At 74.6% G+C, this 226,044-nt stretch carries 204 protein-coding genes, 2 pseudogenes and 1 riboswitch (1 of these 207 only partly in view); of the genes and pseudogenes, 111 read left to right on the top strand and 95 right to left on the bottom strand.

All coding sequences use genetic code 11. From position 1 onward, the window contains the following. Positions 1-377, top strand: partial view of a rhamnulokinase gene (locus AC1WTP_RS01030; RefSeq protein ID WP_481647346.1) — the final stretch only. Its footprint begins 1,105 nt before the window's first position; only the last 377 of its 1,482 coding nucleotides appear in the window; the start codon falls outside the window, past its left edge; it ends in the stop codon at positions 375-377. Positions 378-790: 413 nt separating this feature from the next. Next, a complete protein-coding gene (locus AC1WTP_RS01025; RefSeq protein WP_481647345.1) occupies positions 791-1,720 on the top strand; it encodes a diacylglycerol/lipid kinase family protein in 930 nt (309 codons plus the stop codon). A 108-nt stretch (positions 1,721-1,828) separates the two neighbouring features. Here the strand turns inward: AC1WTP_RS01025 and AC1WTP_RS01020 are convergent, their stop codons facing one another. Further along, complete coding sequence (locus AC1WTP_RS01020) at positions 1,829-4,132, bottom strand: M64 family metallopeptidase (protein WP_481647344.1); 2,304 nt, start codon at positions 4,130-4,132, stop codon at positions 1,829-1,831. A gap of 125 nt (positions 4,133-4,257) precedes the next feature. After that, positions 4,258-4,914, bottom strand: a complete 657-nt coding sequence (locus AC1WTP_RS01015; protein ID WP_481647343.1) for a hypothetical protein — start codon at positions 4,912-4,914, stop codon at positions 4,258-4,260. A 74-nt stretch (positions 4,915-4,988) separates the two neighbouring features. On the opposite strand from AC1WTP_RS01015, the gene AC1WTP_RS01010 reads away from it, so the two are divergent. The 4 genes from AC1WTP_RS01010 to AC1WTP_RS00995 all read left to right on the top strand — a co-directional run bounded on the left by AC1WTP_RS01010 (position 4,989) and on the right by AC1WTP_RS00995 (position 10,458). Continuing rightward, on the top strand, positions 4,989-6,647 hold the full coding sequence (locus AC1WTP_RS01010) for a purple acid phosphatase family protein (RefSeq protein ID WP_481647342.1): 1,659 nt from the start codon (positions 4,989-4,991) through the stop codon (positions 6,645-6,647). A gap of 73 nt (positions 6,648-6,720) precedes the next feature. Then, positions 6,721-7,380, top strand: a complete 660-nt coding sequence (locus AC1WTP_RS01005) for a hypothetical protein (protein ID WP_481647341.1) — start codon at positions 6,721-6,723, stop codon at positions 7,378-7,380. Further along, positions 7,377-8,207 (top strand): nickel/cobalt transporter, encoded by an 831-nt coding sequence (locus AC1WTP_RS01000; protein ID WP_481647340.1) that lies wholly within the window; start codon positions 7,377-7,379, stop codon positions 8,205-8,207. The genes AC1WTP_RS01005 and AC1WTP_RS01000 overlap by 4 nt, the downstream gene beginning before the upstream one ends. 217 nt (positions 8,208-8,424) lie before the next feature. Beyond that, positions 8,425-10,458, top strand: a complete 2,034-nt coding sequence (locus AC1WTP_RS00995; RefSeq protein ID WP_481647339.1) for an outer membrane protein assembly factor BamB family protein — start codon at positions 8,425-8,427, stop codon at positions 10,456-10,458. 96 nt (positions 10,459-10,554) lie between these two features. Here the strand turns inward: AC1WTP_RS00995 and AC1WTP_RS00990 are convergent, their stop codons facing one another. Continuing rightward, complete coding sequence (locus AC1WTP_RS00990) at positions 10,555-12,477, bottom strand: NHL repeat-containing protein (RefSeq protein ID WP_481647338.1); 1,923 nt, start codon at positions 12,475-12,477, stop codon at positions 10,555-10,557. Positions 12,478-12,655: 178 nt separating this feature from the next. On the opposite strand from AC1WTP_RS00990, the gene AC1WTP_RS00985 reads away from it, so the two are divergent. Beyond that, positions 12,656-14,923: a hypothetical protein gene (locus tag AC1WTP_RS00985; protein ID WP_481647337.1), complete on the top strand. Its 2,268-nt coding sequence runs from the start codon at positions 12,656-12,658 to the stop codon at positions 14,921-14,923. A 16-nt stretch (positions 14,924-14,939) separates the two neighbouring features. On the opposite strand, the gene AC1WTP_RS00980 is transcribed toward AC1WTP_RS00985, so the two are convergent. Beyond that, the gene (locus AC1WTP_RS00980) at positions 14,940-16,205 is read right to left on the bottom strand and encodes a Gfo/Idh/MocA family protein (protein WP_481647336.1); all 1,266 of its coding nucleotides are present in this window, start codon (positions 16,203-16,205) and stop codon (positions 14,940-14,942) included. Between the two features lie 150 nt (positions 16,206-16,355). Between AC1WTP_RS00980 and AC1WTP_RS00975 the strand changes: the two genes are divergently transcribed. Both AC1WTP_RS00975 and AC1WTP_RS00970 read left to right on the top strand, forming a co-directional pair. Then, on the top strand, positions 16,356-17,597 hold the full coding sequence (locus AC1WTP_RS00975) for an ABC transporter substrate-binding protein (protein ID WP_481647335.1): 1,242 nt from the start codon (positions 16,356-16,358) through the stop codon (positions 17,595-17,597). Positions 17,598-17,679: 82 nt separating this feature from the next. Continuing rightward, a complete protein-coding gene (locus AC1WTP_RS00970) occupies positions 17,680-18,579 on the top strand; it encodes a carbohydrate ABC transporter permease (protein ID WP_481647334.1) in 900 nt (299 codons plus the stop codon). A gap of 119 nt (positions 18,580-18,698) precedes the next feature. Here the strand turns inward: AC1WTP_RS00970 and AC1WTP_RS00965 are convergent, their stop codons facing one another. Then, on the bottom strand, positions 18,699-19,832 hold the full coding sequence (locus AC1WTP_RS00965) for an RNA-guided endonuclease InsQ/TnpB family protein (RefSeq protein WP_481647333.1): 1,134 nt from the start codon (positions 19,830-19,832) through the stop codon (positions 18,699-18,701). 95 nt (positions 19,833-19,927) lie between these two features. Here AC1WTP_RS00965 and AC1WTP_RS00960 point away from each other — a divergent pair, with 95 nt between their 5' ends. The 5 genes from AC1WTP_RS00960 to AC1WTP_RS00940 all read left to right on the top strand — a co-directional run bounded on the left by AC1WTP_RS00960 (position 19,928) and on the right by AC1WTP_RS00940 (position 25,080). Beyond that, entirely contained in the window at positions 19,928-20,818 is an 891-nt protein-coding gene (locus AC1WTP_RS00960) for a carbohydrate ABC transporter permease (protein ID WP_481647332.1), read from the top strand. Next, complete coding sequence (locus AC1WTP_RS00955; RefSeq protein ID WP_481647331.1) at positions 20,815-21,819, top strand: hydroxyacid dehydrogenase; 1,005 nt, start codon at positions 20,815-20,817, stop codon at positions 21,817-21,819. The genes AC1WTP_RS00960 and AC1WTP_RS00955 overlap by 4 nt, the downstream gene beginning before the upstream one ends. A gap of 55 nt (positions 21,820-21,874) precedes the next feature. Next, positions 21,875-22,756, top strand: coding sequence for a Gfo/Idh/MocA family protein (locus AC1WTP_RS00950; RefSeq protein WP_481647330.1), 882 nt, complete (start codon positions 21,875-21,877; stop codon positions 22,754-22,756). A gap of 243 nt (positions 22,757-22,999) precedes the next feature. Continuing rightward, a complete protein-coding gene (locus AC1WTP_RS00945) occupies positions 23,000-24,016 on the top strand; it encodes an NAD-dependent epimerase/dehydratase family protein (RefSeq protein WP_481647329.1) in 1,017 nt (338 codons plus the stop codon). Positions 24,017-24,024: 8 nt separating this feature from the next. Further along, positions 24,025-25,080 (top strand): dihydrodipicolinate synthase family protein, encoded by a 1,056-nt coding sequence (locus AC1WTP_RS00940; RefSeq protein ID WP_481647328.1) that lies wholly within the window; start codon positions 24,025-24,027, stop codon positions 25,078-25,080. Positions 25,081-25,200: 120 nt separating this feature from the next. Here AC1WTP_RS00940 and AC1WTP_RS00935 read toward each other — a convergent pair whose 3' ends face one another. After that, positions 25,201-26,421 carry a hypothetical protein gene (locus AC1WTP_RS00935; RefSeq protein WP_481647327.1) on the bottom strand — a complete coding sequence of 407 codons (1,221 nt, stop codon included), beginning with the start codon at positions 26,419-26,421 and terminating at the stop codon, positions 25,201-25,203. An 83-nt stretch (positions 26,422-26,504) separates the two neighbouring features. Here AC1WTP_RS00935 and AC1WTP_RS00930 point away from each other — a divergent pair, with 83 nt between their 5' ends. The 4 genes from AC1WTP_RS00930 to AC1WTP_RS00915 are packed head-to-tail and all read left to right on the top strand — an operon-like array spanning position 26,505 to position 30,038. Next, the gene (locus AC1WTP_RS00930; RefSeq protein ID WP_481647326.1) at positions 26,505-27,680 is read left to right on the top strand and encodes a DegT/DnrJ/EryC1/StrS family aminotransferase; all 1,176 of its coding nucleotides are present in this window, start codon (positions 26,505-26,507) and stop codon (positions 27,678-27,680) included. Next, positions 27,677-28,573, top strand: a complete 897-nt coding sequence (locus AC1WTP_RS00925; RefSeq protein WP_481647325.1) for a dihydrodipicolinate synthase family protein — start codon at positions 27,677-27,679, stop codon at positions 28,571-28,573. The genes AC1WTP_RS00930 and AC1WTP_RS00925 overlap by 4 nt, the downstream gene beginning before the upstream one ends. Then, on the top strand, positions 28,570-29,310 hold the full coding sequence (locus tag AC1WTP_RS00920) for an amidohydrolase family protein (protein ID WP_481647324.1): 741 nt from the start codon (positions 28,570-28,572) through the stop codon (positions 29,308-29,310). Before AC1WTP_RS00925 ends, AC1WTP_RS00920 begins: the two co-directional genes overlap by 4 nt. Beyond that, complete coding sequence (locus tag AC1WTP_RS00915) at positions 29,307-30,038, top strand: amidohydrolase family protein (protein ID WP_481647323.1); 732 nt, start codon at positions 29,307-29,309, stop codon at positions 30,036-30,038. The genes AC1WTP_RS00920 and AC1WTP_RS00915 overlap by 4 nt, the downstream gene beginning before the upstream one ends. A 123-nt stretch (positions 30,039-30,161) precedes the next feature. Here the strand turns inward: AC1WTP_RS00915 and AC1WTP_RS00910 are convergent, their stop codons facing one another. Beyond that, positions 30,162-31,295, bottom strand: a complete 1,134-nt coding sequence (locus tag AC1WTP_RS00910; protein ID WP_481647322.1) for a citrate synthase — start codon at positions 31,293-31,295, stop codon at positions 30,162-30,164. Between the two features lie 68 nt (positions 31,296-31,363). Here AC1WTP_RS00910 and AC1WTP_RS00905 point away from each other — a divergent pair, with 68 nt between their 5' ends. Continuing rightward, on the top strand, positions 31,364-32,563 hold the full coding sequence (locus AC1WTP_RS00905) for a citrate synthase (protein WP_481647321.1): 1,200 nt from the start codon (positions 31,364-31,366) through the stop codon (positions 32,561-32,563). A gap of 105 nt (positions 32,564-32,668) precedes the next feature. On the opposite strand, the gene AC1WTP_RS00900 is transcribed toward AC1WTP_RS00905, so the two are convergent. Continuing rightward, positions 32,669-34,630: a YncE family protein gene (locus tag AC1WTP_RS00900; RefSeq protein ID WP_481647320.1), complete on the bottom strand. Its 1,962-nt coding sequence runs from the start codon at positions 34,628-34,630 to the stop codon at positions 32,669-32,671. Between the two features lie 271 nt (positions 34,631-34,901). On the opposite strand from AC1WTP_RS00900, the gene AC1WTP_RS00895 reads away from it, so the two are divergent. After that, complete coding sequence (locus AC1WTP_RS00895; RefSeq protein ID WP_481647319.1) at positions 34,902-35,834, top strand: 1-phosphofructokinase family hexose kinase; 933 nt, start codon at positions 34,902-34,904, stop codon at positions 35,832-35,834. Between the two features lie 16 nt (positions 35,835-35,850). Continuing rightward, on the top strand, positions 35,851-36,747 hold the full coding sequence (locus tag AC1WTP_RS00890; RefSeq protein ID WP_481647318.1) for a class II fructose-bisphosphate aldolase: 897 nt from the start codon (positions 35,851-35,853) through the stop codon (positions 36,745-36,747). On the opposite strand, the gene AC1WTP_RS00885 is transcribed toward AC1WTP_RS00890, so the two are convergent. After that, positions 36,744-37,463, bottom strand: a complete 720-nt coding sequence (locus tag AC1WTP_RS00885) for a hypothetical protein (RefSeq protein ID WP_481647317.1) — start codon at positions 37,461-37,463, stop codon at positions 36,744-36,746. The two genes, AC1WTP_RS00890 and AC1WTP_RS00885, sit on opposite strands and share 4 nt — an antisense overlap. Then, entirely contained in the window at positions 37,456-38,031 is a 576-nt protein-coding gene (locus AC1WTP_RS00880; RefSeq protein WP_481647316.1) for an RNA polymerase sigma factor, read from the bottom strand. The genes AC1WTP_RS00885 and AC1WTP_RS00880 overlap by 8 nt, the downstream gene beginning before the upstream one ends. Before the next feature lie 79 nt (positions 38,032-38,110). Here AC1WTP_RS00880 and AC1WTP_RS00875 point away from each other — a divergent pair, with 79 nt between their 5' ends. Further along, entirely contained in the window at positions 38,111-39,364 is a 1,254-nt protein-coding gene (locus tag AC1WTP_RS00875; RefSeq protein WP_481647315.1) for a YncE family protein, read from the top strand. A gap of 20 nt (positions 39,365-39,384) precedes the next feature. Here the strand turns inward: AC1WTP_RS00875 and AC1WTP_RS00870 are convergent, their stop codons facing one another. The 7 genes from AC1WTP_RS00870 to AC1WTP_RS00840 form a co-directional block, all read right to left on the bottom strand. Further along, a complete protein-coding gene (locus tag AC1WTP_RS00870) occupies positions 39,385-40,038 on the bottom strand; it encodes a spermine/spermidine synthase domain-containing protein (RefSeq protein ID WP_481647314.1) in 654 nt (217 codons plus the stop codon). 98 nt (positions 40,039-40,136) lie between these two features. Beyond that, positions 40,137-41,765 (bottom strand): acyl-CoA dehydrogenase family protein, encoded by a 1,629-nt coding sequence (locus AC1WTP_RS00865; protein ID WP_481647313.1) that lies wholly within the window; start codon positions 41,763-41,765, stop codon positions 40,137-40,139. After that, positions 41,762-42,361 carry a TetR/AcrR family transcriptional regulator gene (locus AC1WTP_RS00860; RefSeq protein ID WP_481647312.1) on the bottom strand — a complete coding sequence of 200 codons (600 nt, stop codon included), beginning with the start codon at positions 42,359-42,361 and terminating at the stop codon, positions 41,762-41,764. Before AC1WTP_RS00860 ends, AC1WTP_RS00865 begins: the two co-directional genes overlap by 4 nt. 62 nt (positions 42,362-42,423) lie before the next feature. Beyond that, on the bottom strand, positions 42,424-43,473 hold the full coding sequence (locus AC1WTP_RS00855) for a zinc-dependent alcohol dehydrogenase family protein (RefSeq protein ID WP_481647311.1): 1,050 nt from the start codon (positions 43,471-43,473) through the stop codon (positions 42,424-42,426). A gap of 51 nt (positions 43,474-43,524) precedes the next feature. Further along, positions 43,525-44,730 (bottom strand): D-alanyl-D-alanine carboxypeptidase family protein, encoded by a 1,206-nt coding sequence (locus AC1WTP_RS00850; protein ID WP_481647310.1) that lies wholly within the window; start codon positions 44,728-44,730, stop codon positions 43,525-43,527. 234 nt (positions 44,731-44,964) lie between these two features. Beyond that, positions 44,965-45,981, bottom strand: coding sequence for a glycosyltransferase (locus AC1WTP_RS00845; protein ID WP_481647309.1), 1,017 nt, complete (start codon positions 45,979-45,981; stop codon positions 44,965-44,967). Between the two features lie 41 nt (positions 45,982-46,022). After that, on the bottom strand, positions 46,023-46,727 hold the full coding sequence (locus AC1WTP_RS00840; RefSeq protein WP_481647308.1) for a dihydrofolate reductase family protein: 705 nt from the start codon (positions 46,725-46,727) through the stop codon (positions 46,023-46,025). A gap of 355 nt (positions 46,728-47,082) precedes the next feature. Here AC1WTP_RS00840 and AC1WTP_RS00835 point away from each other — a divergent pair, with 355 nt between their 5' ends. Next, positions 47,083-48,090, top strand: coding sequence for an alcohol dehydrogenase catalytic domain-containing protein (locus AC1WTP_RS00835; RefSeq protein WP_481647307.1), 1,008 nt, complete (start codon positions 47,083-47,085; stop codon positions 48,088-48,090). A 14-nt stretch (positions 48,091-48,104) separates the two neighbouring features. After that, a complete protein-coding gene (locus AC1WTP_RS00830) occupies positions 48,105-48,992 on the top strand; it encodes an SDR family NAD(P)-dependent oxidoreductase (RefSeq protein ID WP_481647306.1) in 888 nt (295 codons plus the stop codon). 55 nt (positions 48,993-49,047) lie between these two features. Here AC1WTP_RS00830 and AC1WTP_RS00825 read toward each other — a convergent pair whose 3' ends face one another. The 5 genes from AC1WTP_RS00825 to AC1WTP_RS00805 form a co-directional block, all read right to left on the bottom strand. Further along, the gene (locus AC1WTP_RS00825) at positions 49,048-50,034 is read right to left on the bottom strand and encodes a helix-turn-helix domain-containing protein (protein ID WP_481647305.1); all 987 of its coding nucleotides are present in this window, start codon (positions 50,032-50,034) and stop codon (positions 49,048-49,050) included. Positions 50,035-50,219: 185 nt separating this feature from the next. Then, complete coding sequence (locus tag AC1WTP_RS00820; protein WP_481647304.1) at positions 50,220-51,047, bottom strand: alpha/beta fold hydrolase; 828 nt, start codon at positions 51,045-51,047, stop codon at positions 50,220-50,222. After that, entirely contained in the window at positions 51,044-51,916 is an 873-nt protein-coding gene (locus AC1WTP_RS00815) for an SDR family oxidoreductase (RefSeq protein WP_481647303.1), read from the bottom strand. Before AC1WTP_RS00815 ends, AC1WTP_RS00820 begins: the two co-directional genes overlap by 4 nt. Beyond that, positions 51,906-52,214 carry a DUF4873 domain-containing protein gene (locus AC1WTP_RS00810; RefSeq protein WP_481647302.1) on the bottom strand — a complete coding sequence of 103 codons (309 nt, stop codon included), beginning with the start codon at positions 52,212-52,214 and terminating at the stop codon, positions 51,906-51,908. The genes AC1WTP_RS00815 and AC1WTP_RS00810 overlap by 11 nt, the downstream gene beginning before the upstream one ends. Before the next feature lie 76 nt (positions 52,215-52,290). Then, positions 52,291-53,007 (bottom strand): TetR family transcriptional regulator, encoded by a 717-nt coding sequence (locus tag AC1WTP_RS00805; RefSeq protein ID WP_481647301.1) that lies wholly within the window; start codon positions 53,005-53,007, stop codon positions 52,291-52,293. 48 nt (positions 53,008-53,055) lie between these two features. On the opposite strand from AC1WTP_RS00805, the gene AC1WTP_RS00800 reads away from it, so the two are divergent. Next, the gene (locus tag AC1WTP_RS00800; protein WP_481647300.1) at positions 53,056-53,952 is read left to right on the top strand and encodes an AurF N-oxygenase family protein; all 897 of its coding nucleotides are present in this window, start codon (positions 53,056-53,058) and stop codon (positions 53,950-53,952) included. A 40-nt stretch (positions 53,953-53,992) separates the two neighbouring features. On the opposite strand, the gene AC1WTP_RS00795 is transcribed toward AC1WTP_RS00800, so the two are convergent. Together AC1WTP_RS00795 and AC1WTP_RS00790 are read right to left on the bottom strand one after the other, a co-directional pair. Next, positions 53,993-54,208, bottom strand: a complete 216-nt coding sequence (locus AC1WTP_RS00795; RefSeq protein WP_481647418.1) for a helix-turn-helix domain-containing protein — start codon at positions 54,206-54,208, stop codon at positions 53,993-53,995. A gap of 103 nt (positions 54,209-54,311) precedes the next feature. Next, positions 54,312-54,545, bottom strand: coding sequence for a hypothetical protein (locus AC1WTP_RS00790; protein WP_481647299.1), 234 nt, complete (start codon positions 54,543-54,545; stop codon positions 54,312-54,314). A gap of 331 nt (positions 54,546-54,876) precedes the next feature. Here AC1WTP_RS00790 and AC1WTP_RS00785 point away from each other — a divergent pair, with 331 nt between their 5' ends. After that, entirely contained in the window at positions 54,877-59,247 is a 4,371-nt protein-coding gene (locus tag AC1WTP_RS00785) for a S8 family serine peptidase (RefSeq protein WP_481647298.1), read from the top strand. A 94-nt stretch (positions 59,248-59,341) separates the two neighbouring features. Here AC1WTP_RS00785 and AC1WTP_RS00780 read toward each other — a convergent pair whose 3' ends face one another. Continuing rightward, positions 59,342-59,854, bottom strand: coding sequence for a winged helix-turn-helix domain-containing protein (locus AC1WTP_RS00780; RefSeq protein ID WP_481647297.1), 513 nt, complete (start codon positions 59,852-59,854; stop codon positions 59,342-59,344). Positions 59,855-60,600: 746 nt separating this feature from the next. On the opposite strand from AC1WTP_RS00780, the gene AC1WTP_RS00775 reads away from it, so the two are divergent. After that, a complete protein-coding gene (locus AC1WTP_RS00775; protein ID WP_481647296.1) occupies positions 60,601-60,756 on the top strand; it encodes a hypothetical protein in 156 nt (51 codons plus the stop codon). Positions 60,757-60,888: 132 nt separating this feature from the next. Here AC1WTP_RS00775 and AC1WTP_RS00770 read toward each other — a convergent pair whose 3' ends face one another. The 3 genes from AC1WTP_RS00770 to AC1WTP_RS00760 form a co-directional block, all read right to left on the bottom strand. Next, positions 60,889-62,718 carry a serine hydrolase domain-containing protein gene (locus AC1WTP_RS00770; RefSeq protein ID WP_481647295.1) on the bottom strand — a complete coding sequence of 610 codons (1,830 nt, stop codon included), beginning with the start codon at positions 62,716-62,718 and terminating at the stop codon, positions 60,889-60,891. An 8-nt stretch (positions 62,719-62,726) separates the two neighbouring features. After that, complete coding sequence (locus tag AC1WTP_RS00765; RefSeq protein ID WP_481647294.1) at positions 62,727-64,547, bottom strand: glycoside hydrolase family 3 protein; 1,821 nt, start codon at positions 64,545-64,547, stop codon at positions 62,727-62,729. Positions 64,548-64,644: 97 nt separating this feature from the next. Then, the gene (locus AC1WTP_RS00760; protein ID WP_481647293.1) at positions 64,645-65,760 is read right to left on the bottom strand and encodes a DUF4185 domain-containing protein; all 1,116 of its coding nucleotides are present in this window, start codon (positions 65,758-65,760) and stop codon (positions 64,645-64,647) included. A 175-nt stretch (positions 65,761-65,935) separates the two neighbouring features. On the opposite strand from AC1WTP_RS00760, the gene AC1WTP_RS00755 reads away from it, so the two are divergent. Further along, positions 65,936-67,453 carry a peptidoglycan DD-metalloendopeptidase family protein gene (locus AC1WTP_RS00755; RefSeq protein WP_481647292.1) on the top strand — a complete coding sequence of 506 codons (1,518 nt, stop codon included), beginning with the start codon at positions 65,936-65,938 and terminating at the stop codon, positions 67,451-67,453. Positions 67,454-67,468: 15 nt separating this feature from the next. On the opposite strand, the gene AC1WTP_RS00750 is transcribed toward AC1WTP_RS00755, so the two are convergent. Beyond that, positions 67,469-67,891: an acyl-CoA thioesterase gene (locus AC1WTP_RS00750; protein WP_481647291.1), complete on the bottom strand. Its 423-nt coding sequence runs from the start codon at positions 67,889-67,891 to the stop codon at positions 67,469-67,471. Between the two features lie 145 nt (positions 67,892-68,036). On the opposite strand from AC1WTP_RS00750, the gene AC1WTP_RS00745 reads away from it, so the two are divergent. Next, complete coding sequence (locus AC1WTP_RS00745) at positions 68,037-68,786, top strand: ABC transporter permease (RefSeq protein ID WP_481647290.1); 750 nt, start codon at positions 68,037-68,039, stop codon at positions 68,784-68,786. A 15-nt stretch (positions 68,787-68,801) separates the two neighbouring features. On the opposite strand, the gene AC1WTP_RS00740 is transcribed toward AC1WTP_RS00745, so the two are convergent. From AC1WTP_RS00740 to AC1WTP_RS00710, 7 genes are all read right to left on the bottom strand, one after another. Then, positions 68,802-70,889 (bottom strand): alpha-glucuronidase, encoded by a 2,088-nt coding sequence (locus tag AC1WTP_RS00740; protein WP_481647289.1) that lies wholly within the window; start codon positions 70,887-70,889, stop codon positions 68,802-68,804. Next, on the bottom strand, positions 70,886-72,919 hold the full coding sequence (locus AC1WTP_RS00735) for a beta-galactosidase (protein ID WP_481647288.1): 2,034 nt from the start codon (positions 72,917-72,919) through the stop codon (positions 70,886-70,888). Before AC1WTP_RS00735 ends, AC1WTP_RS00740 begins: the two co-directional genes overlap by 4 nt. Continuing rightward, entirely contained in the window at positions 72,916-73,605 is a 690-nt protein-coding gene (locus AC1WTP_RS00730; protein ID WP_481647287.1) for a YesL family protein, read from the bottom strand. Before AC1WTP_RS00730 ends, AC1WTP_RS00735 begins: the two co-directional genes overlap by 4 nt. After that, positions 73,602-75,131, bottom strand: coding sequence for a GH39 family glycosyl hydrolase (locus AC1WTP_RS00725; protein WP_481647286.1), 1,530 nt, complete (start codon positions 75,129-75,131; stop codon positions 73,602-73,604). The genes AC1WTP_RS00730 and AC1WTP_RS00725 overlap by 4 nt, the downstream gene beginning before the upstream one ends. Positions 75,132-75,224: 93 nt before the next feature. Then, the gene (locus AC1WTP_RS00720) at positions 75,225-76,865 is read right to left on the bottom strand and encodes an ABC transporter substrate-binding protein (RefSeq protein WP_481647285.1); all 1,641 of its coding nucleotides are present in this window, start codon (positions 76,863-76,865) and stop codon (positions 75,225-75,227) included. A 54-nt stretch (positions 76,866-76,919) separates the two neighbouring features. Beyond that, positions 76,920-77,840 (bottom strand): carbohydrate ABC transporter permease, encoded by a 921-nt coding sequence (locus tag AC1WTP_RS00715; RefSeq protein ID WP_481647284.1) that lies wholly within the window; start codon positions 77,838-77,840, stop codon positions 76,920-76,922. Next, a complete protein-coding gene (locus tag AC1WTP_RS00710; RefSeq protein WP_481647283.1) occupies positions 77,837-78,829 on the bottom strand; it encodes an ABC transporter permease in 993 nt (330 codons plus the stop codon). Before AC1WTP_RS00710 ends, AC1WTP_RS00715 begins: the two co-directional genes overlap by 4 nt. Before the next feature lie 361 nt (positions 78,830-79,190). On the opposite strand from AC1WTP_RS00710, the gene AC1WTP_RS00705 reads away from it, so the two are divergent. From AC1WTP_RS00705 to AC1WTP_RS00695, 3 genes are all read left to right on the top strand, one after another. Next, positions 79,191-80,228: a LacI family DNA-binding transcriptional regulator gene (locus AC1WTP_RS00705; RefSeq protein ID WP_481647282.1), complete on the top strand. Its 1,038-nt coding sequence runs from the start codon at positions 79,191-79,193 to the stop codon at positions 80,226-80,228. Between the two features lie 24 nt (positions 80,229-80,252). Then, entirely contained in the window at positions 80,253-81,320 is a 1,068-nt protein-coding gene (locus tag AC1WTP_RS00700; RefSeq protein WP_481647281.1) for an acetylxylan esterase, read from the top strand. 73 nt (positions 81,321-81,393) lie between these two features. Then, positions 81,394-82,329: a rhomboid family intramembrane serine protease gene (locus tag AC1WTP_RS00695; protein ID WP_481647280.1), complete on the top strand. Its 936-nt coding sequence runs from the start codon at positions 81,394-81,396 to the stop codon at positions 82,327-82,329. Positions 82,330-82,339: 10 nt separating this feature from the next. Here the strand turns inward: AC1WTP_RS00695 and AC1WTP_RS00690 are convergent, their stop codons facing one another. Then, a complete protein-coding gene (locus tag AC1WTP_RS00690; RefSeq protein WP_481647279.1) occupies positions 82,340-82,768 on the bottom strand; it encodes a DoxX family protein in 429 nt (142 codons plus the stop codon). Positions 82,769-82,993: 225 nt separating this feature from the next. On the opposite strand from AC1WTP_RS00690, the gene AC1WTP_RS00685 reads away from it, so the two are divergent. Further along, on the top strand, positions 82,994-84,028 hold the full coding sequence (locus AC1WTP_RS00685) for an SdiA-regulated/phytase-like domain-containing protein (protein WP_481647278.1): 1,035 nt from the start codon (positions 82,994-82,996) through the stop codon (positions 84,026-84,028). A gap of 71 nt (positions 84,029-84,099) precedes the next feature. Then, positions 84,100-84,867, top strand: coding sequence for a Stf0 family sulfotransferase (locus tag AC1WTP_RS00680; RefSeq protein WP_481647277.1), 768 nt, complete (start codon positions 84,100-84,102; stop codon positions 84,865-84,867). A gap of 31 nt (positions 84,868-84,898) precedes the next feature. Here the strand turns inward: AC1WTP_RS00680 and AC1WTP_RS00675 are convergent, their stop codons facing one another. Further along, the gene (locus AC1WTP_RS00675; protein WP_481647276.1) at positions 84,899-85,279 is read right to left on the bottom strand and encodes a YccF domain-containing protein; all 381 of its coding nucleotides are present in this window, start codon (positions 85,277-85,279) and stop codon (positions 84,899-84,901) included. Positions 85,280-85,356: 77 nt separating this feature from the next. Here AC1WTP_RS00675 and AC1WTP_RS00670 point away from each other — a divergent pair, with 77 nt between their 5' ends. The 5 genes from AC1WTP_RS00670 (at position 85,357) to AC1WTP_RS00650 (ending at position 90,610) form a co-directional block, all read left to right on the top strand. Further along, positions 85,357-86,280: an META domain-containing protein gene (locus AC1WTP_RS00670; RefSeq protein ID WP_481647275.1), complete on the top strand. Its 924-nt coding sequence runs from the start codon at positions 85,357-85,359 to the stop codon at positions 86,278-86,280. 273 nt (positions 86,281-86,553) lie between these two features. Beyond that, a complete protein-coding gene (locus AC1WTP_RS00665; RefSeq protein WP_481647274.1) occupies positions 86,554-87,651 on the top strand; it encodes a PQQ-dependent sugar dehydrogenase in 1,098 nt (365 codons plus the stop codon). A gap of 418 nt (positions 87,652-88,069) precedes the next feature. After that, positions 88,070-88,888, top strand: a complete 819-nt coding sequence (locus AC1WTP_RS00660) for a basic amino acid ABC transporter substrate-binding protein (protein ID WP_481647273.1) — start codon at positions 88,070-88,072, stop codon at positions 88,886-88,888. Positions 88,889-88,970: 82 nt separating this feature from the next. After that, on the top strand, positions 88,971-89,765 hold the full coding sequence (locus tag AC1WTP_RS00655; protein ID WP_481647272.1) for an amino acid ABC transporter permease: 795 nt from the start codon (positions 88,971-88,973) through the stop codon (positions 89,763-89,765). Between the two features lie 5 nt (positions 89,766-89,770). Continuing rightward, positions 89,771-90,610: an amino acid ABC transporter ATP-binding protein gene (locus AC1WTP_RS00650; RefSeq protein ID WP_481647271.1), complete on the top strand. Its 840-nt coding sequence runs from the start codon at positions 89,771-89,773 to the stop codon at positions 90,608-90,610. Positions 90,611-90,656: 46 nt separating this feature from the next. Here the strand turns inward: AC1WTP_RS00650 and AC1WTP_RS00645 are convergent, their stop codons facing one another. From AC1WTP_RS00645 to AC1WTP_RS00635, 3 genes are all read right to left on the bottom strand, one after another. Then, positions 90,657-91,553 (bottom strand): bifunctional helix-turn-helix transcriptional regulator/GNAT family N-acetyltransferase, encoded by an 897-nt coding sequence (locus AC1WTP_RS00645; RefSeq protein ID WP_481647270.1) that lies wholly within the window; start codon positions 91,551-91,553, stop codon positions 90,657-90,659. A gap of 124 nt (positions 91,554-91,677) precedes the next feature. Continuing rightward, positions 91,678-92,859 (bottom strand): low temperature requirement protein A, encoded by a 1,182-nt coding sequence (locus AC1WTP_RS00640; protein WP_481647269.1) that lies wholly within the window; start codon positions 92,857-92,859, stop codon positions 91,678-91,680. Between the two features lie 325 nt (positions 92,860-93,184). Continuing rightward, on the bottom strand, positions 93,185-93,385 hold the full coding sequence (locus AC1WTP_RS00635; RefSeq protein WP_481647268.1) for a hypothetical protein: 201 nt from the start codon (positions 93,383-93,385) through the stop codon (positions 93,185-93,187). A 31-nt stretch (positions 93,386-93,416) separates the two neighbouring features. Here AC1WTP_RS00635 and AC1WTP_RS00630 point away from each other — a divergent pair, with 31 nt between their 5' ends. After that, complete coding sequence (locus tag AC1WTP_RS00630) at positions 93,417-94,232, top strand: GAF and ANTAR domain-containing protein (protein WP_481647267.1); 816 nt, start codon at positions 93,417-93,419, stop codon at positions 94,230-94,232. A 219-nt stretch (positions 94,233-94,451) separates the two neighbouring features. Further along, on the top strand, positions 94,452-95,189 hold the full coding sequence (locus AC1WTP_RS00625) for a SigB/SigF/SigG family RNA polymerase sigma factor (RefSeq protein WP_481647266.1): 738 nt from the start codon (positions 94,452-94,454) through the stop codon (positions 95,187-95,189). 164 nt (positions 95,190-95,353) lie between these two features. Here AC1WTP_RS00625 and AC1WTP_RS00620 read toward each other — a convergent pair whose 3' ends face one another. Next, positions 95,354-96,163, bottom strand: coding sequence for a DUF5994 family protein (locus tag AC1WTP_RS00620; RefSeq protein WP_481647265.1), 810 nt, complete (start codon positions 96,161-96,163; stop codon positions 95,354-95,356). A 522-nt stretch (positions 96,164-96,685) separates the two neighbouring features. On the opposite strand from AC1WTP_RS00620, the gene aceB reads away from it, so the two are divergent. The 4 genes from aceB to AC1WTP_RS00600 are packed head-to-tail and all read left to right on the top strand — an operon-like array spanning position 96,686 to position 102,431. After that, positions 96,686-98,269: a malate synthase A gene (gene aceB / locus AC1WTP_RS00615; protein ID WP_481647264.1), complete on the top strand. Its 1,584-nt coding sequence runs from the start codon at positions 96,686-96,688 to the stop codon at positions 98,267-98,269. Positions 98,270-98,297: 28 nt separating this feature from the next. Then, entirely contained in the window at positions 98,298-99,764 is a 1,467-nt protein-coding gene (locus tag AC1WTP_RS00610; RefSeq protein ID WP_481647263.1) for an FAD-linked oxidase C-terminal domain-containing protein, read from the top strand. Next, positions 99,764-101,026 (top strand): FAD-binding oxidoreductase, encoded by a 1,263-nt coding sequence (locus tag AC1WTP_RS00605; protein WP_481647262.1) that lies wholly within the window; start codon positions 99,764-99,766, stop codon positions 101,024-101,026. Before AC1WTP_RS00610 ends, AC1WTP_RS00605 begins: the two co-directional genes overlap by 1 nt. A 1-nt stretch (position 101,027) precedes the next feature. Further along, positions 101,028-102,431, top strand: a complete 1,404-nt coding sequence (locus AC1WTP_RS00600) for a (Fe-S)-binding protein (RefSeq protein WP_481647261.1) — start codon at positions 101,028-101,030, stop codon at positions 102,429-102,431. A gap of 52 nt (positions 102,432-102,483) precedes the next feature. Here AC1WTP_RS00600 and AC1WTP_RS00595 read toward each other — a convergent pair whose 3' ends face one another. Further along, on the bottom strand, positions 102,484-103,992 hold the full coding sequence (locus AC1WTP_RS00595; protein WP_481647260.1) for an Nramp family divalent metal transporter: 1,509 nt from the start codon (positions 103,990-103,992) through the stop codon (positions 102,484-102,486). A gap of 416 nt (positions 103,993-104,408) precedes the next feature. Here AC1WTP_RS00595 and AC1WTP_RS00590 point away from each other — a divergent pair, with 416 nt between their 5' ends. Next, positions 104,409-104,906, top strand: coding sequence for a hypothetical protein (locus AC1WTP_RS00590; RefSeq protein ID WP_481647259.1), 498 nt, complete (start codon positions 104,409-104,411; stop codon positions 104,904-104,906). A gap of 54 nt (positions 104,907-104,960) precedes the next feature. On the opposite strand, the gene AC1WTP_RS00585 is transcribed toward AC1WTP_RS00590, so the two are convergent. Continuing rightward, positions 104,961-106,208, bottom strand: a complete 1,248-nt coding sequence (locus AC1WTP_RS00585) for a M14 family zinc carboxypeptidase (protein ID WP_481647258.1) — start codon at positions 106,206-106,208, stop codon at positions 104,961-104,963. Between the two features lie 360 nt (positions 106,209-106,568). Between AC1WTP_RS00585 and AC1WTP_RS00580 the strand changes: the two genes are divergently transcribed. Beyond that, positions 106,569-108,401: an AMP-dependent synthetase/ligase gene (locus AC1WTP_RS00580; protein ID WP_481647257.1), complete on the top strand. Its 1,833-nt coding sequence runs from the start codon at positions 106,569-106,571 to the stop codon at positions 108,399-108,401. Here the strand turns inward: AC1WTP_RS00580 and AC1WTP_RS00575 are convergent. Next, positions 108,395-108,940 (bottom strand): GNAT family N-acetyltransferase, encoded by a 546-nt coding sequence (locus AC1WTP_RS00575; RefSeq protein WP_481647256.1) that lies wholly within the window; start codon positions 108,938-108,940, stop codon positions 108,395-108,397. The genes AC1WTP_RS00580 and AC1WTP_RS00575 overlap by 7 nt on opposite strands. Before the next feature lie 60 nt (positions 108,941-109,000). Here AC1WTP_RS00575 and AC1WTP_RS00570 point away from each other — a divergent pair, with 60 nt between their 5' ends. Beyond that, positions 109,001-109,621 (top strand): TetR/AcrR family transcriptional regulator, encoded by a 621-nt coding sequence (locus tag AC1WTP_RS00570; protein ID WP_481647255.1) that lies wholly within the window; start codon positions 109,001-109,003, stop codon positions 109,619-109,621. 122 nt (positions 109,622-109,743) lie between these two features. Here the strand turns inward: AC1WTP_RS00570 and AC1WTP_RS00565 are convergent, their stop codons facing one another. The 8 genes from AC1WTP_RS00565 to AC1WTP_RS00530 all read right to left on the bottom strand — a co-directional run bounded on the left by AC1WTP_RS00565 (position 109,744) and on the right by AC1WTP_RS00530 (position 119,575). Then, positions 109,744-110,463 carry an HD domain-containing protein gene (locus AC1WTP_RS00565; RefSeq protein ID WP_481647254.1) on the bottom strand — a complete coding sequence of 240 codons (720 nt, stop codon included), beginning with the start codon at positions 110,461-110,463 and terminating at the stop codon, positions 109,744-109,746. Between the two features lie 219 nt (positions 110,464-110,682). Then, the gene (locus AC1WTP_RS00560) at positions 110,683-111,045 is read right to left on the bottom strand and encodes a hypothetical protein (protein ID WP_481647253.1); all 363 of its coding nucleotides are present in this window, start codon (positions 111,043-111,045) and stop codon (positions 110,683-110,685) included. 124 nt (positions 111,046-111,169) lie between these two features. Then, positions 111,170-112,519, bottom strand: coding sequence for a pectate lyase family protein (locus AC1WTP_RS00555; protein WP_481647252.1), 1,350 nt, complete (start codon positions 112,517-112,519; stop codon positions 111,170-111,172). Positions 112,520-112,717: 198 nt separating this feature from the next. Then, the gene (locus tag AC1WTP_RS00550; RefSeq protein ID WP_481647251.1) at positions 112,718-113,869 is read right to left on the bottom strand and encodes a Gfo/Idh/MocA family protein; all 1,152 of its coding nucleotides are present in this window, start codon (positions 113,867-113,869) and stop codon (positions 112,718-112,720) included. 140 nt (positions 113,870-114,009) lie between these two features. Continuing rightward, positions 114,010-115,500: a mannitol dehydrogenase family protein gene (locus AC1WTP_RS00545; protein WP_481647250.1), complete on the bottom strand. Its 1,491-nt coding sequence runs from the start codon at positions 115,498-115,500 to the stop codon at positions 114,010-114,012. After that, positions 115,491-116,795: an enolase C-terminal domain-like protein gene (locus tag AC1WTP_RS00540; RefSeq protein ID WP_481647249.1), complete on the bottom strand. Its 1,305-nt coding sequence runs from the start codon at positions 116,793-116,795 to the stop codon at positions 115,491-115,493. The genes AC1WTP_RS00545 and AC1WTP_RS00540 overlap by 10 nt, the downstream gene beginning before the upstream one ends. Beyond that, on the bottom strand, positions 116,792-118,222 hold the full coding sequence (uxaC, locus tag AC1WTP_RS00535) for a glucuronate isomerase (RefSeq protein ID WP_481647248.1): 1,431 nt from the start codon (positions 118,220-118,222) through the stop codon (positions 116,792-116,794). Before uxaC ends, AC1WTP_RS00540 begins: the two co-directional genes overlap by 4 nt. 24 nt (positions 118,223-118,246) lie before the next feature. After that, positions 118,247-119,575, bottom strand: a complete 1,329-nt coding sequence (locus tag AC1WTP_RS00530; protein WP_481647247.1) for a Gfo/Idh/MocA family protein — start codon at positions 119,573-119,575, stop codon at positions 118,247-118,249. Between the two features lie 231 nt (positions 119,576-119,806). Between AC1WTP_RS00530 and AC1WTP_RS00525 the strand changes: the two genes are divergently transcribed. The 7 genes from AC1WTP_RS00525 (at position 119,807) to AC1WTP_RS00495 (ending at position 126,664) form a co-directional block, all read left to right on the top strand. After that, complete coding sequence (locus tag AC1WTP_RS00525) at positions 119,807-120,937, top strand: LacI family DNA-binding transcriptional regulator (protein WP_481647246.1); 1,131 nt, start codon at positions 119,807-119,809, stop codon at positions 120,935-120,937. A 19-nt stretch (positions 120,938-120,956) separates the two neighbouring features. Next, complete coding sequence (locus AC1WTP_RS00520) at positions 120,957-122,303, top strand: ABC transporter substrate-binding protein (RefSeq protein ID WP_481647245.1); 1,347 nt, start codon at positions 120,957-120,959, stop codon at positions 122,301-122,303. Positions 122,304-122,332: 29 nt separating this feature from the next. Further along, on the top strand, positions 122,333-123,316 hold the full coding sequence (locus AC1WTP_RS00515; protein WP_481647244.1) for a carbohydrate ABC transporter permease: 984 nt from the start codon (positions 122,333-122,335) through the stop codon (positions 123,314-123,316). After that, positions 123,316-124,197, top strand: a complete 882-nt coding sequence (locus AC1WTP_RS00510; protein WP_481647417.1) for a carbohydrate ABC transporter permease — start codon at positions 123,316-123,318, stop codon at positions 124,195-124,197. The genes AC1WTP_RS00515 and AC1WTP_RS00510 overlap by 1 nt, the downstream gene beginning before the upstream one ends. Continuing rightward, positions 124,181-124,846 (top strand): hypothetical protein, encoded by a 666-nt coding sequence (locus AC1WTP_RS00505; protein WP_481647243.1) that lies wholly within the window; start codon positions 124,181-124,183, stop codon positions 124,844-124,846. The genes AC1WTP_RS00510 and AC1WTP_RS00505 overlap by 17 nt, the downstream gene beginning before the upstream one ends. Further along, entirely contained in the window at positions 124,843-125,817 is a 975-nt protein-coding gene (locus AC1WTP_RS00500) for a DUF6807 domain-containing protein (RefSeq protein ID WP_481647242.1), read from the top strand. The genes AC1WTP_RS00505 and AC1WTP_RS00500 overlap by 4 nt, the downstream gene beginning before the upstream one ends. A 169-nt stretch (positions 125,818-125,986) precedes the next feature. Then, complete coding sequence (locus tag AC1WTP_RS00495; RefSeq protein ID WP_481647241.1) at positions 125,987-126,664, top strand: YoaK family protein; 678 nt, start codon at positions 125,987-125,989, stop codon at positions 126,662-126,664. 11 nt (positions 126,665-126,675) lie between these two features. Here the strand turns inward: AC1WTP_RS00495 and AC1WTP_RS00490 are convergent, their stop codons facing one another. From AC1WTP_RS00490 to AC1WTP_RS00410, 17 genes are all read right to left on the bottom strand, one after another. Then, positions 126,676-127,425: a hypothetical protein gene (locus AC1WTP_RS00490; protein ID WP_481647240.1), complete on the bottom strand. Its 750-nt coding sequence runs from the start codon at positions 127,423-127,425 to the stop codon at positions 126,676-126,678. 29 nt (positions 127,426-127,454) lie between these two features. After that, positions 127,455-127,916, bottom strand: coding sequence for a hypothetical protein (locus tag AC1WTP_RS00485; protein ID WP_481647239.1), 462 nt, complete (start codon positions 127,914-127,916; stop codon positions 127,455-127,457). 76 nt (positions 127,917-127,992) lie between these two features. Continuing rightward, complete coding sequence (locus AC1WTP_RS00480; protein ID WP_481647238.1) at positions 127,993-128,919, bottom strand: carbohydrate-binding protein; 927 nt, start codon at positions 128,917-128,919, stop codon at positions 127,993-127,995. After that, on the bottom strand, positions 128,916-129,434 hold the full coding sequence (locus tag AC1WTP_RS00475) for a phage tail protein (protein WP_481647237.1): 519 nt from the start codon (positions 129,432-129,434) through the stop codon (positions 128,916-128,918). Before AC1WTP_RS00475 ends, AC1WTP_RS00480 begins: the two co-directional genes overlap by 4 nt. Then, positions 129,415-132,063: a putative baseplate assembly protein gene (locus AC1WTP_RS00470; protein ID WP_481647236.1), complete on the bottom strand. Its 2,649-nt coding sequence runs from the start codon at positions 132,061-132,063 to the stop codon at positions 129,415-129,417. Before AC1WTP_RS00470 ends, AC1WTP_RS00475 begins: the two co-directional genes overlap by 20 nt. Then, on the bottom strand, positions 132,060-132,560 hold the full coding sequence (locus AC1WTP_RS00465) for a GPW/gp25 family protein (RefSeq protein ID WP_481647235.1): 501 nt from the start codon (positions 132,558-132,560) through the stop codon (positions 132,060-132,062). The genes AC1WTP_RS00470 and AC1WTP_RS00465 overlap by 4 nt, the downstream gene beginning before the upstream one ends. Next, positions 132,557-132,895 carry a hypothetical protein gene (locus AC1WTP_RS00460; protein WP_481647234.1) on the bottom strand — a complete coding sequence of 113 codons (339 nt, stop codon included), beginning with the start codon at positions 132,893-132,895 and terminating at the stop codon, positions 132,557-132,559. The genes AC1WTP_RS00465 and AC1WTP_RS00460 overlap by 4 nt, the downstream gene beginning before the upstream one ends. After that, the gene (locus AC1WTP_RS00455; RefSeq protein ID WP_481647233.1) at positions 132,895-134,490 is read right to left on the bottom strand and encodes a contractile injection system protein, VgrG/Pvc8 family; all 1,596 of its coding nucleotides are present in this window, start codon (positions 134,488-134,490) and stop codon (positions 132,895-132,897) included. Before AC1WTP_RS00455 ends, AC1WTP_RS00460 begins: the two co-directional genes overlap by 1 nt. Further along, positions 134,487-135,245, bottom strand: coding sequence for a CIS tube protein (locus tag AC1WTP_RS00450; RefSeq protein ID WP_481647232.1), 759 nt, complete (start codon positions 135,243-135,245; stop codon positions 134,487-134,489). Before AC1WTP_RS00450 ends, AC1WTP_RS00455 begins: the two co-directional genes overlap by 4 nt. Then, positions 135,245-135,613, bottom strand: a complete 369-nt coding sequence (locus AC1WTP_RS00445) for a hypothetical protein (RefSeq protein ID WP_481647231.1) — start codon at positions 135,611-135,613, stop codon at positions 135,245-135,247. Before AC1WTP_RS00445 ends, AC1WTP_RS00450 begins: the two co-directional genes overlap by 1 nt. 1,021 nt (positions 135,614-136,634) lie before the next feature. Next, positions 136,635-137,114, bottom strand: a complete 480-nt coding sequence (locus tag AC1WTP_RS00440) for a phage tail protein (RefSeq protein WP_481647230.1) — start codon at positions 137,112-137,114, stop codon at positions 136,635-136,637. 1 nt (position 137,115) lies between these two features. Further along, complete coding sequence (locus tag AC1WTP_RS00435) at positions 137,116-138,366, bottom strand: phage tail sheath family protein (protein ID WP_481647229.1); 1,251 nt, start codon at positions 138,364-138,366, stop codon at positions 137,116-137,118. Between the two features lie 19 nt (positions 138,367-138,385). Further along, positions 138,386-139,081, bottom strand: a complete 696-nt coding sequence (locus AC1WTP_RS00430) for a carboxypeptidase-like regulatory domain-containing protein (RefSeq protein ID WP_481647228.1) — start codon at positions 139,079-139,081, stop codon at positions 138,386-138,388. Continuing rightward, entirely contained in the window at positions 139,078-139,686 is a 609-nt protein-coding gene (locus AC1WTP_RS00425; protein ID WP_481647227.1) for a glycine zipper family protein, read from the bottom strand. Before AC1WTP_RS00425 ends, AC1WTP_RS00430 begins: the two co-directional genes overlap by 4 nt. An 11-nt stretch (positions 139,687-139,697) precedes the next feature. Further along, on the bottom strand, positions 139,698-140,042 hold the full coding sequence (locus AC1WTP_RS00420; RefSeq protein ID WP_088994040.1) for a hypothetical protein: 345 nt from the start codon (positions 140,040-140,042) through the stop codon (positions 139,698-139,700). Between the two features lie 114 nt (positions 140,043-140,156). After that, positions 140,157-140,939 (bottom strand): LppM family (lipo)protein, encoded by a 783-nt coding sequence (locus AC1WTP_RS00415; RefSeq protein WP_481647226.1) that lies wholly within the window; start codon positions 140,937-140,939, stop codon positions 140,157-140,159. Positions 140,940-141,167: 228 nt separating this feature from the next. After that, positions 141,168-142,361, bottom strand: coding sequence for an FAD-dependent oxidoreductase (locus tag AC1WTP_RS00410; RefSeq protein ID WP_481647225.1), 1,194 nt, complete (start codon positions 142,359-142,361; stop codon positions 141,168-141,170). Positions 142,362-142,432: 71 nt separating this feature from the next. Here AC1WTP_RS00410 and AC1WTP_RS00405 point away from each other — a divergent pair, with 71 nt between their 5' ends. Continuing rightward, positions 142,433-143,062, top strand: a complete 630-nt coding sequence (locus tag AC1WTP_RS00405; RefSeq protein WP_481647224.1) for a TetR/AcrR family transcriptional regulator — start codon at positions 142,433-142,435, stop codon at positions 143,060-143,062. Positions 143,063-143,235: 173 nt separating this feature from the next. Here AC1WTP_RS00405 and AC1WTP_RS00400 read toward each other — a convergent pair whose 3' ends face one another. From AC1WTP_RS00400 to AC1WTP_RS00390, 3 genes are all read right to left on the bottom strand, one after another. Further along, positions 143,236-144,177 carry an AraC family transcriptional regulator gene (locus tag AC1WTP_RS00400; RefSeq protein WP_481647223.1) on the bottom strand — a complete coding sequence of 314 codons (942 nt, stop codon included), beginning with the start codon at positions 144,175-144,177 and terminating at the stop codon, positions 143,236-143,238. Positions 144,178-144,203: 26 nt separating this feature from the next. Continuing rightward, positions 144,204-144,908 carry an alpha/beta hydrolase gene (locus tag AC1WTP_RS00395; RefSeq protein ID WP_481647222.1) on the bottom strand — a complete coding sequence of 235 codons (705 nt, stop codon included), beginning with the start codon at positions 144,906-144,908 and terminating at the stop codon, positions 144,204-144,206. Between the two features lie 89 nt (positions 144,909-144,997). Beyond that, positions 144,998-145,984: a LacI family DNA-binding transcriptional regulator gene (locus AC1WTP_RS00390; protein WP_481647221.1), complete on the bottom strand. Its 987-nt coding sequence runs from the start codon at positions 145,982-145,984 to the stop codon at positions 144,998-145,000. 157 nt (positions 145,985-146,141) lie between these two features. On the opposite strand from AC1WTP_RS00390, the gene AC1WTP_RS00385 reads away from it, so the two are divergent. Together AC1WTP_RS00385 and AC1WTP_RS00380 are read left to right on the top strand one after the other, a co-directional pair. Beyond that, the gene (locus tag AC1WTP_RS00385; RefSeq protein ID WP_481647220.1) at positions 146,142-147,356 is read left to right on the top strand and encodes an MFS transporter; all 1,215 of its coding nucleotides are present in this window, start codon (positions 146,142-146,144) and stop codon (positions 147,354-147,356) included. A 119-nt stretch (positions 147,357-147,475) separates the two neighbouring features. Continuing rightward, complete coding sequence (locus AC1WTP_RS00380) at positions 147,476-147,811, top strand: hypothetical protein (RefSeq protein ID WP_481647416.1); 336 nt, start codon at positions 147,476-147,478, stop codon at positions 147,809-147,811. A gap of 17 nt (positions 147,812-147,828) precedes the next feature. Here the strand turns inward: AC1WTP_RS00380 and AC1WTP_RS00375 are convergent, their stop codons facing one another. Then, positions 147,829-148,536, bottom strand: a complete 708-nt coding sequence (locus tag AC1WTP_RS00375; RefSeq protein WP_481647219.1) for an MBL fold metallo-hydrolase — start codon at positions 148,534-148,536, stop codon at positions 147,829-147,831. 412 nt (positions 148,537-148,948) lie between these two features. Then, positions 148,949-149,078, top strand: a riboswitch (cobalamin riboswitch). Positions 149,079-149,126: 48 nt separating this feature from the next. On the opposite strand from AC1WTP_RS00375, the gene AC1WTP_RS00370 reads away from it, so the two are divergent. The 15 genes and pseudogenes from AC1WTP_RS00370 (at position 149,127) to AC1WTP_RS00300 (ending at position 167,847) form a co-directional block, all read left to right on the top strand. After that, positions 149,127-149,249 carry a hypothetical protein gene (locus tag AC1WTP_RS00370; RefSeq protein ID WP_447135887.1) on the top strand — a complete coding sequence of 41 codons (123 nt, stop codon included), beginning with the start codon at positions 149,127-149,129 and terminating at the stop codon, positions 149,247-149,249. A 143-nt stretch (positions 149,250-149,392) separates the two neighbouring features. Continuing rightward, on the top strand, positions 149,393-153,061 hold the full coding sequence (cobN, locus tag AC1WTP_RS00365) for a cobaltochelatase subunit CobN (RefSeq protein ID WP_481647218.1): 3,669 nt from the start codon (positions 149,393-149,395) through the stop codon (positions 153,059-153,061). Beyond that, positions 153,058-155,211, top strand: a pseudogene (locus AC1WTP_RS00360) (putative cobaltochelatase); the annotation flags it as partial. The gene cobN and the pseudogene AC1WTP_RS00360, both read left to right, overlap by 4 nt. A 143-nt stretch (positions 155,212-155,354) precedes the next feature. Beyond that, complete coding sequence (gene cobO, locus AC1WTP_RS00355; protein ID WP_481647217.1) at positions 155,355-155,966, top strand: cob(I)yrinic acid a,c-diamide adenosyltransferase; 612 nt, start codon at positions 155,355-155,357, stop codon at positions 155,964-155,966. Positions 155,967-156,085: 119 nt separating this feature from the next. After that, positions 156,086-157,423, top strand: coding sequence for a cobyrinic acid a,c-diamide synthase CobB (locus AC1WTP_RS00350; RefSeq protein WP_481647415.1), 1,338 nt, complete (start codon positions 156,086-156,088; stop codon positions 157,421-157,423). Between the two features lie 161 nt (positions 157,424-157,584). After that, positions 157,585-158,325, top strand: coding sequence for a precorrin-2 C(20)-methyltransferase (cobI, locus tag AC1WTP_RS00345; RefSeq protein ID WP_481647414.1), 741 nt, complete (start codon positions 157,585-157,587; stop codon positions 158,323-158,325). Beyond that, the gene (cobM, locus tag AC1WTP_RS00340) at positions 158,322-159,194 is read left to right on the top strand and encodes a precorrin-4 C(11)-methyltransferase (protein ID WP_481647216.1); all 873 of its coding nucleotides are present in this window, start codon (positions 158,322-158,324) and stop codon (positions 159,192-159,194) included. Before cobI ends, cobM begins: the two co-directional genes overlap by 4 nt. Continuing rightward, on the top strand, positions 159,191-160,342 hold the full coding sequence (locus tag AC1WTP_RS00335; RefSeq protein ID WP_481647215.1) for a cobalt-precorrin-5B (C(1))-methyltransferase: 1,152 nt from the start codon (positions 159,191-159,193) through the stop codon (positions 160,340-160,342). Before cobM ends, AC1WTP_RS00335 begins: the two co-directional genes overlap by 4 nt. Further along, a complete protein-coding gene (gene cbiE / locus AC1WTP_RS00330) occupies positions 160,339-161,607 on the top strand; it encodes a precorrin-6y C5,15-methyltransferase (decarboxylating) subunit CbiE (protein ID WP_481647214.1) in 1,269 nt (422 codons plus the stop codon). Before AC1WTP_RS00335 ends, cbiE begins: the two co-directional genes overlap by 4 nt. Next, entirely contained in the window at positions 161,604-163,463 is a 1,860-nt protein-coding gene (gene cobJ / locus AC1WTP_RS00325) for a precorrin-3B C(17)-methyltransferase (RefSeq protein ID WP_481647213.1), read from the top strand. The genes cbiE and cobJ overlap by 4 nt, the downstream gene beginning before the upstream one ends. Continuing rightward, positions 163,451-163,621, top strand: a pseudogene (locus AC1WTP_RS00320) (4Fe-4S binding protein); the annotation flags it as partial. The gene cobJ and the pseudogene AC1WTP_RS00320, both read left to right, overlap by 13 nt. A gap of 23 nt (positions 163,622-163,644) precedes the next feature. Next, positions 163,645-164,793 carry a HoxN/HupN/NixA family nickel/cobalt transporter gene (locus AC1WTP_RS00315; RefSeq protein ID WP_481647212.1) on the top strand — a complete coding sequence of 383 codons (1,149 nt, stop codon included), beginning with the start codon at positions 163,645-163,647 and terminating at the stop codon, positions 164,791-164,793. Beyond that, on the top strand, positions 164,790-165,380 hold the full coding sequence (locus tag AC1WTP_RS00310; protein ID WP_481647211.1) for a precorrin-8X methylmutase: 591 nt from the start codon (positions 164,790-164,792) through the stop codon (positions 165,378-165,380). Before AC1WTP_RS00315 ends, AC1WTP_RS00310 begins: the two co-directional genes overlap by 4 nt. Further along, positions 165,377-167,020 (top strand): uroporphyrinogen-III C-methyltransferase, encoded by a 1,644-nt coding sequence (gene cobA, locus AC1WTP_RS00305; protein WP_481647210.1) that lies wholly within the window; start codon positions 165,377-165,379, stop codon positions 167,018-167,020. The genes AC1WTP_RS00310 and cobA overlap by 4 nt, the downstream gene beginning before the upstream one ends. A 56-nt stretch (positions 167,021-167,076) precedes the next feature. Next, the gene (locus tag AC1WTP_RS00300) at positions 167,077-167,847 is read left to right on the top strand and encodes a hypothetical protein (RefSeq protein ID WP_481647209.1); all 771 of its coding nucleotides are present in this window, start codon (positions 167,077-167,079) and stop codon (positions 167,845-167,847) included. Here the strand turns inward: AC1WTP_RS00300 and crcB are convergent. The 4 genes from crcB to AC1WTP_RS00280 all read right to left on the bottom strand — a co-directional run bounded on the left by crcB (position 167,837) and on the right by AC1WTP_RS00280 (position 170,915). Then, a complete protein-coding gene (gene crcB / locus AC1WTP_RS00295; RefSeq protein WP_481647208.1) occupies positions 167,837-168,199 on the bottom strand; it encodes a fluoride efflux transporter CrcB in 363 nt (120 codons plus the stop codon). The genes AC1WTP_RS00300 and crcB overlap by 11 nt on opposite strands. Beyond that, positions 168,196-168,672, bottom strand: coding sequence for a fluoride efflux transporter FluC (locus AC1WTP_RS00290; protein ID WP_481647207.1), 477 nt, complete (start codon positions 168,670-168,672; stop codon positions 168,196-168,198). The genes crcB and AC1WTP_RS00290 overlap by 4 nt, the downstream gene beginning before the upstream one ends. A 107-nt stretch (positions 168,673-168,779) precedes the next feature. Further along, on the bottom strand, positions 168,780-169,538 hold the full coding sequence (locus AC1WTP_RS00285; protein WP_481647206.1) for a class I SAM-dependent methyltransferase: 759 nt from the start codon (positions 169,536-169,538) through the stop codon (positions 168,780-168,782). A 153-nt stretch (positions 169,539-169,691) separates the two neighbouring features. Continuing rightward, positions 169,692-170,915, bottom strand: a complete 1,224-nt coding sequence (locus AC1WTP_RS00280; protein WP_481647205.1) for an MFS transporter — start codon at positions 170,913-170,915, stop codon at positions 169,692-169,694. Between the two features lie 139 nt (positions 170,916-171,054). Between AC1WTP_RS00280 and AC1WTP_RS00275 the strand changes: the two genes are divergently transcribed. The 7 genes from AC1WTP_RS00275 (at position 171,055) to AC1WTP_RS00245 (ending at position 176,587) form a co-directional block, all read left to right on the top strand. Next, positions 171,055-171,504, top strand: coding sequence for a MarR family winged helix-turn-helix transcriptional regulator (locus AC1WTP_RS00275; RefSeq protein WP_447135903.1), 450 nt, complete (start codon positions 171,055-171,057; stop codon positions 171,502-171,504). A 61-nt stretch (positions 171,505-171,565) separates the two neighbouring features. Continuing rightward, positions 171,566-171,808 (top strand): DUF6766 family protein, encoded by a 243-nt coding sequence (locus AC1WTP_RS00270; protein WP_481647204.1) that lies wholly within the window; start codon positions 171,566-171,568, stop codon positions 171,806-171,808. Positions 171,809-171,899: 91 nt separating this feature from the next. Next, on the top strand, positions 171,900-172,865 hold the full coding sequence (locus tag AC1WTP_RS00265; protein ID WP_481647203.1) for a zinc-binding dehydrogenase: 966 nt from the start codon (positions 171,900-171,902) through the stop codon (positions 172,863-172,865). Between the two features lie 182 nt (positions 172,866-173,047). Continuing rightward, positions 173,048-174,355 carry a phenylacetate--CoA ligase PaaK gene (paaK, locus tag AC1WTP_RS00260; RefSeq protein WP_481647202.1) on the top strand — a complete coding sequence of 436 codons (1,308 nt, stop codon included), beginning with the start codon at positions 173,048-173,050 and terminating at the stop codon, positions 174,353-174,355. A gap of 31 nt (positions 174,356-174,386) precedes the next feature. Continuing rightward, positions 174,387-174,767 (top strand): hydroxyphenylacetyl-CoA thioesterase PaaI, encoded by a 381-nt coding sequence (gene paaI / locus AC1WTP_RS00255; RefSeq protein ID WP_481647413.1) that lies wholly within the window; start codon positions 174,387-174,389, stop codon positions 174,765-174,767. A 45-nt stretch (positions 174,768-174,812) separates the two neighbouring features. Beyond that, a complete protein-coding gene (locus AC1WTP_RS00250; protein ID WP_481647201.1) occupies positions 174,813-175,922 on the top strand; it encodes a nucleotide disphospho-sugar-binding domain-containing protein in 1,110 nt (369 codons plus the stop codon). A 101-nt stretch (positions 175,923-176,023) separates the two neighbouring features. Next, positions 176,024-176,587: a dienelactone hydrolase family protein gene (locus AC1WTP_RS00245; protein ID WP_481647200.1), complete on the top strand. Its 564-nt coding sequence runs from the start codon at positions 176,024-176,026 to the stop codon at positions 176,585-176,587. Here AC1WTP_RS00245 and AC1WTP_RS00240 read toward each other — a convergent pair. Continuing rightward, positions 176,584-177,465: an oxidoreductase gene (locus AC1WTP_RS00240; RefSeq protein ID WP_481647199.1), complete on the bottom strand. Its 882-nt coding sequence runs from the start codon at positions 177,463-177,465 to the stop codon at positions 176,584-176,586. The genes AC1WTP_RS00245 and AC1WTP_RS00240 overlap by 4 nt on opposite strands. A 205-nt stretch (positions 177,466-177,670) precedes the next feature. On the opposite strand from AC1WTP_RS00240, the gene AC1WTP_RS00235 reads away from it, so the two are divergent. Continuing rightward, positions 177,671-178,345: a flavin reductase family protein gene (locus tag AC1WTP_RS00235; RefSeq protein ID WP_481647198.1), complete on the top strand. Its 675-nt coding sequence runs from the start codon at positions 177,671-177,673 to the stop codon at positions 178,343-178,345. 18 nt (positions 178,346-178,363) lie between these two features. On the opposite strand, the gene AC1WTP_RS00230 is transcribed toward AC1WTP_RS00235, so the two are convergent. Beyond that, a complete protein-coding gene (locus AC1WTP_RS00230; RefSeq protein ID WP_481647197.1) occupies positions 178,364-179,260 on the bottom strand; it encodes an aldo/keto reductase in 897 nt (298 codons plus the stop codon). Positions 179,261-179,394: 134 nt separating this feature from the next. Beyond that, positions 179,395-181,770, bottom strand: coding sequence for an AAA family ATPase (locus AC1WTP_RS00225; RefSeq protein ID WP_481647196.1), 2,376 nt, complete (start codon positions 181,768-181,770; stop codon positions 179,395-179,397). Positions 181,771-181,957: 187 nt separating this feature from the next. Between AC1WTP_RS00225 and AC1WTP_RS00220 the strand changes: the two genes are divergently transcribed. The 4 genes from AC1WTP_RS00220 to AC1WTP_RS00205 all read left to right on the top strand — a co-directional run bounded on the left by AC1WTP_RS00220 (position 181,958) and on the right by AC1WTP_RS00205 (position 190,064). Next, positions 181,958-184,858 carry a helix-turn-helix transcriptional regulator gene (locus AC1WTP_RS00220; RefSeq protein ID WP_481647195.1) on the top strand — a complete coding sequence of 967 codons (2,901 nt, stop codon included), beginning with the start codon at positions 181,958-181,960 and terminating at the stop codon, positions 184,856-184,858. 110 nt (positions 184,859-184,968) lie between these two features. Then, positions 184,969-185,739 carry a DUF5995 family protein gene (locus AC1WTP_RS00215; RefSeq protein WP_481647194.1) on the top strand — a complete coding sequence of 257 codons (771 nt, stop codon included), beginning with the start codon at positions 184,969-184,971 and terminating at the stop codon, positions 185,737-185,739. Between the two features lie 455 nt (positions 185,740-186,194). Then, positions 186,195-188,291 carry an APC family permease gene (locus tag AC1WTP_RS00210; protein ID WP_481647193.1) on the top strand — a complete coding sequence of 699 codons (2,097 nt, stop codon included), beginning with the start codon at positions 186,195-186,197 and terminating at the stop codon, positions 188,289-188,291. Positions 188,292-188,495: 204 nt separating this feature from the next. Next, on the top strand, positions 188,496-190,064 hold the full coding sequence (locus tag AC1WTP_RS00205; RefSeq protein WP_481647192.1) for a right-handed parallel beta-helix repeat-containing protein: 1,569 nt from the start codon (positions 188,496-188,498) through the stop codon (positions 190,062-190,064). A 135-nt stretch (positions 190,065-190,199) separates the two neighbouring features. Here AC1WTP_RS00205 and AC1WTP_RS00200 read toward each other — a convergent pair whose 3' ends face one another. Beyond that, positions 190,200-191,159: a TIGR03557 family F420-dependent LLM class oxidoreductase gene (locus AC1WTP_RS00200; protein ID WP_481647191.1), complete on the bottom strand. Its 960-nt coding sequence runs from the start codon at positions 191,157-191,159 to the stop codon at positions 190,200-190,202. 262 nt (positions 191,160-191,421) lie between these two features. Continuing rightward, on the bottom strand, positions 191,422-191,631 hold the full coding sequence (locus AC1WTP_RS00195; RefSeq protein WP_481647190.1) for a hypothetical protein: 210 nt from the start codon (positions 191,629-191,631) through the stop codon (positions 191,422-191,424). Positions 191,632-191,875: 244 nt separating this feature from the next. Here AC1WTP_RS00195 and AC1WTP_RS00190 point away from each other — a divergent pair, with 244 nt between their 5' ends. Both AC1WTP_RS00190 and AC1WTP_RS00185 read left to right on the top strand, forming a co-directional pair. Continuing rightward, positions 191,876-192,703 carry a hypothetical protein gene (locus tag AC1WTP_RS00190; protein WP_481647189.1) on the top strand — a complete coding sequence of 276 codons (828 nt, stop codon included), beginning with the start codon at positions 191,876-191,878 and terminating at the stop codon, positions 192,701-192,703. Positions 192,704-192,720: 17 nt separating this feature from the next. Further along, positions 192,721-193,449 (top strand): maleate cis-trans isomerase family protein, encoded by a 729-nt coding sequence (locus AC1WTP_RS00185; protein WP_481647188.1) that lies wholly within the window; start codon positions 192,721-192,723, stop codon positions 193,447-193,449. 18 nt (positions 193,450-193,467) lie between these two features. On the opposite strand, the gene AC1WTP_RS00180 is transcribed toward AC1WTP_RS00185, so the two are convergent. The 5 genes from AC1WTP_RS00180 to AC1WTP_RS00160 form a co-directional block, all read right to left on the bottom strand. Then, on the bottom strand, positions 193,468-194,673 hold the full coding sequence (locus tag AC1WTP_RS00180) for a low temperature requirement protein A (protein WP_481647187.1): 1,206 nt from the start codon (positions 194,671-194,673) through the stop codon (positions 193,468-193,470). A gap of 177 nt (positions 194,674-194,850) precedes the next feature. Beyond that, positions 194,851-195,750 (bottom strand): helix-hairpin-helix domain-containing protein, encoded by a 900-nt coding sequence (locus AC1WTP_RS00175; RefSeq protein ID WP_481647186.1) that lies wholly within the window; start codon positions 195,748-195,750, stop codon positions 194,851-194,853. Between the two features lie 235 nt (positions 195,751-195,985). Beyond that, the gene (locus tag AC1WTP_RS00170) at positions 195,986-197,335 is read right to left on the bottom strand and encodes an FAD-dependent oxidoreductase (protein ID WP_481647185.1); all 1,350 of its coding nucleotides are present in this window, start codon (positions 197,333-197,335) and stop codon (positions 195,986-195,988) included. Positions 197,336-197,348: 13 nt separating this feature from the next. Further along, positions 197,349-197,702, bottom strand: coding sequence for a TcmI family type II polyketide cyclase (locus AC1WTP_RS00165; protein ID WP_481647184.1), 354 nt, complete (start codon positions 197,700-197,702; stop codon positions 197,349-197,351). A gap of 123 nt (positions 197,703-197,825) precedes the next feature. Beyond that, positions 197,826-198,632 carry an AfsR/SARP family transcriptional regulator gene (locus AC1WTP_RS00160; protein ID WP_481647183.1) on the bottom strand — a complete coding sequence of 269 codons (807 nt, stop codon included), beginning with the start codon at positions 198,630-198,632 and terminating at the stop codon, positions 197,826-197,828. 428 nt (positions 198,633-199,060) lie between these two features. Between AC1WTP_RS00160 and AC1WTP_RS00155 the strand changes: the two genes are divergently transcribed. From AC1WTP_RS00155 to AC1WTP_RS00105, 11 genes are all read left to right on the top strand, one after another. After that, positions 199,061-199,399: a TcmI family type II polyketide cyclase gene (locus tag AC1WTP_RS00155; protein WP_167189890.1), complete on the top strand. Its 339-nt coding sequence runs from the start codon at positions 199,061-199,063 to the stop codon at positions 199,397-199,399. After that, a complete protein-coding gene (locus AC1WTP_RS00150; RefSeq protein ID WP_481647182.1) occupies positions 199,396-201,132 on the top strand; it encodes an acetyl-CoA carboxylase carboxyltransferase subunit alpha in 1,737 nt (578 codons plus the stop codon). Before AC1WTP_RS00155 ends, AC1WTP_RS00150 begins: the two co-directional genes overlap by 4 nt. A gap of 101 nt (positions 201,133-201,233) precedes the next feature. Continuing rightward, positions 201,234-201,827 (top strand): acetyl-CoA carboxylase biotin carboxyl carrier protein, encoded by a 594-nt coding sequence (gene accB / locus AC1WTP_RS00145; protein WP_481647412.1) that lies wholly within the window; start codon positions 201,234-201,236, stop codon positions 201,825-201,827. Between the two features lie 10 nt (positions 201,828-201,837). Further along, positions 201,838-203,376, top strand: a complete 1,539-nt coding sequence (locus tag AC1WTP_RS00140) for an acetyl-CoA carboxylase biotin carboxylase subunit (RefSeq protein ID WP_481647181.1) — start codon at positions 201,838-201,840, stop codon at positions 203,374-203,376. Beyond that, the gene (locus AC1WTP_RS00135; RefSeq protein WP_481647180.1) at positions 203,373-204,116 is read left to right on the top strand and encodes an SRPBCC family protein; all 744 of its coding nucleotides are present in this window, start codon (positions 203,373-203,375) and stop codon (positions 204,114-204,116) included. Before AC1WTP_RS00140 ends, AC1WTP_RS00135 begins: the two co-directional genes overlap by 4 nt. Continuing rightward, the gene (locus tag AC1WTP_RS00130) at positions 204,109-204,513 is read left to right on the top strand and encodes a cupin domain-containing protein (protein ID WP_481647179.1); all 405 of its coding nucleotides are present in this window, start codon (positions 204,109-204,111) and stop codon (positions 204,511-204,513) included. The genes AC1WTP_RS00135 and AC1WTP_RS00130 overlap by 8 nt, the downstream gene beginning before the upstream one ends. Before the next feature lie 55 nt (positions 204,514-204,568). Beyond that, on the top strand, positions 204,569-205,843 hold the full coding sequence (locus AC1WTP_RS00125) for a beta-ketoacyl-[acyl-carrier-protein] synthase family protein (RefSeq protein ID WP_481647178.1): 1,275 nt from the start codon (positions 204,569-204,571) through the stop codon (positions 205,841-205,843). Continuing rightward, positions 205,840-207,087 (top strand): beta-ketoacyl synthase N-terminal-like domain-containing protein, encoded by a 1,248-nt coding sequence (locus AC1WTP_RS00120; RefSeq protein ID WP_481647177.1) that lies wholly within the window; start codon positions 205,840-205,842, stop codon positions 207,085-207,087. Before AC1WTP_RS00125 ends, AC1WTP_RS00120 begins: the two co-directional genes overlap by 4 nt. After that, positions 207,084-207,410: an antibiotic biosynthesis monooxygenase family protein gene (locus AC1WTP_RS00115; protein WP_481647176.1), complete on the top strand. Its 327-nt coding sequence runs from the start codon at positions 207,084-207,086 to the stop codon at positions 207,408-207,410. Before AC1WTP_RS00120 ends, AC1WTP_RS00115 begins: the two co-directional genes overlap by 4 nt. Before the next feature lie 57 nt (positions 207,411-207,467). After that, positions 207,468-207,770: a hypothetical protein gene (locus AC1WTP_RS00110; protein ID WP_481647175.1), complete on the top strand. Its 303-nt coding sequence runs from the start codon at positions 207,468-207,470 to the stop codon at positions 207,768-207,770. Positions 207,771-208,064: 294 nt separating this feature from the next. Beyond that, positions 208,065-209,459 (top strand): class I adenylate-forming enzyme family protein, encoded by a 1,395-nt coding sequence (locus AC1WTP_RS00105; protein ID WP_481647411.1) that lies wholly within the window; start codon positions 208,065-208,067, stop codon positions 209,457-209,459. On the opposite strand, the gene AC1WTP_RS00100 is transcribed toward AC1WTP_RS00105, so the two are convergent. Next, positions 209,387-210,127: a 4'-phosphopantetheinyl transferase family protein gene (locus AC1WTP_RS00100; protein ID WP_481647174.1), complete on the bottom strand. Its 741-nt coding sequence runs from the start codon at positions 210,125-210,127 to the stop codon at positions 209,387-209,389. The two genes, AC1WTP_RS00105 and AC1WTP_RS00100, sit on opposite strands and share 73 nt — an antisense overlap. Positions 210,128-210,142: 15 nt before the next feature. Between AC1WTP_RS00100 and AC1WTP_RS00095 the strand changes: the two genes are divergently transcribed. The 11 genes from AC1WTP_RS00095 to AC1WTP_RS00045 all read left to right on the top strand — a co-directional run bounded on the left by AC1WTP_RS00095 (position 210,143) and on the right by AC1WTP_RS00045 (position 220,519). Then, positions 210,143-210,409: an acyl carrier protein gene (locus AC1WTP_RS00095; RefSeq protein WP_481647173.1), complete on the top strand. Its 267-nt coding sequence runs from the start codon at positions 210,143-210,145 to the stop codon at positions 210,407-210,409. Further along, positions 210,409-210,654: an acyl carrier protein gene (locus AC1WTP_RS00090; protein ID WP_481647172.1), complete on the top strand. Its 246-nt coding sequence runs from the start codon at positions 210,409-210,411 to the stop codon at positions 210,652-210,654. Before AC1WTP_RS00095 ends, AC1WTP_RS00090 begins: the two co-directional genes overlap by 1 nt. Next, positions 210,647-211,726 carry a beta-ketoacyl-[acyl-carrier-protein] synthase family protein gene (locus AC1WTP_RS00085; RefSeq protein WP_481647171.1) on the top strand — a complete coding sequence of 360 codons (1,080 nt, stop codon included), beginning with the start codon at positions 210,647-210,649 and terminating at the stop codon, positions 211,724-211,726. Before AC1WTP_RS00090 ends, AC1WTP_RS00085 begins: the two co-directional genes overlap by 8 nt. Then, positions 211,723-212,250: a beta-ketoacyl synthase chain length factor gene (locus AC1WTP_RS00080; protein ID WP_481647170.1), complete on the top strand. Its 528-nt coding sequence runs from the start codon at positions 211,723-211,725 to the stop codon at positions 212,248-212,250. The genes AC1WTP_RS00085 and AC1WTP_RS00080 overlap by 4 nt, the downstream gene beginning before the upstream one ends. After that, positions 212,247-213,863: a class I adenylate-forming enzyme family protein gene (locus tag AC1WTP_RS00075; RefSeq protein WP_481647169.1), complete on the top strand. Its 1,617-nt coding sequence runs from the start codon at positions 212,247-212,249 to the stop codon at positions 213,861-213,863. The genes AC1WTP_RS00080 and AC1WTP_RS00075 overlap by 4 nt, the downstream gene beginning before the upstream one ends. Further along, a complete protein-coding gene (locus tag AC1WTP_RS00070) occupies positions 213,860-215,098 on the top strand; it encodes a beta-ketoacyl-[acyl-carrier-protein] synthase family protein (RefSeq protein WP_481647168.1) in 1,239 nt (412 codons plus the stop codon). Before AC1WTP_RS00075 ends, AC1WTP_RS00070 begins: the two co-directional genes overlap by 4 nt. Positions 215,099-215,165: 67 nt before the next feature. Next, positions 215,166-216,257, top strand: a complete 1,092-nt coding sequence (gene hppD, locus AC1WTP_RS00065) for a 4-hydroxyphenylpyruvate dioxygenase (protein ID WP_481647167.1) — start codon at positions 215,166-215,168, stop codon at positions 216,255-216,257. Beyond that, positions 216,254-217,183 carry a phytanoyl-CoA dioxygenase family protein gene (locus AC1WTP_RS00060; protein ID WP_481647166.1) on the top strand — a complete coding sequence of 310 codons (930 nt, stop codon included), beginning with the start codon at positions 216,254-216,256 and terminating at the stop codon, positions 217,181-217,183. The genes hppD and AC1WTP_RS00060 overlap by 4 nt, the downstream gene beginning before the upstream one ends. Positions 217,184-217,213: 30 nt before the next feature. Continuing rightward, a complete protein-coding gene (locus AC1WTP_RS00055) occupies positions 217,214-218,185 on the top strand; it encodes a thiamine pyrophosphate-dependent dehydrogenase E1 component subunit alpha (RefSeq protein ID WP_481647165.1) in 972 nt (323 codons plus the stop codon). Position 218,186: 1 nt separating this feature from the next. Further along, on the top strand, positions 218,187-219,158 hold the full coding sequence (locus AC1WTP_RS00050) for an alpha-ketoacid dehydrogenase subunit beta (protein ID WP_481647164.1): 972 nt from the start codon (positions 218,187-218,189) through the stop codon (positions 219,156-219,158). 2 nt (positions 219,159-219,160) lie between these two features. Beyond that, positions 219,161-220,519, top strand: a complete 1,359-nt coding sequence (locus tag AC1WTP_RS00045) for an ATP-grasp domain-containing protein (protein ID WP_481647163.1) — start codon at positions 219,161-219,163, stop codon at positions 220,517-220,519. Positions 220,520-220,726: 207 nt separating this feature from the next. Here the strand turns inward: AC1WTP_RS00045 and AC1WTP_RS00040 are convergent, their stop codons facing one another. The 5 genes from AC1WTP_RS00040 to AC1WTP_RS00020 all read right to left on the bottom strand — a co-directional run bounded on the left by AC1WTP_RS00040 (position 220,727) and on the right by AC1WTP_RS00020 (position 223,453). Then, positions 220,727-221,371, bottom strand: a complete 645-nt coding sequence (locus AC1WTP_RS00040; protein ID WP_481647162.1) for an alpha/beta fold hydrolase — start codon at positions 221,369-221,371, stop codon at positions 220,727-220,729. A gap of 106 nt (positions 221,372-221,477) precedes the next feature. Beyond that, on the bottom strand, positions 221,478-221,906 hold the full coding sequence (locus tag AC1WTP_RS00035; protein WP_481647161.1) for an SHOCT-like domain-containing protein: 429 nt from the start codon (positions 221,904-221,906) through the stop codon (positions 221,478-221,480). A 21-nt stretch (positions 221,907-221,927) separates the two neighbouring features. Continuing rightward, on the bottom strand, positions 221,928-222,179 hold the full coding sequence (locus AC1WTP_RS00030) for a hypothetical protein (RefSeq protein ID WP_481647160.1): 252 nt from the start codon (positions 222,177-222,179) through the stop codon (positions 221,928-221,930). After that, positions 222,176-222,538, bottom strand: coding sequence for a DUF2089 domain-containing protein (locus tag AC1WTP_RS00025; RefSeq protein ID WP_481647159.1), 363 nt, complete (start codon positions 222,536-222,538; stop codon positions 222,176-222,178). Before AC1WTP_RS00025 ends, AC1WTP_RS00030 begins: the two co-directional genes overlap by 4 nt. A 234-nt stretch (positions 222,539-222,772) precedes the next feature. After that, positions 222,773-223,453, bottom strand: coding sequence for an SGNH/GDSL hydrolase family protein (locus AC1WTP_RS00020; protein WP_481647158.1), 681 nt, complete (start codon positions 223,451-223,453; stop codon positions 222,773-222,775). Positions 223,454-223,658: 205 nt separating this feature from the next. Between AC1WTP_RS00020 and AC1WTP_RS00015 the strand changes: the two genes are divergently transcribed. After that, complete coding sequence (locus AC1WTP_RS00015; protein WP_481647157.1) at positions 223,659-224,126, top strand: SLOG cluster 4 domain-containing protein; 468 nt, start codon at positions 223,659-223,661, stop codon at positions 224,124-224,126. Positions 224,127-224,344: 218 nt separating this feature from the next. Further along, on the top strand, positions 224,345-225,394 hold the full coding sequence (locus AC1WTP_RS00010) for an L-dopachrome tautomerase-related protein (RefSeq protein WP_481647156.1): 1,050 nt from the start codon (positions 224,345-224,347) through the stop codon (positions 225,392-225,394). 20 nt (positions 225,395-225,414) lie between these two features. Here the strand turns inward: AC1WTP_RS00010 and AC1WTP_RS00005 are convergent, their stop codons facing one another. After that, on the bottom strand, positions 225,415-225,816 hold the full coding sequence (locus AC1WTP_RS00005) for an MmcQ/YjbR family DNA-binding protein (RefSeq protein ID WP_481647155.1): 402 nt from the start codon (positions 225,814-225,816) through the stop codon (positions 225,415-225,417). Positions 225,817-226,044: the final 228 nt, after the last annotated feature.

Raw genomic sequence — 226,044 nt, 5'->3', positions numbered from 1 at the left:
CGACGACCCGCGCCGAGACGGTGCGGTGCATCATGGACAGCCTCGCGTTGGCCTACCGCGCCGCCGTCGCGGACGCGCAACGGCTCTCCGGCCGCGCGGTCGACGTCATCCACGTCGTCGGCGGGGGCGCGCGAAACGAGCTGCTGTGCCAGCTCACCGCCGACGCCTGCGGCCTGCCGGTGGAGGCCGGCCCGGTGGAGGCCGGCGCGCTGGGCAACGTGCTCGTGCAGGGGCGCGCGCTCGGCGCCGTCGGTCCCGACCTGGCCGCGATGCGGTCCCTGCTGCGGGCCACCCAGCGGATCCGCCGCTACGAGCCGCGCGGCGACGCCGGGGCCTGGGCGGCTGCCGCGAAGAGGCTCGCGGCCGCACGCGGCTAGGCGGATCAGGACTACGAACCGGTCCGGCGTCCGCGCGGCCTGTCAGGCCTGGCGCTGTCGGCCGATGTCTCGCGGTCCACCACCTCGTGTGCGAGCCGGTCCACGCCGCGCGCCCGTTCCGCCCGCAACGCCTCTTCCTGGGTCGGGGTGCGCCTGCGAACGGCGGCGACCGCCGCCGTGACGGCCTGCCACCAGATTTTCGCCCCCATGAACCCCCCGAACCCGCGGCCGCCCGCGACGGCCGCTCCTAGCGATCATTGCGGTAGGGAAGCGCCACCCCGCCGTCCGGCGTTACGGCGACGGCGGGCACTCACCCGGCGCGACGGAGGTACGCCGCAGGGTGCCGGAACGACGAGCCGCGCGGGCTGGGAAAGTGCGGATCACCCGCCGCTGCGACGATAAGGTCTGGCCCTATGCGGACGAAGCCGGAGTTGAGCGCGACGATCCGCCGGGAGCGGCGGGCGGTGCTCGTCGTCAACGCCCACTCCCGCCGGGGCCGCCAGCGCTACGAGGGCGCCCGGTCACAGCTGGTCGCGGCGGGCTTCACCCTGCTCGGCACGTACCCGGTCGACCGGCCCGCCGAGCTGGAGCGGACCCTCGCCGCCGCTGCCGACCTGGAGCCGGACCTCCTGGTCGCCGGTGGTGGCGACGGCACGATCGGCACCGCCGCGCGGCTGCTCGCGCACCGGGACATCGCCCTCGGCCTGCTGCCGCTGGGCACCACCAACAACTTCGCCCGGACGGTCGGCATCCCGCTCGACCTCGACGCGGCGGTCGCGGTCCTCACCCACGGCAAGGTGATCGACGTCGACCTCGGGCTCGTCGGCGACCTGCGGTTCACCAACCACGTCGGCATCGGCCTCTCCGCCGACGTGGCGCTCCGGACGCCGCCGCGGCTCAAGCGGGCCACCGGCCGGCTCGCCTACCCGCTCACCGCGCTGGCGCTGCTGGCCGGGCACCGGCCGCTGCGCGCCACCGTCCGCGCCGAGGGACGCGAGCACGAGTTCGTCACCCACCAGCTGTACGTCGCCAACGGCGGCTTCCACGCCGGCCGGCCGATCACCGCCGACGCGGACGCCGACGACCGGCTGCTGGTCGCCTACCCGGTGGGCGGCCCGACCCGCCGCGAACTGCTGCGCGACACGGCCCGCAACGCCGCGACCGGTCATCGTCGTACCCTCGGCGAGGAGCCCTTTCTCGCCGTACGCCAGCTCTGGCTGGAGACCGACCGGCCGGCGCCGGTCGAGGTCGACGGCGAGTTGTACGGCGAGACCCCGATCCGGATCGGCCTGGACCCCAACGCGCTGCGCATCATGGCTCCCGTCGACAGCCCGGACCGCTAGCGCCCGACGCCCCGCGGGTGCCGGAGCGGGCACTGCGCGCCGCTCCGGCAACCCGGTCGTCCCGTCGTCGGCCCCGGGGCGGGCGCACCCCCGGGCCGGCGCCCGCGCCTACAGTGCCCGGCACTGCCCCGACGCCGTGCCCCGGACGCTGTTCGGCGCACCGAGGTCGACCGGGACCGGGCTGTTGCCGGCGCAGTGCAGCGCGGCGACCTCGTTGCCGGCGAGGATCGCCGCGGTGCCGCCGGTGAGGTTGCCGGTGAGGACCAGCGGACCGTCCACCCGCGCTCCGACCACGGTGACGTGGCCGGTGGTGCCGGTCAGCGCGACCGCACCCCGCACGCCGGTGTTCAGCAGTTCGACCGCGGTCGCGCCGGTCGCCGTCAGGCTGCCGGAGACCGTGGCCCGCTCGGCGACCAGGGCGGCCCCGGGGCGCACCACGACCGAGCCGGCCACGGTGGCGCCGCGCAGGCAGGTGACGCCGGCGCTGACGACCAGCCCGCCGCTGTGCTGGCCGGAGACGACGCTGGTGCACGCCGGTGGCGACGGGATCAGCGTGGCCACGAACGCTCCGGCCGCGCCGATGTTGCCGACCGCGTCGATGCCGCGGTACTCGATGGTGTGCCGGCCGTAGCCGGGGGAGCGCTGGGCGAACGGCGAGACCGACAGGCCACCCGAGCCGAGGTTGCCGTAGACGAGGCCGTCGACGTCGGTGCCGGTGGCCGTGAACCGGAACGGCTCGTCCGCGTCGGTGGGCCAGCCGTAGTAGTTGTGCCAGCCGTCGCCGTCCAGGCGGAACTCCGAGGTGGTCTGACCCGCGCCGTCGTCCGTGCCGGTCAGCTTCATGGTGAACGGGCCGTTGTAGAGGTACTCGGTGGGCCGGCCGGGCTTCTCCGTGGCGAGCAGCGGTTCGGAGACCTGGTAGCCGACCGTCGGTCGGGTCGCGTCGACGGTCCAGGTGCGGGTCACCGACTCGCGCGTCACCGGGTCGCTCACCGTCGCGGTGAGCCGGTGCGTGCCGCCGGCCAGGTCCAGCGGGGCCAGTTCCAGGTCACCGTCGTGGCCCGGGTTGGTCACCGGCCGGCCGTCGAGGGCCCAGCTCACCGTCGGTACCCGGTCGGTCCGGTGGGTGCTCTCCACGTACACCACATCGTGGGCGCCGACCGGCCGGTCGGTCGCGGTCGAGGCGGTGATCGCCAGCGGCCCGCCCGCTGCGGGCGTGGTCAGCCCGGTGTCCACGGTCCAGGTCCGGCGCTGGGTCAGCGCGGGCGACTCCCGCACCGCGGGGTCGCGGACGAACGGGGTCGGGTCGGTCACCGTGGCGGTGACGGTGTGCGTCCCGGGCGCGAGCCGCAGCGACCTCAGGTCCAGGCTGCGGGCGTTGCCGGTGCCCGGGACGGTGCTGCCGTCGACCGACCAGGTGACGCTCAGCTCGTGGCTGACCGGGTGCAGGGTCTCCACCCAGACCATCCGGTCGGTGCCGATCGGCCGGTCCGCCGGCGTGCCGTCCTGCAGGATGCTGACCCGGCCGGCGATCCGCTGGGTCATCCGCTCCCGGGCGACCTGGTCGAAGTAGAAGCCCAGCGACTTCATCATCGAGTGCTGGCTGGGTCGCCACACGCCGCGCTGCAGGTAGAGGCCGCCCTCGTAGCGGCCGATCGTGCCGCCGGACTCGCTGGGCTCGCCCAGCCACCGCCACCACTTGGCCCGGGTGTCGCGCATCTGCCGTTCGGTGAGCACGGTGTGGTGCACCGAGGAGGGTTCGGGCCCGGTGTAGGTGTCACCGGGTACGCCGCGGGCGTAGTAGTCGTACTCGTCCTGCAAGCCGCCCAGCGAGTGCCCCAACTCGTGCGGGCTGATCAGCGCGGAGAGCGCGTTGCCGCCGGACGCGGTGGCGTTGGCGCCGCCCGCGCCGCCGTAGGTGCCGCTGTTGGCCAGGGCGATGAGCTGCCGGTTGCCCGGGTTGGTGCCGGTGGCCAGGTTGGCGTACGTGTTGGCGGCGGCACCGTCGACGGAGAGCAGGCGTTGCACGCTGTTGTGGTTGCAGCCACCCCAGAAGCCCATGTCCAGCACGGTGTCCCGCCGCGGGTCGGACAGCCCCGGATCGCAGTCCACCCCGGACTCGGCGGAGACGATCTCCACGGCGTAGACGTTGACGTAGCTGCGGTACGACTTGAACGGCTCGATCGTCCAGAGCGTGTTGAGGTGCTTGTCCACGTGGGACCGGAAGGTCGGCAGGTCCGCCGCGGTGTAGCCGTCGCCGAGCAGCACCAGGTTGAAGCGCTTGGCCGGGTCCCCGGTGACCTGGATCGGCACCACGGTGGCGCTGCCCACCTCGGCGGCGGCCGCCGGTGGGGCGGCCACCAGCCCCGCCGTGACCATCGCCGCCACACACAGCCCAGCTCTGATCTTCACCACGCGCCCCCTCCGTGAACCGGCTGCCGCTGACGCGATCCCGCTGCCGTGATCGCGGTCATCCGGACCGTACCCGGGGAGCCCGCGTCGGCATAACCCTTCGAGCCCCGCCGATGACCGGGCGGTCAGCGCAGCAGCGGCAGCACCGAGTCGCGGAGCCGGCCACCCGGGCGGTACACCACGCACATCACCGTCCGGTCGCCGTCGGCCCAGGTCTGCGCCGTCGGGAGGACGGGGTAGTAGGCCAGGTCCACCCGGGACGCGTCCGGCCACCGCCGGTCGAAGAACTCACCGCAGCCCCGCCAGGCGAACGCGGCCAGGCTCCGGCGGTCCCACGGCCCGTCGGCGGCGCGCAGGAAGCCGTACGACTGGTTGTCGGCGCCCTGCTCGCAGGGTTCGTACCGGACGACCACCTCGGCCGCCCGCCGTGAATATGCCGGGTCGGTGAAACACTCGCCGCCCTCGATGGTGAGCATCCCGCTGGTCTCCGCCGTGACGAAGGTGTCGGTCTTGGTGACCGGCGCCGACCCGGTCGGCTCGATCGCGAAGAGCGCGGCGAGGGTGCCGGCGGTCGCGGCCACCGCCCAGCGGCGGGACGGCAGGTTCATCGTGCTCCGAACTCTCGATCTCAGCCGGTGGCGATGGTAGGTGGGCAGGGATGAACGGCCGGCCGCGTCCGGATGACCGGCCGCCGCCCGGCGGGTGAAGCTCTGCGGCGGCGGGACGGTGAGGGGCAGCAGTTCACCTGGTGGCCGCGCCACCGTCGACCGTCCGTTGATCATCTTTGCCTGAATATCCGTCGGCCATTGGCACAACGCCAAGGACGACGTGCATCCTCAGGGAAAGGTGATCCTCGTTGGGCGACATCAAGCGACCCTGGTTCATGGGTTCGCGGCGGGCGAGACTGACGGCGATCGGTGCCGCGGCCCTGCTTGTCGGCGGCTTCGCCTTCACCCCGGTGGCGTTCGGTGACGCCGCCCCGGGCAAGTACCCGGCGGCGGAGATCCACCGTCCGTCCCCGGTTCCGGACCGCATCATGCTCACCCCCACCACCACGCCGGCCACCTCGCAGCGGGTCACCTGGCGGGCCGAGGCCGGCGCCGAGTGGGCGCGGGCCGAGATCCTCGAGGCGCCCGCCGCGCTCGGCGAGGTGGCGCCGGCCGCCGGGGCGGTCACGGTGGTCAAGGCGCTCTCCACCACCCCGGTCAACACCTCGCTGGGGTACGCCTCCACCTACCACACCGTGGAGTTCAGCGGCCTGAAGCCGAACACCCGCTACACCTACCGGGTCGGGGACGGCACGAACTGGAGCGCGTGGACGGACTTCACCGCGGCCGCCGCCGACTTCCAGCCGTTCTCGTTCATCTACTACGGCGACGCCCAGAACTACATCGACTCCGCGGTGCCCCGGGTGTTCCGGCAGGCCTTCGCCGACCGGCCCGCGGCCAAGCTGATCGTCAACGCCGGTGACCTCATCGACTCGGCGAACAGCGAGGAGCAGTGGGGCCAGTGGTACCAGGCCGGCGGCTTCATCGACAGCCAGATCAACAACATCTCGATCCCGGGTAACCACGAGTACAGCGGCGGGCTCTCCACCTTCTGGCGGCCGCAGTTCCCGTACCCCGACAACGGGCCGGGCAACCCGGAGCTCAAGCAGACCGTCTACTGGGTCGACTACCAGGGGGTCCGCTTCATCGGCCTGGACACCAACGTGCAGGGCAACGCGACGCTGATGGCCGCGCAAACCGCGTGGCTGGAGGGGCTGCTCAGGAACAACCCGAACAAGTGGACCGTGGTGACCTTCCACCACCCGGTCTACTCGACCGCCGCCGGCCGCAACAACCCCGTGGTGCGCGCGCAGTGGGGCCCGCTGTTCGAGAAGTACGGCGTGGACCTGGTCCTGCAGGGCCACGACCACACCTACGGCCGGGGCAGCGTCAGCACGTCCCGCCGGTCGCTGACCGTGCACGACAGCACCGTCTACGCGGTCTCCGTCTCCGGCGGCAAGATGTACGAGGTCGACGGCTCGGTCTGGACCGGCAACGGCGCGGACATCATGAGCAGGGCCCAGGACAAGCAGCTCTACCAGCTGATCGACGTCACCGCCGACAGCATCCGCTACGAGGCCCGGTACGCCAACGGCCAGCTCCACGACGGCGTCACCATCCGCAAGAACGCGGCCGGTGAGCGGACCGTCAACGAGTTCCGCACCCCGGAGAACACCACCGGTGAGCAGGCCACGGTCGACAGGACCATCGTCGAGACCAGGGGCGAGGTCACCGTCTCGGCGTACGGCTACGACCCGGGCGAGAAAGTGACCGTCCACCTGCGCGACGCCACCGACGGCGCCGGCTCCGACGGGGTGTTCGTCGGCTACGCCAAGGCCGACGAGCTGGGCCGACTGGAGTACGGCTTCGCGCTGCCGCCGTCGGCGAAGAAGAACAGCACCCACGTGGTCTACCTGGAGAGCAGGAACCAGAAGATCACCAGCCCGGTCATCACCGTGACCAAGTGATGCCGTACCGGGCGCGGCCACCGGTTCCCACCGCCGGGCCGCGCCCGGTACGCCCGTAGCAGGAGAACCATCCGTGACTGTCCGCATCCGGCACCCGCTCGCGGCGGTGTGCGCCGTCGCCCTGGCGGTCCTCGCCGTTCCGGCGAACCCGGCCGCCGCCCATCCGTTCGGCCCGCCGTCCACGGCGCGGATCAGCGTCGACGGCTCCCGGGCCACGATCACCTGGCTCGCCGCGGAGGACGACTGGGTCGCGCTGGGCCAGTCGCTCGGCGCCTTCGAGGACCCGACCCTCGGGCCGGTCGCGACCAACCTGACCGGCGAGCAGAAGCTGCAACGCTCCCGACGCGTGCACGACTACCTGCTCGACCACATCACCGTGCGGCAGGGCCCGGCCCGCTGCCCGGGGCGGCTCGCCACCCTCGACCGACTGCTCAACCAGGGCGCCCGGCTCAGCTTCGACTGCCCGCAGCGGGTGGTCGACCTGGAGGTCACCCTCGCCCCACTGACCGACCTGAACGAGGCGTACCGGACCATGCTCACCAGCCAGACCCCGGCGACCCCGGGTCGTGCCCTCTTCACCGCCACCGAACCGACCCACCGGCTGCGGTTCACCGCCGACAACGACAGCGCCTTCGGTCGGACCGTGGCGTCAGCCGGCGCCGGCGTCGCCCTGGTCGGCGCGGCGGCCGCGCTGCTCGTCGTCCGGCAACGGCGCGCCCGGAGCCGGTCGTGACCGGCCTCGACGAGCGCCTGGTCGCGCTCTTCGACGGTCGTGGCGTCTTCTGGCTGGCCTTGGTCGTGGCGCTCGGCGTCGGGGCGGCGCACGCGGTCGCCCCGGGCCATGGCAAGGCCATCACGGCCGCGTACCTGCTCGGCACCCGGGGCCGCTACCGCGACGCCGTCCGGCTCGGCGTCATCGTGGCGGCGATGCACACCCTGTCCGTGCTGGTGCTGGCGCTCGCCTGGGTCGGTCTCAGCGGCGCGGCGAGCCTCGGCACCAGGACGGTGACCGCCTGGATGCAGGTCGCGGCCGGGCTGCTGGTGATCGGCGTTGGCGCCCACCTGACCTGGCGGCACCTCCGCGGCCACGACCACCATCACCACGACCACCATCATCGTGACCACCGGAAGGTGCCGGCGCACGCGGGCGCCGCCGGCCACCCGGGTGCCGGCGCCGCCGACCACCCGCACGACCACTCATCCGGTCACCACCACGACCACGCGGTGCCGACCGATCCGTGGTCGCGACGTGGGCTGACCGCACTGGCCCTCTCCGGCGGGCTGCTGCCCTCGCCCTCGGCGTTCCTCGTCCTGGTCAGCGGCCTGCTCACCGGCCGCGCCGTCGACGCGCTGGTCCTGGTCGTCGCCTTCGGCGTCGGGATGGCCGCCACCCTCACCGGCGTCGGGGTGGTGACCATCCGGGGATTCGCCCTGCTGGCCGGGCGGCTACGACGCTGGCCGGCGACGGCCACCGCCTGGCTGCCGGCGGTCGCCGGGGTCGCGGTGAGCATCGGCGGCTGCCTCTACCTGGTCGCCGCGATCTCCGTGCTCACCGCCTGAGCCCACCACTCAGGCGTCCTCCCTTCGCCGGGCGTTGACGTCGGTGAAGCCGCGTCCTAGGGTCATTACGGCCATAGCCGATATAGCTACGCCAGCAACAGCTCCTCGAAGATCCCGGGGCCGCCCAGACAACCCGGGCTCCATCGAAATTCCGGTTCTGACCGTTACGGCTCGGCCGCCGGCTACCCGGTGGTCGCTGGAAGAGAAGCAGGCGCCCATGACACACCGCCGCACGTTGCTCCGCTCCGCCGTCGCCCTCACCGCGGCGCCGGCCCTGCCCGTCGCCTGGACCGCGAGTGCCGCCCTGGCGGACCCCGCCGGGGTGGCCGTGGATCCCTTCGGCATCCCGCTGCGCGACGTACTGCTCATCGGTGGCACCGTCGCCCCCGGCCCGACCGGCGAACCGGTGCTCTGGTCCGCGGTCTCCGGGGAGCCCGCCCGGCTGGCCGCGATCGACCCGGCGACCGGCCGGACCGTCTCCGCCCAGGACCTCACCGGCGCTCCCGGCTCGTACGCGGTGGCCGCCGCGCCCGACGGCACCGTCTACGTCGGTGCGTACAACACCGGTGACCTGTACCGCCGCCGGCCCGGGCCGGACAGTCCGGTGGAGAACCTCGGCCGCCCGCTGCCCTCGGAGACCTACATCTGGCGGCTCGCCGTGGACGAGGCGGGCGTCGTCCACGGTGGCACCTTCCCCGGGGCGCGGGTCTTCGCCTACGACCCGGCCAGCGGGACGACCCGCGACTACGGCCAGGTGCTGCCCGGCGTCCAGTACGTGCGCAGCCTCGCCGTCACCGACGACAGGATCTACGCCGGCACCCAGCCGGACGCCCACCTCTTCGAGATCGACAAGGTCACCGGCGAGCGCCGCGAACTGCCGTTGCCCGACGGCCTGGGCGACGGCACCGGCCAGACGGTGTACGACCTCAACGCCCACGACGGCCGGGTGTACGCGCGGTTCGGCTCGGCCATCAACGGCCGGCTCGGGGTGTACGACATCGCCGCGCGCCGGTGGACCGACCTGATCGACGACGTGGCCGGCCTGGACGTCTCCGCACCCGGCCCCGGTGGCCTGGTCTACCTCACCCGCGCCGGCCGGCTCACCGGCTACCACCCGGGCACCCGCACGTTCACCGACACCCCGCTGGCCTTCCCCGGCCGGGTGGTCAACAACCGGGGCATCGGCTGGGTGAGCCTGGCCGACCGGGACTGGCCGGGGCGCACCCTGGTCGGGCTGCTCTGGCGCGGCGACATGTTCCGCTGGAACCCGGTGACCGGGCGGGCCGACGTGGTGCAGACCGACGTGCCCGGCGCGCCGATCCCGATCGCGGCGCTGCACGTCGGCCCGACCGGCACGGTCTGGGTCGGCGGCTACCTCAACGGCGGCCTGGCCCGGGTGGACGCCGACACGGGCGTCTCGACCTTCCAGCGGTTCGCCCAGGTGGAGAGCGTGCTGGAGACCGGCGGCCAGGTCTGGCTCGGGGCGTACCCGGACTCCCGGCTGTACCGGTACGACCCGGCCGCGCCGTGGCACAGCCCCGAGTACTCGCCCGGCCTGCCCGGCAGCGCCGACAACCCGGCGAAGCTGCTCGACCTGAAGGCCGCCGACCAGGTACGGGCCCGCGCGCTGACCGACGCCGGGGACAAGGTCGCCTACGGCACCATGCCCAACACCACCCTCGGCGGCGCGCTGGCCATCGTGGACAAGGCCACCGGAGCGTCGCGGGTGCACCGGCCGGTGGTCACCGACCAGTCCATCGTCAGCCTGACCCATCTCAACGGCCTGCTCGTCGGGGGCACCTCGATCGGCGGCGGGTACAGCGTGCCCCCGCCGACCCAGACCGAGGCGAAGCTGTTCGGCTGGGACGTCGCCGGGGACCGCAAGGCGTTCGAGTTCGTGCCGGTGCCGGGCGCGACGGCGATCCCGGCGCTGGCGGTGGACCGGACCGGCCTGCTCTGGGGCCTGGCCGGCGGCCAGCTCTTCGCCGTCGACCTGGCCACCCGGTCGGTCGTCCAGCGCCTCCAGCTCGCCCCGGGCGTCGCCGACAGCCGTGGCAAGCTCGGCTACGACGCCCCCCGCCACCTGCTGTACGCGCTGGTCCGCGGCCGGCAGGTGGTGCGGGTGGAGCTGGCCACCGGCGCCACCCGGCAGTTGCTGGACCAGCCGGCGGAGTTCCTCGCCGTGCATCCGGACGGTCGGCTCTTCCTCGGCGCCGGCGAGCACCTGTACCGGCTGACCGTGACCGGCTGACCGCCGCCGACGCGGGCCGGCGGCGGGACGGGGACGGGCCGGCGATCCCCCCTCGGGATCGCCGGCCCGCCGTCGTGCGCACCGTTGCGCGGGGGTCTACAGCTGGATGCGGACCAGGTTGCGGCCGCGCAGGGCGTACAGCGCCGAGCCGTCCGGGGCGGCGGTGAGCAGCGCGCCGCCGCCGTACCACTGGGCGTTCAGGCCGGTGACGAACGGGGTGACCGTCATCGTCGCCGGGTCCAGCTTCCAGACGTCCCGACCGTTGGTGCCGTAGATGGTCGGGCCGACCTGCACCAGGGTGTTCTGCCCCGACGCGACCCTGGTGGTCGCCACCACCTGGCGGGTCCGCCGGTCGACGGCGAAGAGCACGCCGGTCTCGGTGAGGCCGAGGATCCTCTCGCCGGTGGCGACCAGGTCGACGATCTGCTTCGCGCCGGGGACCGGGGTGATCTCCCAGGTCTTCGTCCGGGTGGCCAGGTCGAAGCCGGCGAGCCGGGCCTCGGTGGCCCGGGGCGTGGTGCCGAGGCCGCCGTTGATGCTGCTGCCGAGGAACGCGGTGCCGTGCTTCACCGCCACCGACCGGATCGACTGGTCCGGGACGACGTCGCGGTGCACGTCCAGCGCCCCGGACCGGGGATCGTAGAACGAGACGGCGCCCCCGTGGTGGCCGTACTCCGGTTCGGTGCCGACGACGAGCAGCCTGTCGGCGGGGGACCAGGTCGCGTCGAGCGGCCGGGTCTGCTCGTGGCCGATCGTGGTCACCCGGCGCGGGTCGCCGTCGGGCGCCATCCGGAACAGGTACGCCAGCGTGTAGACCGACATCCAGAGCTCACCCGCGACCGGTGTCATCGCCTTGGCCTCACCGGGCAGGAACCGGCGGGTGGAGGTGCCGGCGGCCAGGTCGTGCACCTGCACGCCGGCCTTGCCCGAGACGTACACCCGGGGCCCGTCGGTGGCGATCGCCATGGCCAGTTCCGGCGCCGGTGGCATGCCGGCCTCGGTGAGGTCGACGCCGGTCAGCTCCCCGCTGGTCAGGTCGTAGGTGACCACGGTGTTGGTGACCACGCCGTGCAGCTGGTCGCCGGTGACGAAGATCCGGCCGAAGGAGGCGCCGTCGTAGGGCACGGCCAGGGTGCTGAGCTGTCCGGTGTCCCGGTCGTAGCGGCGCAGGGTCCCCGACGGCCGGGTGCCGACGTAGACGTCGTTGCGGCCGGGGTCGATGGCGATCGCGGTGATGTAGCTGTCCGGCGTCTGCACGACCTCGTAGCGCGACGGGTCCGCGGTGTCGATCAGCAGCATGGTGCCGGTGGGGGAGAGGGCGGCAGCGAGGAGACCGTTCTCCAGGGCGAGGGTGCCGACGAAGGTACGGTCGGCGAATTCCGGCGGCAGGATCTCCCGCTTCGCGCCGGTGGCCCGGTCGATGGCGATCAGGTGGGCGTGCGCGCCGACGCCCGCGTAGATGGTGGTCGCGTCCACGGCGATGCTGCGCACGTACTGCTCGCCGGGGACGGCGACGCCGTAGTCGCGGGTGGCGCCGGTGGCCGGGTCGTAGGAGAAGACCCGTCCGTTGGGATAGGTGCCGCCGTAGAGGACGCCGTCCGGCGCGGTGGCCAGGGCCCAGATGAACCGGTCGGGGGAGACGTCGGCGACCTTGGTGACCTCGGTGCCGGTGGTGTCCACCCGGTACAGGTCACCCGGCTCGTAGGTGCCGACGTACAGGTCGGTGCCGACCGCCGCGGTGGCCCAGGCGCCACCGCCGGTGGGCAGCTCGTAGCGTTGGTTCACCCGCTGTTCGGCCAGTTCGTAGCCGCCCACCACGATCGGCGACACCCCGCCGGTGGCCGTGTAGATCGTGCCGTCGATCAGCTCGGAGCCGTTGACGGAGGTGACCTCGGAGGCGGGCCCGAGGTCGGTGACGGTGCCGGGTGGGGGTGTCTCGGCGTGGGCGGGTCCCGCCGGGACCACCAGCGTGGCGGCAGCCAGCGCCAGGGCCGCGGTCAGCGCGGTACGTCGCAACACGACCTCCATTCTCAGGGTTTCGGTCAGGGCTGTAACCGGTACAGGTCATCACGTCAAGCGCACCGTGTCGAGCCCCAGACTGCAAGTTCGTCATCGACTGCGAGTATCGATCGGCGACGCTGGAGTTCCGGCCGCCACCGTAATAGGGTGCCGGCAATGTCCAGCGTGGAGGTCGCCCGTGTCGTCGTTCCGTCGTAGCCTCGTGCCCGCCGCCGTCCTGGCGCTCGCTGCCGCCCTGCTCCCGGCCGCCGCCCCCGCGTCCGCCGCACCGGCCGCCCCGACGCCCGGCACCGTCACCGACTTCGGTGTCCAGCAGACCGCCCTCACCGTGTTCGAGGCCCACTACGGCACCGGCGCCGGCGGCCGGCCGGTCGCCTACGGGGTCCAGATGGGCTCGCCCGGAGTGCTTAGCGTGACCGACCCGGTGACCCGGGAGCTGCTGGACACCGCCTACCTGCCCGACTCCTCCGGCGCCTGGGGGATCACCCAGGCCGGCGACGGCACGGTGTACGCCGGCAGCTACCCCAACGCCCACCTCTACTCGTACGACCCGCAGGCCCGGACCACCGTGGACCTCGGCGCCCCGGTGCCCGGCCAGACCGTGCTCTACGGCCTGCGCCCCGGCGCGGACGGCCGGGTCTACGGCGGCACCTATCCGGGGGCGCACGTCTTCTCCTACGCCCCGGGCGAGGGGTTCCGCGACCACGGCCGGATGTACCCCGGCGAGCAGTACGTCGTCGACGTCGCGGTGGACCCGTCGCGCGACGTGCTCTGGGCGGCGGTCGGCGCCGCAGGGCACCTGGTCCGCCTCGACCTGGCGACCGGGGAGAAGCGCGACATCTGGCCGGAGGCGCTGCGCGGCGACGCGAACTACCCCTACGACATCAACCTGGTCGGCGGGAAGCTCTTCGTCAAGCGCAACAAGCTCCAGGGGCTGGTGCTCGACCCGGACACCGGCGCGGTCCTGGCCGACGGCTTCACCATGGGCTCGCGCGGCACCTCACCGCTGGCCCCGGACGGCCGGTCGGTCTACTTCACCTCCGGCACCGACCTCTGGCGCTACGACCTGCCGACCGACGCCGTCGGGCCGGTGCGCGACGCCACCGGCGCGCCGGTGCGCAGCGACGGCGCGGGCATCGGTTTCGGCTTCCTCGACGGGCAGTTGTACGCGGTGATCGGCAACTACGGCGGGCAGGCGCTGCGGTACGACCCGGCCACCGGCGCCAGCGAGCGCTACCGGTTGCCGTTCCCGCCGCAGGCGCTGGACATCAACACCATCACCGCCGGTCCGGACGGCCGGATCTGGACCAACCTCTACATCAACGGCAACCTCGCCGTCCTGGACCCGGCCACCGGCACGGCGACCAACGTCGGCCGGCTCGGGCAGGCCGACGGCTTCGGTTGGCACGGCGGCCTGATGTACCAGGGCGTGTACCCGTACGGCGGGGTGCTGGTGTACGACCCGGCCCAGCCGTACCGGCTCGGCACCAACCCGCGCGAGCTGTTCCGGTTGCAGCCCGACGGGCAGAACCGGCCGATCGCCTTCGCCTCGGCCGGTAGCCGGATCTACGTCGGTAGCACGCCGGACTACGGGCTGTGGGGTGGCGCGCTGACCGTCTACGACACCGCCACCGGCGCCCGCACCACCCGGCGGAACATCGTCGCCGACCAGGGCGTGATCAGCCTGGCCGTGGTCGGTGACCGGCTCTGGGCGGGCACCACGATCGGCGGTGGCGGGGGCACCGTGCCGCGCGCCACCGAGGCGAAGGTCTTCACCGCCGACCTGGCGACCGGGGAGAAGACTGCCGAGTACACGCCGGTGCCCGGCGCCGACGCGATCACCTCGCTCGTCGCCGGGCCGGACGGGATGATCTGGGGTCTCGCCGACGGTGAGGTGTTCGTGCTCGACCCGGCGACCGGCGCGGTGACCCGTCGCCTCGACGTGCCGGGCCGCTCCTCGGGGGTGGCCGACGAACTCGTGGTCAGCGCCGCCGACGAGCACGTCTACGCATCCCTCGACGGCTACCTGCACAAGATCGATCCACTGTCGAAGGACGTCCGGATCATCCGGGACGCGCAGACCTACCGGCTGACCCAGGACGGCCAGGGCAACCTCTGGTTCCGCGACGGGGTCAAGGCCGCCAACGGGGCGGTCCAGTACGGCGCGCACCTGCTGCGGTACGTGCCGGAGCCGGACGACTGCCCCCGCTCCGACCTGCGGGCCCAGGTGTACGCGGGCGGCGCGACCGGCGTGCCGAACCGGTACGCCGAGCGTGGCTGCACGGTGAACGACCTGATCCGGGACGAGGCGCACTGGGACAGCCACGGCGCGTTCGTCGCGCACGTCGCCGCGGTCACCGACGGCCTGGTCGACGCCGGCCTGCTCAGCGGCGGCGAGCAGGACGCGATCGTGGCGGCGGCCGGACGCTCCGGCGTCGGCCGGTAGCCGGGCCGGTCCGGGCTCAGCCGACCGGTTCGACCGTGAGGTCGACCGGCGCACCGCCGGCGAGCCGGCTGCGTTCCGCCGCGAACGCCATCCGGTGACTGTCCAGCGACTCCCGTGGCCCCGACCGCACCGCGGAGCGGTCACCGGTCGCCACCGCCGCCACGAACGCCGCCATCAGCCGCATGTCCCCACCACCGTGGCCGGAGCCGGCGTCCGCCCCACCGCCCCGGGTGTCGGTGGTGACGGTGGCGCCGGTGACGAAGTCGGTGACGTTGACCTGCTCGCCGTCGCCCTCCAGGTAGCCGTGCGTGCCCATGATCCGGGTGCGCCGGTGACCGCCGGGGGTGAAGGCGCTCATGGTCAGCGTCGCGGTCGCCCCGCCGGCGAAGGAGACCGTGACGCTCTGGTGGTCGGCGACGTCGTTGCCGCCGGCGTAGACGCAGCGCCCGTACGGGCCGTCGCGCAGCGCCGCGGCCACTCCACCGTCGGTCAGGTCGCGGGTCACCACGGACAGCGGCCACTCGTGCCGGTCCGGGTCGGCGAGGCAGTCGCCGTAGAAGCGGACGGCCGAGTACGGGCAGCGTGACTCGACCGGGCAGTCCAGGCAGCGCTCGGCGGCGCCGGAGGGCCGGTTGCCGGGGTGGAAGTGGTGCAGTCCGCCGACGCTGCTGACCCGCACCGGAGTGTCGTCCACGACGTAGCGCAGCCAGTCGAGGTCGTGGCAGCACTTGGCGAGCAGGCTGCTGGACGAGGTGTCGGCGCGGCGCCAGTTGCCGCGCACGTAGGAGTGGGCGAAGTGCCACCAGCCGACCGGTTCCAGGTGGTCCACCCCGACGATCCGGCCCAGCGCCCCGGTCTCGACGTACCGCTTCACCGCGTCGGTGTAGCGGGTGTAGCGCAGCACGTGGCAGACGGCGAGCAGCACCCCGGAGCGCTCCGCCGCCGCGGCGACCGCAGCGCACTCGGCCTCGGTCGGCGCGATCGGCTTCTCCAGCAGCACGTGGTAGCCGAGGTCGGCCAGCCGGGAGGCCGGCTCGGCGTGCTCGCGGTCGGGGGTGGCGAGCACCACCGCGTCGGCCAGCCGGGGCCGGCCCACCAGGTCCTGCCACGACTCGAACCGGGCGGGCGGCGGCACCTGGTGGGCGTCGGCGAGTGCGGTGCGGTGCGCGTCCCGGGGGTCGGCGACGGCGACGACCCGCGCGCGGTGCGGGGAGCGCAGCGCGTAGCCGGCGTAGGTGCTGCCGCGGTTGCCCGCGCCGACGATGGCCAGGGAGACGGTCATCGGAGTCCTTCACTTATTACGGGTCTGGATCGATCTGTCCAGGCGTGCGCACGATCAGTGACGGCGCGACCTCGGTACTTTCCGCCTCTAGTATCGGACAGGACCGTAAGTTAATGTACTGCGAACATGACTCCCCCGGAAGGATGCGAGATGCGTGTTCGGAAGAGCCTGTCGGCCGTTGCGGTGGCGCTCGTCGCCGCGCTCGCGACGACGGGCTGTGGCGGTTCCGGCTCCGGTGACTCGGACAAGGCCACCGTGACGATGTGGACATATCCGGTGATCGCTGACGAGGCGAAGCACCGTGCGCACTGGGACGAGACCATCAAGGCGTTCAAGGCCGCCAACCCCGACATCGAGGTGAAGGTCGAGATCTTCCCCTGGGCCAACCGGGACCAGGCGCTCGCCACCGCGATCGCCGGCAACAAGGGGCCGGACGTGGTCTACCTGATCCCCGACCAACTGCCCAAGTACGCCCGCAACATCGAGCCGGTCGACAAGTACCTCGACGACGCGGCCAAGAGCGACTACCACGAGAACGTGGTGAAGTCGGTGACCATCGACGGCAAGATGATGGGCGCGCCGATCCTCACCAGCGCGGCCACCCCGATCTGCAACAAGAAGGTCTTCCAGGCCGTCGGCGAGACGACCTACCCGACCAGCTGGAACGACCTGCTCACCCTGGCCCCGAAGTTCAAGGCCAAGGGCTACGACATCACCGCGTACGCCGGCGACGCCAAGCAGACCTTGAACCAGACCTTCTACCCGCTGCTCTGGCAGGCCGGCGGCGACGTGTTCGGCCCGGACGGCAAGTCGGTCACCTTCAACAGCGACGCTGGCAAGAAGGCGCTGAACTTCCTCAAGCAGCTCGTCGACGGCGGCTACGTCGACAAGACCCTGCTCACCACCGCCCCGCCGATCGAGCAGACCCGGATCGCGCAGAACAAGGTCGGCTGCGTCTGGCACGTGCCGGCGGCGGAGATCGAGAAGTTCTGGGGCAAGGAGAACATCCAGGTCGTCCCGCACTTCACCGAGAGCAAGCAGATCGGGTACGGCACGGTCGGCTCGCTGTCCATGCTCAAGAACGCCGAGAACAAGGAGGCGACCGGCAAGTGGATCGCCTTCGCCACCAACGCTGACAACAGCAAGAAGTACGACGTCGGTGCCGGCCTCTTCTCCGCGCGGAAGTCCACCGGCTCGCTCTACACCGGCGACCCCGTCTTCGGCGAGCAGGAGAAGCACGTGGGCACCAGCACCGTCGGCCCGCTGCACGAGAAGGCCCGCGACGTCCAGGGCGTCCTCTCCCCGGAGATCCAGGCCGCCCTGCTCGGCAAGAAGTCGGTGGAGCAGGCGCTCGACGACGCGGCGAAGGCCGCCGCCCCGCTGCTCGGCTGATTCCTGGCCCGGCTCGCGGTGGGCGTAACCTGCCCACCGCGAGCCGCCCAGCGACCGCGAGCCGCTGAGAAAGGGTTGTCAGATGGTTGCACTACCGGGGACGCCGGTCCGGCGGCTGCGCCGGCCGTCCGCCCGCGAGGCCGGCTCGGCCCTGCTGTTCGTCCTGCCGTTCCTGCTGCTCTTCGCCGTCTTCCGGTTCGGCCCGGCGATCGCCGGGGTCATCCTCGGCTTCACCGACTACACCGTCGGCGGTGAGACCAGCTGGACCGGCCTGGAGAACTTCCGCCGGCTCGTCGACGACCCGACCTTCTGGTCGGCGCTGCGCGTGACGGTCATCTTCACCGCGCTGTCCGTACCGCTGTCGATGCTGGCCTCGCTCGGCATGGCGCTGCTGACCCGCCGCGCCTTCCGCGGCGCGAAGCTCTTCCGGTCGGTCTTTTTCCTCCCGGTGGTGACCAGCCTGGTGCTCGCCGGCGTGGTTTTCAGCTGGGTCTTCTCCGAGGGCGGCCCCTGGTCGCGGGCGATGGGCGCACTCGGCCTGCCGGCGCAGTCCTGGCTGGCCGACAGCGTGCTGGTCATCCCGGCCCTGGTGCTGGTCTCGGTCTGGTCCCGCTTCGGCTACGGCATGCTCATCCTGCTCGCCCGGCTCCAGGACATCCCGGCCGAACTGGAGGAGGCGGCGCTGACCGACGGCGCCTCGGCCTGGCAGCGGTTCCGCTACGTCACGCTGCCGCAGCTGCGACCCGCGCTGTTCTTCGTCGCCATCATCGAGACCACCGTGTCGTTCCAGGTCTTCGACATGATCTACGTGATGACCGGCGGCGGCCCGGTACGTGCCAGCTACAGCCTCGTCTACCTGCTCTACGACCAGGGCTTCAAGTACTTCGACCTGGGTTACGCCAGTGCGGTCGGGGTCGCCCTGTTCGTGATGACGATCGTCGTGGCGCTGATCCAGCGGCTGACCCTCGGGAGGGAAGATTGACATCCTCCCGGCCCTGAACGGCCGGGATTCTCACCGTCGCCCGTGAGGTTTCCTGTTTCATCGCCGATTGCCCGCTGGGAGGCTTCCCCTTGAGGTCTTACGTCAGCTCCGCAGGCGTTTTACCTCTCCGCCAGCCCGGCGGCGAGGATGTTCTTGGCGGCGTTGATGTCGCGGTCGTGCGCAACCCCGCAACGGGGGCACGTCCAGGTGCGGACGTTGAGTGTGAGCATGGTGTTGACCTGTCCGCACGCCGAGCAGGTCTTGGACGACGGGTACCACCTGTCGACGCAGATCACCTCACGCCCGTACCAAACGGCCTTGTACTCCAGCATGCTGCGGAACTGGGACCAAGCTGCGTCGGAGATGACGCGGGCCAGGCGGTGGTTGCGGAGCATGTTGCGCACGCTGAGATTTTCGATTACGACCGTTTGATTCTCGCGGACGAGTCGAGTGGTCAGCTTGTGCAGGTGGTCCCGACGCCGGTCGGCGATACGGGCGTGGATGCGGGCTACCTTGAGCCGGGCCTTCGCCCGGTTCACGGAGCCCTTCTCCTTGCGGGCGAGGTCCCGCTGGGCCTTGGCGAGCTTGCGCCGGTCGGCCTGCCCGAAACGTGGGTTGGCCACTTTGCCCTGCTCGTCGCTCACCCCAAGGATCTGGCGGGTCAGGGTGAGCAGGCTGGTGATGCCCGCGTCCACGCCGACCTCGGCCACGACGGGCGGCAAGGGCTTCACCGTCTGGTCCTCGACCAGGATGGCCAGGAACCAGCGGCCGGCCGAGTCCCGGGACACAGTGACCGTGGACGGTTTCGCCCTCTCGGGCAGGGGCCGAGACCACACTATGTCCAGCGGGGTGTTCATCTTGGCCAGAGTGAGCTGCCTCTCCCGCCAGCGGAACGCCGAGCGGGTGAACTCCGCCGACGCCCGAGATTTGCGCTTGGACTTGAACCGCGGGTACCGGGCCCGCTTGTCCCAGAACGCCCCGAACGCGCGCTGCAGATGCCGCAGCGCTTGCTGAAGGGGAACCGACGACACCTCGTTGAGAAAAGCAAACTCCCGCATGCGCTTCCACTCTGTCAGCCACGCCGAAGACTGCGCATACGTGATGTGCTGCTGATCGACCGCCCACGCCCGGGTACGCGCCTCCAGCGCCAGGTTGTAGACCAGGCGAACGCACCCGAACGTGCGGTTCAACTGCTCAACCTGCTCCGAGGACGGGTAGAAGCGGTACTTGTACGCCCGCTTCACGCCACCCACGCCTCACCTTATCGTCCATGTGAGACAATCATCGAAGGGAGGGAGCGGCGTGTCCTTCCGGCCGTGAACGGTCGGGTTTCCACGCCGCAACTCCGATGACCGACACCATCACGCCCCCGGCCACCGCCGCTCCGGCCGCCGCAACGCACCGGCGCGCCTACCGTGCCGGCCGGGCCGGGCGGGGCTGGGTGGTCGGACGCACCGCATTGCTGCTGGCCGGCGCCCTGCTCACCCTCTTCCCCTTCTACGCGATGGTCGTGCTGTCGTTCAAACCGACCGGGCCGGTCACCTTCCCGGACAGCCTGCTGCCCTGGCCGTTCTCGACCGAGGCGTACGACCAGGTGATCGGCGCGAAGAGCGTGTTGCGCTGGATGTGGAACACCGTCGTCTACTCGGTGGTGTCGGTGGTCGGCGTGCTGCTGTTCGCCTCGATGGCCGGCTACGCCTTCGCCAAGAAGCGGTTCCCCGGCAAGGAGACGATGTTCTGGTCGTTCCTGGCGATGCTGATGGTGCCGTACCACGTCACGATGATCCCGACGTTCATCATCATCTCCGAGCTGAACGGCGTGGACACCTACTGGGGCATGATCGTGCCGACGCTGGCCAACGCCCAGGCGGTGTTCCTCATGCGGCAGTTCATCGCGTCGCTGCCCGACTCGCTGTTCGAGGCGGCCCGCCTCGACGGCTGCTCCGAGTGGCGGGTGTACGTCTCGATCGTGCTGCCGTTGATCAAGCCGATCCTGGCCACCCTGGGCGTCTTCGTCTTCCTCTGGCACTGGAACGACTTCCTGTGGCCGCTCATCGTCGGGCAGAGCCTCGACATGCGGACGCTCACCACCGGCATCGCGTCCCTGCAACAGGAGAACGTGGCGTTGAACATGCTGCTCGCCGGGTCGGTGGTGGCCTTCGTGCCGATCTTCATGGCCTACCTGATCGGCCAGCGGTACTTCCAGGAGGGCGTCTCCACCACGGGTATCAAGGGGTGAGCGTCATCGCGGTGGCGGCGACGCCGGACGTCCGCGAGCTGTTCCTCGGCCCCGACACCCGCGCCGCGCTGCGCGGGCTGGGCGAGGTGCGGCTGCCGGCCGACGGCGCCGACGTCGGCGACCCGCGGGTGCTGGCGGACCTGCTCGCCGACGCCGACGTCGTCGTCACCGGCTGGGGCACGGCCCCGTTGACGGCCGCGGTGCTCGCCGCCGCGCCCCGGCTGCGACTGCTCGCGCACACCGGGGCCAGCGTGAAACCGTTCGTCACCCCCGAGAGCTTCGCCCGCGGGGTGCGCGTCACCCAGGCCGGCGAGGCGATGGCGTACGCGGTGGGGGAGCAGGCGCTCGCGCTCACCCTCGCCCTGCTGCACCGGCTGCACCGGTTCGACCACACGCTGCGCGGCGGGGTCGACTGGGCGGTCGCGAAGGCCGCCCCGCCCCGACGGGAGCTGCGCGGGGCGACGGTCGGCGTGGTCGGCGCGTCCCGGACCGGCCGGGCGTACCTCGCTCTGGTGCGGGCGCTGGGGGCGCGGGTGCTGGTGGCCGACCCCTACCTGTCCGACGCGGAGGCCGCGACGCTCGGCGTGGAACGGGTCGGCCTCGACGACCTGCTCGCCCGCAGCCTGGTGGTCTCCCTGCACGCGCCGGTGCTGCCGGAGACCGTCGGGATGATCGGGGCGCGCGAGCTCGCCCGGCTGCCGGACGGGGCGCTGCTGGTCAACACCGCCCGCTCGGCGCTGGTGGACGAGGCCGCGCTGCTGGCCGCGCTGCGCACCGGGCGGATCGACGCCGCGCTGGACGTGTTCGACGCCGAGCCGTTGCCGGTCGACCATCCGTTCCGCCGGCTGCCGAACGTGCTGCTGACACCGCACGAGGCGGCCGGGACGGTGGAGTCGCGGCGGCGGGCCGGCGCGATCGTGGTGGCCGAGATCGACCGGTTCCTACGCGGGCGACCGCTTGTCCACGAGGTGCGGCCGGAGCAGCTCGACCGGACCGGCTGACCGCCGCTGACCTGCGCTGGCGCGGCCGGCGGCGGGAGAAGTAGCCTCTGCGCTCATGCGCATCGCTCTGGCCGGACTCGCCACCAGTCACCCCTACACCGACGCCCGCGCGCTGCGCGACCACGCGGAGCTGGTGGTGTGGGAGCCCGACCCGCAGCGGCTGGCGCGGTTCCGGGCCGAGCAGCCGGAGGTGGCGGTGGCGCCGGACCTGGCCGCGCTGCTGGCGACCGGCCCGGACGGCGTGGTCCTCACCGTCCCCACCCCGGAGGTGCCGGACGCGCTGGCCCAGGTGCTGGCCCGCGAGCTGCCCTGCTTCGTCAACAAGCCGGCCGCCGCGACCGTCGGTCAGCTCGACCGGTTGGAACGCGTCGTGGCGCGGGCGCCGGAGCTGGTGCTCACCTCCTCGGTGCTGCGCTTCGCGCCGGACTTCGTCGCGTTCGACGTGCCGCGCGAGGAGGTGCTGTCGGTCCGGGCCACCGTGCGGCACGACGTCGGGCTCTGGGCCACCGGTTACAACCCGTGGCAGGACGACCCGGCGGTCGGCGGCGGCACGCTGGTGATGATGGGCCTGCACGGTGTGGAGCTGCTGGTCGCGCTGCTCGGGCCGGCGGTACGGCTGGTCGGGGCCGCCGGCGCCGTACGCCACCACCGTGGACTGCGCTCGGAGGACACCGGGCTGCTCGCCCTGCAGTGGGACGACGGGGTGCCCGGCACCGTGGAGGTGCTCGGGGTCAGCCAGGGCGAGGCCTACGAGGTGACCGTCCACACCGCGGGCGGAGAGCAGCGGGTGGTGCTGCGCGGCGGCGCCGACGAACTCGGCTACCGGGCCACCATCGACGCCTTCCTCGGCATGGTCCGCGGCGCGCCGAGCCCGGTGCCGTGGGCGCAGACCCGCGCCGTGCTGGGCGCCCTCGCCGCGGCCCGCGCCACGGCCTGACCGGCGTAGCGGTGCGCCCGGCGGCCCGGCCCGCGAACCGGGCCGTGCGCGCCACGGCGTGACCCGTGGAACAGGTTGTGCGGGCCACCCGGCTGCGCGCGCCGGCGGCGCGACCTGCGTCGCCGGCGCGTTCCGCCGTGCCTGCCGTACCGCTGCCGAATCGAGCCACCGGCCCGGGCACCTTGACGCCCCTCTAGCCGGAAGTTACGGTCATGACCGTTACTTCGGAAGGGGTGTGGTGGCATGCGTACGGTGGCGGAACTGGAGGACCGGCTCTCCCGCCCGCGGGACGTCCTGGTGGACGACCTGCGCAAGCTCGACGGGGACATCCTGATCCTCGGCGCGGGCGGCAAGCTGGGGCCGAGCCTGGTCCGGCTGGCGCTGCGCGGGGTGGCCGCGGCCGGCACCGGTGCCCGGGTCGTCGCCGTGTCGCGCTTCTCCGAGGCCGGCCTCGCCGACGCGCTGCGCGACGAGGGCGCCGTGGTGGTGGAGGCGGACGTCGCCGACGACGCGGCGCTGGCCGCGCTGCCCGACGCGGCGAACGTGGTCTTCCTGGTCGGCGCCAAGTTCGGCACCTCGGGCCGGGAACACGCCACCTGGGCCACCAACGCCTACCTGCCCGGCCGGGTCGCGCAGCGTTTCGCCGGGTCGCGGCTGGTGGCGCTGAGCACCGGCAACGTCTACCCGCTGGTGCCGGTGACCGCCGGCGGCTGCGTCGAGCAGACACCGGTCCAGCCGGTCGGCGAGTACGCGATGTCCTGCCTCGGCCGCGAGCGCGTCCTCACCCACTTCGCGCTGCGCGACCACATCCCGCTGGCCCTGATCCGGCTCAACTACGCCGTCGAGATGCGCTACGGCGTGCTGGTCGACATCGCCCGCGCGGTGCACGCCGGCGAGGCCGTGGACCTCACCATGGGGCACGCCAACGTCGTCTGGCAGGGCTACGCCAACGAGGTCGTCCTGCGGGCCCTGCACCACACCGGCACCCCGCCGTTCGTGCTGAACCTGACCGGGCCGGAGCTGGTCTCGGTCCGGCAGGTGGCCACCGCGGTCGCCGCGCGGCTGGGCCGGGAGCCGCTCTTCGCCGGCGCCGAGGCGCCGACCGCGCTGCTGTCCAACGCCCAGCTCTGCCACCGCCTCTTCGGCTACCCCGACCTGCCGCTCGCCGAGCTGATCGAGCTGACGGCCGACTGGGTCGCCGATGGCCAGCCCCTGCTCGGCAAGCCGACCGGATTCCAGCGCCGCGACGGCAAGTTCTAGGAGAGACCGTGTTGACCGCATCGAGCACCCGACAGGCCGCCGCCCTGGCCCGGTTCCAGCGCGGGTGCGTCATCCCCGCCCACCCGCTCGCCCTGGACGCCGACCGCAGACTCGACGAGCGCCGGCAGCGGGCGCTGACCCGCTACTACCTCGCCTCCGGCGCGGGCGGCATCGCCGTCGGCGTGCACACCACCCAGTTCGCCATCCACGATCCGAAGGTGGGGCTGCTCGCCCCGGTGCTGGAACTGGCCGCCGAGACCGCGGCGGGCTCCGACGCCGTCCTGGTCGCCGGCGCCTGCGGGGACACCGCCCAGGCCGTCGCCGAGGCGGAACTCGCCGCCTCGCTCGGCTACCACCTGGTGCTGCTGTCGCCGTACGGGCCGCTGGACGAGGACGCCCTCGTCGAGCGGGCCCGGGCGGTCGGCGAGGTGCTGCCGGTGATCGGCTTCTACCTGCAACCGGCCGTCGGTGGCCGGGAGCTGTCCCGAACCTTCTGGGCCCGGCTGGCCGCCCTCGACTCGGTGGTCGGCATCAAGGTGGCGCCGTTCGACCGCTACCGCACCCTCGACGTGCTGCACGGCGTCTGCGCGGCCGGTCGCAACGGCGACCTCGCCCTCTACACCGGCAACGACGACCACATCCTCGCCGACCTGGTGGCCCCGCACCGGGTCATCCTCGACGGGCGGACGGTGGAGGTCGAGTTCGTCGGTGGGCTGCTCGGCCAGTGGGCGGTCTGGGCGGGCACCGCGGTGACGCTGCTCGACGAGGCCCGCCGGGCCCGCGCCGGCGACGACGCCGCGTTGCGCCGGCTGCTCACCCTGGACGGTCACCTGACCGACGCGAACGCGGCCATCTTCGACGCCGCCAACGGCTACCACGGCTGTATCCCCGGCATCCACGAGGTGCTGCGCCGGCAGGGTCTGCTGGCCGGCCGCTGGTGCCTCGACCCGGCCGAGGAGCTCTCCCCGGGGCAGTTGGCCGAACTCGACCGGGTGCACCGCGCCTACCCGCACCTGCGCGACGACGACTTCGTCGCCGAACACCTGCACGACTGGCTCTCCTGACCACCCCTCCTCCGGCGCGGGCCTGCTCAACTCGCGTTGATCATGAGGTTGGCGGCGGTTCCGGAGATCGACTCCGCCGCTAACCTCATGATCAACCGCTCGGGCACGGGTGCGGAGGGGTTAGAGGGTCAGGCGGTAGAGGGTGAGGGGGCGGCCGCTGGTGCCGGAGGCGAGGTTGCCGGTCCGCTCGGCCAGGCCGGCCAGTTCCAGGCGGTGCAGCATCCGCCGGGCGGTGCGTTGCTGCACCCGGAGCTGGTCGGCCACCTCCCGGCTGGTGAGCGGCTCGTCGCCGACCGCCGTGCGCACCTCCCGCAGCCGCAGCAGGGTGGGCACCGACAGGCCGACCCGCTGGGCGATGACCGCCAGGTTCCCCTCCGACGGCGCCGGGGCCGGCGTGGTCGACTCGAGCACGATGTCGGTCTCGCCGCGCAGCGACAGCACCGCCGTGATGGGGCCGACCCGGCGGGCGCGGCTCAGCGCGCGGCGGGCCAGGTTCTCCGCCTCGGCGGCGCTGCGTCCCAGCCCGAAGCCGATCTGCACCCGCTCGTGCCGGTCGGCGAGGCGGCGCAGCATCGGCAGTGCGGTGAACCCGCCGGTCGCGTCGTGCAGCGGGCCGCGGGTGGTGACGATCAGGTACGTGTCGGCGGCGAACCGGGCGAGCGTGCCGCCGAGCCCGGCCACCTCCTTGAGCAGCCCGTCGTCGCCGTCGGGCAGGCTGGCCAGCCCGAGCGCGATCTGGGCGTCCTCCTGGGCCTGGCTGCCGACGTGCAGCAGGAGCTGGCGCAGCGCGGTGCGGACCGAGTGGTTCGACGGGGCGAGGCGGAACGCCGCCATCTCGTGGCGCAGCACCTCGTAGACCGAGCTGATGCAGGTGACGGCGACGTCCGCGCCGGCCTTGCGCTGCCGGCGGTGGAAGGCGATCACGTCGTCGGAGTCGAGGCCGCTGCGGTACGGCAGCGACCGGACCCGGTCCACCGGCAGGCCCGCCTCACCGAAGGTGGTGGCGACGTCGGCGCCGGTGACCGTGTCGATCGACATCCGGGTCACGTCGTGCCCGGCGCGCAACAGCCGCACGGCGGCCTGGAGCAGGGTCGCGCCGGTGTAGTCGACGAAGACCGCCGGGCGGTTGAGCGCGTTCGCCTCCCGGGCCAGGGTGTAGGGCACGACGCCGGTGAACAGCCACGCCTCCACCTGACCGGCGTGCGCCTCGGCGAGCGCCGGAGCCTGCGACTCGTGGTCGTAGTGCAGCCGCCGGGCGGTGACGCCGGGCTGCTCCTCGCAGGTGGCGGCCACGTCATCGACCAGGTCGTGCGGACCGATGACCCCGATCTCGATGGTCACCGCTGCCTCCTGTCGGGGGGTTGCATTGTTCGCAGCACAAGATTACGGTCAGGCCCGGTATTACTGAAAGCCCGGGAGGGTGCGTGTCGTCGTTTCCCAGCATGGCCGACGCCAGCGGCCGGACGATCGGCGCGGAGGAGTTGGCCGCGGTCAGCCGGGTGCTCCAGTCGGGCATGCTCAGCTCGGTCTGGGGCACTGAGGTCCGCGCCCTGGAGCGCGAGATGGCCGACCGCCATGGAGTGTCGCACGCCGTGGCCGCCAGTTCCGGAACCGCGGCCCTGCACCTGGCCGTCGCGGCCGTCGCGCCGGACCCTGGCGACGAGATCATCACCTCTCCGATCAGCGACTTCGGCACGGTCGCGCCCATTCTCGCGCAGAACGCGGTGCCGGTGTTCGCCGACGTCGATCCGTACACCGGCAACCTGGATCCCGCGGCGGTCGCCGCCGCGATCGGGCCGCGCACCCGGGCGATCCTCGCGGTGCACCTGTTCGGCGCCGCCGCCGACCTGCGCGCGGTCGCCGACTCCGCCGGCGTGCCGCTGATCGAGGACTGCGCGCAGGCCTGGCTCACCCGCTACCCGGACGGCACCCTGGCCGGCACGGCCGGCGCGATCGGCTGCTTCAGCCTCCAGCAGTGGAAGCACATCACCTGCGGCGACGGTGGCCTGGCCGTCACCGACGACCCGGCGCTGGCCCGCCGGATGCGGCTCTTCGCCGACAAGGGCTGGCCGCGCGACGAGGCCCGCCGGCACGTCGGCCTCGGCCTGAACTACCGGATGACCGAGCTGGCCGGCGCCGTGGCCCGGGCCCAACTGGCGAAGCTGCCCGGGGTGCTCGCCGACCGGCGACGCACCGCCCGGCGCCTGGTCGCCGCGCTGGCCGACCTGCCCGGCGTGCACCTGCCGGCAGACGTGGACGCGCACGCCTGGTGGCTGTTCCCGATCGTGCTGGACCCGCCGCTGACCAACCACGAGGTGGCCGGGAAACTCGCCGCCGCCGGGGTACCGGCCCGCGCCGGCTACCTCGACCAGCCCCTGCACTGCGCCCCGGCGCTGACCGAGGCGCCCGTCTACGGCACCTCCCGCTTCCCCCTCACCGTGCCACCGGCGGACCGGCTGCCGACCTACGGCCCCGGCGCGTTCCCCGTCGCCGAGCGGCTCATCGCGCGGACCCTGCTGGTGGTCGACTGGAACGAGCGGTACACCGACGCGCACGTCGACGAGATCGCCCGGGCCGTCCGCACGGCGGTGACCCCGTGATCGCGCCGGCCGCCGCCGCGCTGCGCGACCGGCTGCGCTGGCGGCTGGTCGCCGCCACCGCCACCCCGGTGGACGCGGGCGGCGTCGTCGACGCGGGCGTGCTCGACCGGTACCTGCGCGGGCTGGTGTCCGACGGCGCGGACGCCCTCGCCGTGTGCGCCCACACCGGCCGCGGCCCCTACCTCGACGCGGCGACCCGCGACCTGGTCGTCCGCTGCGCCGTCGACAGCGGGGTGCCGGTGATCGTCGGGGTGGGCGGCCGGCCGGGGGAGCGCACCGACGAGGTGGCCGCGCAGGCCGCCCGGGCGGCCGCCCTCGGCGCGTCCGGCCTGCTGGTCTTCCCCGTCGACGGTGACGCCGTCGACCACCACGACGCCGTCTGGCGCGCCGCCGGGCTGCCGATGCTCGCCTTCGACCTCTACAGCCGGCCCTACCCGGCGCCGCGGCTGGCGGCCCTGCTGGACCACCCCGGCGTCGCCGGAGTCAAGGTGGCCCGGCTGCACGACGCCCTCGCCTGCCAGGCGGCCCTGGCCGCGGCCCACCGGGCGGACCGGCTGGCGGTCACCGGCGAGGACCGGATGTTCGGGCCGTCGCTGATGTGGGGGGCCGAGGCGGCCCTGGTCGGTCTGGCCGCCGCCGCGGTCCCGGTCACCGCCCGGGTGCTGCGGGCGTACGCCGACAAGCGCTACGACGAGTTCCTCACCGCCTCCGCCGAGCTCGACCGGCTCGCCGAGGTGACGTTCACCGAACCGATGGAAGGCTACGTGCAACGCATGCTCTGGATCGCCGCCGAGGAGGGGCGGATCCCGGTGGACCACGCGGGTGACCCGCACGCCCCGGCGCTGCCCGACGGCGACCGGGACCGGGTGCTGCGAGTGGCGGGGCGCCGGTGACCGGCAACCCGTTCGCCGCCGGCGACCTGCCGCCGGTCACCCTCGACATCGACGTGCTCGTCGGTCGGTACGCCGACCGGCCGGGGCCCACCGGCGAGCCGGCGGCGGTCACCGCGACGCTGGCCGCCAACGGCGTCGAACGGGCGGCCGTGGCCAGCCTGCGGGCGGCCCTGTTCGACGCCCGCAGCGGCAACGACGAGGCGTCCGCCCTCGCCGGCCCCGGCGTGCTGCCGGTGGGCGGGCTGGACCTGCGCGACCCGCTCGGTGCCGAGCGGGAGGTCGTCCGGCTCGCCGAGCGCGGCTTCCGGGCCGTCCGGCTCTTCCCCGACGAGCAGCACGTCGAGCCGGACTTCCCGGCGGTGCGGCACGTCGCCCGGCGGGCGGCCGAGGCCGGCCTGGTCATCCTGACCGGCGGGGACGTCCGCCGGTTCTGGCGGCCGCTGCGCGGCACGACCGTGGTCTTCCTCGACACGCACTTCTACCACCTGGGCGACTTCGTGGTGGCGGCCCGCGACGAGCCGGGCTTCCACACCTCCACCCGGCTGCTCAACTCGCCGGACGCGCTGGAGACCGTCGCCGCCCACGTCGGCGTGGAGCGCCTGCTGTACGGCTCCCGCACCCCGTTCTACGAGCCCGTCGTGCCACGGTTGCGACTGGCCCGGGCCGGGCTCGGCCCGTCCGCGGTGGCGGCGGTGACGGGCGGGAACGCCCACCGGATCCTGGGACTGGCCCGATGATCATCGACGTGCACGCCCACTGGGGACCGTGGTTCTTCAGCATGGAGGTCGGCGCGGTCGCCACCAACCTCGCGGTGATGGACCGGTACGGCATCGACCTGGCCGTCGTCTCCGCCACCGAGGCGGTGATCTACGACGTGGCCGCCGGCAACCGGGCGATGGCCCGGGTGCTGGAGAGCAGCGACCGGCTGCTCGGTTACCTGACGGTCAACCCGCGCCGGCTCGACGACGCCGAACGGGACCTGCGGGACCTGCTGCCGACCGGCCGGTTCGTCGGCGTGAAGATCCACACTGACTACACCGGCTCGCCGGCGAACTCCCCGCAGACCCGGGCGGCGCTGGAACTGGCCGCCGCGCACGACCTGCCCGCCCTCGTGCACACCTGGGACGCGACGCCGCTCGACCTGGCCCAGGCGGTCGCGGACATCCCCGGGGCGCGCGCCATCGCCGGGCACATGGGCGCGAACGGCTGGCGGCACGCCATCGAGGCGGCCAACGGGGTGGATCGGCTCTGGCTGGAGCCCTGCTTCTCGCACACCGAGGCGGGACGCTTCGCCGCGGTGGCGGCGGCGGTCAACCCCGAGCGGCTGCTCTTCGGCACCGACGCCACGCTGATCGACCCGGCCGCCGCGTACGGGGCGGTGCTCGCCGCCGACCTCGACGCGAAGCTGGCCGAGCGGGTCGCCTGGCGCAACGCCGCCGAGCTGTTCCGCCTCGACGTCTCCTGACGCCGCGCCGGCCCGGCGGCGGCACCCGACAGGCCGCCGGGGCCGCGCGCTGGCGGGCCGCCTCCCGTTCGGCGGACGGCCCGCGAGGCGGTACGTGCCGCCGGTGCCCGCCCTACGGTCCGCTCACGGCAGCGGTTGCGGCGGGGGAGGGCCCACGTACCGCGAGTCCGGTCGGATGATCTTCGAGTCCTCGGCCTGTTCCAGCACGTTCGCGCACCACCCGATGACCCGGCTGGTGGCGAAGGTCGGTGTGAACATCTCCCGGGGCAGCCCGCACAGGTGCATGACCACACCGGCGTAGTACTCGACGTTGGTGTGCAGCTCGCGGCCCGGCTTCAGCTCCGCCAGCAACGACAGGACCCGCTCCTCCACGGCCACCGCGAGGTCCACCAGCTCACCGCCGAGGCTCTGGGCGATCCCCTTGAGCATGCGGGACCGCGGGTCCTCCGTCCGGTAGATCGGGTGTCCGAACCCCATGATCCGCTCGCCGGTCAGGATCCGGGAGCGCAACCACGCGTCGGCCCGGTCGATGGAGCCGATGGCGTCGAGGGTGTCGAGGGCCCGGCTGGGGGCTCCGCCGTGCAGCGGGCCGGAGAGCGCCCCCAGGGCGCCACCGACGCAGGCGTAGATGTCGGCGCCGGTGGAGGCGATGACGCGGGCGGTGAACGTCGACGCGTTGAAGCCGTGGTCAACGGTCGCGACCAGGTAGCGCTCGACGGCCCGGGCGTGCGGTTCGGACGGCTCCTCGCCGGTGATCATGTACAGGTAGTTCGCCGCGTGTGACAGGTCGTCGCGCGACTCGATCGGTTCCAGTCCCGCGCGCAGCCGGAACAGGGCCGCCAGCAGGCTGGGGGTGAGGGCGCAGAGCGCCATCGCCTGGGATCGCCGTTCGGCGGACGAGGTGTCGTAGAGCGGGCGGGCTCCGCGGGTGAGGCCGGCGACGGCAAGCGCGGCGCGCAGCCCGCCCATCGGGTCCTGCGCCGTCGCGGCGGCGGCGATGCCGGGCAGGGCGGCGGCGACCGCGGGCGGGATGTGGCGCAGCGGTGCGATCTCCTCGTGCAGCGCTTTGGGCTCGGCGGGGAGGGAACCTTCGATGAGTAGCGCCCACACGTCCTCCAGCGTCCGGTGTTCGGCCAGGTCAATGGCCGAGAACTGGCGGTAGTGGTAGAAGCCCTCGTGGCCGCGGACGTGGCCGATGGTGGTGTCGGTGACCACGACGCCGGCGAGCCCGCGCGGAACGGTGATGGTGTCAGCCATGCCGGCAGCCTCGCGCCGGCGAACCGGGCCAGTCAACATTGATCCAGTCAATGTGAGAGCATGGCCACATGCCCGGGGAGCACCTGCTGACCACCGCCGAGGTGGCGAACCGCCTGCGCATCAAGCCGGAGACCGTCTACGCGTACGTCAGCCGAGGGTTGCTTGACCGGGTCAAGGTTCCCGGCGAGCGGATCAGCCGGTTCCGGCTGGCCGACGTGGAGCGGCTGGCCGCCCGTACGCAGGCGACCCGGCCGGAACGCGACGCCGCCCCGGCGATGCGCACCGACACCACCCTGATCGCGTACGGGCGGCTGCACTACCGGGGGCTGGACGCCGCGACCCTCGCGCCGGTCACCCCGTTCGAGGAGGTCGCGCACTGGCTGTGGACGGGCGAGCGGCGGCTCGCCGCCTTCACCGCGCCGGGGGAGACCCTGGAGCGGGCGAGGCGGGCCAGCGACCATCTGCCCGCTCAGGCCCGGATCTTCGACCGGCTGCCGGTGATCGTCGCCGTCGCCGCCGCGATGGACCCGCTGCGCTTCGATCTGGCGCCGGCCACCGTCACCGCGCTCGCGCCCGCGCTGCTGACCACCATGGTCGACGCCCTGCCCCCGGTGGGCGGGGCGCCACCGGACGACGGCCTGGCGACCCGCCTGTGGTCCCGGCTGACCGGGGCCCCGGCGTCCGCGGCCGGCGCCCGCGCGCTCAACGCCGCACTCGTCCTGCTCGCCGACCACGACCTGGCCGCCTCGACCATCGCGGTCCGGGTCGCGGCGTCGACCCGGGCGAACCCCTATGCGGCGGTGCTCGCGGGTCTGGGCGCGCTGGACGGGCCGATGCACGGCGCGATCGGCAGCAGTGTCCACCGGTTCATCGAGGCCGCCCGACGGGACGGGGCGTCGGCCGCGATCGCCGAGTGGCTGCGGACCGGCGGGCTGCCCGGCTTCGGGCACCCGCGGTATCCGGAGGGCGACCCGCGCGGGGCGGCCCTGCTCGATCTCGTCGCGGAGCTGCCGGTCGAGGCCGACCTGCGGCGAGCCGTCGACGGCCTGATCGCCACGGCGGCGCGGCGGGGCGCCCTGCCCAACGTCGACTTCGCCGTGGCCGCGCTGGCGCACGCGACCGGGATGGGCCCGGGCGCGGCCGAGGTGATCTTCGCGGTCGCCCGGACGGCGGGCTGGATCGCGCACGTCATCGAGGAGTACGCCCAGCCGAGCAACCGGTTCCGGTGGAGCAGCGGCTACACGGGACCGACCCCCGCGCCGGCCTGAAGCGGCGGGGCGGGCCGCCGCGGCACCCGGCGCGGGGTTCGGGGATGGACGCGACGGCCCTCGTCGTCCGGTTGGGGTACCAACCGGACGACGAGTCCGGCCGGACTACTCCTTCGGCAGCGGGAAGCGGGCCAGGTCCATGCCGAGCATCCCCCAGGTGGCCCTGCCGTCCGGGGTGAAGTTGAACGCCGGGTTGTTGTACCAGCCGCGCGGCACGTTGTCGTACAGCGTGGTCACCTCGCCGCCGGGGGCGGTCGGCAGCTCGCAGATGTCGTTGGTCCAGTGCACCCAGGAGAACACCCGGCCGTCGACCCCGTTGAACTGGCCGTAGCCGCCGAGGTCGCCCTCCATCACGATGGTGCGGGTGGTCAGGTCGTAGGCGAACCAGGCCCCGCGCGGGCGCCGGCCCATCGCGTAGAGCAGGTTGCCGACCACGTGCAAGCTCTCGTACGACTGCCAGTCCGGCTTGATCTCCTCGCGCCAGAGCAGCTTGCGGGTGACGATGTCGACGGCGGCCACCTGCGCGGTCCGGCGGATCGGGCCGGTGGTGCCCTCGCCGTAGGTGTCGCCCGCGATGTACGCCGTGCTGCCCTGCACCACCACGTCCATCACGCTCTGCTCGGGCAGGAACTCCCGGTGCGCGTCGACGGTGTTGCCGGCCAGGTCGATGAAGGTCAGCGCGCCGGTGTGCTTGGTGGTCTGCGGGCTGGACGCCACGATCAGCTGGTTGCGGGGCCGGTCGACGTGGATCCGCTTGGTGCGCAGCTGCTCGTTGCCGAGCAGCCCCAGCACGCTGACGGCGAAGCTGTCCGGGTCGATCGCCACGATCTGGGTGCTCGGGTAGAGGCCCGCGTACACCGTGCCGGCCTTCCCCTCGGCCATCGCCTTGACCTCGCCGTTGACGTCGAACCGGTGGCTGGTGCCGGCCTCCGGGCGGTGCACCGTCATCGCGTAGTGCCCGCCCACCCAGATCGTGTTGCGGGTGTGCCGCAGCATCGACTGGATGGTCTCCGGGTAGCCGAAGCCCCGGGTGGCGGTCTGCCACACGCTGGCCGGGCCGTTCGGCGTCGCCCGCCAGACGTGCCCGAGGCCGCTCACGCCGAGCAGGGCACCGCCCGGCAGCGGGGCGAGGAGCTGGTTCTCCACGTCGGCGAGCGGCTTGCCGACCCTGACCAGGCCGTCCGCGGTCACCTCGTACAGGTTGGTGGTGAGCCGGGTCAGCGCGTACACCTTGCCGTCGCTGCCGACGGTGACCTGGTCGATGTAGCGGTCCTCGGCCGGGATGTCCCGGGAGACCCGGTCGGAGCCGTCGCGCCGGAACGAGATCAGCTGCCGGCCGCTGGCGACGTAGATGACCCCGTCGGCGACCGTCAGGTCGAGGATGCCGACCGGGGAGGCGCTCAGGTGCGCGGTCAGGTTGGTCGGGGTGCCGCCGGCCTTCGGCCAGACCAGCAGGGTGCCGGGCGCGGCCGAGCCGCCGTAGACGTACTCGTCGTCGACCGCGACCGCCGCCGCGTACTGGGAGCTGGAGATGCGACCGTACGTCTCGACCGTCGCGTCGGCCAGCCGGACCCGCTTCACCGTGCAGTCGGGATACGTGCCGAGGTAGAGGTGCTCGCCGTGCACGACCATGTCGTAGTACCAGGTGGTGCTGCCCCCGGCCCGCGCCCAGGCCACCAGCTCCCTGGTCTGCGGGTCGAACCGGTAGACGTGGGCGCTGCCGGCCGGGCCGAGGTAGACGTACCGGCCGTCGGCGGCGAGCTTCTGCCCTCCGTTGCTCGCGATGGCGAGGTCGTCGATGCCGCGCATCTCGCCGGTGTGGACGTCGAACTCGCCCAGCCGCATCTTCCCCTCGGGGGTGTTGAACCGGGAGGTGATGAAGACGCTGTCGCCGATGACGGCGGCGCCGCGGACGGCGGCGGTCAACGACGCCGGACCGAAACTGGTCGGGGTGAGCGGCTCGTGGTCCTGCGCGAACGCCGGCGCCACCAGCGGACCCTGGCCCACCGCAAGGGCCGCGCCGGTGACGCAGCTACCCGCGAGGAGTGATCGACGGCTGAGGGGCATCGTTGTCTCCGTTCGTCCGCGTCATTACGGGCCGGACCTTAATCATGGCGGATGCGGGCCGTCAAGGTTCGGCCCGTCCGTGGGCCGCCTGCTCCGCCCGGCGCGCCACCTCCGCTCGGCCGGACAGCCCCCGACAATCCGACGTACGGCCGGCCCATCGGGATCGGCCGGCACTTGCCAGGACCCACGTTGCCGTCTTACGGTCCAGCCCGATACGAAAGCGGTTGGGAGGGGTCATGCGACACCCTGACCCGGTGGACCCGGGCGCGACATGATCGTCACGGTCACCCTGAACCCCGCGCTCGACATCACGCACACCGTGGCGTCGTTGGTGCCGCACCGCAGCCACCGGGTCACCGACGTGGGTGTCCAGGCCGGCGGCAAGGGGATCAACGTCGCCCGCGTCCTGCGCACGCTGGGGCTTCCCACCGTCGCCGTGGCGTTTCGCGGGGGCCTCGCCGGCGCCGCCGTCGCCGCCGACCTCGACCGGCACGGCATCGCCCACCGGCTGGTCTCCATCGCCGGGGAGAGCCGACGGACGTTCACCGTGGTCGACGTCGCCAGCGGCGACGCCACGGTCTTCAACGAGGCCGGCCCCGCCGTGGCGGGCGACGAGTGGCACACGCTCCGCGGGCAGGTGCGGCGACTGCTCGCCGACGCGTCGGTGCTCGTCCTCTCCGGCAGCCTGCCGCCGGGCCTGCCCGAGACGGCGTACGCCGAACTGACGGGCGCGGCCGCGCGGGCCGGCGTGCCGGTGATCCTGGACGCGGCCGGACCGCCGCTGCTGGCCGGGGTCGCCGCGGGCCCGGACGTGGTCAAACCGAACGCCACCGAACTCGCGGACGCCACCGGCCTGACCGACCCGCTCGCCGCCGCCGACGCGCTCCGTGCGGCCGGGGCGCGGGCCGTGGTGGCCTCCCTCGGACCGGACGGGCTGCTCGCCGTCACTCCCGAGGGCACCTTCCGTGCCGGACTGCCGGCGCCACTGGCCGGCAACCCGACCGGAGCCGGCGACTCGGTCGTCGCCGCGATCGCGGCCGGCATCCACACCGGGACGCCGTGGCCGCACCGGCTGGCGGACGCCCTGGCCCTGTCCGCGGCCACGGTACGGGCGCCCCGCGCCGGGCAGTTCGACGCCGACACCTACCACCGGCTCGCCCCCCGACCGGTCGAGTCACACACGCCGATTGCCGACACCACCTGACGACCGGAGTCCCGCCATGCCCCTGTCCTCCACCGCCGACCTCGTCGCGCGGGCCGCGCGGAGCGGCCACGCGGCCGTCGCCTTCAACGTCGTCACGCTCGAACACGCCGAGGCGATCGTGGGCGGGGCGGAGCGCGCCGGCGCCCCGGCCATCCTCCAGATCAGCGAGAACGCCGTGAAGTACCACGGCGGGCAGGTGCTCCCGCTGGCCCGGGCGGCGGCGGAGGTGGCCCGGGCCGCCCCCGTCGAGGTCGCGCTGCACCTGGACCACGTACGGGACGAGGGGCTGCTGCGCCAGGCGGCCGACGCCGGATTCAGTTCGGTGATGTACGACGCGGCGGGGCTGCCCTACGCGGCCAACGTGGCGGCGACCCGGCGGGCGGCCGATTGGGCCCGCGAGCGGGGACTGTGGCTGGAGGCGGAGCTGGGCCGGATCGGCGGCAAGGACGGCGAGGCGCCGTTGGACGCCCACGCGCCGGGCGCCCGCACCGATCCGGACCAGGCGGCGGCGTACGTGGCGGCGACGCGGGTGGACGCGCTGGCCGTGGCGGTCGGCAGCCGGCACGCCATGACCACCCGGACGGCGACCCTCGACCACGCGCTGATCGGCAAGCTGCGCGACGCCGTCGGCGTGCCGCTGGTGCTGCACGGCTCGTCGGGACTGCCCGACGAGGAACTCGTCCGGGCGGTGGCCGGTGGAATCGTCAAGATCAACATCGGCACCGCGCTGAACGTCGCCTTCACCTCGGCGGTCCGGGCCCGCCTCGCCGACGACCGCGCCGTCACCGACCCCCGCGGATACCTCTCCCTCGGCCGGGCCGCGATGACCGAGACCGTCGCGCGCTTCCTCCGGCTGCTCGCCGGCCCCGCCCCTGCCGCCGCTCCGGCGGATGCGGGGGAGGGGCCCGCCTAGTCGAGCGTGCCGGCGATCCGGATCGCCTCCACCTTGCTGAGCTCGCCTTCGAGTCGGTAGGTCACCCCGGCCTCCTGCCAGATCAGAGTCGACGCGGCGAGCCGCGCGGTCTCCACCCGGACCTGGCCGGTGCGGTCCACGTAGGACACGGCGTGTGGGCCGCCGACCCAGACGGCGAAGTCACCGCCGACCTCGACCCACTCCGCACCCGGCCCGCCCGCCTGCTTCAGGAAGACCGGGTCGAGCCGGCCGTCGAAGGCGTCGACGCGCAGCGCGCCGTCGCGGTAGAGCAGGGTGGCCACCCGGTAGCTGCCCGTGCCGTCGGGGTCGGCGAGCAGCACCTGCTCGGGCGGGCCGAGCGCCGCCGGTAGCCGGATCGGGAAGCGCACCTGCCGCTGGGCCTCGTGCAGGGCGGCGGGCCGCTGCGCCGGCATCGGCGACGGAGTGCCGGTGGGCAGTGCCGGTTCCTGCGACGTCTCGACGGTGATCCCGGCGAAGCGCAGCAGCCCCGACACGGCGTCGGCGAGGGCGGCCCGCCCGGGTGGCAGCAACGCGACGAGCAGGGCGACGAGCCCCGCGGCCAGGTAGTAGCGCCACCGGCGGCGGCCGGGCGCGGGTGTGCCGAGCCGCGCCCGTACCCGCGCGGTGACGTCGGGCGGCTCGGGCGTCGCCAGCCAGGCGGACAGGTCGCGCAGCTCCCTTTCGAGGTCATCCACCGCGAACCACCTCACCGTCGAGCAGGACGCGGAGCTTCGCCAGCGCCCGGGACGTCCGCGACTTCACCGTGCCCCGGGGCCACCCCAACGTCGTCACGGTCTCCTCCTCGCTCAGGTCGAGGAAGAATCGGCAGACGATCACCTCCCGGTCCTTCACCGGCAGCCGGCGCAGCGCCCGCAGCAGCGCGGCGCGGCGCTCCGCGGCGAGGACGCTGCCCACTGCGACGTCCTCGGCGACCTCCGACTCCCGGTTCGCCGCGGCCCGCAGCACGAGTCCGTCCCGCCGGCCCCGCGAGCGGTGCAGGTTGCGGGTCTCGTTGGCGACGATGGCCAGCAGCCACGAGCGGAAGGACGACTCGCCCCGGTAGCGGGACAGCTTGCGGTATCCCTTCACGAACGCCTCCTGGATGACGTCCTCGGCATCCGAGCCCGCGCCGAGCAGCACCGCCGTCCGGTAGGCGGACGCGGTGTGCCGGGCGACCAGGAGTTCGTACGCCTCCAGGTCACCGGCCCGGGCGCGGGTGACGGACTCTTCATCGTCCAGGGGAACCTCCGGTGGGGACTGCACTCATGACACCGCCGACGCCGCGCCGGTTCCATCCGCCCGGGCGGAACCCCGGCGGAGGTGGCGGTGTCACCGGGACATGATGCCCAACACGACGATCTCTCGGCGTACCCTCCTGACCGCGCTCGCCGGCACCGGCGCCGCCGCGCTGGTCGGCTGCGACCCGGTTGGCGGTTCGACCTCGGCGCCCGCCGTCACCCTCCCCGACGCGCTGCTCGTCGAGCTCGACGGTGGCCTCGGCGTGCTGCGCGGCGGCGAGCGGCAGACGATCCCGCACGCCGTCGCCACCACGGACGGGCTGGTGATCTACGCGTCCGCCGCGCAGGGTGCCGACACCGCCTTCTGGCGGATCGACACCGGCACCGGCCGGGCCTCCCCCCGGGTGACGCTGCCGGGCCGCTGGGTACCGCAGGCCGTCTCCGCCCACGGCACGGCGGTGGCCTTCACCGCCGAGAAGGTGGACGTCACCGCGGGTCGCCCGGCCGGGCGGGAGGTGACGCCGGTGCTGATCGCCGACGTCACCGGCGTGCGGCACCGGCTGGAGCTGCGCGGCAACTTCGTACCCGAGGCGTTCACCGGCGATCACACCGGACTGTTCGTCCTCGAGTGGCTGCCGGCGGCGGCACCGGACCGCTACCGGGTCCGCGTCGTCGACCTGGCCACCGGTGCGCCCGGCCCGCTCTCCACCCGCGCCAAGGCGCCGGTCCCGCCCGGCGCCGAGGAGGAGATGCGCGGCGACGGACGCCAGGCGGTCCTCGCCCCGGACCGCCGCACGCTCTACACGCTCTACACCCACCAGCCCGGCCACCGGCACAGCCGCGACCTGGTCAGCGGGCGGCCCGGCAACGCGCACGCGTTCGTGCACACGCTGAACCTCGTCGAGCGGTGGGCGTACTGCGTCGATCTGCCACACCCGTTCGGGGAGGCGCCCGCCGGCGGCCACGCGATGGCCATCACGCCCGACGGGCGCCGGCTCCTCGTCACCGACGTCGCGTCGGGTGGCGTCGCGGAGATCTCCACCGAGGACCTGACGGTCCGCCGGACCGCCACGCTGGCCACGGGCACCGGCACCGCGCACGCCGCCGCCGACGGCGACCGGCTCTTCGTCGGCGCCGGCACGACGGTGCGTACGGTGGATCTCGCGCGCCTCGGCCCCGGCACCGCCTGGCCGGTCCGCGAACCCGTCACCGGTCTCGTGCTGAGCCCCGACGGCACCCGCCTGCACGTCGGCCAACGCCACGCGGTGAGCTGGCACGATCCCGCCACCGGCGCGCAGCGGGGTCGGGTCGCCGTGCCGGGGCTGGTGGCGCTGCGCGGCCGGGCCGGCGGCGCCTGACCCCCGCCCTGAGCGGCGGCTCAGCGGGCGTGGGCGAGGTAGACGACGTCCGGGTCGCCCCGCGGCACCTCGACGCGGTGGGTGTGCACCGGCCCGACGTGTTCCGCCAGCCGCTCGGCGTACGCCGCGGCGGGCGCGGCGCTCCAGACCGCCAGCACCCCGCCGGGGAGCAGCCGGGACCGCAGCAGGGCGGTTCCGTCCGCACCGTAGAGGGCGGCGTTGCCGTCGAACACCGTCCAGTCCGGACCGTTGTCGACGTCCAGGCAGATCGCGTCGAAGCGCTGGTCGGTCGCGCGCAGGAAGGACACGATGTCGGCGGTCACCACGCTCACCCGGGGGTCGTCCAGCGCCTGTGCGCTGAAGCGGGACAGGTGCGTCCGGTGCCACGCCACCAGCGCCGGCTCGATCTCCACGACGGTGATCTCCGCGAGCCGCTCCGAGCGGGCCGCCTCGGCCAGCGAGAAGCCCACCCCGAGCCCGCCGATCAGCATCCGCGCGTTCCCGGGCACGACGCTCAGCGCCGCCTGGACCAGCAGCCGTTCGGAGCGCCCGGCCCGGGTGTCCATCAGGAAGACGCCGTTGCTGATCACCTCGTAGTGCCCCGCGTCGACCCGCAGCACGAGCTCGCCGCGTTCGGTGACCCGTCGTTCGACGGTGACGGCCTGGGAGTCCACCGCACCAACCTAGTCACCGTTGCCGGCCAGGTCCGCCGCATTTCCAGGCCCCGCGCCCGGCGGTGGCCGTCGCGCTCATCGCCGCGGCGTCGTCCGGGTCAGCCCACCTTGGGCACCGCGCGGTCGATGATCGCGGCGAAGTCGACCCCGCTGGGCAGGGTGCCGAACGCCTGGCCGTGGTCGCCGCCGAGCCGGGAGGCGCAGAAGGCGTCGGCGACGGCGGGGTGGCCGTGGCGCACCAGCAGCGAGCCCTGCAGCACCAGGGCGAGCCGTTCGACGACGCGGCGGGCCCGCAGTTCGAGGTCGTCGTGGTCGGACAGGTCGGCCCGCACCTGGCGGACCGCGGCGTCGAGCCGCGCGTCGGCGCCGGCGGCGGCGCTCACCTCGGCCTGGAACGCCGCCATGACCTGGGGTTCCCTGGCCAGAGCGCGCAGCACGTCCAGCGCGGCGACGTTGCCGGAGCCCTCCCAGATCGAGTTCAGCGGCGACTCCCGGAACAGTCGTGGCATGCCGGACTCCTCGACGTAGCCGTTGCCGCCCAGACATTCGAGGGCCTCGGCGGCGTGCGCCGGCCAGCGCTTGCAGACCCAGTACTTGCCGACGGCCAGGGCGAGCCGTTTGAACGCGGTCTCGTCGGCGTCCCCGCGGGCGGACCGGTCGGTCGCCCCGGCGAGCCGCATCATCAGCACGGTGGCGGCCTCGGACTCGACCGCGAGGTCGGCGAGGACGTTGCGCATCAGCGGCTGGTCGACGAGGTACCGGCCGAAGGCCTGCCGGTGGGTGGCGTGGTGAGCGGCGGTGAGCACGCCCTGACGCATCCCCGCCGCCGCGCCGATGACGCAGTCGAGGCGGGTCAGGTTGACCATGTCGATGATGGTGCGCACGCCACGGCCCTCGTCGCCGACGCGCCAGGCCACCGCGTGCTCGTACTCGACCTCGGCGGAGGCGTTGGACCGGTTGCCCAGCTTGTCCTTCAGGCGCATCAGCCGCATCGGGTTGCGGGCGCCGTCGGGCAGGACCCGCGGGACGAGGAAACAGGTGAGCCCGCCGGGCGCCTGGGCGAGGGTGAGGAAGATGTCGCACATCGGCGCCGAGGTGAACCACTTGTGCCCGAGGAGCCGGTAGGTGCCGTCCGGCCCGGGGCGGGCGGTGGTGGCGTTGGCCCGCACGTCCGAGCCGCCCTGCTTCTCCGTCATCGACATGCCGGCCAGCAGCCCCTGCTTGGCCAGCGGCGGGCGCAACCCGAAGTCGTACGTCGTGGCGGTGAGCAGCGGCTCGTACCGCGCGGCCAGCTGCGGGTCGTGCCGCAGCGCCGGCACCGCCGCGTAGGTCATCGAGATCGGGCAGCCGTGCCCGGCGTCGGGGCGCCAGGTGTAGAACTTGGCCGCCCGCGCCACGTGTGCGCCCGGCCGCTCGTCCGCCCACGGCGCGGCGTGCAGCCCGTGCGCGACCGCGGTGCGCATCAGCTCGTGCCAGGCCGGGTGGAACTCCACCTCGTCGATCCGGTGGCCGTAGCGGTCGTGGGTGCGCAGGACGGGCGGGTGCTCGTTCGCCAGCCGGCCGTGCTCGATCGCCTCCCCGGCGCCGCCGAGCCGGCCGAGTTCGTGCAGCTCGGCGGCGGCCCACCCGGCGCCCTCCCGGGCGAGCCCGTCGAGCAGTGCCGGGTCGTCCGCCGCGTCGTAGCCGACCAGCGGGGGAACCTGGTTGAGGACCTCGTGCGTCGTCACGGCGATACTCCAAGCGCGCGGTGGAAGAACGTGATCAGGTTGGGGATGGTGTCCGGGCCGGCGACCCCGGCCGCGAGTGGACCGACCATGGCCTCGGCCAGGGCGCCGACCAGAGCGGTCGCGGTCAGCTCCGGGTCCTGCGGGGGTAGCTCGCCGCCCGCCACGCCCGCCGCGACGTAACCGGCGATCAGGTCGGCGTACGCGCGGCGGAAGACGAGCCGCTCGGCGTCGACCGCCGGGTCGACCGGCTCGGCGAGCAGGGCGTACGCCAACCGCGGGGACTTCAGCGCCCGACCGGAGAACGTCTCGACGACGGCGGAGACCTGCTCGGCGGCGGTGGTCTCCAGCGCGGCGGCGCGCGCGACCGCGTCCACCTCGCGCCGCGAGGCGGTGCGGAACACCTCGGCGAACAGGTCCGCCTTGGCGGGGAAGTGGCGGTAGACGGTGCCGGTCGCCACGCCGGCCCGCTCGGCGACGGCGGCCACCGAGCAGCCGGCGTACCCGGCGCCGGCCATGATCTCGAGCGCGGCGGTGATGATCCGCTCCCGCGACGCGCTCAGCCGCGCCTTGACCCGCTCGGTGCTCCGGTAGACCACGCAAGGATTGAATCACCATTCAATCCTTGGCCACAAGGTGCCGGCCCGCCCGGCGCGCGGGGTCAGTGTGGACGGATGAGGCACATCCCGCCGGCGGCGGGCCGGTCCATCGCGGCCAACGCATCGGGCGCCTCGGCCAGGCCGATGGTCCGGGTGACCAGTTCGGCGGGGCGCAGCACGCCGGCGGTGACCAGCCGGAGCAGTTCGGGATAGGCGTGCGCGGGCATGCCGTGACTGCCCCGCAGCTCCAACTCGTACGCGATGACGAGGTCCATCGGCAGGGCCGGGCGGCCCTGGGCGGCGGGGAGGAGCCCGACCTGCACGTGCCGCCCGCGCCGCCGCAGGCTCTCGATGGAGGCGGTGCAGGTGGCGTGACTGCCCAACGCGTCGAGGGACAGGTGGGCGCCGCCGCCGGTCGCCTCCCGCACGGCCGCGGCCACCGCGCCGGGTCCGGCGAGGGCACCGCCGTCCAGGCAGACCGTCGCCCCGCAACCGCGGGCCAGTTCGAGCGCGCCGGGGGCGATGTCGACCGCCACCACCCGCGCGCCGCAGGCCGCCGCGATCATCACCGCGGAGAGCCCCACGCCGCCGCACCCGTGCACCGCCACCCATTCGCCCGCCGCGACCCGTCCCTGACTGACCACGGCCCGGAACGCCGTGGCGAACCGGCAGCCGAGCGCCGCCGCGGCCGGGTGGTCCAGGTCGTCCGGGAGCCGGACCAGGTTGACCTCGGCGTCCCGCACCGCCACGTACTCCGCGAACGAGCCCCAGTGGGTGAAGCCCGGCTGCGTCTGCCGCTCGCAGACCTGCTGGTCGCCGGCCAGGCAGGCCGGGCACCGACCGCAGGCGCAGACGAAGGGCGCGGTGACCCGGTCACCGGGCCGCCAGCCGCGTACGCCCGCGCCGACCGCCGTGACCACGCCCGCGAACTCGTGGCCGGGGACGTGCGGCGGGCGGATGTCCGGGTCGTGTCCCTGCCAGCCGTGCCAGTCGCTGCGACACAACCCGGTCGCCTCGACCCGGATGACCGCGCCCCCGGGCGGTGGCGCCGGGTCCGGCACGTCGCGGACCTCGGGTCGGGCACCGAACTCGTCGAAGATCACCGCACGCATGCGCGGCATCCTCACATGCCGCCGGCCCGCCGGCGGCCCACCCCGGGCGCGCTACGGTCGGTCGGTCTCCCGCCGCGCGACCCTGCGCCACCACGGAACCGCCAGGAACAGGACGGCCACGACGAGGGCGGCGCCGAGACCGAGCGCGGCGAGCAACGGCGACGACGATTCGGCGGCCGCACCGTCGCGCTCGCCCTTGACCGGAACCACGGGCTGCTCGTACTTCTTCTCCTCGGGCGCGACCAGGTGCCCGACGGACGCACCGCGAGGAAGGTCGAAACCCCAGTTGAGCAGGGCGGACGCTTCTCCCAGGCTGCCCAGTGGAGCGGTCTCCGCGCCGAGCAGGGTCACCGCGAGCCGCCGGCCGCCGCGTTCGGCCACGCCGACGTACGTCTGCCGCGCCAGGTCGGTGAAGCCCGTCTTTCCACCGACCGTCCCGGGGTACTTCCCGAGCAGGGTGTTGTCGTGCACGATCGCGAAGCCGGGGTTGGTCGGCTGTGCCGGTATCTGCGCCACCGTGGTCGCGATGTACCGGCAGAAGTCCTCGCGGGCGAAGGCGGCCCGGGCGATCAGCGCGAGGTCGTACGCGCTGGTGTACTGACCGGGCCCGTCCAGGCCCGAGGGCGTCACCGCGTGCGTCTGGTGCGCGCGCAGCCGGCGCGCCTCGTCGTTCATCGCCTGCACGCCGCCCGGCCGACCGGCGCCGCCGCCGCCGAGGCGCGCGAGCACGTTGGCCGCGTCGTTCCCCGACTTGAGCAGGAGCCCGAGCCACAGGCTCTCGACCGAGTACCGGCCGCCCGCGACGACCCCCATCAGCGAGCTCTCCGGGTCGAGGTCGCGCAGATCCGCCCGGGTCACCTCGACCATCTGGGCCGGATCGAGGCGCGGCATCAGGGCCGCCGCCAGCAGCAGCTTCTGCACGCTGGCCGGCGTCCGGTGCTCGTGCGGACCGCAGCCGCCCAGAACCGCACCGCTGCCGAGGTCGGCCACGAGCCACGAGGTGGCGGTCACCGCCGGCGCCTTCGGCGCGCCCGCTGGAACGGCCAGCCCCGCCGTCGCCAGCGCCGGCCCGCCGACCGCCCGCTCGGCGGGACCGACCGGTGGCGGCGACGGCGCGGCGGGCGGCGGCACCGGCGGCTTCACCGTCGGGCACGGCACGTACGGCGCGGCGTCGGCCGGGGTCGGTGGCGCGACCGCGACGCCGGGCAGGACCAGGAGGGCGCTGAGCGCCGCTGCGGTAACCGAAGAGATGGTCACGTTTACGTACGGTAATCGTCGGGCCGGCCGCCGAGTTCCGATTGGCGGAAAGCGGTGCGACGGCGCTGCTGATCCCGGTCCGCCAGGTTCCGTCGCTGTCGCGGGCCCGCACCCTGGTGGGCGGGAGTGCGCCGAATCGCACCCAACCGCCCCGCGACGGCACTGCTTCCCGTTTCGGTCGCTGTCCGGAGCGCCGGGCTCCGCCGCCCGACCGCCGGTGTCCGGTGTGCCGACTCACTCCCGCCGGGCGTGCTCCGGCAGGTGGCGGGCGACCTGGGCCGGGGAGGGCATGCGGCTGATCTCCTCGGCGATCGCGCGCGCCGCGTCGCGGTGGCCGGCATGTCCCCGCCGCGGCAACAGCCGTCGGGCCTGCTCGGCGATCGCGTCCGCGCTCAGCTCGGCGGGCAGCAGGCGCAACGCCGCCCCAGTGGCGGTCAGCGCGTCGGCGTTGGCGAACTGGTCGGCTCCCTGGGGCAGGATCAGCTGCGGAGCGCCGACGGTGAGCGCCCCGAGGGTGGTGCCGCTGCCGCCGTGGTGCACCACCACGTCGACGTGCGGCAGCAGCTCCGCCTGCGGCACCCAGGGCTGCACGGTGACGTTGCCCGGCAGGTCACCGAGCTGCTCCGGGGGCACCCGGCCGGCGGCAACCACCACCCGCGCGCCCAGCGTCGCCAACCCAGCGACGGCCGCCCTGAGCAGCTCCGCGGTGCCGAACGCGGTACCGAGCGTCAGGTAGATCAGCGGCTGGGAGGTGCGGTGGTCGTCCCTGGTGGGCGGTGCGGCCGGCGCGGACCAGGGCACCGGCCGCAGCTCGATCCGCTGCTCCGTCGCGAGGAAGTCCCGGTCCTGTAGGGACGGTGGACAGATGTCGAGGTGCGGCCGTCCGGCGGTCTCGGGGTTCCTCCCGGGCGGTTCGAGGCCGATCCCGTCCGGGAACATCCGCCCGAAGCCGTGCCAGATGCTCGGAACGCCGGCGCGGCGCGCGGCGACGGCCGCCCCCGGCACGCCCCACCCGTGGATGACCAGGTGGGGCCGCACCCGCGCCAGTTCCGGCTCGAGGTCCTCGGCGTACAGCTCGTAGAACGCGTCCGCGGGACGGAACGGTCCCAGCCCGTTCGCGGCCAGCGGTGCGTGCACCGCCTCGCCGGCGGCGAAGTGCACCTCGTGTCCGGCCTCCCGGACGGCGACCGCGAGCGGGACCAGGGGATAGGTGTGGCCGACCGAGGCAAGGCTGGCGAACAGCACGCGCATGCCGACGAACCCTATCCCGACCGCCCGGCTCGACGGCGGTGTCACGGCGTGACGATCGTCGGGCCGCCACCGCTGCCCCGGTCGTCGAGCACCAGCGGGGCGCGGCCGCGCACCGCGTAACGGATGTGGGTGACCTGCGGCGTCGGGATGACCCGGGTCGGCGTCAGCTCGACCGCCTCCTTGTCGCCCAGGTCGAGGTCGGCGTCGAACAGCCGCAGACCCGTGCCGAGCACGACCGGCACGACGTGCAGCTCCAACTCGTCGAGCAGGCCGGCTTTGAGCACCTGCCGCACCAGGCTGCCGCCGCCGGCCACGGCGACGTCCTTGCCACCGGCCGCGGCCCGTGCCTGCTCGACCGCGCTGGCCACGCCGTCGGTGACGTAGGTGAAGCTGGTGCCGCCGCTGCGCATCAGCGGCTGGCGGGCGCGGTGCGTGACGACGAAGACCGGCGCGCGGAACGGCGGCTCCTCGCCCCAGGGCACCTCGCCCCCGTCGGCCATCCGCCGCCCCATCACGTACGCGCCGGCCGCCGCGAACGACTCGGCGACCACGTCGGAGTTCGTGTCCCGCTCGCCGCCGGCGAAGCCCTGCCGTTCGCGCCACGCCATCGCGTCGGTCACCCACCGGGTCACCCGGAAGAACCCCGCGCTCTCGGCCGACGTCATCCAGTCGCCGTCGCCGGTGTGCCGCGGCCCGGCGTAGAACCCGTCCACCGACACCGACAGCTGGGCGGTCACCTTCGTCATCTCGGCACGTTCCTCCCGATCGTCGACACCCCCTCCGGGTGCCTGCTCGCTGACAGGTCGGAGCCGACCGGGAGACCCCGACAGCACGGCTGCGTGACGACGGTCACACCCGGCCCGAAGGGCGGCCGGGCCGAGGGTCCGCCATTGCCGAGGAGCGCAATTTCCGGCGCTGATCGCGCAATCCTCAGGTCGATCATGACCGCGGGCCCGACCCAGACTGGGGAGCGCTCCGGGGCCACCGCCTCGGGGTGCCGGTCGTGCCGTCCGCGCGCCATCCGCCGTCCGGTTTACCGACCGCCGTGTCAACGCCCGCCCACCGAGCCACCCCGGCGGGCCGATGTGAGTTGGAGTGCCGATGTTTGCCGCTGTAGCAACCGGGGTGGACGCCCCGCTGTCCGTCGTCGAGCGTGACGTGCCCACCCCCGGACCGGGCGAGGTGCTCGTCCGGATCACCGCGTGCGGCGTCTGCTTCACGGACCTCAACCTGCTCCGCGGGCACTTCCCGTTCGCCCGGTTCCCGGTGGTGCCCGGCCACGAGGTCACCGGGATCGTCGAGGCCGTCGGGTCGGGAGTCACCTGGCCGGCGGTGGGGACCGCGGTCGGCGCGCAGTTCCTGTACGACTCGTGCGGGCACTGTGACCACTGCGTCCGCGGCGAGCAGATCCTCTGCCCGAGCAAGCGGATCACCGGCATCGTCGCCGACGGCGGCTACGCGGAGTACGCGGTGTTCAAAGCGGGGTTCGTCACCCCGCTGCCCGCCGGGTTGGACCCGGTCGCGGCCGCCCCGCTGATGTGCGCCGGGATCACCGCGTTCAACGGGCTACGGCAGGGGGGCGTCCGGGCGGGCAGCCGCGTCGCGGTCATCGGGTCCGGCGGGATCGGCGCGCTGGCGATCCGCTACGCCGTCGCGATGGGCGCCCGGGTCGCCGTCATCGGCCAGTCGCGGAGGTCCGAGGAGCACGCCCGGGCGCTCGGTGCGGAGCGGTACGTGTCGACCGACGAGACCGATCCGGCCGCGGCGCTCAAGAGGTGGGACGGCGGCGCCGACGTCGTCCTCAACGCGGCCCCGTCGACGGCGGCCGCGGCGGCGGCGTTCGGTGGGCTCGCCCCGGACGGCACGCTGGTGCTCTGCGGCTACGACAACAGCCCGCTGCTCCTGCCGACCCAGCCCATGGTGCTCAACCGGCTGCGGGTCATGGCCAACCCGTCCGGCTCCCCGCACGACCTGCGCGACACCCTCGCCTTCTCGGCGACCCACGCGATCGTTCCCGACGTCACCCCGATCCCGCTCGGCGACGCTCCCAAGGCCCTCGTAGCGATGGCCGCCGGGGGCAGCGCCGGTCGCCGGGTCATCGCCTTCTGAGTGGAGTGGAGAACATGTCCGTCATCCTGGTCACCGGCGCGTCCAGCGGCTTCGGTGCGCTCACCGCCCGGGCGCTGGCCGACGCCGGCCACACCGTCTACGCCAGCATGCGCGCCACCACCGGGCGCAACGCCCCGGCCGTCGCGGAGGCCGCCGCGTTCGCCGAGGCCAACGGGGTGGACCTGCGCACGATCGAACTCGACGTGCAGTCGCAGGAGTCGGCCGACGCGGCCGTCGCGGCGATCCTCGCCGCGCACGGAACCCTCGACGTGCTGATCCACAACGCCGGCCACATGGTCACCGGTCCCACCGAGGCGTTCACCCCGGAGGAGATCGCCCACGTCTACGACGTCAACGTGCTGGGCACCCAGCGGGTCAACCGGGCGGCGCTGCCGCACCTGCGGGCCCAGGGCCGTGGCCTGCTGGTCTGGATCGGCAGCAGCAGCACCCGCGGCGGCACCCCGCCCTACCTCGCGCCGTACTTCGCGGCGAAGGCCGGCATGGACGCCCTCGCGGTCAGCTACGCCGCGGAGCTGGCCCGGTTCGGCATCGAGACCACCATCGTCGTACCGGGTGCCTTCACCCACGGCACGAACCACTTCGCGAACAGCGGGCGCCCCGCGGACGCCGACACGGTGAAGGCGTACGAGGAGCGCTACGGCGGGCTGATGGAGCAGGTGTCGCAGCGGTTGGCCGCCCTGGCCCCGGCCGACGCCGACGTCGGCGAGGTGGCCGCCGCGGTGGTGCGGGTGGTCGGCACCCCGCACGGCAGGCGTCCGTTCCGGGTCCACGTCGACCCCGCCGACGACGGCGCCGAGGTGGTCAGCGCGGTCGCCGACCGGATCCGCGTCGAGTTCCTCACCCGCGTCGGTCTCGACGACCTCCTGCACCCGCGCGCCTGACGCGAGCGCGGCTGGACCGGCGGGTGCGCGCGCCAAGCGCCGCGCCTCCCGCCGGTCAGCCGGGCCCGGTGCGGTCCGTCCGGAACCGGGACGGCGAGCGCCCGTACTCGCGGCGGAAGGCCGCCGCGAACTGGCCGGGGCTGTGGTAGCCGCAGGCGAGGGCGATCTGCAGCACGGTCTGGTCGGTGTCCCGGAGCAGGCCGGCCGCGTGCCGCATCCGCAGCCGGGTGAGGTAGCGGTGCGGCGTGAAGCCGGTCTCCCGGGCGAACATGCGCAGGAAGTGGTACTTGCTGACGTTCGCCTGCGCGGCGAGGTCGTCGAGGCTGACCTCGTGCCGCAGGTGTTCGTGCATGTACTCGGTGACGCGGCGCAGCCGCACCGCCCCGAGCCGGCCCGACCGGACGGCATCGGCCGGTGACTCCAACGCTCCCCGGTACAGCAGGTGGGTGGCGAGCATCTGCGCCAACGAGTCGGCGTACAGCGGCGGCGCCTGCTGGCGCAGGGCCTTCAGCACCATGGTTCCGGCCGCCGACACCAGCGGGTCGTCCAGGGACAGCGCGTCCGGGAACGCGGCGTACCCGGACCGGACCCGGCCGCCACCGAGCTCGCGCCCCGTCTCCGCCAGCAGGCCCGCGTCCAGGTGCACGTGCAGCGACTCCATCGGTTGCCCGGAGGTCGACCGCCAGCGGAGCACACTCGCGTTGCCCGGCGCGATGAGGCCGACGGAGCCGGGGTGGTAGGCCGCGCGACGCCAGCGACCGCCCCGGCGACTCTCGATCAGGTAGGTCCCACTGGTCACCAGCACGAACAGCAGGTCGGGCGACTGGGCGGTGCGGAACTCCTCGGCCTGCGCCGGGTCCCGGTAGCTGCGGGCCAGCAGGCCGCGCCACCCCAGCTCGCTGCTGCACAGCAACCGGTGCGAGGGAAGGGCGTGCTCGGCCTCCCGGCTGCGGGCGAAGGGCTCGTCCCGCTGGCCGGCGCCCGCCTGGCGAGCGGCGGGGATCAACGGTCCCGGGCCGGTCGGCGGGCGGTTCTGGGGCACGTGTGCGTCATCTGTCTGCTTCGGTCCGGGGTGCCGGCGCCGGGGCGGCGTCTCCGCAGCTCAGCGCCGATTGCGGCGTCAAACCTACCAGCTCGCTCGGGAAAGCCCGGGTCGGCGGCGCCCGGCGGGCAGGGCGAACGGCGGGCTGCCCCGGTCGAGGGGAGCGGCGGCGGGATCCAGGGCCGCTACGCGGCGACGGACGGGTCCCGCCGCTCGGTGCGGGGCAGCGCACCGGTGGTCTCCAGGATGAGCGCGGCGACCAGGTCCGGGTCGTCGCTCATCGGCACGTGCCCGCAGCCGGGCAGGGTCACCACCCGGGCCGCCGGCAGCCCGGCCCGGGCGCGCTCGGCCTGGTGGACGCCGAAGATCCGGTCGCAGTCGCCCCAGCCGATGGTCACCGGCGCCGTCGTCCCGGCCAGCCGGGCGCCGTCGAAGCGGTAGTCGCGGGCGGCCCGGGCCACGGTGCGGAAGCCGACCGCCCGCCGCAACGCGAGCGCGTCGCCCAGCGCGCGGTCGAAGTCCAGCAGCCGCGGCCGCGCCACCAGCGGCGCGAAGCACATCGCCCGCAGGTACGCCGACCGCAGCGCGAGCCGCATGATCGGGGTGGGCAGGTACGAGTTGGCACGCAGCAGCGTGAGGATGGCCAGGGCCCGCCGCCGCTCGGCCGGGGTGAAGAAACCGGCGGGGGAGAGGGCGGTGGCCGAGGCGACCGCGCCGGCGGCGGCGAGTTCCAGGCTGATCGCCCCGCCCAGGCTGTAGCCGGCCACGTGCGGACGCTCCAGTCCCCACCCGGTCAGCACCGGCAGGATCGCGGCGACGGTGCCGGCCATGTCGGCGGGCATGCCGGCGTCGGGCACCGGTGAGTCGCCGAAACCGGGCAGGTCGAGCGCGATCACCTCGTGGTGCGCGGCGAGCCGGTCGAAGACCGGCTCCCACGCCTGGTGGCGGTGGCCGATGCCGTGGATGAGCACGAGCGGCGCACCGCTGCCCGCCCGCCGGAAGTGGACCTTCATGGCTGCCCTCCCACCGAGGTCCGGCCGAAGGAGCGCCCGAGCCGGCGCACCTCGTCCTCCATCTGGTCGACCAGGGTGCGGCCGCCCAGCCGGGTGACCAGCGCGTCCGTGAGGCCGCTCGACACGACCGGTCGCAGCGCCTGCACCACGGCGAGCGAGCGCGGCACGTAGACCTTGCGCCGGCGGCGCTCGATGCCCCGCACCAGGGCGTGGGCGCACCGCTCGACGGGCACCACGGTGGACAGCGGCCGCGGCAGCCGGCGCAGCGTGTCGCGGAACGACGCCAGATCGTCGCGGATGTCCCGGACCAGGTCGGTGTCGATCCAGATCGGGTGCGCGGTGCCGACGGTGACCCCCTGCCGGCGGGTCTCCAGCCGGCGCACGTTGGCGAACTGTTCGACGCCCGCCTTGGACGCGGAGTAGGCGGCCATGCCGGGCATCGCCGTGAAGGCCGCGGCGGACGAGACGAGCAGGACGTGACCGCGGGCGGCGGTGACGTGGGGCAGCGCCGCGCTGACGGTGCGGATCGCGCCGCAGAGGTTCACCTCGACGGTACGGACCAGGGCGTCGACCGGTCCGAGCGCGACGGTGCCGAGGTTGGCGATGCCGGCGTTGGCGACCACCACGTCGACGCCGCCGAACCGGTCCACCGTGGACGCCACGGCGGCGTCGAGCGCGGCCTGGTCGGTGACGTCGCACTCGTACCAGTGCGCGTCGAGGTCGGCGGCGAGCCGCTTCAGCAGGTCGGGTTCCAGTCCGACGAGCGCGACGCGGGCACCCCGGGCGGCCGCCCGGCGGGCCAGTTCGGCCCCGATGCCGCGCGCCGCGCCGGTGACCAGGATCGTCCTGCCCGCGAGGTCATAGCGCATCGGCGCGCTCCGGATCCGGGCCGGCGCGGCCGGGCAGCGCGCACGGCCACGGGGGGCCGCCCACGCCGGTGATCCGTACGCCGCCCCACGGGTCGACCTCGGCCAACCGGGCCGGGCCGGGCCGGTCGGCGATACGCAGCTCCACGTCGCGCCGGCCGGACCGGACCAGCCGGGCCACCTCCGGCTCGGGCTCGATCCGCCCACCCCAGTGGTAGCGGCCGTCGACCGGCTCCCACCGCCCGCTCAGGTGCACCCGGACCGGCACGCCCGCGACGTGCGCCGGGCCGTGGTAGTTCATGCCGCCACCTCGCTCCGCTCGGCGGCCGAATCCGGCTCCGACGCGCTGAACTGATGGTTCGCCCGCCGCCGCTCGTTCACGGCCGGACCCGTTCGGGCGCGCGGGTGAACTCGCGCGGCAGGTCGGCGCTGCGCCGCACTCCTTCGATGCCGCTCCACAGCAGCGTGGTCAGGTAGTCGGTGAGGGCCGCCCGGCGGATCGGCTGCCCGTTCGTGGTCCACCAGTCGCCGACCGCCTGCACGAACCCGACCAGGCCGTACGCCCATGGCTCCGCCGGACCGGCGTCGAGGCCCAGCGCGCGCAGCCGGTCGCCGATCACCCGGGCCAGCCCGGCCGCCACCTGCCGGCTGGTGCCGGCGACCACCTGGTGGATGCCGGGGTGGCTCGACTGGTGCATCAGGAAGCGGTAGAGCGTCGGCTCCGACTCGATCACCCCGAGGTAGGCGTCGATGGTCGCCTCGACCAGGCCCCGTTCCTCGCGGACCTGCTCGATCGCCGGCGCGATCGCGTCGACCACCCGCGCGGCCACCACCTCGCTGACGGCGAGCCAGAGCTGTGACTTGTCGGCGAAGTAGCGGTAGAGGACCGGCTTGCTCACCCCGGCCGTGGCGGCCACCTGACCCATGTCGACCCCCGGCCCGTGCCGCAGCAACGCCTGCACGGCCGCCCCGATGAGTTCCTGCCGGCGCTGTTCCCGATGGTCGGCCCAGCGATCCCGGCGGCCGTTCGCCCGGGTCGCGGGCGCACCGCCGGAGGGCTCGGATCCATTGACATCCGTCAGGGGCGATTGCATGCTACTACTCGTAACAGTTACCGGGCGTCACGTCAATATGGAGCCGTCATGGAGATGACACCGGCTCGGCCGGAGCGCGAGGAGGTCGCCGCGCGACTGCTCACCTCCTCGCTGCGGACCAGCTACGACCCGACCGTCGAGATCGACTGGGACGCGCCGCCGGTGCCCGGCGCCTACTGGCTCCCGCCGCACCGCAGCAGCCTCTACGGCACCCCGCTGTGGGACCGGCTCGGCGAGGAGCAGCGCGTCGAGCTCACCAAGCACGAGGTGGCCAGCGCGGCCAGCGCCGGGGTGTGGTTCGAGACGATCCTCATGCAGATGCTGATCCGGCACTACTACGACGCCGACCCGACCAGCCGGCACGCCCAGTACGCGCTGACCGAGGTCGCCGACGAGTGCCGGCACTCCATCATGTTCGGCCGGCTCATCGAGGCGATGGGCTGCCCGGTCTACCGGGCGAGCCCGGTCGACCACGCGCTCGGGCGCTTCCTCAAGGCCACCGCCAGCGGCCCGCGGATGTTCGCCGCGATCCTCATCGCCGAGGAGATCCTCGACGCGTTCCAGCGCGAGATCATGGCCGACGAGTCACTGCAACCGCTGATCCGGATGGTGTCGCGGATCCACGTGGTCGAGGAGGCGCGGCACGTGCGGTTCGCCCGCGCGGAACTCACCCGCCAGGTCGAGGCCGCCGGGCCGCTGGGCCTGTCGTACGCCCGGCTGCTGATCGGCCGCGCCGCCTGCGCGATCGCCGACCGCCTGGTCCATCCCGACGCGTACGCCGCGGTCGGCATTCCGCCGGCGGCCGGCCGCGCGGCCGCCCGGGCCAACCCGCACTGGCGCGCCACCCTGCGCTGGTCGGCGGCGAAGGTCTACGACCACCTGGCCGGCCTCGGGCTGGTGGCCGGGCCGGGACGGCTGCTCTGGAACCGCGCCGGCCTCATCTGACCGGCCCGGCGCGACGCATGCTGCCCAAGTCGGGCAGGCGTCAGGCGCCACCGACCCTCGGTCGCCGGTGGTCGGTGAGCCGCAGTCCGACCCCGCGGACCGTGTCGATGGTGACGCCGGTGCCCAGGTCGGTGAGCTTGCGTCGCAACCGCTTCACCACCGACTGGACGTCCGCCCTGCGCCGCAACCCCTCGTCCCGCCAGACCGACCGGTGCAGCTCCGCGTAGCTCCAGACCCGCACCGGCTCGGTGGTCAGGCAGGTCAGCAGGTCGTGCTCGAGCCGGGTCAGGCCGACCTCCCGACCGCGGCACCGGGCGGTGGACCGCGCCGAGTCGATGAGCAGGGTGCTCTCGGCCGCCTCAGCGGCGGCGGCCCGTCGGCGCGGACGACCGTTCGCGTAGCTGCCGCGGGGTGGCGATCAGCCGGCGCAGCTCGTCGAGGTCGGCGACGAGCAGCAGGGGCGCGATGCCGTCGAGGCGCTCGGCGAGCCGGATCCGCTCGGCCGCCGACGGGGTCACGGCGATCAGCAGCGGGAACAGTTCGTCCGCCGGATCGGACCCGCCCGGCACAGTGCTTGCGTCGTCCTCGGCCACCGCACCCGCCCGGAAACGATGGGCAGCAACTGCCCAGCTTCATCGTCGTCTGACAATATTCGGCAACCTTGCCGCCAGTCAGCAAACGGTTAGTGACAAGTTGCTCACGGCAAGTTCTTGATCGTCCTTTCCGCTAGATCATAGTGTCCAGTCGGGCAGCCGGCGTGACCCGCGCGGTGCCTGGGGAGGCACGGAGGGGTCCGTCGTTCCGCATCCATCCACAGGGAACGCACCTCCTGCCTCACCAGGGCTCACTCAACTCTGGGTCGTTCTGAAGGAGGCAGCACCGATGGTCAGACGTCCACACAGGAGGCGCACAGCCAGATCGCTGGTGAGCGCCGCCGCGGCGATGGTTCTCGCCGCGGCAGGTTTGGCCGCGACCGGTACTGGCGCGCAGGCGGCGCCGGCCGGGGCGGCAGCAGGTGCGGCCTCACCCTCGGACAAGATCCGACCCGATCTCGCCAAGCAGCTCGAAGGCAAGAGCGAGACCGACTTCTGGATCCGCTTCACCGCCCGGGCTGACCTCAGCCAGGCCAGGGGCAGCAAGGACTGGGCGCAGCGGGGCACCGCGGTCGCGGAGGCGCTGAAGAAGACCGCCGCCGAGAGCCAGGCCAAGATCCGGGCTGAGCTCGACGGCGCCGGCGCGAAGTACCAGGCCTTCTGGGCGACCAACGCCATCAGGGTCAGCAGCGGCTCGCTGGCGATGGCGCAGGACATCGCCGCCCACGCCGAGGTGGAGGGCCTGTACGCCCCGGTCGTCTACCAGGTGCCCGAGACCACGAAGGGCACCGACGAGAAGACCGTGAACGCCCTCGAGTGGGGCATCGCGAACATCAACGCCGACGACGTCTGGTCCCAGTACGGCGTCAAGGGCGAGGGCATCACCATCGCCAACATCGACACCGGCGTGCAGTTCGACCACCCGGCGCTGGTGAACTCCTACCGCGGCAACAACGGCGACGGCACGTTCGACCACAACTACAACTGGTTCAACGCCGCCGGGACCTGCGCCACGCCGTGTGACGGGGACGGTCACGGCACCCACACGATGGGCACCATGGCCGGCTCCGACGGGACGAACCAGATCGGCGTCGCGCCCGAGGTCACGTGGATCGCGGCGAACGGCTGCTGCCCCAGCGACGCGGCGCTGGTCAACTCCGGGCAGTGGATGCTCGAGCCGACCGACCTCAACGGCCAGAACCCGGACGCCAGCAAGCGGCCGAACATCATCAACAACTCGTGGGGCACCCGGCTGCCCTCCAACGACCCGTTCATGGAGGACGTGACGCTGGCCTGGGCGGAGTCGGGCATCTTCGGCGTCTTCTCCAACGGCAACAGCGGCCCGGCCTGCCAGACCAGCGGCTCGCCGGGCAGCCTGGCCAGCAACTACTCCTCCGGCGCGTACGACGCCAACAACAACATCGCCAGCTTCTCGGCCCGGGGCGCCGGGCAGAACGGCCAGATCAAGCCCAACATCTCGGCACCCGGGGTGAACGTCCGCTCCAGCATTCCGGGCAACGGCTACGGCAGCATCAGCGGCACCTCCATGGCCGCCCCGCACCTCGCGGGGGCGATCGCGCTGCTCTGGTCGGCGGCGCCGGCGCTGGCCGGTGAGGTCGACGCGACCCGTGCCCTACTGGACAACACCGCCGTCGACAAGGAAGACGCCCAGTGCGGCGGCACCGCCGACGACAACAACGTGTTCGGCGAGGGCCGGCTGGACGCCCTCGCGCTGCTCAACGCCGCCCCGATCGGCGACACCGGCACCCTGGCCGGCACGGTCACCGACGCGGCCACCGGCGCCCCGGTCGCGGACGCCACGGTGACCGTGACCGGCCCGGCGTCCCGGCAGCTGACCACCGGGGCCGACGGGACGTACTCTTCGCTCCTCCCGGTCGGCGACTACCAGGTCGCCGTCGCCGCGTTCGGCTACCAGCCCAGGACGGTGCCGGCGACGGTGACCCGGAACGCGACCACGACGGTCAACGTCGCGCTGACGGCGGTGCCGAGCGTCACGGTCAGCGGGGCGGTCACCGACGGCTCCGGACACGGCTGGCCCCTCTACGCGAAGGTGAGCGTCGTGGGCACGTCGGGGGTGTCCGACTACACCGCGCCCACCAACGGCCGCTACAGCCTCACGCTGCCGTCCGGAGCGACCTACACGCTGAAGGTCGAGGCGCAGTACCCGGGCTACCAGACGGTGACCAGGGAGGTCGTCGTCGGGGCGGGCAACGTCACCGCCAACATCGCCGTGCCGGTGCAGCCGAACGCCTGCACGACCGCACCCGGTTACACGTTCGGCTCCGACGGTGTGTACGAGACCTTCGACGGCACCACCGCGCCGGCCGGCTGGACCGTGGTCGACCACGCGGGCACCGGTCAGGTGTGGAAGTTCACCGACGACGGCAACCGCGGCAACCTGACCGGCGGCACCGGCAACTTCGCGATCATCGACAGCGACGACTACGGCTCCGGCGGACGGCAGGACACGTCCCTGGTCAGCCCGGTCGTCGACCTGACCGACGTCGCGGCCCCGGTGATCCGGTTCAACCAGGACTTCAACTGGTTGGGTCCGGACCGCGCCGATGTCGACGTCAGCGTCGACGGCGGTGCCACCTGGGCGAACGTGCTCCGGCAGGCGGCCGACGTACGCGGACCGCGGGTGACCGAGATCCCGATCCCGCAGGCCGCCGGGCAGGCGCAGGTGCAGGTCCGCTTCCACTACTACGACGCCTCCTTCGAGTGGTGGTGGGAGGTCGACAACGTCCTGATCGGCAGCCAGGTCATCTGCCGGCCGACCAACGGCGGGCTGGTGCTCGGCCACGTCCGGGACGCCAACGACAGCGGCTACGTCAACGGCGCCACCGTCACCAGCAAGGACCGGCCGGCGGAGAAGGCCACCACCGTGGCCACCCCGGACGACACCGAGCTGGCGGACGGCTTCTACTGGCTCTTCTCCTCGCTGACCGGACCGCACCCGTTCACGGCGGCGGCCGGGAACTACGTCAGCCAGACCAAGACCGTGGACGTCCAGGCCGACTGGGCGACCGCGGCGAACTTCCGGCTCGCGGCCGGCCGGCTGTCGGTGCAGCCGGCCCAGGTGAGCGGGACGCTCCAGATGCCCACCGGCAAGCTCAGCAGGACGTTCACGGTGACCAACACCGGCGGGGCGCCGGTCGACGTCGAGTTCAGTGAGCGCGAAGGCGGGTTCGAGCTCCTCCGGGCCGACGGGTCCCGGTTGACCGAGCAGCAGGTGATCGGGTCCGACGGCGCGCCCGAGCAGCGGCTCGACGTCCCGACGTCCTTCGCGGCGAGGGCGTCCGGCATGTCGGGCAACGCGACGTCCGCCGCGGTCGGCCCGCAGGCCGCGCCGTGGACGGACATCGCCGACTACCCGGCGAACGTGATGGACAACCGGGTGGTGAACCTGGACGGCAAGGTGTACTCGATCGCCGGCGGCAACGGGTCGGCGTCCACGACGAAGAACTTCGTCTACGACCCGGTCGCGCAGACCTGGGCGCCGATCGCCGACCTTCCCGAGGCGCGCAACGCCATGACGGTGGGCGTCGCGGGTGGGAAGATCATCGCGACCGGCGGCTGGGCGGCGGCCGGCCCGTCCGGCACCACCTGGTCGTACGACCCGGCGGCCAACGCCTGGACGAAGGTGGCCGACAACCCCGCGGCGCGCTCCGCGGCCGGGCAGGCGGTCGTCGACGGCAAGCTCTACGCCATCGGCGGCTGCACCACCTCGGCCTGCACGCCGATGTCGAACAGCGTGGTCCGGTACGACCCGGCCGGCGACAGTTGGGAGACGCTGCCCAACTACCCGAAGTCGGTGGCCTTCGCCTCCTGTGGCGGGATCGACGGCGTCGTCTACTGCACCGGTGGCAACGACGGGTCCGCGTCGCAGAAGGCCAGCTACGCCTTCGACCCGGGTGCCAACGCCTGGACCGCCATCGCGGACGCGCCGGCCGACAACTGGGCCAGCTCGTTCGCGGTGGCCAACGGCAGGCTCCTGGTCGTCGGCGGTTCGCAGGGTGGGGCCATCACCAACGCCGGCTTCGCCTACGACCCGGCCACCAGCTCGTGGTCGACTCTGCCGAACGCCAACACGCCGCGGTACCGCGGTGGCGCGGCGTGCGGCTTCTACAAGATCGGTGGGTCGTCCGGCAGCTTCACCGCGACCCCGGACAGCGAGGTGCTGCCCGGGTTCGAGGAGTGCGCCGAGGCGGCGGCCGACGTCAGCTGGATGACGATCGACAAGACGTCGGCCACGCTGGCGCCGGGTGAGAAGGTGACGGTCACCGTCGGGATGACGGCGAACGTGGACCAGCCGGGCGCCTACACCGCCTTGGTCGGGATCAAGGAGAACACGCCGTACTCGGTGCCGCCGGTGGCGGTGACGATGAACGTCAATCCGCCGAAGACCTGGGGCAAGCTGATGGGTACGGTCACCGGGACGAGCTGCCAGGGTGTCAACTCGCCGCTCCCCGGTGCGGTCGTCCAGGTCGACTCGTGGGCGATGTCGTGGACCTTCGCCACCGACGCCGAGGGCAGGTACGCCTACTGGCTGGACCGCCGGAACAACCCGATGACGATGATCGTCGCCAAGGACGGCTGGAAGCCCCAGACGCGCCAGACGAGGGTCGTCACCACCGCTCCCACCGTGGAGGACTTCGCACTGTCCCCGATCCGCTGCTGACCTGATCGTCACCTGACCGGTCCGGCCCGCCTGGTGATCCCACCAGGCGGGCCGCACCACGTCCGGCGGCCCCAGCCGCGGCGGCCGTCGATGGTCAGACCGGAGCGAGCCGGAAGCCGACCCCGCGCACCGCGTGGATCGTCGCCGAGGCGTTCAGCCGGGCGAGCTTGCGCCGTACCCGCCGCACCACCGAGTGCATGTCGGAGCCGCGGCCGAGATGCTCGTTGCCCCAGACCTCGCGGTGCAGCAGTTCGTAGGTCCAGACCCGTCCGGGCGAGCCGACCAGGCACAGCAGCAGGTCGTGTTCCAGCCGGGTCAGCTCGATCTCGCGGTCCAGCCAGCGCAGCACCCGTCGGTCGGAGTCGACGGTCAGGCCGGGCGGTGGCGTGTCGGCATCCGTCCCGGCCTCGGCCGGCACCACCCCGTCCGGCGGCGCCACCGTCGCCTCGCGCGGCGGCTCGACCACGTCGAGGAACCTTCTCGCCTGGTCGACGCTGGACACGATCAGGAACGCCTCCGACCCGCCGAGCAGGTGCGCGAGCTGCCGGCGCTCGGCCGGCGAGGAAGCAATGCCGATCGCCAGGGACGCGACCCGGATCCCCCTCATTCCCCACCTCTTCCCCCCACGATTTCGGGACGCTCATCGCGCGACGTCCGTCAATCATTTGAGACCCTAGTAAGGCCATGTATCAGTACGGTTAAAGACAGTTGCGCGAAGGCATCCATGAATGCGATCGAGATTGTCGCCGCAGCGCTGTAAACGTTTTCATCATGGCTTGACCGAATTCACCGGATCGTCTGCTGCGGAGGGTCGGGGGTCGGCTGACGGAAGGTGGCTCGGCCTGCTCGCGGATCGGGCGTCCGCCCGGCGGCGCCGCGGGCTCGGCCTGCCGCCGAGCTGTTCCTGTGCAGTGGGCTGTCGCATCGCCCAGGCGCCTGGTGGCCCGCCCGGCGGTATATCGCAGAAGGACGGAAGACGGTTGAAATAGTAATGCAGCTCGATGTGCCGGAACAATATCGCAGCTGCGCTGCGTGGCGCGCGGGCCGGGTTCACAATATCCGTTTCCGGGTCGAAAACCGCGCGACGGATTTCCGACACCGCATTGACGTCCTTCCCGCTGTCGATGGCGGTCGGCCAACGGCGGGAAGCGGCGCCGGGCAGTTCCGGCTCCCCGCCCCGACGCGGCCGTCGGCGAGCCCGGAACCGCCGCCACGGCGCGGTGAGCCGCCCGGCGGGCACCCGCTCGGGGGCCGGGACTGCTCTAGGCTGGGCGGCGGCCGGTCCGGTCGCGACCGGGTGACCCGCGGGCCGACGCTGCCCGGTGGACGACCGCGGGGGCGTCGAGGAAACGGATGCGGCTGTTCGACGAGGGCGAGGCGCCGATCCCGCTCACCCTGCTCTCGGCGCAGACCTTCACCACCGGGGTGCTCAACCTGGTCTACGCCCCGGCCCCGTCCGCCGGCGACGCCAGCTACGAGGACGCCAAGGCCCACCTGCCGCAGGCCTGAGGACCGGGGCCACGGCCGTCGACCCGGCCGTCGACCGTCCAGCACGCCGCCGGCCGGCGCCGGCGGCGTGCGCGGGACCAACGGGGACGGCGGCGTGCGCGGGCCGACCCCGGGGACGGCCGGCCGGGCTGGTCAGCTACGGGCGGGCGACCACCCGTCGGCGACGATCCGACCGGCGTCCCGGCCCTCGCCGAGGAAGAGCGGGCCGTCCCGGTCCGCCGCGACGATCCGGTCGACGTAGACCCCCCGGCCCTGGCTGGAGACGTCGGTGCTGCTGCTCCAGCGCAGGTGGGTCGCCTGCTCGGGCAGCTCCACCGACGCCTGCCACCAGACCCGGCCGCCGTAGCCGGTGACCGCGCCGTCGCTGGTCCAGCGTTGGTCGCCGTGGCGGAGCAGCATCCGGGTCGGCGCCCAGGTCGCGCCGCCGTCGGTGGAGACCTCGAACCGGGCGCTGTCGTAGCGCGGCTCGGTGTCGTACCAGAGCAGGAAACTCGCCGTGCCACCGCGCGCCGCCCGGCGCAGCGGGGCGGTGAGGGTGACCGTCGCGAGGTCGCGCGGGTCGGCCCGCCAGGCCTCGCGCGACCGGGGCCGCACCGGCATCGCCTCGGCGAGATCCCGCGCGACGGCGCGCCGGGCGACGTTGTTGCTGCCCCAGCCGCGGTCGGGGTGCACCCGGTTGCTGAGCAGGATGAGGAACGAGTGGGCGAGCGGGTCGATCACCAGGGAGGTGCCGGTGAAGCCGGTGTGCCCGAACGTCACCGGGGAGGAGAGCCCCATCATGTACCAGTGCTTGTTGAGCTCGAAGCCGAGCCCGCGGTCGCTCTCCGGATAGGCCTGCTCCAGCGGCGCGTTGTAGTTCACCAGCATCGCGCGCACCGTGTCGGGCCGCAGGATCCGCTGCCCGCGGTATTCGCCGCCGTTGAGCAGTGACTGGCAGAGCACGGCCAGGTCCGCCGCGGTGGAGAAGACGCCCGCGTGCCCGGCCACCCCGCCGAGCGACCAGGCGTTCTCGTCGTGCACCTCGCCCCACACCATGCCGCGCCCGGCGTACGGCTGGTACTCGGTCGCGGCGATCCGCGACCGGCGCTCCGGCCCCGGGTTGTAACCGGTGTCGGGCATGCCCAGGGGCGCGGTCACCCCGTCGTGGACCAGGTCGGCCAACGACCGGCCGGTCACCCGCTCCACCAGCACGCCGAGCGCGATCAGCCCCAGGTCGGAGTAGACGTACCGGGTGCCGGGGGTCGCCCCGGCCGCGAGCGGGGTGGCCAGCGCCGCGGCGAACCGCTCGGCCGGCGTCGGGTAACGGCTCCACAGTGGCGTGAACGCGGGCAGCCCGGAGGTGTGGGTGAGCAGCATGCGTACGGTGACCGCCGCCTTGCCGCCGGCGGCGAACTCCGGGACGTACCGGGCGACCGGCGCGTCCAGCTCCACCTGTCCCCGCTCGACCTGCTGCATCACCACGATGGTGGTGAACAGCTTCGACACCGAGGCCAGGTCGAAGATGGTGTCGGGTCGCATCGGGAGCTGCTGGTCGGCGGGAAGCTCCACCCCGACCAGCCCGGGCGGCGGCCCGACGGCGGAGTACCGCACCGCCGCCCCGACCGCCGCGTGCTGCACCACCACGCCGTCCTTGGCCGCCAGGACGACGGCACCCGCGAACGTGGGATGGCCGGGGTGGTCCGGGGTCGGCTCCAGGTATGCCGCCAGGTCGGCGGGCATCCGGTCCACGTGCTCGGGGAGCAGCCCCACCTCCGCGGCGCTGCCCGGCCGCAGCGTGTCGTGGCGGAACTGGAGGTCGGCGGGGGTGACGGCCGGCGGCGCGGAGCCGGCCGGGGGCCGCTCGGCGGCGGACGCCCCGGTGGCCGGGAGCGCCGCGCCCAGCACGGCCGCGGCCAGTCCGAGCGCCACGGCCCGCCGTGGCCACGCGGCCGCCGAGGCGGCGCGGACGGTGGGTTCGGCCATGGTCCCTCCTACCAGGTCAGCCCGTGGCCGTAGGGGTAGAGCACCGCCCCGCCGGCCGCCGGGATCGTGACGGGCAGCCGCCCGCCGGGGGACAGTTCGCCGTGCAGCGCGCGGACGAGAGCGTCCATCGCCGCCCGGGTGTACGAGTAGGTCGCCAGGTAGGTGGAGACGCCCGGCAGGTGCGCGATGTCGTACGGGTCCCGGACCGCCACCACGACCACGGGCCTGCCGGTGGCCAGCAGCGCCGCGACGAGCCGCCGCTGGCTGCCGCGCGGGTCGGTGATCTCGACGTCCCACGCCTTGTTCACCAGCACGACGGTGAGGTCGTGGTCGGCCGCCGCGGCGGCGGTCGCAGCGATCACCTGGTCGGACGGCAGGGTCGCGGGTCGGGCGGTGGCCCGGGCGCCGCGGGCGGCGAACCCGTCGGCGACCGTCGCGACCGGCGCGAAGGCGGCGCTGTTCCAGCCGGTGACCAGCACCGACCGGTCCGCGCGGGCGAGCGGCAGCAGCCCGGCGTCGTTGCGCACCGCGGTGAGCGTCGGATCGGTGACCCGGGCGACGGCGGCGACGTGCTCGGCCGCTCCGACGGTGCGTACCGCCGCCTCGACGTCGACCAGCGGGGACCGGGCCAGGCCCTGCCGGTACTTCATGGCGAGGATGCGCCGGACCGACTCGTCGATCCGCCGCTCGGTCAGCTCGCCGGTGGCCACCGCCCGCAGCACCGCGTCCCGGGCCAGCCGCAGGTTCGGTGGCATCAGGAGCTGGTCGGCGCCGGCCTTGAGCGCCAGCACCGGCACCCGCTCGTCGCCGTACTTCTGCCGCACGCCGGCCATGTTCAGCGCGTCGGTGACGATGACGCCGCGGAAGCCGAGTTCGCCCCGCAGCACGCCGGAGAGGATCGTCGGCGACAACGTCGCCGGGTCGCCGGACGGGTCGAGCGCGGGCACCACGATGTGCGCGGTCATGATCGATTCGACGCCCGCGCTGATCGCCCGCCGGAACGGCGGCGCGTCGATCCGGTCCCACTCCTCGCGGCTGTGGTCGATCACCGGCAGGCCGGTGTGGCTGTCGGTGGCCGTGTCGCCGTGGCCGGGGAAGTGCTTGGCCACCGCGGTCGCCCCGGCGTCGTCCTGGAACCCGGTGACCTGCGCGGCGGTCAACTCGGCCACCAGGGTGGGATCGGCGCCGAAGGACCGGACGCCGATCACCGGGTTGGCCGGGTCCACGTTGACGTCGGCGATCGGCGCGTACGGCTGGTGGATGCCGACCGCGCGCAGCTCGCGCCCGGTGATCTCCGCCGCCGTCCGTGCCGCCTCGGGTGACCGGCCGGCGCCCAGGGCCATCGAGCCGGGGAACTGGGCGGCGGGTGCGGGCATCCGCAGCACCACGCCCTGCTCCTGGTCGGTGGAGATCAGCAGGGGCACCCGGTCCTTGCCGCCGTCGCCGAGGGCGGCCCGTTGCAGGCCGTTGGAGAGGGTGGCGATCTGGCGAGGGCTGTCCAGGTTGTGCGACCAGGAGAAGTAGCAGACCGCGCCGAGGTGGAACTCCTCGACGACCTCGGCCGGCGTCTCGACGCCGAACGCGGCCCGGTTGGCGGCCCGGTCCGCGGCCGTCGGCGCGGTGGCGTCGCCGCCGTAGACGTAGGTGGCGAAAAGCTGGCCGACCTTCTGCTCCAGGCTCATGTGGCGCAACGTCGAGGTGACCCAGCCGTGCTCGGCGGCCGGCGGAAGCCCGGCGGTGGAGGCGGCGGTGGCCTGGACGGGGAGCGGTGCGAGGGAGGTGGCGAGGGCGGCCACCAGGACGGTCGCGGTGCCGAGTCGAGTCTTCATAGACGACGGCCTCTCAGTCCGGATGGCTGAAACTTAGCTACACTTCGATTAATCGTCAAGAAGGTTTGCTACATCCGGAGCGGGTGCGGGCGGGTGGTCAGGCGGACCCGACGAACTGGCTGACGTGGTACGCCGTGCTCCGGCCGTCGGGCGTCCTGGTCCACTTCGACACCAGGAGATGCAGGTCGTTGGCCCGCCGGCTGGACCAGGGGTGGATGAAGCCGCCGTAGAGCCCGGGCTCCTGCCCGGGGGTGACCTGCACCTTCTCGGCCGTCCAGACCTGGTCCGGCCCGCCCGCGGTGCGGGTGACGATGCAACCGGTGACGCAGTTGAGGTAGGCCATCACCCAGGTGCCGTCGGCGAGCCGCCGCACCGACGGCTCGCCGAACCGGCCGGTCAGGACCGGCGTGCACGGACGGCCCCAGCCCCAGGTGCTGCCGTTCCAGCCCCAGCCCTCGTAGGACTCGGGGTGGAACAGCCGGTCCCAGCGGACCCGGCGCAGCATCATCGGTCCGTCCTGGCGCCCGGAGCGCACCGAGAAGACGTACACCCAGTCGCCGTCGCGTTGCATCGTCCACATCTGGAACGGGTCGGTGTTGGCGCCGTTGTTCCACCACTTCAGCGGCGTACGGATGAAGTCGTTGCCGTTGTCGCTGTAGGCCAGTCCGGCGTAGCGCGACCGCCAGTGCGGCCCGGCGGGGCCGGCGGAGGCCCAGTTCTCGATGCTCATGTACGAGACGAGCTGGCGGCCGGTCTCGGGGAAGCTGATGCCGTCGTTGGGGATGACGGTCACCTCCCAGAGGCCGTCGATGCCGACTCCGTTGTGGCCGTTGTGCATCAGCTCCGGGGCGCGGCCGTTGCCGGCCACCCGGGCGGCGCTGTCGAAGACGACCCCACCGGCGGCGCCGGGGTGGACGTTGGAGCGCAGCATCACCGGGGAGCGCCAGTCGTTGGGCAGCGGTGGACCCTCCGGCCACGGGGTGTTGAAGGTGTCGCCGAAGAGGTATCCGATGGAGCCGTTCTCCAGCACGTACGGGATGCCGAGGTCGGTGCCGGCGACCTGCCACCGGTGGTTGGTGTCCAGGTCGGCGCCGGTGAGGCGCTTCTTCCAGGTGGCGGCCCGGGCGGCGGCGGGGGCCAGGATCGGCCCGACGGCCGCGGCCGCGCCGACCGCGGCGACCCTTCCGAGCAGTGTGCGGCGATCGATGGTCATGGCGGTAGTCAAGCGGGCGGTGGACGGACGAAGGATGTCTTCAGAGTTCCCTTCCCGCTCTGCCGGAAAATTTCGAGATTCCATTGACAGTCGTCGTGGTACGTCTCCAGACTCGCGGCAGTCGGAGCTCGACACCGGCCGGCTCATCACCGGCATCTGGGCGGGAGCGTCGCGTATGACCAGAGCTGTCCCTCGGACGGGCCTCGCCGCGGCTCTCGCGGTGTGCCTGGCGGCCGTCAGTGTCCTCGTCGGCGCCTCGCCCGCACACGCCGCGCCCGTCTTCAAGGCCCCGTTCCCGTGCGGTCAACGGTGGACCTACAGCCACCACGGCAGCGAGGTCCGCCAGGCGCTGGACTTCGTCCGCGCCGACGGCGGCGTCACCAACGGCGCCCCCGTGCTCGCCTCGGCGGCCGGCACCGCCTACCGGTACGCGCAGCCCGGCGGCGCCGGCAACTACATCGCGATCGAGCACGGCAGCGGGTGGAAGACCTACTACTTCCACCTCTCCGCGTACTCGGTGGCCAACGGCGCGACCGTCACCCAGGGGCAGCAGATCGGGCTGACCGGCAACACCGGCAACTCCTCCGGTCCGCACATCCACTACGAGCAGCTCTACAACGGGGTGGGGCAGGCGATCGTCATCAACGGCGTCTCCCTCGCGCCGTACCCGGGCTCGTACCACCAGCGCTACCTCACCAGCGACAACTGCGGCCGCGCCGCCGAACCCGTCGCCGGCCGGGCGTTCGGCTTCGGTGCCGGACAGCACCACGTCGCGGTCGGTTCCGCCGCCACGTTGGCGAACCTGTCGTGGTCGCCGAACACCGGGCTGGTACGGGCGGACTGGGGTGGCGGTCCGCTGACCGGCAAGGCCGTCGGGTACTCGCACGCGAACCAGCAGCATGTGTTCGCGCGGGGGAGCGACAACACGTTGCGGCACTGGTGGTCCGGGTCGGGGATGGGCTCGCCGGGGCTGGACCACTGGAAGACCGTCGGCCGGGTGCTGTCGAACCCCACCGGGTTCCCGTACGGCAGCCAGCAGCACGTCTTCTACCGCAACCCGGACGGCAACCTGGAGCACCGCTTCTACGACCTGAACACCGGCCAGATCGCCGGCGGGGTGTGGCCGGGCGGTGCGTTCGTCGGCAACCCGTACGCGTTCGTGCACCGGGACCAGCAGCACATCTTCGCCCGCACGGCGACGGGCGGCCTGATCCACTGGTACTGGTGGCCGGGCATCGATCCCGGTGTCGACAACTGGGGGATCACCTCGGGGGTGGCGTCGGATCCGACGGGTTTCTCCTACGCCGGCAACCAGCACCACGTGTTCTTCCGCAACGCCGACGGCAACCTGCAGCACCGGTTCTTCGACGACCCGTCCGGCACCCTCAACGGCGGGGTGTGGCCGGGTGGGAGCTTCGTGGGGAACCCGCACGCGTTCGTGCACCGGGACCAGCAGCACATCGTCGGCCGGACCGCCGCCGGCGACCTGGTCCACTGGTACTGGTGGCCCGGCGCCAACCCGGGCGTCGACAACTGGGGAGCCCGCGGGGTGGTGACCGACGACCCGGCCGGCCTGTCGACGCCCGGCCAGCATCACGTCTTCTACCGCACCACCGACGGCACCCTGGAACACCGCTTCTTCGACGACAGCACCGGACAGATCGTCACCGACAACTGGGGCGGCGCCCTGTAGTCGCCCTCGCCGGGATCAGAGGTTGAGCGGCCGCGGGTCGCCGGCCAGCTCCCGGAACCGCTCCTGGGGGCCGGGCACCAGCCGCCGGGCCGACAGGTCCAGCAGCCCGCCCACCCCGGTCAGCGTCGCGACCCGGGTGCCGTCCGCGCGGACGAAGTCCTGCTCGATCCGGAAGGTCTTGCCCTCGCCCCAGTGGAACTCGCAGGACACGTCCACCTCGTCGCCACCGCGCAGCTCCCGCAGGTATCGCAGGGTGACCTCGAGGGCGACCGGTCCCACGCCGGTGGCGATGAGCCGGTCCTGCGAGATGCCGGCGGCGCGCAGGCACTCCCACCGGGCGTGCTCGGCGTACTGCAGGTAGACGGCCTGGTTCAGGTGGCCCTGGGTGTCGAGCTCGTAGCCACGGACGGTGATGCGCACCCGGAACGGATCTTCCACACCGCTGAGCCTACCGGCGGGTACGACACGAGCAGCCGGGTGCCGTTGCCGGCCCGCCGGGAGGCGCCCGGCGGTGGGTACCTGACGTCCGCCAACACCCGGCTCCCGCCGGGTCCGCCGGGTGCCGGGGCGGGAGACTTACCGGATGTCTTCGACGATCCTGGTGGTCGGCCCCGAGCTGGGGGTCGCGCTGGTGGTGCTGGCCGTGGTGGCGACCGTCGGGCAGCTGGGGCACGGCCGGCAGATCCTGGTCGCCGCCGTCCGCGCCGCGGTCCAGTTGGCGGCCGTCTCGCTGTTGATCACCGCCATCGTGGTGTCGCTCTGGGCGACCGCCGCCTTCGTCGTCCTGATGTGCGTGGTCGCGGCGGCTACCGCCGGTCGACGGATCACCGGTGGCCGGCGCGGCTGGTTGGCCGGGGTGCCGATCGCGGTGGGGAGCCTCTCCGTCGTGGCGGGGCTGCTGCTGGCGGGACTGGTGCCGCTGCGCGGCATCGCGATCATCCCGGTGGCGGGCATCCTGATCGGCGGGGCGATGACCGCGACGTCGCTCGCCGGTCGGCGGGTCGTGGACGAGTTGACCGCCCGGCGGGGCGAGGTGGAGGCCGGTCTGGCGTTGGGACTGCTGCCCCGGGACGCGATCCTGCTCGTCTGCCGTCCGGTGGCCGGCCAGGCGTTGGTCCCCGCGCTGGATCAGACCCGCACGGTGGGGCTGGTGACGCTGCCGGGCGCCTTCGTCGGCGTGCTGCTGGGCGGCGCGGATCCCCTGACCGCCGGGATCACGCAGGTCTTCGTGCTGGTCGGGCTCCTGGCGGTGGAGGCCGTCGCGGTCGTGCTCACCGTCGAACTGGTGGCCCGCGGCCTGCTGTCACCGGCCCGGTCGGAGACGCTGCGGTGAACCCCGGTTCCGCCGTCAGGGGATCCGGCGGCCGTGGGCGTCCGGCACGCCGGACTTCCGGAAGAAGTAGGCGTTGACCTGGTCGCGCCACTCCTCGGCACAGCGCAGCTGCTCGTCGAGGCGCTCGGCCACCCGGGCGTGCACCGCCGGGTCGAGCAGCCCGGCGAGCCGGTCCCACCGCCGCCGCATCGCGGCCACCTGCTCGACCCCGGCGAAGTGCGTGTCGTAGATGTGCTGGATGACCGTGGTGCCGCTGTGCAGCACATGGGCGTACGGCACGTGGTGGAAGAAGAGCAGCAGCTCGTCCGGGCAGCGGTCGAGTGACTCGTACACGTCCGACCACGGCCGCGGGTACTGGCCGGTGAACCCGGTGCCCGTGGCGCGGGTGCGGTCCACGCCCACGCCGTCGCGGTCGGCGAAGTGGTACGTGCCCCACGGCGTGTACTCGTAGCCGTCCACGTCCGGACCGTAGTGGTGCCCGGGACGGACCATGAAACCGACGCCCAGCGGCGCGGTGTACCGCTCGTAGGTGCGCCAGGAGTCGTCCATCAGCTCGTGCAGCGTTCGCCGCACCGGCTCGTGCTCGTCCGTGGCCGACGGCGGGAAGGTGAGCCCGATCCACTCGTCGAGGACGGCCACCGGGTCCAGTCCCGGGTCCCAGGCCAGCCGGCCGAAGGCGTACAGGTTGGCCTGCGCCAGGGGATGCCCGGTCCAGAACGGGTCGTCGCCCACGTTGGCGACGGCGACCAGCCCGCCGCCGCCCGCCGGCACGCCGTCGCGCGCCGAACCGGCGGCCACGGCGGCGGCGGTGGGTCCGTCGCCGCCCCACGGTCGGAACCGCAGCACCTCGCTCCACCAGGGGCCCAGGTAGCACACGTGTCGCTGCTGGCCGGTGTACTCCTGGGTCACCTGGAACTCCACCGCCAGTCGGGTGGCGGGCATGGCCGCGATCACCGGGGACACCGGTTCCCGCGGCTGGAAGTCCATCGGCCCGTGCTTCACCTGCAGGATCACGTTGCTCCGGAACCGCCCGTCCAGCGGGGCGAAGTGGTCGAAGGCGGCGCGGGCCCGGTCGGTCGACCGGTCTCGCCAGTCCTGGCGGTGGTTGTAGACGAAGGCACGCCAGTGCACCACACCCGCGAACGGCGCCAGCGCCTCGGCGAGGAGGTTCGCGCCGTCCGCGTGGCTGCGCCCGTACGAGAAGGGACCCGGCTGCCCCTCGGAGTCGGCCTTCACCACGTAGCCGCCGAAGTCCGGGATGCGCTCGTAGACCCGCCGGGTGGTCCCGGCCCACCAGGCGCGCACCCGCTCGTCCAGCGGGTCGGCGGTCGGCAGGCCGCCGAGCAGCACGGGCGCGGCGAAGGTGACCGACAGGTGCACCCGGATCCCGTACGGCCGCAGCACGTCCGCGATCGCGGCCACGTCGTCGAGCCGGTCCGTGAGCAGCCGCGTCTCGGTGGCGTGGACGTTCACGTTGTTCACCGAGACGGCGTTGACGCCGACGGCGGCCAGCAGCCGGCCGTAGGCCCGGACCCGGGTCAGGTCGGTGCGCCGGCCGTCGCGCCAGAAGATAGATCCGCCCGCGTAGCCGCGTTCGACCTGCCCCATCACCGGGTGCACGTCGACGTTGTCCCAGTGGTCGAGCATCCGCAGCCGCATCGCCGGGCGGTGCAGCCGCGTCGGACGGGCGCTTCCGAACGCTGACTCGCCGAGGCGGACCACGTGGAACAGGCCGTGCAGCAGCCCCGCCGGCGCCTCGGCCAGGACCGCCGTGACGCCGCCCTGCCGGGCCAGCAGGAAACCCTCGGCGCCGAGCGCCCCCGGTCGGTACCGCTGCCGGTACTCGGCGTCCAGGAACTCCGCCTCCGCCGGCAGCGACCCGGCCGACGTCAGCGCGAGCACGAGGTCGACCCGCCGGGCCCCGGTGGCGGGCGTCGCGTCGGCCGGTCGGTGCGGGCCGCCGCCGTGCCGGGCGCACGCCTGCGCCACCTCGTGGCGCACCGTGTCGACCAGCGTTCCGTCGCCGTGCACCACGGTGCGCCGCGAGCCGAGCGCGCGGAACGCCTCGACCGGCAGCCAGGCGGGGTGGACGTCGGTCGTCACGAGTCCTCCCGCAGCACCAGGACGCCCCGTGCGTCGAGCCGGATCGGCCCGCCGGCCTCGACCCGGTCGCCGGTCAGCAGGTCGACCCCGCCGCCGCGGGCGGTCACCTCCACCGGCTCGGCGCGGTGGTTGAGCAGGAACAGCAGGCGCGTCCCGCCCGGGGTGACCCGGACGGCCGCCTCCAGGTCCGGCACGTCCGGATACGGGCCGGTCAGCCGGTGCCGGTCGAGCACCTGCCGGACCACCCAGGAGACCCCCTCCTGGTCCAGCCCGGTCGCCACGTACCAGCCCTCACCGGCGCCGAAGGCGTTGCGGGTGACGGCCGGGGTACCGGCGTGGAAGTCGGCCTGGTACGTGCCCACGACCTCCGCGCCCCGGGGAATCACCAGCTCGAACAGCAGCCGCGACTCGACCTCGATCTCATCCGCGCCCGACCGCGGGCGGACCGGGTTGACCACCTCCGGTCCGCGCGCGTCCCACTCGTCGACGCGTATGCCCGTCAGCGGTCCCAGCGGACCGGGCACGTCCGCCAGGAACGCGTTGTCGTGCTCGTCCACCCGACCGGAGAGGAACGTCGTCAGCACCGACCCGCCGCGGGCGGCCACCTCGGCCAGCCGCTGCGGCAGGTCGCCCTTGAGCATGTGCAGCGCCGGCGCGAGGACCACGTCGTAGCGGGACAGGTCCGCCGTCACCGCGACCACGTCGACGTCGACCCCGGCGTCCCAGAGCGCCCGGTGGTAGGCCAGCACCACCTGCTGGTAGCGGACCAGCCGGGACGGGCCGTCGGAGATCTCCAACGCCCACCAGCTGTCCCAGTCGAACAGCAGCGCGACCCGGGCCGGCGTCCGCGCGCCCAGCGTCGCCCCGCCGAGCCGGTCGAACTCCGCGCCGAGCTGCGCGACCTCCCGGAACACCCGGGTGTCCGACCGGCCGGCGTGGCCGATGACCGCGCCGTGGTACTTCTCGCAGGCACCCCGCGAGGCCCGCAGCTGGAAGAAGAGCACCGCGTCCGCGCCGTGCGCCACCGCCTGCCAGCTCCACAGCCGCATGACGCCCGGCCGCTTCAACGGGTTCACCTCGCGCGAGGCGGTCCAGCTCGGCGTCTGCTCCATCAGCCAGAACGGCTGGCCGTCCTTGAGTCCGCGGATCAGGTCGTGGGTCAGCGCCATCCGGGCCGCCGACGTGTCGTCCGGGGGGTAGTTGTCCCACGAGGCGAAGTCGAGGTGCGGCGCCCAGCGGTGGTAGTCGATCGGCCGGTACATGCCCATGAAGTTGGTGGTGACCGGCACGTGCGGGCTGGACTCCCGGATCGCCGCCTTCTCGTCGCGGAAGTTGGTCAGCATGGCGTCGGAGGAGAACCGGAGGTAGTCGAGGGTGATCCCCTGGAAGGCGGTGTGGTCCGGTCCGCGCCAGTGCTCGGTCAGCGCCGACGGCGGTTCGATCTGCGCCCAGTCGGAGAAGGTGTGTGACCAGAATGTGGTGTACCAGGCCGCGTTCAGCGCGTCGAGGGTGCCGTACCGGCGGCGCAGCCAGTCCCGGAAGCCGGCGGCGCACCGGGAGCAGTAGCAGGCCCCGCCGTACTCGTTGCCGACGTGCCAGGCCACGATCGCCGGGTTGTCGGCGTACCGCCGGGCGACCCGGCGGGCCAGCTCGGCCGAGAGCCGGCGGAAGACCGGTGAGCTGGGGCAGGAGTTGTGCCGCTGGCCGAACCGGTGCCGGCGTCCCTCGAAGTCGGTGCGCGTCACCTCCGGGTGGGCGCGGGCCAGCCACGCCGGGTGGGCGCCGGTACCGGTCGCCATGCAGATCATCCGGCCCTCGACGGTGGCCCGCCCGACGATCCGGTCCAGCAGTGAGAAGTCGTAGACGTCCGGGCCGGGCTGGGTGTGCGCCCAGGCGAAGACGCCGAGCGTGACGGTGTCGATCCGGGCCAGGTCGAACAGCTGGTGGTCCTGGTCCCACACCGGCTCCGGCCACTGCTCGGGGTTGTAGTCCCCGCCGAAGGGCACCTTGGGCGTGACCGGCAGGCTCATGCCGTGAAGTCCTTCCGCACCGTGGCGACCATCGGGTCGCTGCCGCGCAGCAGCGCCAGCACCAGCACCGCGGCCAGCGCCGCGAGCACCGCCTCGGAGGTGACCAGCGCCACCGCGGTCGCCGCCGCCAGCAGGCCGGCGTGGCCGAGCGTGACGACCGGGGTGCGCAGCACGAAGTACCGGGCCAGCCGGACGACGTCCCGGACGCGGAACGCGAACAACGACGTGATCACCAGCGCGTTGGCGCCGACCAGGGCAGCTCCCATCCCGACCAGCACCAGCGGCACCGCCCACCAGCGGGGCATGCCGGCGGCGGAGAGGTGGGCCAGGTTCACCGCGATGACGGTCAGCCACAGCAGCAGTGGAACCCAGATCCGCAGCACACCGGCGAGGTTCGCCCGGTAGCCGCGCCAGAAGACCCGCGCGGGGTGCAGGTCCGTCAGGTCGGGGCGCTGGTGGTGCAGCGCGTACAACGCGGCGGAGACGGCAGGGCCGACCGGCAGCGCGCAGGCCGCGACCAGCGGGAGGTTGCTGACGTCCCGGTCCAGCAGCAGCAGGGTGACCAGCCCGGGCGCGGTGGTGACCAGCAGCAGCCCTTCGACCACCAGCAGGGTGTAGATCAGCGCCGCGGCGCGGGACAGCGGTCCGTCGCCGAACTGGCGCGCGGCGCCGACGGCGTCGCTCATGCCGGGTCCTCTCCGGTGGGCGCGCCGAGCAGCCGGTCGTCGGCCCACCACGGCGGGGTCTCGTCGGTCACGGCCGTGAGCTCGGCCAGGGTCACCTCGTGCCGGGACAGGTGCAGGTCGAGCGCGACGCGGCCGGCCACCACCGGCAGGCGGGCGTGCCGCCGGGCCGGCTCGGCCGCCTCCCGCAGGGCGTCCAGTTGACCGGTACGCGGCGAGCGGGGCCGCCCCATCTCGCACCACGCCCGCCAGGCGTTGCCGGACCCCTCACCGACCGACGAGCGCAGCAGGAAGGCGGAGGTCGCGGGCGACGCCAGCGGCACCGACAGGCGCACCGGGTGCCCGTCGGGGACCGGCTCGCGGCCGGTCACGTCGACCGGCGCCCAGGCCAGCACGGTGACCCGGCCGGTGGCGTCCCGGGTGACCAGGTGGTCCGGGCCGCGCGCGAGGACCTGGTCGCCCATCCGGGCCAGGAAGGCGTACAGGTGGTAGGTGGGTTTCTTGATCTGGCGGTGGGTGAGCAGGCCGAAACCGCCGTGGAACAGCGACGTCGGCACCCCCTCCTCCTCGAACACGTCGCTGAAGGTCCAGTACGAGAAGGAGTCCACGAGGTCGCCGCCGGCGGCCACCACCGGGGCCAGGTACGCGGCGTGGAAGGCGGTGTCGTGGATCGGGTTGTCGGGCCGGTAGGAGGAGTTGAACTCGGTGATGTGCACCGGCAGGTCCGCCAGCGCGCTGCCGCGCAGGTGCCGTCGCGGGCTGGCGAACTGCTCCAGCAGGCTGCTCGCCGGCGCCAGGGTCTGATGGGTGCCGAAGGGCACGTGCTGGGCCGGCCCGGAGGTGTAGGCGTGCCGGCTGACGAAGTCGACCGGCACCGAGCGGGCGGTGACGAACTCGGCGAACGGCAGCAGCCACTCGTCCGCGCCGGGGGAGATGGCCGGGCCGCCGACCTGGAGCCCGGCGTCCACCTCCTTGACCGCGTTCGCCGTCACCTCGTACAGCCGGTGGTAGGCGTCCTGGTCGGCGCCCGGCCAGAACGCCGGTAGGTTGGGCTCGTTCCACACCTCGATCGGCCAGCCGCGCACCTCGTCGAGCCCGTAGCGGTCGACGAGGTGGGCGACGGTGGCGCGGACCAGCTCCGCCCATTCGGTCCAGGACTCCGGCGGGGTGACGTTGCCGCGCCACCAGAACACGGTCTGGTCGCCGGAGGCGAGGCCGGAGGGCATGAAGCCCAGTTCCAGGAAGGGCCGGATGCCCAGGTCGAGGTAGGCGTCGACCACCTGGTCGACGTACGTGAACGCGTGCCGCACCCGGCGTGACCCCTGGAACCGGTAGGGCCGGTGGACGCCCACGCCGTCGCTGAGCAGGCCGTGCCCGCGGATGTGCCGGAAGCCGATCTCCCGTTGCACGAGGGCCAGCGATTCCTGGTAGTCGCGGCGGAGGGCCAGGTCGAACCGGCCGGTGCCGACGCAGGCGCGCCAGGCGTCGGTCAACCGGCCCGACGGGTGCTCCGGTACGGAGATGCGCATCATCGTCCTTCGTGCTCGGTGCGCGCTGGCGCGACTCGTCCCGGCCGGTCGGGTGGCGCCCCGGCGCCGGGCGCCATCGAGGAGCTCACCCGGTCAGCCGTGTTCCTTCCGGTAGCGCTCGTGGGCCTTGTTGACCATGTCCAGGTACTGGTCCATGTTCTTGCCCTTGAGCTCGGCGAGGTAGGCGTCCCACTGGCCCAGGTCCCGCTGGCCGAGGATGAACTGGAGCGACGCCTGGGTGACGTGGTCCCGCAGCGGCGTCTCCCGCAGCGACGCCTGCTCCCGCTCCTCGTCGGTGAGCGGGTACGGCGGGGCCACCGGGATCGGCGGCCGAGCGTTCATGATCTTCTGGAACTCCTGCTCCTCGGCGGAGAAGAACGCCTGCACCAGGTCGGGGTTGCCGCCGTAGGCGAACACCCCGTTGTAGAAGCCGAAGTCCTTCTGCAGGTGCTTGCTCGCCTTGGGGTTGAGCCCGACGACGTTGACGTCGTCCGCCAGCGTGCGCTTGCCGGCGGGGTCCTTGACGAAGGTCGTTCCCTCGACGCCCCACCGGGCGAACTCCTGCCCCGCGTCGGAGTACCACAGCCAGTCGACGAACTGCATCATGGCCACGAAGTTCTTGCTGTCCCGCGCCTTCTTCGAGATCATGACGCCGTTCTCGAGGCGGCTGGCCGGGTTGATCTCGCCGGCCGGGCCGACCGGCAGCGGGATCTTGGCGAGCTTCGCGTTCGGGATGGTCTTCGCCAGGTCCGGCCGGTTGTCGTTGACCAGCGTCTGCGCGTTGGCGCTGATCACGAACGACTTGCCGTTCGCGAGCTTCTGCCGGGCCTGGTCGTCGGTCTGGGTGAAGCTCTCCGGGTCGAGCAGCCCCTCCGTCACCAGCTTGTTGAGGTACCGCAGCAGCTGCTTGTACTGCTCGGTGGCGGCGGTGTACTGGAACTTCTCGGCGTTCTGGTCCCAGCTGGCGTGCTGGTAGTTCCAGCCGGCGCCGGCCAGGCCGTGGGTCACGGCGAGCAGGTTCAGCAGGTTGCCGCCCGGATGGGGCTTGCTCCACCGGTCGGAGAACGGGTAGGAGGCCGGATACTTCGCCTTCATCGCCTTGAGCACGGTGTACAGCTCGTCCCAGGTCTTCGGGATCTGGAGGCCGAGTTGGTCCAGGATGTCGGTCCGGACCGCCAGCGAGTAGTCGTGCCAGGGCTTCTCGTGCACCCCGGGGAGCAGGTAGAACTTGCCGTCGGCCTGGCGCAGGGTGTCGATCTCAGGCTGCAGGTTCCACTTGGAGATCTTGTCCTTGAGGTTGGGCATCAGGTCGAGGTAGTCGCTGACCGGCAGGACGGCCCCCGAGGAGACGTAGGCGTCCTCCTGGTGGGGGTAGGTCTTCGGGATGATGAACGGGGCGTCGCCGGCGCCGATCAGCAGGCTGCGCTTCTGCTCGTAGTCGCTCTGCGGCACGGCGACCGGCTCCAGCTTGACGTTGGTCCGCTTGGTCAGTTCCGACCAGAACAGCCACTCGTTCTTCAGCGGGTAGTTCGAGTGGTTGTTGTAGAGGACCGAGAAGGAGAGCTGCTCGGTGGCCGTGAACTGGGTGCCGACGCCGTAGTCGGCCATCGCGCCGGCCCGGTTCCCGGCCAGGTCGCCTCCGTCGGACGGGTCGTCGCCGCAGGCGGCGAGGCTGGTCAGGGTGAGCAGGCCGGCAGCGGCCAACGCCACCCGGCGCCATGGTCTGTGCAACACGGCGGATCCTTTCGGTGTGGTGGGGGATGGGTGGGACATGGCGGAGACCGGTGGCTAGCCCTTGACCGCGCCGAGCATGACCCCGGAGACGAAGTACCGCTGCACGAACGGGTAGACCAGCAGGATGGGCACGGTGGTGAGCACGATGGTGACGGCCTTGAGAGTCGCCTCGGCCTGCACCTCGTCGGCTTCGGCGATGGCGCCGACGTTCTCCGCGCCGGTGGCTCCGGCGATGAGGTTGCGCAGGTAGACGGTCACCGGCCAGAGGTCCTGCTGGTCCAGGTAGAGGAACGCGGCGAACCACGAGTTCCAGAAGGAGACCGCGTAGAACAGCACCATCGTGGCGACCACAGCCTTGGACAGCGGCAGCACGATCCGCAGCAGGATCCCGTACGTGTTCAGGCCGTCGACGGCCGCCGCCTCCTCCAACTCGACCGGCAGGCTCTCGAAGAACGCCTTCATCACCAGGAGGTTGAACACGTTGATGGCGTTCGGCACCGCGATCGCCCAGATGGTGTTCTTCATGCCCAGGCTGGTGACCAGGACGTAGTTCGGGATCAGGCCGCCGGAGAAGAACATGGTGAACACCGCGATGCCGACGAGTGCCGAGCGGCCCCGCAGGTGCTTCTTGGACAGCACGTAGGCGTAACAGGTGGTCAGGACGATCGAGATGACCGTGGCGACCACGGTGTACACCACCGTGTTGCGGTAGTTCGTCCAGAACATCGAGTCCGACATCACCAGCCGGTACGTGTCCAGGTTGAACCCGCGCGGCACCAGGCTGACCCGGCCGGCGATGATGTACGCCTCGTCGCTGAGCGAGCGGGCCACGATGTTGACGAAGGGATACAACGTCACCACCACGACCCCGGTCAGGATGACGGCGTTGACCGCCTGGAACACCCGGTAGCCCCGGGTCTCCCGCGGCCCGCGGGTCCGCGGCCGCGGCCCGGCTTCGGTGGTCTCGGCGGTCACCACAGGCTCGTCCCGACCGTGCGCCGGGCGATCAGGTTCGCCGAGAGGACCAGCGTCAGCCCGATCACGGCTTCGAACAGCCCGATCGCGGCCGCGTAGCTGAAGTTGCTGGACCCGAAGCCCATCCGGAACAGGTAGGTGGAGATGACGTCGGCGGTGGGGTAGGTCAGCGGGTTGTAGAGCAGCAGGACCTTCTCGAACCCGACCGCCATGAACGTGCCGATGTTGAGGATCAGCAGCGTCACCATGGTCGGCCGGATGCCCGGCAGCGTCACGTGCCAGGTCTGGCGCCACCGGTTGGCCCCGTCGATCCGGGCCGCCTCGTAGAGGTCGTCGTCGACCGTGGTGAGCGCGGCCAGGTAGAGGATGGTGCCCCAGCCGACGGTCTGCCAGACCTCGGAGGAGACGTAGATCGTCCGGAACCACTCCGGCCGTTGCAGGAACGGCACCGGCTCGCCGCCGACGGCCTGGACGAGCTGGTTCACCGTGCCGTCGACGGACACCAGCTGCATCACCATGGCCGCCACGATCACGATCGACAGGAAGTGCGGCAGGTAGGACACGGACTGCACGAACTGCTTGAGCTTGCGGGTGCGGATCTCGTTGAGCAGCAACGCCAGGACGATCGGCAGTGGGAAGCAGAACAGCAGGGTCAGCCCGCCCAGCACCAGGGTGTTGGTGAACGCCTCCCAGAACGACGGGTCGTTCAGGAACATCCGCACGTACCGCAGGCCGACCCACCGTTCGCCGAAGATGCTCCCGCCGGGCTCGAACCGCCGGAAGGCGATCACGTTGCCGAGCATCGGCAGGTAGCGGAAGACCAGGAAGAACAGCAGCGGCAGGACCGCGAGCGAATAGAGCTGCCAGTCCCGCCGCAGCGCCTGGCGCCAGCTGCGGCGGCGCCTGCCGCGACGGGGTGCGGGGGCGTTCGGCGTCGCGGGAAGGTCGGGTGCCCGCGGCGCCGGACGCAGCGTTCCGGACGTGCTCATCGTCGGCCTCCCGGGCGGCGGGTGGTGTCCCGTCTGGTCGGCCGCCGGTCGACGGGCAACTGGTTGGTCATGCACACCCCTTCAGCTCGACCAGACGCCGCCCCGTCCGGCACCAGGACGCACGATGCGATGGTCGTCTTCGAAAGTTTCGGTAACCTCCCGGTACTTGTTGCGGAAACCTAGGGAACGTCTCCGGGTGTGTCAAGAGTCACGAACAGGCCGCTCCCGAGCCGTGATTCGGGGCGGGCGCATCGACGCCGGTAATCCGCCAGCCCGGAACGGTTGGTCTGCGGGCGCTCGTCGGCGGCGCCGCGCTGTGCTAGGGTTCGCCGAAAATTTCGGACGCTGCGGATGAGGTTCCATGACACCGTCCCGCCTGGCGCGTACACCCGGTCCCGCCACGATCGCGACCATCGCCGAGGAGGTCGGCGTCTCCGTGGCGACCGTCTCGAAGGTCCTCAACGGACGGTCGGACGTCGCCGCCGAGACCAGGGCGCGGGTCGAAGCCAGCCTCGAACGGCACCGCTACCGCCGTCGTTCCCGCCGCGAGTCGGCCCGCAAGCGGCAGATCCAGCTGGTGTTCCACGAGTTCGCCAACGAGTGGGCGATGGAGATCATCCGGGGCGTCGAGTCGGTGACCGCCCCCGCCAAGGTCGGTGTCGTCCTGTCCCAGCTCGGCGGTGAGCACCGCCCCACGCAGCAGTGGCTGGACGAGGCGCTCGCCCAGCCCCCGCTCGGCATGCTGTTCGTGCTGTGTCACCTGACCGAGCCGCAGCAACGACAGCTGCAGCGGCAGTCGGTCCCGTTCGTGGTCGTCGACACCGACAGCGCGACCTCGGCCTCGGTGCCCACCGTCGGCTCGAACAACTGGAACGGTGGCCTGCTCGCCACCCGCCACCTGCTGGAGCTCGGGCACCGCCGGATCGGGATCATCTCCGGGCCCCAGGACGTGCTGTGCAGCCGCGCCCGGGCGGCCGGCTTCCGCTCCGCCCACGACGAGGCCGGCCTGCCGGTCGACCCCGAGCTGGTCCGGTTCGGCAGCTTCTACGTCGACGCCGGCTACACGCACGGGATGGAGCTGCTGTCCCGGCCGGATCGTCCCACCGCGATCTTCGCCGGATCGGACATGCAGGCCATGGGGGTCCTGCGCGCCGGGCGGCAGCTCGGCCTGGACGTCCCCCGGGACCTCTCGGTGATCGGGTACGACAACCTGCCGGTGGCCGCGTGGATCGGCCCCGCCCTCACCACGGTCAACCAGCCGCTCGGGGACATGGCCGGCATCGCGACCCAGATGCTGATCGAGCTGGCCCGCGGCGCGGACCTGCCGACCAGTCGGGTCGACCTGGTGACCGAGCTGATCGTGCGCGAGACCACCGCGCCGCCCGCCCGTCCCCGCTGAGCCCACCGATTCCGGCGAGGAGCCATGGCCCTGTTCGACCTTCCCCTCGACCAGCTTCGGCGGTACGCGCCCGTGGTGACCGAGCCGGCCGACTTCGACGGGTTCTGGCGCTCGACGCTGGCGGAGGCGGACGCCCGACCGGCGCTGCTCGACGTCCGGCGCGAGCCGACCGACCTGCGCCTGGTCGGCTCCTGGGACGTCACGTTCGCCGGCTTCGGCGGCGACCCGGTCAGGGCCTGGTACACCCGCCCGTCCGGCACCGACGAGTCGCTGCCCACCGTGGTCGAGTACGTCGGCTACGGACGCGGGCGCGGCCTGCCGCACGAGCGCCTGACCTGGCCGGTGGCCGGCTACGCGCACCTGCTGATGGACTCCCGGGGGCAGTCCGGCCGGTACGGCGGCGGGGACACCCCCGACCCGCACGGCGGCGCGCTCGGCGGCCCCTGGCCGGTGACCTGGGGCATCCTGACGCCGCAGGGCTACTACTACCGCCGGCTCATCACCGACGCGGTGCGCGCCGTGCGGGCGGCCCGGGCCCTGCCGGGTGTCGACGCCACCCGGGTCGTCGCGGCCGGGAACAGCCAGGGCGGCGGCCTCGCCCTGGCCGTGGCCGGGCTCGTCCCCGATCTCGCGGCGCTGCTCACCACCGCGCCGTTCCTCTGCCACATCCAGCGGGCCATCGAGATCACCGACGCCGCTCCGTACGGGGAGATCGCGCAGTACCTGGCGGTCAACCGGGAGGCGGAGGAGCAGGTGCGCTCGACGCTGTCCTACGTCGACGGGGTCGCCTTCGCCCGCCGGGCGACCGCGCCCGCGCACTTCGGGATCGGCCTGCGCGACCAGGTCTGCCCACCGAGCACCGGTTTCGCCGCCTACAACCAGTACGGCGCCGGCAACGGCCGGCCGGGTCCTCCCGACCGGCAGCTGCACGTCTACCCCTTCAACCAGCACGAGGGCGGGGAGGCCGTGCAGGTGCGGCGCCAGCTGCGGTGGCTGGCGTCGGTGCTCGCCGACCGAGGCCGGTCGAGGACTCGCCGGTCGACCGGGGAGCCGGCTCCGGGCGGGACCCCGGGCCGCGGTCCGCACCGCTAACATGACGCGGCTGACGCGTCCGGCCACGCCGGATGCGTACCCCAGGTCTCGTCGCGCCAGAACCAGGACCCCGATGGACACGTTGAACTCCGAGCAGCCGCCGCCCGAGGCGAAGGCCACCTGCTTCCGGCATCCACGCCGCGAGACGTACGTGCGGTGCACCCGGTGTGACCGCTCGATCTGCCCGGACTGCATGCGGGAGGCGCCCGTCGGCTTCCGTTGCCCGGATTGCGTCCGGGCCGAGAACCGCACGGTGCGGCAGTCCCGGACCGTGTTCGGCGGCCGGGCGGTCAGCCAGCCCGTGGTCACGTACGTGCTGGTCGGGCTGAACGTCCTGGTGTACCTGGTGCAGCTGGCGCGGCCGTCGATCGTCGGCCAGTTCGACAGCCTGGGCACCGGCCTGGTGGACGACAGCGGCCGGTACTACCTCGACGACGGCGCCAGCTACGCCGGCTACCAGTTGGTCGGCATCGCGCACGGCGAGTGGTACCGCCTGATCACCTCGGCCTTCCTGCACACCGAACCGTCCCAGGGCTACTTCGGGATCACCCACATCCTGTTCAACATGTACTGGCTCTGGCTGCTCGGGCGGATCCTCGAGGAGCGGCTGGGCGTGCTGCGCTTCCTCGCCGTCTACCTGCTCGCGGCGCTCGGCGGCGCGGTGCTGTTCTTCCTGGTCGAACCGCACTCGGCCGCGATCGGCGCCTCGGGGGCGGTCTACGGCCTGGCGGCCTGCTACTACGTGGTCAGCCGGCGGCTGGGCTACCAGCCGCTGGACCGGAACCGGATGCTGCTCTGGCTGACCGTGTGGCTGGTGCTCTCCGCGGGCTTCACGGCGTGGCAGGGCCACCTCGGCGGCCTGCTGGCCGGCGGCGCCGTGGCCCTGGGGATGGCGTACGCCCCGCGGCGGCGCCGTGGTCTCGTGCAGGCGGCCGTGGTGGTGGCGCTCGCGGCGCTCCTCGTGGCGTTGGTCGTGCTCAAGTCGCTGAGCCTGGGCACCGCAGCCTGACCCGGAGCGGTCACCGCGCGGGGACCGGGGGCCGGGCGGGTCGGCGGGCCGGCAGCAGCGTGTCGACCGCCCACGCGCCCGGCCCGAGCACCGCGATCAGCAGGAACGACCAGCAGAACAGCACGGCCAGCTCTCCACCGTTGCGCAGCGGCAGCAGGGCGTCCGGCTGGTGCACCACGAAGTACGCGTAGGCCATCGAGCCGGACGCCAGGATCGCGGCCGGCCGGGTGAGCAGGCCGAGCAGCACCAGGCCGCCGCAGACCGCCTGGATCAGCGCGGCCCACCAGCCCGGCCACTCGCCGGCCGGCAGGGCCTCGCCGCTGCCCCGGTTGCCGCCGAAGACGCCGAACACCGACGCCAGGCCGTGGCAGAGGAACAGCAGCCCGATGACCGCGCGGAAGAGGGCCACCGCGGGTCCGAGGATCCGCTCAGTACGCATTCCGGTTACCTCCGTTGGGGACGGGATCGGGCCCAGGATGCCGGCCGCGATTCAGCTATGTCGATGCTTTCCTCCTTTGTGGGAACGCTCCCACCTATCCGCTCCCACCTCCTGCCAAGTTCGCGCCACGGCACCGGCCTGTCCGCCGCGGCGGAGCCGACCGGCGATGGAAGGATGCCGGTGATGCGACGAGGTGACGGAACGACTCGGAGGCGGTGGGCCGCGGTGGGCGCGGCCGTGGCCCTCGCCGGCACGGTGATCCCGGGCGGCGCGGCGGCCGCCCCCGCGCCCGCGGCGGTCGGTGGGGCGCCGGTCTGCGAGATCCGCGACGACCGGCTGACCGAGATCTCCGGGATGGTCGCCACGCAGGACGGGTTCGTCGTGGTGAACGACGGTGCCGACGACGCGGCCCGCCGTCAGGTCTTCTTCCTCGACGCGAACTGCGCGGTGGTGCGGACGGTGCGCTACCCGTCCCGGCCGCGGGACACCGAGGATCTCGCCGTCGGCCCGGACGGCACGATCTGGGTGGCGGACATCGGCGACAACGACCGCTCGCGACAGACGATCGGGGTGTGGAAGCTGGCGCCGGGAGCCGACCGGCCGGTGTTGTACCGGATGGCGTATCCGGACCGCCCGCACGACGCGGAGGCGATGCTGCTGACCGGCGACGGCCGGCCGCTGATCGTCACCAAGTACTCGGCTGTCCTCTACGCCCCGAGCATCCCCCTACGGCCGGGCGCGACGGTTCCCCTGGCGCAGGTGGGACAGGTCCGGCTGCCGGCCACCACGACGAGCAACCCGTTCTCGGTGATCGGCCGGACCTCGGTCACCGGCGCGGCCACCGCGCCGGGCGGGGACCGGGTGGTGCTGCGCACCTACTCCGACGCGTTCGAGTTCGTCGTCCGCGACGGTGACGTGATCACCTCGCTGACCAGCGGGCAACCACGGATCACCGCGCTGCCCGACGAGCCGCAGGGCGAGTCCATCACCTACAGCCGGGACGGGCGGTCGCTGCTCACCGTGTCCGAGACGGCCGACCAGCCAGCGGGAACGAGACCGGCGATCCGGGGCTACCCACTGTCGGCGGCCCCGTCCGCCGCACCACCGGCCACCCCCGCGCCGACCGACCCGGCCGCCGGCGATGCCGCCGACGCCGGCACCGAGGTCGCACCCATGCTGGCGGCCGGAGCCATCGGGCTGGGCCTGCTCGTCCTGGCACTGGTGGCGCTGATCCGGTCCCGGCGGAACAGGTCCCGGTAGCCGTGCGGTTCGATCCGGCCCGCCGATGAACCCGGTTGCGGGGCCCGCGACCGGTGCGCTTGGGTGTGGTCATGCCGACCGATCGCGTCGACTCGTACTTCATCTGCGCCACCCCGCGCACCGGCAGCTCGCTGCTGCTCGGGTTGTTGGGGTCCACCGGCGTCGCCGGTCGTCCGCAGGCCTATTTCCGCTCGCCGGACGAGCCGCTCTGGGCCGACCGGTGGCAGCTTCCCCGCAACGCCGGGGGCGGCGTCGACTATGCGGAGTACGTACGGGCCGCGCTGGCCGAGGGCCGGACCGACAACGGCGTCTTCGGCGCGAAGCTCATGTGGGGCACGCTGGACGAGGTGGTCGCGAAACTCGCAGCCGTCCATCGCGACCTGGCCGGCAACGACACCGCCCTGCTGACCCGGGCGTTCGGCCGCACCCGCTTCGTCTTCCTGCGCCGCGACGACGTACTGGCGCAGGCGGTCTCCTGGCTGCGCGCCGAGCAGACCGGCCGGTGGTTCGTCGGCGGCAACGGCGAGGTCAGCGGTGGCGCCCCCGGTGGCGGGGCGGCCCGCTTCGACGCCGCCGGGATCCGGCACCTCATCGAGACGATCAGGGAGCACAACGCCGCCTGGGCGGCGTGGTTCGCCAGGTGGGGGATCGAGCCGCACGCCGTGCGCTACGAGGACCTCGACGCGGACATGGTCGCCACCACGCACGGGATCCTGGATTTTCTCGGCCTGGCCCGGCCCACTGGTGCGGACGCCGTGGTCGCCCGGCACCAGCGCCAGGCCGACGGCGTCAACCGGGAGTGGATCCGGCGGTACCGGGCCGAGGTGGCCGAGGTCTGACCGGTTGTCGACGGCGGCGGGCAGGTGGCGTCTACGGCGCGTCGACGACGTCCCGACCGAGGGGCCAGAACGCCACCGGGACGAGCTTGAGGTTGGCCACGCCGAACGGGATGCCGATGATCGTGAGGCAGAGCACGACGCCGGCGACGAGGTGGGACAAGGCCAGCCACCAGCCCGCCAACACCACCCAGAGGACGTTGGCCAGGCCGGACGCGACGCCCGCGCCCGGCTCGGCCACCACCGTCCGGCCGAACGGCCACAACGAGTACCCGGCCAGGCGCAGGGAGGCGACGCCGAAGGGGATCGTGACGACGAGGACGAAGCAGATCAGCGCGGCGATGCCGTAGCCGACCGCGAGGACGAGACCTCCGCCGAAGACAAGCCACAGCACGTTCAGCAGAAAGCGAATCACCCTTCCAGCATGAACACCGCTCGCCACCGTAAACCGCGCCGCCGCCGACGCAACCGCCGGCGGCCGGGCACCGTCTCATGACAGGGACCGGCGGCGGCCGGGTACGGCGGAAGGACGGCGACGAGATGGCTCGACGCAACTACCTCTTGGCGATGGTCGCGGCCACGGCCCTGCTGGCCGGCTGCGCCGGGCAGGGCGGGCCGGAGGCGAGCCCCCCGGAGACCCCGCGGCTCGGTGGCGGCGGAAGCCCGGCGCCGGCGGATCCGGTGGCCCTGATCGGCAATTGGACATTGGCGGAGGTTGCCGAGGAGCCGGGCGGCATCCTGCGCATCGCACCTGACCAGATCCAGATCTTCGGCCGCTGCGGGATGCTGGTCGGCTCCTGGCGAGCCGACTCCGCCGGTCTCTTCGTCGCCGGGACCTTCGGCGCCTCCGGCGCGGAGGGCGTCGCCGGCTGCGAGAAGGCCGCCGAGTCGACCCCGCACTGGCTGCGGCGGGTCACGTCGTACCGGCTGGTGGGCGGGACGCCCGTACTCCTCGACAACCAGGGCGCACCGGTCGCCCGGCTGCTGCCGGGTGCGAAGCCCACCGCCGGCCCGAACCTCGCCGCGTCCGAGGTGGCTCCGCCGGAGGTCACCGACGAGGTCCGGCGGAGGTTCGCGCCGGCAGCCGCGCTGCCGGCGAGCCTGACCCCGGCGAACCGGGACCGGCTCGTCGGGAAGTGGCTGCCCGCGCGGGGGCCGAGGGCGGCGTACGTCGAGTTCCGCGCCGACGGCGGGTGGCGCGGCTCGGACGGTTGCAACGGGCAGGCCGGGCGCTGGGTTGCCGGGCCGGCGGGAGCGCTTCTCGCCACCACCGGGTTCAGCACCCTGATCGGCTGCGACAGCGCGCCGGTCGGGGCCTGGCTCTCCTCGACCTGGCGCGCCGGGCTGGACGGCGAGACCCTGGTGCTCCTCGACGCCGGGGCCGAGGAGGTCGGGCGGATGCGCCGCGTCGGCTGAGCGCCACGCCGTGATGGGCCCGGCGTCGGCGTCGCTCGATCCCACCGGTGACCGCCACCGTGGCACCGGCGATCCTGTCGCGGGTGCCGGCCATGTGGCCCAGGCCGTAAACCCCGGGGTGCGCGACCGGCGTCACGATCGACCGTCACTGCGTGTCGGCGCGGTGACGCTTCCGAGACGCCCGGCGACGGATGCTGCTGCATGCCCGCTCCGGTTGTCGGGTGGGCGGCGCCGGTGTCGGCCGGCGTGCGTCGGGAAGGCCAGGGGGCCGGCATGAGAAGACGCAGTGTTGTCGCCACGATCGCCCTCACCGTCTGCGCCGGCGTCGCCGGGCCACCCGCCGCGGCGACCGCGCACCGGCCCGGGAGCGGCGGTCAGTTCGGCTGGTGGGGGTTCGACTTCACCCGACCGGAGGTGGTCGCCACCGGCCTCGAAGCGCCGTGGGGGCTGGCCTTCCTGCCGGACGGCAGCGCGCTCGTCGCCGAGCGGAACAGCGGGCGGGTCCTGCGGGTGCGCCGGGGCGCGGCCCCGCAGCAGGTCGCGCAGATCGCCGGCGTCGCCGCGACGGGCGAGGCCGGGCTGCTCGGGCTGGCCGTCTCGCCGCGATACCGCAGCGACGGTCACGTGTACGCGTACTTCACCTCCGGCGTCGACAACCGGATCGTCCGCTTCCGGCTCAGCACGCCCAACGTCCAGCAGCCGATCCTGACCGGGCTCGCCCGGGCCAGCGTCCACAACGGCGGACGGATCGCCTTCGGCCCCGACGGGATGCTCTACGCGGGCGTCGGCGACGCCGGACAGAGCGCCCTGGCTCAGGACCCGCGCAGCCGCAACGGAAAGATCCTGCGGTTGCGCCCCGACGGCGGCGTGCCGTGGGGCAATCCGATTCCCGGATCACCGGTCTACAGCCTCGGCCATCGCAACGTGCAGGGCCTGGCCTGGGACTGGCGGGGTCGGCTCTACGCGACCGAGTTCGGCTCGAGCAGGTGGGACGAGGTCAACCGGATCGTGCCGGGCGGTAACTACGGCTGGCCGGTGGTGGAGGGGGTGGCCAACGACCCGCGCTTCCGCGACCCGATCGTGACGTGGACGCCGGCCGAGGCGTCGCCCAGTGGCGCGGCGATCGTGGGCGGGACGCTCTACGTCGCGGCCCTGCGCGGCGCGCGGCTGTGGGTCGTACCCCTCGACGTGGCCGGCCGCGCCGGCACGCCCACCGCCCAGCTCGTCGGCACGTACGGCCGGCTGCGCACGGTGGTGGCCGCACCGGACGGTTCCCTCTGGATCATGACCAGCAACCGGGACGGTCGGGGCACCCCCGCGCCCGGCGACGACCGGATCGTGCGGTTCGTGCCGCGTTGGTGGTGGTGGTGAGCGGCCGGGCCGCTTCCGCCCCTTTCCTCGGGTCGTCCCGTAACCCGGGCGCCCTCCGGGCCCGGGGTGCGGGGGAGTGGGAGATCCGCCGCGACTACTGAGGGCAACCGGCCGGCACCTCCGCCGCTGCCGGGACTCCGTCGCGGGCGCCGCCGGTGACCCGGGCCGGTCAACTCGGCAACCGTTGGGTCGCCTGGGTCGAGCTGCCGCGGTGCGGGACCAGCGGTCCGTCGCGCCGCCGCCTGCCGTCCCATTGGTGGCCGATTGCCGTGTTTACCGACGGTGACGGTGGTCGCATCGACTCCACCGCGGGATGTGATCTAGGTAGGACTTCTCACATCAGGTACCGTGCCGTGTCACACCGTCTTTGCACCAACGCTGGCTGCCTGTCAGAGGGGCCGAATCGGAGGACACCGCCGTGACTTTCCATAGCGCCGTCCGCAAGGCTGGTCTCGTCGTGGCGATCGCCGCTCTCGCGGTGAGCGCCGGATGCGCCAAGAAGGATGAGGGCGAGGTCCAGGCGAGCGGGGTCAAGCTCATCGAGAAGGGCAAGCTGACCGTCTGCACCCACCTGCCGTACGCGCCCTTCCAGTCGAAGGACGCCAGCGGCAAGGTGGTCGGGTTCGACGTCGACGTGATGGACCTGGTCGCCAAGGAGCTCGGCGTCGAGCAGTCGATCGTCGACACGCCGTTCGAGGGGATCAAGTCCGGCCAGGACCTGAACACCGGCAAGTGCGACGCGGCCGCGGCCGGCATGACGATCACCGAGGAACGGCAGAAGGTGATGAACTTCTCCGATCCGTACTTCGACGCGACTCAGGCACTGCTGGTCAAGACCGGCAAGCCGTACAAGTCGCTCGACGACCTCAAGGGCAAGAAGCTCGGCGTCCAGGCGGCGACCACGGGTCGTGACTACGCCCGGAAGTTCGAGCAGGAGAAGGGCCTGCAACTGGTCGAGTTCGAGGACCTCGCCGCCCTGCAGCAGGCGCTGGCCAACGGCCAGGTGGAGGCCGCCGTCAACGACCTGCCGGTCTGGACCGAGTACATCAAGGAGCACCCCGGCGGGTTCGAGGTGACGGCCGAGTTCGACACCGGCGAGCAGTACGGGTTCTCGGTGAAGAAGGACGGCAACCCGGAGCTGCTCAAGAAGATCAACGAGGTGCTGGCCAAGGCGAAGCAGGACGGCACCTACGACAAGATCTACGAGAAGTGGATCGGCAAGCTGCCGAACGCGTGATCCGAACTCCTGGCCGGAGGGCGTGCGCCTGGCGCACGCCCTCCGCGTCGGCCACCCGCGCACAGTCAAGGAGCGTCGAACCGTGAAGCTGCGCCGCCGCCAGCGAGAGCGGCTGTCCCTCTGGCTCCAGTACCTGGCCTTCGTCGCCGTCATCGCCGTGGTGATCGTCGCCGCGGACTGGGGCAGGCTGGGGGACGCGTTCTTCCGCGTCGACATCATCGAGTCGATGTTCCCGACGATCATCACCGTCGCGCTGCGCAACACCATCCTCTACACCCTGGGGGCCTTCGCCTTCGGCCTCGTGTTCGGCACCCTCCTCGCGCTGATGCGGCTGTCCCGGGTGGCTCCGTACCGCTGGGTGGCGACGGCGTACATCGAGCTGTTCCGGGGCCTGCCCGCGCTGCTGGTGCTCTTCCTCGTCGGGTACGGCATCCCGATCGCCTTCCCGGAGCGGGAGATCCCGGGCGGGGTGTTCGGGTCCATCACGATCGGTCTCGGACTGACCGCCGCGGCGTACATGGCCGAGACCATCCGGGCCGGCATCCAGGCCGTGCCGAAGGGGCAGATGGAGGCGGCGCGCACCCTCGGCATGTCGCACTTCACCGCGCTGCGCACGATCGTCATCCCGCAGGCGTTCCGGATCGTGATTCCGCCGCTGACCAACGAACTCATCCTGCTCACCAAGGACTCGTCGCTCGCCTACGTGCTCGGCGTGACGGCGCAGACAATCGAGATCACCAAGTTCGGCCGGGACACCCTCAACGACCGGGTGAACGCCACCCCGCTGCTGGTGGCCGGCCTCACCTACCTGGTCATCACCCTGCCCCTCTCGCAGGTGGTACGACGCCTCGAACTCCGCTACGCCAAGGCTCGGTGACTCCCATGACGACTACCGAACCCCGTCCCGCCGTCGAGATCCGCGACCTGCACAAGTCGTTCGGGCCGATCGAGGTGCTCAAGGGCATCGACTTCGAGGTCGGCCACGGCGAGGTGGTCTGCGTCATCGGGCCGTCCGGGTCCGGCAAGTCGACGCTGCTGCGCTGCGTCAACCTGCTGGAGGAGCCGACCGCCGGCAAGATCTGGGTGAACGGGATCGAGATGACCGACCCGGATGTCGAGATCGACGCGGTACGCCGTGGCATCGGCATGGTCTTCCAGTCGTTCAACCTCTTCCCGCATCTGACCGTGCTGGACAACCTCACCATCGCCCAGCGCCGGGTGCTCCGGCGCGGCCGCGCCGAGTCCGAGCGGATCGCGCGGGACAACCTCGAGCGGGTGGGGCTGACCGACAAGGCCGGCGCGTACCCGGCCCAGCTCTCCGGCGGGCAGCAGCAGCGGGTGGCGATCGCCCGGTCGCTGTCGATGGACCCCGAGCTGATGCTCTTCGACGAGCCGACCTCCGCACTCGACCCGGAACTGGTCGGCGACGTCCTCACCGTCATGCGCAAGCTGGCCGAGGACGGCATGACGATGATGGTGGTGACCCACGAGATGGCGTTCGCCCGGGACGTCGCCGACCGGGTCGTGTTCATGGACGGCGGGGTGGTGGTCGAGCAGGGGCCGCCGCAGGAGGTGCTCGGCGCACCGCGGCACGAACGGACCCGTTCGTTCCTGTCCCGGGTCCTCGACCCGACCCATGTCGCGGAGCTCGGTCAGCCCGACCAGTCCCCGGAGCCGACCCGCTCGCCCGGCCTGCCGGCCGACGACCGCCACAACCTGTGACGGCTGCGCGGCGCGCGGGCGTGCCCGCCCCACGCCCCCGGCCGGGTCACGGCGCCAGGCGCTTCTCGAACCAGTGGTGGGCGTAGCGCTCGGTGTTGTACGGCGCGATCTCCCGGTAGCCGGCCGAGCGGTACAGCGCGATCGCCTCGGTGAGGGTGCGGTTGGTGTCCAGCCGGACCGTGGTCCAGCCCCGCTCGGCGGCGTACCGCTCCAGCTCACCCAGCATCCGCTGGCCGATCCCGAGCCCCCGCACGGTGTCCGACACCCAGACCCGCTTGATCTCGGCAGGCGCGCCTGGGTGGAGCTTGACCGCGCCGCAGCCGACGGGCTCGGCGTTGAGGGTGGCGAGCAGGAACACGCCGGCGGGCGGGACCAGCTCCTCGTCCCGCAGCGGGTTGCTCAGGGCCGGGTCGTAGCCGTCGTCGAAGCGCCGGGCGATGTCCCGGGCGTAGGCCCGCACGCAGGACCGGGCGCGGGGGTCGCCCGGCGGGCACGGCTCGATGACCACCATCGACGCGATCAGCAGCCGCTCGACCTCGGCCATCGCCGCGACGAGCCGTTCCCGCCGTGGCGCGGTGAGCGGTTCGAGGATCGACCGGGCGAAGTCGTCGGAGCGTTTGTCCAGCTCAGCCCACTCGGCCCGGCCGGCGTCGGTGAGCGCCGCGGTCCGCACCCGCAGGTCGCCGCCGGCCCGGTCGGCCGGCCCGACGGTCACCAGCCCGTCGCTCTCCAGGACGCGCAGGAGCCGGCTGAGGTATCCCGAGTCCAGGCCGAGCCGGGCCCGCAGCGCGGCGACCTCCGCGCCGCCGGGGCCGATCTCCCACAACAGGCGGGCCTGAGCGAGGGGGCGCCCGCGGGCCATGTACTCGTCGTCGAGCGCCCCGACCCGCTGGGTGACCGTCCGGTTGAAGCGCCGTACCGCGGCGATCAGTTCCGAGTCCATATACCTGACTTTAGTCAGGCTTATGACATCGCCGCCACTGCGGGCTGGCTGTCTGGCCGCAACGCCTCGCCGATGACGGCGGGCCATGTCGCGGGCCCACGTGGTGCCGCGTCAACGATGTCGGCTACAGGGCCGGTGATGGCGCCTCGGGTGGGCCGCCAGCGGCACGGATGGCGTCCGAGACGGCTATCCCGGCCAGTACGACGGTGCCCGCGAGGCCGGCCACCAGTGCGGGCGCGAGCATCATCGCGGGTGCCGCGACAACCAGCACGAGCAGCCCGACCAGCCGGGACGGCGACACCCGACTGAACACCTCGTACTCGAACCGGGCCCGTCCGGCCAGGAACAATGCGGGTCCGCCGAGGAGGTAGGCGGCCAGCCAGGCGGTGGTCTGCTCGGTGGGATGGGCGATGACGATCTCGAAACCGGCGGCGGCGGCGACCACGCCGGCCACCATGAGCAGGTGGGTGTACGGGGCGGACCGTACTAATCGGCCCGGGTCCCGGGAGGCCTCGATGGCAGCTTTCAGCAAGGCCCCGGCGCGATGGACGTAGATCTGCCACAGCAGCACGGTGGCGGTGAACGCGACCAGAAGAGCCCACGTGCTGGCGCCGGTCAGATCTCCCGCGGCGTAGGTGAGGGTGATGACGAGGATGAGATCGCCGAGCGCGAGGGTGAAAAACTGCTGGTAACGCTCAGCCAGGTGGTCAGCCGCCACCTCGTACTGAGACCCGGGCACCCGACCGAGGCGAGGGGTCGGGTAACGGAGCCAGGCTGCCCCGTAATCGATGGCCAGCGCAGCCGCCCACAGCAGGCCCCGCGTCGTGCCTGCCGAGAGGCTGCCGGCGAGCCACGGTACCGCGGACGCGACGAACCAGAAGATGAACCTGCCGGCGTGAAGTTGCGCCTGGCGACTCTTCAGCGCAGCGGCGAGGAACAGGCCACGACCTATGTGGATCGCCACGTACGCGCCCGCGAAGAGGAGGCCATGGCCGGAGAAGGCTGAGCGCAGCGAACTGGCCATCAGGATGGTGCCGAGCATGACCCAGAGCGTCATGACGAAGATGGGAGGCCGCTGGGCGTGGTAGAGGTCGGTGGTCAGCACGGTGACCGACCACACCCACCAGACCGCCATCAGCATCACGACGGTCTGGAGAATTGCGCCCCAGCCGAGATCCTGCGCCAAGGTCCGCGAGGTCACGGCGAGTGCGGCCACGAACACCAGATCGAGGAACAGTTCCAGCAGGGTCGCTCGCTGCGGGCCCCCGCCCTCCCGCGTCAGCCCTACCGCCTGATCGATCCTCATCGGCGTCCCTGGTCTCCGGTCCGGGTCCATGAGTCGGTCGCCATTGCCGGCAGTGAGATGGCGACAGTCGGACATCACAGGACGGCTTCATCAACAATAGCGGCACAGATCGTCGAAAACGGCATTTACCGCATATCGCCCCGCAGCCCGGTGCCCTTGACGTCGACGACGTCCGTGTACGCTCGGCGCGAGTCGCCAGGCGGGCTCACCGGTCGCGCGAAATCCGCAGGTTCTGCGGTCAGTACGGCGGCGAACTGGAGATCAGCGCTCGCGACGGGGCGTACGACTCGGCGACGCGCGGCACAGGGACCTGGCGGCTTTGGCGTCACCCGTTCGTCTGTTGACGTGGAACAACGGACAGCCGGAGCCCGTTCTGCGTCTCCTCGATCCGTACCCGTTCCCCATGGCTGTGGTCGGGCAGCATGGCGTCGTACAGTTCGGCGTTGCTGATCTCCACCGTACCGCCGGCCCGGTCGATCAGGACGTTGAGGACGGCGCGTAGGTTGACGTCACTGAGGTATCGCATGTCATCGTCTCCGTGCTCTCATTTGCAGGGGGTGAGTGCCGTTCTGCCTGCTCCCCGTCCGGTGGAAGTCAGGTCGCTGCCGCAATCCAGGTGGGACGAGCGTATGCCGGAGGCGAGTGACGTGAGCGAAGTGCAGTTGTCCGACGTGTTCGTGGAGATGGCCGACACACTCGTCGACGATTTCGACGTGATCGAGCTGTTGCACGTGCTCACCGAACGGTGTGTCCAACTGCTGGGTGTCTCGGCGGCCGGGCTGCTTCTGACGGACGAGCACGACAACCTTCAAGTGGTGGCCGCCTCCTCCGAACGCACCCGGCTGCTGGAGCTGTTCCAACTACAGACCGACCAGGGCCCCTGCGTGGACTGCTTCCGCACCGGGCACCCCGTGTCGGTGATCGACCTGCCGGCGGCCGGGGGCTGGCCCCGGTTCACCGCCGCCGCGGCCGAGGTCGGGTTCGCCGCGGTACACGCGCTGCCCATGCGCCTACGCTCCGAGGTGATCGGCGCGCTGAACCTCTTCGACACCCAGCCGGGTGCGCTCGATGAAGGCAAGCTCCGCATCGGTCAGGCGCTGGCCGACGTGGCCACCATCGGCCTGCTCCAGCAACGCGCCATCCACCGCTGCGACATCCGCACCGCGCAGCTGCAGACCGCACTCGACAGCCGGATTCTGATCGAGCAGGCTAAGGGCGTGCTCGCCGAGCGCCTCGGGGTGGACGTGGGTGCGGCGTTCGCGCTGATGCGCAGCCGCGCCCGCAGCCGCAACCGGCGACTGTCCGACCTGGCTCAGGCGATCGTCGACGGCACCGAGCAGCTGACGCCGGAAACGAGAGCCGTGTCCGCCTGAGTGCCCGATCAGGTTGCGCGGCCCGGCCGCCACCGCATGTTCCGCCGCCGACGTCTGCCCGTGCGGACCGGCGCGATGAGGCGTACGGTGACGTTGTCGCCCGGGCCCCCGGTGGCCGTCAGTTTCGCCGCCACCAGCCGTAAGGGGCGTTGGACAATGGTCATCCACACCGCGACAGCGGCCACCGTTCGCCGACATCTGCCCGCGGGTCACGTACCGATGACCACCGACCAGCTGATGCGTCGACAGGCCACCCTGGTCGGCGACGATCCCGACCGTAGGAGGCTGCGGGATCGGATCATCGAGGGCAATCTGCCGATGGCCAGCCGACTGGCCCGCCGATACACCGGGCGCGGAGAGCCGTACGACGATCTGGCTCAGGTCGCGGCCCTCGCGCTGGTCAAGGCCGTCGACGGATTCGACGTCAGCCGAGGCGTAGCGTTCTCCTGCTACGCGGTGCCCACCATTCTCGGCGCGCTCCGCCGGCACTTCCGCGACACCACCTGGGCGATGCGGGTCCCGCGCCGCGCCCAGGAGATGAACAGCGTGGTGCGAGCCGTCACGGGGGACCTCACCCAGCGGCAGGGCCACCACCCGACCGCCGCGGAACTCGCGGACCACCTGGACGTCAGCATCGACGACGTGGCGTTCGCCCTCGCCGCATCGCAGGCATACCGCCTGGCGTCGCTGAACGCGCTCCACCACGGAGCTGACGGCATCGAGACCGAGAAACTGATGGGCGCCGTCGACCCCGGCTACGCGGGCGTGGACGACCGCCTCACCCTCCGGCCGTTGCTCGCCACCCTTCCCCTGCGGGAGCGCCGGATTCTCGCCATGTCGTTCTACCGTCACATGACCCAGTCGCAGATTGCCGCCGAAGTCGGGCTGTCGCAGATGCACGTGTCCCGGCTGCTGAGGCGCTCCCTGGCCCAGCTCAGGGCCCACCTGACGGGGTAACGGGTCGGTGTCCGATCGCGTCCGGCGAACGGCCGATACCTCGGCCGGGGCGGCAGGTGCCCGGCGTGACCGGTAAGCACTGCCGCAGGTGGCGCAGCGGCTGCGTCCCGACGCCGTCCAGGCGCGCGGCGGTCGCCGGGCCACTGGTCCCCGCGGGGCCACTGTCATCGGGCAGGCGGCTCGGTGAGCTCGGCGGGATCGAGACGCAGGGTCGCGAGGAGTCCGGCGTGCCGGGCGATGTCCACCCGCTCCGGCAGTTCCCGCTCGACCCAGTCGGCCCTGGTGTTCTGGCCGCGTCGACGCAACGCGGAGATGATCGTGTGCCTGGCGATGGTCATGGTCTGCCCCTCGGTGGTGATGGTGGGAAGGTCGTCGGTCCTCTGCAGCCTCGGCCGGGGTGTGGTCGGCGCCGGCGACCGCCGGGCCCGGTCGGCGCCGGCTCCGGCGTGGGCCGCGGTGGCAAGGCCGTCGTGGGTGGTGCGGAGACCGCCGCCCTCCGACTCCCAGGAGCGTCTGCTCGCGCTGTCGACCTGCGCCTCGAACAGCGTGCCCACGGTGGTGAGCAGCTGCGGAGCGTGGATCAGGTTGCGGGCGGTGGCGGCGAGCGCCAGCGCCGCCTCGGCCAGATGAGCCGCGGTCTCCGGCGGGACGACCAACAGGTCGACCCGGTCGTCGTTGCGGCAGATCGCGGTCAGCAGGCTGGCGGGCTGACTGGCGAAGTAGCCCAACCGCAGCACCCTGTCGCCGACGGCCAGGCGGGGTGGATTGCCGTTCCAGGTCCCGGCGTGCAGGACCAGCCGGGTGATCGGCCCGTGCAGCAGATCGATGGCGAGGACGAGGCCGGGCAGCTCCGTGAGGGGATCGGTCGAGCGGGGCCACCAGCCGCCGTCGAGCAGCGTGCGCCGGGACCGGGTCGGTTCGAGCCGCAGGCGCGGCGTCAATGGGGGAGCGATGGTGTCGGTCCGTGGCGTCATGTCGGATCCCTATCGCCGTGGCCGCGGCGTAGCGGTGGGGTCGTGCGCGGAATCGCGCCGTGCGAGCGCCGCGGGGCGGAACGCCGACCTGCGTCGGTGGTGATCACCGGCTCTCGCGCCGGGTGGGTGGCGGGGAGCGCGTACCGGTGCGTCGACGGCGGCACCTCGGGCGGGCTACCGCGGATCGGGTGGGCCGGGTACGGACATGGCATCCCCTCGGTTGAAGCCGGCGTGGCGGGCACCTCGGGTACGGGATGTCGTCGGTTCCGGGACAGCCCCAGCCTACGCCTGTCCAGGTCGATCTGCTCGGCGCCGCCGCGACAGGGCCGAGGCTCACCCCGGGCGGCCCGGTCCGTCGTCCCTCCCGCCGACCCCGGCGCCGCTCGCGGGCCGGTGACGCGTCGCAGGGGTGGGAGCGAAACGTTCCGCCACTCGCGGTCCGTCCCTGTCGGCATTAGAGTCGGCAGCAGCATCCCGTGGATCGATCCGACTGCATCTTCCCTCGACGGTGAGGAGCGCGTCATGGGTATGCCCGACGGCGTCGAGCTGGCCGGCCCTCGGCACGACCGGTTCCAGGAGATCCTCACCCCGGAGGCGCTCGGCTTCCTCGCCGATCTGCACCGCTCTTTCGACGCCCGACGGCGGGACCTGCTCGCCCGCCGGGCCGAACGCGAGGCCGCGCTGGCCGCCGGTGAGCTGCTGGACTTCCTGCCCGGGACGAAGCACGTCCGCGACGGCGAGTGGCGGGTGGCCCCGCCCGCGCCCGGGCTCGTCGACCGCCGGGTGGAGATCACCGGGCCGACCGACGCGAAGATGACGATCAACGCGTTGAACTCGGGCGCGAAGGTCTGGCTCGCCGACCACGAGGACGCCAACACGCCACTGTGGGAGAACGTGATCGGCGGCCAGCTCAACCTGCGCGACGCGATCGACCGGAAGCTCTCGTTCACCGCCCCGGACGGCCGGCGGTACGCGCTGCACGACGGCGAGCTGGCCACCATCGTGTTCCGGCCCCGCGGCTGGCACCTGACCGAGAAGCACCTCCTGGTCGACGGCGAGCGCACCTCGGGCAGCCTGGTCGACGTCGGGCTGTACCTCTTCCACTGCGCCGCCCGGCAGCTCGAGCGCGGCTCCGGGCCGTACCTCTACCTGCCGAAGCTGGAGAGCCACCTGGAGGCGCGGCTCTGGAACGACGTGTTCCTGTTCGCCCAGGAGCGGCTGGGCATCCCGCGCGGCACCATCCGCGCGACCGTGCTCATCGAGACCTACCCGGCGGCGTTCGAGATGGAGGAGATCCTCTACGAGCTGCGCGAGCACTCCGCCGGCCTCAACGCGGGGCGGTGGGACTTCATGTTCAGTGTGATCAAGAAGTTCCGTACCCGCGGCCGGGACTTCCTGCTGCCCGACCGGAACGCGGTGACGATGACCGCGCCGTTCATGCGCGCGTACACCGAGCTGCTGGTGCGTACCTGCCACCGGCGGGGTGCGCACGCGATCGGTGGCATGGCGGCGTTCATTCCCAGCCGCCGGGACCCGCAGGTGAACGAGACGGCGCTGGCGAAGGTCCGCGACGACAAGACCCGTGAGGCGGGCGACGGCTTCGACGGGTCCTGGGTGGCCCACCCCGACCTCGTGCCGGTCTGCCGCGCGGTGTTCGACGGCGTGCTCGGCGACCGGCCCCACCAGCTCGACCGCACCCGCGACGACGTACGGGTCACGGCGGCCCAGCTGCTGGACGTCAGGAGCACCCCGGGACAGCGCACCGAGGCGGGGCTGCGCAACGACATCAGCGTCGGCATCCAGTACCTCGCGAGCTGGCTGCGCGGCACCGGGGCGGTGGCCATCTTCAACCTGATGGAGGACGCCGCGACGGCCGAGATCTCCCGGTCGCAGGTGTGGCAGTGGCTGCACAACGACGTCACCCTCGACGACACCGGCGAGCAGGTCGACCGGGACCTCGTCGAGCGGCTCGCCGACGAGGAACTGGCGGAACTGCCGGGCGGCCCGGCCGACTACGCCGAGGCCCGGGCGCTGTTCATGGCGGTCGCCGTGGCCGACGAATTCGTGGACTTCCTGACCCTGCCCGCGTACGAGCGGATGCCCTGACCCCTACGGCCGCGACGGGAGGTCGGCGATGACCACGACGGACATCAGCGCCCTCGCCGCCGCGCTGCGGGCGGTGCTCGGCGACGCGCAGGTGATCAGCGACCGGCAGGAGTTGCGCACCTACGAGTGCGACGGGCTGGCCCAGTACAGGGTGGTGCCCGCCCTGGTCGCCCTGCCGCGCGCCGCCGCCGACTGCGCGGCGACGGTGCGGGCCTGCGTGGACGCCGGGGTGCCGTTCGTCGCCCGCGGCTCCGGCACCGGCCTGTCCGGCGGTGCGCTGCCGCACGCCGACGGGGTGCTCATCGTCACCTCGCAGATGCGCGCGATCCGGGAGGTCGCCCCGGCCGACGAGCGGGCCGTGGTCGAGCCCGGCGTGATCAACCTCCAGGTCACCCGGGCGGCCACCCCGCACGGCTACTACTACGCCCCGGACCCGTCCAGCCAGCAGGTCTGCTCCATCGGCGGGAACGTGGCGGAGAACTCCGGCGGCGCGCACTGCCTGAAGTACGGCTTCACCACCAACCACGTCACCGGCCTGGAGGTGGTCACCCCGGACGGGGACCTGGTGCGCCTCGGCGGCCGGGCCCCGGACACCCCCGGCTACGACCTGCTCGGCGCCTTCGTCGGCTCCGAGGGGACGCTCGGCATCGCCACCGAGGTGACCGTGCGGCTGGTCCGGCTGCCCGAGTCGGTCCGTACGCTGCTCGCCGCCTTCCCCTCCACCGACGAGGCGGGGGCGGCGACCTCGGCGGTGATCGCGGCCGGGGTGGTGCCGGCGGCGATCGAGATGATGGACGCGCTCGCCATCTCCGCCGCCGAGGCGGCCGTGCGCTGCGGCTATCCGGCCGGCGCCGGGGCGGTGCTGATCGTCGAGCTGGACGGCCCGGCCGCCGAGGTCGACGCCCAGTTCGCCGACGTCGAGCGGCTCTGCCACGACAACGGCGCCACCGAGATCCGGGTGGCCGCCGACGACGCCGAGCGGGCGCTGATCTGGAAGGGCCGCAAGTCCGCGTTCGCCGCGGTCGGCCGGATCAGCCCGGACTACATCGTCCAGGACGGGGTCATCCCGCGCACCGCGCTGCCCGAGGTGCTGCGCCGCATCGCGGAGATCTCCGCGCGGCGCGGCGTCCGGGTGGCCAACGTCTTCCACGCCGGCGACGGCAACCTGCACCCGCTGGTCCTCTTCGACGACAGCGTCGACGGCCAGGCCGAACAGGCGGAGGAGGTCTCCGGCGCGATCCTCGACCTCTGCATCGAGCACGGCGGTTCGATCACCGGCGAGCACGGCGTGGGCATGGACAAGGCGAAGTTCATGCCGCGCATGTACACCGACGACGACCTCGACACGATGCAGCTCCTCCGGTGCGCCTTCGACCCGCGCGGGCTGGCCAACCCGGGCAAGGTCTTCCCGACGCCGCGGCTCTGCGGCGAGGTGCCCGGCCGCCGCCGGGGCGTCCACCCGTTGCAGCAGGCCGGTCTGGCGGAGCTGTTCTGATGCCCGACGACGTCCTGGATGCCCTGCGTGCGGCGGCCGGCGGTCGCGACGCCGTCCGCCCCGCCGACCCGGGCGACGCCGTGGCCGGCGTACCACCCCGCTACATCGCCGCTCCCGGCTCCACCGGGGAGGCGGCCGCGCTGCTGCGCGCCGCCGCCGCCCGGGACCTCGCCGTGGTCGCCGACGGCGGCCGCACCAAGCAGGACTGGGCCAACCCGCCGCGCCGGCTGGACCTGCTGGTCAGCACCCGCCGGCTCACCGGCGTGGTGGAGCACGCGGCCGGGGACCTCATCGTCGTCGTCCGGGCCGGCACCCCGCTGACGGAACTGCGGGCCAAGCTGGCCCCCGCCGGCCAGCAGTTGGCTCTGGACGCGCCGCTGCCACCCGGCGGGGGCGGGGCGACCGTGGGCGGCGTCGTCGCCACGAACACCAGCGGGCCGCGCCGGATGCGCTACGGCACGGCCCGCGACCTGCTGATCGGCATCACCATGGTGCGCCCCGACGGGGTGGTGGCCCGCGCCGGGGGCAAGGTGGTGAAGAACGTCGCCGGCTACGACCTCGGCAAGCTCCTCACCGGCTCGTACGGGACCCTCGGGCTGATCACCGAGTGCGCGTTCCGGCTGCACCCGGTCCCCACCGCCCGTGCCTGGCTGCGCCGCCGCGCCGGGGACGCCGCCGAGGCCGGCCGCCTCGCCGCCGCCGTGCTCGCGTCGCAGGTGGTGCCGAGCGCCCTGGAGGTCGACGCGACGCCCGACGGCGCGCCGGAGGTCGCCGTGCTGCTGGAGGGCACACCGGAGGGCGTGGCCGAGCGGGTCGCCACGACCCGGCGGCTGCTCGACGGCGGGACGGCTGCCGACGACCCGCCGCCGTGGTGGTCGGCCTACCCGTGGCGGACGGGTGACGTCGGGCTGAGACTCACCGCCGCGCTCTCCGGCGTCCCGCGACTGCTCGCGGCGGCCGGCGATGCGCACCGGCGGCACCGGCTGCCGCTGGCCGTCCGCGGTTCCGCGGGCACCGGCGTGCTCTACGGCGGCCTGCCCGGTGCCGCCCGGCCCGAAGCGGTGGCCGCGGTCGTCGCGGACCTGCGCGCCGCGACGGCGGCCGTCGGCGGGCACGCCGTCGTGCTGACCGCGCCGGCGGCGGTGCGGGAGCGGGTCGACCTGTGGGGACCGGTCGGCGGGCTCGAGCTGATGCACCGGGTCAAGGCGCAGTTCGACCCGGACGGGCGCCTCGCGCCCGGCCGCTTCGTCGGAGGGATCTGACATGGCCAGCGACCGTCCGGCCCAGCGCGGCGTCGCCCGGCCGAAGGGCAGCCGGGCGGGCAGCGTGCCGCCGGACGTGCTGGGGCCGGTCGCCGGGTCGCCGGGCGCACCGGCCTTCGACGACCACCACCCGCCGAGCCGGGACCTGATCGACGACTGCGTGCACTGCGGCTTCTGCCTGCCCACCTGCCCCACGTACGTGCTGTGGGGGGAGGAGATGGATTCGCCGCGCGGGCGGATCTACCTGATGAAGGAGGGGCTCGACGGCGAGCCGCTGAGCGCGTCGATGGTGCGCCACTTCGACCGGTGCCTGGGCTGCATGGCCTGTGTGACCGCGTGTCCGTCCGGCGTCCGCTACGACCGACTGATCGAGGACACCCGGCAGCAGGTGGAACGCCGGCACCCGCGGACCCGCCGGGAGCGGCTGCTCCGGGCCGCCGTCTTCCGGGTGTTCCCGTACCCGCGGCGACTGCGCCTGCTGCGCGGGCCGTTGCGGGCGTACCAGGCCAGCGGCCTGCGGCGGCTGGTGCGCCGGACCGGCCTGCTCGGGCGCCTGGCGCCGACGCTCGCCACCCTCGAATCGCTGGCACCCGCGCTGGGACGGCCGGCGCGGATCCCGACCCGGGTGCCGGCGAGCGGCGAGCGGCGGGCCACCGTCGGCATGCTCACCGGCTGCGTGCAGCGGGCCTTCTTCCCCGAGGTGAACGCGGCCACCGTCCGGGTGCTCGCCGCCGAGGGGTGCGAGGTGGTCGTCGTCCCGGAGCGGCAGGGCTGTTGCGGCGCGTTGAGCGTCCACAACGGACGGGACGAGGAGGCGCGGCGCTTCGGCCGGGCGCTGGTCGACGTCTTCGCCGCCGCCGGCATCGACTACTTCGTGGTCAACGCGGCGGGGTGCGGGTCGTCGCTGAAGGAGTACGGCGAGCTGCTCCGGGACGACCCGACGTACGCCGAGCCGGCGGCGGCGTTCGCCGCGAAGGTCCGCGACCTCTCCGAGCTGCTCGTCGAGCTGGGGCCGGTCGCCCGGCGGCACCCGCTGCCGGTGACCGTCGCCTACCACGACGCCTGCCACCTGGCGCACGCCCAGGGGGTGCGGGCCCAGCCCCGTGCCCTGCTGCGCGGGATACCCGGGCTGGACCTGCGGGAGATCGCCGACCCGGAGATCTGCTGCGGATCGGCCGGCGTCTGGAACGTGCTCAACCCGGAGCCCGCGGCGCAACTCGGCGAACGCAAGGCCCGCGCCGTCCTGGCGACCGGCGCCGACCTGCTCGTCACCGCCAACCCCGGCTGCCTCATGCAGGTCGCCGCCGCGGTCGCGCGGCTCGACGGCAGCGTCGCCCTCGCCCACACCGCCCAGGTGCTGGACGCGTCGATCCGCGCCCGACCGGTCACCGACCTGCTGCCGTGACGGAGGTGGCCCGCCGGCCGCTGGCGCGACCGGCGGGCCACCGGCGAAGGCGTTAGAACGTGACCAGCGGGTCACCCACGAAGTCGGCGATGAAGTTGACGAAGAAGAAGCCGAAGAAGATGACATTGATGATGAGCAGTGCGTAGTGCCACGCCCTCGGGCGCGCCGCGCGGGGCAGTCTGCTGTTCAGATAGATCAGCATGAACGGGAAGATCAGTGCGCCCAGATTGGACATGTTCGCCGACCACTGGACCAGGCTGACGGGCAGCGCGAGGTGCAGGACGACCGCGATGATCACCAGCAGCAGGAGCATGAACGGGTAGTAGAACCGGCGCGGGTCGCCCTCCAGCAGGCGGCGCAGCCGCGGACTCGTGGCGTGGGCGGCGTCGGTGGTCACCCGGACCATCGCCTCGAAGATGCCGAGTTGGGTGCTGAACAGGATGAGCACGCCGATCACCAGCATGCCGTAGAACATCACCCGGCCGTACTCGGGCTCGAGCGCGGTGGCCACGAAGGTCGGCACCGTGGCGGTGGTCGGCGTCTCGCCGGACAGCTCCACCGCCTGCGCCATCAGGATCGTGGGCAGCAGCATGCCCAGCATGGCGCCGACGAAGAAGATGCCCCACATGTCGGTGAGCAGCAGCCGGTACCACCGCTTCCACCGGGCGGCGTTGGTGGCGTCGTCGGGGAAGGTGACGCCGCTGGCGAGCAACTCCCGCCGGTCGCCGCGCAGCCCGGAGATGTAGCCGGTGCGGTAGCCCATGCCGTAGCCCTTGTCCCGGTAGTGGCCCATCACGTACCAGTTCAGGCCGGAGGCCAGCGCGGTGAAGCCGGCCAGCCCGCCCAACTGGGTCGCGGTGATGCCGGCCGGCGGCGCGGCGGGGGTGAAGAACCCGCGGACGCCCTCCCACCACAGGCTCCCCGGCACCACGAGCAGGGTGATGAACAGCAGCGCGACCAGGATCGTCCCGATCATCAGCCAGTTGACCAGCTCCAGCGTCCGGCTGATCCGTCTGGCCGCCGCGGTGATGCCGAAGACCAGCAGCAGCAGGCCGATCGCCCAGAGCCTCGGCTCCTCGGCCCCGGCCGGCGGCACCGCGCCGTGGACCAGCGCGTAGAGGCCCTGACCGGCGGACGCGGCCCAACCGCCGGCGATGAACGCGAAGATGACCAGGAACACCGACAGCGGCACCCACAGCAGGTAGCCGGGGGGCACCCGTCCCCAGCCGACGACGGGCGCCTCGCCGGTGGCCATCACGTACCGGGACGACTCGACGTTGTAGAACGTCTGCAGCACGGCCGACACGAGAATCACCCAGCCGACCCCGACGAAACCGAACTGGCCCACCGCCTGCGGGCCGAGCAGCCACTCCCCGCTGCCGATGGAGATGCCGAGCGCGATCAGGCTCGGGCCCAGCGCGTACTTGAACAGCTGCGGGAGCCCGAGCTTGCGAACGCCGAACACCTCTTCCGGCTCGGGCAGGTCCGCCACGGCGAGCGGAGGACGGCTCTTCCCCAGTTGATAGCTGCGGACGTCCGGGGCCTTAGTTACTTCGGTCATGAAGAACCTCCTTGTGGAAGGGCCCCCTGATCAATCGTCATACTTCGTTAACTCGGAAGCAATAACTATTACGGCAGCGGACATCGGCCGGGTCACTGTCGCTTTCCCGAGGAGGTCGCGGGGAACGAGCCCGGCCGGCGGGGCGCACCGCGACATCCCGGCCGGTGACAGCGACCGGTCGCGGGCCCGATGCCCTGGCTCCGGCTGGTTCCGGCCGGTCAGTGGATAGGGATTTCCCCGATTCGTCGACGCCCGCCGACAGCTAGCGTCGAAGCGTGCCGAGCCGCCCGGGAAGGCGGTGGCGGCGGGCCGACGGGTCGCGCCGGGCCGATCCGGCTCGGCGGTGCGGGTTTCCCGGCCGGCCGCTCCAGTGCTGACGGAAGCGAGGGATGGTCATGCGGCGGTGGATCGCGCCAGTGGCATTGTCGGTCGTGCTGGCCCTGACCGGGTGCGGTGGCCCGGACGAGCCGGAGACGTCGCCCGGGTCGGCGGCGGACGCCGAGGGCGGCGGCGACGACGGCGTCCTCGCCGGCGACGCGGCGGCCGTCGCGCGCCCGTCCTGCCCGTTCACCCCCGAGCGGGCCTCGGAGATCGTCGGGCGGACGATGCACGCCGACGGCAACTGCCTGTTCCGCGACGGCAACGGCGTCGCCATCCTGACCATCACCCTCGCCTCCGAGCTGGCGGGTCAGGCGACCTACGACTACAGCAGGGAGCAGGCCGGGAAGCGGTTCGAGCGGGTATCCGACGTGGACAAGGGGGACCGGGGATACCTCGCCACCGGGGGGACCGAGGCCGAGGCCGTGGTGATCAGCGGGGCGGGCAGCTACACGGTGCAGATCAGCAGCTTCAACGACGACGCCGCCGCCAACGAGGCGCTGCTGCGCAAGCTGGTCGACGCCATTCCCGCCTGACGCGGACGGCGGCCGCGGGAGCGAGGACTCCCGCGGCCGCCGGTCGGTCGATCGTCAGTCGGCGGTGGTGTCCCAGCCGTAGTCGGGCAGGTCGAAGAAGTCGTCCCCGTCGACGCGGTCCACGGTGCCGTCGGCCAGGCCGCTGATCAGCGACTCGACCCCGGTACGCACGCTCTCCACCAGCATGCCGTGCAGCTTCTGGCCGAGGTCGTCCTGCTGGCCGCGCACCTCGAACAGCACCGTCCCGGTGCCGTTGAGGGCGAGCGCGGAACGACCCTGGCCCGCGTACTCCCGGGCGTCCGGGTGGAAGTACCGGCCCACGGCGGCCAGCGGGGACTGGGTGCCGTACCGGGCCTTGATGCCGTTGGCGACGGTGAGCGCGTACCGGCGGGACTTGTCCTGGTCCAGGGCCGGCCAGGCCGCCCGGTAGGCGGCGCCGTCGTTGACGCCGAGCGGCGGGTAGTCGAGCGAGACGGAGATCAGCCTGCCGTCCTGCTCGCCGCCGGTGAGCCGGTCGCAGGGGCCCATGTGGTGCAGGTCGACGTACGCGTCGACGGCGCCCTTCTCCGCGCGCAGCCCGACGTACACGTCCCGGATGGCGCGCGACTCGGGGGAGAGGAAGAAGCCGGCGTCGGTCTCCCGGCCGGGCAGGTCGGCGGCCCGCGGCTGGTAGTCGAGATCGGGGTTGAAGTCCCGGTTCAGGTCGTAGCCGGGCAGGTTGATGCCGTCCCCGCTGAGCCGGTGGTACCAGGCGCGCGGGGCGCCGGCCAGCTGCGGGAAATCGGCCACGGTCTCGTCCCAGGACCGCACGTTCATCCGCCGGTTGAGTTCCCCGCCGTCGGGGTTGACCATCGGCATCGCCACGAAGGTGATCTCGTTCAGGACGCTCCGGGTGTGCGCGTCGCCGCCGCTGCCGAGCTGCTTGAGGATCCCGAGCAACGCCTCGGTGCCGGTGCGCTCGTTGCCGTGGATGGCGCTGGTGACCAGCAGCACCCTGTCGCCGGTGCCCACCCGGGCCGCCCACAGCTCCCGGCCCTGCGGTGAGTGCCCGACCACCTGGACGTCGACCCGCCCGCCGCTGGTCCGTTCGATCTGCGCCAGCTGCTGGCCGACCTGTTCGTGGTTGCTCCACCCCGACCACGACGGGTCGTCGGCGGTCTTGCAGCTGCCCTGGGCGGGTCCCTCCGGGGCGGCGGCGGAGACGGGAGGGGCGGCGAGGATCGAACCGGCCAGCGCCGTCAGCGCGACGGCGGCCAGCGCCTTCCGAGGTCGCAGGGGCGTCTGCATCGTGTGAATCTGCACGCGTGCTCCTTTCGCGGGTCCACACCGCCGCCGGGCGCGGGTCGGATCCGGTGACACCCGGGGGAGCGGACCACCGCTGGGTTCCGTCGATCCTTTCCGGCCGGCGGGTGGGAATGCAACGGAAACCTTCGAGTTTCTTGGCGTATGTGCAGATTTCCTACGAGTGACGAAGCGGCGGCCCGGTTCCCCGCCGACGAAGCCGACAATCGTCCCACCAGCTCCGTCCGGGTACGAGACCGCCGGCCACGACGTCGCTCTTTCCGCCGTTCACCGGCGCCGGCCCCGCCGGCCGGGCCATGATGGCCGCGGAGCCACCCCGGCGGGCCCGCGTGCCGGCGACGGATGAACGGGGGAGTGGACGTGCAGGACGTGTCGGTCGAACCGGTGACCGCTGAGGCCCGGATGGCGGGCCTGGCCGACGTGGTGTGGGAGAACGCCGACGCCGCACCCGACGCGGTGCAGTTCCTGCGCCCGGACCCGGTTTCCCGGTCGTGGCCGGGGCCCCGTACGTTGGAGGCCGGCCCGCAGCCGGTGACCTGCCGCCAGTTCCGCGACGACGTGCTCGCCCTCGCCCGCGGGTTCGTCGCCGCCGGGATCGGCCACGGCGACCGGGTGGGCCTGATGAGCCGCACCCGCTACGAGTGGACGCTCGTCGACTACGCCCTCTGGTCGATCGGCGCGATCACGGTTCCGGTCTACGAAACCTCCAGTGCCGGGCAGCTGAGCTGGATCCTGACCGACTCCGGCGCGGTCGGTTGCGTGCTGGAGACCGCCGAGCACGCCGCGATGCTCGCCGGCGTCCGCGACGACCTGCCGGCGCTGGGGAAGGTGTGGCAGATCGACGGCGGTGACCTCATCGCCCTGGCCGGGCAGGGCCGCGACGTGGACGACGCCCGCGTCGACGCCCGTCGCGCCGCGGTGACCGGCGGGGACGTCGCGACCATCGTGTACACCAGCGGCACCACCGGACGGCCGAAGGGCTGCGTGCTGACCCACCGCAACATCCAGTCCGACATCGCCGGTGCGACCGCGGTGCTGCGCGACCTGCTGCACCCGGGCGCCTCGACGGTGCTGTTCCTGCCGTTGGCGCACGGGTTCGCCCGGCTGATCCAGGTCGGCATGGTGCACAGCCGCGCGACCATGGTGCACAGCGCCGAACTCGGCGGCGTCCTCGACCAACTGCGCAGGTTCCGCCCGACGTTCATCCTGGCCGTGCCGCGGATGTTCGAGAAGGTGTACAACCGGGCCCGGCAGAAGGCCGACGACGCGCACCGGGGGCGGGTGTTCGCCCTGGCCGACCGGGTGGCGGTCCGCTACAGCCGCGCCCTGGACCGACCGCGCGGGCCGGGGCTGCTGCTGCGCCTGACGCGCGCGGTCTTCGACGTCGTGGCGTACCGGAAGCTGCGCGCCGCCCTCGGCGGACGGTGCCGGATGGCCATCGTCGGCGGCGCCCCGCTCGCGGACCGGCTCGGGCACTTCTTCCGCGGCGCCGGCATGGCCCTGCTGGAGGGCTACGGGCTGACCGAGACCTCGCCGGCGCTGACCGTCAACCCACCCTCGGCCATGCGGATCGGCACCGCCGGCCGCCCGGTGCCCGGCGCGCGGCTCCGGGTCGATGCCGACGGCGAGATCCTCGCGAACGGACCGATGGTCTTCCCGGGTTACTGGAACAACCCCGACGCCACCCGGGAGACGTTCACCAGTGAGGGGTGGTTGCGGACCGGCGACCTGGGCAGCCTCGACGACGACGGCTACCTGCGGATCACCGGCCGGAAGAAGGAGATCATGGTGACGGCGGCCGGGAAGAACCTCGCGCCGGCCCCGATCGAGGAGCAGATCCGGGAGCATCCGCTGGTCAGCCAGGCCATGCTCGTGGGCGACGGCCGCCCGTACGTCGCGGCGCTGGTGACCACCGACGAGCACGCCTGGTCGCGGTGGCGCTCCTCCCAGGGGCTGCCCGACGTGCCCGTCGCCGAGCTGCGCGACAACCCGGAGCTGCGTGGCGAGATCCAGACCGCCATCGACCGGGCCAACGCCACGGTGTCCCGGGCCGAGCAGGTGAAGACCTTCCGGGTGCTGCCGCGGGACCTCACCGAGGCCGACGGCGAGATCACTCCCACCTTGAAGATCAAGCGTGAGGTGGTGCAGTCGCACTTCGCGGAGGACATCGAGAGCCTGTACCGGGGTCACTGACCTCGGCCCGGTGCGGGGCCGGCCGCTGCGGCACCGGGCCGGAGGTCCAGGTTCCAGGTCTGCCCGGTCAGGTCGTGCCCGAAGCTGTGGTGGCGGGCCTCCGCCACGAGTTCGAAGCCGGCGGCCCGGTAGATGCGGCGAGCCGAGGTCAGCACGTCGTTGGTCCACAGGCTCAGCCGCCGGTAGCCGGCGGCGCGGGCGAAGCGCACGCACTCGTCCACCAGTCGCCGGCCCAGACCGAGGCCGCGGGCGGCCGGGTCGACCAGCAGGATGCGCAGCCTGGCGGTCTCGGCATCCCCGGCGACGCAGAACACGCATCCGGCCCGCTCGCCGTCGACCTCGGCGATCCAGGCCGCGTTCCGGGCCGGGTCGGGGGCCGCGGCGTAGTCGGCCACGATCCGCGCCACCAGCGCCTCGAAGTCGGTGTCCCAGCCGAACTGCTCGGCGTACGTCTCACCGTGGGCCATCACCACCCAGCCCAGGTCGCCGGGCTCGCCCAACCGCCTGATCGACGTGGTGCGCTCGTCCCTGCCGTCCATGCCCCCTCCGCTGGCCGTCGAACCACTGACACAACTGTTTCAGTCGGTTACGGTAGCAGCGTGAGCGCCGTTGAGCCATCGCCGTCCGCCCGCCGACTCGAGTTGACCGAACTGGCGTACCGGTACGTGCTCGAGCACGGCCTCGCGGAGATGTCGCTGCGTCCGCTGGCGACCGCGATCGGGTCGAGCCCCCGGGTGCTGATGTTCCTGTTCGGCAACAAGGAAGGCCTGGTCCGGGCCCTTCTGGCGCGGGCACGCGCGGACGAGTTGGCGATGTTGGCACAGCTCCGCGACGCCACCCCCGGCGAGCCGGTCGGCCTGGCCGAGGCCGGCCGGCGGCTCTGGGCCTGGTTGAGCTCGCCGCGGCATCGACGCCTGCTCACCCTCTGGGCCGAGGCCTACGCCCGCTCGCTGGCCGACCCCGACGGTCCCTGGGCCGGGTTCGCCCGGCAGACCGTCGAGGACTGGCTCGACGTCCTGGCCGAGGCCGCGGGGCCGGCGACCCGGCGCGGCCACGCGACGGGAGACGAACGCACCCTGCTGCTCGCGGTCCTCCGCGGCGCGCTGCTCGACCTGCTCGCCACCGGCGACACGGCGCGGACCACGTCCGCCGTCGAGCAGCACCTGCGGCACCTGCCGTCCGGCACGCGTGGCCTGGCGTCCCGCAGCGCCCGCACCTGAGTCGCGCGAGCGGGGTGCGGTGCCCGCCGCAGGACCGACGGTCCGCCGGCCGTCAGCCGCGGGCCGGCTTTGCCGGCAGTCGCCACCGCTGCGTCGCCGCTCGCGCCGGGGCGCGGGTGCGGTCAGGCGGGCTGGTCCAGGATCGCGCTGAACCGCTCCTCGGCGAGGTCGAGCTGGTCGAGGATGTGCTGCTTGACCGGGGCCGACAGCGGGGTGTCCGGTCGGGTGACGAGGTCGCGGAAGACCGGCACCAGCGGCCGGTACTTCGTCGCCGACGACACCACCTTCGGGCCGACGGTGTGGATCACGCCCACCCCGTTGTCGGTGAAGTCGGAGACCTTGATGACCCGGGCCCAGGGCTCGTGCTCCAGGCTGGCCGCCACGTGCTCGCGGTACTGCGCGTGCTTGTCGCGCCCCGGGTCGTACGCCGGATTGGTGACCGCCGCGACCAGCCGGGCGACCCGCGGGCCGAACCGGTCGGCGAGGGTCGCCAGCGCCGCCGCCGTCGGGTCGGCGGCGTCGGGGTCGCCGGCCAGTTCGGCGGGGTGGTCCTCGACCGCGTCGTGCAGCAGCCCGGCGACGATCACGTCGACGTCGCGCACCTGGTAGTGGTGCATCATCCGGATCGCCACCCGCAGCAGGTGGTTGAGGTACGGCTCGCGCACCCGCCGGTCGTCGCGGTGCAGGTCGGCGGCGAGGTCCAGGGCGGCGGTGAGCCGCCGCCGGGCAGGTTCGTCGAACGCCCGGATCTCCAGCCGGAACCGTTCCAGCAGGCCGGGCTCGCCGTGAATCTCGGTGATCGCGTGCATCGGCATGGTGGCCAGGTACGCGGGGAAGTCCATGCGTCACTTATAGCGGATCTTCACCACGGACCCGGTCCCGCCGTCGGTCACCCGACCGGCGGGGCCGGTGGGACGGCGGCCCGGGCGGACCGCCGTCCCACGGCCGGATCAGGGAGTGATGCGTCCGGCGCCGGCGCCGGCGGTCACCAGCGCCTTGACCGCGCCGGCGTCGTCGAGCCGGTACGGGTACGGGATGGCGGCGACGTCCCCGGCGCTCTCCTAGCTGGTGCTGCTCTGCACCCGGGCCAGCAGCGCGACGAACCGGTTCGACCCGTTGAACGCGGTCGGCTTCACCGTCGCCCGGACGGAGTAGTCGGTCCAGCCGGACGTGCCGGCCTGCGCGCGGGCGTCGCTGCTGATGCCGCTCTGCCGCAGCACCCGCGAGCCGTCGGTGGCCACCGACCAGCTGCCACCGGACGTGGTCCAGCCGGTCGAGTTGCCATCCTCGAAGTCGTCGGAGAAGAGGGTGTCGGCGTAGGCGGTGGCGGCCATGCCGACGGCGAGGGTGACCGCGACGAGCGCGGCCCCGATCGCGGTGAACAGCCCCCGGCGGTGTCTGCGCCGAGTGTCGGTGGTGTGCACGGTACCTCCTGCGGTGGGAATAGATCGACGAATATCGATCTATGAGGGTGTGGTGCGCTGAGCGCCGGGGACGGCGACCCACCGGCCGTCCGGCCGCCGCGCGGCAGCCGCGGCGACCGGCGTGCTACAGCGGCAGCCGGCCCGCGCCCGCCAGCGCCGCCACGACCAGCGGGACCAGCGGCGCCGGCAGCACCGGGCCGTGCCGCAGGGTCGGCGTCCAGCCGGCGTCCGGGGCGAGATCCGGGTCGTGCGTGGCGTTGTACGCGGCCACCAGGTCGACCGGCCGGGCCCGGCCGTCGCCGGCCCGGACCCAGTCGCCGCGGGTGGTGACCGCGGTGCCGCCCCAGTCGTGGAGCAGGTCCTCGGCGGCGACGCCGGCGCCCAGGCTGAAGAAGTTGTTCTCCACGTGCACCGCCGACTGCACCCCGACCCCGATCGCGTACGAGAAGCCGGCGCCGGCCAGCCGGTAGTGGTTGTTGTGGACGTCCACCTGGCCGAAGCGCACCCGGGGCAGCCGCTGCAGCACCGAGTCGAAGAGGTTGTGGTGCAGGGTCACCCTGAGCCGGTCGACGTCCGGGCCGACGGTGTTGGACGAGCCGATCAGCAGCACCTTGTCCCGGCCGACGAACCGGTTGTAGGAGGCGGTCACCAGGCTGGCGGTGTGCGTGACGTCCAGCGAGCCGTCGTGCACCTGGTACGGCCGGCCGAAGTGGCTCGGCTGCGCGCTGTCCGGGTTGTCGCCGTCGGTGAAGGTGTTGTGGTCGACCCAGACGTGCTCGCTGCGGCGCACCGAGATCTGGTCGTACTGGGAGTTCCAGTTGCCGGCCTCGCCGTCGGTCGGCGACCAGGCCGGGAAGCAGTCCCGGGCGTCGTCGAAGGTCAGGTTGCGCACGATCACGTTCGGCGCGCGGTCGATCATCAGGGTCAGCCCGGTCAGCCGGGCGCCGCGCAGGCCGACGATGGTGGTGTTCGGCCCGACGTTGATCTGGGTCTGCCGGGTCTGGTTGGCCACCGACCGCACCCGCGCCGCCTCCAGCGGGCCGCTCGGCGCCACCCTTCCCCACACCGCCGGGTCGTACGTGGCCAGGTAGGCGGCGAGGGAGTATCCGGGGTCGGCCAGGTCGGCGCAGTCGAGCAGGTGACCGTCCGGGCCCTCGAACCCGTCGACGGTGCCGTCCACGTACACGATCTTCGGGGTGGCGTTGCCGGCGTTGGTGGCGTTGTCCCCGCCCAACGCGGCGACCAGCTCGGCCCGGGTGGAGACGACGTTGACCTGGTCGGGGGCGGCCGTCGCGCCACCGGTGGTGCCGGGCCCCGCGGCGGCCCAGCCGTCGTTCGTCGGCAGGGTCTGCCGGCCGAGCTGGCGGGCGGTCCAGGAGAGCTGCCCGTCGGCAGCGGCGGTGGCCGGGGCCGGTGGCGGGGCCGCCACGAGGATCAGCGCGGCCAGCGCCGCACCGGTTGCGAAGCTCCGCATCGATCGTCCATCCGTCCGTCGGGAATCGGTATTCATAACGAACGATAGGAATAGAGGTTTATCGGGGTCAATCTTAAAGATATGCAGGAATGTTGCAGTTGTCCCGCTCATCCGGCATCGTCCGGCCGGAATCGGCCGGGGATTGTGGGCAGTTGTCCGATACGGTGACGGGCGGGATTTGTCGAGAGTTGCGGCTTCCTATTCGCTCGGTCCGATCCGGTAGGGCGGCACCGCCCACGGCACGCCGAGTTCCGAGGGGAGCGCCCCCCGCTCGGCGGCGCGGCGCAGCACGTCGTTGACGCCGCGCAGGCGCAGCACCCGCTCCGGGCCGGTGCCGTCCTGCTCGACCAGGTCGCCGTCGAGCAGTCGTGGTTCGGGTGCCGACCGGAGCGCGTCCAGCACGGCGGTGAAGGCCGCGGTCCGGGCCAGCGGGGCGATCAACGGCACACCGGCCGGGTCGGCGCGGTGGTCCAGCAGGTTCTCCAGTAGGCTCCGGCGTCCCGGCACCTCGCGCGGCCCGGCGTCGCCGGGCAGCAGCAGCCGGTCCGTCGGGTACTCCAGCACGGCCCGCCCGGCCCCGCCGGTCACCACCACCTCGCCGGCGATGAAGTCCTCACCGGCTAGCGTGACCGCGGCCAGCACCGGCGGCCCGACACGTGGCCGGAGCCGGAGCACGGCGGTGTCGTCCACCTCGATCGGGCGGACCCGGTAGCGTTCCACCTCGATGCCGGCCGGCCGCACCGGCGTACCGGCCACCGCCTCGGCGATCGCCAGGCACTGCATCACCGCGTGCGCCAGCGGGTTGGCCAGCGCCCCGTCCAGCACCGGCCGGCCGTGCAGGGTCCGCCGCCCCGCCCACGGCGCCCGGGCGTAGTACGCGTCGGTGCGCCGCCAGGCGGCGACCGTGGCGATGCCGGTGACCGCGCCGATCCGGCCGGCGGCCACCGCCGCGGTCAGCTCGGTCAGCGCGGCCGAGCCGAGCGCCTGGAAGCCCACCTGGCAGGCCCGCCCGGTGGCGGCCAGCGCGGCGGCCAGCTCGTCGTGCTCGGCCGTGGACAGCACCGGCGGCTTCTCCAGCAGCAGGTCCGCGCCGGCGGCGAGCGCGTCCAGGGCGACCGGCAGGTGGGTGTGCGGCGGAGTGCAGACGATCACCACATCCGGCCCGACGGCGGCGAGCATCTCCCGGTGGTCGGTGTGGACGGTGGTCTCCGGCGGCACCGGAGCGGCCGGCTCGTCCTCGACCGGGCGCAGGTCCACCAGCGCCGCCAGGCGTACCCGGCCGGCCGCGTGCAGCGGGGCCAGCGCCCGCCGGTGCCAGCGGCCGTGTCCGTTCGCGCCGACCAGCGTCACCCGGGGCGGGTCGCCCGGCCGCCGCCTATGCCAGCCTGCCGCTGCCACCCCGGGCCGGTCGCCGGCTGCCACCCCGGGCCGGTCGCCGGCTGGCGTCCCGGGCCGGCCGGCGGCCGGCGACGCGGGTGCGCCCGGCCCGGTCACCGCGCACCGGCCAGGGTCGCCGGCACCCCGTGCCGGTGCAGGGCGGTCAGCCAGTCCACCACGTCGGCGCGGACCTCGGCGTCCTCGGCCAGCTCGGCGGGGAAGATCTCGCGCAGGGCGAAGACCGCGTCCACCGCGCCGGCGGCGGTGGGCCGGGCGGCGGACAGCGCCGCGCGGATCCGGTCGGCGAGCGGATCCTGCAACGGCAGCGGCGAGCCGTCGTCGGCGGTGCCCTGGACGAAGCGCAGCCAGGCGGCGACCACCAGCGCGGCCCACCGCGCGGGCCGGCCGGCGGCGCGCAGGTCGGCGATGGTGTGCAGGACCCGCTGCGGCAGCTTCTGCGAGCCGTCCATCGCCACCTGGAGGGTGCGGTGCCGGATCGCCGGGTCGGCGAACCGGGCCAGCACCTGCTCGCCGTAGTCGACCACCCGGATGCCGTCGGGTGGAGCGAAGCTGGGCGCGACGTCCTCGGCGACCAGCCGGCGCAGCACGTCGCGCAGGTGCGGCAGGGCGAGCGCGTCGGCGACCGTCTCGCACCCGACCAGCGCGCCGAGGTAGGCGGCGGCCGAGTGCACGCCGTTGAGGGTGCGCAGCTTGAGCCGCTCCCACGGCCCGGCGTCGGCGCAGAGCACCGCCCCGGCGCGGTCCCAGGCCGGCCGGCCGCCGGGGAAGTCGTCCTCGATCACCCACTGCGCGTACGGCTCGGCGGCCACCGCCGCCAGGTCGGTCACCCCCAGCGCCCGGCGGGCGACGTCGAGCGTCTCGGCCGTGCTGGCCGGCACGATCCGGTCCACCATCGTGCCGGGGAAGGACACCTGCCCGGCGACCCAGCCGACGGCCTGTTCCGGCGCGCCCGCGTACGCCAGCGCCTGCTCGACCAGGCCGCGCAGCCGGCGGCCGTTGGCCGGCAGGTTGTCGCAGCTGACCAGCGCGACCGGCCCGGCGTCGGCGGCGGCGCGGGCCAGCAGGCCGCGCACCAGCAGGCCCGGCACGGTCACCGGCGGCCGGTCGCCGGCCAGGTCGGCGGCGAGCGCCAGGTCCGGCCGCAGCGCCCCGGTGGCCGGGTCGAGCTGGTACGCCTTCTCGGTCACGGTCAGCGTGACCACCCGGATCGCCGGGTCGGCCAGCAGCGCCACCACCGCCGCCGGGTCGCCGGCGGCGTGCCGCACCCCGGCCAGCGCGCCGACCACCCGGGTCCGCGCCCCGCCGGTGGCGAGCGTGGTGACGCTGAACAGGTTGTCCTGCGCGGCCAGCGCCTCGACCAGCGCCGCGTTGCGCGGGGCCACCCCGACGATGCCCCAGTCACCGCCGGCCGCGCCCACCGCCGCCTCGGTGTACACCGCCTGGTGGGCCCGGTGGAACGCGCCGAGACCCAGGTGGAGCACGCCGGCCGGCACGGTGCCGGGGCGCAGCAGCGGCCGGCTGGCCGTGGGCAGCCGGCGCAGCGAGCCGAGCCCGAGCCGGGACGCGCCCATAGTCAGCGCCATGCCGGGCCGTCCGGGAAGCGGAACCGGGCGACCGACTCCGGCCGCATGGTGCTGCTGTATCCGGGCTCGGTGGGCAGCAGGTACCGGCCGTTCCGGGTGCGCACCGGATCGACGAAGTGCTCGTGCAGGTGGTCGACGTACTCGATCATCCGGCCCTCCAGGCCGGTGCCGACCCGCAGGTGGTCGAAGACCGCCAGGTGCTGGACGTACTCGCAGAGCCCGACGCCGCCGGCGTGCGGGCAGACCGGCACCCCGAACTTCGCCGCCATCAGCAGCTCGGCGAGGACCTCGTCGACCCCGCCGACCCGGCAGGCGTCGACCTGCATCACCCCGATCGCCTCGGCCTGGAGCAACTGCTTGAAGACCACCTTGTTGGCGGCCACCTCCCCGGTGGCCACCCGGCACCGGCCGCCGGTCGACTCGGCGACGGCCCGGGCGATCCGGGCGTGGCCGAGGATGTCGTCGGCGTGCGTGGGTTCCTCGATCCAGTACGGGTCCACCTCGGCCAGCACCGTCATCGCGGCGATCGCCTCCTCGACCCCCCACACCTGGTTGGCGTCCATCATCAACACCGCGTCCGGGCCGATCTCCGCCCGGATGATCCGGGCCCGGCGCAGGTCGTCCGCGAGCGGCCCGCCGACCTTCATCTTCATCGCCCGCCAGCCCTGCGCGTACGCCTGCCGGGTCAGCGCCCGGACCTTGTCGTCCGGGTAGCCCAACCAGCCCACCGAGGTGGTGTACGCGGGAAAGCCGTCGCGCTCCAGCCCGGCCAGCCGGTCGGCCAGACCGTCGCGCCCCTTGTCCAGCAGCGCGGCCGCCTCGTCCGGGGTGAGCGCGTCGGCGATGTGCCGGAAGTCGACGCAGGCCACCAGGTCGTCGGTGGGCAACTCGGCCAGGAACCGCCACAGCGGCTTGCCGGCCAGCTTGGCCCGCAGGTCCCAGACCGCGTTCACCAGCGCCCCGGTGGCCATGTGGATGACCCCCTTCTCCGGGCCCAGCCAGCGCAGTTGCACGTCGGCGACGAGCGAGCGCCAGAACGCCACCGGCTCGGCGGCGATCTCGGCGACGGTGCGCCCGCGCACGTGGTGTTCCAGGGCGCGGACCGCCGCGCAGGTGAGCTCGTTGCCGCGGCCGTTGGTGAAGGTGAACCCGGCGCCGGTCGGCCCGGCGTCGGTGCCCAGCTCGACGTAGGTGGCCGAGTAGTCGCCCCGGTTGATCGCGTCCGAGCCGTCCCCCCGCGCGGCCGTGGGGAACCGGACGTCGTGCACCTCCACCGAGGTGATGGTGACGCTCATGCCCGCCCCCCGAAGTTGAAGACCCGCTTCGGCAGCCGGTACGCCAGGTCGACGATGGTCTCGGCCGCCTCCTCCATCGGCAGCCGGTGCTCGGCCACCAGCCGGGCCAGGAAGCCGGCGTCCACCCGGCGGGCCACGTCGTGCCGGACCGGGATGGAGCAGAACGCCCGGGTGTCGTCGACGAAGCCGGCGGTGTTGTAGAACCCGGCGGTCTCGGTGACCGCCTCGCGGAACCGGCGCAGCACCTCGGGGGAGTCCAGGAACCACCAGGGCGCGCCGAGGTAGAGGGCGGCGTAGCCGCCGGCGAGCGGGGCCAGCTCGCGGGTGAAGGTGTACTCGTCGAGGGTGTAGAGCACCACCCGCAGCCGGGGGTCGTTGCCGTGCGCGTCCAGCAGCGGGGCGAGGGCGTGCACGTACTCGGTGGCCTGCGGCACGTCGCCGCCGACGTCGCGGCCGTGCCGGGCGTGCAACCACCGGTTGTGGTTGCGCACCGCGCCCGGGTGCAGCTGCATGACCAGGCCGTCCTCCAGCGACATCCGGGCGAACTCCAGCAGCATGTGCGCCCGGAACGCCTCCGCGTCGCCCGGCTCGGCCCGGCCCCGCCGGGCCCGGTCGTAGCGCGCCGCCGCCTCGGCCCGGGTCAGCTCGAGCGTCCGGGCGGTGAGGTGGCCGTGGTCGGAGGAGGTCGCGCCGGCCGCGACGAACGCCGCCCGCCGCGCCCGCAGCGCGGCCAGGTAGCCGGCGTACGTGTTGGTGTCCTCGCCGGTCAGCTCGCCGAGCCGGTCCACGTTGGCCGACCAGTTGTCGAACTCCATGTCCACCACGTCGTCCGGGCGGAAGGTGGTGACCACCCGCCCACCGGGCCCGCCCCAGCCGTCCGCGGCGAGCTTGGCGTGCTGCCCCAGGTCGTCCAGGGGCGACTCGGTGGTGGCCAGCACCTCGATGTTGAACCGTTCGAACAGTGCCCGGGGCCGGAAGCCGGGCTCGGCCAGCCGGGCGGCCAGCTCGTCGTAGACCGCGTCGGCGGTGGCCGGGGTGAGCGGCGTGCCCACCCCGAACACCTCGGTGAGGGTCTGTTCCAGCCAGAGCCGGGACGGGGTGCCGCGGAACAGGTGCCAGTGCGCGGCGAAGCGGCGCCAGATCCGCCGCCCGTCGGTCTCCACCGGGCTGCCGTCCCGGCTCGGCACGCCCAGCTCGGCCGGCGGCACGCCCTGGCTGAGCAGCATCCGGGTCAGGTAGTGGTCGGGCACGATGAGCAGCCGGGCCGGGTCGGGGAACGGCCGGTCCTCGGCCAGCAGCGCCGGGTCGACGTGCCCGTGCGGGGAGATGATCGGCAGCTCGGCCGCCAGCGCGTACAGCTCCCGGGCCAGCGCGCGCTGGCCCGGTTCGGCGGGCAGGAGCAGGTCGGTACGGGACGTGGTGGGCACGGAATGCGGCTCCCGGGTTCGAGGTCAGGGCAGGGTGAGCAGGTCGGCGACCCGGACGGGCCGGCCGGTGTCGAAGGACCGGTTGGCGGCCAGCCCGGTGAGCAGGGCCAGCGCGCCGTCGTGGGCGGTGGCGGCCCGGTCGAGCGGGTCGGGGGCCCCGCCGAAGAGCACCCGGGTCATCCGGGCGTCCGCGCCGCCGTGGCCCTGCCGGGTGTACCCCTCGACGGTGATCGGTTGCGGCGGCGTCCAGAACGGCCGCAGGGTCAGCGTGGCGGCGCCCCCCTCGGCGGCGGCCTCCGCGCCGTGCAGGGCGGCGCCCTTGAGCGCGCCGGCCGCCTCCGGGCTGACGTACGCGCTCTCGGTGACCTCCAGCTCCAGCCGGCCGCGGCTGCCGTTGACCATCACCCGGTAGCCCTCCCAGGGCGCGTAGGCGGTGAGGTGGTAGGTCATCGTGGCGCCGGTGGAGTAACGGGCCAGCACCGCCATGTCGTCCTCGATGGTGACGCCGGGGGCGAAGACGTTGCGGTCGCGCCGGTAGCCGTCCTCGCCCTCGGCGTCGAGGTAGAGCTCGCGCAGCCGGGGGTGGGCGGCCAGCCGCAGCGCGAACGGGTCGCCGCTGGCGGCGGGGGCGCCGTGCGCCCGGTCGTAGTCGCGGGCGTAGCCGTGCCGGCGGCCGGGCTCGCCGTAGAAGAAGAGCCGGCCGACGGCGAAGACCTCCACCGGCCGCGCGTCCAGCCACCAGTTGACCAGGTCGAAGTGGTGACTCGCCTTGTGCACCATGAGCCCGCCGGAGGCGGCCTTGTCGCGGTGCCAGCGGCGGAAGTAGTCGGCCCCGTGGCGCACGTCGAGCAGCCACTCGAAGTGCACCGAGCCGATCTCGCCGACCGCCTGGTCGGCGAGCAGCCGGCGCACCTGCTCGTGCAGCGGGTTGTAGCGGTAGTTGAAGGCCACCGTGACCCGCCGGCCGGTGCGCGCCACCGCGTCCAGGATCCGCCGGCAGCGCGGCGCGTCCACCGTCATCGGCTTCTCGGTGACCACGTCGCAGCCGGCCTCCAGCGCGGCCACGATGTAGCCGTCGTGGGTGACGTCCACGCTGGTCACCAGCACCACGTCGACCCGCTCCTTCGCCAGCATCGCGGGGAAGTCGGCGGCCCGGTAGGTCGGCACCGGCGGGTGGCCGGACTCGCCCAGCCACCGGTTGTGCGCGTCCATCCGGGCCTGGTTGACGTCGGCGAAGGCGACCAGCTCGGCGGTGTCGGGGTGGTCGCGCACCAGTGCCCGGACGAACATCTCGGCGCGGGCGCCGGTGCCCACCACGGCGTACCGGAGCCGCCCGCCGGCCTGTGGTGACATCTGGTCGGCCTCCCCGGGAAGCTGCAAAGGTTTGCAGTGAAGTAACCACGATCGATCCTGACGAGTCAACGCCTCCGCGGGAATCGGCGGCTTTTGATGTGATTAGCGCGGATGCATGCGGCTACTGGGAGCGCGGCCGAAATCGAGCTGTAACTCTCCACCGTTGACACTGGCGCAACCGTTTGCATTAATTGGCGACACCCGTGACCGCCGCCACATCGGAGGGACACCGTGCCAGTCACCATCAGGGACGTAGCGCGGGCCTCCGGCGTGCACATCTCCACCGTCTCCCGCACCTTCTCCGCGCCGCACCTGGTCAACCCGGAGACCCGGGTCCGGGTGCTGGCCTGCGCGGAGGATCTCGGCTACCGGCCCAACCGGGCCGCCCGGGCGTTGATCACCGGCCGGACGCACAACATCGGCCTGATCATCGCCGACATCGCCAACCCGTTCTTCCCGCCGTTGATCAAGGCGGCGGAGGGCCAGGCCCGGCACCGCGACTACCACGTCTTCGTGGCCGACACCAACGAGGATCCGATCACCGAGGAGGAGCTGGTCCACGCCCTGGCCAAGCAGGTCGACGGGGTGCTGCTGTGCAGCCCCCGGATGAGCAACAGCCTGATCGAGCAGCTCAGCCGGGAGGTTCCGCTGGTGGTGGTGAACCGCCAGCTGGCCGGGCTGCCGTGCGTGCTGATGGACGTGGGGCAGGGGGCCCGGGCGGCGGTGGAACACCTGGTCGGCCTCGGCCACCGGGAGATCGCGCTGCTCGGCGGCCCCCGTGGCTCCTGGACCAACCGGGAGATCCGCCGGGCCGCGGCCGCGGCGGCCCGGGCCGGCGGCGCCGAACTGACCGTGCTCGGCCCGAACCCGCCGACCGAGACCGGTGGCCTGGCCCTGGCCGAACAGGTCCAGCGCAGCGGCGTGACCGCCGTGCTCGCCTACAACGACCTGATGGCGATCGGCCTCATCGAGGGGCTCGACGCACTCGGGATCCGGGTGCCGGAGCAGGTGAGCGTCGTCGGGGTGGACGACATCGCCCTGAGCCGGCTGACCCGGCCCAAGCTGACGACGGTGGCCACGCCGACCGCGGCCGCCGGCCGGACGGCCGTCGACATGCTGTTGCAACAGGACGCCGAGCCACCGCGCGCCGCGCGGGGGATCGGCGCCGGAACGGCTTCCGGCGCCCGTCGCACCACCGCACAGGTAATGCTCCAGACCGAACTGGTCATCCGCGACTCGACCGGGCCGGGCCCCTACGCCGGCCGGGACCGTCCCTCGGCCGCCCCGGCAGGCCCGGGCCCGCATCGCCTTGCGGGCCCGGGCGTCCCGGTGGCAGCCACCGGTGACGGCGTCGCCTCCTAACGCCGAGGAGTGAGCGCACATGCACCCCGCAACGCCCCCCACCGCCGGCGCGCCCGCCGGGCGCACCTACCGTACCCCCCTGCCCCGCCGCCGGTTGCTGCGCGGCCTGCTCGCCGTGGCGGTCGCCGCGCCGCTGGTCACCGGGGCCGCCGCCTGCGGCGGCGACGATCCGGCGGCCGACCCGAACGCCCCGGTGAAGCTCTCGGTCTTCTGGTGGGGCGGCGAGGCCCGGGCCAAGCTGACCGAGGAGGCCCTCGCCCTCTACACGCAGCAGCACCCGAACGTGACGTTCGAGAAGACCTGGCAGGCCAACCAGGGCTACTTCGACAAGCTGGCGACCCTCACCGCCGGCGGCAACCCGCCGGACCTGTTCCAGATCGACGACAACTTCCTGGCCGAGTACGCCGCCCGCAACACCACGCTGGACCTCACCTCATACCAGAACTCCGGCAAGCTGGACACCTCGAAGTTCCCCAAGAGCCTCTGGCAGTACGGGGTGGTCGACGGCAAGCTCGCCGGCCTGGCCGCCGGGGAGAACACCCAGGGCCTGGTCTACAACAAGACGCTGCTGGCCAGACACGGGCTGCCCGAGCCGACCACCGGGATGAGCTGGGAGGAGCACGTCGCCTGGGCCGAGCGGGTGGCGAAGACCGCCAAGGTGCCCGGCACCCAGGACCCGAGCGCCGACTACAAGGCGTTCTGGGTGTGGCTGCGCCAGCAGGGCAAGGACATGTACTCCGGCAAGGACCTCGGCTTCACCGCCGAGGACGTGACCCGCTGGTTCGAGCTGTGGAAGGGCGCCCGGGACCGGGGCGCCACGCCCACCCCGGACGTCATCCACGAGGGCAACGTCACCGACATCACCAAGCAGCTGGTGGTGACCGGCAAGGCGGCCACCTCCTGGGTCTGGGTCAACCAGATGCCGGAGCTGAAGAAGAACACCAAGGACGAGCTGGGCGTGATCGCGTACCCGGGTGACCCGAGCGCGCAGTGGGCCCGGGCGTCGATGTACTGGTCGGTGTTCCGCGGCAGCAAGCACAGGGACGTGGCCGTCGACGTGATCAACTTCCTGATGAACGACCCGGAGGCGGTCAAGCTGCTCGGCACCGACCGCGGCCTGCCGTCCAACCAGAACCTGCGCCGGGTGGTCAGCGACGACACCACCGACCCGGCGATGAAGCAGTCCATCGCGGTCGAGGCCGAGCTGGCGCAGAAGTTCGGCGAGTCCCCGCAGGTGCCGATCAAGGGCCACAGCAAGGTCCGCGCCGAACTGGTGAAGGCCGCCGAGAACGCCCAGTACGGCCGGGCCACGCCCGCCGAGGCGGCCGCCCAGTTCGTCGCGGCCTGCACATCCGCCATCGCCTGACCCGACGTCGTCCGGAGAGGAGCCGGCTCGTGGCCCTGACCACGGCGCCCGACCCGACCCGCCGCGGCCCCGGTTCGGTCCGGCCCCGCGCCAACCGGCGCGGGCCCGGGCGGGCCCGGCACAGCGAAGGTCTGGCGGGGTACGTCTTCCTGTCGCCCTGGCTCATCGGCCTGATGGCCGTCACGGCGATCCCGATGCTGCTGTCGCTCTACCTCAGCTTCACCAACTACGACATCCTCACGCCCTGGTCCGAGGTGGAGTGGGTGGGGCTGGCCAACTACGAGCGGATGTTCACCGCCGACCCCTCGTGGTGGCACTCGGTCCGGGTGACGCTGACCTTCGCGCTGGTCGCCGTGCCGCTGAAGCTGGCCGCCGCGCTCGGGGTGGCGCTGCTGCTCAACCGGGCCTGGCGGGGCGTCGGCCTGTTCCGCGGGCTGTTCTACCTGCCGTCGCTGCTCGGCGGCAGCGTCGCGCTCGCCATCGTCTGGGTCAACATGTTCAACCGGGACGGCGCGTTCAACTCCTTCCTCGCCCTCTTCGGCATCACCGGCAAGCCCTGGGTCAACGACCCCGACTGGGCGCTGCAGACCCTGATGGTGCTGGCCGTCTGGCAGTTCGGCGCACCGATGGTGATCTTCCTGGCCGGGCTCAAGCAGGTGCCCACCGAGCTGTACGAGGCGGCCGCGGTCGACGGCGCCGGCCGGTGGCGGCAGTTCGTCAACGTCACCCTGCCGATGCTCTCCCCGGTCATCTTCTTCAACCTGGTGCTGGAGACCATCAACGGCTTCCAGGGCTTCACCGCCGCGTTCGTGCTGAGCAACGGCACCGGCGGGCCGGTCGACTCGACCCTGATGTACACGCTCAACCTCTACATCACCGGCTTCACCGACCTGGAGATGGGCTACGCCTCCGCGATGGCCTGGGTCTTCCTGGTCGCCATCGCGGTGATCACGGTGATCTTCTTCAGCACCGGGCGGTTCTGGGTGCACTACTCCGACGGGGAGGACCGGTGATGGTGGCGGTGACCACGCGCCCGGTGACGGCCGGCGCCCGGCGACCGCGCAGCCGCTCGGCGCTGCGGCTGCTGGTGCTGCTGGCCATCCTCGCGGTGGTGCTCTACCCGCTGGTCTGGATGCTCGGCACCTCGGTGAAGAGCCAGCAGGAGATCGTCAACAACATCGGCCTGCTGCCGCGGCGGTTCACCCCGGGCAACTACACCGACGGCTGGACCAACTTCGACGTCAGCTTCGGCCGGTTCTTCCTCAACAGCGCGATGGTCAGCCTGCTCACCGTGGTCGGCAACGGGGTGTCCTGCCTGCTCGCCGCGTACGCCTTCGCCCGGCTGCGGTTCCGGCTGCGCGGCGTCTGGTTCGCCGTCATGATCGGCACCCTGCTGCTGCCCGGGCACGTGCTGATCGTGCCGCAGTACATCCTCTTCCGCAGCCTCGGCCTGGTCGGCGGCGACTGGCCGTACCTGCCGCTGCTGGTGCCGCAGTTCCTGGCCACCGAGGCGTTCTTCGTCTTCCTCATGGTGCAGTTCATGCGGGGCATCCCGCGTGAGCTGGACGAGGCGGCCAAGATCGACGGAGCGAACGCGTTCGGCATCTTCCGGCACGTCATCCTGCCGCTGAGCCGCCCGGCGCTGGTCACCACCGCGATCTTCTCGTTCATCTGGACCTGGAACGACTTCTTCCGGCAACTGGTCTTCCTCTCCGACCTGGAGGACTACACCGTGCCGGTGGCGCTGACCCTGTTCATCGACTCGACCAGCCAGAGCGCGGTCGGCCCGATGTTCGCCATGTCGGTGCTGTCGCTGCTGCCGGTCTTCGGGTTCTTCGTGGCCTTCCAGCGGATGCTCGTCGAGGGGATCAACACCAGTGGCCTCAAGGGATGAACCGGCCCGGCGGGACGCCCGCGATCCGGCCGCCCCGCCGCCGGACGGCCCCGCGGAGCGGATGACGCGCGACTGGCGCGACGTCCTCGCCGACGCCGCCGACCTGGCCCTGCTCGGCATCCTGCTGACCGCGGCCGCCCTGCCGCTGCTGACCGCCGCCGCCGCGGCGGCCACCGCCAGCGCCGCGGTGCACGACCGGTTCCGCACCGGCGGGTGGCCGTCGGCGCGGCGGACCCTGGCCCGGTTCGGCCGGGCCGTGCCGGCCGGCGTGCCGGTGTCCCTGCTCGCGCTGGGCGGCGGTGGGCTGCTCGCCGCCGACCTGGCCGCGCTGGCCACCGGGCGGGTCCCCGGCGGGACGCCCGCGCTGGCGGTCACCGCGCTGGTCGCGGTCGCCGTCGCCGGCTACGCCGGGCTGGTCGTGGTCGAGGTGGGCCGTACCGGGGGGCGGTGGCGGGCCGCCGCCCGGTCCGCCGCCCGCACCTGCCTCGACCACCCGGCCCGGTGGGCCGCGCTGGCCGGAACGGCCGGGGTGGCCCTCCTGCTCGCAGCCCTGGTCACCCCGGTCGCGGTGCCGATCCTCGCCGGCTACACCCTGGCCGCCCTGCACGCGGTCGCCCGCCGTCCCGCCGCCCGCCCGGAACCGTCGTGACCGCGGCACCGCACCCCGCCGCCGGCACGCCGGACCGGCCGACCGGCGGCGCCGGCGCAGCCCGTCCGCCCGCCGCGGCGGCCGACGGCGCCGGGTGCCCGGTCCCCGGGCCGGACGGCACGGACCAGGCGCTGCTGGTCGACGGCGTCGAGGTGGCCCGGTACCGGGTGGCCCCCCGGCTGGACGCCCGGCACGGTCCCCGGCCGTACCTGCACCCGGTGCGGACCCGGGCCGGCACGGTGGTGACCGACGCGCTCCCCGCCGACCACGTCTGGCACCTCGGCGCCTCGCTGGCGGTGCAGGACGTCGACGGCTCCAACCTGTGGGGCGGGCGCACCTACGTGCGGGACATCGGCTACACCTGGCGCGCCGACCACGGCCGGATCGCGCACACCGGCTGGCTGCACCGCTCGCCCGACCGGCTGGCACACCACCTGGCGTGGCGGGACCCGGCCGGGGCGGTGCTGCTCACCGAGCGGCGTGCCCTCGGCGTCGCGGCGCTGCCCGGGCACCCCGGCGCGTGGCGGCTCGACCTCGACTACACGCTCACCGCGCCGCCCGGCAGGGACGTGCGGCTGGGCAGCCCGGCCACCAACGGCCGCCCCGGCGGCGCCGGCTACGGCGGCTTCTTCTGGCGTGCGCTGGCCGACCGGCCGCCGGCGCTGTTCACCGCGTCCGGGCAGGGGGAGGAGGCGGTCAACGGCTCCGCCGAGCCCTGGCTGGCGCTGCGCGCCGAGGCGGGCGGCGCCGCGTACACCCTGGTCTTCACCGGGCTCGGCCCCGGCGACCGGTGGTTCGTCCGGGCGCGGATGTACCCGGGGGTGTGCGTGGCGTTCGCGTTCGACCGGCCCTGTGTGGTGCCCGCCGGGGCCGGGCGCAGCGGCCGGCACCGGGTCGCGGTCGCCGACGGGGCGCTGGACCGGGACGCCGCCGCCGCACTGGCCGCCGCGCTCGACCCCGGGCGGCCGTGACCGGGGCGGACCGGACCGCGCCCGAGGTGGCGACCCGTGGGCGAGCCGATCGTGGTGCTCAGCCCGGTCGCCGGGGCTCCGCTGGAAGCCGACCGGCTCGCACGCAAGGGCACGCACCGCCGAGCCGGAGTAGCCCTGGTGGGCCGAGCCGCCGTGACACGATTTGCCGGTGACGGAGCGACGCCCGGCGGGACCTCTCCCGGTGCTGCTGATCGGGCTCACCGTGGTGTCGGGTCTGGTGGACGCCTTCAGCTTCCTGGTCCTGGGGCGCGTGTTCGTCGCGAACATGACCGGGAACGTGCTGTTCCTGGGGTTCGCCGTGGCCGGCGTCGGCGAGGCCGCCATCAGGACGAACCTGCTGGCGCTGGTCTGCTTCGTCGTGGGGGCCCGGGTCGGGGGCAGGTGGGCGGCCGGTCGCCCTCCGCACCGAGGTCGGGTGATCGCCGTGGCGTCCCTGGTCCAGGCGGGACTGGTCGCGGTCTCGGCGGTGACCGCCGAGGTCGCCGGTTCGTCGGACCCGGTCATCCACTCGGCACTCGTCAGCGTGCTCGCGGCGGCCATGGGGGGACAGAACGCCGTGGTGCGTCGCATGGGCGTGACCGACCTGCCCACGACGGTCGTGACCAGGACGCTCACCAGCCTGGTCGTCGACACCACGCTCCGCTCGGTGCCGACCCGCCGGCTGTGGACCGTGGTGGCGCTGTTCTCCGGCGCGGCGGTGGGCGCCGCGCTGCTGCGCTGGGTCTTTCCGGCGGCGCCCCTGTGGCTGGCGGTGATCGTCCTCGCGGGTGGTGCCGGCGTCGCCTGGCGGGCCGTCGCCCGGCCGCGCTCAGACCTGTGGCGCTGACCCGGCGCCGATCAGCCGCCGCCCGCGGTAACCCGGACCGCCTTGACGACGGCCGGGATCGAACCGATCAGCAGTACCAACCCCCAGACCAGGGCGACCACCGCGAAGACCAGCGCGCCGATGTCGTCGAGGATGCTGACCAGGATCACCGGCACCAGCCGGTGCAGGAACTCCAGGGCGACCGTGCAGAGCAGCGTGGTCAGCACCAGCGCGACCAGGCCCTTGTTCTGCGCGAAGCGCGGCTGCGCGGCCACCAGCAGCCCGGCCCAGGCGAGCTTGAGCAGCAGCACCAGCCCGAGCAGCACTGCCGCCTCGCCGACCGGGAAGAACCCCCACAGCGCCAGGTAGGCGAGGGTGCCGAACGGCGCGGCCAGGAAGAGCGAGACCATCACGGACAGCTCGACGAAGGCGACCACCAGCGCGAGCACCGACACGATGATCAGCACGAGCGAGAAGACCAGGGTGGCCGCCCCCTGCACCCGGCCCTGGACCCGGTCCGGCAACAGCAGGCTCAGGCAGAACAGCCCGGTGGTCCAGACCGCCACCGCGTCGACGAGCGCCAGGTAGGTCGTACCGCGGCCGGACGGCTCGGTCACCCCGGAGACGTCGCCGAGTTCCACGTCCAGCTCCCCGGCGCTGTCCCGGAGCGCGGCGCCGGCGTCCCCGCCGCCGGTGAGCAGCCCGGCGCCGAGCTCCACCGCGACCGCCAGCACCACCGCCAGCATCGCCAGCAGCAGGAACGGCTTGCGCAACTCGCCCATCAGGGCCTCCTCCTCGCGGCCGGCGGCGGTCAGGACGGGGCGACGGTGACGGTGCAGGTGCCCAGGCCCGGGCAGCGCAGCAGGACGGCGGTCGGCCGGTCCACGGCGACCCGGACCACCGCGCCGCCGCCGTCGGCGGCCGGCTCGACGTCGTCGCGCACGGTGACGTCGACGTCCCCGGGCGCCGGCGCCTCGACGGTGAACGTGCCCGGGCTGCGCAGGACCAGCGTGCGCAGCCCGCCCGGATCGGCGATCCGCAGCGCGCAGCCGCCGGAGAAGACCAGCCGGCCGGCTTCCCCGGCGCAGTCCGCGGCGACCGTCGCCGGGTCCACCGCGGCCTGCTCGCCGCCGAACCGGCCGAGCCGCTCCACCAGGCCCGACCGGGCGCCGGGATCGCCCCGGTCGTCCCGGCCGGCGGCCACCGCGACCGCGAAGAGCACCACCAGCAGCACGCCGAGCGCGGCCAGCAGCGCCTTCTGCCGGCCGCTCATGCCGGCACTCCGCTCCGCCGCGCGCCGCCCTGAGGCACCGTCGCACTGAGCCCGATGACTCGCTCGCTCCGCTCGCTCATCGGGTGTCCGCCGGCGGGACCTCGGTGAACCGGATCGCGTCGATCCCGGCGAAGTAGCGGTCGCTGCCCTGCGTCTTGCCGAGCACGACCAGCGTGATCCGGTGCGGGCCGGGGCCGAGCCGGATCGTGCCCACGTCGAGCCAGTCGGTCCGGACCACGGCCGGGGTGAAGCCGAGGAAGACCCCGCCGACCTGGGTGCCGTCGATGGTGAACACCGTGTTGGCGTAGTCGAACGACGTGGTGCGGACGGTGGCGAACCGCCAGGTGGCCTCCGCGGGCAGGGTCACCGTCACGCTCACCTGGTCGCCGATCGCCCGCCCCTGGAAGAACAGCTGCTCGTCCTGCGACCAGGTCACCCCGCAGCAGTTCGGCTGCCGCACCACGGTGGCCGCCGACCCCTGCGGGGACACCACCACCGCCGCGTCGACCAGGTCCTCCGCCTCCACGGTCACCACCCGCGGCTCGCCGGGCGCCGGGTCGCCGTCGCGGGTGACCAGGAAGACCACCACCGCCGAGGCGAGCAGCACCAGCGCCGCGGCCGCGGCGACCCACGGCCACGGGGAACGCCGTCGCGCGACGACCGCCCGGACCTCGTAGGTGACCCGCCCGCTGGAGCGGGAACTCTCCTCCGGCGCGGTGTTCGCCGAGTACGCGAACCCGGTCATGTCGTAGCGGCGCGGCGCGGTGCCCGCCGGCACGACCAGCCGGACCAGGAACGACACCGAGCCCTGCCCGGGCACCACCCGCTGCGGCTCGGTGACGGTGAACCAGGAACGCTGCGTGCCCTCGCCCGGCGCCACGTCGAACACGACGGTGTCCGGCGCGACGCCGGGGTTGGAGACGGTGAAGGTCAGCTCACCGGTGTTGCGGGCGTCCAGGGTGAACTGTTCGGCGGCCGCGACGACCGCCCACTCGGTGGTCATGAGGGCTCCTCTGCGACGACGATCTCGACGGTGGTCGACGCGGGCTTCTCCGCCTCGACGATGCGGGTGACCACGGCGTGCTGCTGCCCGGTGGCGGCCGCGGGCACCCGCACCACCACGTGGAACGGCCGGTCGGCCGGCTCCTCCAGCACGAAGCCGGTCAACCCGGTCGCCACCTCCAGCGCGAGGCGCAGCCCGTACGGGGTGCCGCGCCAGCGGGCCAGCAGCGCGCCGTGCGCCACCAGGTCCCGCAGCCGGCCCAGCGGCAGCGGCAGCGGGGCGTCCGGCCGGGGGGAGGCGACCACGTGGTCCATCGCCACCCAGCGGGTCAGCTGGACGACCATCGCGTCCGGCGCCCGGTACGGGGCGAAGAGCGCGTCCACGTCGGCCAGCACCGCCTCGTCCGGGGCGTGCAGCGCCTCCATCACGTCCAGCAGCGCCCACAGCACGCTGCCCGGCACGCACGCCCGCTGGTACGCCGCGGGCAGCAGCCGCTCAATCGCCGCGCGTCGCATCCTGCCGCACCACCTCGATGTCGTGCTCGCCGGAGCAGAGCAGCCAGGTGTCGGGAACGGTCACCACGTCCGCGGTGGCCTGGTTGGCGCTGGCCGACCAGTCGACGGCGTCGCCGCTGCCGTACACCCCGCGCTCGCCGCCGGCCAGCACCAGCCGGTCCGGTCCGCCGGTGGCGGCGATCGCGTCCACCGGCAGGAACCGGGTGCGGTCCCGCAGCGGCAGCCCGCAGTTGACCATCACCGGCGCCCACTGCGGCTGCCCGGCCAGGGTGTCCAGCCGGAGCACCCCGCCGCTCTGCGTGGCGGCTACCGCCAGCGGGCCGGCGAAGGCCAGGTCCCGGCAGGTGCCGCCGATCCAGCCGGCCGGCACGGCCTGCCACTGCACGTCCGACTCGAACAGCCGGGTGCGGTAGCAGCCCTGGCCGGGCTTCTTCGGGTCCGGCTCGCCGGTGCCGCTCCACAGCAGCGTGGCCGGGCCGTCGTACTGCACGGCGAGGACGCGGTTGTCCACGTTGGCCAGCCCGACGTGGCCGAAGCTGCCCGGGCGGCCGGCCGCGGTGGACAGGTAGACGCCGAAGCCGGCCTGCGCGGCGACCGCCACCCCGGGCGCACCCCGTTCGGAGACGAACGCGCGCACCGCGTAGAAGCCGCGGTCGGCGTCGCCCGGGTCGACCAGGATCTGCAACGGCACCGCGCCGGGCAGCAGGGACACCTCGTACAGCCCGGTGTCGGTGGCGACCAGCAGCGCGCCGGCGCCGTCCCGGTCGATCCAGGCCACGTCGGTGATCCGGGAGGCCAGGTCGGTCAGGAGCGACCAGGTCTCGCCCAGGTCGGTGCTCAGGTGCACCCGCGACCCGCCGCCGGCGCGCAGGGTGACCGCGGCGACCGCGCCGGGGCGGGGCACGATGCCCGGGCGGACCGGGGCCGGGGCGGGCGCCACCCGCAGCACCGTCTCCCCGTCGAACCGGCCGGCCGGCTCCCAGCCCGCGCCGGCGTTGGTGGAGCGGAACAGCACCGGCCCGCGCCCGGCGTACCAGGTGCGCGGCTGGTACTGGTCCACCGCCACCGCGCTGACCTGCCCGTCGGGCGCCTCGTTGACCACGAAGCGGACCGACTCCACGTACCGGACGCCCGGCTCGGCGTGTTCCAGCAGCCGGTACACGTTCGAGGCGCGCAGCGGTTCGCCGAACGCCCAGCCGGTCGGGTTGAGCGGGGTGGGCAGCGGGCTGAGCGTCTGGTGCAGCCGGTCGTGGATGCGGCGGCGGACCGCGTCGGCGTCCTCCTCGCGGCGCACCACCACCCGGGCCCGGATCGACACCGCCTTGTAGCGGGCCCAGCCGGCCCGGCAACTGGTGCCCAGCGCCCGCCGCCGGTCCAGGTCGGCCGCGACCCCGGCCCGGACCTCCTCGACCTCGTGCTCGCGCAGCACCGTCACCGGCAGCCGGCCGCCCGGCCGGGCCGCCGCCGGCACGTACGGCACCAGCACCACCTCCACCTCGCCGGGGCGGGCGAAGCTGTAGACGGCGGCGCGGGTGAAGGCCCGGGCCCGGGCCACCGCGCCGGAACCGGCGGCGAGCACCTCGTAGTCGCGGGCGGTCACCGCCCGCTGCTGGGCGAAGAACTCGTACGGGCCGCGGAGCAGGGCCGACTCCAGCGACTCCAGCTCCCGCCCGCCGCCGGCCGGCGCCGGGTTCTCCACCCGGACCCCGGGCAACGGGTCACGCAGGCTGGTCAGCGTGCCGGCCGCCACGTTGCCGGCCGGTCCGCCGCCGGCCCGGTACCAGAGCCGGATCTGCCGCCCGGCCGGCGGCACCGCCGCCACGGTCACCGGCCCGGAGCCCGCGCCCGGGTCCGCGGCGCCGGCGTCCGGGCCGGGCGGGTCGTCGAGGGGGTTGCCGCCGGGCGGGGGGTCGCGCAGGTCCAGGGCGGGGGCGAAGGTGACCGTGCCGGAGCAGCGGTCGACCAGGTAGACCCGGGCCTGCGGGCCGAGGCCGGCGAAGCTGTTTACCGGCCGCCAGATCTCGAAGGTGCGCCCCTCGTGCTCGCGGGCCGCGGCGCCCAGCTCCACCGACCCGGCCGGCACCTCCACGCCGAGCAGCAGGTCCAGTGGCTCGGCGGTGCGCGCCAGCGGCGCCCGGGCGGCGCGCAGCACCTGGCCGGGCTGCCCGGTGCCGACGCCGAGCAGCTCCGCCTCGACCGGCTCGCAGTGATGCATCCGGACGGTCACCTCGGACTGCCCGGCGGGCAGCAGCGCCGGCTCGGTGGTGACGAAGACGACCGGCCGGGGTTCGGCGCCGCGCGCCGCGGCGACCCGGGTGCCGGCCGGGATCCGGATCGGGCCGTGGTCGCCGCCGGTGCGGGTGAACCGGACGTCCGCCCAGGCCACCGACGGCGCGTGCCGGGTCACCCCGAGCAGGTTGAGGAACGACACGTACGCCTTCTCCGGCAGCTGGTTCAGCCGGTAGATCATCACCTCGGTGAGGTACGCGAACGCCTCCACCAGGGCGATTCCCGGGTCGTGCGCGGACAGGTCGGTCCAGCCCGGGCAGGACTGGCGGATCCGCTCCCGCGCCTCGGTGACCAGGTCGAGGAAGGTCCGGTCGTCCAGGTGCGGCACGGGCAGGGTCATGACGGCGCTCCCTCCACGCGGTCGCCGCCCGGCGCCCCGGGCGCGCCGGCCGGTCGGGCGCCGCCGGCCGGGCCGGTGTCGGCGGGGTCGTCGGCGGGCAGCAGGTCGACCGAGAAGACCAGCTGGCCGGGGGCCAGGCTGGCCCGGATCCGGTAGTCCAGCCGGATCACCAACCGCCACGGGTCGTCCGGGTCCGGGCCGGCATCCACGTCGACCACCTCGACCCGCGGCTCCCACCGGGCGATGGCCTGCCGGACGTAGTGGATGGCCAGCCCGGCGGTGGTGTCGTCGTTCGGCGCGAAGACCAGCCGGTGCAGCCGGGACCCGTAGCCGGGCCGCATCAGCCGCTCGCCCGGCGTGGTGGACAGCAGCAGGAACAGCGCCTGGCGTACGGTCTCGTCGCCCTCGGTCATGGCCAACCCGCCGGCGGCGGTCAGCGCGAGCCCGCCGGTACGGCCCGCGTCGAAGCCGGCGCCGACGAACCGGAAGGCCCTCACCGGTCGGCTCCCAGGAACCGCTGGCGCGGGTCGCGCACCCGGTGGTGGACCAGTCCGGGCGGGGTGCCGTCGGTGAACCCGTCCAGGTGCGACAGCACCACCCGGTGGCCGTCCACCCGGAGCCAGTCGCTGTAGCCGACCCGCACCCGCAGCGTCTTCGCGCAGGGCTTGATCGTCGGCCCGTAGTTCGGGCAGGCGGTGATCTCCCGCCCCTCCGGGTCGGCGTCCACCAGCACCGGTACCCCGGACACGGTGACCCACCGTTGCGAGGCCTTGTTCGTCACCCGGCCGTCGTGGTCACACCTGATCAGCGAGTCGCGGTGGATCCAGCGCATCAGCCACCTCCCTCGTGCTGGGCGCGGGCCAGGGTCCGGGCCCGCTCGGCGGCCGTCTCCGCGTCCTCGACCGCCTCGGCGTGCAGGAAGTCCACGCTGCGCGCCCGGACCACCATCGCCCGGCCCGGCGCGGAGAGCACCAGGTCGCTCGCCGCGTGCAGGGTGGCCAGCTCCGGGGTCAGCTCCAGCCAGCTGCCGCCGTCGGTGGCCAGCCGCAGCCGCCGGCCGGCGTCGTCCACCACGATCGACTGACCGCCGGCGGTACGCAGCGACCAGCGGCCCGAGCGTCCCTCGTGGATCCCCGCGTCGTACGGCTCGACCGTGCCGAACAGCGAGCCGAGCACGACGCCGGAGGCCGGCTCGCCGCCGGGCAGCGCCACCAGCACGGTGTCCTGCGGGTCGGGCAGCGCCACGATCCCCTTGCCCCGGCCGGCGCCCGGGCACAGCACCCCGAGCCACCCGGCGTCCAGCGCCCCGTACGTGGGCAGTTCGACCCGGACCCGGCCCAGGCCCTCCGGGTCGGCGACGTCGGTGACCGTGCCGAGGGTGAGCACCGCCGGGGCGGGCGGCCCGGCCGGCGGCGGCGGTGGCGGGGCGGTGTCGAACCGGGTCAGGTGACCGTTGGCGTCCACGGTGTGCACCACCTCGGTGAGCACGTAGGTGCCCTCGGCCGGTGGGGCCACCCCGGCCAGCGTGATCCGCCGGCCCGGGCGCAGCGCCGGGTCGCCCTCGGCCACCCCGTCCGCGGTGACCAGGGCGGCGACCCGGGCGTCCAGGCCGGCCTGGGCCAGCGCGGCGAGTTCGTCGTCGCTGCGCCCGGGCTGGTCGACCGCGGTGCGCACCCCGTCCGCGCCGACGTCCGCCGGCTCCGGGTCGACGGCGGTGCGCCGCCCGCACCGCGGCGCGCCGGCCCGCTGGCTGATCGGTTCGGCCCGCTGCGGATGCCAGCCCAGCGCCGCGCTCTCCCCGGCGGCGCGGTCGAGGTTGGTGGCGAGCCGCAGCGAGTGCACCGACCGGCCCAGTTCCAGCCGGACCGGCTCGCCGTACCCCTCCAGGGTCACCAGGCGCAGCCGGTCGCCGTCGGCGGCCAGGTGCAGCCCGGCCCGGCCGGCCACCTCCAGCAGCAGTTCCAGGTCGGTGTGCCGGTGCTGGGCCAGCCGCTCCAGCCGGGGCCCGTCGGCCTCCGCCGTCACGGTCAGCCCGACCTCGCCGCAGAGTTCCCGGGCCAGGTCGGCGGCGGTCACCGACTCGAACACCCGCAGCCGCTGCCGCTTGCGCAGCCGGTGCAGCGCGTCGTACGCCCGCACCCGGAGCAGGGCGGAGCCGTCCGCGGCGTACTCGACCTCGACGCAGGTGACCTCGCCGGCGAAGAGCGCCTCGGGCCGGTCGGCCAGCCGGACGTCGAGCATCCCGCCGGTGCGCACCGGCGGGGTCAGCGCGGCCCCGCCGGGCGCGGTGGCCAGCGCGACCTCGCACTGGGTGGGCCGGTCGAGCCGGGCGGCCACCCGCACCGACACCACCCGCCGGGTCCCGCCGTCGGGCAGCGCCGCGCCGTCGAGCAGCACGGTGAGCGCGCGGGGTGCGGCGACGGTCACGGTGCACCTCCCCCCGGGGCGGACGGGGGCGTGCCGGCGGCCGCGGTGGGCGGCGGAATCGCCAGCGCGGTGCCGGCCGGCACGGTCAGCGGGTCGGTGATCCGGTTGTGCTCGGCCAGCAGCCGCCAGCGCAGCGGGGAGCCGAGCGCGTCGTGGGCGAGCAGGTCGAACCGTACGCCCGAGTAGTCGGGCTGGGCCGCGCCGTCGCCGGCGGCCACCACGGCGGTGCCGGGCGCGGCGGCCGGGGTGCCGGCGGCGGCGAGTTCCTCGGCGAACCCCTCCTGCGCCCGGTCGGCCGACTCGGCCACCCGGACCAGCTTGAGCCGCAGCCAGGACCGGCGGGGCGAGCCGGTCACGGTGAACGCGTCGAAGCGTTCCGCCACGGCGACGATCACGCCCGGCACGTTCCAGGTCTTGCCCCAGACCAGCCGCACCAGCGGGGGTCGCAGCCAGCCGTGCTCGGTCGCCGAGTTCTCCGCGAGCAGCCACAGCGGCCGGGTGAGCACCCGCACGTCGGTCGGGCGGACCTGGCCCTCGGCGAAGTCGACGTCGAAGAGCAGGTCCAGCACGAGTTCGGTGCGCCCGCCGCCGGTGAACACCAGCGGGTCGTCGGCGAGCCCGGCCCCGGTGAGCTGCCCGCCGGCCGCGCCCCGGGGCCGGATGCCGGCCAGCCGGGTCACCTGCACGGTCTCCGGGTTGAGCAGGCAGTCCACCCGGGCGCCGGTGGCGTCGACGAGGAAGGCGACCCGTTCCATCAGGCACCCGCCTGTTCCCGGTCCAACCGGCGCAGGTGCCCGTGGTCCAGGGCGTCCCCGGCCGGCGTCCACAGCGCCCGGTCGTCCGGCAGCCGCGGCCACGGATCGCGGCCGCCGGTCGGCTCCGGCCCCGGGTCGCCGCCGATCCGCGGCTCGGAACGAGATCGGCCGCCGGTCGTGGTCGGGTCGGGCAGCGCGGGCCAGGGCGGGATGGCCGTCGCGGCGCGGGGCGGCGGCGGAGTGCCGGACGGGACGGCGGCGGACCCGGACGCCGTCGCGTCGGCCTGCGGTCGGACACCGCCGGGCTGCGGGAGCGTGGCGCGGACGGGTGGGGCCAGGACCAGCGGTCGAGCGGGGTCGACGGGCACCCGGGCGGCACCGGTGTGTGCGGTGGCGGGACGCGGCGGTGGAGCCTCGGCGGCCGGCCGCGCGAACCGGAGCGCGGGAAAGGAGGGTGCGCGGCTCTCCCTTTGCTCTGCTTCACTCCACGCAACAGGCCGCGCGGCGTTCCCGGGCTCCGCCGCGCCCGACGCCGGAGCCCGACGCGCTGACGTAGCCGACGCGCCAGCCGCCCGCCCGTCGGACGGGGGGTGTTGCGGTGGTTGACGCAGAGCAAAGGACGCGGCAGGGCGGTGGTTGCCGGGCCACGGTGGAACCGGTGGCGCGGGAACGGCGCCGCGCGACCTGGCCGGGGCCGCCGGCCGGATGGTCACCGCGTCCGCGCCGGCCAGCCCTCCGGCCGGTGCGTCGCCGCCAGTGGCATCGGCTGGCGTTGCGTCGGCTGCCGGCCCTGGCTCGGGCAGCGCCCGACCAGGTGGGGGAGCCCCCTCGGCCGCTCCCGTCCGCGAGGCGGGGCCGGCGGGGCCGGTGCGGGGCGTGGCGCCGCGGTTGGTGTCCGGCGCCTCGGTCCGGCGGCCGCCCGAGCGGGGCAGCTCGGCCCGGGCCTCGGCGGCTGGGTTCCGGCGGTCGGCGTTCCGGCCGGCCAGGGCCACCGCTGCGCCGTGGTCGCCGCCGGGCGGGACGGCCGCGTCGGGCGCGCCGGGCGACGGCCCGGCCGGGGCGACGCCGGGGACGGGGCCCGGGCCGAGCGGCAGGTCATGCAGCAGGCCGGGGGCGTGCGTGGCGACCAGGCGCAGCCAGTGCTCCGGCGGCTGGCCCGGGCGGCGGACCGGAGCGTCGGTGGCCGCCGCCGGAGCAGGGGCCGCCCGGACGGTCGAGTCGTCCGGCCCGGGCGCCGGCGGCGGTGCGGGGAGGCGTCCCGGCTCCGCGCCAGGTGCGGCCGGGTCGGCGTGGTGGGCGGCCCGCCCGGACACGGTCGACTCGTGGTCGATCAGCCCGGCCAGGCGCTCTGCCCGGCCGGCCGCCGAGCGGAGCCGGTCGGCCAGCCAGCTACGCGGGGGTCGGCGCGGCACCGCCGGTCTCCAGTTCCAGGCCCTCGTAGCGCAGCGTCAGCGCCGCGATGGCGATCTCCTGGCCGAGCGTGTTCAGGTGCGCGCCCAGCCAGCGCGTCGGCCATGCGTTGATCATGTTCCAGCGCAGCACCTCGGTGGTGCCGGCGGCGTCCAGCAGCACGATCGAGACGTTGCGCCGGCTCACCGTGCCCCGGGCCACGGCGTGCACCCAGTCCCACAGCTCCCGCGAGGCGGTGAGCCCGAAGTGCAGCGTCACCGGCTCGTACTCGGCCTGGCCGGGGATCATCCGGATCCGGTCGTTGCCCTGCTCCCGGTAGGGCAACGCGGGGATGTTCATCTCCAGCCCGCTGACCTCGGTGAAGTGGCCGTTCGTCACGCCGTTGACGAGCAGTTTGAAGTTGTAGGCCCGGTACGGGTCGACCGGGGCGCCCGGCTGCGGAGTGGCTGTGGTCGGCATGTCAGCCTCCGATCGTCTCGGTCTCGGCGCCGCCGGCCCACTGGCTCAGCTTGAACACCACGAACTCCGCGGGCTTCACCACGGCGATGCCGATGTGGGCGACGACCATGCCGGCGTCCCGCACGTCCGGCGGGTTGGTCTCCTCGTCGCACTTGACGAAGAACGCCTCCTCGGGCGTCCGCCCCAGCAGCGCGCCGTCGCGCCAGACCCGGGTGAGGAAGGCGCCGATGTCGCGGCGGATCGAGCGCCACAGCGAGAAGTCGTTCGGCTCGAAGACCATCCAGCGGGTGCCGTTGGCGATCGCCTGCTCGATGGCGATGGAGAGCCGCCGCACGTTCAGGTAGCGCCACTCGCTGGCCTCGGCGGCGAGCGTACGGGCGCCCCAGACCCGGATGCCCTCGCCGGCGAAGTAGCGGATCACGTTGACCCCCCTGGGGTTGAGCACGTCGTGCTCGGGGCGGGTGACCAGGTACCCGAGGTCGACGGCGCCGCGTACCGGCTCGTTCGCCGGTGCCTTGTGCACCCCGCGTAGCGCGTCGGTGCGGGCCCAGATGCCGGCCATGTGCCCGCTCGGCGGGGTGAGCACCAGCTCGCCGCTGAGCGGGTCGCGGACCCGCAGCCAGGGGTAGTAGAAGGCGCCGAAGTCCGACTGCCGGGGCCGGCACGCCGCCACCTCCCCACCGGAGCCGCCGGATCCGCCCGACCCGCCGGATCCGGCCGGGCCGCCGGGGCCCTCGGCCGGCTTCGGGGGCTTGCCGCTGCTCGGCGTGGCCACCCGGGTCAGCGTCGAGATGTCGTCGACGTCCGGCGGCGGGTCGCAGATCGCCACCAGGGTGCGGGTCCGCTCGGCCATGCTGAGCAGCGCCTCGTGCGACACCGGGTCGTGGAAACCCGGGGCGGCCAGGATGGAGATCTCGTCGACCGCCTCCAGCAGTTGCAGGCCGGCGCGTCGCTGGCCGGTGCCGGTGATCGCGCCGTCCTCGCCCACGTTGACCACCCAGCAGCGGGTGCCACCGTTGTCCAGGAAGCCGAAGACGGCCCGGGCCAGCGGGGTGCTCTCCAGCCGGTCCCCGTCGGCGTAGAGCCGCAGGAAGTCCGACCAGTTGTTGACCGCCTGGGCGCGGCCGAGGTGGGCACCCCGGTCCGGGGCGACCCCGACGAACGCGGCCGTGCTGGTGCCGACCGGTCCGATCGGGCGGGCGCCGCCGGGCACCTCCTCGACGTAGATGCCGGGCGAGAAGTAGGTGGGCATCGGTCCTCCCGAGCTCGGGTCAGCGGGACGGTGGTGGGCAGACGATGACGATGTCGGGCTCGGCCGGGTCGACCTCGGCGGTGAGCACCTGACCGCGGCTGGTGAGCCGGAGCCGCACCGGGCCGGGGCGGTCGGGGTCGTGCGGCACGCCGACCACCCGGAACCGGCCCGCGGGATCGGTGCGGGTCGCGTACGCCTGGCCGACCACCTCGACCCGGACGGCCGCGAGGGGCTGCTCGGCCGGGCCGACCACCCGCCCGTCGAAGGCCAGCATCTCCAGCTGCCGCAGCCGCAGCGGGGCCAGCACCGGCGGCGCCGCCGCGCTGGGGTGGGTGACCTGCGCGGCCACGTCGATCAGCAGCGCCGGCCGGGGCCCGGTGCCGAACGCCTGCCAGAGCCGGGGGTCGCCGGCCTCCAGCACGACGGTGTGCGCGCCGCCGGCGGTCGCGGCGACCAGCACCCGGTCCAGCCCGGTCAGCGCGGCCGGGCCGCCGGCGCAGAGCAGGTAGCGGACGGTGAACCGGTACGGCTCGCGGGCGCCGCCGCTGCCCCGGGTCTGCCGGGCCGGGCGCAGCTCCAGCGGCCAGAGGGTCAGCCGCCCGCCGTCGTCGGGCCGCGGCGGGCCGACCGGGACGGGTTCCCCCGCCGCCCCGGCCAGCCACGCCGCCAGCTCGGCGGTGGCCGTCTCGATCGGGCCGCGCCCACCGGTGGTCATCGCGGCGGGGTCCCCTGCACCCGGTAGGCGATGGCCTCGTTCCACACGTGCGGGTAGACGCCGATCTCGAAGTACCGGGTGAACCGGTTGATCGGCGCGTTGCTGTGGTCGTGGTAGAGCAACCAGACCGGGGCGATGGTGAACAGCACGTAGTTGGCGAGCACCAGCGGGATGTAGAGCGGGCCGAGGATGCGCGCCTGGAGGATGTGCACGTCCTCGTGCCGCTGGATGCCCGGGCCGGACCCGGCGCAGACCGTGCCGATCGTGGTGGCGTACCGGGGCGAGACGCCCTCGACCACGTTGACCCGGCAGCTGTGCTGCGAGGTGGGCCGGTCCAGCGAGTGCCCGAAGACCAGGTGGACGGCCAGGTAGATCGCGCCGACCACGGTGTTGAGCAGGCTCCAGGTGTGGTCGACGACGAACAGCAGGATCCCCTTCGGATCGGGGCCGTAGACCCGGGCCGAGGCGACCGCCCAGCCGAACACCCCGCCGACGAGCAGGCCGACCACCGCGCCGATCAGCAGCCCGACGGTGCCACCGGCCAGTTGGCCGAGGACGGCGCCGGTCGCCACGTGCACGACGGTGCTGACGATTCCGTAGATCATGGCGGCACCTCTCAGACCCAGGAGCGGATGATGCGGGGCTCGCGACCCTGCGCGAGCTGGGTCGGCGACGCCTGGGTCGCCTGCCGGTTGCCGGGCGGCAGCTGGTTGATGCCGAGCGCGGCGGAGAAGATGACCAGGCCGTTGAAGAAGGCGATGATCCACTTCTCGGCGCCGGCGTCCGTGGCGAACGCCGCGGTGAGGTAGGACAGCGCGAGCGCGATGCCCAGCGCGATCCACTTGCGGGCCTTGTCGCCGCTCGGGCCGATCAGCCCGCCGATGACGTTGGTGGCCAGCAGCGTCGCGGCGCTCGCGCCGGTCAGGCTGCCCAGGGCGGCCCAGGTGAAGAGATCGTTCATGGCCGATCCCCCTTCGATGTGCGGTGGTGCGATCGGGGTGGTGTGAGGGCCGGCGGCTCCGGGGAGTCTCCGACGGCCCGCCCGCGGCGGCGGACGGGAGCGGATGGGGGTGGCTCAGGCGGACTCCGGCGGGCCGGCGGGCGTCGGACCCGCCGGGCCGGCGGACGCCGGGTCCGGCACGGTGCGCCCGCCCGGCTGGCCCGGCACCGTCGGGCCGGTCGCCTGCCCGGTCGCGGTCGGGCCGGGGGTCGCCGGGCGACGCCGCAGCAGCAGGACGACGACGACCGCGACGAGCAGCAGGCCGACCACCCCGCCGACGACCAGCAGCCAGGGGAAGCCGGGGTCGCCGGCAGCGGTGGCGGCGGTGGACGGCCGCGGTGGGGCCTCGGCCACGGCCCGCAACTCGGCCGGCTTGTTCTGGTTGCTGCCGACCTTCCAGCTGACCGACCGTCCGTTGACCGTGCCGTTGGTCTCGCGCACCGCGCCGGGGAACGTCACCGATATCTCGAACGACATCAACCGCATGAAGTCCTGCTGGCTCTGCGGATGCTGTTCGGCGATTTTGCCGCCGTATTTCTTCGGGTCGAGCGGCAGGGTGAACCGGTAGAGATCGCCGTCCCGGACCAGTTTCACGCTCTCGCTGTTGAAATCGCTCAACGGGGTGTTCCGATAGGTGATCTGGAAGCCGAAGAGTTTCCCGTCCTCATACCGGGTCTCCTCGCCGGGCGGCAGCGCCGGGATGTTCTGCCGCAGCTCGGCGAAGCCGGCCTCGACCGTCTTGTTGCCCGAGGTCAGCACGTTCTTCTGGGCGGTCAGCAGGAGCTGGCCGGTGACCGTGTCGTCGGCGTTCACGGCCAGCCCCATGTTCAGTTGCATGCAGCCGGTCAGTACGGCCACCAGAGCGAGACACCCCGCGACGCGGAGCGTTCTGCCGCGGACGAGTCCCGTATTCATGGGCACAGTGTGTGTGATCCGGATCACGGCCAGCAGTCAGCGATCAGTCACAACGCAGTCGCCGATCTTACCGGCCCGCTGTCACGTTCGGCTGAGGCCGATCGCCGGCGAAATAGATAAAATGAAGGGTTGGCCGTCGCCACCAATTCCTCGCCTCTGCGGGCAGACCCGTCAGCGCCCCGTCGCCGGCTGAGTCGGCCCGGTCGGGTCGGCCGCGGTCGGTGGCTGCCAGTCGGCGTACCGGGCCATGCCGCGCAGCGCCGCGCGGGACGGGGTCAGCCGGATCAGGGTGTCCCGCAGCGCGACCGCCACCGGGTGGCGCAGCTGCTGGCCGAACCGGCCGGTCCGGGCCGCCGCCCGGGCGACGGCCTGGCTGCGGGGTCGCCGCTGCCGGTCGTACGCGGCCAGCGCGGCGGGCACGTCCGCCGCTCCGCCGGCGCAGACCACGCCGAGCGTCACCGCGTCCTCGATCGCCTGGCAGGCGCCCTGCCCCAGGTTCGGGGTCATCGCGTGCGCGGCGTCGCCGAGCAGTGCGACCCGCCCCCGCACGTACGACGGCAGTGGCGTGCCGAGGTGGACGATGTCGTTGCGCAGCACCGCCGCCGGCGGGGTGGCCGCGAGCAGCGCCGGGATCGGGTCGTGCCAGTCACCGAAACGCTCGCGGACCGCCGCCAGCTCGTCCGGGGCGTGCCCGCCGGGTGGGGCGGTGACCGCGCCGTACCAGTAGACCCGCCCCTCGCCGAGCGGCACCATGCCGAACTCCGCGGCCGGCCCCCAGCTGATCACCGCCGGCACCGGAGCCGGGAAGGGGACCGCCGCGCGCCAGGCGGTGGAGCCGGCGTAGGCCGGTGGCGGGGTGCCCGGCCAGAGCCGGGCGCGCAGCACGCTGTGCAGCCCGTCGGCGCCGACCACCAGGTCGGCCCGGAGCGTGGCCGGCTCGCTGCGCCACCGGTAGCGCACCTCGCCGGAGTCCGGGTCCACGTCGTCCACCTCGGCGCCGGTGCGCAGCGCCGCGGGTGGCAGCGCGTCGGCCAGGATCCGGTGCAGGTCGGCGCGGTGGATGCCGAGCGCGGTGGTGCCGAGCACCCGGGTCATCTCGGCGGCGTCCAGCCGGGACAGCCAGCGCCCGGTCGAGGTGCGGATCCCGCCGGGGGCCTCCTGGCCCCGGGCGCGGACCACCGGCCCGAGCCCGAGCGCGTCCAGCCCGCGCAGCGCGTTCGCCATCAGGGTCAGCCCGGCGCCGACCTCGCGCAGCTCGGGGGCGCGTTCCAGCACGGTCACCTGCCAGCCGCGCCGGTGCAGGGCCAGTGCGGCGGCCAGCCCGCCGATGCCGCCGCCGACCACGATCGCCCGCGCCGTGTCCATCGCACCCGCCTCCTTCTACGTCTGTAGAAGGGCATACTACATCCGTAGAAGCACGCGGAGGAGGGCCGGGAGTGGGACGGGCGGAGCGGGTGGCGGCGCTGGCCGACGCGGCGGTCGAGTTGCTCGCCGAGGGAGGCATGCGCGCGTTGACCCACCGGGCCGTCGACGCCCGGGCCGGGGTGCCGGTCGGCACCACCTCCGCCTACCTGCGGACCCGGCGGGCGCTGATCGAGGCGGTGGTGCAGCGGCTGGCCGACCTCGACCGGGCCGATCTGGTCGACCAGCAGCTGCCGACCGGGCAGGCGCCGCCGCAGCCGGGGCCGCCGCTCACCCCGGACGACCTCGACCGGCTCGCCGCCGGCGTGGCCGAGGTGCTGGACCGTTGGCTCACCGTCGGCCGCAGCCGCACCCTGGCGAGGTACGCCTGCCTGCTGGAGGCGGTGCACCGGCCGGAGCTGCGGCGGATCCTGGAGCACGGCACCGGCCTGCGGGTGCAGGCGCGCCACCTGCTGGCCCGGGCCGGCGCGCCCGACCCGCGCCGGCAGGGCGACCAGCTGGTCGCGTTCGTCGACGGGCTGCTCTTCGACCGGCTGGTCGGCGCCGGCGCGCTCAGCGCCCCACCACCGGGCAGCCCGGCCAGCCGGGCCGACCTGGCGGCCGCCGTCCGCACCCTGCTGCACGCCGTCACCGAGCCGGCCTGACGGGCGGACGCGCCGTCGTCCGGCCGGTGTCGCGCCTGGCGGCGGCCCCGACACCCGGACCTTTCGGGGCCGACCCGAAGCGGAACGACGGCACCGGAGCGCGGGCCACGGCGGGCCGGCGTGGTGGTCGGGCCGGCGCGGCCGCGGTGCTCCGCAGGGCGCGCCCGGCTGGTTCAGTCGCCGGTCGCGGCGCCGACGCGGTGCGCGCTCGGGCTCACGCCGTGCACCCGCCGGAACGCCGCGCTCAGCGCGAACGGGCTGCCGTAGCCGACCCGGCGGGCGACCGCGCCGACGGTGGCGTCCGGTTCCCGCAGCAGGTCGGCGGCGAGGGCCAGCCGCCATCCGGTGAGGAAGGTCATCGGCGGCTCGCCGACCAGTTCGGTGAAGCGCCGGGCCAGCGCCGCCCGCGACACGCCCACCTCGGCGGCGAGCGCGGCGACCGTCCACGGCCGGGCCGGGTCCTGCTGCAGCAGCCGTAGCGCCGGACCGACCACCGGGTCGCCGGCGGCGGCGTACCAGGCCGGCGCGGTTCCGGGCCGGGCGAACCAGGTGCGCAGCGCGGCGATCAGCAGCAGGTCGAGCAGCCGGTCGAGGACGGCCTCCTGCCCGGGCGCGTCCCGGGTCACCTCCTCGGCCAGCAGCGGCACCAGCGGACTGCGCCAGTCGTCGCCGGTGACCACCAGCAACGGCGGCAGGGCGGTGAGCAGCCGCCGGCTCAGCTCGCCGGGCAGCTGGTAGGTGCCGGTCAGCATCACCGTCGACCCGTCCCGGCCGGTGCCCCAGGTCCGCACGCCGAGCCCGGCCATCGCGGTCAGCGGCTCGCCGCGCAGCGTGGTGCAGCGCTGGCCGGGATGGATCACCACCTGCGGTGCGGTCGCCGGGTCGTCGGCGACCGTGTAGGCGTCCGGCCCGCGCAGCACGGCGACGTCGCCGGGGCCCAGCCGGACCGGCCCGCCGTCGTCCGGCACCACCCAGGCCCCACCGCGCACCAGCGCCACCACGGTCAACGGCGCCCGGTCCTCGATCCGCAGCGCGAACGGCGGGTCCAGCACCGACCGGAGCAGGAACGCGCCCCGCGCCCGAGCCCCGTCCAGCAACCCGGTCAGCCCGTCCACGCCCCGGATCCTAGTCCTGGGCGCGATCAGGGCCGGGCGGTGAGCCAGGCCGCGGCCTGCCGGCGGACGTCGGTGGGCACCTCGTGGGCGCCGGGGAACTCCTGGTAGGTGACGTCGTAGTCGAGGCCCCGCAGGCGGGGGACCAGGCGGCGGCTGCACATGTCGACGGGGAGCACCGGGTCGTCGGTGCCGTGCGAGACGAACACCCGGGGCCGGCCGTGGGTGACCTGCGGCGCGGCGAAGCCGGGGGAGAAGGCCACCACCGCGTCGATCAGGTCGCCGTTGGTCAGGCCCAGGGAGAGGGCGTACGAGGCCCCGTCGGAGAAGCCGCCGACCGCCACCCGCTCGACGGGGTAGCCGGCGAAGGCCGTGGCCAGCAACCCGTCCACCCGCCGGACGTCCGGCCCGAACCCCTCGACGATCAGGTCCCAGGTGCTCGACTCGGCCTGCGGGGCCACCAGCAGCAGGCGGTGCTCGTCGGCGACCGGCAGCAGCAGGTCCAGCCCCTGCCGGGCCGAGCCGCCCGCTCCGTGCAGGAGCAGCACCAGCCGGTACGGCGGGCCGTCGACCGGCTCCGGGGCGTACACCATGGCCAGCGCCCCGCCCTGCGGGTCGGTCAGCGACGCCAGCCCGGCGGCGGCCAGCGCGCTCGGCGGCGCCGGCCGGGTCGTCAGCCGGCCGTGCCGGGGGTTCTCCTCCGGCTGCCGGTGCGGCGCGGCGGGTTCGGCCACGGGATCACCGCTCTCCGTCCTGGGCGGGCATGCGCCCGCGGTTACCCGGCTGGACGGGCGCTAACCCCGGCCGCGTCGCGCCGGCCGGCTCACCCGCTGGCCCGGCGGACCAGTCGGGACGGGAACACGGTCACCGGCGGCGCCGGCCGGCCGACGAGCGCGGCGGTGGCGGCGGCCGTGGCGATCTGCGCCACGGGGTGGGTGGCCGTGGTCAGCGCGGGAGTGGTCACCGCGGCGAGCGGAATGTCGTCGAAGCCGGTCACGGCGACGTCCCCGGGCACCTGGACGCCGTCGTCGCGCAGCCGGTCGATCACCCCGAGCGCGGTCGCGTCGCTGATCCCGACGATCGCGTCCGTGTCCGGCCAGCGGGCCAGCACCTCCCGAGCGGCCGTCCGGCCCCGGCCCGCGGTGAAGTCCCCGGGCACCAGCCGGGCCGGCAGGCCGGCCTCGCGCATGACCTGCCGGTACGCGCCGACCGAGCGGCCGGCGCAGGAGAGCCAGCGTGGACCGGTCACCATGGCGATCCGGCGCCGCCCGCTGGCGTACAGGTGCCGGACCACGGCCGCCGTGCCGCCGCCGTTGTCCACGTCGAACGAGGGCACCAGGGCGGAGCCGATGCCGATCGAGGCCACCCGGCCGCGCATCGCCCGGGGAACCGCGGCGAGCATCGCCTCGGTGGTGTTGACCAGGACCAGCCCGCCCACGCTGCGGTCCTCGGCCAGCCGGCGCAGCCCGGCCGGCTCCCGGGTCGGCAGCCAGTGCAGCGCGACCCCGAGCCCGGACGGCCCGCACGCCCGGGCCGCCGCGCCGACCACCCGGTCCACGTACGGGTCGTCGAGGACGGTCGGGTCGGCGCCGGCCACCACGATCACCAGCCGCATCCCGGCGCCCCGGACGAGGGCCCGGGCCGCGAGGTTCGGCCGGTACCCGAGGCGCTCGGCGGCGCCGGTGACCCGCTCCCGGGTGGCGGCCGAGGCGTAGCCGGTGCCGGCGATCACCCGCGAAGCGGTGGCCCGGGAGACCCCGGCCGCCCGGGCGACGTCCAGCAGGGTCGGTGGGCGGTGTGCCGTCGTCATGTGTCCTCCCCGTGCCCGGCCGCCTGCGGCGGGGCCTGTCCGCATCATGCCGCGCCGGGGCCGGCGCGGGTAAGGGGTGCCGCCGGGTTGTGCTGAGAGCGCTCTCAGGTGTGCGATCGAGGGCGGTACGCCGTCCGACCGAGAGGAACCACCCGCCGTGAGTCCCGCCACCGCCCCGCCCGCCGCGCCGGCCCCGCCCGTACCCCGGTCGGTGCTCGCCGCCCGCACCGGCGTGGCTGTGGTGTTCGCGCTCAACGGGCTGGCCGTGGGCACCTGGTTCTCCCGGGTGCCGGCGGTCCGCGATTCGCTCGGGCTCACCGCCGGCCGGCTCGGGCTGCTGCTGCTCGCCCTGTCCGCCGGCGCGCTGCTCGCCATGCCCACCGCCGGCCTGGTGGCCCAGCGCCTCGGGGCGGCCCGCACGGTGGCCATCTCCACCCTGGTCGTCGCGCTCGGCCTGACGGTCGCCGGGGCGGCCGCCGGCCTCGCCGGCTGGCTGGCCGGGGTCGCGGTCGGCCTGTTCGCCTTCGGCTACGGCTCGGGCACCTGCGACGTGGCGATGAACGTCGAGGGCGCGGCCGTGGAGCGGCGGCTCGGGCGGACCGTGATGCCCCGCTTCCACGCGGCGTGGAGCCTCGGCTCGGTGGCCGGCGCGGCACTCGGCGCCGGGGCGGCCCGCTTCGGCCTGCCGGTCGCCGTCCACCTGGCGGCGGTGGCGGCGGTGGTGCTGCTCGGCACGGTGCTGGCCGCCCGGTCGTTCCTGCCGGCGGAGCACGGTGCGGCGACCGTCGCCCCGGCCAGCCGCCGACGCGACCTGCTGGCCGCCTGGCGCGAGCCGCGCACCCTGCTCGTCGGCCTGCTGGTGCTGGTCATGGCGTTCGCCGAGGGCAGCGCCAACGACTGGCTGGCGGTCGCCTTCGTGGACGGCCACGGGCTCAGCGAGGCGGCCGGCGCGGCGGTCTTCGGCGTCTTCGTCGTCGGCATGACGCTGGGCCGTACGGTCGGCACCCTGGCGCTGGACCGGTGGGGGCGGGTGCCGGTGCTGCTCGCCACCATCCTGCTCGCCGCGTTCGGCGCCGGTACGGCGGTGCTGGCCGGATCGGGGCCGGTGGCGATCGCCGGCGTCGCGCTCTGGGGCCTCGGCGCCTCGCTCGGCTTCCCGGTCGGGATGAGCGCCGCGGCCGACGACGAGGAGCGGGCCCCGGCCCGGGTCAGCGTGGTCGCGGTGATCGGCTACACGGCGTTCCTCGGCGGGCCGCCGCTGCTCGGGATGCTCGGCGACCGGGTCGGCACGCTGCACGCGCTGCTGGTGGTACCGCTGCTGCTGGTGCCCACCCTCGCCCTGGTCCCCGCCCTCCGCCCGCCGTCCCGCTGAGCCGCCCGCGCCCGCTCCACCCCGCCGTCGGTCGGCGTTCCCAGCGAGTGCGCAGGCAGCGCACAGCGGCCGGCAAGGTGGGGGTGGTGGACTGGACTGGCCGAGGAGAGGAGCGGGGCATGGGCTGGTTCAGCCGGCGGCCGCGGGCCGCCGAGGGGGCGGTGACGAAACTCGACCGGGAGGCCACCCGGGAGGACCTGGCGGCGCTGGAGGCGTTCGTGAGCAGCCGCCGGGGGGTGGAGTTCTATCTGGAACCGGAGACCACGGCGACGGACACCACGGTGGTGGCGATCGCCCACGACGGCGAGTGGATCCGCCGCCGCACCGGCTCGCCGCGGGCCGCCGGCGCGATCGCCCGCAAGCACGCGGTGCCGCTGTACGAGGCGGCGCGCACCGGGTATCCGGAGCGGATGCGGGCCTGGAACCGGGCCCACCCGGAGCGACGCGCCCGCTGACCGGGCGCCGTCCGGCGTCACCCGGCGGTGACCGCCGCGCGCGCCTCGTCGAGCGTCATCGGCGGCTCGTGACTGGCGACGTACCAGTGGATGTCGTCGGTCAGCAGCCGGCGCACCAGGGCGAGGTCGGGCCCGTCCTCCGGGGTGCGCAGGTGCGCCGGCGGTGGGTAGTAGCTGTCGCCGAGCAGCAGCACCCCCGAGTCCGGCACCGCCACCACGGTCGAGTCCGGCGCGTGGCCGCCCCCGACGTGCCGCACCCGTACGCCCACCGGCAGCTCCAACTCGTCGGTGAAGGCGCGGGTCGGCGGCAGCACCGCGAAGCCGTCCCACGAGTCGACCGCCAGCGCCCGGGCCCGGAAACTCGGGCCGAGCCGGGGGTTCGCCCGGACCTGCTCGCGCAGGTACCGGTGGCTCCACGGCCGGGCCGCCTCCGCGCGCAGCAGCCGCTCGCCGGTGACATGGCCCACGATCTCCACGTCCGGCCAGGCGCAGGCGCCCCAGACGTGGTCCCAGTGGTGGTGCGTGTAGACCAGCCAGCGCGGCGCCGGCAGACCGGCGGCGCGCAGCGCGGCCTGGATCTCCCGGGCGTGCGCCGGGCTCTGCCCCGCGTCGACGAGCACGCTGCCCCGCTCGTCGGCGACCAGGGCGACGCCGGCCTGCACGGCCGCCGGATCCGGGTCGCCGGGGCAGAGCCAGACCCGACCGGCGAGGTGCTGGAACCTCATGTCGATGATGGCGGCAACTCCTCGAACCGTGCGGGACGCGGCTGTCGGCCCCGATCCTAGCCGCCGTCTGCGATCGGGGCTTCCGGCACGGCGACCCCTCCGGCGGCATCCCCTCCTCGTGTCCTTTGCTCTGCGTCAACCCACGCAGCGAAAGCGGGCGAGAACCGTTGCGTGGGTTGACGCAGAGCAAAGGGGCTGGAGCAAGTGGATCCCCGCGGGTGGGAGCGGATCGACGGTGAGGCAGGGGCCCCGATCGCGGCGACGTGAGGGTGCGCACCGGGGCGACACAAGGGCGGGATCGCGGCAGCGCAAGGGCCGGATCGCGGCGGCGCAAGGGCGGGATCGCCGCGGCGCGGGGGCGCGTTGACCGGCGGCCGGCGGGTGTGGCAGCATTCGCGGCCTGACGGCAGTGAAGGAAGCCGGTGCGATTCCGGCGCGGTCCCGCCACTGTCACCGGGGAGCGATCCCCCCTCGTGAGTCACGGCCGTGCGTGCGCGGTTGGAAGGCCGGGGGTGAGCGTCGATCCGGGAGCCAGGATACTTCGGCCGTCGGGAGTTGACCCCAGGGCGTGGACACCCGAGGAGGACCCGATGACGCACCGCGTCTCCATCGTCGACGGCGACCGCCGTACCCGGCCCGGGCGCGACAGCGCACCCGCGCCCGCCCGCACCGCCGCGCCCGCCTCGGGCCGCCGCACCGCCGTTCACCGCTGAGTTCCGCACCCGCGCCGCGTCCCGGCACCGGCCTGCCGCCGGTGCACCGGATGCCGGCGCCGCGTACCCGCTGAATCCGCGCCCACCCTGCCGCGCCCGGTCGCCTCCCTCGACCCGGCGGGCGTCACTCTCCGGAGCCTTCCGTGCGCCTCCTGCTGCTCTCCACCGCCGACACCGACCTGCTCGCCGCCCGGGCCAGCGGCGCCGACTACCGCCTGGCCAACCCGGCCCGGGTCGCCGCCGACGCCGTGCCCGCGCTGCTCGACGGCGTCCACCTCGCGGTCGTACGCCTGCTCGGCGGGCGGCAGGCGTGGCCGGACGGGCTGGCCGCGGTGCTGGCCAGCGGCGTTCCCACGGTCGTGCTCGGCGGCGAGACGGTGCCCGACGCGGAGCTGATGGCCGCCTCCACCGTGCCGTCCGGAGTGGCCACCGAGGCGCTGGCCTATCTGGTCGAGGGCGGGCCGGAGAACCTCGCCCAGCTGGCCCGGTTCCTCTCCGACACCGTGCTGCTCACCGGCGAGGGCTTCGCCCCGCCCGCGCCGACCCCGGCGTACGGGGTGCACGGCGAGCACCCCGCCGACCCGCACCGGCCGACCGTCGGCATCGTCTTCTACCGGGCGCACGCCCTTGCCGGGAACACCGGCTTCGTGGACACCCTCGCCGCCGCGGTCGATGCCGCCGGCGGCAACCCGCTGCCGATCTACTGCGGCTCGCTGCGCGGGCTCACCGCCGGCGCCGGGCCGCTGGGGCTCTTCGCCCGCTGCGACGCGCTGCTGGTCACCGTGCTCGCCGCCGGCGGCACGGTGGCCGCCGACGCCTCCGGCGGGGGCGACGAGGACGCCTGGGACGTGGGCGCGCTCGCCGCCCTGGACGTGCCGGTGATCCAGGCCCTCTGCCTGACCAGCACCCGCGAGCAGTGGGCCGGCAGCGACGCCGGACTGTCCCCGCTGGACGCCGCCATGCAGGTGGCCGTCCCCGAGTTCGACGGCCGGATCATCACCGTCCCGTTCTCGTTCAAGCGGATCGACGCCGACGGCCTCTCCGGCTACGTGGCCGACCCGGAACGCGCCGCCCGGGTCGCCGGCATCGCGGTGCGGCAGGCCCGGCTGCGCCAGGTGCCCAACGTCGACAAGCGGCTCGCGGTCGTGCTCAGCTCGTACCCGACGAAGCACTCCCGGGTCGGCAACGCGGTCGGTCTGGACACCCCCGCCTCGGCGGTCCGGCTGCTCGCCGCGCTGGCCGAGGCCGGCTACCACCTCGGCGACGCCCCGGTGCCCGACGACGGGGACGCGCTCATCCACGCCCTCATCGCCGCCGGCGGGCACGACGTCGAGTGGCTCACCCCGCAACAGCTCGCCGCCGCCGAGGCGCGGGTGCCGGGGGAGACCTACCGGCGCTGGTTCGACCAGGCGCCGACGGCACCGCGGGACCGGATGCGCGCCCACTGGGGGGAGCCGCCCGGCGAGCTCTACACCGACGGCGGGGACATCGTGCTGGCCGGACTGCGGTTCGGCAACGTGGTGCTGCTGATCCAGCCGCCGCGCGGCTTCGGGGAGAACCCGATCGCCATCTACCACGACCCGGACCTGCCGCCCAGCCACCACTACCTGGCCGCGTACCGCTGGCTGGCCGCGCCCGTGGCCGACGGCGGCTTCGGCGCCGACGCGGTGGTGCACCTCGGCAAGCACGGCACGCTGGAGTGGCTGCCCGGCAAGGGGCTCGGGCTGGCCGCCGACTGCGCGCCGGACGCCGTGCTCGGCGACCTGCCGCTGGTCTACCCGTTCATCGTCAACGACCCCGGCGAGGGCACCCAGGCCAAGCGGCGCGCGCACGCCGTCGTCGTCGACCACCTGGTGCCGCCGATGGCCCGCGCCGAGACGTACGGCGACCTGGCGAAGCTGGAGCAGCTGCTCGACGAGTACGCCACCGTGCAGGCACTGGACCCGGCCAAGGTGCCCACCGTCCGGGCGCAGATCTGGGATCTCGTCCGCGCCGCCGAACTGCACCACGACCTGCACACCGAGCAGATGCCCGGCGAGGACGACTTCGACGACTTCGTGCTGCACCTCGACGGCTACCTCTGCGAGGTCAAGGACGTGCAGATCCGCGACGGCCTGCACGTGCTCGCCGCCGCGCCCACCGGCGAGGCCCGGGTCAACCTCGTCCTCGCCGTGCTGCGCGCCCCGCAGGTCTGGGGCGGCGCGTACGCGCTGCCCGGCCTGCGGCAGGCCGTCGCCACCAGCTACGGGCTGGACGAGCAGGCGCTGCTCGCCGCGCCCGGCGAGCGGCTGGCCCTGCCGGCGGCGCTGACCGACACCGTCGACGGGCCGGCCGCCACCGCCGCCGACGCCGTCGACCTGATCGAGGCCCTCGCCCGCCGGCTGGTGGTCGGGATGGAGACCCTCGGCTGGGCCGCCGACAAGGTCGACGCGGTCGTCGAGGAGGTCACCGGCCGGAGCGTCCCGGACGCCGCCGCGGTGCTCCGCTTCGCCGCCACCGAGCTGGTGCCCCGGCTGGACCGGACCACCGACGAACTGGCGCACACCCTGGCCGCGCTCGACGGGCGGTTCGTGCCGCCCGGCCCGTCCGGCTCGCCCACCCGGGGCCTGGTCAACGTGCTGCCCACCGGTCGCAACTTCTACTCCGTCGACCCGAAGGCCATCCCCAGCCGCAACGCCTGGGACGTCGGGGTGGCCCTGGCCGACTCGCTGCTCGCCCGGCACGTCGCCGACACCGGGGAGTACCCGCGCTCGGTCGGGCTCACCGTCTGGGGCACCAGCGCCATGCGGACGCAGGGTGACGACATCGCCGAGGTGCTGGCGCTGCTCGGTGTCCGTCCGACGTGGGACGACCGGTCCCGCCGGGTGACCGGCGTCGAGGTGGTGCCGCCGGCCGAGCTGGGCCGTCCCCGGATCGACGTCACGGTGCGCATCTCCGGCTTCTTCCGGGACGCCTTCCCGCACGTCGTGGCGCTGATCGACGACGCGGTGCGGCTGGTCGCCGGCCTCGACGAACCGGCCGCGGACAACCACGTCCGGGCGCACGTCGCCGCCGACCTGGCCGAGCACGGTGACGAGCGGCGGGCCACCGCCCGGATCTTCGGCTCCAAGCCGGGGGCGTACGGGGCCGGGCTGCTGCCGCTGATCGACGCCCGCAACTGGCGCAGCGACGCCGACCTGGCCGAGGTGTACGCCGTCTGGGGCGGCTACGCCTACGGCCGGGGGCTGGACGGGCGCCCGGCGCGCGGCGACATGGAACGCTCCTTCGCCCGGATCGCGGTGGCGGTGAAGAACCAGGACACCCGGGAGCACGACATCGTCGACTCCGACGACTACTTCCAGTACCACGGCGGGATGGTGGCGATGGTCCGCCACCTCACCGGCGCGTCCCCGGCGGCGTACGTCGGCGACTCGGCGATGCCGCACGACGTGCGGACCCGCACCCTGGGCGAGGAGACCCGGCGGGTGTTCCGGGCCCGGGTGGTCAACCCGAGGTGGATCGCGGCGATGCGCCGGCACGGCTACAAGGGCGCCTTCGAGCTGGCCGCCACCGTGGACTACCTGTTCGGCTACGACGCCACCGCGGGCGTGGTCGACGACTGGATGTACGAGCACCTGGCCGCCGCGTACGTCTTCGACGAGACCACCCGGGAGTTCCTGGAGCGGTCCAACCCGTGGGCGCTGCGCGGCATCACCGAGCGGCTGCTCGAGGCCGCCGACCGCGGCCTGTGGGCCGAGCCCGAGCCGGCCACCCTGGACCGGCTCCGGGAGACGTACCTGGCCAGCGAGGGTGACCTGGAGGATCGCGCATGACCGGCTACCCGTTCAGCGCGGTGCTCGGCATGGACGACATGCGGCTCGCCCTGCTGCTCAACGCGGTCAGCCCGGCCATCGGCGGGGTGCTGGTACGCGGCGAGAAGGGCACCGCCAAGTCCACCGCCGTCCGCGCGCTCGCCGCGCTGCTGCCCCCGGTCGACCGGGTGGCCGGCTGCCGGTTCGGCTGCGACCCGGCCGCCCCCGACCCGGCCTGCCCGGACGGCCCGCACCCGGCCGGGTCGGCCGCCGAACGCCGCCCCGCCCGGCTGGTGGAGCTGCCGGTCGGCGCCGCCGAGGACCGGGTGGTCGGCTCGCTGGACCTGGAACGCGCCCTCGGCGAGGGGGTCCGCGCCTTCGAGCCCGGCCTGCTCGCCGCCGCGCACCGCGGCGTGCTCTACGTCGACGAGGTCAACCTGCTCCACGACCACCTGGTCGACCTGCTGCTCGACGCGGCCGCGATGGGCCGCTGCCACGTCGAACGGGAAGGGGTGTCGGTCAGCCACGCCGCCCGGTTCCTGCTGGTCGGCACCATGAACCCGGAGGAGGGGGAGCTGCGCCCGCAGCTGCTCGACCGGTTCGGGCTCACCGTGGAGGTCGGCGCCAGCCGGGACCCCGCCGTCCGGGTCGAGGTGGTCCGCCGCCGGCTCGCGGCCGACGCCGACCCAGCCGGGTTCGCCGCCCGCTGGGCCGCCGCCGACGCCGAGATCGCCCGCCGGGTGGCCGCCGCCCGGCGGCGGCTGGACGCGGTGCGGCTGCCCGACGCCGCGCTGCGCCAGATCGCCGAGGTCTGCGCCGCCTTCGACGTCGACGGCATGCGTGCCGACATCGTCACCGCCCGCGCCGCGCTCGCGCACGCCGCCTGGCACGGCCGGGACGCGGTCACCGTCGACGACGTCCGGGTCGCCGCCCGGCTGGCGCTGCCGCACCGCCGCCGCCGGGACCCGTTCGACACCCCCGGTCTGGACGAGAAGCGCCTCGATGAGGCCCTGGACCGGGCCGGCGACGACGACCCCGACGACGATCCGGGTGGCCCCGGCGGCTCCGGCGGTGGCCCGCGCGGTGGCCCCGACACCCCCGGTCCCGGCCCGCACGGCGGTCCCGGCGGCGCCGGCGACCAGGGCCGATCCGACGGGTCCCGGGAGGACGGTGGATCCGGCGGCACCCCACCGGCCGGGCCGGACCCGGGGCGTGGCGACGCCGCCCGGGACCGGGCCGGGAGCAGCCGGCCCGACCGGTCCGGCGGCGCCGACGGGGCGCCCGAGCTCTCCGACGGCCCGGTGGCCGGCCCCGGTGGCGGGGACCCGGGCGCGGGCGGCGGCCCCGGCCGGCCCCGTCCGGACGGCCCGCCCGGCGCGGATGGGCAGCCGGTTGCCGTGCCTCGGCAGGGCCTGAAGGCGCGGTTGCTCACCGCGCCCGGCGTCGGCGACGGCGTGCCCGGCCGCCGGTCCCGGGCCCGCACCGGCCGGGGCCGGACCACCGGCGCCCGGGTGCCGGCCGGCCGCGCCGGGGCGCTGCACCTGCCGGCGACGCTGCGGGCCGCCGCCCCGCACCAGGCCGCCCGGGGCCGCACCGACGGTCCACTGCGGCTGCGCCCGGTCGACCTGCGCGAGGCGGTCCGCGAGGGGCGCGAGGGCAACCTGGTGCTCTTCGTGGTCGACGCGAGCGGGTCGATGGGGGCCCGGCAGCGGATGGCCGCGGTCAAGGGCGCCGTGCTCGCCCTGCTCACCGACGCCTACCAGCGCCGGGACAAGGTCGCCGTGGTCGCCTTCCGGGGCGCCGCCGCGCAGACCCTGCTGCCGGCCACCTCCTCGGTGCTCGCCGCGTCCGCCCGGCTCGCCGTTTTGCCCACCGGCGGGCGCACCCCGCTCGCCGAAGGGCTGCTGGCCGCCGCCGACCTGCTCCGGGTGGAGCGGCTGCGCGACCCTCGCCGCCGCCCGCTGGTGCTGGTGCTCACCGACGGCCGGGCCACCGCCGGCGACCGCCCACTCGACCGGGCCGGCCACGCCGCGGCCGTGCTCGCCGCCACCGGCGCCCCCTGCGTCGTCGTCGACTGCGAGACCGGCCCGGTCCGCCTCGGTCTGGCCCGCCGCCTCGCCGCCCAACTCGCCGCCGACCACCACCCCCTGAACGAGGTCGCCACCGCCCCCCTCACCCACCTCGCCACCCACCCCACCCGCCACCCGCGATCTCGCACTTCGGGCCCCGCCACAACGGACGGAAGCACCGAAATCGCGGGTACAAACCGCAAGATCGCCGGTGCGGGAGCCGAGCCGAACAGGAGCGTCGCCTGATGCCGCAGGGAAAGCCGACCCACGTACCCGCCGACGGGCTGACCACCCGGCAGCGGCGCCACCGCCCGCTGCTGCTCGTCCACACCGGACAGATGAAGGGGAAGTCGACGGCCGCGTTCGGCCTGGCGCTCCGGGCGTGGACCGCGGGCCTGCCGATCGGGGTGTTCCAGTTCGTCAAGAGCGCCAAGTGGCGGGTGGGGGAGGAGAACGCCTTCCGCGCGCTCGGCGAGGTGCACGAGCGCACCGGTCAGGGCGCCCCGGTGGCCTGGCACAAGATGGGCGAGGGCTGGTCCTGGATCCAGCGCGGCGGCGCGGCCGACCACGCCGCGGACGCCCTGGAGGGCTGGCGGCAGATCCAGCGCGACCTGGCCGCGCAGCGCTACGGGCTCTACGTGCTCGACGAGTTCACCTACCCGATGAAGTGGGGCTGGGTGGACGTCGACGAGGTGGTCGACACCCTGGCGAACCGCCCCGGGTTCCAGCACGTGGTGATCACCGGCCGGGACGCCGACCCGCGCCTGGTCGACGCCGCCGACCTGGTCGCCGAGCTGACCAAGGTCAAGCACCCGATGGACGCCGGCCAAAAGGGCCAGAAGGGCATCGAGTGGTGACCGGCCCCGGCCGGCGCGCCGACCAGCGCCGCCCCGACGGGCCCGCCGCGCCCGCCGGGCACCCGTCCGCCGGTCCGGCCGGCGGCGGGCCGCACCCCGACCCGGCCGCGCCCTGGGCGCTGCCCCGGGTGGTGGTGGCCGCGCCGGCCAGCGGGCACGGCAAGACCACCGTCGCCACCGGGCTGCTCGCCGCGCTGCGCCGCCGCGGCCTGACGGTCAGCCCGCACAAGGTCGGCCCCGACTACATCGACCCCGGCTACCACGCGCTGGCCGCCGGCCGGCCCGGCCGCAACCTCGACCCCTGGCTGGTCGGTGCGGAGCGGATCGCGCCGCTGCTGCGGCACGGCGCGTCCGTGCCGACCCCGGCCGACGTCGCCGTGATCGAGGGGGTGATGGGGCTGCACGACGGCGCGGTCGGCCGGCGCGGCTTCGCCTCCACCGCACACGTCGCCCGACTGGTCGACGCCCCGGTGCTGCTGGTGCTGGACACCACCGCGCAGGGCCGCTCGGCCGCCGCGCTGGCGCTGGGGATGGCCGCGTTCGACCCGGACGTGCGGATCGGCGGCGTGCTGCTCAACCGGGTCGGCTCGCCGCGGCACGAGACGCTGCTGCGCGACGCGCTCGCCGAGGTGGGCGTACCGGTGCTCGGGGCGGTCGCCCGGGCCGCCGAGGTGGCCGCGCCGTCGCGCCACCTCGGGCTGGTGCCGGTCGCCGAGCGGGCGCCGGAGTCGCTCGCGGTGGTGGCCGCGCTCGCCGACCTGGTGGAGTCCACCGTGGACCTCGACGCCGTGCTGGAACTGGCCCGGACCGCCCCGCCACTCACCGAGCCGGCCTGGGATCCGGCCGGCGCGGTCGGCGGCCCGGCCGGCACCGGCCGCCCGGTCGTCGCGGTCGCCGGCGGCCCGGCCTTCACCTTCTCCTACGCCGAGCACGCCGAACTGCTCGCCGCCGCGGGCGCCACGGTGGCCACCTTCGACCCGCTGCGCGACCCGGCGCTGCCCGCCGGCACCCGCGCGGTGGTCGTCGGCGGCGGCTTTCCCGAGGCGTACGCGGCGCAGCTGGCCGACAACGCTTCGCTCCGCGCCGAGCTGGCCGCGTTCGACGGCCCGCTGCTCGCCGAGTGCGCCGGCCTGCTCTACCTCGGCCGGTCCCTGGACGGGGTGCCGATGTGCGGCCGGCTCGACCTCACCGCCCGGATGACCGACCGGCTCACCCTCGGCTACCGGGACGCGGTGGCCGCCACCGACTCCCCGCTGGCCCGCGCCGGCGAGCCGGTACGCGGCCACGAGTTCCACCGCACCACCACCGACCCCGGTCGCGGCGACCGGCCGGCGTGGCGCTGGGACGGCGCCGAGCACGGCTTCGTCGCCGGTGAAGTGCACGCGTCCTACCTGCACACCCACTGGGCCGGCCACCCGCAGGCCGCCCGCCGGCTGGTCGAGGCGGCGAGCCGGTGACCGCGCCGAACGGCATCCCGGCGGACGATCGCGGCGCGCCCCCCGACCCGCACGCCGCCCGCCGGCTGGCCGGCCGCCGGCCGGTGACCGCGCGACCCGACGCCCACCCGCCCGGGCACGGCGACGGCGCCGGCCGGCCCGGGCCCGCCGACGCCGCCACGCTGACCGGGGTCGGGGTTGGTCCGGGCGACCCGGAACTGCTCACCCTCCGGGCGGTCCGGGTGCTGGCCGAGGCCGACGTGGTGTTCGTACCGGTGATGGACCGCCGCGCCGCGGACGGCGACGCGCCGCCCGGGCGGGCCGAGAGCACCGTGGCCGCGCACGTCACGCCGGACCGGCTGCGCCGGCTGCCGTTCGCCCTGGACGACCGGGGCGGGGTGACCAGCCGCCGGGAAGGCGCCTGGGACGCGGCGGCCCGGGCCGTGGTCGACGCGCTCGACGCCGGCGCCCGCACGCTCGCCTTCGCCACCATCGGCGACCCGAACGTCTACTCCACCTTCGGCTACCTGGCGCAGACCGTCCGGGCGCTGCGCCCGTCGGTGGAGGTGCGCACGGTCCCCGGGATCACCGCCATGCAGGAGCTCTCCGCGCGCAGCGGCGTCCCGCTCTGCGAGGGCCGGGAACCGCTGACCCTGCTGCCGGCCACCGCCGGGCTGGCGCTCTTCGCCGACGCGCTCGCCGGCCCCGGCACCGTGGTCGCCTACAAGGGCTGGCGGCGGCACGCCGACCTGGTCGCCGAGCTGCGCCGGCAGGGCCGGCTCGGCGACGCCGTGCTCGGCCGGGGGCTCGGCCTGCCGGGCGAGCGGATCGGGCCGGTCGAACCGGCCGGGGACGACGACCTGCCCTACCTGTCCACGCTGCTGGTCGCGGCCCGCCGCGACCGTCGGGGAGGAAAGCTGTGAGCACTGGAGCGATCGCCGGGACCGGCGGGCCGGCCGGCCCGGGCAAGGTGTGGTTCGTCGGCGCGGGCCCGGGCGCGGCGGATCTGCTGACCCTGCGGGCCGCCCGGGTGATCGGCGCCGCCGACGTGGTGATCTGGGCGGCCAGCCTGGTGCACGCCGACGTGCTCGGGCACGCCCGGCCCGGCGCCGAGATCGTCGACTCCTCGCAGCTGCCCATCGAGGGGGTGCTCCCGCTCTACGAGCGGGCCGCCGCCGACGGGCTCACCGTGGCCCGGATCCACTCCGGCGACCCGGCGCTGTGGGGCGCGGTGCAGGAGCAACTCGACCTGTGCCGGGCGCTCGGGCTGGCGGTCGAGGTGGTGCCCGGGGTCTCCTCGTTCACCGCGGTCGCCGCGATCGTCGGCCGCGAGCTGACCATCCCCGAGGTGGCCCAGTCGGTGATCCTCACCCGGCTGGAGGGCGGGAAGACGCCGATGCCGGCGGGCGAGCGGGTCCGCGACTTCGCCCGGCACGGCACCACCATGGCGCTCTTCCTCTCCGCCGCCCGCTCCGGCCAGGTGCAGGCCGAGCTGCTCGCCGGCGGCTATCCGCCGGACACCCCCGCGGTGGTCGCGTACCAGGCGACCTGGCCGGACGAGCTGGTGGTGCGCTGCACCGTCGGCACCCTGGCGGCCACCGTGAAGGAGCACCGGCTCTGGAAGCACACCCTGTTCCTGGTCGGCCCGGCGCTGGCCGCCGCCGGAACCCGCTCGCACCTCTACCACCCCGGCCACTTCCACACCTACCGCAAGGCGGAGCGGGCCGCCCGCGCCGAGCTGCGCCGGGCCCGGGTCGCCGGCGAGACGGCGGGGGACGGGCGCCCGGCATGACGTACGCCGAGCCGCCGCTGCGCGAGCCGGACCTGCCGCGTACCGCGAAGGTCCGGCCCACCGCGCTGCGCACCGGCTGGACCACCGGCGCCTGCGCCACGGCGGCCGCGAAGGCCGCGGTGACCGCGCTGGTCACCGGCGTGCCGCAGCGGGAGGTGGAGATCGGGCTGCCCGCCGGGCGGCGGGTGCGCTTCCCGGTCGCCCGGTGCGAACTGGCCGCCGGCCCGACGCCGGGCGCGGAAGCGGTGGTGGTCAAGGACGCCGGGGACGACCCGGACGTCACCCACGGCGCGGAGCTGACCGCCACCGTGCGCTGGTCGGCGGCGCCCGGGCTGCTGCTGGCCGGCGGCACCGGCGTCGGCACCGTGACCCGCCCCGGCCTCGGGCTGGCCGTCGGCGGGCCGGCCATCAACGACACCCCGCGCCGGATGATCGGCGAGGCGGTGGCCGAGGTGGTCGACCTGACCCGGGCCGGCGTGCACGTGGTGATCAGCGTGCCGCGCGGCGAGATCATGGCGCGCAAGACCACCAACCGGCGGCTCGGCATCGTCGGCGGCATCTCGATCCTCGGCACCACCGGGATCGTCCGTCCCTTCTCCACCGCCTCCTGGCGGGCCAGCGTGGTGCAGGCGGTGCACGTGATGGCCGCGCAGGGCCAGCGGACCGTGGTGCTCTGCACCGGCGGGCGCACCGAGCGGGCGGCCCGGACGCTGCTGCCGGAGCTGCCCGAGGTCTGCTTCGTCGAGGTGGGCGACTTCACCGGCGCGGCGGTCACCGCCGCCGTCGCCGACGGCCTGACCGGGGTGGTCTTCGTCGGCATGGCCGGCAAGCTGGCCAAGCTCGCCGCCGGCGTGCTGATGACCCACTACACCCGGTCCAAGGTGGACCTGTCCCTGCTCGGCGCGGTCACCGCCGAGGCCGGCGGCGACGCCGACCTGGTCGCCGCGGTCACCGAGGCGAACACCGGGCGGCACGCGTACGAGCTGTGGGAGGCCGCCGGGCTGCTCGGTCCGGCGGGGGACCTGCTCTGCCACCGGGTACGCCAGGTGCTGCGCCGCTTCGCCGACCACGCGGTGGCCGTCGACGTGGCGATGGTGGACTTCGCCGGCTCCCGGGTGGTCGCCTCGTCCGGCCGGTGGGCGGCATGACGACGTCACGGCCGCCTGCCGACGGTGCCCCGACGCCCGGGCCGACCGTCGTGGGGGTCGACGCCGCGGGCCGCCCGGCACACCCCGGGCTCGCCGAGGCGCTGGCCGGCGCCGGCCTGGTGGTCGGCGCGGCCCGGCACCTCGCCGCGGTGCCGCTGCCGCCCGGCTGCGCCACCGTCATCCTGGGCCCGCTCACCCCCGCGCTGGACCGGCTCGTCGCCGCGGCCGCCGCCGGCACACCCGCCGTCGTGCTGGCCAGCGGAGACCCCGGCTTCTTCGGCATCGTCCGCCGGCTGCGGGCCGCCGGCCTGCGCCCGCGGGTGCTGCCGGCGGTGTCGAGTGTCGCCGCCGCGTTCGCCCGGGCCGGCCGGCCATGGGACGACGCGGTGGTGGTCAGCGCGCACGGACGGGACCTGCGCCCGGCGCTGAACGCCTGCCGGGCGTTGCCGGCGGTGGCGGTGCTCACCGCGCCCGCCGCCGGCGCGGCCGAGATCGGCGCCGGGCTGGCCGGCTGGTCGCGCCGGTTGGTGGTGGCCGAGCACCTGGGCACCGACGCCGAGCGGGTCGTCGAGACGACGCCGGCCGCGGCCGCCGCGCAGGGCTGGGCCGACCCGCACGTGCTGCTCTGCCTCGCCGAGCCGGCCCCCGGGACGGGGACCGGCGGCGGCCCGGCGGCCGGCATGCGGGTGGACAACCAGCCGGCCGCCGCGCCGGCCGGCGGCTGGGCGCTGCCCGAGAACGCCTACGCGCACCGCGACTCGATGATCACCAAGTCCGAGGTCCGGGCGCTGGCGGTGGCCCGGCTGCGCCCCCGGCTCGGCCGGCTGGTGTGGGACGTCGGGGCGGGCAGCGGCTCGGTCGGCATCGAGTGCGCGCTGCTCGGCGCGGCCGTCGTCGCGGTCGACCGGGACCCGGCCGCGGTCGGGCTGGTCCGCACCAACGCCGGCCGGCACGGCGTCGAGGTCCGGGTGGTGAGCGGGAGCGCCCCGGCGGCGCTGCGCGGGCTGCCCGACCCGGACGCCGTGTTCGTCGGGGGTGGTGGCACCGACGTGCTCGCCGCCGTCGCCCGCCGCCGGCCCGACCGGGTGGTGGTCACCCTCGCCGCCGTGGACCGGGTCGCCCCGGCGGTCGGGCTGCTGCGCGCCGCCGGCTACGCCGTCGACGGCGTCCAGCTCGGCGCCGCCCGCCTCGCCGACCTGCCCGGCGGATCCATCCGACTCGCGGCCACCAACCCGGTGGTCGTCCTCACCGGGGAGCGCCCGTGAACCACCCGACCACCGCCCCGTCCGGCGGGAACGCCGTCCCGGCCCGGATCGGACTCGTCGCGGCCACCGCCGCCGGTCGCCGGCACGCCGGCGTCCTCGCCGCCGCCTGGCCGCAGGCCCGGCCGGTGACCGGAGCGAGCGTCGCCGACGCGCTGCGCGCCGCCTGGTCGGAGTGCGACGCGGTGGTGGCGTTCCTGGCCACCGGGGCGGTGGTGCGCGTCCTCGCGCCGCTGCTCGGCGACAAGCGCACCGACCCCGCCGTGGTGGTGGTCGACGAGGCGGCCCGGCACGCGATCGCGCTGCTCGGCGGGCACGCCGGCGGCGCCAACGACCTCGCCGAGCGGGTCGGCGCGCTGCTCGACGCGCGGCCGGTGGTGACCACCGCCACCGACACGGCCGGCCTGCCCGGGCTGGACACCCTCGGTTGGCCGGTCGAGGGCGCCGTCGCCGCGGTCAGCCGCGCCATCCTCGACGGCGAGCCGGTCACGCTGGTCGCCGACGCCGCCTGGCCGCTGCCCGCGCTGCCACCCAACGTCGGCCCCGCGCCCGGTGCGGACCTGCCCGGTCCGGCCGCGACCGCCGCTGCCGGCGCAGGTGCGGATGCGACCGCGCAGGCCGGGCCGCCGGTGGACGCCGCACCGTTGCGGGACGCCGCGCCGGTGGTGGACGCCGGGCCGGCGGCCGGCGGCGGGTACCGGCTGCTGGTCACCGACCGGCTGGTGCCGCTGGACTCCCGGACGGCCGTGCTGCGGCCCCCGTCGCTGGTCGCCGGGGTCGGGGCCAGCCGCGGGGTGCCCGCCACCGAGGTGCGCGGCCTGCTGGACCGGGCGCTCGCCACGGCCGGGCTCAGCCCGGCCAGCCTGCGCCAGCTGGCCAGCGCCGACGTCAAGGCCGACGAGGCGGGCATCCGGGCGACCGCGGACGCGCTCGGCGTACCGCTGGTGACCTATCCGGCCGCGGAGCTGGCGGCGGTCGACGTGCCGCACCCCAGCGAGGTGGTCCGCGCGGCGGTCGGCACGCCGAGCGTCGCCGAGGCGGCCGCGCTGCTCGGCGGCGACGCCGAACTGCTGGTGCCGAAGACCGCGTCGGCGATGGCCACCGTCGCGGTGGCCCGGCACGCCCCACGCGGCCGGCTCGCCGTCGTCGGGCTCGGCCCCGGTGCCGCCGACCTGCGCACCCCGCGGGCGGTCGCCGAGCTGCGCCGGGCCGCCGTGGTCGTCGGCCTCGACCAGTACGTCGACCAGGTGCGCGACCTGTTGCGCCCCGGCACCCGGGTGCTGGCCAGCGGGCTGGGCGCCGAGGAGGCGCGGGCCCGCGCCGCGGTCGCCGAGGCCGCCGCCGGGCACGCCGTCGCGCTGGTCGGCTCCGGCGACGCCGGGGTGTACGCGATGGCCAGCCCCGCCCTGGAGTACGCCGACGAGCGGATCGACGTGGTCGGCGTGCCCGGGGTGACCGCCGCCCTCGCCGCCGGGGCCCTGCTCGGCGCGCCGCTCGGCCACGACCACGCCTACCTGAGCCTCTCCGACCTGCACACCCCGTGGGAGGTCATCGAGCGCCGGCTGACCGCGGTCGCCGAGGGCGACCTGGTGGCCCTGCTCTACAACCCGCGCAGCCGCACCCGGGACTGGCAACTCGGCGCGGCGCTGCGGCTGCTCGCCGCGCACCGCCCGCCGGACACCCCGGTCGGCGTGGTGCGCAACGCCAGCCGGGCCGGCGAGCGCGTGCACCTGGCCACCCTGGCCACCGTCGACGCCGCGCTGGTCGACATGTACAGCGTCGTGGTGGTGGGCAGCAGCCGCACCCGGATCGTCGCCGGTCGGATGGTCACCCCGCGGGGGTACCGGTGGCGGCCGTGAGGGTGGACGGCTGCCAGGGCTGCGGCGCCTGCCTGCTCACCTGCCCGACGCACGCGCTCCGGCCGGTGGCCGGCGGGCTCGAGGTACGCGCCGACCGGTGCACCGGCTGCCTGGAATGCCTGGAGATCTGCCCGGTGGACGCGATCCGCGCCACCGGCACCGACCGATGTGGAGGAATCCGATGAGTTCGACCGTGGCCAGCGCCGCACCCCCGGCCGGCCGGTGGAGCCGGGCCGAACGGGTGCGGCTCGGCGGCATCGTGCTGGCCGTCGCCGTGCTGCACGTGGCCGGCTGGAGCCTCTACCTGTACTGGAACGACCAGCCCGCGGCGGCCGGCGGGCTCGCCGGCGCCGGCGCCCTCGCGTACGTGCTCGGGGTGCGGCACGCCTTCGACGCCGACCACATCGCCGCGATCGACGACACCACCCGGCTGATGCTGCTGCGCGGCCGGCGCCCGGTCGGCGTCGGCTTCTTCTTCGCCCTCGGGCACAGCGCGGTGGTGCTGCTGCTGGCGCTGGTCGTCGGGCTCGCCTCGGCCAACCTCACCGGACCCGGCCTGGCGCAGGCCCGCGAGGTGGGCGCCACCGTCGCCATCGTCACCGCCACCGCGTTCCTCGCCCTGGTCGCGGTGCTCAACGCCGCGGTGCTGGCCGGCCTGGCCCGGCTCTGGCGCCGGCTGCGCCACGGCGAGCTGGACGAGCGGGAACTCGACCTGCACCTGCTCAACCGGGGGCTGGTGCAGCGCGTCCTCGGCTCGCGGGCCCGCTCGCTGGTGCGCCAGTCCTGGCACATGGCGCCGGTCGGGTTCCTCTTCGGCCTCGGCCTGGAGACCGCCAGCGAGGTGACCCTGCTCGCCCTGTCGGCGAGCACCGCCGCCGCGGGCGGGCTGCCGGTGCTGGCCCTGCTCACCCTGCCGCTGCTCTTCGCCGCCGGGATGTCCGCCATGGACACCGCGGACAGCCTGCTGATGAGCCGCGCCTACTCGTGGGCGTACCGGCACCCGGCCCGCCGGCTCTACTACAACCTGGCCACCACGGCGATGACCGTGCTGGTCGGCGCCGTGGTGGCCAGCGTGTACGCCGCCGGGCTGCTCGCCGACCACCTCGGCCTGTCCGCGCTGGCCGGCTACGCCTCGGTCGCCGACCACTTCGAGCAGCTCGGTTACGCCGTGGTGGTGCTCTTCGTGGTCGCCTGGGCCGCCGCGGTGGCGCTGTGGAAGCTGCGCGGCTACGACCGCCGGTACGGCGCGGTGACCCCGGTCGGGACGGCGAGCGCCGCCGCACCGACGGTCACGGGGGAGCGGCCGGGCGGGCCCGGGGCGGGCCGGTGAGCCGCGCCGTCCACCCCATCGAGCGGCGGTCCTACGAGATCCTGCGGTCCCGGGTGGACCTGTCCCACCTGCCGCCGCTGACCCGCGCGGTCACCGAGCGGGTGGTGCACGCCAGCGCCGACCTCGACTACGTCACCGACCTGGTCTGCGTCGAGGCGGCCCTGGCCGGCGGGCTGGCCGCGCTGCGCGCCGGCGCGCCGGTGGTCACCGACGTGGCGATGGTGGCCGCCGGCATCACCGGGCGGGAGACGGTCTGCCCGGTCGCCGAGCCCGCCACCGCCGCGCTGGCCCGCGCCGCCGGGCTCACCCGGTCGGCGGCGGCGGTCCGGATCGCCCTGGACCGGGTCGGCCCCGGCGCGGTGTGGGTGGTCGGCTGCGCGCCCACCGCCCTGGACGAACTCATCACCTGCGACGCCCGGCCGGCGCTGGTCGTCGGGCTGCCGGTCGGCTTCGTCGGCGCGGTGGAGGCCAAGGCGGCGCTGCGCGCCAGCGGCCTGCCCGGGGTGTCCAACCGGAGCGAGAAGGGCGGCTCGGCGGTCGCCGCCGCCGCCCTCAACGCCCTGCTGTACGAGGAGGAGGGACCATGACGGCACTGGTCGTCGTCGGGCACGGCACCCGCAGCGCGGCCGGGGTCGCGCAGTTCGCCGCACTGGTCGAGCGGGTCCGCGACCGCGCCGCCGGCGCGCTCGCCGACGTCGAGGGCGGCTTCATCGAGCTGTCCCGCCCGCCGCTGGCCGACGCGGTCGGCGCGCTGGTCGACCGGGGCCACCGGTCGCTGGTCGCGCTGCCGCTGGTGCTCACCGCGGCCGGGCACGGCAAGGGCGACATCCCGGCCGCGCTGGCCCGCGAACGGCGGCGCCATCCGGGACTGAGCTACCGCTACGGTCGCCCGCTCGGCCCGCACCCGCTGCTGCACACCGTGCTCGAGGAGCGGATCGACGCGGCGCTCGGCGGCGACGAGCGGGCCGGCACCTGGGTGGCGCTGATCGGCCGGGGCTCCACCGACCCGGACGCCAACGCCGAGGTCGCCAAGGTGGCCCGGCTGCTCTGGGAGGGGCGCGGCTACGCCGGCGTGGAACCCGGCTTCGTCTCCCTCGCCGAACCGTCGGTGCCGGGCGTGCTGGACCGGCTGCGCCGGCTCGGCGCGCGGCGGATCGTGGTGGCGCCGTACTTCCTCTTCGCCGGGGTGCTGCCGGACCGGATCGTCGCCCAGTCCGCCGCGTACGCCGCCGCGCACCCGGGGATCGACGTGCGGGTGGCCGAGCTGATCGGCGACTGCGACGCGCTGGCCGAGCTGGTGCTGCACCGGCACGCCGAGGCGTTGCGCGGGGACATCCGGATGAACTGCGACACCTGCGCGTACCGGGTGGCGCTGCCGGGCTTCGCCGACAAGGTGGGCCGGCCGCAGACCCCGCACGACCACCCCGACGACCCGGTCGGCGGGCACCATCACCACCACGGCCACCACGACGGGGGCCACCACCACGGTTCCGGGCCGGGCCGGGTCGCGGTGGTCGGCGGTGGCCCCGGGCCGGACGACCTGATCACCGTACGGGGCCGGGCGCTGCTCGACGCCGCCGACGTGGTGGTGGTCGACCGGCTGGCCCCGCAGGGCCTGCTCGCCGGGTTGCGTCCCGGAGTGCGGGTGGTCGACGCGGCCAAGGTGCCCCGCGGCCCGTCAATGGCCCAGGACGCCATCAACGCCGCCCTGGTCGAGCACGCCCGCGCGGGACGACGGGTGGTCCGGCTCAAGGGCGGCGACCCGTACGTCTTCGGCCGGGGCCACGAGGAGGTGCTGGCCTGCACGGCGGCCGGGGTGCCGGTCACCGTGGTGCCCGGGGTGACCAGCGCGGTCGCCGCACCCGCCCTGGCCGGCGTGCCGGTCACCCACCGGGGCGTGGCGCACGAGTTCACCGTGGTCTCCGGGCACCTGCCGCCCGGGCACCCCGACTCGCTGGTGGACTGGGCCGCGCTGGGCCGGGCCCGGGGCACCCTGGTGCTGCTGATGGCGGTGGACACCGTCGACAAGATCGCCGCGGTGCTGGTCGAGCACGGGCGCGCCCCGGACACCCCGGTGCTGGCGGTGCAGGACGCCGGGCACGCCGACCAGCGGGCACTGCCGTCCCGGCTCGACGAGATCGGCGCGCTGGCCGCCCGGGAGGGGATCCGGCCGCCGGCGGTGTTCGTGGTCGGGCCGGTGGCCGCCCTCGCCACCCCCACCGGCTGACGCCCGTCGGGTAGCTTGCCCGCGACCGGTACGGCCGGCGGGGGAGGGGGCTCGGCATGGACGGTGACGGTTTCGCGGCCTGGCGGCGCGACTTCGAGCGGGAGGCGCGCCGCCGGGCCGGGCTGGCCGAACCGCCGTGGGCGGACGGCGGCCCGCTGGACCCGGCGGTGGTCCGCAGCATCCAACGGTTCCAGGCGGGCGAGGACGGCGACGGCGCCAGCCTGATCGCCCGCGCGGGCCAGGCCGGCGACCCGGACTACCTGGCCGCGGCGCGGCTCTTCGTCGCCGAGGAACAGCATCACGCCCGGCTGCTGGAACGCCTGCTGCGCAACGCGGGCGCCGACACGATCCCGGGGCACTGGAGCGACCGGGTCTTCGTGGCCGTCCGCCGCTGCGCCGGCCTCCGGCTGGAACTGCTGACCCTGATGGTCGCCGAGGTGGTGGCGCTGCGGTACTACCGGGCGCTGCGCGACGGCACCAGCGACCCGGCGCTGACCGAGGTGGCCCGGCGGATCCTCGCCGACGAGCGGCGGCACGTCCCGTTCCACGTCGACCGGCTGCGGGCCGGCTTCGCGGCCACCCCGGCGCCGGCCCGGTGGTTGGCGGCGGCCGCCTGGTGGGTGTTGCTGCTCGGCGCGGCCGCCGTGGTGGCGGTGGACCACGGCGCGGCGCTGCGCCGGCTCGGCCTCACCCGGGCCGGGTTCCTCCGCGACACCGCCGCGCTGTTCCGCCCGCTGGTCACCGACGTGTTCCGCCGGCCACGGCGCCGGCCGCCGGTGAACACCACCGGCCGGGACGGCACCGTGGCGCGGCGGGTCAACCGGTGAAGGCGCGGGCGAGCGCGTAGCCGGCGCCGGCGGCGGCGAGCCCGGCGGCCACGCTGGCGGTGACGTTGACCAGCGCGGCCGGCCGCCGGCCGGCGCGGGCCAGCCGCAACGTCTCGTAGCTCAGCGTGGACCAGGTGGTCAGCGCGCCGCAGAAGCCGGTGCCGACCAGCGCGCCGGCCGCCGCGTTCGCCGGCAGCCCGGCGACCACCCCGAGCAGCAGCGAACCGACCACGTTGACGGTGAGCGTGCCCCAGGGGAAGGCCGAGCCGAGCCGTGCCTGCACGGCCCGGTCGGTGAGGTAGCGCAGCGGCGCGCCGACGGCCGCGCCGAGCGCGACGAGCAGGACGGTCACCGGCCGCTCCGGCGCAGCAGCCGCTCCGTGGCGGCGTCCCCGACCCCGACCGCGAGCAGGGCGCCGACCAGCGTCGCGCCCAGGTACGCCAGCGCGGTCGCGGGTGCGCCGACCAGCAGCGCCCGGTGGACGTCGGCGGCGTAGGTGGAGAAGGTGGTGTAGCCGCCGAGCACGCCCACGCCGAGGAACGGGCGCAGCAGCGGTCGGCCGCCGCCGGCCCGGCCGAGCACCGCCATCAGCACGCCGATCAGCAGGCAGCCGCTCAGGTTGACCCCGAAGGTCGCCCACGGGAAGCCGGCCGGACCGTGCGGAAACGCCGCCTGGAGGCCGGCCCGGGCCAGCGCGCCGAGCACGCCCCCGGCGGAGACCGCGCCGAGGACCGCCGCCGGGTGCGTGGGCAGTTCGCTGCGGTCGCCGGGTAGCCGCAGGTCGACGTCGGGGTCGATGCGCGGTGGCTCGGGTGGGCCCGTCACGTCTCCTCCCCGGCAGCGGACGCCGCCGCCGGCAGCGGCCGTCCGGCGGCGGGCGCCAGCATAACGCCGGGCGCACCGACCGGCGCGTGGAACCGGCGGGGGTGGGGTCAGCGCACCGCCGCGACGGCGGCGTCGGTGCCGCCCCGCCAGAGGGTGCCCACCTCGGCGAAGCCGGCGTCGGTCAGGGCCGCCAGGTGCCAGGAGACCGGTGGATTCCACTCCGGGCTGTGCCCGCTCGGGTAGATCTCCCGGCGACGGGCGACCAGCGGGCCGAGCGTCGGATCGGCCGCCGCCCGCTCCCACCAGTCCGACCAGGACAGCACCGCGCCGGCGGCGTACCGGGCGTCGCGGCGGTCCCGGGCGCGGTCCAGCAGCCGCTTGGTGAGCTGCGGCAGGCCGTCGTCGGGCATGTGGTCGGCGTTGAGCAGGATGCCGCCCGGGCGCAGCAGGTCGCGCAGTTCGGCGTAGAGCCGGGCGAGCCGGTCGCCCGGCAGCCAGTGCAGGGCGGTGGCGGTGAGCACGGCGTCGTACTCCCGGTGCGGCAGCGCGGCGGACCAGTCGGGCCGGCCGAGGTCGGCGGCCACCACGGTGACCCGGTCGCCGAGGGTGGCGCGGGCGATGGCGAGCAGCGCGGGGTCGAGGTCGACCAGCGTCACCTCGGCGTCGGGAAAGCGGCGCAGCGCCCGCTGGGAGATGGTGCCGGTGCCACCGGCCAGGTCGAGCAGGCGGGGGCGGGCGCCGTCGAGGACCGCGTCGACCGCGTCGAGCATCGCGGCGAACCGGTGTTCCCGGTCCGGCAGGTACGCCTCCTGCTGGCGATCCCAGCTCTCCTGCCATGCCGCGGCGTTGCTGATGTAAGGACTCATAGCGAGCAGGCTAGTTACGTGGCGGGACCGGTGTCCAGACCTTGTTGCCAACAATTTGCAATTGCGAGATGATGGCAGGGCGATGATCGGGTGGGGGGTCGGGCCGGCGTTCCGGCCTGACCCCCCCACCGGCCTCCAGGTGGTGGCCGGCGGTCACCTGGTGGCCGCGTCCACCAGGTGTGCCTCGGCGTCCGGCCGGTCGGCGCGGCGGCGGGCCAGTCGCAGCGCCGCCAGCAGCACGCCGAGGCCGGCCAGGGTGACCGCGGCGCCGGCCCAGATCGGGGCGGTGTAGCCGAGCCCCGCCGAGATGGTCACCCCACCGACCCAGGCGCCCAGCGCGTTGCCGACGTTGAAGGCCGCGATGTTCGCCCCGGAGGCCAGCGTCGGGGCCTGGTGGGCGTACCGCATGATCCGCATCTGCAGCGGGGGCACGGTGGCGAAGCCGAAGGCGCCCATCAGCAGCAGGGACACGATGGTGAGCGGCTGGCTGGCGGCGGTCAGGGCGAAACCGGCGAGCACCACGGTCAGCGCCGCCAGGACGGTGACCAGGGTGCGGGACAGCGACACGTCGGCCGCCCGGCCGCCGAGCAGGTTGCCGGCGAAGAGGCCGACCCCGAAGAGCACGAGCAGCCACGGCACCGTGCCGGTGGCGAAGCCGCTGACCTCGGTCAGGGTGTACGCGATGTAGGTGAAGGCGCCGAACATGCCGCCGAAGCCCAGGATCGTGACCAGCAGCGAGAGCCACACCTGCGGGTGGGTGAAGGCGCGCAGTTCGCTCCGGAGCCCGCCCGCGGTGCCGGTGTCGCCGGCCGCCCGGCCCGGGACGAGCAGGGCCAGGCCGGCCAGCGCCAGCACGCCGATGCCGGTGATCGCCCAGAAGGTGGACCGCCAGCCGAAGTGCTGGCCGAGGAAGGTGCCGAACGGCACGCCGAGCACGGTGGCGGTGGTCAACCCGGCGAACATCAGCGCGACGGCGCCCGCCCGGCGGGCCGGCGCGACGAGCCCGGCGGCGACCACCGCGCCGATGCCGAAGAACGCGCCGTGGCAGAGGGCGGCGACGATCCGGCCGGCCAGCATCACGGCGTAGCCGTCGGCCACCGCGGAGAGCAGGTTGCCCACGATGAAGAGCACCATCAGGCCGAGCAGCACCTGCTTGCGGGGCAGCCGGGTGACCGCCGCGGTCAGGGCCACCCCGCCGACCGCGACGCTCAGCGCGTAGCCGGAGATCAGCCAGCCGGCGACCGACTCGGTGACCGCGAAGTCGGCGGCGACCTCGGGCAGCAGGCCCATGATCACGAATTCGGTGAGGCCGATGCCGAAGGCGCCGACGGCCAGCGCGAACAGGCCGGCGGGCAGGGACCGGGTGCGTGGGGACATGGTCATCCGTTCCGGGGAGGGGTCAGATAGGCGGCGTGTGCAACTACACGCGACAGCAACGAAATAGTTGCACGCGCGTTCTACCGGCGCAAGCGTGCTAGCCTGGCTGTCGACCGGGACACACTCCGAGGGGGCACCGATGGGCATCGGCGACGACGCGGTCGAGATCCGCGCCCAGGGTTGGCGCACCCTCGCCGCGCTGCACGGCCTCATCGAGACGTCGCTGGAGCGCGCCCTGCAGGCCGGGCACGACCTCTCGGTGGTGGAGTACACGGTGCTCGACGCGCTCTCCCGGCAGGACGGCTGGCACATGCGGATGCGCCAGCTCGCCCGGGCCGCGGCACTCTCCGACAGCGCCACCACCCGGCTGGTCACCCGACTGGAGGATCGCGGCCTGCTGACCCGGGTGCTCTGCGCGGACGACCGGCGCGGCATCTACACCGAACTCACCCCGGCCGGCTCCGAGCTGCTCGACCAGGCCCGGCCCACCCACGACCGGGTGCTCGCGCAGGCACTGGCCGGGGCGGAGGCGACCCCGGAACTCGCCCCGCTGGTCGACGCCCTGCACCGGCTGCCGGCACCCCGCTGACCCGCCGTCGCGCCACGCCGACACCCCGTTTCGACGCCGCTGAGCTGGGGTCCAGGCGGCCGTGGAGAGCAACGAGGCGAGCCAGCACGGCCGGTCCTTCGCCTGGGCCGACTTCCTGCCCCAGTTCCTCGCCTCGACCTTCGAGAACTGGCAGTCGGAGTTCCTCCAGCTGGTCTGGCAGGCGGCCGGGCTGGCCCTCTTCTACCACTGGGGTTCCTCCCAGTCCCGGGAATCCGACGAGCGGATCGAGGCGAAACTCGACGCGCTGCTGCGGGAACGCAAGCTGGACCCGGAGAACCCCTGACCGGTGGGGCACGTCACCGCACGCCCCGTTGACCTCAACCCCGCTTCACCTCCGAGGCTGGTCCCAGCGGACGAGCGATGTGGAGGGCGACATGCGGGTGATCGAGGTGGCGGCCTTCGGAGGGCCGGAGGTGCTGACGCTGACCGAGGCGCCGGAGCCGGTGCCCGGCCCCGGTGACCTGCTGGTCGAGGTGGCCGCCGCGGACGTGCTCTGGGTGGAGACGATGATCCGGCGCGGCCAGGGCGGGGCGTACTTCCCGGTCCGGCCGCCGTACCGGCCGGGGGTGGGGGTGGCCGGCACGGTCGCCGCGGTCGGCGCCGGGGTCGACCCGGGCTGGGTCGGCCGCCGGGTGGTCAGCCGCACCGACGAGCGCGGCGGCTACGTCGAACGGGCCGTGGTGCCGGTGGCGGACGCGCTGCCGGTGCCGGACGCGGTCCGGCTCACCGACGCGGCCGCGCTGCTGCACGACGGGGTCACCGCGTTCGGGCTGCTCGACCTGGTGCCGGTCGGGGCCGGCGACCGGGTGCTGGTCACCGCCGCCGCCGGTGGCCTCGGCGCGCTCCTGGTGCAGCAGGTCCGCGCCGGCGGCGGGTTCGTCGTCGCCGCGGCGCGGGGCCCGGCGAAGCTGGACGCGCTGCGCCGGCTCGGCGCGGACCTGGTGGTGGACTACGACGAGCCGGGCTGGACCGACCGGGTCCGCGCCGACGTCGGCGAGGTGGACGTGGTCTTCGACGGCGCCGGTGGCGACTACGGCCGGGCGGCCTTCGACCTGGTGCGCGCGGGCGGCCGGTTCTCCGCGCACGGTACCCCGGCCGGGGCGTTCGCGGTGCCCGACCCGGAGCCCGCGAGGGCCCGGCGGATCGCCGTCACCGGCATCGCCGACGTGCGGTTCACGCCGGAGCAGGCCCGCCGGCACTTGCGCGCCGCGCTCGACGCGGCGGCGGCCGGGCGGATCGCGCCGCTGGTCGGGCAGACCTTCCCGCTGCACCGGGCCGCGGACGCGCACCGGGCCGTCGAGGGCCGGACGGTGGTCGGCAAGGCCCTGCTGACCGTCTGAGCATCGCCCGGGCGGGCGCCACCCGGCGGTGGTGCCCGCCCGGCGGCGGGCGTACGGTACCCGGATCGGCGGGCGCGTGACCTCCCGGCGCCGGGGCGCGGTGACCGCGCGGGCGCGGACGAGCCGGTGCGGAGCGCTCACGCGGCCCGCCGGCCGCGCCAGGAGCCACCCAGGAGGCAACGATGCAGGACCGCACCCCTCGCCCGGAGGACCTGGAACCGATCGAGCGGGCCGGCGTCGACGAGCTGCGGGCGCTGCAACTCGAGCGGCTGCGCTGGTCGCTGCGGCACGCGTACGACAACGTGCCGCACTACCGGCGTGCCTTCGAGGCCGCCGGCGTGCACCCCGACGACTGCCGGGACCTGGCCGACCTGGCCCGCTTCCCGTTGACCGGCAAGGCCGAGCTGCGGGAGAACTACCCGTTCGGCATGTTCGCCGTGCCCCGCGAACGGATCGCCCGGCTGCACGCCTCCTCCGGCACCACCGGCCGGCCGACCGTGGTCGGCTACACCGCCGCGGACCTGAAGACCTGGGCCCGCCTGATGGCCCGGTCGATCCGCGCCTCCGGCGGCCGCCCCGGCGACCGGGTGCACGTCGCGTACGGCTACGGGCTGTTCACCGGCGGGCTCGGCGCGCACTACGGCGCCGAGGAGCTGGGCTGCACGGTCATCCCGGTCTCCGGCGGGATGACCGAACGGCAGGTGCTGCTGATCCGGGACTTCCAGCCGGAGATCATCATGGTCACGCCGAGCTACCTGTTGGCGATCGTGGACGAGATGGAGCGGCAGGGCGTCGACCCGCGGTCGACCTCGTTGCAGGTGGGCATCTTCGGCGCCGAGCCGTGGACCGAGGACATGCGCCGGGAGATGGAGCAGCGGCTGGACATGCACGCCGTCGACATCTACGGCCTGTCCGAGGTGATGGGCCCCGGGGTGGCCAACGAGTGCGTGGAGACCAAGGACGGGCTGCACCTGTGGGAGGACCACTTCTACCCGGAGATCATCGACCCGGTCACCGGCGAGGTGCTGCCCGACGGGGAGCGGGGTGAACTGGTGCTCACCTCACTGACCAGGGAGGCCATGCCGGTGGTCCGCTACCGCACCCGCGACCTCACCCGGCTGCTGCCCGGCACCGCCCGGCCGATGCGCCGGATCGAGAAGATCACCGGGCGCACCGACGACATGATGATCGTGCGCGGGGTGAACGTCTTCCCGACCCAGATCGAGGAGCTGATCCTGCGTACCCCGCAGCTGTCGCCGCACTTCCAGTGCGTCCTGGACCGGCAGGGGCGGATGGACACGCTGACCGTACGGGTGGAACGGCGGGCCGGGGTGGCCGTCGACGCCGCCGAGCGGGCCGGCGCGGCACTGGTCGACCTGGTCAAGAGCACCGTCGGGGTGAGCGTGGCGGTGGAGGTGCGCGAACCGGACGGCGTGGAGCGGTCGATGGGCAAGATGCGCCGGATCGTCGACCAGCGGCGGGCCGGCTGACGTGGGGGCCGCACGCAACGCCGCGTACGACATGTTCGACGCCGACGCGGCCTCCCGCGGCCTCGGGATCGAGCTGGTCGCCGCCGCCGACGGCACGGCGGTGGCCCGGATGCGGGTGACCGCCGCGATGGTCAACGGCCACGCCATCGCCCACGGCGGCTACGTCTTCCTGCTCGCCGACACCGCCTTCGCGCTGGCCTGCAACAGCCACGGCCCGGTCACCGTGGCCGCCGGCGGCGAGATCACCTTCGTCCGGCCGGCCCGGGCGGGGGACCTGCTGGTCGCCCGCGCCACCGAGCGGACCCGGTACGGCCGCAGCGGCATCTACGACGTCACCGTCACCCGGTCCGACGGCGAGGTGGTCGCCGAGTTCCGTGGCCGCAGCCGCACCGTCAACGGGCAGCCGGGCTGAGGCGCGGCCCCCACCGGGTCGCGCCGGGCACCTAGCATCGGCGCCATGCGCGTGCTGGTGGTCTCCGCGCCGTTGATCGGCCACGTCTTCCCGCTCGTCCCGCTGGCCGTCGCCCTGCGCGACGCCGGGCACGAGGTGCTGGTGGCCACGGCCGCCGACGGGCTGGACGTGGCCCGCTCCGGCCTGCCGGTGCGCGACGTCGCGCCGGCGTTCGACTTCGGCCGCGTCGCCCGCGGCGTGCTGCTGCGCCACCCGCTGGGGGCCCGCGCCGAGCTGGCCGGCCGGGCCGGCACCCGGGGCGCGGGCCTGCTCTTCGGCGCGGTCAACGACCAGCTCGCCGACGGCGTGGTCGCGCTGGCCGGCGAGTGGCGGCCGGACCTGGTCGTGCACGAGCCGTTCGCGGTGGCCGGCGCCGTCGCCGCGGCCCGGCTCGGCGTGCCGGCGGTACGCCACGAGAACGCCCTCTTCGACGGCCGGGAGCTGGTCCGGGCCACGGTCGAGCGGCTCGCCCCGGCGCTGCACCGGCACGGCCTGGCCGAACTGCCCCCGCCGGCGGCCGCCGTCGCGGTCGCCCCGCCGAGCCTGCTGCGTCAGGACGGCTGGCCGATGCGCTACGGCTCCTACCTCGGCGGCGGTGACCTGCCGGACTGGCTGCGCGAGCCGGGCGAGCGCCCCCGGGTGCTGGTCAGCCGCAGCACCGTGGCCGGTCCCGGCGGCGGTGGCCCGATGCGCGCGGTGGTCGCCGCGGCGGGCCGGGTGGACGCGGAGTTCGTCCTGGTCCGGCCGGACGAGCGGCTGGCCCGGGCGGCGCTGCCCGACAACGTCCGTACCGTGGGCTGGATCCCGCTGCCGGCGGCGCTGCCGGCCAGCGCGGCGCTGGTGCACCACGGCGGCGCCGGCAGCGTCTTCGGCGCCCTGGTCGCCGGGGTGCCGCAGCTGGCCACGGTGGGCCCGGGCGACCGGCGGCAGAACGCGGAACTGGTGGCGGCCCGGGGCGCCGGCATCGCCGCCGCCACCCGCGACATCACCCCGGCAACGCTCACCCGGCTGGTCGCCGACGCCGCGCTGCGTGACGCCGCGACGCAGGTCAGCCGGGAGATCGCCGCGATGCCGGCGCCGGCCGAGCTGGTGGACCGGCTGGTGGCGCTGGGCTGACGGCGGCGGCCGACCGGGGCCAGCCCGGCGGGCGCCGCGCCGGCCGGGTGGGCTCCGCGCGGCGTGGCCGGTCCGGTCGGGGCGTCGGGCACGATGGGCCGATGCGACACATCGTGCTCTTCCATTCGGTGTACGGGCTGCGTCCCGCCGTGCTGGGCGTCGCCGACCGGCTGCGCGCCGCCGGGCATGAGGTCAGCACCCCCGACCTGTACGGCGTGCCGGCCGCCGGGACGGTCGAGGACGGCTTCGCCCTGTTCGACAAGATCGGGGAGGAGGCCGTGCTCGACCGGGCCCGGGCGGCGCTGCGCGACCTGCCGGCCGACACCGTGCTCGCCGGTTTCTCGATGGGCGCCGGGGTGGCCGGCGCGATGCTGGCCGAGCGGCCCGACACCGCCGGGCTGCTGCTCTTCCACGGCACCGCCGGCGGGCCCGAGGCGGTCCGTCCGGGCCTGCGGGTGCAGCTGCACCTGGCCGACCCCGACGAGTACGAGCCCCAGCCCGAGGTGGACGAGTGGCAGCGGACGATGACCGGCGCCGGTGCCGCGGTCGACGTGTACCGCTACCCGGGGGTCGGGCACCTGTTCACCGACCCGGACGTGCCCGACCACGACGCGCGCGCCGCCGGGCGGACGTGGGAACGGGCCCTCGTCTTCCTCGCCGGTTAGGGCGTCGGCGGCGGCCGGCCGATGGTGTCGAGCTCGGCGACCGCGTCGGCCGGCAGCTCCAGCTCGGCCGCGGCGACGTTCTCGCGCAGGTGGTCGAGGGACGACGTGCCCGGGATGAGGGCGGTCGTGGCGGAGCGCTGGAGCAGCCAGGCGAGGGCGACCTGCTGCGGTGAGGCGCCGAGGCGGGCGGCGACGTCGACGAGCGTGTCGGACTGCACCGGGTTGAAGCCACCGAGCGGGAAGAACGCGGCGAAGCCGATGCCCTCGGCCGCGCACCGGTCGACCAGCGGGTCGTCCTGCCGGTTGGCCAGGTTGTAGGGGTTCTGCAGCAGGACCACGGGCGCGATGGCCTGCGCCTCGGTGAGCTGGGCCGGGGTGACGCCGCTGAGGCCGAGGTGCCGGACGACGCCCGCGTCGCGCAGCTCGGCCAGCGCGCCGAACGCGTCCGCGATGGATTCGTCGGAGGTGCCCTCCGGCGAGCCGACCCGCAGGTAGACCACGTCGAGGGCGGCCAGCCCGAGGTGCTCGAGGTTCTCGTGCACCTGGGCCTTCAGGTCGTCGGGCTCCAGGGACACCTCCCAGGAGCCGTCGTCGCCGCGCCGGGCCCCGACCTTGGTGGCGATGCGCAGCTCGGCCGGGTACGGGTGCAGGGCGTCCCGGATCAGCTCGTTGACCACCCTCGGGCCGTAGACGTCGCTGGTGTCGATGTGGGTGACCCCCAGGTCCACCGCTTCGCGGAGCACCGCGAGGGCCTGGTCCCGGTCCTCGGGCGGGCCGAAGACATTGGGCCCGGCGAGCTGCATGGCGCCGTAGCCGACCCGGCTGATGGTCAGGTCGTCGGCGAGGGTCAGGGTGCCGCCGGGGACGGTGCGGGCCATGGCTTTATTCCCCTTGTCGCCAATATGTCAGCTATCCGGCGTTCTGAGGGTAGCCGGTGCGCCGACGACTCTGCGCCGGATCCGGCGCGGCCGGCACCACCCCGTCCTCCCGGGACCGGCGGGACGGGCCACCCGCGGGCGGCGGCCGGTACGGGCGGGATCCTTCGACCGGCGCCGAAGGGTCCCCGCCCTACCGTCCCGGGGCATGGACACCGCCACCGACAGCCACCCACCCCGGGCCGCGGATCACCTGGCCATCACGCCGAGCATCCTGTACTTCGGCACGCCGGTCGTGCTGTTGTCGACCGAGAACGAGGACGGCTCGACCAACCTCGCGCCGATGTCGTCGGCCTGGGCGCTCGGCCACGTGGTCGTCCTGGGGCTGGGTAGCGCCGGACAGACGGCCGGCAACCTCCGCCGCCGCCCCGACCTGGTGGTCAACCTCCCCGGTCCCGAGCTGTGGCCGGCGGTGGAACGGCTGGCACCGCTGACCGGACGGCGCGACGTCCCCGAGCGCAAGCGGCCGGCCTTCCGCTTCGAGCCGGACAAGTTCGCCGCCGCCGGCCTGCGCCCCGTGCCGTCCGAGCTGGTCCGGCCGCCCCGGGTCGCCGAGTGCCCGCTGCACCTGGAAGCCCGCGCCACCCGCGTACGGCCCGACGCCGCGGGTGACTTCTTCGTCGTCGAGGCGGAGGTGCTCAAGGTGCACGCCGAACCGCGCGTCGTCGTCCCGGGCACCCAGCACGTCGACCCGTCGGCGTGGAGCCCGCTGATCTACAACTTCCGCCACTACTTCGGCCTGGGTCCCGAACTCGGCCACAGCTTCCGCTCCCAGACGCCGGGATGCCGACCCGGGGGCACGGGCGGCCCCGGGTCGGGGTGAGGGCCGGTCGGGGCGCGCTCAGCCGAGGCGGGCCAGGTCGTCGGGGGAGAGCCGCAGCGCGCCGGCGGCGATGTTCTGCGCCAGGTGTTCCGGGTCGCCGGTGCCGGGAATGGCCAGCACGTGCGGGCCCTGGTGCAGGGTCCAGGCCAGCCGTACCTGGTGCGGGGTCGCCCCGTGGGCGCGGGCGACCTCGCGGACGACCGCGTCGTGCTCGGCGGTCGCCCCGGCTTCGCGGCGCGTACCGGCCAGCGCGAAGAAGGGCACGAACGCCACTCCCCGCTCGCCGCAGACCCGCAGCACCTCGTCCGAACTCCGGTGCGCGTCGACGGCGTACGCGTTCTGCACGCACACCACCGGCGCGATCGCCTGCGCCTCGTCGAGGTGGTCGACCCGGACGTTGGAGAGCCCGAGGTGGCGGATCAGTCCGGCGTCGCGCAGCTCGGCGAGGGCGGCGAACCGGTCCGTCACCGAGTCGGCGCCGGGCCGGCGCACGATCCGCAGGTTCACCACGTCGAGGTGGTCGCGGCCCAGCCGGCGCAGGTTCTCCTCGACCTGCCGGCGCAGGTCGGCGGGGCTGGTCAGTTCCCCGCTCCAGGCCGAGGTGGAGTAGTCGGGCCCCACCTTGGTGGTGATGACCAGGTCGTCGGGGTAGGGAGCGAGTGCCTCGCGGATCAGCTCGGTGGCGTACCGGACGGGGCCGGTGCCGACCCCGAGCGGCCCGCCGGGCGAGAAGTAGAAGGCGGCCGTGTCGATGTGGTTGACGCCCAGCTCGACCGCCCGTCGCAGCACGCGGACGGCCAGGTCCCGGTCCGGGTTGGCGGTGAGTCGCATCGAGCCGAACCCCATCCGGTGCACGGTGCGGTCGCCCAGGGTCCAGCGGCCCGCGGCAGCCGCGGTGATCTCGTCGGTAGGCATCGGGCGAACCTAACCAACGGCACTGACCTGCGCACTCGGCCGCGCACCCGATACCGCCGCCGGATGCCGGCTGATAGCTTGGATCGTGGCGGAGAGACGCGACCGCGCCGCCGGGTAGGCCGCCGGCCCCGCCGTCAGGCGGCGGCCGACGTGGGCGCCCGGACCAATCTCGCCGGTGCCCGCCCGCCGGCGCCCGGCCGCGCCGCCGGGACCGCCCCGCCACCACCCGATCCGCGATTCCCGTGCCGCGCCGACCGCGACCACGGCTCCTCCCTGTCGACAGCCGCCCGGCCCGGGGGCGCCGGCCGCCGTGCCGACCCCGGCGGCGGGACCGACGGGCGTGCCGACCGGGTCGCCGGCGGGAGGCCGTGGCGGTGCCGCCCGCCGGCGGTCGCCCCCGCCGGGCGCGTCGTCCCGGCCGGCCGGCCGCCCGCACGGTCCGTGCCGTCGGTGCCGACGGACGTGAGGTGCCGACGCGGCTCCGGAACCCTGCCGTCCCCGGCGGCCACCGGCACCGGCCCGACCGGCCCGGCCGGCCGGGCCGCCGTGAGCGTGCCGGTGCGAGCCGGCGTGGCTGGCACCGCCGCGGGGATGCCGGTCCGGACCGGCGTGGCTGCCGGCCCGCGGGGCGACCGGGCCGGCGGAATGCGCTGGGCGCCCATCGGCTCCGGTGCGCGGGTGCTGCCGCCCACCGCTGTGCCGACCGGTCGGCGGGCGGGCGTCGCGTCGGTGGTCCCGGTGAGCGCCGCGTGGGCGGTCGGGGCCGCCGTCGGAGCGGTGGCCGGCGCCGCGGCCCGCCGGGCGAACTCGGCCCGCACCGCCCGCGGCAGCCGCGCGTACGCGACCTGGCGCACCACCGCCTCCGCGACGGCGTACCCGCCCACCGGACGGGTGGCCAGCAGGCCGAGGGCGACCAGCGCCCGCAGCGCCGGCCGGGCCCGCCCCGGCGCCCAGGCGAGCAGCCGGTCCACGATCGGCGCGGTGCAGGCCGGCGGGCGGCTCGCCACGGCCATCAGCGCCGCCCGCTGGTCGCCGTCCAGCCGGTCCAGCCGTGCGTCGACGGCCCGGCGGACCGGCTCGGGCACCGGCAGTTCCGCCGCGTTGTCCGCACCCTCGACCAGCGACCGGACGTACGCCACCGCGTGCCCGGGACTGCCCCCGACCAGGGGCAGCAGCCGGTCCACCAGCGCGACCGGCCGGCCGGCCCGGGTGAGCAGGTGGCGCAGCAACCGGCCGCTCTCCACCGGGTCCAGCGGTCGCAGGTCGACCGGCCCGTCGGAACCGGGCAGCGGATCCGTCCAATGCGGACGGTGTGCCGTCACCACCGCCAACGGCAGGCCGCGGTCGGTGGCCGCGGCGAGCAGGGTACGCAGGAAGCGGGTCACCTCGGGCGCGGCCCGGTCCACGTCGTCCACCGCCACCACCACCGGCTGCCGGGCGGCCAGGGCCAGCAGCGCCTCCTCCCACAGCGCCGCCGCGTCGGGGCCCCCGGCGTCGTCCGGCCGGCTCAGCAGGAGGGCCAGCGTGGACACCGCCCCCCGCAGGCGCCCCGGCGGCTGCAGGCCGGCGAGGGCGGTGCCGAGCCGCCGGCGTACCCGTGCGGGCGAGTCGGTGGCGCGGAGGCCGGCGAAGCCGCGGACCAGCTCGGCGACCGGCGCCAGGGGGTGGTCCGGGTACGGCGGGCAGTGCGCCACGCACCAGCGGACCGGCGCCGAGTCCACCGTCGCCACCGCCCGGCTCAGCTCGTGCAGCAGCCGGCTGCGCCCGCTGCCGGCCGGGCCGACCACCGACACCCAGCGCGGGCGGCGGTCCCGTACCGCCCGGACGATCTGGTCGCGGGCGGCGGCCAGCTCCCGGCGGCGGCCGAGGAACGGGCCGCCGTGCCGCACCGGGGCCGGCCGCACCACGGCGGTCGCGTGCCAGACCTCGACCGGCGACTCCTTGCCGGCCATCGCCACCGGCGGAACGCGGCGCTGCTCGACCAGGCCGGCGGTGGCCCGGTGGGTGGCCGCGCAGAGCGCCACGCCGCCCGGCGGGGCGTACTCCTGCAGCCGGGCGGCGGCGGTGATCACCGCGCCGCTGGCCGCGCCGTGGCCGCCGTCCCGGGCGCCGGCCAGCTCCACCACCGCCTCGCCGGTGGCCACCCCGACCCGCACCCGCAGCGCCGGCCCCCCGACCAGCGACCGCCGGTCCAGGGCGCGCTGGATCTCCAGCCCGGCCCGCACCGCCCGGTACGCGTCGAAGCCGTCCGAGTCGCGGGCGCCGAAGAGCGCCATGACCGCGTCGCCGATGTACTTCTCGACCACCCCGTGCCACCGCCGCAGCACCTCGGCGACCGTGGCGAAGTAGGCCCGTTGCAGGGCCCGGACGTCCTCCGGGTCCAGTCGGTCCACCAGCGCGGTGGACCCGACGATGTCGACGAACAGCACGCTGACCGTCCGCCGTTCCTCGGGCACCGGCCAGCGCACGGGTGTGGCCGGCACCGCATCGGCGATGGTGGTGGTGGGCATGGACACCGCCTTTCCCCCGTTCGTGGCTGACGACGTTCGGAGACTGTCACCACCGGGCCGACGGGGGATCGGCAGAACGACGTATGTCGGCCCGGCGCAACCTTTGGTCGCAATGTCGACGCGAGGAGTACCACACCGGCGATCGACCCGTAGAACGGTGCCGGGACGTGTGACTAGGCTGCGTGCCATGGCCAGCGATGTGGACACCGCACCGCTCGTCGGCCGGGCCGACCTGCTGACGGCGGTGCGGTCGGCGCTGCTCGACGACGTGGCGCCCGGGCACACCGCCGCGGTCTTCCTCACCGGTGAGAGCGGCGTGGGCAAGACCCGGTTGCTGCGCGAGGTGGGTGCCCGGCTGCGCGACGCCGGTGCCCTGGTGCTCACCGGGTCCTGTCTGGACATCGGCGACGCCTCTCCGCTGCACCCGCTGCTGCAGGCGCTGCGGCGCTTCGACGCGGAACTGACCGCGTCGCACGCCCGGACGTCGTCGGCGGTCCGCAGCCTGCTGCAGACGTTCGCCGAGGAGACCGGCGGCCCGGACGGCGCCGGCGCGCTGCTGGAACGGGTCTCCCGCGGGCTGCACCTGATCGCCGAGGGGCGGCCGCTGGTGCTCGTCCTGGACGACCTGCAGTGGGTCGACCGGAGCACCCGCCAGCTGCTGCTCTATCTGCTCGCCGGCCTCGGCGACCTGCAACTGTCGGTGCTGGCCGCGGTGCGGGCCGAGTCGCTGCAGGGCGCCCACCCGCTGCGCCGGGTGCTCACCGAGCTGCGCCGGCTGCGGTCGGTGCGGGTACTCGACCTCGCCCCGCTGGACCGCCCCGACACCGAGCAGCTCGCCGCCGCCGTGGTCGGCCGCCCGCTGGCCCCGGAGGCGGCCGAGCAGGTCTGGCGGCGCAGCGGCGGCAACCCGTTCGTGGTGGAGGAGCTGGCCCGCGACCTGCGCGACGGGCGGGACGGGCTCTCCGACACGCTGCGCGAGATCTTCCTCGCCCGGGTGGACGCGCTGCCCCAGCCCGCGCACGCGGTGGTGCACGCGGTCGCCGCCGGGGTGGAACCGGTCGAGCACTGGCTGCTGGCCCGGGTGGTCCGGCTGCCCGAGGACGAGCTGATCGAGGCGGTCCGCGCGGCGGTCGCCCACCGGCTGCTGGTCGGCGCGGACGACGGCTACCGGCTGCGGCACCGGCTCGTCGCCGAGGTGCTGGAGCACGAGCTGCTGCCGGCCGAGCGGGCCGCGCTGCACCGCCGGTACGCCGAGGCGCTCACCACGGCGCCGGCCGAGCTGCACCAGGCCCGGCTGGCGCACCACTGGCGGCTGGCCGGCGAGCCGGCCCGGGCGCTGCCGGCGGCGATGGCCGCCGCCCGGGAGGCCGAGCGGCTGCACGGCTACACCGAGGCGCACCGGCACTGGTCGGTGGCCCTGCAGCTGGCCGACACGCCGGCCGGTGGGCCGCCGTCGGTGGACCGGTCCACCCTGCTCGAACACGCCGCCGAGGCGGCCCACCACTGCGGCGAGCACGCCCGGGCGCTGGCGCTGCTGGAGGAGCTGGCCGCCGCGGACCCCGGCCGGTCCGCCTGTGCGCTGCACATCCGCCGGGCCCGCTACCTGGCCGCCGCCGGCCGGTCCGCGCTGGCCGAGGCCGAGTACCAGCGGGCGCTGGAGGCGGCCGACTGCACCCCCGGGGAGCGCGCCACCGCCGCCGCCCACCTGGCCGAGCTGCTGCTGCACCTGGGCCGGTACGCCGACGCCGGCCGGCGGGCCCGGGAGGCGCTGCGGCTGGCGGGGCGGGTGGACGGGTCCACCACCGAGGTGGTGCTGGCCAGCGCGGCGCTGGGCTTCTCCGAGGCGTACCTGGAGGATCCGGACGCCGGGCTGGCGGTGATGCGCGAGGCGCTGGAGACCGCCGAGCGGGCGGGCCGGCCGGAGGACGTGGCCTGCGCGTACCTGCACCTGGCCGAGCTGCTCACCGGGCCGCTGAACATCCTCGAGGAGGGGGTGGTGGTGGCCCGCCGGGGCGCGGAGCGGGTGGCCGAGCTGGGGCTCGGCCGCACGTACGAGACGCGGCTGCTGGCCATCGCCACCAACGGGCTGTTCCGGGTGGGCCAGTGGGCCGAGGCGGAGAAGGTCGTCGCGGCGGCGCTGCGGCACCGCCCGTCCGGCGCCGACGCCGTCGAGCTGCTGCTGGCCCGGTGCCGCCTCTCCGTCGGCTACGGCGACATCGAGGCCGCCGACCGGGACCTGGACGCGGTGGCCACGGTGCTCGCCGGCGGCGGCGCCCGGCACGTGATCCCGCTGCTCACCCTGCGCGCCGGGCTGGCGATGTGGCAGGGCCGGCACGACCTGGCCCGGCAGGCGGTGCAGCGTGGCCTGACCGAGAGCCGCTCCGACGACGTGGGCATCCTCGCCGCGCTGGTCTGGCACGGCCTGCGGGCCGAGGCGGAGGCGCACGCGAGCCGCACCGTGGCGGTCGACCGGACCGCGGTCCGCCGGCTGCGCGAGGTCGCCGAGCGGGTGGCCCGCAAGAGCGAGCACGCCGCCCGGCCGGTCCGCGACGTGGTCGACGGGTTTCTGGCGCTCTGCGCCGCCGAGGTGAGCCGGCTCGACGGCAGCGACCCGGAGCTGTGGGCGCATTCGGTGGCCGAGTGGGACCGGCGCAACCACCCCTATCCGGCGGCCTACTCCCGGCTGCGCCAGGCCGAGGCGCTGCTGGCCCGGCGCAGCCGCAGCGCCACCGCGGGGAAGCTGCTGCGGCAGGCCTACCAGGTGGCCCAGGGCCTCGGCGCGGTGCCGCTGACCTCGGAGATCCGTACCCTCGCCGGGCGGGCCCGGGTGCGGCTGGAGGAGCGCGGCCCGGCCGGGGAGGCCGGCCCCGCCGCCGGCTCCGAAGGCGACGAGCTGGCGGTGCTCACCGCCCGGGAGCGCGAGGTGCTCGCCGCGGTGGCCGAGGGGCTGACCAACAAGGAGATCGGGCAGCGGCTGTTCATCAGCGAGCGGACCATCGGCGTGCACGTGTCGCACATCTTCGACAAGCTCCAGGTCCGCACCCGGGTCCAGGCCAGCGCTATCTATCTGCGTAACCGATCGGCCTAGGCGCGCGGGTACGGATACGTCGTTCTACTGATCCGGCGGACAGCCGCCGGCTGGAAGGCTGTGCCCTGTCACGGCGGCACGGGGTGTCGCGGAGCAGTGTGGAGGAGAAGATGACCGAACCGGTCTGGGGGCCCGTGCACCGGGACATCGTCGACCTGCTCGCCGACCACCCGGCCGACGTGCCGGCGGTGGTCGACCACCTCACCAAGCTCCAGGACCTGCTGGTCCGGCTGCCCCCGCTGGAGGAGAGCTGCCCGCTCGCCGACTTCAACAAGCTCTACCTCACCATCACCTCCAGCGTGCTGGACGGCCTCTACGACGACCGGTTCGCCGACCCGGTGTTCCTGTCCCGGCTCGACGTCGAGTTCGCGGCCCGCTACTTCGACGCGATGCGGCTCTGGACGGACTCCAGCCCCGGCTGCCCCAAGGCCTGGTCCTGCCTGTTCGAGCGGATGCGCGGCCCGGACGCCCGCCCGCTGCCGTCGGCGGCCGCCGGGGTGAACGCGCACATCAACTTCGACCTGCCGTTCGCGTTGGTCACCACGTTCGACAGCCTGGAGTCGGAGCCGGTGGACGGCACCGACCAGCACCGCGACTACCTCGAGATCAACAACATCTTCGCGGACAAGATCCCGGGGCTGCGGCGCGGCTACCTGGACCGCTGGCAACTGCTCATCGACATGCTCAACGGCGACATCGACGACTGGTACCAGGGTGAACTCGTCGAGTACACCCGCGACGTCGCCTGGCGCAACGCGCAGAAGATCTGGCGCTGCCGGCACGATCCGGCCGCCCACGAGTGCGAGCGCGCGCGGCTGGACGAAAACGCCGCGCTGCTCGGTCGGTTGCTGCTCTCGCCCCTCGGGGCGTTCCTGCAGTAGCCGGGACGGGGGGTCCCCGCGCCCCGTTACACCCGGGGCGCGGGGACATGTCCGCTCATCCGCCGGCCGGCACGGGGGCGGGTCACCCGGTCGGGTGACCCGGGTGGCGGGTGGACGACGGTGGCATCGCGGCCGGGCCCGGGGGGCGCCCGCCGCGACCGTGGGGGAGGGCCGGCCGGCCCGGGGGGTGTCGGCCGGCCCGCACGGGGTACGCGCGCGCCATGACCGTCCAGGCCTGGCGCCGACCCGCGGCGCGACCCCGCCCCCGACCCGACGCACCGCCCCGGCCCGCCCGGCCGGGCGCCGGCCGCCGTCGAGGTGGCGCGCGCTGACCCACCGGTGCCAACCGCCCGGCTCCGTCCGGCCCGAGGGGTGCCCGGCTTCCCCCGTTCCGCCGGGCCGGTGCCCGGTCACCGCCTACCGTCGGGGCAGGACGGCTGAGGGTGGGACGGGGGATGGCTGACGAGCACCGGGGCAGACCTCGACGCGATCGGGCGCGCCCGCACCCGGCGTCCCGAGGGCCCGGGCCGGACCTGCGTGCCGCCCGGGACCCGACCCGTCCCGGTGACCGCGCCGGCCGCCGGGTCACCATTCCGGAGCGGGTGGAGAACCCGGCCCGGCGCCGGGAGCCGCAGGGCCGGCTCCGCCGGTGGCTGTTCCAGCACCAGGTGCAGCCGCTGGGCCCGGAGACCACCGAGGGACAGGCCCGGTCGCACGCCTGGTGGCAGGTGATGTGCCTGACCGGGGTGGACTACTTCTCCACCCTGTCGTACCTGCCTGCCATCGCGGCGGTGGCGGCCGGCGCGCTGTCGCCCCTGGCGACCCTGCTGATCGTGGCGCTCACCCTGTTCGGGATGCTGCCGATGTACCGCCGGGTGGCCCGGGAGAGCCCCCACGGGCAGGGGTCGGTGGCGATGCTGGAGCGGCTGCTGCCGTTCTGGCGGGGCAAGATCTTCGTCCTGGTCCTGCTCGGCTTCGTGGCCACCTCGTGGATCATCACGATCACCCTCTCCTCGGCCGACGCCACCGTGCACCTGCTGGAGAACCCGTACCTGCCGGAGGGGTTCGGCGGCCCGCTCGTCGCGGTGGGGGTGACCGTGCTCCTGCTGCTGGTCCTCGGCGGGGTGTTCCTGCTCGGGTTCCGGGAAGCGGTGGTGGTGGCCATCCCGCTGGTCGCGGTCTTCCTCGGCCTCAACGCGGTGATCGTGGCGACCGGGGTGGCCGAGATCGCGGCGGACCCGGGCACGCTGTCGGACTGGACCGCCGCGCTGACCACCACCGGCGGGCCCGGCGACGTGGCGCTGACCGCCGTGCTGGCCTTCCCGCTGCTGGCGCTCGGCCTGTCCGGTTTCGAGACCGGGGTCAGCATGATGCCGCTGGTGGCGGGACCGGGCCCGGACCGGGAGGCCCGGCTGGCCGCCCGGATCCGCAACACCCGCAGGCTGCTCACCGCCGCCGCGCTGATCATGTCGGTGTACCTGGTCTCCACCACGTTCGTCACCACGGTGCTCATCCCCGCCGAGGCCTTCGCGCCGGGCGGGGCGGCCAACGGCCGGGCCCTGGCGTTCCTCGCCCACGAGCACGTCGGTGAGGGCTTCGGCACGGTCTACGACATCAGCAGCGTGCTGATCCTCTGGTTCGCCGGCGCCTCGGCGATGGCCGGCCTGATCAACATCGTGCCCCGCTACCTGCCGTCGTACGGCATGGCGCCCGAGTGGGCCCGCGCGGTGCGGCCGGTGGTCATCGTCTACACCCTGGTCAGCGTCGCCATCACCGTCGTCTTCCGGGCCGACGTGAACGCCCAGGCCGGGGCGTACGCCACCGGGGTCCTCGCCATGATGGTCTCCGCCGCGGTGGCGGTGGCCATCTCCGCGGCCCGCCAGCGCCGGCGGGGCGTCGCCACCGGCTTCACCGTGGTCGTCCTGGTCATGCTGTACGCGCTGGTGGAGAACGTGATCGAGCAGCCGGACGGGATCACCATCTCGGCCCTGTTCATCCTCGGCATCATCGTCGTCTCGCTGGTCTCCCGGGTGAGTCGCACCACGGAGCTGCGGGCCGAGCGGATCGAGTTCGACGAGCCGGCCCGGCGCTACGTCCGGGAGTCGCTGGCGCACGACGGGCGGCTGCACCTGATCGCCAACAGGCGCGACAGCGGCGCGGTCAAGGAGTACACCGTCAAGGAGCGGGCGCAGCGCGGGATGAACCCGGTGCCCGGGGCGGCCGACGTGCTCTTCCTGGAGATCGACGTGGTCGACCCGTCGGAGTTCAGTCGGGTGCTGCGGGTGCACGGCGTGGAGGTGGGCGGGTACCGGGTGCTGCGGGCCAGCAGCCCGGCCGCCCCGAACGCCATCGCGGCGATCCTGCTCGCGCTCCGCGACGCCACCGGGGTGCGGCCGCACGCGCACTTCGAGTGGTCGGAGGGGAGCCCGCTCGGGCACCTGCTGCGGTACCTGATCCTCGGTCGGGGCGACACCCCGCCGGTGGTCCGGGAGATCCTGCGGCGCATCGAGCCCGATCCCACCCGCCGCCCGGGCATCCACGTCGGCGGTTGACGCCGGCGCCCAGGCCCGGGCGGTGGCCGCCCTGTTCGATGCCCACTGGGACAGATGAAGGTGAAAGGCATCCCTATTCACGTTCGCCGGACTTGTCCGTTTAACCGCCGTATCGTGACTTTCGGTGGCTGCAGCGACGTCAGCCACTCCGCGCCCGTTTCGGGGCGGGCCGTGTCAGCCACGCACGAGAGGCAGGGAAGCGTGATGTCCAGCTACCAGGGGAGCCGGCGCCCAGCACGACCGAGGCGACGATCGCGGTGGTTCTTAGCCGGCGGGTTCGTGGCGGGCAGCCTGGTGGTCGGGGCGACCGGGTTGACCGGGGTGGCGGCCACGGCCGCCGACCGCGGGCTCGCCGTCGCCGACCAGGGCCGGTCGGCCACGGTCCTGGGCGGCACCGAGACCGACGCGGAGCAGCGGCACGAGGCGGAGCCGCAGGACCCGGACGGGCGCCAGGACGACGGTCGTACCGGCTGGGAGCGCGCGGGCGGCGGCGACCCGCAAGAGTGGCAGCCAGCCGGCGGCAACCGGTGGCACCGGGACGCGATCGAGGTGCCCTGCGACTCCGCCAAGCTCATCGCGGCGCTGGTGCGGGCCAACGCCGAGGGTGGCGGCACCGTCCGGCTCGCGCCGAGGTGCACGTACCCGCTGACCCACGCCTTCCAGCAGCCCGACGAGTACGACGGCGGGATCCGCGACGCCCGGGAGGCCGCCGACACGGCCGAGAACCCCGGTGACGCCGAGGCGCCGCCGCGCAACCCGGCCGACGACAAGGCCGGCCTGCCGGTGATCTACCACCCGGTCACCGTCGAGGGCGCCGGCGCCACCATCGTCCGCAAGTCGGACGCCGAGGCGTTCCGGTTCTTCACCGTCCGCGACGGCGGGGAGTTGACGTTGCGCGACGTCGTCCTGCGCAACGGCCGCTCGGCGGCCGAGGGCGGCAGCGTCCACGTCGTGCACGGCGCCTCGGCGGTCATCGAGCGCACCACGATCGCGCACAGCGTCTCGCTCTCCGCGGAGGGCGGCGGTGGCGCCATCTTCAACGACGGCAACATGACGGTGGACGAGAGCACGTTCGTGGAGAACAGCGCGGCCGGCAAGGCGGGCAAGGGCGGTGGGTTCCTCAACGGCGGGGTCCTCACCCTGCGCCGCTCCGAGTTCCGCGACAACAGCGCCGTCGCGTACGGCGGCGGGCTGGCCAACTACCGCGGCGCGGCCGAGGTGCAGGGCACCACCTTCGCGCACAACAGCGCGACGCACGGCGGTGGCCTGGCCAGCTTCTCGGCCCGGACCCGGGTCTCGGACACCAAGGTTCTCGGCAACACCGCCCAGGTGGGCGGCGGCCTGGCCAACTCGGACGCGGTGCTCTTCCTGCGCCGCCTGACCGTGCGGGACAACACCGCCACCGGCAACGGCGGTGGCATCTCCACCTTCCAGGGGCTGGTCCCGCTGGACGACAGCGTCGTCGCCGGGAACACCGCGCGCGGCAACGGCGGCGGCATCCACGCCGAGAAGTCGAACCTGCTGGTACGGCAGACCGAGCTGGGCTACAACGCCGCGGTCGGCGCCCGGTCGACCGGCGGGGGGATCTTCGCCACCCTGGGCCAGCTCTCGCTGTACCGCAGCGAGGTGATCCGCAACCGGGCGACCGGCAAGCCGGGCGGGGTCTTCGCCGACAAGGCCCGGGTCAAGGTCGACGACGAGACCGACATCATCGAGAACCGCCCCACCAACTGCGCGGGCTCCCGGGTGCCGGTCACCCACTGCTTCCGCTGACGCCGCCGTCGACCTTCCGCTGACGCCGAGCGTCGACCCGACACCACCTCCGGCCCGCCGGGGACGATCGCCGATCGCCCCGGCGGGCCGCCGCGTGGGCGCGCCTGTCCGCGGGGCGCGTCCGGGGTGCGTGGCTTAGCCGAGGGCGCGCAGCCGGCCGGCCAGGTCGGCGGCGAAGAAGTCGAGGAATCCGTCCGGGTCCGGGCCGGCGTTCTGCAGCACGATGTGGTCGAAGCCGGCCTCCACGTAGGGCCGCACCGCCCGGACGTGCACCGCCGGGTCGGGGCCGACGGAGAACAGCTCGCGGACGTGCCGCTCCTCCACGTACGAGCTGGCCGCGTCGAAGTTGACCGGGTTGGGCAGCTCGCTCATCACCTTCCAGCCGGTGACCATCCACCGGCTGGTCCGCAGCACCGCCTGCACCGCCCGGCCCTCGTCGGTGGCCCAGGCCAGCGGCACCTCGGCGTAGCGGGGACCCTGCCCGCCGGCGGACCGGTAGTGCTCGACGACGGACCCCTTCGGCTCGGTGGCGAACAGCCCGTCGCCCAGCTCCGCGGCCATCGCGGCCGAGTCCGGGCCGCTGGCCGCCACCGCGATCACCGGCGGGGTGGGCGGCAGGTCGAAGACCCGGGCGTCCTCCAGCTGCAGGTGCCTGCCCTCGTACGACTGGTAGCCGCCCTGCCAGAGCAGCCGGATGATCTCCAGCGCCTCGCGGAGCCGCTCGTGGCGCCCGCGTACGCTCGGGAAACCCTGCCCGACCACGTGCTCGTTGAGCCGTTCCCCGGCGCCCACCCCGAGGGTGAACCGCCCGTCGGAGATCAGGGCCAGGGTGGCGGCGGCCTGGGCGATGATCGCCGGGTGGTAGCGGACCGTCGGGCAGGTGACGCCGGTGGCCAGCTTCAGGGTGGTGGTCCGGGCGGCGATCGCGCCGAGCACGCTCCAGGCGAACGACGAGTGGCCCTGGGCCTCCAGCCACGGGTGGTAGTGGTCGCTCATCTCCACGAAGTCGAAGCCGACCTGCTCGGCGCGGACCGCCTGCCGGATCATCTCCTGCGGCCCGTATCCCTCGGCGGCGAGCTTGTAGCCGATCTGCATACCCCGGTGCTCCGTCCCGTGCGGCGGTGGAGCAAGGCCCGTTCCCCGCGCGACCGGCGGCAAACGTCACCCCGGCGCGGCCGGCGACGCACCCGCCCCGGCGCGGGTCGCGGGCCGCTCAGGGGGCCGCACCAGCAAGTGGCAGCGCCCGCTGGGGTGCTCCCGTGCCGGGTCCGGCCGGCGGCGCCCCGCCGGGCCGGGTACAGCACGCGAACGGCCCGCGCCGGAGGGCGCGGGCCGGGGACGGGGCGGGCGGAGCGTCCTACCGGGACGGCTCGGGCAACTCGCAGTCGACCTTCGGGTTGGCGCCGATGTAGTTGAGCGGCCCGGCAACGATGGTCACCAGGATGGTGCCCGCCTCGGCGCAGTTGGTCTCGTCGTCGTTGCCGTAGTAGCCGCGCTGACCGGCGGCGATCGCGCCGATGATCAGCCAGATCACGACCAGGACTCCAAGTATCGACGTGCCGCGCATGGTTGCCTCCAGGGGTGGTGGTTTTCGAGGTGCAGGCGTTGTACCCAATCGCGTCGAGCGGCTAACGGCACCACCGATCGGCGGGCCCGGCCGGCCGTCCGGCGACCCCGGCCCCCCGTTGGTACGGCCTGGGGTGGACCGCCCGCACCGGGTCGCGCCGGTCGCCTATCGGATCGAGGACCGACCACGGCGCCGGGCGGGCCGGCGGACGTACAACTGCGTCACGGCCCGCGGAGGAGGAGTCATGGGCGCCTGGACACCGAACCTGTTCATCGACCGTCCCGAGGACGTCGCCGTCGCGGCCCGTGCGCTGGCCGGCGGCGCGGTGGTCGCGGCCGCCTTCGCCAACTTCTACGTCATCGTCACCCGGCCGGACGCCGCCACCGTGCGCCGGGTCAACCTGGCCAAGGGCCGCCCGGCCGGCCAGGTCGGCAGCATCACCACCCCGGCCGGACGGATCACCGGGATGTTCGACTGGTCGCTGGTGCCGCACCGGCTGCCGGAGCGGCGGGTGCGCCGCTTGATGGACGCGCTCTACGGCGCCGGCCCGTTCGGCTTCCGCGGGCCGGCCGCCGCCCGGCTGCCCGACCACCTGACCCAGCCCGACCAGGGGGTGCGTACCACCCAGGTGATCGCACCGGGGCTGGCCTGCCCGTCCAACGCCTTCTTCGAGCGGGCGGTCGCGGAGACCGGGCTCGACCACCTCTACATCACCTCGGCGAACCGGTCCCGGCACCTGACCGGCGCGGACGAGGAGCCCGCGCACTGGCGGGCCGAGGGCATCGCCGCGGACTTCGCCCACCTCGACGACCTGGTCGTCCTCGCGCACCGGGACGAGGCGGGGGCCCGGGCCGCGTACCCGGGGCACCTGCCCACCTCGGTGACCCTGCTGTCGTTCCACGCCCCCGGCGGTGACCCGGAGGAGCCACCGGTGCTCACCGTGGACCGGCACGGGTCGCTGCACGTCGACGAGGTTCGCCGGGCGGCCGCGCCGCTCGGGCTCCAGGTGCGGCTCGGCGCCACCGCCGGGCAGCGGTTGCGCGTCCGCGCGTACCCCGGGGCACTGGTGTGACCCGTCGGATCGGCCTCGTGGTGCCCAGTTCGAACACCACCATGGAGACCGAGATCCCGGCGATGCTGCGCCGCCGCGAGGCCGTCGACCCGGCGGTCAGCTTCACCACCCACGCCAGCCGGGTCCGGCTGCACCGGGTCACGCCGGAGGAACTGGCCCGGATGAACGCCGCCAGCGACCGGTGCGCCGAGGAGTTGGCCGACGCCCGCTGCGACGTGCTCGCGTACGCCTGCCTGGTGGCGGTGATGAACGACGGTGCCGGCGCGCACGAGCGGACCGGCGCGCGGTTGGGCCGCGCGGCGGCCCGGGCGGGGTACCGCATGCCGGTGGTGACCAGCGCCGGCGCGCTGGTGGCCGGGCTGCGGGCGTTGGGCGCGCGGCGGGCGGCGCTGATCGCGCCCTACCTGCCCCCGCTCACCGCCAAGGTGGCCGACTACCTCGGCGGGTACGGCGTGACGGTGACCGAGGCGGTGAGCCTGGCCGAGCCGGACAACCTGGCGGTCGGCCGGATCCCGGCCGAGCGCCTGGTCGCCCTGGCCGACCGGCTGGACGTGGGCGCGGTCGACGCGGTGGTGCTCTCGGCGTGCGTGCAGATGCCCTCGCTGGCCGCGGTGCCGCGGGTCGAGGCGCGGATCGGCCGGCCGGTGCTGACCGCGGCCACCGCCACGGTGCACCAGTTGCTGACCGCGCTGAACCTGCCGCCGTACGTGCCGGACGCCGGGCGGCTGCTGGCCGGGGTGGCCTGAACGGCGGCCCGGACAGGGTCAGTGGGGCGGGACGGGCGCCTCCGGCGGCTTGCCCCGGCTGCGCCGGGTGTCGGCCATCGCGACCCCCGCCAGCACCAGCATCGCCGCGAGGGCGGCGAACACCGGCGGCAGGAACAGCGCCGCCGGCGCGGCGGTGAGCAGGACCAGCAGTCCCCCCGGGCGGGACAGCGAGACCCGGCTGAACACCTCGTACTCGAACGCCGCACGCCCGAGCAGGAACAGCGCCGGGCCGCCGAGGATGACCGCGGCCCAGGCCGGTGGCGTGCGCCCGTCCGGGTGGTGCAGCACCAGGTCGAACCCGGCGGCGGTGGTGACCACCCCGGCGACCATCAGCAGGTGCGTGTACGGGGCGGTGTTGAGGAACTTGCTCGGCGCCCGGGCGGTGGAGATGGCCAGCGGGAGCAACTCCCCGGACTTGTGCACGTAGATCCGCCAGAGCAGCAGGGTGGTGGCGAACGCGACCGCGAACGCGCCGATGTTCTCCGCCTCGGAACGGGCCAGGTTGAACATCGTGCCGATGGTCAGGATCGCGTCGCCGAGCGCGATGATGAAGAACTGCTGGTACCGCTCGGAGAGGTGCTCGGCGGTGACGTTGCGCTGGGAGTCGGGTACCGCGCCCAGTCCGGGAACCGGGTAGGCCAGCCGGAAGCCGCCGTAGTCGATGGCCAGGGCGAGCGCCCAGAGCGCCATCCGGCCGTCCCCGGAGACGAAGGCGCCGGCGATCCAGGGCACCGCCGAGACGGCGAACCAGATGAGGATGCGGGCGGCCCGGCGCTGGGTCTGCCGGTGCCGCCGGACCCTCGGCATGAGGAACAGCCCGCGGCCGAGGTGGATCGCCACGTAGGTGCCGGCGAAGACCAGCCCCCGGGCGCCGAACGCCTCCGGGATGGCGGTGGTCATCAGCAACGCGCCGAACATCACCGCGGTGACCAGCAGCTTGATCTCGGCGCGTTCCGGGTCGTAGAGATCGGTGACCAGGGTGGTGATCGCCCACGTCCACCACATCGCGGCCAGCATGATCAGCGCCTGCCCGGCCCGGTGCCAGTCCAGCTCCTCGACGAGGCCGCGGGAGATGAGGGCGAGCGCGACCACGTAGACGAGGTCGAAGAAGAGTTCCAGCAGGGTCACCCGCCGGGGTGCCTCCGGGTCGCGTACCGGGGGGTCGTCCCGGCGCGGGGCAGGCTCCGGCGTCGGGTCCTGCACGGGCAGCTCCTGGCGGGGATCGGCTCGGCGGGCCGTCCGGCCCTGCCCCGACGGTAACGACGTCCGGTCCGCCACGCTCCGGTACCCGGCTTTTTCCGGGCCGGCCGGCGCGACCCGGTGGGGTCGGCGCCGGCCGCGGCCCGGCGGTCGACGAACCGACCGCCGGGCCGCGACCGGTCAGGCGTCGGACCCGCCCGCGGGCAGCGCGGCGGCCGCCTCCGGCGCGCCGGCGAGCACCGTGGCCTGCTGCGGCCAGGTGGCCAGGCTGGGCGCGGCGCGCAGCCCGGCGGCCCGGATGATGTCCCGCAGCGCCGCCTCGTCCAGCTCGCCCAGCTGCCGGTACGTCCGGACGCCGGCGGCCTGCAACGCCGCCGCCATCTTCGGCCCGACCCCCTGGATGCGGCGGAAGTCGTCGGCCGGCTCGGCGGCGGCGTCCGCGGCCGGCGCGGGCACCGGCCGCACCGGCGGCGTGGCGACGGCCGGCCGCGCCGGCGGCTCGGCCGCGACGGGCTCGGCAACCTCGGGCGCCCGGGTCGGGGCGGCCTCGGGCTCCTCGGTCGGCGCCGGGCGCTGCGCGACCACGGCCGGCTCGTCGACGCTCGACTCGTCGGCGTCGGCCACGCTCGTCGGCACGTCCTCCTCGGGCCCGCCCTCGCCGTCGCCGGCGGCCAGCTCGCTGACCAGGGCCGCGTCGGGCTCGGCCGGCTCGCCGGCGGCGGCCCGCTCCGGCTCGGCGGCCGGGTCGACCGTGGACGGCGCGGCCGGGGCGTCGGTGAGGGCCATGTCCGCCGGGTCCACGGTGTCGGCCGGGCCGGGCCGGGCCGGTACGGTGTCGACCGGCCCGGGCTGCTCGGCGACCACGGCCACGGCCGGGTCGACGGTGGCCTCGGGCCGTACCGTGTCGGTGGTGGCGGCGGGGGCCGGGTCGGCCACCACGGCCGTCATGCCGGTGGCACCGTCCACCCTGGTCGCGCCGGCGGCCGCTGCGTCGCGCCGGCCGCGCAGCACCCAGCCGGCGGCCAGGCCCACCAGCAGAGCCACGATCAGTATCAGCCAGTGCCCGAAAGACCACGCCACGGCAAACCTCCCTCTCGTTCACGTCGGAAACTCGCGAGAAAAACTCGCCGCAGCTTCGCACACGCGCGATCCGGCCGACAGGGAGGCTCGGCAACCGGCCGCGCCGGTGGGACGGGCCGCACCGGCGGTGCCCGGCAGGCGACGGACGGTGGCGGCCGGCACGCCCCGGGCCCGGGGTCCCGGCAGGCGGCGACCCCGGTGCCGCCGGGCACCGGGGTCGTGACGGGACAGTCGGTCAGTCCTCCTCGCCCCGGTAGGTGTAGAAGTCGTCGACGAACTTCCGCCGCAGCCGCGGCACCCGACTGGTGACGGTGAAGTAGCCCCGGGCCCCGAGCAGCGCGAGCCGGCCGAACACCGGGTGGTACATCCGGTCGTCGCCGTTGGTGCCGCTGCGGTTGAGCGAGTCGGCGACCCGGGCGAACCCGTACGGCACCATCACCGTCTCGTAGTCGGCCACCGCCTGCACCAGCGTCTTGTCACCGGCGGCGGCCAGCCGGAGCTGCCGGCAGAGCAGGGCGGCGTCGCGCAGGGCGGTGTTCGCGCCCACCCCGCGACCGGGGGTCATCGTGTGGATGGCGTCGCCGAGCAGCGTGACGGTGCTGCTCTTCCACGGCGGCACCGGCTCGGAGGTGGCCACCCGGATCGGCAGGGCGCTGCCCGGGTCGCCGCAGGCCAGCAGCTCGCGCAGGTTCGGGTGCCAGCCGCGGGTGAGTTGCAGGGCGAGCCGGATCAGCTCCTCGCCGCGCCGGCGCATCACGTCGGCGGGGAACCGGCGGGCGGTGCTCCAGATGACCAGGTTGATGTTGTCGCGGGTGTTGTCGTGCGCCAGCCCCGGCCAGCGCTCCAGCACCGCGGCGTCGGCCGCGCTGACGCCCGGCTTCACGGCGCCGTCGCGGTCCCACTTGAACTCCATCACGTGCAGCACGCCCATCATCCCGCCGCTGCCGAAGATCAGCGAGATGCCCTGCCGGATCCGCTCGGGGAGCAGGCCGCGGGTGTGCGGGGTGAGCGGGATCCGGGTGGCGATGTTGATGGTGCCGGCGTCCCGGGTGACCGCGTGCGGCAGGTACTGGCGGCGGACCGCGGAGTGCGTGCCGTCCGCGGCGACCAGCAGGTCGCCGGTGGCGGTGCTGCCGTCGGCGAAGTGCGCGGTGACGGTGCCGTCGTCGCGCTGCTCGTAGCGGGTGAAGGTCTTGTCGAAGTGCACCACGTCCTCCATGCCGGTGAGCAGGACCTGGCGCAGCGTCATCCGGGCCACCGAGCGTTCGGTGTCGACCGGGTCGGTGTCCGGGCGCAGTTCGAACGACGCGGTCTCGCGCAGGCGCTGGCTGATCACGTTGAAGTACCGCGGCGACCGGGCGCAGGTGGCGAGGTAGGTGTCGAACAGCTCCGGCGGCAGGCACTCGCGCAGCGCCCGGCTGCCGGTCGGGCCGATGCCGACCCGGTAGCCGAGCAGCCCCTCACCGCGGGTGCGGTACCGCTCGTAGACCGCGACGCTGATCCCGGCCCGGCGCAGCCCGTGCGCCAGGCAGAGGCCGCCGGTGCCGGCGCCGATCACCAGGACGTGCGGTGCGCTGGCTGCCATCGCGTCCGCCAGCTCAGCCGGCCGGTCGCGGCGCGGGCGCCGGCGCCGCCGCGGCGTCCCACCGGTAGAAGCAGCCGGCGATCGCGTCCCGCGGTGAGCGCCAGGTCGGCAGGTACGGCGAGGTGTGCGCCGAGAGCCGCTCGTTGACCTGGCGGTAGAGCGGGTGGTTGCGCGCCTCGGCCAGCGCGTCCGGCTCGACCTCCGCCGTCTCCATCAGGTGTACGCAGAGGTCGTGCAGGCAGTACAGGGACCGGTGCCGGACCCCGGTCAGGATGGGCAGTTCGGTCGCGTCGGACTCGGCGAAGATCTGCGCCACCCGTCCCTCCGCACCCGGGATGATCCTGCTGACGATCAGTAGACGGCTCATGGGACCCCTCTCCCCGGTGGCGCTCCCGACCGGGAAGCGGCCACGGACACCTGTGCCGCCCACCCTGCCCGGCGCCCTGTCACCCGGCCGTCACGCCCGCCGGGGCGGCGATGACGGCCGGGCTCAGCGGATCGCGCCCCGGCCGGCCGGATCCCGGCGGGGGCGTGGCCGGGCGTCGCCGCTGGCCCGCCGGATCGGCGCGAGGGTGTCGTCGAGCAGGGCGCTCATCGCCGCCGACGGTTCCAGGTGCAGCTCCCGGCGCAGCAGGTCCCGGTAGACGTAGAAGGCGTGCACCGCCTCGAAGGCGTTGCCCTCGGCGAGGTGGATGCGGACCACCAGCCGGTGCGGGGTCTCCCGCAGCGGCTCGGCGGCCATCGCCTCCAGGGCGGCCTCCAGCGCCTCGCCGTGCCGGCCGGCCGCCAGGTGCTGGCCGGCGACCTGTTCCAGCATGTGCAGCCGCAGCTGGCGCAGCCGCTCCCGCTCCAGCAGCACCCAGTCGTCGTACCAGCCGGGGAGCAGGTCGTGCCGGCCGGCGCAGAGCGCCCCCGCGGCGGTGCCCGGGTCGCCGCCGTCGCGCACCCGGGCGGCCGTGCCGACCAGGTCGTCCACGTCGACCCGGACCACCGGGTCGAGCCGCACCGTGTCGCCGCTGGTGTCCAGCGGGCAGCAGGGGTCCTGCCGGAGCCGCCACAGGGCGGTGCGCAACGAGGAGAGCGCCCGCTCCTCGGGCGCGTCCGGCCAGAGCAGCCCGGCCAGGTTGCTGCGGGTGGCGCCGGGGCGCAGCCCGATCAGCGCGATGACCCGCTGCAGGCCGCGCGGCACGACCACCGGCGCGCCGGCGTGCAGCAGGCGGAAGCCGCCGAGCAGGTGCAGTGAGATGCCGGCCCCGGGGCGGTCCCCGGCGGTTGACACGGACGGATCTGCGGCCACGCGGCACCCCCTGCGGAACGCTCGTCCCGACTGTCTGCTGTGTCCCCGGCGCGGCCGCCCGTGACGCCACTGTCGAGCTCGCTCCGCCGCGGCACCGGCGGCGCGCGCGGCGCCCGCCGGGGTGACCGCGACGAAGATTATCAATGATGGTTACGCTCGGTCAACATGTTGGTCGGTATGTCGACCTCCTGGCGGCGACCGTGAGAACGGCTCTGAACTGCTAAGACGCGCCGACATGATCGTGCAACGGTCAGCGGACAAACAGCCGATACACAGCTTGCGTCAACGCACCGTCACCGAGTCGCGTCGCCGGGCGGCGGTGCCCGGTGACGGCGGGGTGACGGTCTCCCGCGCATCGTGTCGGCAGTCGTCCGGCGTGTCCGGCGCCGGTGTCACCGGACGCCGGGCGCCGTGGGGGGAGGCCATCCATGGACCGTTCGCTCATCGTCGCGAAGGTGGTCCCGACCGCGGAGGCGCAGGTCGCCGAGATCTTCGCCGAGTCCGACGCGACCGAGCTGCCCCGCCTGGTCGGGGTCCGGCACCGGTCGCTGTACCGGCTGCACGACCTCTACGTGCACCTGCTGGAGACCGAGCTGCCGGGCGACGGGGCGGTGGAGACGGCCCGGGGGCACCCCGAGTTCGAGCGGGTCAGCGCGCGGCTGCGGCCGTACATCTCGCCGTACCTGCCGGACTGGCGGTCGCCGCGGGACGCGATGGCCCGCTGCTTCTACCGCTTCGACGCCGCGCCCGCCGGACGGCCGTCGTGACCGCCACCGCCCCCCGGGAGGGGCAGCTCTGGTCCCGCTGCGCCGGCTGCGCCACCCTGCTGTACCGCAAGCGGCTGCACCGCAACCTCGACGTCTGCCCCGAGTGCGGCACGCACGCCCGGCTCGGCGCGCCCGAACGGCTGCGCCAGCTGGTCGACCCGGGCTCGTTCGCCGCGCTGCCGGACGCCCCGGCCGAGGTGGACCCGATCGGCTTCGTCGACGTGCTGCCGTACCCGCACCGGCTCACCGCCGCCCGGGCCGGCACCGGACTGGCCGAGGCGGTCGTCTGCGGCACCGCGACCATCGGCCGGCACCCCTGCGCGCTCGCCGTGATGGACTTCCGCTTCCTCGGCGGCAGCCTCGGCTGCGCGGTCGGCGAGCTGATCACCCGCGCCGCCGAGCGGGCGCTGGCCGACCGGGTCCCGCTGGTCCTGGTCACCGCCTCCGGCGGAGCGCGGATGCAGGAGGGCGCGCTGTCGCTGATGCAGATGGCGACGGTCAGTCAGGCCGTCGCCGCACTCCGGGAGACCGGCCTGCTCACGGTCAGCGTGCTCACCGACCCGACGTACGGGGGAGTGGCGGCGTCGTTCGCCACCAACACCGACGTGGTGATCGCCGAGAGCGGCGCCCGGATGGGCTTCGCCGGCCCCCGGGTGATCCGCCAGGTCACCGGTCGGGCTCTGCCCGACGGCTTCCAGACCGCCGACTTCCTGCTCCGGCACGGGCAGGTGGACATGGTGGTGCCCCGGCGCGCCCTGCGGGGCCGGCTGGTCGCGCTGCTCGCCGCGGCCCGGGCCGGCCGCCGGCCCGACGCGCGGACGGAGGTGTCCCGGCCGGCGCCGCCACCCGCCACGCCCGTCGCCGGTGCGACGCCGGCCGGCACCGGCGCGCAGCCCGTGTCGACCGCGGACGGTGAGCCGGCCGCCGACGCCTGGGCGACCGTACGCGCCGCCCGGCACCCCGGCCGGCCCACCACGCTGGACTACCTCGAGTCGGCGTTCGACGAATTCGTGGAGCTGCACGGCGACCGGCTCGGCGGGGACTGCCCGGCGGTGGTCGGCGGCCTGGCCCGGCTGGACGGCCGGCCGGTCATGGTGATCGGCCACCAGAAGGGGCACACCACCGCGGAACTGGTCGCCCGCAACTTCGGCATGGCCAGCCCGGCCGGGCACCGCAAGGCGCTGCGGCTGATGCGGCTCGCCGCCCGGCTCGGCCTGCCCGTGGTGACCCTGGTGGACACCCCCGGCGCGGATCCCGGCGTCGACGCCGAGCAGCAGGGTCAGGCGGCCGCGATCGCGGAGAACATCCTGGCGCTGACCATGCTGCCCACCCCGGTCGTCGCGGTGATCACCGGGGAGGGTGGCAGCGGCGGCGCGCTGGCCCTGGCCGTCGCCGACCGGGTGCTGATGCTCCGGCACGCGGTCTACTCGGTGATCAGCCCTGAGGGCTGCGCCGCGATCCTCTGGCCCGACCGGGGGGCGGCCCCGCAGGCGGCCCGCGCGCTGCGCCTCACCGCGCCGGACCTGCGCCGGCTCGGTGTGGTCGACGAGGTGGTGCCAGAGCCGGCGGCCGGGGCGCAGGACGACCCGGAGGCGGCCGGCCGGCTGCTGCGGACGGCGCTGCTGGCCAACCTGACGCCCCTGCTGGAGGTGCCGCCGGTGACCCTGGTGCGGCGGCGGCGGCAGCGGTTCCGGCGCTTCGGCGCGGCCGGCGTCCGGGCGGGTGGCCGATGACCGCCGCGCGGCCCCGCACCGAACCGGCCCCGGACGGCGCGGTCCCGCCCCTGCCCCGGATCGACCCGCCCGCCGCGGACGGCCCGGCCGAGCGCCGGTCGGTGGCCCCCGGCCCCGGCGCGCCGCCCGCGTCCGGCGGTCCGCCACCGGCCGCCGCCGCCGGGACCGAGCCGCCGCCGGCTCCCACGGCCCCGGGCGGCGCCGACGCGGGTGGCGTGGCCGCGGCGGGCGGGGTGGACGCGGTGCTGGCCGGGCTGCGCCGGCAGGCCCGGCAGCTCGTCGCCGAGCTGGCCGGACCGGTGCGCCGGGTGCGGCTGCGCAGCGGGCAGACCGTGCTGGAGGTGGAGTGGCACGCCGCCCCCGCCCCCGCCGCCGCGCCGCCGCAGCCGCCCCGGACGGCGCCCGCCCCGGCCGCCGGTACGGACCCGCCGGCGGACGGCGCGGACGCGCCGGCCCGCAGCACGGTGTGCTCACCCATCGTCGGCACCTTCTACCGCGCCCCGGAGCCCGGCGCCGCGCCCTTCGTCGCCGTCGGCGACCTGGTCCGGCCGGGCCAGGTGGTCGGCATCGTCGAGGCGATGAAGCTGATGAACGAGGTGACCGCCGACCGGGCCGGGCGGGTGGTCGAGGTGCTGGCCGACGACGGCCAGCCGGTGGAGTACGACCAGCCGCTGGTCGCCCTGGAACCGGCCTGAGGTGGTGGCGATGTTCGAGAAGGTGCTGATCGCCAACCGGGGCGAGATCGCCCTGCGGGTGCTGCGCGCCTGCCGCGAGCTGGGGGTGCGCACCGCGATCGTCTACTCCACCGCGGACGCCGACTCGACGCCGGTCCGGCTCGCCGACGAGGCCGTCCGGATCGGACCCCCGCAGAGCCGGCGCAGCTACCTCAACGCCGCCGCGATCGTCGAGGCGGCCCGGCAGGTCGGCGCGCAGGCGGTGCACCCCGGCTACGGGTTTCTCTCCGAGGACGCCGACTTCGCCGAGATCTGCGCCCAGAACGGGCTGACCTTCATCGGCCCGCCGCCGCGGGTGATGGCCGACCTGGCCGACAAGTCCTCCGCCCGGGCGCTCATGCGGCGGGCCGGGCTGCCGCTGCCGCCGGGCAGCGTACAACCCGTGCCGACGGCCGCCGCGGCGGCGGCGGTGGCCGCCGAGATCGGCTACCCGGTGATCGTCAAGGCGGCCGCCGGTGGCGGCGGGCGGGGCATGACGGTGGTCCGGACCCCGGCGGAGCTGCCCCGGGCGTACGCGCGCACCCGGGCCGCCGCGCAGGCCGTCTTCGGTGACGACCGGGTGTACGTCGAGCGGTACCTCACCGACGCCCGGCACGTCGAGGTGCAGGTGCTCTGCGACCAGCACGGCAACGGCGTGCACCTGGGCACCCGGGACTGCTCGGTGCAGCGGCGGCACCAGAAGCTGGTCGAGGAGGCCCCGGCGCCGGCGCTCTCCGCGGCCACCCTGGAGGCCATCGCGGCGGCCGCCCTGCGCGGCGTCCTCGACGTCGGTTTCACCGGTGCCGGCACGGTCGAGTTCCTGGTCGACGCCGAGGAGCGGTTCCACTTCCTGGAAATCAACTGCCGGATCCAGGTGGAGCACCCGGTCACCGAGATGATCACCGGGATCGACCTGGTGCACGAGCAACTGCACATCGCCGCCGGGGTGCCGCTGCGGCTGCGGCAGGAGGACGTCCGCGCGCACGGGGTGGCGGTCGAGTGCCGGGTCAACGTGGAGGACCCGGACCGCGACTTCGCCCCCACCCCCGGCCGGTTGGAGCGGTTCGTCCCGCCCGGCGGCCCCTTCACCCGCGTCGACACCCACGGCCACCCCGGCTACCTGGTCGGCCCGTACTACGACTCGCTGCTGGCCAAGGTGGCGGTCTGGGCGCCGGACCGGGAGCTGGCCCTGAACCGGCTGGAACGCGCCCTCGACGAGTTCGACGTCGCCGGGCCCGGGGTGCGCACCACCATCCCGTTCGTCCGGCGGGTGCTCGACGACCCCGGCTTCCGCAAGGGGCGCTACTCGACCGGCCTGGTCGACCGGCTGCTGGCCGGCCGGGACCCGGGCCGGCCGCCGGGTCCCCCCGCCCGGCCCTCCGCGGGGCCGCCGGCCGCCCGCCCGCCCGCCGCCCGGCCACCCGCCACCCGCCCGCCCGGCGTACCCGCCGATCCACCGGCCGCCCGGGATCCCGCCCGTCCCGCCGAACCCGCCGGCCCGCCCGACCGACCACACAGGAGGACCAGATGACCGTCACCCATGGCCGTCCGCTGACCGCGGAGATCACCGACATCCTGGTGGCGCACTGTGGGCTGGACCCCGACGCGGCCGCCCGCGCGCCGGCCGCGTCCCTGGAGGAGCTCGGCATGGACTCGCTGGCCCTGCTGGAACTCTCCGCCGTGGTCGCCGACCGCTGGCAGGTGCGGATCCCGGAACAGGCCACCCAGCTGAGCATCCCCGCGGTGGCGGAGCTGGTCGCCCGGCGCGTCGACCCGCCCGGACACACCGAGAACAGCGTGCTCGTCGCGGCGCCGTTGCCGCTGGTCTGGGACGTCACCAACGACGTCGCGCGCTGGACCGAGCTGTTCACCGAGTACGCGCGGGTGGAGATCCTGGACCGCGACGGCGACACCGTCCGGTTCCGGCTGACCATGCACCCGGACGAGAACGGCGTGACCTGGAGCTGGGTCAGCGAGCGCACCGCCGACCCGGCGACCCGGCAGGTACGCGCGCAGCGGGTGGAGACCGGGCCGTTCGAGTACATGCGGATCCACTGGCGCTACACCGAGGAGGCCGGGGGCACCCGGATGACCTGGGTGCAGGACTTCGCCATGAAGCCGACCGCCCCGGTGGACAACGCCGGCATGACCGACCGGATCAACGCCAACAGCGCGGTGCAGCTGGCCGTCATCAAGGAGCGGATCGAACGGCTGGCCCGCGACGGAGCGCCGGCCGGGGCCGCCGAGGCGACGGGAGCCGGTGATGAGTGAGCAGACCCTGCGGCTGGTCGCCGCCCGGGACGTGGCGGCGGACCGTCGCCGCGGCGGTGAGCTGCGGGTCCTGCTCGGCCCCCGGACGGTCGGCAGCACCTCCGGCTTCATGGGCGTCGCGGCGCTGCGGCCGGGGGAGCGGATCGCCGAGCACTACCACCCCTACAGCGAGGAGTTCCTCTACGTGGCCCGCGGCGCGATCACCGTGGACCTCGACGACCAGCCGGTGCCGCTCGCGGCCGGCGAGGCGCTCTTCGTCCCGGTCAACGTCCGGCACCGGCTGCGCAACACCGGCGACGAGCCGGCCGAGGTGGTCTTCCACCTCGGACCGCTGGCGCCCCGGCCCGAACTCGGTCACGTCGACACCGAACTGGTCGAGCAGCGGGGCGGGTCGTGAGCGCGAGGAGTGAGCCGGAGTTGCGAGCCCCGCAGTCGCGAACCGAGGTGGCGTCGTGACCGGCCGCCGCACGGTGGTGACCGGCATCGGGGTGGTCGCACCGGGCGGCGTGACCCGGGACCGGTTCTGGAAGGCGATCACCGAGGGGCGCACCGCGACCCGCCGGATCAGCTTCTTCGACCCGTCGCCGTTCCGGTCGCGGATCGCCGCCGAGTGCGACTTCGACCCGGTCGCCGCCGGGCTCACCGAGACCGAGCGACGCCGCGCCGACCGGTACGTGCAGTTCGCGCTGGCCTGCGCCGCCGAGGCCGTCGCCGACGCCGGCCTGGAGCTCACCGAGGCCGAGCGGGACCACGCCGGGGTGGTGCTCGGCACCGCCGTCGGCGGCACCATGGCGCTGGAGCAGGAGTACGTCACGGTCAGCGACACCGGCCGCCGCTGGCTGGTCGACCACGCCCGCGGCGGCCCGTACCTCTACCAGGCGCTGGTGCCCAGCAGCCTGGCCGCGGACGTGGCCTGCCGGCACGGCCTGCACGGCCCGGCCCAGGTGGTCTCCACCGGCTGCACCTCCGGCATCGACGCCATCGGGTACGCCCACCAGCTGATCGTCGACGGCGAGGCGGACGTGGTGCTGGCCGGGGCGGCCGACTCGCCGATCTCCCCGGTCACCGTGGCCTCCTTCGACGCGATCAAGGCGACCAGCCCGGAGAACGACGACCCGGCGCACGCGTCCCGGCCGTTCGACGCCGACCGGCAGGGCTTCGTGCTCGCCGAGGGCGCGGCGGTGCTGGTGCTGGAGGAGGCCGGGCACGCCCGGCGGCGTGGCGCGCACGTCTACTGCGAGGTCGCCGGCTACGCCAGCCGCAGCAACGGCTTCCACATGACCGGGCTGCGGCCCGACGGGGTGGAGATGGCGCTGGCCATCACCGCCGCGCTGCGGCAGGCCCGGCTCGCCCCGGCCGACGTGTCGTACGTCAGCGCGCACGGCTCCGGCACCCGGCAGAACGACCGGCACGAGACGGCGGCGTTCAAGCGGGCGCTCGGCGAGGCCGCGTACCGGGTGCCGGTCAGCTCGATCAAGTCGATGGTGGGGCACTCGCTCGGCGCGATCGGCTCGATCGAGATGGCGGCCTGCGCGCTGGCCATCGAGTTCGGCGTGGTGCCGCCGACGGCCAACTGGGCCACCCGGGACCCGGAGTGCGACCTGGACTACGTGCCGAACGAGGCACGCGAGCTGCCGGTGGACGTGGCGCTCTCGGTCGGCAGCGGCTTCGGCGGCTTCCAGTCCGCCATGCTGTTCCGCCGGCTGCCCCGGACGGTGCCGGCGTGACCGCCCGCGCCGTGGTCACCGGGATCGGCGTGGTGGCGCCCAGCGGCGTCGGCGCGGACGCGCACTGGCGGACCGTGCTGGCCGGCACCCGCCGGACCGGGCCGCTCACCCTCTTCGACCCGGCCGGCTATCCCACCCGGCACGGCGGCGAGGTGCCCGGCTTCGACGCCGCCGCGTACGCCGACAACCGGCGGCTGGTGCAGACCGACCGGTGGACGCACCTGGCGTTCGCCGCGACCCGGCTGGCGCTGGCCGACGCCGGCCTGCCCGAGCGGGCCCCCGACCCGTACGGCTGGGCGGTCACCCTGGCCAGCTCCTCCGGCGGCAACCTGTTCGGGCAGCGGGAGCTGCAACGGCTCTGGGGTTCGCCGGCACGGACCGTCGGGGCGTACCAGTCGATCGCCTGGTTCTACGCGGCCAGCGTCGGCCAGCTCTCCATCCACCACCAGTTCAAGGGGCCGTGCGGGGTGCTGGCCGCCGAGTCCGCCGGTGGCCTGGACAGCCTGGCGCACGCGGTGCGCACCATCCGCCGGGGCACCCCGGTGGTGATCGCCGGGGCGACCGAGTGCCCGCTGAGCCCGTACGCCCTGGCCTGCCAGCTGCGCTCCGGGCTGCTCAGCGACGTCGCCGACCCGGAGCGGGCCTACCGGCCGTTCGACGCCGCCGCCAGCGGCTACCTCCCCGCCGAGGGCGGCGCGGTCTTCGTGGTGGAGGAACTGGGGCGTGCGCTCGCCCGCGGCGCCCGGGTCTACGGCGAGGTGGCCGGGTGGGGCGCCACCCACGACGGCGTCCACACCGGACCGGACAGCGCCGGCGACCCCCGGCAGTACGCCCGCGCCATGCGACTGGCCCTGGGCCGGGCCGGTGTCGACCCGGCCGAGGTGGACGTGGTGCTGCCCGACGCCCTCGGCGTGCCCCGCTACGACCGCACCGAGGCCACCGCGCTGCGCGCCGTCTTCGGCACCCGCCCACCCCCGGTGACCACGCAGAAGCCGCTCACCGGCCGGGCCCACCAGGGCGGCTCGGCGGTGGACGTGGCGACCGCGCTGCTCGCCTTCCAACACGACACGCTGCCCGCCTCGGCCGGGCCGCAGGACGTGGCCGAGGGCTGCGAGCTGGACTTCCTGCGCGCGCACCGCCGACCGGAGAGCCGGATCGCCCTGGTCGGCGCGCGCGGCTTCGACGGCTTCAACAGTGCCCTGGTGCTGCGCGGCGCGGCACCGCTGAGAGGAGTGGGGCGATGACCGACCAGCAGCGGGCCCGGGTGGTCTTCCTGGTGCGGGTGCCGGCGGCCCGCACCGCGGCGTTCCTCGCCGCGTACGAGCAGATCCGGCATCTGGTCGCCGACGGGGTGCCGGGGCACCTGGTGGACCAGGTGTGCCGTTCGGCCACCGATCCGGAGCAGTGGCTGATCACCAGCGAGTGGGCGGCGCTGGCCGACTTCGAGGCGTGGGAACGCAGTCCGGAGCACCGCGACCTGGTTCGGCCGATGCGGGAGTGCTTCACCGACGCCCGGTCGCTGCGCTTCCTCGTGCAGGCGCAGACCCCGGCCACGGCCCCGGCCTGAGCCCCGCCGGTGGCCGAGGGGCGGTCGCCCGCCGGCCCGGATGGCAGGCTGCGAGGGATGAGCGACCGTGACCTGCCCGCGTTGACCCGGACCGAACAGGAACTCGTCGAGCGGTACCTGCGTGTCGTCGACCTGGTCGCCCGGCTCAACCCGGCCCGCGACAGCGGGCACTTCGACCCGCTCGGCTGCGTGATCGCCGCCCAGGCCCTGGCCGCCGAGGCACGGGCCGTCGCGGCGGTCGCCGAGCTGATGCGCGAGCGCGGCGAGACCGAACTGCACGCCGCCACCCTGGCCCGCGCGATGCGCGCGATGGACGGGGAGCGGCGCACCGCCCGCGTCGCGCTCCCGCCGGCACCCTGACCTCTCCGCCACACGACCGCAGGACCGCCACCGAGCGCCATCGGCCGTCCGGTCGGTGGTGCGCGCCGGACGCACGATGGGTCATCACTCGGTTGCGCTCGGTGGGCATACCTGCCCGATCCTGCCCCGCCGAACGGCTCGTCGGCAATCCGGCCAGCCGCTCGTTTTGATCTAGCCATTTGCATCTGGCGATGAATCCGAGCGCTGGCGTACGGTTCCCCCGCAGCACCCCGACAAGCACTTTTCCTGGGCGGATCCCGCCCTGTTCGATGCTGGGCGGTGACGGCGGTGGCGATGCACCAGTCGACAGGAGACCCCCTGCGGACGGACCCGGACTGGGTCGACGAGGTGCTGCTCGACGGCCGCCCCGGGGACGTCTGTCTCCGGCTGCCGGCGCCGGTCGACCGGGCCACCCTGCGCCGGCTGGTCACCGATGCCCAGACCCGGCTCGCCGCGGCCGGGCTGCGTCGCGGCGGGGCCGCCGCGCTGCGGCTGCCGCCCTCGCTGGCGTACGTGGTGCACCTGCTGGCCACCTGGCGTACCGGGGCGCAGGCGATCCTGCTCGACCACCGGCTCACCGACCACGAGGTGGACCGGGCGCTGCGCCGGCTCACCCCGCAGCTGGTGGTGGCGCCGGTGCGCACCGGCGGCGGGGCGCTGCGGATCTTCGTCGACGTCACCGCGGGCGTCACCGGCTACGCCGACCGACCCGCCGTGAGCGGGCACGCGGTGATCCAGCTCAGCTCCGGCTCCACCGGACCGTCCAAGGTGATCGGCCGCACCGCCGCCGACCTGGTCGCCGAGGTGCGCCGCTACACCCGCATCGACGGGGTGGCGCTGCCCGGCGAGCGGATCGTCCTGCTGCCCTCGATGGTGCACGTGCTCGGCCTGGTCGGCGGCCTGCTCTACGGCCTGCACGCCGGGGTGGAACTGGTCCCGCCGGAACGGCTCAGCGGCGACGCCGTGCTCGCCGCCATCGCCGGCGGCGACACCCCGGCCACCGTGCTCGGCGTGCCCTTCCACATCGGACTGCTCGCCTCCACCCGGCCCGCCGGCCCGCTGCCCCAGTTCAAGCGGATGACCACCGGCGGCGAACTGGTCCCGGCCGCGGTCGCCCGGGCGTTCACCGACCGCTTCGGCGTGCCGCTGGGCAACATGTACGGGATGACGGAGGTCGGGGTCATCGGCACCGACCTGCACGGCCGGCACCGGCCGGCGATCGCTCCGGCGCCCGGCATCGAGGTCCGCGCGGTGGACGGCGAACTCCGGGTCAGCTGCCCCGCCTCGCCGTACGTCGGGCTCAGCGACCCGACCCGGTGGGCCGACGGCTGGCTGCGCACCCGCGACGCGGGCGCCGTCGATCCGGACACCGGCCTGGTCACCGTCCTCGGGCGGCTGGACTCGCAGGTCTCGGTCGGCGGGATGAAGGTCGACCTCACCGAGGTGGAGACGACCGTCGGCGAACTGCCCGGGGTCGCCGCCGCCGTGGTGGTCTGGGACGACGGCATCACCGCGTACGTGCAACCGGACGGGCCGCTGTCGGAGGAGGTGCTGGACAAGCTGCTCGCCGAGCGGCTGGCCGGCTACAAACGCCCGCGTACCGTGCGCCTGCTCGATCAGCTGCCCCGCACCACCACCGGCAAGCTGGTCCGCTCCGCGGCCGTGCTGCTCTCGGCGGCGACGTCGTGACCGGTCCGCTGTACCAGCCCGACGCCCTCGTCCACCACGAGCACCTCGACGCCACCCTCGGCGCCGGACGGGCCGACCGCGCCGGCGACCGCGACCGCCAGGACCAGCGCTTCGCCGGCCGCCGGGTGCCCGACCCGCAGGTCGTCCCGACCGGGCACCGGCCGCAGCAGGTCACCGCCGCCGCCGGGTGGCGGCACCGGTCGGCGCAGGCCACCGCCGCGCAGCCCCACGCCGAGCGCCTTGCCCACCGCCTCCTTGGCGGTCCACAGCCGCAGGAAGTCGACCGCCCGGCGGTCCAGCGGCCGGGCGGCCAGCCAGGCCACCTCGGCGGGAGTGAACCAGCGCCGGGCCAGCGCGAGCGCGGGCAGCTCGCGGCGGCGCTCCACGTCGACCCCCACCGGCCCCGCCCGGCGGGCGGCGACCACCACCACGCCGTCGCCGCGGCTGACGCTGACCGGCAGCGCGACCTCGCGGCCACCCGGCCCCCGCACGCCGACCAGCGGGCGCCCGTCGGGGGCGTGCCGCAGCACCAGCTCCCCCTCCGCGCGGCCGAGCAGCGTGGCCCCCGCCCGCCGCAGCAGCCGCCCGGCCAGCCCCGGCCGACCGCCGGCGGTACGGCCGACCCACACGTGCACGGTGTCCCGACCGGGCGCCGGTAGCTGGCTCACGGAAAGAGGTTAACCATGTCAACCGAGGTCCGCGCCTTCGTCATCGAGCAGCTCGCCGACATGAACTACGACGTCGAGGGGATCGACGACGACACCACGCTCGGCCCGTCCGGAGTGGACCTGGAGTCGCTGGCCCTCGCCGACCTGGCCGTCCGGGTGGAGGACCGCTACGGGCTGAAGTTCGCCGACGACGAGTCGGAGCGGCTCGCGCTGATGACGGTCGGCGAGTTCACCGCGATGGTCGCCGACCGGGTCGCCACGGCGACGAGCGACAGGTCCTGATGACCGGGCGGCCCGAGCTGGGGCGAGCCGACCTGGTGGCGATGCTCGCCGAACTCACCGGGAAACCGGCCGCCGAGGTGCCCGGGCGGATCGGCTCGATGGAGCTGGCCTGGCTGGTGCACCTGATCGAACAGCGCTACGAGCGGCCGCTCGACCTCACTGACGACCAGCTCGCCGGGATCCGTACCGTCGACGACGCCCTGGCGGTCTTCCGGACCTCCCTGACCGCCGCCGCAGATGGCTGAGCCGACGCCGGTCCAGCTCACCGGCGTCCACGCGACCAGCGCCCTCGGCCGGGGCGCGGCGGCGCAACTGACCGGCGTGCTCGCCGGGGCGCCGGCGTTCCGGCCGGTCCGCCGGTTCGACACCGGCGCCCGCCGGGTGGACGCGGCGGCCACCCTGCCCGAGGTGGGGGATCTCGCCGACGAGCTGGCCGAGGCGGTGACCGGGGCGTGCCGGGCGGCCGGGCTCGACGCCGGGCGGCGGGCGGGCTGCGCGCTGCTGCTGGCCGTGCACGGCGGCCCGGGCGTCCCGGCGCTCGCCGGCACCCTGGCGGGCCGGACCGGACTCGGCGGCCCGACCCGGGTCTACACCACCGCCTGCGTCTCGGCGACCAGCGCGGTGGCCGACGCGGCGGCGCTGATCCGCCGCGGTGACGTCGACCGGGTGGTGGTCGCCGCCGGCTACCTGGTCGAGCCCGACCAGTACGCCCTCTTCGACGCCGGCCGCGCGCTCGCCACCGACGGGGCGGTGCGCCCGTTCAGCGCCGGCCGCACCGGGCTGCTGCTCGGCGACGGCGTCGCCGCGGTGGTGCTGGAATCCGCCCGGCTCGCCCGGCGGCCGCTGGCCGACCTGCTCGGCTGGGGACGCGCCGGCGACGCGTACCACCCGTGCCAGCCGCATCCGGCCGGCCGCGGCCTGGCCCGCGCGATCGGCGTGGCGCTGGCCCGGGCCGGACTGCCGGCCGGGGCGGTGGGCTACGTCAACGCCAACGCCACCGGCGGGCACAGCGACGCCGCCGAGGCGGCGGCCCTGCGGTCGGCTCTCGGCCCGGCCGGCGCGGGCGTCCCGGTCAGCTCCACCAAGGCGCTGCACGGGCACGCCCTGGAGGCGTCCGGCCTGCTCGAACTGGTGGTCACCGTGCTGGCGCTGCGGCACGGGAAGCTGCCGGTCAACGCCGGCTGGCGCGGGCCCGACCCGGACTGCCCGCTGGACGTCATCCGCGACGCGCCCCGGCCCGCGGCGACCCGGTACGCGCTGACCGTCAACGCCGCCTTCGGCGGCGCCAACACCGCCCTGCTGGTCGGTGCGGCGTGACCGGGCCGGACCGGGCGGCCGGGCTCGCCGTGCTGGCCGAGGCGGCCTGGCCGGAACCCGGCGACGGCCGACCACCGCCGCTGCCCGGGTACCTGCACTCCGAGTTCAACCCGCTGGTCGCGGCGGTGGCCGAGCGCTGCCTGACCCGCGCGTACCGCGCGGCGCCCGCGCCGGACGGCGGGCGTACCGCGATCGTGCTGGTCAGCGCGGCGGGCGACCGGGCCAGCGCGGCGCACGTGCGGGCCACCGTCGCCGCCGGCCGACGGCCCGGGCCGCTGTTCTTCTTCCAGTCGGTGCCCAACAGCGTGGCCGGGCACGTGGCCGCCCGCTGGCAGCTGGCCGGGCCGGTGCTCTGCCTCGCGCCCACCGGTGACCCGCGGGCCGACGGGATCGCCGCGGCCGACCTGCTGCTGCACGACGGCGACGCCGACGCGGCGTTGCTGGTCCTGATCGACGACGCACCCGACGACGGGGCTGCGGCATCGGCCGTCGCGGTGCTGCTGGGGGGAGGAGCCGCCCGATGAGGAGCAGGGGACTGCGCGCCGTGCTGGCCGCCGACGAGCGGATCGGCGCCGGCAACGTGCTGGCCCGGGTGCTGGCGCACGGCGCCGACCCGGACGGGCCGGGGCTCACCTTCGACACCGCGGTCGACGGCCACCCGGCCGAGCGCCCGCTCACTCTCGGCCGGCTCGACGACCGGGTCGCGGCCCGGGCCGCCTGGCTGCACGCGCGGGGGATCGGGCCGCGGGACCCGGTCGCCGTCTGGGCCACCGCCGCCGCCGACATGGTGCTCAGCTACCTCGCGCTGACCCGGCTCGGCGCGATCCCGGCGCTGATGAACGGCAAGCTCCGCCCGGAGATCGCGGCCGAGTACATCCGCCGGCTGCGCGGCGTCGGGGTGCTCGCCGACGACGCGCACACCGCGCTGCTGGCCGGGCACGACCCGGGCGTGCCGGTGCTCGGCAGCCCCGCCGAGGCGGGCACCGGCGACCCGGCCGCCGCCCCGGCGCACTACCCGCACCACGCCGACGATCCGGTCGTCATCACCCACACCTCGGGCACCACCGGGGTGCCGAAGGCGGTGCTGCACTCGCACGCCAGCCTCTTCGCCGCCACCCGGCACCTGCTCGCCATGCCCCAGGCGCAGGGCACCAGCCGGATCCTCAACGCGCTGCCCGCGCCGCACACCGCCACCGTGCTCATGGTCAACCAGGCGCTCGGCAACCGGGCGGAGATGTTCCTCCTCTCCGAGCAGGGCGGCGAGCGGGTGCTCGACGCGATCCAGCGGTGGCGGCCCGACGGGGTGTTCGGCTTCTCGGTGACCTGGGCGGAGCTGGCCCGCTTCGACCTGTCCGGGTACGACCTGGACTCGGTGCGGCTGTGGTTCAACACCGGGGACTGCTCGCACGAGCCGCACATCCGCCGGCTGGTGGCGGTCGGTTCCCGGGACACCGTCACCCGCGACGGGGTGGTCCGGGTGCCCGGCTCGGTCTTCATCGACGGCCTCGGCTCCAGCGAGATGGGGCACTCCATGTTCCACATCACCCACCGCGCCGACACCGACCGGTACGGCCGCTGCATCGGCCGGCCGTACCGCTTCGCCAGGGTGGCCGTCCTCGACGAGCACGGCGACCCGGTGCCGCCCGGCCGGGTGGGCTGGCTCGGCATCGACTCGCCGTCGCTGTTCCGCGGCTACTGGAACGACTCGGTCACCACTCACCGGTTCCGCCGGCGCGGCTGGTACCTCACCGGCGACCTGGTCCGCGCGGACGCCGACGGCCGGTACTACCACCTGGACCGGGCCGTCGACTCGGTCGACGCCGGCGACGGCCGGCGCTTCTACACGGCGATGTCGGAGGAGCGGATCCTCGCCGCCTGCCCCGACGTCACCGACTGCACCGTGGTGATCGTCGCCGACGGCGGCACTGTGGTCACCGACGTGCTGCTGGAACTCGCCGCCGGCGCCGACCCGGCGCCTGAGCGCACCGAGCGGGTCCGCGCCGCGCTCGGCCCGGAGGTCGGCGCCACCCTGCGCCGGGTGGTGCCGGTCCGCGCCGCCGACCTCCCGGTCACCGTCACCGGCAAGGTGCGCAAGATCGCCCTGCGCGAGCGCTACCTCACCGGGTCGGCGTCGTGACCGCCGTCATCACCGGGATGGGCCTGTTCACTCCCGTCGGGCGGGGCGTCGGGGCCACCTTCGACGCGCTCTGCGCCGGCCGGTCCGGGCTGGCCCGCCCGCCGGCCGGGCACCCGGTCGCCGACTGCCTGGAGGTGGCCGGGCTGCTGCCGGAGGTCGACCCGCGCGGCGTCGCGTCCGGCCCGGAGACCCGGGTGCTGGACCGGATCGTGGTGCTGGCCCTGCACGCCGCGGCCGACGCGCTCGCCGACGCCGGCCTGGAGGTGGGCCGGGACGTCGACCCCGGCCGGATCGCGGTGATCGTCGGCGGGGTGGGCGGCATGGCCACGCTGGAGGCGCAGGTGCTGGCCCGCGCCGCGCGGGGGCGCGCGGCGGTCAGCCCGTACCTGCTCACCGGGATCCTGCCGAACATGCCGTCGGCGCGGATCGCGATCCGGTACGGCGTCCGCGGCTACACCTCCTCGGTCGGCACCGCCTGCGCCTCCGGCGCCCAGTCGGTCGCCGACGCGGTCCGGCTGATCCGGGCCGGTGAGGCGGACGTGGTGCTCTGCGGGGCCAGCGAGGCGCCGCTCTTCCCCACCTTCGCGGACACCTTCGGCAACGCCCGGGCGCTCGCCCGCGGCTGGGACGACCCGGCCGCGGCGAGCCGGCCGTTCGACGCCCGCCGCAACGGCTTCGTGCTGGCCGAGGGGGCGGCGCTGCTGGTGCTGGAGCGCGCCGAGCACGCCGCCGCCCGGGGCGCCACCGGCTACGCCGAGGTGGCCGGCTACGGGGCCACCACCGACGCGTACCACCCGACCGCCCCGCGGCCGGACGGCGCGGGCGCGGCGGAGTGCATGCGCCGGGCGCTGGCCAGCGGCGGCGTGCCGGCCGCCCGGGTCGGCTACGTCAACGCGCACGGCACCGGCACGAAGCTCGGCGACATCGCCGAGACCACCGCGCTGGCGGAGGTCTTCGGGGAGCACGGGGTGCCGGTCAGCTCCACCAAGGCGCTCACCGGGCACCTGCTCGGCGCGTCCGGCGTGCTGGAGACGGCGGCCACCGCGCTGGCGCTCGGCCGTGGGCTGCTCCCGCCGACGCACAACCTGGACGATCCGGATCCGGCCTGCCCGGCCGACCACATCCGCAAGGAGCCCCGGGCGACGGAGACGGAGTACGCGCTGACCAACTCCTTCGGGTTCGGCGGCCAGAACGTGAGCCTGCTGCTCGCGCGGGCCGCCCGGCCGGGGAGGTGACCGGCGCCGCACCTACCCGCGGGCGGGGCGCGCCCGACGGCAGAGCACGGGGGGAAGGGCTGGGGACATGGACATCCGTGGTATCGACCACATCGAACTCTACGTGGGGGACGCCCGACAGGCCGCCTTCTACTTCGGCCGGGCGGTGGGCTTCCACCTCTGCGGCCAGGGCGGCCCGGAGACCGGGCTGGCCGGTCGCCGCTCGCTGCTGCTGAGCCAGGCCGACATCCGGATGGTGCTCACCTCCGGGCTGACCGCCGAGCACCCGGCGGCCCGGTACGTGCAGCGGCACGGCGACGGCGTCGCGGTGGTCGCCGTCGAGGTGGACGACGCCGCCCGGGCGTACGCCGAGCTGCTGGCCCGGGGCGCGACCGGGGTGACCCCGCCGGTCACCCGCACCGGCGCGGACGCCGAGGTGGTCACCGCCGAGGTGGGCGGCTTCGGCGACGTGCTGCACCGGCTGGTCGAGCGGCGCGGCGACCGGCGGGAGTTCCTGCCGGGCGCGATGCCGATGACGCCGCCGGCCGGGGGCGCGGACGACAAGCTGCTCACCGAGATCGACCACCTGGCGGTCTGCGTGCCGCCGGGGCAGCTCGACGAGACCGTCCGCCACTACCGGGAGGTCTTCGGCTTCGCGGAGGTCTTCGCCGAGCACATCGAGGTGGCCGGGCAGGCGATGAACTCGACGGTGGTGCAGAGCCCGTCCGGCCGGGTCACGTTGGTGCTGCTGGAGCCCGACCGGAGCCGCCGGCCGGGGCAGATCGACGCCTTCCTCGACCAGCACGCCGGCGCCGGGGTGCAGCACCTGGGGCTGCGCACCGACGACATCGTCACCGCGGTCGGTGCGCTCGCCGCGCGCGGGGTGCGCTTCGCCGCCACCCCCGGCAGCTACTACGACGCGCTGGAGGCCCGGGTCGGCCGGGTCGACGCGCCGCTGGACCGGCTGCGCGAGCTGGGCGTGCTGGTCGACCGGGACCACGCCGGGCAGCTGTTGCAGATCTTCACCGAGTCGATGCACGTGCGCCGCACGCTCTTCCTCGAACTGATCGAGCGGCGCGGGGCGCTGACCTTCGGCAGCGGCAACATCAAGGCGCTCTACGAGGCCAAGGAACGGGAGCTGGCCGCGACCGCGGCCGTACCGCAGGGGGTGGGTGCGTGACCACGACGGAGTTCGACCCGACGCTGACCGCCGAGGAGGAGGCGCTGCTGCCCTCCGACGACGACGTGCGGTTCTACGCCGAGCACGGCTGGTACCTGTCCAGGAAGCTGCTCACCGACGACGAGGTGGACGCCCTCGCGGCCGCCGCGGAGCGCTACTACGCCGGCGAGCGGGACCGCCGGCTGCCGGTACGCCCGCCGAAGCTGGCCTACTGGGAGCCGGCGCACGGGCCGGTGCAGCGGCACAACGACTACGTCCACCACGAGCACGACGGCCTCGCGGCGATCCTGCGCAAGCCGCTGATCGGGGCGGTCGCCGCCCGGCTCGCCCGGGCCGACGAGATCCGCGTCTTCCAGTCCACGCTGATACACAAGCCGCCGATCTCCGGCGAGCCGAGCAACATCGTGCCCTGGCACTTCGACAAGCACTACTGGGCGTCCTCGTCGTCCGAGCGGATGCTGACCGCGTTCATCCCCTTCCACGACTGCGGCGAGGAGATGGGCACCATCACCATGGTCGACGGCTCGCACCGCTGGCGGGAGATCGGCGCCGACGACACGGTGGTGCGGCACTTCGCCGAACGCGACCGCGACCAGCTGGAGGAGATGCTCGCCCGGAACGCGGCGTACAACGGCGCCGAGATCCGCAAGGTCCCGATGGTGATCCCCAAGGGACACGTGAGCTTCCACCACTGCCGCACCTACCACGGCAGCGGCCCGAACGTCAGCGGCCGCCCCCGCCAGGCCGTCTCGCTGCACCTGCAGGACGGCGAGAACGCCTGGCGGGAGTATCCGCTCTCCGACGGCACGCTCGCCGCGTACAACCACGACGTGCTGGTCCGCCGCACCCACGACGGCCGGCCGGACTACGCCGACCCCGAGTACTGCCCGGTCATCTGGCGCCACCGCGCCCCGCAGGGAGGCTGACATGGCCGCGATCAAGGAGGGCCGCGGGCGGTGAGCGACGCCGAACCGGTCCGGCTCTACCGGACGGTCCGGCTGATCCGCCGGTTCGAGGAGCGGGCGATCGAGCTGGTCCGGGCCGGGCACATCGTCGGCGGCATCCACCCGTACCTCGGCCAGGAGGGGATCGCCGCCGGCGTGTGCGCCGCGCTGGGTGTCGACGACGTGGTCGCCGGCACCCACCGCGGGCACGGGCACGTGCTCGCCAAGGGCGCCGACCCGGCCCGGATGCTCGCCGAGCTCTGCGGCCGGGCCACCGGCCTCAACGCCGGCCGCGGCGGCTCGATGCACGCCGCCGACTTCGGCGTCGGCGTGCTCGGCGCCAACGCCATCGTCGGCGCGTCCGGGGCGATCATCACCGGGGCGGTCTGGGCCCGCCGGCGCCGCGGCGGCGACACCGTCGGGGTGAGCTTCTTCGGCGACGGCGCCGTCAACGAGGGGATGCTGCTGGAGGCGTTCAACCTGGCCGCGCTCTGGCGGGTGCCGGTGCTGTTCGTCTGCGAGAACAACGGCTACGCCACCACCATGCCGGTCGCGGGCGCGGTGGCCGGCAGCATCACCGGCCGGGCCGCGGCCTTCGGCATGCCGGCCACCGTGGTGGACGGCCAGGACCCCGAGGCGGTACGCGACGCCGCCGCGGCCGCCGTCGCCCGGCTGCGCGCCGGCGGCGGCCCCGAGCTGATCGAGGCCCGCACCTACCGGTTCGACGCCCACCACACCTTCGAGCACGTGGTACGCCTCGACTACCGCCCGCCCGACGAGGTGGCCCGGGGCCGGTCCCGGGATCCGGTGGCGATCCAGGGCGCCCGGCTCTGCGCCGCCGACCGGGCGGCGGTGGACGCGGAGGTCGAGCGACGGCTGGCCGCGGCGGTCGAGTTCGCCCTGGCCAGCCCCGAGCCGGACCCGGCCGGCGCGCTGGCGCACCTGTACGCCAGCGGGCTGACCGCCCGCACCGGAGGTGGCTGACATGCCCAGGCTCTCCTACCGGCGGGCGCTCACCCGGGCGCTCGCCGACGAACTGGCCCGCGACGAGGCGGTGTTCCTGCTCGGCGAGGACATCCGGGTCGGCGCCGCGAACGTCACCGCCGGGCTGCTCAACCGGTTCGGCTCGGACCGGGTGCTCGACACCCCGCTGTCGGAACAGGCGTTCACCAGCTTCGCCACCGGGGCCGCCCTGGCCGGGCTGCGGCCGGTCGTCGAGTTCCAGATCCCCTCGCTGCTCTTCCTGGTCTTCGAGCAGATCGTCAACCACGCGCACAAGTTCCCGCTGATGACCGGTGGGCAGTGCGCGGTGCCGGTGACCTACCTGGTGCCCGGGTCGGGCTCGCGGACCGGCTGGGCGGGGCAGCACTCCGACCACCCGTACAGCCTCTTCGCCCACGTCGGGGTGACCACGGTGGTGCCGGCCACCCCGGCCGACGCGTACGGGCTGCTGGTCTCGGCGGTGCGCTGCGACGACCCGGTGGTGGTCTTCGCCCCGGCCGGCGCGCTGGACGTCCGCGACGACGTGGACGTCGCCGCGCTCGCCCCGGTGCCGCTGGGCCGGGGCCGGGTGCACCGCTTCGGCGACGACGTCACCGTGGTCGCGGTCGGGCACCTGGTGCACGACGCGCTGGCTGTCGCCGAGGAACTGGCCGACCAGGTGTCGGTGGAGGTCTACGACCCGCGCACGCTCCACCCGTTCGACTGGGACTCGCTCGTCGAGTCGGTGGCCCGGACCCGGCGGCTGGTGGTGGTCGACGACTCGAACCGCTCCTGCGGCATCGCCGCCGAGGTGATCGCCACGATGGTCGAGCGGGTGCCGCTGCTCGCGCCGCCGCGCCGGGTCACCCGCCCCGACGGCGCGGTGCTGCCGTTCGCCCCCGCGCTGGACCGGGCCGTGCAACCCGGCCGGGACCAGCTGCGCACCGCCATCCAACACGTGCTGAAGGACGGGTAGACATGATCGACGTTGACCACCGCTGGCCGTCCGCCGCGCAGGCGTGGCTGGACCTGCCCGCCGACGTCCGGGCCGAGATGGTGGCCGCCGGCGCGAAGTCCTGGCGGGAGATCTTCGACGGCCGGGCCACGTACAACAAGCAGTGGCGGCTGGCCCGCCCGCCGGTGATGGACCGGACCTCGCTGGACCTGCTCAACGCCGTCTGCAACCGGCTCGCCCAGCTGATCTTCGAGGCGTGCCGGCGGCGCGCCGCCACGGCGGGGGAGTTGCGCCGGCTGCTCGGCGTCCCGGCCGGGGCGACCCGGCTGCTGGACGACGCCGAGCCGCTGACCGAGGCGCTGCTGGCCGCGTTCCGGCCGGACGTGCTGCTCTCCGGCGGGGTGCCGCGGGTGGTGGAGTACAACATCGACAGCAGCCTCGGCGGGGCGTTCGACGCCGACACCACCGTGCGCCGCTTCGTCGAGGTCTACCGGCGGTGCGGCCTCACCGACCGGGTCCGCCTGGCGGCGGCCCCCTCGGCGGTGGACCAGCGGTTCGCGGCGATCCGCGCCGGGCTCGGCCTGCCCGACGGCGCCCGGATCGCCATGCTGATCGACTTCGACGCCGAGTACCCGGGGCTGGACGACCGGCAGCGCTTCTTCCGGTTGCTGTCGCCGGTGGTCGAGCGGGCCGCCGCGTACGGCATGGACCTGGTCATCGCGCCGGTCTCCGAGGTGAGCCTCGACGAGCGGCAGCGGCTGGTGGCCGGCGGCGCCCCGGTGGACGCCGTGTTCCGGCTCTTCGTGCCCAACCGGGTCACCCCGGGCCCCGGGGTGGACGCGCTGGAGGCGGCGCTGGCGGCCGGGACGGTGCCGGTGTGGGCGTCCGCGGCGGCCTGGCTGATCGCGAACAAGCGCGCCCTCGCCTGGCTGTGGGAGGACGTCGACGCGCTGCCGCCGGCGGACCGGGACCTGGTCCAGCGGTACCTGCCGCGCACCTGGTCGCTGACGGCGGAGCTGCTCGACCGGGCGGTGGCCGACCGGCTGGACCTGGTGGCGAAGCCGGCCGACGGCTCGGCGGGGGTGGACGTGCTGATCGGCCGGGAGACCGACGCCGACGCGTGGCGGGACGGGCTGGCCCGGGCCGTCGAGCGGGGCGGCTTCATCCTCCAGGAGTACGTGCGCGCCGACGACGTGCCGCTGGACTTCGTGCACGTCGAGACCGGCGAGACGGTCAGCGCCGAGGTGCCCTACAGCATCGCGCCGTACCTGTTCGGCCGGCGGCCGGCCGGCGCCTGCATCCGCACCGGCTTCCCGGGCTGCGACGGGGTGCTCAACCTGGCCCGCGGCGTGCTGCTCTCCGGCCTGCTCGTGGTCGGCTGAGCGGTGGGGCGGCCGGGCTCGGGCCGGCCGCCCGCCGACCGCTCAAGGAGGCCACTGCCCCGCGTGTCGGGTGGCCGATCGGGACGCCGTCCGGCACGCCTCAGCCGACCGCGTGGCCGCGGGTGCCGGCGAGCTCACGGACGGCCTCGGCGACGGCGGGGGAGTCGTTGCGCAGGATCTTGCTGTGGTTGCTCGCGACCTTCGCGCTCACCTTACGTTCGGGTTGCGGGCGAGCACCGGATCGAGCGTGCTCCGCCCCTGTTCCATCTCCCCGTCCTGGCTCCCGAGGCTGTCACCCGTGGCCAGGACGAACCGCACCGGGCAGGTCAGGCGGTCGAGGACCGGCACGCTGGCGGCGGCGATCTCGTTGAGCTCGATGTTGACATCGGCATGCTGGTCGGCGGTCATCCGCGCCGCCAGGCCCAGCCGGGCAGCGATCGGAAACAACAACCGCATCCGGCGGAACAGCTTCCGACCTTCCGCGCCGGTCAACCCGACCGGAAAGGCGTCCACGCACACCACGCCCTGGACGCGGTCCGGATTCCGGGCGGCCCAGTGCCATGCCAGGACGCCTCCGTAGGACCAGCCCACCAGCAGCGGCCGGTCCACACCCCTGGCCGTCAGGACGGCGTCCACATCTCGGAGGCACGCCTCGAACGAATAGTCCGCCGAGCGCTTCGACCTGCCGCGGGCGCGCTCGTCGTAGGTGATGTGCCGGTAGTCGCTGCCGAGGTCGGCGATGACGCGCCGCCAGTGCGACTGGTCGGCATAGGCGCCGTTGAGGTAGACCACGGGACGACCGGGCCCGCCGGTGTCGGTCACGTACAGCGCGGTGTCGTCGACCGGCACCATGCCGGTCCAGGCGGATCGCTTGCCGCTCATGGTCGGCCTTTCTCCAGGGCCAGCAGGCCGGCTGGCCGGACGGTCGCCCGACCCGGTCGTCCGGCGGGTGGCGGTGCTACTCGCAGAAGACCTGCACCTTGGTGTCGGGCTGGTCGACGTCGACGGTGAGGTCGTCGAGCTGCTCGATGAGGTCCTCGATGTGCTGCGGTTTGAGCTGGGTGAGGTCGATGGGTACGCCGGACTTGTGCAGCGCGTCGTTGACCCTGGTGAGCGCCGGCGGGGGGATGAGGCTGGCGAGCCGGACCCCGGCGCGCAGCAGTTGCAGCGGGACCCGGACGTTGACCCGGGCCGGCCCGTCGCCGCCGACGTCGTCCTCCGAGACCACCACCACGCGCAGGTACTTCCTTCGGGGCTTCGGGCGGAGCGTGGCGTCGGGCGGCTCGGGTAGTTCTCGTTCGAGGGCGTGGATCAGCCGCTCGGCTTCGTCCGCGGTGATCCTGCCCTCAGCCAGCATCTCCAAGACCTGGCGGCGCTGCTCGTTCATGTCGTCCCTCCCCCTTCTGACCTATCTGACGCTGACCAGCACGGCCGTTCGGCCCTGCTCGATCTCGAACCGAGTGCCGGGCAGCGCCCACAGCAGCTGCCCGGCGCCGCGCAGCGCGCCCACCGGGCTGACCCGGAAGACGAGGCAGGCGACCAGCCCGGCCACCAGCAGCAGCGGGGACAGGAGCAGCACGACCGGCACGACCGGGACGTACAGCCGCAGCCAGCGGCCGTCGCGACGGCGTTGGCGGTACGTCACCAGCTGCGGGATCATCGGGACCGCTCCAACTCGGCCAGCGCCTCCTGGACGCTGATCTCCCCCCGCCGCAGCCGGTCGACGACATCGGCGCTGGTGGGCGCCGGATCGGTGTCGACGAAGTCGAGCTGCTCGGCGATCCGGTTGAGCCGGGACTTGATCGTCGGGTAGCTCACCCCGAAGATCCGCTCCATCTCCTTGATCGAACCGTGCGACCGGACGAACGCGGCCACGAACACCTGGTCGTCGATGCTCAGCTGAGCCAGCTGCGGCGGCTCGAACCGACCCTCGACCGCGACGCCGTTGCCGGTGAGGCGGACCCGCTCGACCACGAACGGCTGCCCGCGGGTCAGGTCGGTCAGTTCCTGCCAGTCCACCCTCGGCTCCCTCTGTCGGCGAACGCGCTGCTGTTAATTTGTACCTTGATTTTTCTAAGGTCTCAACATGAAGAGCTTAATTTTCCCAACCTGGAAGGCTGTGTCGGAGGCCGGCTCGCCATCGCGTCAGCAGGCTGTGGCAACCGGAGCCGAGCTCGTTGACGGCGATCCGGGTCCACTCGCGGCAGCGGTTTCCTCCGACCATGGACCGCACTGGTAGCGGCGCCGGGCCCCTCAGGCGGTCGTCAGGTGGGCGCCGAGGCGGCGGACGGTCTCCGCGGCGGCGATCGCGTCGCTGCGGGCGCTGCCGTGCCGTCCGTCGCTGCTGTAGATCGACGGGTCGGCGCCCAGCGGGTGGTCGGTGAGCCGGACGTGCAGCGTGCCGAGCCGCTCGGCGAGCGCGCCGGTGTGCGCCGAGAGCCGGCGCATCCGCCCGGCCAGGCCGGCCCGGTGCCGCTGCGGCACCGCCGGGCTGTGCGAGACGTCGAACATGCCGACGGTGATCACGTCCGCGCCGGCGGCCCGGAGCGCCTCGACCATCGCGGTCAGCTCCGCGTCGACCGCGTCGGCGTCGTAGGCCGGCGAGAAGGCGTCGTTGCCGCCGCAGACCACCAGCGCCAGGTCGGGGCCGAACGCCAGCGCCGGGGCGAGCTGGGTGGCCCGTACCTCGTGCGCCCGCAGCCCCCGTAGGCCCAGGTTGAGGTACGCCAGCTCCGGCGTGACGGCGCGCAGCTCGGCGGCGATCCGGTCGGCCCACTGCACGTCGGGATAGCCCTCGACCGGTTCGCACAGCCCCTCGGCCACGCTGTCGCCCAGCACCACGAACCGCCGCCACGGGTGGCCGCGCAGCAGCGCCGCGCTCTCCCCGTCCCGGAGACAGTACGGATCCGTCGATTCGGTGAGCGTCGATGCCATGCCGGCACGCTAGCCGACCGGGTCACCCGGGACCAGTGCTCCGACGGTGGCCGGTCCACCCACGCCAGCCGCCGCCGGCCGATCCCGCGGGGCACTCCGCCGGCACGTGGCCTTTCCGACCCCGGCCCGCCACGGCTCCCCGCTGGATCCGCCGGGAGGCCACCGGCCGCCAGGGGCATGATGGGCGGCGGAAGGGGGCGCGACGATGGTGCAGGTGGCGGTCTGCGGCCCGGCGTCCGCGTCGGAGACCGAGCTGGCGTACGCGCGCCGGGTGGGTGAGCTGCTCGCCGAGCGCCGCGCGACCGTGCTCTGCGGGGCCGGCGGCGGGGTGATGGCCGCCGTCGCCGCGGGCGCCCGCTCCCGCGACGGCCTGGTGATCGGGGTACGCCCGGACGACGGCACCGACCCCGGCCCGGCCGACTGCTCCGCGGTGCTGGTCACCAACATGGGTCAGGCCCGCAACGCGATCCTGGTCTGGAGCGCCGACGCGGTGATCGCCGTCGGCGGGTCCTGGGGCACCCTCAGCGAGGTGGCGCTCGGCCTGCGCCGCGGCGGCGTCCCCGTGGTGGTGCTGGCCGGGTGGCGGATCCTCGACGCCGACGGCGCCCCGGTCCCCGGCCCGGTGCACGTCGCCACCGCCGAGGAGGCCGTCGCGGCGGCACTGTCGGATTGACGTCGCCGGGCGCGGACCGTGCCGGCTGCCCGCCGGTCCTGACCCGCAGGTGCCGCGCCCGAGGAGGGCGTCGGCCCGGCCGTCCCGCGGATCGCCCGCCGGGGTGCCGGTGCCGGGTGTCCGCCGGTGCGGGGCGCCCGCCGCGCGGCGGCGGGCATGCTGCGCGGCTCGGCGGGTAGCCGCGGCCCGGGAGCGTCGCGACGGAGGGAGCGGGCGGGATGAGCGGTGAGCTGCCGGAGCGGGAGGACGACCGGCTGGTGCCCGCGCACGCCTCGGACCGGATCTGGAACGGCGTGACGACGGCGGCCGGGCGGACGTTCGTCTGCTACCCGAACGCCGACGGGCCGGGGATCAGGGTGGCCGAGCTGCGGGCCGACGGGACGGCCGTGCCCTACCCGGACGCGGCCTGGAACGAGGTTCGCGACGACCACGACCCGGACGGCGCCTTCGTCACCGTGAACAGCCTGCGCACCGGGCCGGACGGGCTGCTCTGGCTCGTCGACAGCGGCACCCCCGGGTTCGGCGCACCGCCCGTACCGGGCGGGCCCCGGCTGCTCGCCGTCGACCTCGCCACCGACCGGATCACCCGCACGTACGACCTGACCGCCGCGACCCGACCGGCCAGTTTCCTCGACGACGTCCGGTTCAACGGCCGGACCGCCTACCTCACCGACGCCGGGGCGCCCGGCCTGGTCGTGCTCGACCTGCCCGGCGGCCGGGCCCGCCGGGTGCTGGACGGGCACTGGAGCACCACCGCCGGCCGACCGCTGAGCGCGGACGGCACCGTGCTGCGGGACCCGGGCGGCGCCGAGGTCCGGCTGCACGCCGACCAGCTGGAGGTCTCGCCGGACGGCGCCCACCTCTACTTCCAGCCGGCCTGCGGCCCGCTCGCCCGGGTCGCCACCCGCTGGCTGGACGACCCCGACGTGCCGGTCGACACCCTCGCCGGCGCCGTCGAGCGCTGGCTCGACACCCCGTCCACCGGCGGGACCGCGATCGACGCCGACGGCGCCGTCTACCTCAGCGACGTGGACCGCCGCCGGATCCTGCGGATCGGCGCCGACCGGGACATCGAGGTGCTGGTCGCCGACCCGCGCCTGGTCTTCGCCGACGCGCTCTGGATCGACGGCGACGGCGCCCTGCTGATCCCGGTGACCCAGCTGCACCGCACCGCCGGGATGGCCGGTGGCCGGGACGGCGTCGAGCGGCCGCTGCGGATCTACCGGCTGCCCGTCGGCGCCCGGCCGGCCCCGAACGACCATCCCTGAGCCGGTCCGGCCGTACCGGCTCAGGACGAGGGGGCCTGCCCGGCCTGGTACGCGGCGGCGAGGCGCTTCGGCGCGCAGGCGTACCACGCCTCGACCACCAGTTCGGTCAGCTCCTCGGCGTCGATCCGGTCGAGCCGCACCAGGATCACCGGGTAGCCGTCGAAGTGCGGCGTGGTGAAGTAGACGGCGGGGTCGTCGGCGAGCAGCGCCTCCTTGGCCCCCAGGTCGGGCACGTACGCCCCGAGCACCGAGCCGCCCGGCGCGGCCGGCCCGAGCGCCTCCCGGTCGGCCTTGCGCAGCGGGCGTTCGAAGACGAAGGACTTCTTCTTCACCCGCCACGCCGGTGCCCCGTTGTAGGACGGATGCTCACTGGTCTCCGGCAGGTCCAGCGCGATGCGGCGGACGTCGTCCCAGGTGGCCACGCCCCGACGATACGCGCCACCCGCCCCCGACGGGTCGCGCGCTGGTCAGCCCCCTCCCGTCTCGGGCCGGTCCACCTCAGACCCCGCCGCCCTCGGTCGACCATGAAGTTCGCGTCAAGCGGGGCCGGAAATCCGACGCCAAATCCATGATCAACCAAGACCGGGCGGGGTGGCGGAGGGGGTGCGGGGGTGGGTCGTCAGGGGGTGGTGGGGGTGGGGGTGGGGTGG

The sequence above is a fragment of the Micromonospora sp. R311 genome (assembly GCF_056780015.1).
This window is presented reverse-complemented; position numbering and strand designations above follow the sequence as displayed.

What these genes read in the sequence shown, in the direction of transcription:
- AC1WTP_RS00890 (WP_481647318.1), top strand. Translation starts at nt 35,851, where the DNA reads ATGCCCCTGTCCTCCACCGCCGACCTCGTCGCGCGGGCCGCGCGGAGC.
- AC1WTP_RS00975 (WP_481647335.1), top strand. Translation starts at nt 16,356, where the DNA reads ATGCGTGTTCGGAAGAGCCTGTCGGCCGTTGCGGTGGCGCTCGTCGCC.
- AC1WTP_RS01015 (WP_481647343.1), bottom strand. Translation starts at nt 4,914, where the DNA reads ATGATCAACGGACGGTCGACGGTGGCGCGGCCACCAGGTGAACTGCTG.
- AC1WTP_RS00390 (WP_481647221.1), bottom strand. Translation starts at nt 145,984, where the DNA reads ATGACGACGGCACACCGCCCACCGACCCTGCTGGACGTCGCCCGGGCG.
- AC1WTP_RS00045 (WP_481647163.1), top strand. Translation starts at nt 219,161, where the DNA reads ATGATCGACGTTGACCACCGCTGGCCGTCCGCCGCGCAGGCGTGGCTG.
- AC1WTP_RS00250 (WP_481647201.1), top strand. Translation starts at nt 174,813, where the DNA reads ATGCGCGTGCTGGTGGTCTCCGCGCCGTTGATCGGCCACGTCTTCCCG.
- AC1WTP_RS00425 (WP_481647227.1), bottom strand. Translation starts at nt 139,686, where the DNA reads ATGATCTACGGAATCGTCAGCACCGTCGTGCACGTGGCGACCGGCGCC.
- AC1WTP_RS00770 (WP_481647295.1), bottom strand. Translation starts at nt 62,718, where the DNA reads ATGGCCGAACCCACCGTCCGCGCCGCCTCGGCGGCCGCGTGGCCACGG.
- AC1WTP_RS00665 (WP_481647274.1), top strand. Translation starts at nt 86,554, where the DNA reads ATGAGAAGACGCAGTGTTGTCGCCACGATCGCCCTCACCGTCTGCGCC.
- AC1WTP_RS00190 (WP_481647189.1), top strand. Translation starts at nt 191,876, where the DNA reads ATGGGCGCCTGGACACCGAACCTGTTCATCGACCGTCCCGAGGACGTC.
- AC1WTP_RS00440 (WP_481647230.1), bottom strand. Translation starts at nt 137,114, where the DNA reads ATGCCGACCACAGCCACTCCGCAGCCGGGCGCCCCGGTCGACCCGTAC.
- AC1WTP_RS00220 (WP_481647195.1), top strand. Translation starts at nt 181,958, where the DNA reads ATGGCCAGCGATGTGGACACCGCACCGCTCGTCGGCCGGGCCGACCTG.
- AC1WTP_RS00745 (WP_481647290.1), top strand. Translation starts at nt 68,037, where the DNA reads ATGTCTTCGACGATCCTGGTGGTCGGCCCCGAGCTGGGGGTCGCGCTG.
- paaK (WP_481647202.1), top strand. Translation starts at nt 173,048, where the DNA reads ATGCAGGACCGCACCCCTCGCCCGGAGGACCTGGAACCGATCGAGCGG.
- AC1WTP_RS00200 (WP_481647191.1), bottom strand. Translation starts at nt 191,159, where the DNA reads ATGCAGATCGGCTACAAGCTCGCCGCCGAGGGATACGGGCCGCAGGAG.
- AC1WTP_RS00035 (WP_481647161.1), bottom strand. Translation starts at nt 221,906, where the DNA reads ATGAACGAGCAGCGCCGCCAGGTCTTGGAGATGCTGGCTGAGGGCAGG.
- cobA (WP_481647210.1), top strand. Translation starts at nt 165,377, where the DNA reads ATGACGGCACTGGTCGTCGTCGGGCACGGCACCCGCAGCGCGGCCGGG.
- AC1WTP_RS00555 (WP_481647252.1), bottom strand. Translation starts at nt 112,519, where the DNA reads ATGCGGAGCTTCGCAACCGGTGCGGCGCTGGCCGCGCTGATCCTCGTG.
- AC1WTP_RS00010 (WP_481647156.1), top strand. Translation starts at nt 224,345, where the DNA reads ATGAGCGGTGAGCTGCCGGAGCGGGAGGACGACCGGCTGGTGCCCGCG.
- AC1WTP_RS00970 (WP_481647334.1), top strand. Translation starts at nt 17,680, where the DNA reads ATGGTTGCACTACCGGGGACGCCGGTCCGGCGGCTGCGCCGGCCGTCC.
- AC1WTP_RS00285 (WP_481647206.1), bottom strand. Translation starts at nt 169,538, where the DNA reads ATGAGTCCTTACATCAGCAACGCCGCGGCATGGCAGGAGAGCTGGGAT.
- AC1WTP_RS00530 (WP_481647247.1), bottom strand. Translation starts at nt 119,575, where the DNA reads ATGTCACCACAGGCCGGCGGGCGGCTCCGGTACGCCGTGGTGGGCACC.
- AC1WTP_RS00905 (WP_481647321.1), top strand. Translation starts at nt 31,364, where the DNA reads ATGCCCGGGGAGCACCTGCTGACCACCGCCGAGGTGGCGAACCGCCTG.
- AC1WTP_RS00230 (WP_481647197.1), bottom strand. Translation starts at nt 179,260, where the DNA reads ATGCCTACCGACGAGATCACCGCGGCTGCCGCGGGCCGCTGGACCCTG.
- AC1WTP_RS00540 (WP_481647249.1), bottom strand. Translation starts at nt 116,795, where the DNA reads ATGAGCGTCACCATCACCTCGGTGGAGGTGCACGACGTCCGGTTCCCC.
- AC1WTP_RS00900 (WP_481647320.1), bottom strand. Translation starts at nt 34,630, where the DNA reads ATGCCCCTCAGCCGTCGATCACTCCTCGCGGGTAGCTGCGTCACCGGC.
- AC1WTP_RS00510 (WP_481647417.1), top strand. Translation starts at nt 123,316, where the DNA reads ATGGTGGCGGTGACCACGCGCCCGGTGACGGCCGGCGCCCGGCGACCG.
- AC1WTP_RS00910 (WP_481647322.1), bottom strand. Translation starts at nt 31,295, where the DNA reads ATGGCTGACACCATCACCGTTCCGCGCGGGCTCGCCGGCGTCGTGGTC.
- AC1WTP_RS00595 (WP_481647260.1), bottom strand. Translation starts at nt 103,992, where the DNA reads ATGACCGAAGTAACTAAGGCCCCGGACGTCCGCAGCTATCAACTGGGG.
- AC1WTP_RS00565 (WP_481647254.1), bottom strand. Translation starts at nt 110,463, where the DNA reads ATGGACTTCCCCGCGTACCTGGCCACCATGCCGATGCACGCGATCACC.
- AC1WTP_RS00670 (WP_481647275.1), top strand. Translation starts at nt 85,357, where the DNA reads ATGACAGGGACCGGCGGCGGCCGGGTACGGCGGAAGGACGGCGACGAG.
- AC1WTP_RS00490 (WP_481647240.1), bottom strand. Translation starts at nt 127,425, where the DNA reads ATGGGCGAGTTGCGCAAGCCGTTCCTGCTGCTGGCGATGCTGGCGGTG.
- AC1WTP_RS00545 (WP_481647250.1), bottom strand. Translation starts at nt 115,500, where the DNA reads ATGGCGCTGACTATGGGCGCGTCCCGGCTCGGGCTCGGCTCGCTGCGC.
- AC1WTP_RS00430 (WP_481647228.1), bottom strand. Translation starts at nt 139,081, where the DNA reads ATGACCACCGGTGGGCGCGGCCCGATCGAGACGGCCACCGCCGAGCTG.
- AC1WTP_RS00205 (WP_481647192.1), top strand. Translation starts at nt 188,496, where the DNA reads ATGTCCAGCTACCAGGGGAGCCGGCGCCCAGCACGACCGAGGCGACGA.
- AC1WTP_RS00140 (WP_481647181.1), top strand. Translation starts at nt 201,838, where the DNA reads ATGTTCGAGAAGGTGCTGATCGCCAACCGGGGCGAGATCGCCCTGCGG.
- AC1WTP_RS00450 (WP_481647232.1), bottom strand. Translation starts at nt 135,245, where the DNA reads ATGGAACGGGTCGCCTTCCTCGTCGACGCCACCGGCGCCCGGGTGGAC.
- AC1WTP_RS00085 (WP_481647171.1), top strand. Translation starts at nt 210,647, where the DNA reads ATGGCTGAGCCGACGCCGGTCCAGCTCACCGGCGTCCACGCGACCAGC.
- AC1WTP_RS00875 (WP_481647315.1), top strand. Translation starts at nt 38,111, where the DNA reads ATGCCCAACACGACGATCTCTCGGCGTACCCTCCTGACCGCGCTCGCC.
- AC1WTP_RS00020 (WP_481647158.1), bottom strand. Translation starts at nt 223,453, where the DNA reads ATGGCATCGACGCTCACCGAATCGACGGATCCGTACTGTCTCCGGGAC.
- AC1WTP_RS00520 (WP_481647245.1), top strand. Translation starts at nt 120,957, where the DNA reads ATGCACCCCGCAACGCCCCCCACCGCCGGCGCGCCCGCCGGGCGCACC.
- AC1WTP_RS00835 (WP_481647307.1), top strand. Translation starts at nt 47,083, where the DNA reads ATGTTTGCCGCTGTAGCAACCGGGGTGGACGCCCCGCTGTCCGTCGTC.
- AC1WTP_RS00480 (WP_481647238.1), bottom strand. Translation starts at nt 128,919, where the DNA reads ATGACCACCGAGTGGGCGGTCGTCGCGGCCGCCGAACAGTTCACCCTG.
- AC1WTP_RS00690 (WP_481647279.1), bottom strand. Translation starts at nt 82,768, where the DNA reads ATGCGTACTGAGCGGATCCTCGGACCCGCGGTGGCCCTCTTCCGCGCG.
- AC1WTP_RS00105 (WP_481647411.1), top strand. Translation starts at nt 208,065, where the DNA reads ATGCACCAGTCGACAGGAGACCCCCTGCGGACGGACCCGGACTGGGTC.
- AC1WTP_RS00650 (WP_481647271.1), top strand. Translation starts at nt 89,771, where the DNA reads ATGACGACTACCGAACCCCGTCCCGCCGTCGAGATCCGCGACCTGCAC.
- AC1WTP_RS00760 (WP_481647293.1), bottom strand. Translation starts at nt 65,760, where the DNA reads ATGACCATCGATCGCCGCACACTGCTCGGAAGGGTCGCCGCGGTCGGC.
- AC1WTP_RS00075 (WP_481647169.1), top strand. Translation starts at nt 212,247, where the DNA reads ATGAGGAGCAGGGGACTGCGCGCCGTGCTGGCCGCCGACGAGCGGATC.
- AC1WTP_RS00155 (WP_167189890.1), top strand. Translation starts at nt 199,061, where the DNA reads ATGGACCGTTCGCTCATCGTCGCGAAGGTGGTCCCGACCGCGGAGGCG.
- AC1WTP_RS00240 (WP_481647199.1), bottom strand. Translation starts at nt 177,465, where the DNA reads ATGGCCCGCACCGTCCCCGGCGGCACCCTGACCCTCGCCGACGACCTG.
- AC1WTP_RS00725 (WP_481647286.1), bottom strand. Translation starts at nt 75,131, where the DNA reads ATGCGCATCTCCGTACCGGAGCACCCGTCGGGCCGGTTGACCGACGCC.
- AC1WTP_RS00115 (WP_481647176.1), top strand. Translation starts at nt 207,084, where the DNA reads ATGACCGACCAGCAGCGGGCCCGGGTGGTCTTCCTGGTGCGGGTGCCG.
- AC1WTP_RS00215 (WP_481647194.1), top strand. Translation starts at nt 184,969, where the DNA reads ATGACCGAACCGGTCTGGGGGCCCGTGCACCGGGACATCGTCGACCTG.
- AC1WTP_RS00265 (WP_481647203.1), top strand. Translation starts at nt 171,900, where the DNA reads ATGCGGGTGATCGAGGTGGCGGCCTTCGGAGGGCCGGAGGTGCTGACG.
- AC1WTP_RS00420 (WP_088994040.1), bottom strand. Translation starts at nt 140,042, where the DNA reads ATGAACGATCTCTTCACCTGGGCCGCCCTGGGCAGCCTGACCGGCGCG.
- AC1WTP_RS00775 (WP_481647296.1), top strand. Translation starts at nt 60,601, where the DNA reads ATGCGGCTGTTCGACGAGGGCGAGGCGCCGATCCCGCTCACCCTGCTC.
- AC1WTP_RS00575 (WP_481647256.1), bottom strand. Translation starts at nt 108,940, where the DNA reads ATGGACGGCAGGGACGAGCGCACCACGTCGATCAGGCGGTTGGGCGAG.
- AC1WTP_RS00110 (WP_481647175.1), top strand. Translation starts at nt 207,468, where the DNA reads ATGAGCGACCGTGACCTGCCCGCGTTGACCCGGACCGAACAGGAACTC.
- AC1WTP_RS00370 (WP_447135887.1), top strand. Translation starts at nt 149,127, where the DNA reads ATGACGCACCGCGTCTCCATCGTCGACGGCGACCGCCGTACCCGGCCC.
- AC1WTP_RS00620 (WP_481647265.1), bottom strand. Translation starts at nt 96,163, where the DNA reads ATGACGCCACGGACCGACACCATCGCTCCCCCATTGACGCCGCGCCTG.
- AC1WTP_RS00380 (WP_481647416.1), top strand. Translation starts at nt 147,476, where the DNA reads ATGGGCTGGTTCAGCCGGCGGCCGCGGGCCGCCGAGGGGGCGGTGACG.
- AC1WTP_RS00695 (WP_481647280.1), top strand. Translation starts at nt 81,394, where the DNA reads ATGGACACGTTGAACTCCGAGCAGCCGCCGCCCGAGGCGAAGGCCACC.
- AC1WTP_RS00980 (WP_481647336.1), bottom strand. Translation starts at nt 16,205, where the DNA reads ATGACCGTCTCCCTGGCCATCGTCGGCGCGGGCAACCGCGGCAGCACC.
- AC1WTP_RS00820 (WP_481647304.1), bottom strand. Translation starts at nt 51,047, where the DNA reads ATGAAGGTCCACTTCCGGCGGGCGGGCAGCGGTGCGCCGCTCGTGCTC.
- AC1WTP_RS00170 (WP_481647185.1), bottom strand. Translation starts at nt 197,335, where the DNA reads ATGGCAGCCAGCGCACCGCACGTCCTGGTGATCGGCGCCGGCACCGGC.
- AC1WTP_RS00015 (WP_481647157.1), top strand. Translation starts at nt 223,659, where the DNA reads ATGGTGCAGGTGGCGGTCTGCGGCCCGGCGTCCGCGTCGGAGACCGAG.
- AC1WTP_RS00475 (WP_481647237.1), bottom strand. Translation starts at nt 129,434, where the DNA reads ATGCGACGCGCGGCGATTGAGCGGCTGCTGCCCGCGGCGTACCAGCGG.
- AC1WTP_RS00950 (WP_481647330.1), top strand. Translation starts at nt 21,875, where the DNA reads ATGCGCATCGCTCTGGCCGGACTCGCCACCAGTCACCCCTACACCGAC.
- AC1WTP_RS00845 (WP_481647309.1), bottom strand. Translation starts at nt 45,981, where the DNA reads ATGCGCGTGCTGTTCGCCAGCCTTGCCTCGGTCGGCCACACCTATCCC.
- AC1WTP_RS00300 (WP_481647209.1), top strand. Translation starts at nt 167,077, where the DNA reads ATGGACGGTGACGGTTTCGCGGCCTGGCGGCGCGACTTCGAGCGGGAG.
- AC1WTP_RS00645 (WP_481647270.1), bottom strand. Translation starts at nt 91,553, where the DNA reads ATGGACTCGGAACTGATCGCCGCGGTACGGCGCTTCAACCGGACGGTC.
- AC1WTP_RS00050 (WP_481647164.1), top strand. Translation starts at nt 218,187, where the DNA reads ATGCCCAGGCTCTCCTACCGGCGGGCGCTCACCCGGGCGCTCGCCGAC.
- AC1WTP_RS00840 (WP_481647308.1), bottom strand. Translation starts at nt 46,727, where the DNA reads ATGACGAAGGTGACCGCCCAGCTGTCGGTGTCGGTGGACGGGTTCTAC.
- AC1WTP_RS00765 (WP_481647294.1), bottom strand. Translation starts at nt 64,547, where the DNA reads ATGAAGACTCGACTCGGCACCGCGACCGTCCTGGTGGCCGCCCTCGCC.
- cbiE (WP_481647214.1), top strand. Translation starts at nt 160,339, where the DNA reads ATGACGACGTCACGGCCGCCTGCCGACGGTGCCCCGACGCCCGGGCCG.
- AC1WTP_RS00915 (WP_481647323.1), top strand. Translation starts at nt 29,307, where the DNA reads ATGATCATCGACGTGCACGCCCACTGGGGACCGTGGTTCTTCAGCATG.
- AC1WTP_RS00095 (WP_481647173.1), top strand. Translation starts at nt 210,143, where the DNA reads ATGTCAACCGAGGTCCGCGCCTTCGTCATCGAGCAGCTCGCCGACATG.
- AC1WTP_RS00315 (WP_481647212.1), top strand. Translation starts at nt 163,645, where the DNA reads ATGAGTTCGACCGTGGCCAGCGCCGCACCCCCGGCCGGCCGGTGGAGC.
- AC1WTP_RS00610 (WP_481647263.1), top strand. Translation starts at nt 98,298, where the DNA reads ATGACCACGACGGACATCAGCGCCCTCGCCGCCGCGCTGCGGGCGGTG.
- AC1WTP_RS00855 (WP_481647311.1), bottom strand. Translation starts at nt 43,473, where the DNA reads ATGCGTGCGGTGATCTTCGACGAGTTCGGTGCCCGACCCGAGGTCCGC.
- AC1WTP_RS00995 (WP_481647339.1), top strand. Translation starts at nt 8,425, where the DNA reads ATGACACACCGCCGCACGTTGCTCCGCTCCGCCGTCGCCCTCACCGCG.
- AC1WTP_RS00730 (WP_481647287.1), bottom strand. Translation starts at nt 73,605, where the DNA reads ATGAGCGACGCCGTCGGCGCCGCGCGCCAGTTCGGCGACGGACCGCTG.
- AC1WTP_RS00705 (WP_481647282.1), top strand. Translation starts at nt 79,191, where the DNA reads ATGACACCGTCCCGCCTGGCGCGTACACCCGGTCCCGCCACGATCGCG.
- AC1WTP_RS00210 (WP_481647193.1), top strand. Translation starts at nt 186,195, where the DNA reads ATGGCTGACGAGCACCGGGGCAGACCTCGACGCGATCGGGCGCGCCCG.
- AC1WTP_RS00800 (WP_481647300.1), top strand. Translation starts at nt 53,056, where the DNA reads ATGGAGATGACACCGGCTCGGCCGGAGCGCGAGGAGGTCGCCGCGCGA.
- AC1WTP_RS00375 (WP_481647219.1), bottom strand. Translation starts at nt 148,536, where the DNA reads ATGAGGTTCCAGCACCTCGCCGGTCGGGTCTGGCTCTGCCCCGGCGAC.
- cobO (WP_481647217.1), top strand. Translation starts at nt 155,355, where the DNA reads ATGCCGCAGGGAAAGCCGACCCACGTACCCGCCGACGGGCTGACCACC.
- AC1WTP_RS00640 (WP_481647269.1), bottom strand. Translation starts at nt 92,859, where the DNA reads ATGAGGATCGATCAGGCGGTAGGGCTGACGCGGGAGGGCGGGGGCCCG.
- AC1WTP_RS00280 (WP_481647205.1), bottom strand. Translation starts at nt 170,915, where the DNA reads ATGTCCCCACGCACCCGGTCCCTGCCCGCCGGCCTGTTCGCGCTGGCC.
- AC1WTP_RS00040 (WP_481647162.1), bottom strand. Translation starts at nt 221,371, where the DNA reads ATGGTGCCGGTCGACGACACCGCGCTGTACGTGACCGACACCGGCGGG.
- AC1WTP_RS00245 (WP_481647200.1), top strand. Translation starts at nt 176,024, where the DNA reads ATGCGACACATCGTGCTCTTCCATTCGGTGTACGGGCTGCGTCCCGCC.
- AC1WTP_RS00815 (WP_481647303.1), bottom strand. Translation starts at nt 51,916, where the DNA reads ATGCGCTATGACCTCGCGGGCAGGACGATCCTGGTCACCGGCGCGGCG.
- AC1WTP_RS00700 (WP_481647281.1), top strand. Translation starts at nt 80,253, where the DNA reads ATGGCCCTGTTCGACCTTCCCCTCGACCAGCTTCGGCGGTACGCGCCC.
- AC1WTP_RS00195 (WP_481647190.1), bottom strand. Translation starts at nt 191,631, where the DNA reads ATGCGCGGCACGTCGATACTTGGAGTCCTGGTCGTGATCTGGCTGATC.
- AC1WTP_RS00780 (WP_481647297.1), bottom strand. Translation starts at nt 59,854, where the DNA reads ATGAGGGGGATCCGGGTCGCGTCCCTGGCGATCGGCATTGCTTCCTCG.
- AC1WTP_RS00635 (WP_481647268.1), bottom strand. Translation starts at nt 93,385, where the DNA reads ATGCGATACCTCAGTGACGTCAACCTACGCGCCGTCCTCAACGTCCTG.
- AC1WTP_RS00735 (WP_481647288.1), bottom strand. Translation starts at nt 72,919, where the DNA reads ATGAGCCTGCCGGTCACGCCCAAGGTGCCCTTCGGCGGGGACTACAAC.
- AC1WTP_RS00410 (WP_481647225.1), bottom strand. Translation starts at nt 142,361, where the DNA reads ATGGACACGGCGCGGGCGATCGTGGTCGGCGGCGGCATCGGCGGGCTG.
- AC1WTP_RS00090 (WP_481647172.1), top strand. Translation starts at nt 210,409, where the DNA reads ATGACCGGGCGGCCCGAGCTGGGGCGAGCCGACCTGGTGGCGATGCTC.
- hppD (WP_481647167.1), top strand. Translation starts at nt 215,166, where the DNA reads ATGGACATCCGTGGTATCGACCACATCGAACTCTACGTGGGGGACGCC.
- AC1WTP_RS00680 (WP_481647277.1), top strand. Translation starts at nt 84,100, where the DNA reads ATGCCGACCGATCGCGTCGACTCGTACTTCATCTGCGCCACCCCGCGC.
- AC1WTP_RS00165 (WP_481647184.1), bottom strand. Translation starts at nt 197,702, where the DNA reads ATGAGCCGTCTACTGATCGTCAGCAGGATCATCCCGGGTGCGGAGGGA.
- AC1WTP_RS00805 (WP_481647301.1), bottom strand. Translation starts at nt 53,007, where the DNA reads ATGCAATCGCCCCTGACGGATGTCAATGGATCCGAGCCCTCCGGCGGT.
- paaI (WP_481647413.1), top strand. Translation starts at nt 174,387, where the DNA reads ATGTTCGACGCCGACGCGGCCTCCCGCGGCCTCGGGATCGAGCTGGTC.
- AC1WTP_RS00625 (WP_481647266.1), top strand. Translation starts at nt 94,452, where the DNA reads ATGACCACCGACCAGCTGATGCGTCGACAGGCCACCCTGGTCGGCGAC.
- AC1WTP_RS00755 (WP_481647292.1), top strand. Translation starts at nt 65,936, where the DNA reads ATGACCAGAGCTGTCCCTCGGACGGGCCTCGCCGCGGCTCTCGCGGTG.
- AC1WTP_RS00235 (WP_481647198.1), top strand. Translation starts at nt 177,671, where the DNA reads ATGGACACCGCCACCGACAGCCACCCACCCCGGGCCGCGGATCACCTG.
- AC1WTP_RS00470 (WP_481647236.1), bottom strand. Translation starts at nt 132,063, where the DNA reads ATGACCCTGCCCGTGCCGCACCTGGACGACCGGACCTTCCTCGACCTG.
- AC1WTP_RS00335 (WP_481647215.1), top strand. Translation starts at nt 159,191, where the DNA reads ATGACGTACGCCGAGCCGCCGCTGCGCGAGCCGGACCTGCCGCGTACC.
- AC1WTP_RS01025 (WP_481647345.1), top strand. Translation starts at nt 791, where the DNA reads ATGCGGACGAAGCCGGAGTTGAGCGCGACGATCCGCCGGGAGCGGCGG.
- AC1WTP_RS00130 (WP_481647179.1), top strand. Translation starts at nt 204,109, where the DNA reads ATGAGTGAGCAGACCCTGCGGCTGGTCGCCGCCCGGGACGTGGCGGCG.
- AC1WTP_RS00030 (WP_481647160.1), bottom strand. Translation starts at nt 222,179, where the DNA reads ATGATCCCGCAGCTGGTGACGTACCGCCAACGCCGTCGCGACGGCCGC.
- AC1WTP_RS00945 (WP_481647329.1), top strand. Translation starts at nt 23,000, where the DNA reads ATGCGTACGGTGGCGGAACTGGAGGACCGGCTCTCCCGCCCGCGGGAC.
- AC1WTP_RS00435 (WP_481647229.1), bottom strand. Translation starts at nt 138,366, where the DNA reads ATGCCCACCTACTTCTCGCCCGGCATCTACGTCGAGGAGGTGCCCGGC.
- AC1WTP_RS00830 (WP_481647306.1), top strand. Translation starts at nt 48,105, where the DNA reads ATGTCCGTCATCCTGGTCACCGGCGCGTCCAGCGGCTTCGGTGCGCTC.
- AC1WTP_RS00135 (WP_481647180.1), top strand. Translation starts at nt 203,373, where the DNA reads ATGACCGTCACCCATGGCCGTCCGCTGACCGCGGAGATCACCGACATC.
- AC1WTP_RS00960 (WP_481647332.1), top strand. Translation starts at nt 19,928, where the DNA reads ATGACCGACACCATCACGCCCCCGGCCACCGCCGCTCCGGCCGCCGCA.
- aceB (WP_481647264.1), top strand. Translation starts at nt 96,686, where the DNA reads ATGGGTATGCCCGACGGCGTCGAGCTGGCCGGCCCTCGGCACGACCGG.
- AC1WTP_RS00485 (WP_481647239.1), bottom strand. Translation starts at nt 127,916, where the DNA reads ATGAGCGGCCGGCAGAAGGCGCTGCTGGCCGCGCTCGGCGTGCTGCTG.
- AC1WTP_RS00460 (WP_481647234.1), bottom strand. Translation starts at nt 132,895, where the DNA reads ATGCGCTGGATCCACCGCGACTCGCTGATCAGGTGTGACCACGACGGC.
- AC1WTP_RS00600 (WP_481647261.1), top strand. Translation starts at nt 101,028, where the DNA reads ATGGCCAGCGACCGTCCGGCCCAGCGCGGCGTCGCCCGGCCGAAGGGC.
- AC1WTP_RS00710 (WP_481647283.1), bottom strand. Translation starts at nt 78,829, where the DNA reads ATGAGCACGTCCGGAACGCTGCGTCCGGCGCCGCGGGCACCCGACCTT.
- AC1WTP_RS00810 (WP_481647302.1), bottom strand. Translation starts at nt 52,214, where the DNA reads ATGAACTACCACGGCCCGGCGCACGTCGCGGGCGTGCCGGTCCGGGTG.
- AC1WTP_RS00895 (WP_481647319.1), top strand. Translation starts at nt 34,902, where the DNA reads ATGATCGTCACGGTCACCCTGAACCCCGCGCTCGACATCACGCACACC.
- AC1WTP_RS00225 (WP_481647196.1), bottom strand. Translation starts at nt 181,770, where the DNA reads ATGCCCACCACCACCATCGCCGATGCGGTGCCGGCCACACCCGTGCGC.
- AC1WTP_RS00605 (WP_481647262.1), top strand. Translation starts at nt 99,764, where the DNA reads ATGCCCGACGACGTCCTGGATGCCCTGCGTGCGGCGGCCGGCGGTCGC.
- AC1WTP_RS00275 (WP_447135903.1), top strand. Translation starts at nt 171,055, where the DNA reads ATGGGCATCGGCGACGACGCGGTCGAGATCCGCGCCCAGGGTTGGCGC.